Origin of the sequence: Microbispora sp. H13382, from assembly GCF_014161445.1 — a bacterium.
GTDB lineage: Bacteria > Actinomycetota > Actinomycetes > Streptosporangiales > Streptosporangiaceae > Microbispora.
The window spans coordinates 1-230686 of sequence record NZ_JABBXA010000004.1; the positions used below are offsets into that span (position 1 = coordinate 1).

Here is a 230686-nt window from a genome sequence, read left to right on the forward strand (position 1 = left end):
AGTACCTCAAGCGCAAGCCGGCCGCCCTGTCCGGTGGTCAGCGCCAGCGTGTCGCGATGGGCCGCGCCATCGTCCGCGAGCCCCAGGCCTTCCTCATGGACGAGCCGCTGTCCAACCTGGACGCCAAGCTCCGCGTCTCGATGCGCGCCTCGCTGAACCAGCTCCACGAGCGCCTCGGCGTCACCACCGTGTACGTCACCCACGACCAGGTCGAGGCCATGACCCTCGGCGACCGCGTCTGCGTCCTGCGCGACGGCGTCCTCCAGCAGGTGGACACCCCGCAGAACCTGTTCGACGACCCGGTCAACCTGTTCGTCGCCGGCTTCATGGGCTCCCCGGCCATGAACTTCACCTACGCCGAGCTGATCCGCGACAACGGCGGCGCGGCCGTGGCGTTCGCCGGCTACCGCCTCCCCGTCCCGGACTCGACCTTCGCGGAGAAGCCGGGCCTCGACCGCTACATCGGCCGCAAGATCATCCTCGGCATCCGGCCCTCCGACTTCGAGGACGCCGGTTCGGCCAGCGGCAACAGCGCCGGGTGGGTGCGCATCCCGGTCCGCGCCAACGTCACCGAGGAGCTGGGCTCGGAGATCAACGTCCTGTTCACGATCGACGCCCCGCCGGTCGAGCACAAGGACACCGTGGCCGCCGCCCACGACGGGGACGACGAGGAGACGACGCTGCCGCTGGCCGGCGACAAGTCGCTGTGGACCGCGCGTGTCAACGCCCGCAGCCACGTCCGTCCCGGCCAGGAGATCGAGCTGGTCGTCGACACGCACAACCTGCACTTCTTCGACGTCGACTCGGGCCTGTCCATCGGCCACGAGGCCAACATCGGCCGCTGATCCCGGTCACCCCCGGCGTACGTAGGGCGGCGGGGGATTTCCGGCGGAGCGCGGGCGCGGTACGCGCCCGCGCTGTCGTTCGTCACCGGACGGCGCCCCGGCGGAGGCCCCCACCGGCCTTCCGCGCATGACCTCGTCGCGCCGGTAGCGCGCGGGGAAGCCGTCGCCCCGGAGGCGGCGCGTGTGGAACGCGTGGAAGCGGCCGCGCCGCAGGCACGCATGGGAGAGGAACGCGGCGGCCGTCGCGGCGGTGACCGCGGCCGCGGCCCCCGCGGGCACCCAGCCGAGCGCGACCGCGAGCCCGGCCGTCCCGGTGCCGGCCGAGACGCCGCACAGGGCGGGCGCGGCCTTCCGGGCCTGCCCGGACCGCCGCGGCCGGCGGGCGGCGTACGCCCCGGCCCCCACCACGGCCGCCAGCGCCGGCAGCAGCAGCCCGGCCGCGATCACGGCGGTGCCCCGCCCGGCCGTCAGCGCGGCGGCCGCGCAGGTCAGGACGAACCCGGCGAACAGCGAGCCGGACGGCCCGAGCCGGACTCTGCCCCGCGCCCTGCCGTACGGGAGGGCGCCGAGGAACGCCCCGGCCGGGGCGGCCGCGAGCACCGCGAGGAACGGGTCGCCCAGCACGAGCGCCGTCCCGGCGAGGAACGCGCCGGTGACGGCGGCGACCGCGGCCAGTGCGCCGCCGAGCCGGTCGAGCAGCCCGTACGCGTTGGTCATCGCGACGATCCACATGACGCTGACCGGCCCGTCGAGCCAGTCGCCCGTCAGCGTCACCTGCACGCCGCACAGCACGACCCCGCCCGCCGCCACCGACTCCACGATGAGCCGGGTGGCGAGTGGCAGGCTGCCGACGTCCGCGATGAGGCCGAGCAGCGCCACCGCCGCGGCGGCCAGCAGGACCGCGCTCACCCGCCGGTCCGGCAGGCCGAGGACCGCCGTCGCGGCGCCCGCCGTGGCCGCCGCCAGCGTCACCCCGCCCAGGTAGGGGACCGTACGGCGGACCGGGCGCAGCCCCACGGTGGCGAGCAGGCAGGCGGCGGCTCCCGCGAGCACGGGCGCCAGTGCTGGAATGGACGTCGGTGCCGGAATGGACGCCAGTGCTGGAATGGATGTCAGTGCCGGAATGGATGCCAGTGCTGGAATGGACGTCGGTGCGGGAACGGGCGTCAAAGGCTCCCCACCTCCGACCGCGTCGCGCCGCGCAGCGCGCGGTAGAGGGCCTCGGTGTCGGCCACCAGCCGGTCCACGCAGAAAGCGCGCGCGGTCCACGCGCGGGCCGACTCGCCCATCCGCCGCGCCAGGCCGGGATCCACGAGCAGCCGTACGACGTGGTCGGCCATCTCGTCCGCGTCGGGTTCGGTCAGGAACCCGGTGCGGCGGTCCATGACGACCTCGGGGACGCTGCCGACCCGGGTGGCCACCACCGGCAGGCCCGCCATGCCGGCCTCCACGAGCGCGAGCGGCGTGCCCTCACTGTCGGAGGTGAGCAGCACCACGTCGGACGCGGCGTACACGGTCTCGACGTCCCGGCGCCACCCGAGCAGCCGGAAGGAGTCCCACATCGGCATGACGGCCCGCTCCACCTCCTCCTTCAGTTCGCCGCTGCCGCAGACGAGGAACCGGGCGCCGGGCAGCCGGGCGAGGACCGCCCTGGCCACCTCCGCGAGCCGGTCGGGCCGCTTGGCCTTCTTCAGCCGCCCCACGTACGCCACGACCGGCGCGTCGAGCGGGACGCCCAGCGCGGCGCGGGCCTGCGCGCGCTCGGGAAGCGGGCCGAGTCCGGCGCCGGGCGGGATCACGACGTACTGCTCGGGCCGGCCGACACCGGCGGCGAGGAGGTCGTCGCGCACCCGGGCGCCGACCGTGACGAGACGGTCGGTCATTTTTGCCAGCCGGCGCTCGATACGGAGGTAGACGGCCCGCCGGGGACGGGACAACTGCCCGTCGAGGAGGTGGCCGTGGTAGCTGTGCACCCGTGCCGCGCCGACACCCGACAGCCGCACCGCGAGGCGGCCGAGCGTGCCCGCCTTGGTGGTCCTGGTGTGCACGATGTGCGGCCTGAACTCGCGCATCGCGTTGGCCAGCCGGAACAGAGCCCGGTAGTCGTCGGCCGGCTTGATCGCGCGGCCGAGGCCCGGCACCCGGTGGACCGGGATCGTCACGTCGCGAAGCTGCAGGTGGTCGCCTTCGCCGCCGTCGACGTATCCGGTGTACAGACGGTGGTCGAACTCCACCGCGCTGAGCCGCTCGCACAGCCCGGTGACCTGGGTGGCGGGACCGCTCACGTTCATCCGGGCGATTATCTCCATGACACGAATCCGGTCGTCCGGTTTCATGCTGGCTCCTCCCTGATCATGTGGAGAAGCTAGCCCCTGGTCCCACCCCCGACGGGGTGCCCGGACGCCGCCGGAAGAGACTTTTCCCTATCCGTACCCAAGCCTTAAAGCGGTCCCGTCCGCCAATTCCGGGATGACGGCGGGGTCGCTCCTACAGTCGTAGCGTGGCGGAGAAGCTGGTGGTCGTGGGCCAGGACGGCGCCGGGCTGCCCCTGGCGATGCGTGCCGTGGAGGCCGGGTTCCGCGTCGTCGGCCTCGACGAGGACGAGTGGCGGGTCAAGCGGCTGAACGCGGGGGAGCCCTGCGTCGAGGGAGTCGGCGCGGGCGCGCTGGCCGCCGCGCACGCCTCCGGCCGGTACGCGGCCGGCACCGACGCGGCCGACGCGTCCGGCTTCGACGTCTGTGTGCTCACCTCGCCCGTGCGGATGCGGAACGGCGCCCCCGACCTCGGCCCGCTCGGCGCGGCCGCCGGCCGGGTGGCCCCGTTCCTGCGGCCGGGGGCGACGGTGGTGCTGGAGGGCGTCGCCTACCCCGGCACCACGGAGGAGTTCGTACGGCCCCTGCTCGAACACGGATCGGGGCTGTGCGCGGGGGACGACTTCCACCTCGGCCACAGCCCGCACCGGGCCGCGCCGGGCAACCCGCGCTGGCGGCTCGGCAACACGCCCAAGGTCGTCTCGGGCATCGACGCCGCCTCGCTGCGGGCGGTGACGGACTTCTACGGCCGGCTGGTGCGGGAGACCGTCCCGGTCTCCTCGCCCCGGGTGTCCGAGCTGTGCGCCCTGCTGGAGAGCGCCCGCGCGCACGTCGACGCGGCCCTGGCGAACGAGCTGTCGATCTTCGCCGCTCACCTCGGCGTCGACGTGTGGGAGGCGGTCGAGGCCTCCGCCACCACGCCCTTCGCGCATGCCGCCGCGACGCCCGGCCCCGGAGGTGAGGACCCCTGCCTGCCGCTCGACATGGCGTACCTGCCGTGGGGGATCCGGCGCGGGGTGGGACGGACCTTCCGCCTGGTGGAGGCGGCCAACGACGTCAACGCGCACATGCCGGCCCAGGTCGTGGACCGGCTGTGTCTCGCGCTCAACCGCAGGTGCCGCTCGATCAGGGGCAGCCGGATCCTGCTGCTCGGGCTGTCGCCGGTCGAGGTCGCCAAGACGCTGTGCCGGCTGGGCGCCCGGGTGCGGGCCGCCGACCCCCGGGCCGCGGACTGGGGCGCCCACGACCTCGTCGTACCGGCCGGGGTCGAGGTCGTCGAGCCGGACGCCGCCGAGCTGGCGCGGGCGGACGCGGTCGTCGTGCTCGGCGGGCAGGACTGCTACGACTACGACCTGGTCCAGCGGGCGAGCCGGTTCGTCTTCGACACCCGGGGCCGCTGCCGCGGGCCGAACGTCGAGCGCCTGTGAGTCAGCGATAGCGCAACTTCGCCATGCGGCCGACCAGGTTGAGCGGCAGGAGCCTGGCCAGCGCCGCGACCGCCTTGTAGCGGGCCGACGGGACGCTCACCCAGGCCCCGCGGGCCAGGTCGCGCATGGCGCCGGCGGCGACGCGGTCGGCCGACAGCCACGCGAAGCGCGGCAGGCCGGACATGTCGAGCTCGGCCCGGTCGTGGAACTCGGTCCGCACGAATCCCGGGCACAGCGCCATCACCCGCACGCCGTGCCGGGCGACCGTGTTGGCCGCCGAGGCGCTGTAGTTCACCACCCATGCCTTGGAAGCGCTGTAGGTGCCGCCAGGCAGGAACGCCGCGACCGAGGCCACGTTGACGACCCCGCCCCGCCCCTTGGAGATCATGTACGGCAGGGCCGCCCGGGTCAGCCGCAGCACCGCCTCGCAGTGCAGCCGCAGCATCCGGACCTCGTCCTCCACGGGAGTGTCCAGGAAGCCGCCGTGGTGTCCGAACCCGGCGTTGTTGACCAGCAGGTCGATCCCGGAGCGCAGCCGCTCCTCGGCCGCCGTCATGCCCTCCTCGGTGGTGAGATCGGCGCGCAGCGGCTCGACCGGCACGCCGTACCGCTTGTGCAGGGCCTCGGCGGAGGCGGCGAGCCGCTCCTCGTCGCGGGCCAGCAGGACCAGGGAGAAGCCGTCGGCGGCCAGACGGCGCGCGAAGGCGGCGCCGATGCCGGCGGTCGCGCCGGTGATGAGTGCGGTGGGCATGACGGCAGCGTACCCACCGCACGGGTCGACTCGTCCGGCTCCGTAGCGGGGTCACAGCTCGGCGGTGCGGCTGATCAGCTCCTCGACCTGCGCGCTCAGGCGGGCGGCGCGGGGCCACCCGGCGTACAGGGTGAGGAACACGACCGTCTCGCGCAGCTCGGCCGGGGTCAGTTCGCCCGAGCGCAGGGCGGTGTCGAGATGCAGTGCGAGCATGTCGTCCATGTCCTGGCCGACGAGCAGGCCGAGCAGCAGCAACCGCCGTTCCCTGACCGTGAGGACCTGCCGGGACCACACCTCGGAGAACATGCGCTCCGCCGTCGAACCGAAGAAGCCGTCCGGCCCCTCGCCGGTGCCGTCCTCTTCGTAGACCTGCTTCATGTCCTCCAGCCCCTCCCACGGCGATTCCTGACGTCATGCATCAAGTTGTCGTGTTCGAGGCAGTCAGGCGTTACATCGTCGGCCCATCCGGCACGGCTGTTCGACGTGCCGCGTGCGCTTCCGGTGGTCGTCCGCTGGGTATCGCCAGAAAGCAGGAGTCCGTCGCCGCCGCCGGTCCGGTGCCGCGGGCGACCGGCAGTCGCGTTACCTCCATGTAACGAGAGGAATCAGAATTCGGAAAAGATTCGGTCTAGTTTTATGGCGCGTCGCCGACTTACCGTGAGATGTACAGGTGGAAAACGGGCACTACTACCTCGTAGACCCGCAAAAGCGGAGGTTGGGCCCTGGTGGAAAAACCGCGGGTAAGGGCCGGGGCGGTGGGCACGGTCGTGGGGGCGGCGATGGCCGCCTCCTTGCTGTCCGGCTGTGCCGGCCCCGAATACACGTACGTCCGCGACGACTCGGGCGGCACCTATTTCAAGGTCCCGGCGTCGTGGCGGCAGATCGACCAGAAGACGCTCGACGAGGCGGTCTACGGCGAGACGGAGTCGGCCGCCGCGCAGGTGCAGAAACAGCTGGTGTGGACGACGGCGTTCGACGCCCACTCGCAGCCGGCAGCGGGGCATCTGCTGCACGGGTCGCCCGGAGCCGACGACCAGCCGTTCGTCTTCGCCAAAGTGGAGAAGCTCACGGAGGACGCGCAGAACGCGGTGTCGCTCAACCAGCTCCGCAACTCCGCCGGGCTCTACGTGGCCGTGCCGCAGGAGACGCGCAAGAAGATGGAGGAGGCCACGGCCTACAAGGGCTTCGAGTTGCTGGCCGACGAGGTCTTGCCCGTATCGGACGGCGTGCGCGGGGTGCGCAGCGTGTTCAACTACCGGCTGCTGGGGGGCCCGGTGCAGACCTTCGACGAGACCGCCTACCTGTCCGCCGACGGGACGACGGTCTCCACTCTCCTGATCCGCTGCTCGCCCGCGTGCTACCGCCAGCGGGCCGCCGAGATCGACACCGTCGTCAAGTCCTTCAAGGTCAAGCACCTCATCAATCCGTGAAGGAGCCCCTCACATGAGCACGGCCCTCCCTCCGAAGCACCACGAGGGGCTTCGCGAACCGGGGTCGGGTCCGGTGGACCGCGACCCCCTCACCAGGAAACGCCTCCCGATGTGGGACCGGACCAAGTTCCTGATCCTGCTCGCCGTCGCGTTCGGCGTCCTGGTGTGGAACGAGATCGCGACGTTCCCCGGGATCATCTCGCTGTACGACGCGGTCGTCCGTACGGTGGCGAACGCCTCCTGGGTCCTGTGGCTGGCGGGCGTCGAGGTGCTCCGGCAGATCCACTTCCTGATCAGCGAGCGGTCGGCCGGCTACCACCGGTTCTGGACCCGGAAGGTCTTCGGCGGCTGGAACCGCTGGACCCACCGCAGGTTCAGCGACTGGAACCGCTACCGCATCTCCCGCGCGATCAAATGGTTCGTCTGGATCGCGGTCGTCGCGCTGGTGCTGGGCAAGGTGCAGCAGGTCTCGCCGCTCGAGGCGCTGTTCGCCGTACCGGCCACCGTGTGGGGCTTCCTTCCCATGGTCCTGCAGCTCATGCTGATCATGGTGGTCGCCGTGGGGCAGTTCGTGGCGATCTTCTGGTTCCTGTCGCGGGGCGGCGTCGACGTCTACTACCCCGACGACATCAAGACGCGTTTCTCGGACGTCTGGGGCCAGGACCACGTCGTCGAGCGGGTCAAGGAGAACATCGTCTTCCTGGAGAAGCCGGACGAGATCGAGGCCAGGGGCGGCTACGTGCCCAGCGGCATCCTGCTGTGGGGTCCGCCCGGCACCGGCAAGACGCTGATGGCCGAGGCGGTCGCGGGCTCCACCGGCAAGCCGTACGTGTTCGTGGACCCGGGCGCGTTCATCAACATGTTCTTCGGCGTCGGCGTCCTCAAGGTGAAGTCGCTGTTCCGCAAGCTGCGCAAACTGGCCCTGCGGTACGGCGGCGTCATCGTCTTCTTCGACGAGGCCGACTCGCTCGGCAACCGCGGCGCGCTCGCGCAGGGCGGTCCGGGCGGCTGGGGCCGCTCCGTGCCCGCGCCGTTCGTGAACTCGGGGTGCAACGGCTTCGCCTACCTCGACCCGCACACCCGCACCGTGCTCGGCCGTCACGCCGCGGGCCCGGCGCCCGAGGCCGAGCCCGCGCGGATGCCGCGCACCGGCGCCTTCGTCAACCGCCTGATGTACGGCGGGGGCATGGGCGGCGGTGGCGGGATGGGCACGCTGGAGGCGCTGCTCACCGAGATCAGCGGCCTGAAGAAACCGCGCGGCTTCGTCAACCGCTACGTGCGCAGGCTGCTCGGCATGCGGCCCAAGCCGCCGCCGAAGTACCGCATCCTCATCATGATGGCCACCAACCTGCCCGAGGCCCTGGACGAGGCGCTGCTGCGGCCCGGCCGCATCGACCGCATCTACAAGGTCGGCTACCCCTCGAAGGCGGGCCGGATCCGCACCTACAAGGGCTACTTCGACAAGGTCAGCCACGACCTCACCGGCGAGCAGATCGACAAGCTCGCGACGATCACGCCGTACGCCACCGGTGCGACGATCAAAGACCTGGTCAACGAGTCGCTGATCACCGCGATCCGGGACGGCCGGGAGACCATCACCTGGTCGGACGTCATGCGGGCCAAGCGGCTCAAGCAGCTCGGGCCGCCCGAGGACGTCGAGTACATCGAGCGCGAACGGCACGCGGTCGCGGTGCACGAGGCGTGCCACGCGGTCGCCGCCTACCGCACCCGCCACCACCTGGAGATCGACCTGGCGACGATCGAGAAGGGCGCCGACTATCTCGGCATGGTGGCCAGCATCAAGCCGGAGGACCAGTTCACCCGGTGGAAGTCGGAGTACGAGGCCGACATCATGGTGTCGCTCGCCTCGCTGGCGGGGGAGCGGATGTTCTTCGGCGAGGACAACTCCTCCGGCGTCTCCGGCGACCTGCAGAGCGCGACCGCGATCACCGGCCTGATGGAGGCCCACTGGGGCATGGGCATCGGGGTCGCCTCGCTGCCCGCGCTGCAGGAGCTCGGCCTGCGCGAGGGCAAGGCGGCCCAGCCGCAGCCCGGGGGCGGCGGCATCGGTTTCACCGGCACGCCTGCGGGCCGGCGCGACGAGATGGTGCCCGACATGCTCCCCGAGCGGATCGAGTTCAACCTCAGCAGGCTGCTGGAGAAGACGGCCGAGCTGCTGCGGGAAAACCGCCGCGAGGTGCTGTCGGTCGCGCACGCGCTGGAACAGCACAAGACGCTCAACGGCGACGACGTGGTCGCGGTCATCGAGGGCAGGATGGGCCCGCTGATCGACGGCATCGTCTACACCTCCGACGAGTTCTACGAGGAGATCGAGGCGTACCACACGGCCGCGGTGGCGGCCCACAAGGCGCACAGCGAGGTCCCGGTCGAGCTTCCGCTGCCGCGGACGCGGGTGATCGAGGCGTCGGTCGTGGCGTCCTCCGGCGGCGCCGCGCCGGTGCTGGTCGCCCCTCCGCCGAACGGCATGGCCGGCGGCAACGGGCACGCCCCGGCGGCCCAGTCGGCGGCGCCGGACTTCGTGCCGTGGCACGGCACGCCGCCGCCGCTCCCCTCGGGGGCGCTGTTCGACCCGCTGCCCGCCGCGTCGGCCCGCCGGTCGAACGGCGCGCTGTGGGCGGTCGTCGGAGTCGTCGTGGCGGTGGTGCTGTTCGTGCTGCTGGGGGCGCTGCTCCTCGCCCCGCCGCAGGGAGCCGCAGGGGCGGCCGCGGTCGGCGGCGTGCCCGCCGGCACGGCCGTGCTGCTGGCCGTCGCGCTGGTGGCGGTGATCGGCGGCATCGCGGTCGCGGTCCTGCTGGTCCGCTCCCATCAGGCGGGGCGGCGGCGGGCCGAGGAGGCCAGGGACCGGGCGGCGGACCGGGCCCAGCTGCTCGCGGCCGCCATGGACCCCGAGGTCGCGATGCGGCTGCTCGGCTACGACGGCCGCCGAGGGCCGGAGGCGTAGGTCACCGATCCGATCCCCGGCGGGCCACAGCCCGCCGGGGATCGGCGTGTTCCCGGCCTGGTGAAGCGCGTCGCAGCGGCCCGTCCGGCGGAAGCTCTGATGCGGTCACGACTTTGTCCTACCGCAAGCGAAAGTTCTTGAAACTTGTCTGCAACTTCTTCCATATGTTGACTAAAGAAGGTAATTTGGCGCCCACTTGAGGCCATGAAGACCGTTTCGGCGGTGCTGGCCTCTGCCTTCCGTCACGGAACCGCGGGCCCACCACCCCCCAGTGGGCCCGTGGTTCCGTGACGTACGAGATGGAGGACTGTCACCATGTCACGTAAGCGACTGCTCGCTCTGGCGGCGCTGTCCGCGATCGTCGCGCCGGCCTTCGCCGGCACCAGCGCGCTCGCGGCTCCCGCGGACGATTCCGCGTTCCGCGTGCTCGTCTTCTCCAAGACCGCCGCTTTCCGGCACGACTCGATCCCCGCCGGTGTCGCGGCGATCCAGAAGCTCGGCGAGGAGAACGGCTTCGCGGTGGACGCGACGGAGGACGCGAACGCGTTCACCGACGCGAACCTCGCCAAGTACCAGGCCGTCGTCTTCCTGTCCACCACCGGCGACCCGGTGAGCCAGCCCGAGCAGAAGGCGTCGTTCGAGCGCTACATCCGCAACGGCGGAGGATTCGCCGGCGTGCACGCCGCCTCCGACTCGGGCTACACCTGGAGCTGGTACGGCGGCCTCGTCGGCTCCTACTTCCGCAACCATCCGGCGCAGCAGAACGCCACGGTGAAGATGGTGGGCCAGGGCGCGGCGTCCAACCGCGGGCTGCCGAACCGCTGGAACCGCTGGGACGAGTGGTACAACTTCCGCGGCAACCCCCGGGACGCCGGAGTGCGCGTGCTCGCCGAACTCGACGAGACGTCCTACAACCCCGGCTCCGGCGCCATGGGCGACCACCCGATCGCCTGGTGCCACAGGTACGACGGCGGGCGCTCCTGGTACACGGGCATGGGCCACACCAAGGAGTCCTTCAGCGACCCGCTGTTCCTGAAGCACCTGCTGGGCGGCATCAAGATGGCCGCCGGAGCGGCGAGCTTCCCCTGCGACCCCCACGGCGACTGAGGGTGAGCGGGGAACGTCCGGGCACGTGACGCGACCCCCGCTGCCGGAGCCGATCCTCCGGTGACCGAGGCACGCCGTCCGATGCGTTCACCTGGGCGGCGTGCCCGCGCGTTCGGGACCACGGGCCGTCGAACGCCGCGCGGCGGTCCCCCGGCGTCAGAGCCGGAAGCCCAGATCCGGCGTGATCTCCGCCACGTCTATCTGGGCCTTCTGCAGGCGGCCCGAGTAGTCCCAGTTCATCGCCTGCCAGCGGGTGAACTGGTCGAGCACCCACATGCCGCTCTGCCTGCTGCCGTTGCCCGACTTGCCGTTCCCGCCGAACGGCAGATGGGCCTCCGCGCCGGAGGTGGAGTTGTTGACGCTGACCATCCCGGCCGACACGCCCTCGCGGAAGCGGAACACCGCCTTCGGGTCGGTGGTGTAGATGGACGACGACAGGCCGTATCCCGGCCGGTTGGCCAGGTCGATCGCCTCGTCGAGGGTGGAGAACGTCGTCACGCCCACGATCGGGCCGAACGTCTCCTCCAGGAACAGCCGGTCGTCCGGGCGGACGCCGTCCACGACCACCGGGTGGTAGTAGAGGCCGTCGCCGTCCATCCGCCCGACCGGGCCGGGCAGCACGGTGTGGTGCGGCTGGATCCAGCCCAGGTAGTCCTCGTACCGCTCGGCGAACCTGTGGTCGAGCAGCGGGCCGTACAGGACGTCGCCGTTCGGGTCGCCGATCTTCGCGTCGCGCACGGCGGCGGCGAACCGGCGCAGGAACTCGTCGTGCACGTCCTCGTGGACGATGACCGTGCCGAGGGAGGTGCACCGCTGCCCGGCGGTGCCGAACCCGGAGAACAACGCGCCCTCGGCCGCGAGGTCGAGGTCGGCGTCCGGCATCACGACCATCGGGTTCTTGCCGCCGAGCTCCAGGCAGGGCGACTGCAGGTGCCGGCCGCACAGCTCGCCGACGGCCCGGCCGACCGCGCTCGACCCGGTGAAGCCGACCTTGTGCACGGTGCCCTCGCCGAGCGCGCGGTCGAGACCCGCGTACGTCTGGTCGCCGCCGGCGAAGACGAGGTTGAGCACGCCGTCGGGGAGGCCGGCCGCCGCGAACAGCCGGTAGAGCGCGTGTGCGGACGCCGCGGCGTACTCCGCGGGCTTCCACACCACCGCGTTGCCGCACAGCAGCGCCGGAACCAGATACCACGAGGGCACGGCCACCGGGAAGTTGCCGGCCGTCACGACCGCCGCCACGCCGACGGGCACCCGGAAGGTGAACAGGCTCTTGTCGGGCATCTCCGACGGCACGGTCTGCCCGTAGAGGCGGCGGCCCTCGCCCAGGAAGAAGTCGCAGGTGTCGACGATCTCGCGGACCTCGCCCAGCGCCTCGGCGTACGGCTTGCCGATCTCCTCGGTCACCAGCCGGGCCAGCGCCTCGGTGTTGGCCTCGACCAGGCGGCCGATCGAGGCGATCACCCGTCCGCGCACGGGGGCGGGGACGCGTGCCCACTCCCGCTGGGCCGCCGCCGCGGCGCGGCACGCGCCGGCGAAGCCGTCCGCGTCCGCGAGCAGGACGGTCGCCACGGTCTCCGCGGGCCGCGCCGGGTTCACCGACTCGTACGGCGTGCCCGAAGAGAGCTCCTCACCCGCGACGACGGAAACGATCTGCCGAGCCACCGCTGACCTCCGGAAGTGTTGCTGGTGCCGAGCCTCGATTACACAGTATTTCCACGCGCGGTGCCCGGCGACAGGCCCTCCTGCAGGGCGACCGCGGCGGCCTGGGTGCGGCTGGTCACGCCGAGCTTGGCCAGGATGTTGGAGACGTGCACGCTGACCGTCTTCTGGGAGATGAACAGCCGCTCGCCGATCTCCCGGTTGGCCAGGCCGTCCGCGACGTGGGCCAGCACCTCGCGCTCGCGCGCGGTGAGCGCGGCCAGCCGTCCCGGTTCCCGGCCCGTGGTGGCGGCCGGCGCCGAGGTCCCGTCGTCCGCGGCGGGCAGGCCCGGCGCGGGGGTCGGCGGGCCGTCGGTCGTGGCGGCCGTCGTGCCGGTGGCGGTGCCGGTGGCGGTGGGGTCGGGGAACCCCGCCCGCGCCCCGACCGACCTGAGCGTCTCCAGGAAGGGCCTGGCTCCGAGCGTGGCGGCGACCCGCACAGCGTGCTCCCACTCGGCGCGGGCCGCCGCGCGGTCGCCCGCCCGCAGCAGGCTCTCGGCCAGCCGCCACCGCGACCGCGCCTCCTCGTACACGAAGCCGAAGCCGAAGGCGTCGGTGGCGCGCCGCCAGACCTCCGGGTCCGCCGTGCCGTGGGCGCGGTGCCACTCGGCCTCCGCCCGGGCCAGCCAGGCACCGCCCTCCGGCCCCAGCCGGGCGCGCGGGCCGTTCGGCCCGTTCTCCGCCGCCCACCGCGCCCGGCGCAGCAGGTCGTCGCAGGGCTCGCCGGTCCGGCCGAGGTCGGCCAGCGCCCACAGGCCGGTGGCCGCGATGCGGATCACCCCGGGATCGAACGGCTCGAGCGTGGCGATGACCGCGCCGGCGTGGTCGAGCGCGGCCTGGGGGTCGCCGCGCCACAGGGCCTGCTCGGCCGCCATGCCGCGCGCCATGTAGCCGACCAGTTCGTCGGACCAGAACCGGGTCAGCCACCGCAGCCTTTCGTCGGCGCCTGGGCGTCCCCGGCCCACCTCCACGAAGAGGGCGAACGAGGACAGCCGGGCCTCCGCCAGGGTGCCGACCCGGACGCCGAACCCTCCGGCCAGCCGTTCGGCCGTCTCCCAGTCGCCGTCCGCGTAGTGCACGAGGTAGTGCAGGAAACGCAGGTCGGTGCCGTACGTGCTCCAGGCGAGCCCGGTCTCGCCGGCCAGCCGTACGCCGTCCTCGGTGATGCGGGCGGCCACGGCGAGGGCGCCGTTCTCGTAGTGGATGCGGGCGAGGTTGAAGCGCGCCCGCAGGTCGATGGACAGGTCGCCCGAAGGCCGGCGGGTGGCGCGTGTGAGCAGGTCGACGGTGTGCTCGACGCCGCTCGCCGACTCCTCCTCGATCAGGGCGAGCGTGACGAGGGCACTGGCCTCCGCGTCGTGTGCGCCGGTCGCCTGTGCCACCTCCAGCGCCCTGGACGCCGTCGCGGCCCCCTCGCCGTAGCGGTACTCCCGGAACAGGGCGCGGGCGTAGGTGGCCAGGGCCCTGGCCAGCAGTGGGCTGTGCGGCGCGATGTCCACGGCCTCCCGGGCCACGGTGATCGCCTCGGCCTCGTCGCCGCCCGCGTCCGCCAGACAGTAGGACAGCCGCTCGCCGGTCTCGGCGATCAGAACCGGGTCGCTCGCCTCGCGCCGCAGCCGCCGCAACTGCTCCGCCGCCCGGTGGTAGTCGCCGCCCGCGGCCGCCGCGGCGGCGCTGGCCAGCGCGATCCTCGCCCGGCTCTCCCCGGCCAGCCGGTCGGCCTCCGGCACCTGGTCCCAGACCTCCAGCACCCGTTCGAAGTGCCGGTGCGCCTCCGCCGGCGCGCCGAGCCCGGCGGCCAGCCGGCCGGCCTCCACCGACGCCCGCAGCGCGCCCGGCAGGTCGTGCCCGGCGAGATGGTGATGGGCCAGTTCGGCGGGGGAGCCGCCGCGTTCGGCGAGCAGCGTGGCGAACGTGGTGTGCAGCCGGGTCCGCTCGCCCGGCAGCAGGTCGTCGTAGACGGCCTCCTGCAGGAGCGCGTGCCGGAACGCGTACCCGTCGCTGCCCGCCGTGAGCAGCCGCCGCGAGACGATCTCGCGCAACGCATCCTCCAGCGGCAGGTCGCCCAGCCCGGTCGCGTCGCGCAGCAGGTCGTGGCCGACGCGGCGACCGGCCACCGCGGCGACGCGCAGCACCTGGCGAGCGGTGTCCGACAGGGTCTCCACCCGGGCCAGCAGCAGGTCGGCGAGCGTCCCGGGCAGCCGGGCCCGTTCCGCGCCCGCCGCCAGCAGCTCCTCCGCGAAGAACGGGTTGCCCCCGGCACGCTCGATCACGGTCGTCAGGCCGTGTCCCGCCATCGGTCCCGCGGCGGCCTCGCCGTCCCGGTCGAGGACGGCGAGATACTCCGCCATCTCGTCGTCGCCCAGCGGCGGCAGCTCGACGGAGGTGACCAGCGGCAGCCGGCGCAGCTCGGCCAGGACAGGGCGCAGCGGGTGACGCCGGTGCAGGTCGTCCGTACGGTAGGTGCCGACGAGGCAGACCCGCTCGCGCTGCAGCATGCGGGTGAGGAAGACCAGCAGGTCACGGGTCGAGCGATCGGCCCAGTGCAGGTCCTCGAACACGAACAGGACCGGCTGCCGCCCGGCCACCTCCGACAGCATGTCGAGCACCGATCCGAACAGGCGCTGCTGGGCGAGCCCGCCGGTGGTGGTTTCCATCGGTCCCGCCTCGTCGCCGGGCAGCAGGCGACGCAGCGCGGGACGGGCCGCGACGGCCGGAGCGACCGGCCCGCCGGTATCGGCCGCGGCGCCGCGCAGGGCGTCCGCCAGCGGCAGGTACGGCAGGGCGTCGCCGAGCTCGGCGCACTGGCCGACGAGCGTCACGAACCCCCGCCGCTGCGCGAGGTCGCACAGCTCGGTGACGATCCGGGTCTTGCCGATCCCCGCGTCGCCGCCCACCAGGGCGACCCCCGCGAGCCCGGCCGCGGCGGCGCCGAGCACGCCCGCGAGCTGGTCGAGCTCGGCAGAACGCCCGATCAGCACCTTTCGCGGCGTACGTGCAACCACGCAGGTGAGTATGGCACGCAGCCCTGACAGAACCACGACGGCGGCATCGGCGCCCGCCGGTTACCCCAGATGCGACGACATGGGCTCCCGTTCCACCGGGGGCGAGAACCCGTTGTGCCGTCCGGGCACGACGGGCCCCGGACACAGCGGTCTGCGTGCCGTCGTCACGCGCGTCCGGGGAGTCGGGCCGGGGTCCGGCGGGATCGTGTCCTCACTGGCCGGTGGCGCCGTCGATCCGCTCGCGGAGCAGGTCGGCGTGCCCGTTGTGGCGTGAGTACTCGGCGATCATGGCGACCAGGATCCGGCGCAGCGAGACGGGCTGCCCGGTGGCGCGGTGCACGCCGGTCTGGTCCAGCGAGCGGGCGGCGGCCACGATCTCGCGGGAGCGCTCGCACTCGGCCCGCCACACGGCGAACGCCTCGTCGGCGTCCCCGTCCAGATCCCCGAAGTCCTGGTCGGGGTCGTCGTCCGAGTAGTAAAGGAGCGGGACGTCCTCACCGGCGAACTGGATGCGGAACCACCACCGCTCGACGCCCCCGAGGTGCCGGAGGATTCCGTGGAGGCTGAGCCCCGACGGCGACACCCCCTTCTCCGACAGACGCTCCTTGGGGATGCCCGAGCACTTGAGCGCGAACGTCACGCGGTGCCAGTCCAGGAAAGCCGTCAGCATCTCCCGCTCGTCGCCGACGAGGGGAAGGACCGGCCGGGAATCGTCGTCCCACTTCTTCGAGTAGTTCGCCTCGGGGAGCTCGCTCATGGCCGCGACCCTGCCATACGGCACCGACAACTCCTCCCGGCGTGCTTCCGGCCGGGGCGCCGGCTGTTGGCCGCCGATCCCGGCACTGCCGGAGCGCGTTTCGCCGGCCCGCGTTTTTGTCGGACCGCGTGGCTACTGTGCGGCGGGTGACGAAACGGTGGGGCCAGGTCGCGACCCGGGGCACGGGTGACGCCGAGCCGGGCCGCGACCGTGCCATCGCCATCGCCGGCACCGACGCCGGTGGCCGGGCGGCGGCCAGGCGCGCGCAGGCCGAGCAGCGGGAGGGCAGGGTCGCGGCGGGCCTGTCGGAGCTGGAGCGGTGGCTGGCCGACCAGGTCGCGCAGGGGATCGCGCAGGCCCGCCAGACGGGCCTCGCGGACTGGGACGACCTCGCCAGGCGGCTGGTCGACGCGCAGGCGCCCGGCGTGGCGGGGACCGTCGCCCGGCTCTCACGGGTGTTGCACGCGGAAGACTGGCCGGGCCTTCTCCTCGGGGAGTACGCGCTGCTCCATCTGCTCGCGGTCGCCCACCGCCGCGCCGCCGCGCTGCCCGAGCCGCTGCGGCAGACCGTGCGGGCGCGGGTCGGCTTCCCCGTCACCCGGGAGTCCGTCCTGGCCACCGCGGCCGTTCGGGACCACTGGGACGTCGTCGGCAGCCGGGACGAGGAGCAGGAGCGGCTGGTCGCCCGGCGCGTGTGGCTCGCGGGCCGTACGACGGGCCGTGCGGCGATGGTGCTGTCGTTCACGCCGGCCGGGCAGCCGCCGGACGCGTCACTCGCCCTGGGCACGACGATCGACGCCGATCTGGCGTTCTACCCGGGGGCGTCGCCGTTGCGGGCCCTCGTAGCCGAGCGGTACGGCCTCGCCGACGCGGGACCGCCGCCGGGGACGACGGTCTCCCGGGTGCCCGCGCTGATCGCGGAGGTGCTCACGGCCGACCCCTGGGCCGATTCGTGGCCGCTGGTGCTCGCCGGCGTCGTCCCCTGCCTGGACGGCCTCGCCGACGAGGAGGGGAACGCGCTGCCGCTGCATCCGTCCGCGGGCGTCCCGTGGCGGCTGCTGGCCGTCTCCGGCGGACGGCCGGTGACGGTCGCCGCCGAGTGGACGCCGCGCGGGCTGCTCCCGCTCACCACATGGGACGAAGAGGGTGGGGTGGTGCGGTTATGACACCGGTTCCGGTTGTCGTCGTGTCGCGTCTGGGCGTGCCCGTGCCGTGCCCGGTTGCCGCCGTGCCGCGCGCGCTCGCGCCTGCCGGTCGCCCTGCCGTGCCCGCGGCGCGTCGCGCGGCACCCTCCCGGCGATCTGGTCCTGCGGCTCGCCCCGGCCGCGCACGCCGCCTTCGCGCCGGAGCGGCCGGCCTCGGCGTACGGCGGCGGGCGAAGGCGGCCGCCACGCGGAGGAGGGCCGCCCGATGACCGTTCCGTGGGAGGAGCTGGTGTGCGCCGCGCTGGTGGGCGCCGATCGCCGCGGCGTCCCGCCCGAGAGTCTGCTGGAGCAGGCGGCCGAGCAGGTGGTGAGGACGCGCGCGGGGCGGCGGCCGGGCAGGGGCGGTCCGCCGGCCCCCGCGGCGGCGGAGACGCTGCCGCTCGTGCCCGGCGCCGCGGCGGACCGGCTGGCCCGGATGCTCGGCGGCGAGCAGGGCAGACTGCTCACCGAGTGGCTGGAGACGGCCGCCGCGCGGCGGGTGCGGGTCCCGGCCGAGCTGATCCCCGGGCTGCTCGACCTCGGGGCGCGGGACCGGTCGATCCGCGCGTACCTGGGGGCGGTCACCGGAGCCCGGGGCCGGTGGCTCGCCGGTCTCAACTCCGCCTGGGCGTACCTGCTGGCCGAGCCCGCGCACGTCCCCCCGGACGAGGTGTGGCAGCTCGGCACGAGCGGGGACAGGCGGGCCTTCCTGGCCGCGCTGCGCCGCCGCGACCCCGCCGCCGCCAGGGACCTGCTGGCACGGGGCTGGGGCGCGGAGACGCCCGAGGACCGGACCGTCTTCGTGACGATCCTCGCCGACGGACTCGGCATGGCCGACGAGCCGTTCCTGGAGGCGGTGCTGGACGATCGGCGCCGCGAGGTGCGGCAGGCCGCCGCCGACCTCCTCACCCGACTGCCGGAGTCGCGGCTGGCCCGCCGCATGACCGCGCGGGTGCGCCGATTCGTGACCAGGAGGGGCGCCGGGGTGCGGGCGGAGCCGCCGGCGGCCTGCGACGCCGCGATGGAGCGCGACGGCGTCAGGGCGCGGCCGCCCGCCGGCATGGAGACGCGGGGCTGGTGGCTGCAGCAGGTGGTGGCGCACACGCCGCTGTCGTTCTGGCCGGGTCATCTCGGCATGCCGCCGGACGAGATCGCCGGCACCCGGATCGGCGAATGGGAGCGGGAGGTCCGTATGGGCTGGACCCGGGCCGCCATCCTGCAGCGGGACACGACGTGGGCCCGCGCCTTGTTCGAGGCCGAGCCGCTGACCGACCTGCTGGCCGTGCTCCCGCCGGAGGAGCGGTCCCAGCGGGCGGCCGAGCTGGTGGCGGGCCATCCCGTGGACGGCCAGATGGTCATGATGCTGGGCGGCGTGCCGCGACCGTGGGGGCCCCGGCTGGCGAAGGCCGTGCTCAAGAAGATCGTCGAGACCACGCGGACGCAGCCGTGGAACGCCGGCGAGCTTGTCCGGCTGGCCGGCGAGCGGTTCGACCCCGCGATGCACACGCGGGTGGTGGAGGTCCCCGAACTGGCCGCGATCCTGCGGTTCCGCTTCGACATGCTGGAGGAGCTTGCATGACCAGCGTTCTGCGTCCGCACGCGGAGGACCAGTTCGCCGACGAACTGGCCGTCCTCGGGAAGACCGACGACAGGCCGCGCCCGCCGGGCTGGCGGCTGTCGCCCTGGGCGGTGACGACCTACGTGCTGGGGGACGGCGGTCAGATCACGCCCAAGTACATCGGACCGCGCAGGATCGTCGAGGTCGCGGTGGCGACGCTCGCCACCGACAGGGCGCTGCTGCTGCTCGGCGTGCCAGGCACGGCCAAGACCTGGTTGTCCGAGCACCTCGCGGCGGCGATCAGCGGCGACTCGACCCTGCTCGTGCAGGGCACGGCGGGCACGGCGGAGGAGGCCGTCCGCTACGGGTGGAACTACGCCCGGCTGCTGTCGGAGGGCCCCTCCCGTCAGGCGCTGACGCCAAGCCCGGTCATGCGTGCCATGGCGGAGGGACGGCTGGCGCGGGTCGAGGAGCTCACCCGCATGCCGTCCGACGTGCAGGACGCCCTGATCACCCTGTTGTCGGAAAAGACGCTGCCGATCCCGGAGCTGGGTGAGGAGGTGCAGGCGGCCAAGGGCTTCAACGTCATCGCCACCGCCAACGACCGCGACCGCGGGGTCAACGACCTGTCGAGCGCGCTGCGCAGGCGGTTCAACACCGTCGTGCTGCCGGTCCCGGCCACCACCGAGGAGGAGGTCGACATCGTGGCCCGGCGCGTGGCGCAGCTCGGCCGTGCCCTGGAGCTGCCGGAGACCGTGACCGGGCTGGAGGAGATCCGCCGGGTGGTGACGGTCTTCCGGGAGCTGCGGGCGGGGGTGACCGCCGACGGCCGGACCAAGGTCAAGTCGCCCAGTGGCACGCTCAGCACGGCGGAGGCGATCTCGGTCGTCACCAGCGGGATCGTGCTCGCCGCCCACTTCGGGGACGGCGTGCTGCGCCCGGCCGACGTCGCGGGCGGCATCGCCGGGGCGGTGATCCAGGACCCGGTTTCCGATCGCGTGGTGTGGCAGGAGTACCTGGAGACCGTCGTCCGCGGCCGCGACGACTGGCGCGACTTCTACCGGGCCTGCCGCGATGCCGGCTGAGATCGCCGCCGGCGCCTCGTCCGGCCCGCGCGCGCCGTACGACGGCGGCACCGTGCCCCTCGGTGCCGGTGCCGGTGCGGGTGCCGGTTCGGTTGCCCGTGGCGCTGCGGGCGCGGGTGGCGGTGCGGGCGCGGGTGGCGGTGCCGGTTCGGGTGCCAGTGAGACCGCCGGGGATGTCGCGCCCCCGGGCCCGCACCGGGTTCGCCGCAGCAGTGGGCCGAGCACAGGGGCCCACGGCGGCGACCGCGACGGTTCGAGGGGTGGGGGCGGCCGCGACGGCACCGTGAGCGGCGGTGATCGGGGTGCCCGGGGGAGTGGCGGGGGTCTCGGTCCAGCCTCTGACCCAGATGGCGGGACCCGCCGAGGGCGCGGGGGCGCGAGCGAGGACCGGGGCGTGCCGGAGGTGTGGGTGCTGGGGGTGCGGCACCACGGGCCGGGATCGGCCAGGGCGGTGCGGGACGAGCTGCACCGGATCCGGCCCGATCTGGTGCTCGTCGAGGGCCCGCCCGAGGCCGACGGCCTCGTGGGGCTCGCCGCCGACCCCGGCATGCGCCCGCCGGTCGCGCTCCTGGCGTACGTGCCGGGGGAGCCGTCGCGGGCCGCGTTCTGGCCGTTCGCGGAGTTCTCGCCAGAATGGCAGGCGATCGCCTACGCGGCCGGGGCGGGCGTCGAGGCGCGGTTCTGCGACCTGCCCGCCGCCCACGCCCTCGCGCTGGACGCCGACCCCGTACGCCGGGACCCCGTCGGCGAACTGGCCCGCGCGGCGGGGTACGACGACCCGGAGCGGTGGTGGGAGGACCTGGTCGAGCACCGCGGCGAGGCCGGGACGCTCGACGTGATCGCGGAGGCGATGCGGGCCGTGCGCGACGGGCATGTCGCGGAGGGCGTCGAGGCCCGGCGCGAGGCGTACATGCGCAGGACGCTGCGGAAGGCGGCGCGGGAGGGGTTCGCCCGCATCGCGGTGGTCTGCGGGGCCTGGCACCTGCCCGCGCTGACCCCGCCCGCGCTGACCCTGCCCGCGCTGACCCTGCCCGCGCTGGGCCCGCCCGTGCTCACTCCGCCCGGCCGCCGCGTCCGGGGGCCCGCCACGGCCGTGCCGGAGGGGGCGCCGGCCGGCCCCGGCCGCCCGCCCTCGGCGGCGGAGGACGAGCGGCTGCTGCGCGGCCTGCCCAAGGTCAGGGTCGAGATGACGTGGGTGCCGTGGACCCACGGACGGCTCGCCGCGGGCGCGGGCTACGGCGCGGGCGTCGCCGCGCCCGGGTGGTACGAGCACCTGTTCACGGCGCCCGACCGGCCGGTGGAGCGCTGGCTCGCCCGGGCCGCCGCGATCCTGCGTGAGGAGGGCCTGCCCGTCTCCTCCGCGCACGTCATCGAGGCCGTCCGGCTGGCCGGGGGGCTGGCGGCGCTGCGCGGCAGGCCGCTCGCCGGGCTGTCGGAGGTCACCGAGGCGGTCAGGGCGGTCCTGTGCGACGGCGACGAGCCGAAGGTCGAGCTGGTCCAGCGGCGGATGGTCGTGGGGGAGCGGCTCGGGCGGGTGCCGGAGGCCACGCCGATGGTGCCGTTGCGGCGGGACCTGCGTGACGAGCAGCGGCGGCTGCGCATGAAGCCGGAGACCCTCACCGGGGAGCACGACCTGGACCTGCGCAGGCCGCTCGACCTCGGCCGCAGCCGGCTGCTGCACCGGCTCGCCCTGCTCGACGTGCCCTGGGGAACGCCCCGGCGGGCCCGGAGCAAGGGGACGTTCAAGGAGTCCTGGTCGCTGGAGTGGCGACCGGAGCTCGACGTCGCGCTCATCGAGGCAGCCGTGTGGGGGATCACGGTCGAGTCGGCGGCGACGGCCCGCGTCCGTGACCTCGCGGACGGCGCCGGCCTGCCCGAACTGGCCGCGCTGGTCGAGCGCTGCCTGCCGGCTCACCTCCCCGGCGCGCTGCCGTACGTCCTGGCGCGCATCGAGGACCGGGCGGCGCTCGACGGCGAGGTGCGCCACCTCATGGCGGCGCTCCCCGCGCTCGTGCGGGCCCGCCGGTACGGCGACGTGCGCGGCACGGAGGGCCTCGCGGACGTCACCGAGTCGATGCTCGCCCGGATCTGCGCCGGGCTGTCCCCCGCCCTGACGGGACTGGACGAGGACGCGGCCCGCGCGATGGCGGCGCTCGTCGACGGGGTACACGCGGCCAGCGGGTTGATGGACGCGGCCGGGTTGACGGGGGCGGCCGCGCCGATGGGGAGTAGGCGGTGGCTCACGACGCTGGGCGCGGTCGCCCGCCGCGACGACCTGCCGGGGCTGCTCGACGGACGCATCGTGCGGATCCTGTCCGACGCCGAGGCCCTGGAGGACGACGTGGCCGCGCGCATGGCCCGGTCGATGTCGCCGGGGAACCCCCCGGCCCGGTCGGCGGCCTGGATCGAGGGCTTCCTGTCCGGGGGCGGCCTGCTGCTCGTCCACGATCCGCGCCTGCTCGCCACCGTGGACGCCTGGCTCACCGGCCTGTCCTCCCAGGAGTTCGCGGACGCGCTGCCGCTGCTGCGGCGCACGTTCGGGGCGTTCCCGGCGCCCGAGCGGCGGATGATCGGCCGGCGGATCCGCTCCGGCTCCGCGCTCCGCTCCTCGGAACCGGGCGGTGACGCGGGGGCGGACCTCGACGACGGGCTGGCGGCGGGAGCCGTAAGGACCGTGCGGGAGATCTTGGGGCGCGAGACGGGCGGGAGGCCCTGATGGACGGCGAGGACGAGCGGCTGCGCCGCTGGCGGCTGGTGCTCGGCGGCGCGGCGGAGGGGACGCTCGAAGGAGCGGACGCCCGCATGGACGCCGCTCTCGCGGCCCTCTACGACGAGCAGGAGCGGAGCGGCGCCGGCCTTGGCGCGTCCGCGCCGCGCGTGGCCCGATGGCTGGGGGACATCAGGGAGTACTTCCCCTCCAGCGTCGTGCGGGTCATGCAGAAGGACGCCATCGAGCGGCTCGACCTGACCCGGCTGCTGCTGGAGCCCGAGATGCTGGAGGCCGTCGAACCCGACGTGCACCTGGTGGGCACGCTGCTGTCACTGGGCCGGCTCATGCCGGAGCGCGCCCGCGAGTCGGCCAGAGCGGTCGTCCGCACGGTCGTGCGGCAGCTGGAGGAGCGGCTGACGCGGCGCACGCTGGCGACCGTCGGCGGCGCGCTCGACCGCTCGGCCAGGACCAGCCGGCCGAGGAGGGCGGCCGACGTCGACTGGGACCGGACGATTCGGGCCAACCTGCGCAACTACCTGCCCGAGCGGAAGACCATCGTGCCGTCCCGGCTGGTCGGATACGCCCGCGGGCAGCGGGCCGTGCGGCGGGAGGTCGTGCTGGCCGTCGACCAGAGCGGCTCGATGGCCGCCTCGGTGGTGTACGCGGGGGTCTTCGCCGCGGTGCTCGCCTCGATGCGTTCGCTGAAGACCTCGTTCGTGGCCTTCGACACGGCCGTCGCCGACCTCACCGACCGGCTGCGCGATCCCGTTGAGGTGCTGTTCGGTACCCAGCTCGGCGGCGGCACCGACATCAACCGGGCCGTGGCCTACTGCCAGCAGCTGATCACCCGGCCCGCCGACACCATATTCCTGCTGGTCAGCGATTTGTACGAGGGCGGGCCACGGGAGGAGACGCTGCGCCGGATCGGTGCGCTGACCGCCGCCGGAGTCCAGGTGATCGTGCTGCTCGCGCTGTCGGACGAGGGGGCGCCGCAGTACGACCACGACAACGCGGCGGCGCTGGCCGCGATGGGCGTGCCGGCCTTCGCCTGCACACCGGACGCCTTTCCCGGCCTCATGGCCGCCGCGATCGAGCGCCGGTCCTACGACCAAGGTCGCATTCCCGCGCCGGGACGGTGATTTGTAATGTCCGTATCATGACTTCGGTGATGACCGCCCCGGCCGTCTTCAGCCAGCGATACCGGGCCCTGAGCGTCGGAATCGTGGCCCTGGTGATGCTCGTGGCGTTCGAGTATCTCGCGGTGGCCACCGCGATGCCGCTGATCGGCCGCGAGCTGAACGGCTACCACCTGTACGGCCTCGCGTTCAGCGGCGGCATGGCCGCCACCGTGATCGCCACGGTGCTCGGCGGCCGCTGGGGCGACGCGCGGGGGCCGTTCCCCGCCCTGTGGACCGGGGTGGCGGGGTTCGTCGCCGGGCTGGCGGTCTCCGGGTTCGCGCCCGCCATGGAGGTCTTCCTCGTCGGCCGGTTCCTCCAGGGGCTCGGGGGCGGCCTGTTCAACGTGGCGCTGTACGTCCTCGTCGCCCAGGCGTATCCCTCCGCCATGCACCCTCGGGTGTTCTCGGCGCTGGCGGCGGCCTGGGTGCTGCCGTCCGTGGTCGGCCCGGCGGTCACCGGGTTCGTGGCGGAGACCTGGAGCTGGCGCTGGATCTTCCTGGGCGTCGCGGTGCTGTCGGTCCCCGCCGCGCTGATCATGTGGCGCGGCCTGCCCGCGGCGGGCGGGCAGCCGAGGGAGGCGATGGGCCGGGCCTTCCTGCCCCGCTTCGCCTGGGGCGTGTGCGCCGCGGTCGGCGCGGCCCTGCTGCAGTACGGCAGCGGCGCGGCCGGTGCGGGCGTCCCCCTGGTCGTGGCCGGGCTGGCGGTGCTCGCGCTGACGCTGCCGAGGCTGCTGCCCACGGGGACGCTGCGCGCCGCCCGGGGCCTGCCCACCGTGGTCGCGCTGCGCGGCCTGGCCGCCGGGTCGTTCTTCGCCGCCGAGGTGTTCGTGCCGCTGATGCTGGTGCAGGAGCGGGGGCTGAACGCGGCCGAGGCCGGTCTCGCGCTCACCGGCGGGGCCCTCGCCTGGTCCCTCGGGTCCTGGATCCAGGGCCGCAGGCCGCACGCGCGGGCGCTGACCATCCGTCTCGGCGCGATGCTGATCGCCGCCGGGATCTGCGTCACCGCGTCCGCCGTCATCCCCGCCGTGCCCGTCCCCGTCGTGTTCGCGGGCTGGGTGGTGGCCGGGCTGGGCATCGGCATGGTCTTCCCGACGCTGTCGGTGCTGGTCCTGGAGCTGTCGGCGCCCGGGGAGGAGGGCCGCAACAGCGCGTCGCTGAGCGTCGGCGAGTCGGTCTTCTCGGTCGTCGCCGTCTCGCTGACCGGCGCGCTTCTCGCCGCGTACGGTGGCCTGCCGTGGGTCTACCTGACGTGCCTGAGCCTGCTCGTCGTCATGGCCGGCACGGCCGCACTGGCCGGCGGCCGTTTCGAGCACCGCCGCGAAGCGGGCACCATGGAGGTCTAGGGAATCCCGGAAATTCCGCCAGGCGCCGTGTCCGGCCCGGCCGCGGGCGGGGACCCCGGGGAAAGAATTAAGGGGATCCGAGTGCCGCGTGTCCGGGAGCTGGAGGTCTTCAGGATGACCCTGCCGTACGGCAGGCGTCCGGAGACCGTCCTGGTAAAGATCACGGACTACGGCGGCATGGTCGGCTGGGGCGAGGCCGTCGATCCCGGCGAGGCCGGCCCGCTGGAGCGGGCCCTGCCCGCGCTCGTGGGCCTCGACTGGGAGCACCCCTCGGAGCTGGGGGACAACCCCGGCGGCGCGGCCGGCGACATGGCCTGCTGGGACCTGTGGGGCCGCATGAACGGCGTCCCGCTCGCCCACGCACTCGGCGGCAGCCGTACCTCGCTGATCGCGACCGTCCGGCTGACGGCGGACCGCTCGCTGGAGAGCATGGTCGCCCGGGTGAACCGGCACGTGTGCGCCGGCTACGGGCACGTGACGCTGGACGTCCACCCCGGCTGGGACGTGGAGCCGCTGCGCGCCGTGCGCGCCGCCTACCCCGGCCTCGCCATCGCGGTGGACGGGCGTGGCGCCTACACCGAGATCGCCCAGCTGGAGGCGCTGGACGCCTACGGGGTGGTGGCGATCGAGCGCCCGTTCAAGGACCTGCTGACCAGCGCCGACCTGCAGGACAGGGTGTCGGCCGCGGTCGCGGTCGAGGTGAGTTCGGTGGCCGAGTTCGACGAGGCGGTGAGCGTCAGGGCGGGCCGGGCGCTGCTGCTGCGCCCCGCGAAGATCGGCTCGCTCGGCGCCGTACGGCGCGCGCACGACCGCGCGGTGGAGGCCGGGTGGGACATCGTCTGCGCGGGCGGCCTCGGCGCGGGACTCGCCCGGGCCGCGACGGTCGCCGTCGCCAGCCTGCCCGGCTGCTCCCTGCCCAGCGACGTGGCCGAGCCGCCGCGCAGCGCCCAGGTGGTGCTCCCGCCGGTCGGCGCCTCCGGCGGGGTCGTCGCCGTGCCGCTCACCCAGCCCGGTCTCGGGCACAACGTGGACGAGGATCGCGTACGCCGCATGGCCCGCGAGACCTTCCGCGTCTGACGGCTCAGCGGGCCGTCGCCGTGTGCGGCGTCCCGCAGCCGTCGTCGATCGAGCTCGGCGTCCCGGGCGTGGCGAGCACGAGCGTGGGAGAGGGCGACGGGGAGTGCCGGTGCCGGTGCCGGCGCGGAGCGGCGGCGGGCGAGGAGCCGGCCGACGCGGCGGACGGGCCGGCCTGGGGGTGGACCGAGGCGCGGATCGCCCTGGCCGTGAGCAGCCGGATCCGGTCCCAGTCGGGATAAGCGGTGCTGATCAGGGGCGGCACGAACTGCAGGCTGTTGATCGCGGCGTGCTTGACCTTCCACGCCAGCGGCACCAGGTGCTCCAGCATGGGCCGGGGCACGTCGGTGCGGATGAGCCCGCGCGTGGCCGCCGCGATCTCGGTGAACCTCGTCAGCACCGTGGCCGGGTCGGCCTGGGAGAGCAGGGCCCCGAGGACGCACCGCTGCCGGTGCATGCGGTCGAAGTCGTCGCTGCCGGTGCGGGAGCGGGCGTACCACAGCGCCTCGGTGCCGGTCAGCCGCCGGGTGCCCGCCCTGACGACGCCCTCGTCGTACAGGCCGTACACGATGTCGCGGTCCACCGCCACCACGAGCCCGCCGAGGGCGTCGATCATCTTCGCGAAGCCCCAGATGTTGACCAGCGCGTACCAGTCGATCCGCAGGCCCAGGATGTGACCGACCGTCTCCTTGAGTACCTCGGCGCCCATGTGCCGCCGCCCGCCGAACAGTTCGGGATGGTCGTCGGCGTACTGCCACACCGAGAACAGCAGGTCCTCGCGCCAGCCGGGGCGGGACTCGGGCAGCTGGAATCCGAAGGGGAACCGGGCCGCCATGGGGCTGCCGGGGGGGAAGCGGACGTGCTCCAGGTTGCGGGGCAGTCCGAGCAGCACCGTGTTGCCGGTCCGCACGTCCACGCTGGCGACGTTGATGCTGTCGGTGCGCATCCCGATCCGGTTGTCGCCCCAGTCGCCACCCAGCAGGAGCACGTTGACCCGGTCGCGGCCCGCCCACGGGTCGTCCCGGCGTACGGCGCCGCCCACCTGGCCGGACCCGTCCGATGCGCTGAAGAGCGAGTCGAGGGTCTGCTCGGACACGCGGACGTACCGGGCGGCGACCGCGAACGGCACCGCGACGAGGACCGCGAGCACCCCCGCGACCAGGCCGGTGAGGATCTGCCCGGAGCGGGGCAGCCGCCCGGGACGCAGGACGACGTACGAGCGGACGACCAGGCAGAACCAGGCGACGGCACAGGCCGCGAACACCAGGGAGATCTGGCTCAGCCAGCCCAGCGCGTGCCCGGCGAGGCCCGCGTCGGCGCCCGCGGCCACGCCCGCGACGCTGACGGCCACGGTCAGGTAGCCGCCGAGCAGGAGCAGTCCGGTGCGCCACCGGCCCGCCCGAAGGTGCGCCGCGCCGGGCAGCACCGCCGACAGCGCCACCCAGCCGATGAGCGCGGCGGCTCTTCGCGCCGGCCCGCTGCGACGCGTCGGCGGCGCGGCGCCCTTCCGGGGTGCCAGATCAGGGGTGACCACGTGTTAATTGAAGCGACGCCGGCCGCGGAAAACCGGTGGCAGCCGCGAGCCGGGGAAGTTCGTACCCGGATTTGACCAGGGCTCGTCCCTATCGTGGGAACCGGCTCTCGATCCGCGGTCGAACGGCCGGTGGCGGGCCCCCGCGGCCGGCCGGATCCGGGTCGCGGGTCATGATGCGCCCGGAGAGAGGTTAAGGGCGTCGGGGACGGCCGCCCGAACCCGGACCGGCTACCAGGGAAAGGCGAACAGGCCGTAGTAGGCGGCGGTCAGCAGCAGCAGCGCGGTTCCGCCGAGCACGCCGGCGAGGACGCTCTTCTGCCAGGGCGTCGGCTCCCACCCGTCCCGCAGGCCGCCGATCACCGCCGCGAACACCGTGACCGTCTGCACGAGCATCACGATGGCGAGCAGGCGTACGACCAGCCACCCGGCCTGCACGGCGGGCCAGGCGCCGGCCTGGTTGACGGAGAACAGCACGATGAGCGTGATGAACGCCATGACGGCGGCCAGCTCGCCGAGCGCGGTCCAGGCCATCCGGCGCAGTCGCCGCCTGAGGGCGGGCCACAAGTGGACCCTGGCCTGCAGCCGCAGGTCGCGCCCGCGCAGCCGGACGACCATCTCGGTGACCGGCGCCGCGACGTATCCGACCGCGGCCAGGCAGAGCGTGAGCCACAGGATGGTGCTGTCCCCCCACCACGGCGCGGCCGGCACGTCGCTCGCCTCGAAACGCTGCACCGGGGTCGCCCCCGCGATCGGCAGCGGGGACCTGGCCGTGCGCGGCAGGTCCTTGATCCAGTTCGCCAGCGTCGGCAGGTAGTACGCCGCGTACGGCCCGCCGCGGATCCGCATGGCGTGGTCGGCCCCCGCGAGGAAGCGGATCGTGTAGTCGGTGTTGCCGCTCCGCGTCAGGGCGCCGGTGAGGGCCTCGGTGCTCTCCACGAAGGGAATGGACGGGTCGTCGGTGCCGTACAACGCGAGGACGGGCTGACCGATCCCGCGCAGGGCGGGCACCCCGTCGTAGCGCAGGAAGTCGAAGCCGACCCCGCCCATCGCCCGGGTGAGCAGGTCGCGCACGCCGGTCGGGGCGTGCAGGCGCAGCAGTTGCTCGTTCAGCGCCCAGGCGACCTGGCGCAGCGGCGAGACGTTCGGCGAGGAGACCAGGACCGCGAAAGCGGCCTGCGGATCGCGGGCGGCGGCGATGGGGACGACCCAGCCCCCCTCGCTGACCCCCCACAGGCCGGCCCGCGCCGGGTCGACGTCCGGCCGCTCCCGCAGCACCCGCAGCATGCGCAGGGCGTCGTCGGCGAGCAGCCCGAAATCGCGGCTGCGGAAGGAGTAGCCCACGGTCCGCTTGTCGTACGCCAGCGTCACGATGCCCGCCCGGGCCAGCCACTCGGCCTGCTGGGTGAACTCCCCGCCGTCACCCGATCCCGAGCCCTGCACGAACACCATCGCCGGGTGGCGTCCAGGGGACAGGGGCGCCCTGATCGTCGCCTTCAGCGTCTCGTCCCTCGCCGGGACGAGGATCGTCTCGGTACGGAACCTGTCGGTGCGGGCGACCGGGCGCACTTCGACGGTGGGCTGGGGAGGTATCTCGCTGAACCGGGGCGAAGCGGGCAGGGGTGGGGGGTCGAAGGCCGGCGGGGAGAGCAGGTGGCCGACGGAGGCGAGCACCACCATCAGCACACCGGCGATCACTCCGAGAGTGCCCCGGCCGACGTTCATGAGGCCGCTCCCCCATGCGTGCGCGCGATACCGAATCCAGGCTAAGTCATTACTTCCCATTTACCACGCCCACCAGAGGGGTGGTTGGGGCCGCGTTTGTCGGCGGGACCTGTTAGCTTCCTGCGACATGCGTGTCCTGCACAGCTCCGACTGGCATCTGGGCCGGTCGTTCCACCGCGAGAGCCTGCTCGGCGCCCAGGCGGCGTTCGTCGACCACCTGGTCGAGACCGTGCGTGCCGAGCGCGTGGACGTCGTGGTGGTCTCCGGCGACGTCTATGACCGGGCCCTGCCGCCCGTCGACGCGGTCGCGCTGTGCAACGAGGCGCTGGCCAGGCTCAAGACCCTCGGCGTGCACACCGTGCTGATCAGCGGCAACCACGACTCCGCCGTACGGCTGGGCTTCGGCGCCGACCTCATGGAGCGGGTGCATCTGCGCACCGACCCCGGCCGGGCCTGGGAGCCGGTCGTGATCGGCGACGTGGCGTTCTTCGGCATCCCCTATCTGGAGCCCGAGCTCGTCCGGGGGCCGTGGGAGCTGGCCGAGCGCAGCCACACCGCCGCGGTCTCGTACGCGATGGAGCGTGTCCGGGCGCACCCGGCGGCGCGCAAGGTGGTGCTCGCGCACGCCTTCGTGACCGGGGGAGAGGCGAGCGACAGCGAGCGGGACATCAGCGTCGGCGGAGTCTCCCACGTGCCGTTGAGCGCCTTCGCCGGGGTCGACTACGTGGCGCTCGGGCATCTGCACGGGCGCCAGGTGATGAGCGAGACCGTTCGCTACAGCGGATCGCCGATCGCCTATTCCTTCTCCGAGGCCGGCCACACCAAGGGCTCCTGGCTGGTCGACCTCGCCACGGGCGGGACGGAGTTCGTCCCCGCCCCCGTGCCCCGGCCGGTGAGCACGGTGCGGGGCCGCATCGAGGACCTGCTGACCGACGGTCGCTACGACTGGTACGAGGATCACTGGCTGCAGGTGACGCTGACCGACCCGGTGCGGCCGCGCGAGGCGATGGAGCGCCTGCGCCGGCGCTTCCCGCACGCGCTGGCGCTCGCCTTCGAGCCGGACGGCGTGGCGCGGGGACCGGCGGCCAGGGCGAGGATCGCCGGCCGGCCCGAGATAGAGGTGGCGCTCGACTTCGTCCGCGAGGTCCGCGGCGAGCCCGCCGACGACGGCGAACGGCGCCTGCTGGAGGAGGCGGTCGAGGCGTGCCGCATCAAGGAGAGCGTATGAGCGAGCGAATCGGTGGGCACAGCGCGATCCGGCTGGGTCACCTGCGCGCCTCCGGCACGACGCGACCCCGAGCCGCCAGGCGAGAGGGTGGCATGAGGAGCCTGTCCATGCGGGTGGTGGTGCGGGGGCGCGGGCCCGGCCCGTGGACGAGTTTGGAGGTCCGGTGAGGCTGCATCGGCTGCGCCTGGTCGCGTTCGGGTCGTTCCCGGGGACGGAGGAGGTCGACTTCGACGCGCTCGGCGAGGCGGGCCTGTTCCTGATCCACGGGCCGACCGGCGCCGGGAAGACGACCGTGCTCGACGCCGTCTGCTACGCCCTCTACGGCAGGGTGCCCGGCCAGCGGGAGAGCGCTCGGAGTCTGCGCTGCGACCACGCGCCGCCCGACCGGGGGCCGTCGGTGACGCTGGAGGTGACGATCCGGGGCAGGCGCCTGCGCATCACCCGTTCGCCCGCCTGGATGCGGCCGAAGCTGAGGGGCACGGGCCTGGTGGAGGAGAAGGCCAAGGCCTTGGTCGAGGAACTCGTCGACGGGCTGACCGGGCCCGGCGGGCAGTGGATCGCGCGCAGCACCCGCAGCGACGAGGCCGGCGACTTCGTGAACACGCTGACCGGCATGACCATGGCCCAGTTCTGTCAGGTCGCGATGTTGCCGCAGGGCGAGTTCGCGAAGTTCCTGCGGGCCGGCGGCGAGGAGCGGCGGGAACTGCTCGAACGGCTCTTCTCCGTGCGGGTGTTCGGCGACGTGGAGCGGTGGCTCGCCGACCATCGGACGCGCACCTGGCGGGATGCCCAGGAACTGGGCCAGCGGGTCGAGTCGGTGCTCGACCGTATGCGCGGCGCGGCCGGAGACGACCTGCCGCTGCCCGAGGACGCCTCCGAGCCCGCCGCCTGGTCGCGGGAGGTGCTCGACCTCGCCCGCGGCGCGCTCGCCGGCGCGGTCGCGGCCGGCACGGCGAGCCAGGAGGCGCTGCTGTCCGCCCGCGCCCGCCTGGAGGAGGGCCGGGCCCTGGCCGACCGGCAGCGCAGGCACGCCGCCGCCCTGGCCCGGCGGCAGGAGCTCGACGCGGCGGCGGACGAGCGGTCGGACCTGGAGGCGATGCTCGACGAGGCCGCGCGGGCCGACCGGGTGGCGCCGCTGATCCGGCAGGCCGGCCAGCGGGCGGAGGCCGCGGCCAAGGCGCGGCGGCTGGCCGCCGACGCCACGCTCCGCGCGCTTCCCGGCCTCACGGCGTCGCGCTCCCTCGCGGGACCGCGCGTGGATCCGGGTGAGGAGCCGGGTGAGGGACCGGACGGCGAGCGGCCGGATCCCGAGCGGCTGGCCGTGCTGGAGCGGGAACGGCGCGACGAGGTCGCCCGGGTGCGCCAGATCCTCCCGGAGGAGGAGCGCCTTCGGCAGGTTCGCCACGAGCGCGCGGACGCCGAACGCGGGCTCGCCGAGCTGGCCGAGGAGGAGACCGGGCTGACGCGGCGGCGGGCGGCTCTGCCGGCCGAGCGGCTCGACGTCGAGGAACGGCTCGCCCGGGCGCGTACGGGGGCGGCGAGCCTGCCGGGCCTCACGGCCGCCAGGGACGCCGCGCTGCGGGTGCGGGAGGTCACCGAGCAGGCCGATCTGCTGGACGCCGAACTGACGCGGCTCGCCGAGGAGGAGGCGCGGGCCGGGGCCGCGCAGGCGGAGTTGCCCGCGCTGCTGGTGGGCGCCGAGGAACGGCTCAGGGGTTTACGCGACATGGCCGCGCGCGTCCCCGCCCTGGAGGCGGCCGCCCACCTGGCGGAGGAGCGCCTGGCGGCCGCGCGGCTGCGTGACATGCTGACCGCCGAGCTGGAGGCGGCCGAGCACGACCGGCGCGCGGCCGTCGACCTGGCCCAGGAACGCAGGGACCGGCTCCAGGAGGTCCGCCAGGCCAGGATCGACGGCATGGCCGCCGAACTGGCGGCGGGGCTCGTCGCCGGGGAGCCCTGCGACGTCTGCGGCGCCACCGAACACCCCCGCCCCGCCGCGCCCGCGGCACGGGCCGCGACCGCGGACGACGAGCAGGCCGCGCAGGAGGCGTTCGAAGCCGCCCAGCGGGCTCGTGAGGAGGCGGAGGCGAGCGTCGCCGCGCTCTCGTCGCGGCTCGGCGACGCGGCGGCGCGCGCCGGGGACCTGTCTCAGGACGACGCGTCCGCCGCCCTCGCGGACGCCCGCGAGGAGCTGTCGCGGCTGCGCGCGGCGGAGACGGCGGTCGCGGCCGCCGAGGGGGAGGCCGGGCGGCTCGCGGCCGAGCTGGAGTCGGCGCGTGACCGGGCCGCGGAGCTGACCGGGCTGCTGACCGAGACCAGGACCAGGAGGGACGCCCTGCTCGCGGAGGGCGAGCGGCTCTCCGCCGGCCTGGAGGGCGACCTCGTGACGGCGGAGGCGGACCTGGCGCGCGCCCGGTCCCTCGCCGCGTCCGAGGAGGAGCTGGCCGCCCGCGCCACCCGGCTCGCGGCCGAGCTGGAGGAGCTGGGCACGCGGGCCGCGCGCACCGGCGCGGCGATCGCGGAGGCGCGGGCGCACCGGGACAGGCTGGTGGCCGACGAGCACAGGCTGGCCGAGGTGATCGACGCCGCCCGCGGCGAGGACGCCTCGCTCGCCGCCCGCCTCGATCGGCTCGAGGAGGAGGCGGACCTGCTCAGGGAGGCCGCCGAGGCGGCGGTCGCGGCGGCCGCCGCCGACCGCGAGAGCCGGGCGGCGCTGACGGAGGCGGCCAGGGCCGCCGCCGAGCAGGGGTTCGCGAGCGTTGAGCACGCGGCCGCCGCCGTCCGCACGCCGGAGGACCGGGAGGCGATGTCCGAGCGGCTGGGTCACCTGGACGCCGAGCGCGCCACGGTCGAGGGGCTCCTCGCCGACCCCGAGCTGGTGGCTGCGGCGGCCCAGCCGGGCGCGGACCTGCCGGAGCTGGAGGCCGGCCACGAGCGGGCCGAGCGGGACCACGCCGCCCGCACCTCGGCGCGCGACCGGGCGCGGGGCAGGCTCGACCAGCTCACGGGGCTCGCCGGCGAACTGGACGCCGCGCTGCGCGCCTACCGGCCCGCCGAGGAGCGCCACCGCCTGGCGCGCCGGCTCGCCGAGCTGACGACCGGAACGTCCGGCGACAACCGGTGGCACATGAGGCTGTCGGCGTACGTGCTGGGGGAGCGGCTCCGGCAGGTCGTCGACGCGGCGAACGAGCGCCTCGACCGAATGTCGAGCGGTCGCTATCTGCTGCGGCACGACCTGAACCGGTCCGCGGGCGACCGGGGCCGGTCGGGCGGCGGGCTGGGCCTGCGCGTGCTCGACGCCTGGACCGGCGTGGAACGCGACCCCGCCACGCTCTCCGGCGGCGAGAGCTTCATCACCTCGCTCGCCCTGGCGCTGGGCCTGGCCGACGTGGTCACGGCGGAGGCGGGCGGCGCGGAGATCGGCAGCCTCTTCGTGGACGAGGGCTTCGGCACGCTCGACGACGAGACGCTCGACGACGTGCTCGACATCCTCGACGGCCTGCGCGAGGGCGGCCGCGCCGTCGGTGTCGTCAGTCACGTTGCCGAACTGCGGGTGCGCATCCCCGCCCAGCTTCGCGTGATCAAGGGCCGTTCCGGTTCCACCCTGTCGCATCGCTGACCGCGTGACGCGCGAGCTCGGCGGACGGCCGGACCGGCCGCGCGGTCGCCGGCCTGCCGGCGGCGCGGTCGCCGGCCTGCCGGCGGCGCGGTCGCCGGCCTGCCGGCGGCGTCGCCGTGCCGTCCCGGTCACGGAGATCGTCTACGGCGAAGGGAACCAGTTCCCAGCGCGACGGCCATGTCCGGGCCCTGAGGGCGTCCATGCCGAAACGTCCGAAAGTACGACGCAGGCGGCTCCGACCCTGCTTTCGGCCGATGCCCGTCCCCGGATCCATTTCGCAGGATGAGGCCATGTCACCCACCCATTCCCGAACGACAGCGGCGTCCGTTCCCCAGGGGGGCCGCCGCCTCCCGGCGCGGGGCCTGGTCGCCGCCGGGGGGCTCACTCTGCTGGCCGCGCTGTGCTGCGTCCCGTCGCCCGCCTCGGCGTCCACGTACGGCTCCGTCTCCGCCGCACCGGTGCCGGCGGCCTCCTCTCCGGCGTCCGCGAAGCCGGGCCGCTTGCCGTACCTGCCTACGCCGACCGGCTCCCATCCGGTCGGCACCACGTCGCTGTATCTCAAGGACCTCTCCCGTCCGGACCCGTGGGTGCCGGAGGCGAAGGCGCGCGAGCTCATGGTGACGCTGTGGTATCCCGCGAAGTCACGGGGCGGGCGGCGGGCGCCGTACATGACGCCGGCCGAGTCGCAACTCGTCCTCGATGGCACCGGGGTGACCGGCGTGCCGTCCGACGTGCTGAGCAGGACGCGGACCAACGCGTTCCGCGACGCGAAGCCGGCGGGAGCCCGCCGCTCTCTGCCCCTCGTGGTGCTCTCTCCCGGATTCACGTGGCCGGCCAGTTCCCTGACGGCCCTGGCCGAGGACCTGGCGAGCAGGGGCTACGTGGTGGCCGGGATCGACCACACGTACGAGAGCTTCGCGACGACCTTCCCCGACGGCCGGGTCGCCACGTGCGCCGCCTGCCGGATCGAGTCCGGCGAGGACTTCGGCGAGAGGGCGGTGCGGAGCCGGGCGGCCGACGTCTCCTTCGTGCTCGGCCGGCTGACCGGCCCGCGCACGGCCTGGCAGGGCGGCGGCCTGATCGACCCGTCCCGGATCGCGATGGCGGGCAGCTCGCTCGGGGGCGCGAGCGCCGCCGAGACCATGCTGAGGGACGGCCGAGTGCGGGCCGGGATCGACATGGACGGCACGATGTTCGTCCCGATTCCCGTGACCGGGCTGGCGCGGCCGTTCCTCTTCCTGGGCCAGGAGGCGCACGGGCCGGGAGGCGAGGACGCGACGTGGGACCGCGACTGGGGGCGCCTGTCCGGGTGGAGGCGCTGGCTCGTGGTGACCGGGTCGGTGCACGCGTCGTTCACCGACTACGACCTGCTGGCCCGTCAGATCGGCGTCGACCTCGGGGGCGGCCTTCCCGGCCCCCGCACCGTGGAGGTCACCCGGGCGTACGTGAGGGCGTTCCTCGACCTGCACCTGGGAGGGCGGCCGGGGGCCCTGCTGGACGGGCCGTCGGAGCGTTTCCCCGAGGCCCGGTTCTGCGCGCCGGAGGCGAGGACCTGCGCCTAGGTCGTGTCTGACAAGGACGCCGGTCTCAGCCGGGGCGGTACGCGGGGCGGCGGCCCGCTTCACGCGGGTGCGGGCGCTGTTGCGTCAGTGGCGGGTGCGTGCGATCGCCCGCACCCGCCCCGCGGGCGGTTCACCAGAGCGCGAGCGACCGGGTCAGGATGCCGGCGAGGTCGTCCTCCGCCACGGGCCTGGGTGAGGTGGTGAGCAGCCGCTGCTGCCTCATCGCCCCCTCCACCAGCGCCGGCACGTCGCCCTCCGCGTACCCGACGCCGCCGATGCCGTTCGGCATGCCGACGTCGCGCATGAGCGCGGTCAGCACGCCGGGCAGGAACTCCGCCGGGTCGTCCGGCGTGGCCGCCGAGGGGTCGAGCAGCCCGGCCGCGCGCAGGTGTCGCGCGGGATCCGCCTCGAAGGTGAACCGGAACGCCTCCGGCGCGGTCAGCGCCACGGCCATGCCGTGCGGGACCATCGGCTCGCCACCGGGATAGCCGGCCGGGTGGAAATCCTTCACCCGCCCGGCGATCGGATAGGCGTTGGCGTGCGGGATGTGCACGCCCGCGTTGCCGAACCCCAGCCCCGCGAACGTCGCCGCCAGCGCCATCGCGCCCCGCGCCTGCGCGTCGTCGCCGTGTCGTACGGCCGTGCGGAACGAGCCGGCGAGCAGCCGGAGCGCCTGCTCCGACCACATGTCCGCCACCGGGTTCGACCCGCAGTACGGCACGCGCTCCTCCGGCCGCCTGCGCTCGTAGGAGGTGTACGGCCGGGCGGTGTAGCTCTCCAGGGCGTGACAGAGGATGTCCATCCCCGCCGCGGCGGTCACCTCGGGCGGCTGCGTCATCGTGAGGCCGGGGTCCACGACCGCCAGCACCGGGCGGAGCCGGGCGTGGCTGATCCCCGTCTTGACCTTGAGACCGAGCACGTCGAGCACGCAGATGGTGGTGCTCTCCGAACCGGTGCCCGTGGTCGTGGGCACCGCGACCAGCGGCTTGAGCGGACGCGAGGGGGCGCGTCCGGCGCCGATCGGCGCGTTGACGTAGTCCATCAGCTCGCCCGGGTTGGTGGTCAGCAGGTTGACGGCCTTGGCCGTGTCGATGCTCGATCCGCCGCCGACCGCCACGAAGGCGTCCCACGGGCCGCTCGCGCGGGCGTGCTCGATCGCCGCGAGCATGCTCTCGTCGGTGGGCTCGACGCGGACGCCGTCGTACACCTCCGCGTGCATGCCGAACCCGGCGATCTGTTCCGCGATCCGCGCCGGAGCGCCCGTCGCCGCCACGCCGGCGTCGGTCACCACCAGCGCGCGGCGCACGCCGTACTGCCCGAGGTCGAAGCCGATCTCGGCGGACGCGCCGGGGCCGAACTTGAGCGCGGGCGCGCCGTACGTGAAGACGGACTCGGGGTTGCTCGGGACGATCACGATCGCTGGCCTTCCATCCGGGGGCTCATGCGGGCACGCGCGATGCCGGTGCGGGGTTCCCGATGGGAACCTGGCATGTAGCATGCTGCGTGTCAACGCGCCGCCCGGACGCGGGCGGGCCCACGGCCCTCGGGAGGGTGGTCAGACGGTGCGAGCGGTCGCCGGCACTTCCAGTCTCACCGAGCAGGTCGTCGAGGCGGTAAGGGAGGCCATCCACTCGGGCGAGCTGCGGCCCGGAGAGCTGTACTCGGTCTACCGGCTGGCCGGGCAGCTCAACGTCTCCCGCACCCCCGTACGCGAGGCGATGCTCCGGCTGGCGGAGGCCGGCCTGGTCCGGTTCGAGCGGAGCCGGGGTTTCCGGGTGCTGCGCCGCGACCCCCGGGAGATCGCCGAGGTGTTCCACCTGCGGCTGCTGCTGGAGGTGCCCGCGACGAGGCGGGCGACCCGCCACGCCGGTCCCGGCCTCGCCCGTGCCCTGCACGAGGAACTGGAGGCGATGCGCGCCGCGGCGGCCGACCACGACGAGCCGCGTTTCATGCGGCACGACCGGGCCTTCCACGACGCGATCCTCGCCGCGGGAGCCAACCGGCGGCTGGCCGAGGTCGTCGCCGGGCTCAGGGACGCCACGGTGACGCTCGGCGCCTCCACCGTCGACCGTTCCCGCTCGCTGGCGGACGTCGCCGCGGAGCACGAGCCGATCCTCGCCGCCGTGCTCGCGGGCGACGCGGACGCCGCCGCCACGGCGATGCGCGCTCACGTGGCCCACACCGGCGAACTGCTCGTGGCCCAGGCCGCCGCGGAGAACGGCCGGCCCGCCGACCCGGCCGACATCGCCCTCGTCCACGAGGCGCTGAACGAATCTACAACGTAAAGGACCAAGCGGGCTGCGGCGACGAACGGGCCACGTCCATGATCGGGACATGGGCGAGAACCGATCGGTACGAGACGTCGTCGTTCCCCGGCGCGACGACCTGGAGAATGCCAGCCAGGTGATTCGGGAGCACCTCCGTCCCACTCCGGTGGACCCGGGCGCGGGCACGCCCGGCGACCCTGGGCTGAAGCTGGAGAGCCTGCAGCCCACGGGGTCGTTCAAGGTCCGGGGCGCGCTCAACGCCGTGGCCGCCGCGCCGGGTACCCGCGTGGTGACGGCGTCGGCCGGCAACCACGGGCTGGGCGTCGCCTTCGCGGCCAGGACGCTCGGCCGGCGGGCGACCGTGGTGGTCCCGGAGACCGCCTCGGCAGCGAAGGTGGACGGGCTGCGCCGTCTGAACGTGGACCTGGTGTGCACGGGCGAGAGTTTCGACGAGGCGGAGGAACACGCGCTCGCACTCGCCGAGACGCCGGGCTGCCACTACATATCGGCCTACAACGATCCGTACGTCATCGCGGGCCAGGGCACGATCGGCCACGAGCTGGACGAGCAGGTCGACGGCCCGCTGACCGTGGTGTGTCCGATCGGCGGCGGAGGGCTCGCCTCCGGGCTGGGATTGTGGGCGGCGGGCCGCGCGGACGTGCGCGTCGTCGGAGTGGAGGCCGCGGCCTCCACCGCCGTGTCCGCGGCGGTCGGGGCGGGCCGCCGCGTGCCCGTCGGCATCGGCCCGACCCTCGCCGACGGCCTTGCCGGGAACATCGAGCCGGAATCGGCCACTATCGGCCTCGTCGCACGGCATGTGGACCAACTGGTCGCGGTGACCGAGGACGAGATCCGAACCGCGCTGCGCTACCTGGCCGCGGAGCGTGGATACGTGGCCGAGGGCGCGGGAGCGGTGCCGGTCGCCGCCCTGCTCGCCGGAAAGGTCGCCGTGTACGGACGGGTCGTGGCGGTGGTCTCGGGCCGCAACATCACCCCCGCCGCGCTCGCGGCCGTCCTCGCCGCCGACGAGGCGGCACCGGCCGCGTCGTGACCCGCGGGCCCGGACAGGTCAGGGAGCGGGCTCGCCCGTGGTCGTCGTGGTGAGCGCGGCGACGGCCCGCACCGCGGCCGCGGGATCGTCGGCGAAGAACCGCACCCGCCGGACAGCCGTCGCCGGGCGTACAGCCTGCCAAGGACGGCGCGGAGGGGACACCTCGATCGGTTCGCGCAGGTCGACCACGAGGTTGGTCTGGGACGAGACCGCGAGGGCGAGCTCGCCGTCCGAGATGCGCAGGAGTCTGTTCTCGTCGTAGCGGCGGTCGACGCGCGCCGACGCGACGAGCCGCGCCGGGACGTCCAGGCCGAACAGCCGGCCGTACCGCAGGCGCAGCGCGTCCGGCGAGACGGTGTGCGGCCGGCGGGCGCAGCTCACCATGACGCCGAGGACGCCGAGGGCCGACGCCGCGTCGAGGGCCAGGATCACCAGGCGCGGCGCGTCCGGCAGCCCGAACCGGCGCAGCAGCAGGTCCATGGCCACGGTCTCCAGGACCAGCACGAACAGCAGCACCGCCATCGTCGGCGTCTGCTCCCGGCTGTAGCCGATCGCGTGCCTCACGGCGCCGCTCCGTCCGCGAGCAGCGTCATGGCCCGCCGCGCGACCTCGGCCTGCGCGGGGGACAGATCGGCGAGGAACGCCTGGGCGAACGGGTCGTCGGCGCGGGGCATCGCGGAGGCCAGGGAGGCGGCGAGGTCGCGGGGCAGGTGCGCCGCGAGGTCGGCGGCGAGGGCGCCGACCCGGGGATCGGCGGGGTCGGCGCCGTCCAGCTCCGCCAGCCTCCGGTGCAACGCCTCGGCCCGGGCGACCGCCTCCGGCGTGGTCATGGGCCGCATCAGCTCCAGCAGGCGATCCCGGTCCTCCGGTTCGGCCGCCGCGTCGAGGAGGGCGAGCAGTTCGGCCTCGGCCGCCGCGAACGGGGAGTCGCGCACGGGTTCGAGGCACCGCAGGAACTCGGCCATCGCCGGCGAGACGGCGTCGTCCGGCGACGGCGACTCCTCGCTCAGCAGCGCGGCGAGCCGCCCGCGCCTGGCCCTGATCGCCGCCTCCTGCCGGGCGAGGTCGGCGTCCAGCTCCAGCAGGATCTCCCGCAGCTCCCGGGCGGAGTCGCCGGTCAGCACGTCGCGCACCTCGTCCAGCGACAGGCCCAGCTCGGTCAGCCTGCGGGCCCGGGCGAGAAGGAGCGCGTCGCGCAGGCCGTACTCCCGGTAGCCGTTGAGCCGCCTCGACGGTTCGGGCAGCACGCCCTGGTGATGGTAGTGCCGCACGGTGCGGGTGGACACCCCGACGAGCGCGGCCAGTTCGCCGATTCGCATGCCCTCATTAGAGACGTTGACGTCGCGGCAAGGTCAACAGCTCACAGAGGCAGCCAGCGGGCTGTGAGGAGATAACCGCCGTAGACGAGCGCGGACGCGGAGACGAGCAGGAACAGCAGCACCCAGAGCGTGCCGGGCACCCGGGTCAGCCGGGCGAGCTGGTCGGCGTCGGAGTCGGGCGCGCGGCCGACGCGCCGCTTGCTCTGCAGTTCGAGGATCGGCCGTACGCCGCCGAGCAGCAGGAACCACGCGGCGACGTACGCGCAGGCCGACTGGACGTCGGGCGGCGCGAACCAGGACAGCGCGAAGACCGCGCCGCCCACGGCGAGCAGCGACACGGCGCCGAAGAAGTTCCTGATCATCAGCAGCATGCACGTCAGCAGGGCGAGCACGCCCCACAGCAGCATCGTGATCCGCCCGTCGGCGACCAGCCAGGCCGCCCCGAGCCCGATCAGCGAGGGCGCGACGTATCCCGCCGCGGCTGTGGCGATCATGCCGGGCCCCGTGGGCCTGCCTCTGGTGAGCGTCACGCCCGAGGTGTCCGAGTGGAGGCGGATGCCCCGCAGCTTGCGCCGGGTCAGCACCGCGACCAGCGCGTGGCCTCCCTCGTGCGCGATCGTGATCAGGCCGCGGGAGATGTGCCACGACGCCGGGTAGGCGACGACGGTGAGGGCGGCGAACCCGGACAGGACGACCAGCCAGAGCGGGGGCGCGACCTGGACGGCGGTCAGGTGGTTCCACAGGGCCTTCAGGGGGGTCACCCCCGGAATCGTACGGCGGACGCCCCCCGGCCGCGGACGTGCCCACCACCCACGCCTGGGGCGGCACCATGTTCGGCATGCGCGCGAACCCGAGGCCGGGTGGCGGGGGTCGGTGCCCGATGCGAGGGCGGTTACCTTCTACGTGTGGCTGAGCGGCGTATGCGTGGACTGCGCGGATTGAGTGGGCTGATGAGGGCGAAACCGGAGCAGGCTCCCGAGCAATCCATGGACCCCCGTGCGGGCGAGGAGGAGCCGTTCCGGCACAGCGTGATCGACAACGCCGTGTACGTGGACGGCGAGCGCGTGGACTCGCCGCTCTCGCTGGGCGACGCGATCGCCGCGCTGCGGTCGCGGCCGGGTGCGATGGCGTGGATCGGCCTGTACCGGCCGGAGGAGGCCGAGCTGATCAAGGCGGCGGAGGAGTTCGGCCTGCACGAGCTCGCAATCGAGGACGCCATCGTCGCCCACCAGCGGCCCAAGGCCGACCGGTACGGCGACACGCTGTTCGTGGTGCTGCGGGCCGCCCAGTATCTCGACCAGCCCGAGAAGGTCGCCTTCGGCGAGCTGCACATCTTCGTCGGCCCCGACTTCGTGCTGACCGTACGGCACAGCGAGGCGCCCGACCTGTCCAAGGTGCGCCGGCGCATGGAGTCGGACCCCGACCTCCTGCGCCAGGGGCCGCAGGCCGTGCTGTACGCGATCCTCGACGCGGTCGTGGACGGCTACGCGCCGGTGGTCGCCGGGCTGCAGAACGACGTCGACGAGATCGAGGTGCAGGTCTTCGGCGGGGACCCGGCCGCGCCCCGGCGCATCTACGCCCTGTCACGCGAGGTCATCGAGTTCCAGCGGGCGATCAGCCCGCTGGTCCCGATGCTCGACGGCTTCATCGCGGGCTCGCCCAAATACGGCGTGAACGAGGAGCTGCAGCGCTACCTGCGCGACGTCTCCGACCACGCCATCACGGTCACCGAGCGCGTCGCGGGCTTCCGGCAGATGCTGCAGGACATCCTCGTCGTCAACGCCACACTCGTCAGCCAGCAGCAGAACGAGGAGATGACCAAGCTCACGGCCGCGAGCATCGCCCAGGGCGACGAGGTCAAGAAGATCTCGGCGTGGGCGGCCATCCTGTTCGCCCCGACGCTGGTCGGCACGATCTACGGGATGAACTTCGACCACATGCCCGAGCTGCACTGGCTGCTCGGATACCCCATGGCGATCATGCTGATGGGCGTCGTCTGCCTCACGCTCTACCTGGTCTTCAAACGCCGCGACTGGCTCTGACGGCCCCGGGGTCACGAGTACCTGAACTGGAAGGAGATCTCGAGCTTCCGCTCCATCGTGGCGTCGTCGGCCGTCAGGATGGTCCGTACCGTCTGTCCGTTCAGACCGGCGACGACGATCGCGTCGTCGTCGCCGTCCCCGGTGGCCTGGCAGACGACGTGCTCGTCGCCGAACCAGGCGTAGACGTACTGACAGTTCGCGGTGAACCGCCGCAGCTCCCGGCCCGTGGCCGCGTCCCAGACGCAGTACGTCCGCGCCGGGCCGGCGCAGGCGGTGAGGAACGATCGCCTGGAGGGCGCGAACAGGACCCCGACCTCGTCCGCGCGGACGGTCTCGGCGACGGCGCCGGCCGCCATGTCGCGCACCGCCGTCCCCGCGGCGCTGAAGAAGCGTATTCCCCTGGTGCCGCCGGTGCCGGTGAGCGCGACCACGCCCTTGTCCCGCGCGTCCCACGTGAACGTCGAGTGGGCGATTGCCGGGTCCGCGACCGTCACGACCCGCGCCTTCGGCTCTCCCACCTCGGCCACGATGAAGCCCTTGCTGGTGACCTCGGTGGATCCGGTGAACATGATCAGCGTCAGCAGGATCCTCCTGCCGTCCCTCGACCACTGGATGTTGGTGCCCTGAAGGGGCTGCCGCACCGTCAGCGTCTTGCGGACGTCGCCGGTCTCCAGGTCGATGACGTCGACCGAGTCGTAGCCGTCGGTGAACTCCGTCGGCAGACCCGCCGCGTACCTGCCGTCGGGGGAGACCTCGACCTGGAAGTAGCCCGTCCACTTCCGGAACTTCGCGCCGGGGGAGCTCCTCGTGTAGAGACCCCGCAGGCGCCCCTTGGCGTCCGTCACCCGATACGCGGCGACCGCCACAGGGTCGCTCGGATGTTCGTGGAGCACCGCGGAGACGCCGGACAGTTCCCGGCCGACGAGGCCCGTCGTGGGGACGGCGCCGTCCCGCGCCGAGGGCGGACGCGGGCCGGAGCCGGGGCGGGGCTCGGACTTGCGCTGGAACGTCGTCCCTCCGCCGGTCGTCCCGCCGCTCTTGCCGGAGGTGCCCTGCGGACGGGGGGCGCTCGGACTCGTGACCGGTGTGGCATCCGTGGCCGGCGTGAGGTTCGCCTGTCCGACAGGTACGACGGTGAGCGCGGACGCCGGCGGCGAGCCCGGCAGGGACGTGTGCGCCCTGACCGCCCGCACGCCCGGGTCCTCCCCCTGGGGCAGGACGAACACGGCCGCGGCGACCGCCGCCACCGCGGCGCAGACCGCCGCGACGACCTTGGCGGCCGGGCGGCCCGCGCGCCCGCCCGCGTCCGTGGCCGCATCTGTGAACGCGTCCGTGGCCGCACCCGTGGCCGGATCTGTGGCCGGATCTGTGGCCGCATCTGTGGCGGCGTCTGTGGTGGCGGCGTTCACGCCCACCTGGCCGGGAGCGGGCGACGGCTCCGTGGTCGTCTCCGGAGACTCGGTCCGGTCCGGTTCTTCCGCGGGTGCCTCCCCGGCGGGCGCCGGAGGTGCGGGTTCGGGAACGGTCCCCGGCGTGCTCTCGGCGGGCTCGGGCGCGGTTCCCCGTGCGCTCTCGGCAGGCTCGGGCGCGGTCTCGGGAACGGCGTCCCGAGCACTCTCGTGAGTGCTCTGCGGAGCGGGTTCGGGAGCCGACTGCTCGATAAGCGCGTCGATGACCTGCTGGGCGGACGGCCTGCGAGCCGGATCCTTGTCGAGGCAGGACGCCACCACATCCCGAAGCCTGCCCTCGATGTCCCGGATGTCCGGCTGGGCGTTCAGGATCCGGTTGATGACGGCGGGCAGCGACTGGTTCCCGAACGGTGCCGACCCGCTGGCCGCGAACACGATCGTGCCGGCCCAGGCGAACATGTCGGCCGCCGGGCCGATGTCCTGGTTGAGGAACTGCTCCGGCGCCATGTAGGCGGGCGTTCCGATCGGCACGGAGGTCAGTGACGACGTGGTGTCGAGCGCGCGGGAGATGCCGAAGTCGATCACGCGCGGACCGTCGGGGCCGATGATCACGTTGGGCGGCTTGAGGTCCCGGTGGACGATTCCGGCACGGTGGATCGCCGCGAGCGCGGTGGCCGTCCCGACCGCGAGGCGGGAGAGCGCGTTTCCTCTGATAGGGCCCGATGTGGCGATGCTCTGCTGGAGTGAGGGGCCGTCGATGAACTCGCTCACGATATACGGCCGGTCATATTCCACGCCGGTGTCCAGAACCTGGGCCGTGCAGAAGGCGGCCACTCTTTTGGCCGCGGCGACCTCGCGGAGGAACCGCTGGGCGCCGGCGATGTCGCCGGTCAGGTCGGGCCGGATCCACTTGACCGCGACGGGCTGCCGGGAGGGGTCGACCGCGTGGTAAACCGTTCCCTGGCCACCCACGCCAATACGACCGGTAAGTGTGTAACGACCGATTTGTGGCGGGTCTCCCGGCCTTAAAGGTGATATCTCCGGCACATCGTCATTGTTATGGATCGATCCAAGCGGCAGTAGATGTCAATGGGGCAATTGTTATCGGAACGGTGCTCACATGCGGGCGGCCGGGAAATCCACTCGCCACGACGTACGGCCCGAAGGTGAACGCGAGGCCCCGTGGTGAGCCGGTCCGGTGCCGGCATGAACCGGCCCGGGGCGTGCGCACGCCCCGGGCCGGCTCACAGATCCCTTAGCGCTTCACGCGCACCCAGTCGCTCCGGCTGGAGGACGGGCCGGCCTCGCCGTTGCCGGCGAAGACGACCTTCCAGTAGCCGGACGCCGACGCCGTGGTCTTGCCCCAGAGCTTGCCGGAGCCGTTCGTCCACAGCGTCTTGACGTAGTGCCAGGAGCCGCCGGCCTTCTTGAACCAGACGGTCACCTTCTGGTGGCCGTAGCCCTCCCAGCCGTGGTCCCAGACCTGCAGCTTGCCGCGGAAGGTGAGGTACCTGTGGTACTTCACCGGCTCCGGAGAGGCGTTGAACAGGATCACCCGGGTGCCGGCCCTGGGCGGAGGCACCGGCCGGGGCACGCGGACCGTCACGTAGTCGGTCGCGCTCGCCGAGTACGACCCTCCGCCGGTCGCCTCGAACTCGGCCCGCCACCAGCCGGAGGTCCTGGCCGTGACGTCCGCCGCGAAGCGGCCGTGGGAGTCGGTCCGGTCGGAGGTGACGTACTGCCAGCGGTAGCCGCCGGCAGGCTTGAACAGGATCTTCACGCTCTGCCCGGGGTAGCCGCTCCAGCCGGCGAAGCCGGAGATCTCCAACCGGCCGCGCAGGCGCAGCGTGTCACCGGCGTCGACGGGCTCGGGGGAGGCGTCGAATCCGGTGATGCGGGTGCGGCTGGCCGCGGCCCTGACGTCGACGCGGTCGCTGTCGCTCGTCGCGGGCTCGGCGTCGTCGGCACCGGCGAACTCGGCCCGCCACCAGCCGGTCCTGTCCGCCCTCTCGTCGACGGAGAACCGGCCGTTCCGGTCGGTCGTCACCGAGCCGACCCGGCTGTAGGAGCCGCCGACCGGCTTGAAGGCGATGTCCACCTTCTGGCCGTCGTACGCCTGCCGGCCGTCGCCGTCCAGGTAGGTCAGCGCGCCGGTAAGCCGGATCCGGCCGCCCCGGTCGACGACGTCAGGCGAGGCGTCGAAGTCGAGGTCGGTGGTCCAGTGAACCTGGAACTCCTTGCTCGCGGTGCCGCCGTCGGCCCGCACCTGGAGCTTCCAGACGCCCGGCTCGTCGTCGAAGGTGAAGCCGTACCTCGCCGAGTAGACGCCGGAGCCCACGGGGGCGGGGTCCAGCGGGACGGCGCGGCCGTCGCGGTCGACGAGCCTCGCCGCGCCCTTCTGCGACGCCTTGTAGGTGAAGGTCGCCGTCGTGCCCGAACCGCCGGCGACGACCACGGGATTGGGGGAGACGGTCAGGTCGCTCGGACCCGCTGCCGTCGCCGCGCCGGCGGTGGCCGGGAGCGCGACGAGGGCCGCCCCTCCCAGGACCACTGCCGCGATCGCGGCTTGAATGCGTTTCAACATTCCGGTGAACCATCCTTCCCGGTGGTTGAACGCGGCCTGAGGGTGCCACGTCATTCATAACGAGTAGACGGGCGAATACCGGCAACGGTTGAGCGGTCTGACCTATCGTCATCGATTTGTGTCAAACGGGAAGATCCATAACCGCTGGCGCACCAAGTTGTCGCTGTGCGGGACGGAGCGTGCATCGTGCGACATAATCGGCCGTGTGGTGCGGGACGCTGTGGAGACGCATTTCGCCGAGGCCGTCGGGGCGCTGACCCCCGGACCCGCCCGGGATCCGGACCTGCCGGTACGCCCGGGCACGGGCCTGACGGGCACGCGGTGCCGTGAACTGTTCGCCGTTCAGCTCGGCAGCAGGCTCCTCGACGTCGCCGCCCGTCATATGCGTGAGCGGGACGAAGGCTTCTACACGATCGGGTCGTCGGGGCACGAGGGGAACGCCGCCGTCGCCGCCGCGCTCCGCGTGGACGACCCCGCGCTGCTGCACTACCGGTCCGGCGCCTTCTATCTGACCCGTTCCGCCCAGGCCGGCCGGCTGGCGGAGGAGGGGCTGCGCGACGTCCTGCTGGGGATCACGGCGTCGGCCGAGGAGCCGATCGCGGGCGGCCGGCACAAGGTGTTCGGCCACCCCGGCCTCGCCGTCATCCCGCAGACCTCCACGATCGCCAGTCACCTGCCGCGTGCCGTCGGCGTCGGCTTCGCCATCGAGCGGGCGCGCACGCTGGCCCTGCCTTCCCCCTGGCCCGGGGACGCCATCGCCGTGTGCAGCTTCGGCGACGCGTCGATGAACCACGCCTCCGCGCTGACCGGGCTGAACACCGCCGCGTACGGCCGCCACCGCGGGCTGCAGATCCCGGTGCTGTTCGTGTGCGAGGACAACGGCCTCGGCATCAGCGTGAAGACGCCGCCGGAGTGGATCGAGCGGGCAAGGCACCCCCTGCTGGAGTATTTCCACGCCGACGGCTGCGACCTGGCCGACGCCTACGACGCGGCGCTGCGCGCCGTCGAGCACGTGCGCGTCAACCGTGCCCCGGCGTTCCTGCACCTGCGGACCGTGCGCCTGATGGGCCATGCCGGTTCCGACGTGGAGATCGGTTACCGCACCCGCCGCGAGATCGCCGCCGACCTGGATCGCGACCCCCTCGTCCGTACGGCGCGGCTGCTGGTGGAGGCGGGCCTGGCCGAGCCCGACGAACTGCTGGCGCGCTACGAGGCCGAGCGCGACCACGTGCTGAAGCTCGCGCTGGAGTGCGCGCGCCGGCCCCGGCTCGCCACGGCTGAGGAGGTGACGGCCCCGCTCGCGCCGCGCCGCCCCGACGTGGTGGCCGCCGAGGCCGTCCGGTCCGCGCCCGCCGAGGCGCGCGAGCGCGCCTTCGCCACCCTGCCGGAGCAGGAGGGCGGGCTGACCGTCGCCCAGGCCGTCAACCGCACGCTGGCCGACGCGATGGCGCTGGACCCCGGGGTCCTCGTGTTCGGTGAGGACGTGGCCCGCAAGGGCGGGGTGTACGGCGTGACGCGCGGGCTGCTGCGCAGGTTCGGGGCGGAGCGGGTCTTCGACATGCTCCTGGACGAGCAGGCGATCCTCGGCCTGGCGCTCGGGAGCGGGGTGTCGGGGCTGCTGCCGGTGCCGGAGATCCAGTACCTCGCCTACGTGCACAACGCCCTTGATCAGATTCGCGGCGAGGCGTCGACCATGCAGTTCTTCTCGCAGGGCGCGTATCGCAATCCGCTGGTCCTACGAGTCGCCTCGTATGCCTACCAGAAGGGCTTTGGCGGACATTTCCATAACGACAACTCAATAGCCGCATTGCGCGATATTCCCGGCGTGATCGTGGCGTCTCCCGCCCGGGCCGACGACGCCGCCGCGATGCTGCGCACCTGCCTGGCCGCCGCCCGCGCGGACGGCAGCGTCTGCGTGTTCCTCGAACCCATCGCGCTCTACCACACCCGTGACCTCTTCGAGGAGGGCGACGGCGGCTGGCTCGCGCCGTACGCGCCGCCGGCGCGCTGGGCCGAGACCCACGTCCCGGTCGGCCGCGCGCGCTCCTACGGCGACGGGCGCGACCTGACCATCGTGACCTACGGCAACGGCCTGCGCATGAGCCTGCGGGCGGCGGTGAAGCTCACGGCGGAGGACATGAGCTGTCGGGTGCTCGACCTGCGGTGGCTGTCGCCGCTGCCGGTCGACGACCTCATGCGCGCGGCCGAACTGACCGGCCGGGTGTTGATCGCCGACGAGACCCGCCGCAGCGGCGGCGTCTCCGAGAGCGTGATCACCGCGCTCGTCGACAACGGCTTCCGCGGCCCGATCAGCCGTGTGACCTCACTGGACAGCTTCGTGCCACTCGGCCCGGCCGCCGACACCGTCCTGTTGTCGGAGTCCGACATCGAACGCGCCGCCCGGAAGATGCTGCTCGGCTGACCGGTAGAACGCCACGATCTTCATCGGTCTTCTCCACGGGGTTCATCCTGTGGTCATCCAGCCCCCGGTCGCCGTCATTTGAATAGCGCCACCTTCATGGGTGGCCGATTTCCCTGTTCAGCCCTAGCCGCCCATTCCTTCTCGTTTGGGTGGAATATGCATAAGACCAGCGGACTGGCGTTGTTATCCCGTCATGTCCAGATCGTCGTGCTGTCCATCGCGATGGTGGTGTGCCTCGCTCCCGTCACACCGGCGCGAGCGGCCGCCCGGGATGTCACCATCACCCTTAACGCCTCCGACCTCGGCGTGAACCCCGCCGTCCTGCGGGACATCGTCCCGGAGATGCAGGCGGAGATCACAGAGCACGGCGGACTGGGCGACACGCTCAAGCAGGCGATCGCGGACAGCCAAAGCCCGGTGAGCATCACCGTCGACACCTCGGTGTGGCCGAATTTCAGCGGCACGGTGAACGTGACCTCCAACGGCGCCGGCCTGGTCCTGACCATCCCGGCCGCGGAGATCACCACCTCCGGCTTCTGGCAGCAGGTCGCAGCCACGGCGATCGCCTGGATCGTGGGATACGGGCTCAGGATGCTCTGCATCGGCTCCTTGACAGCCAGCGGGGTGCTCGCCGCGACCGTTCCGCTGGTCTGCACCCCCCTTCAGACCACCGTCACCGGCATCATGGCGGCACTCGTGACGCACGCGTTCGCGGGAGACCTGGGCGCCCCCGAGGCGACCAGGGACATCATCATCGCCGGGATACTCGGGCTGGCCGGGGGCTTCCTCTGGGAGAAGTACCTCGCCCCGTGGGCGAAGGCCAACCTCGCCGATGCCATCAAGAGGGCCGGGATCTGGATCAGGTCCCAGGTGCCCTGGCTCGACTCCTGGTTCGGAGGCGTGGTCGCCGGCAGGGTGGAGCAGCTCGGCTGGCGGTTCCAGGAGCTGGAAGCCCTCATCGCCGAAGAGACGGCGGCATGGGCCGGGGTCACCTCGAACCTCCAGCGGGATCTGCGGATCATGGCCTTGGGCGACTCGATCACCTACGGCGCGGGCAGTTCGAACGGAGGCGGTTACCGGTCGACTCTCAGCAACATGCTGAGAGAGGACGGGGCGACCGTCACGTTCGTCGGCTCACAGCACTCGGGCCCGGCGCCCGACGCCCATGAGGGACGCTCCGGCTGGACGATCTCCCAGATCGCCGGTATCACGGACTCGGCGATGGCGACGTATCGGCCCAATGTCGTGCTGCTGCACATAGGCACCAACGACATGAACAACAACGACAACCCGGACGGCGCGCCGGCCAGGCTCGGCAGCCTCATCGACCAGATCTTCCGGGCCGACCCCAATGTGACCCTCCTGGTCTCGACCATCGTCCCGTCCAACTGGGGGGCGACCCAGGCGCGGATCCTGCGGTTCAACGAGGCGATCCGGTCGGAGACAGGGTCGCGGTGGGCCGCCGGCAAGCACGTCTACATGGTCAACATGAGCCCGGTGACGCTCACCGATCTGGCCGACCTCCTGCACCCCAACGACTCCGGCTACCTGAAGATGGCGGCATTGTTCTACCGCGGCCTGGTGGACGTGGGGCGGGCCGGATGGATCGCAGGACCCGGCGGCGGGACGCCGGCTGCCGGTCCCGTCAAGGGCTGGTTTCCGCAAGGCACGATCGCGTCCGGGACCTTCACCGACTTCAACAGGCGGGTCGTCTACGCCGACATCAACGGCGACCGCAAGGCCGACTACCTTGAGATCGACGACGACAGCTCGGTCCGGGCCTGGCTGAACGGCGGCGCGAAGCCCGGCGGCGGCGACTGGTACTGGTGGCCGCAGGGCACCATCGCCGGCGGCGTCGGCGATATCGGCATCCATGTCCACTTCACGGACATCAACGCCGACGGCCGGGCCGACTACCTGGTGGTCGGTTACGACGGCTCCGTGCGGGCCTGGTTGAACGGCGGTGCGAAGCCCGGCGGTGGCGACTGGTACTGGTGGCCGGAGGGCACCATCGCCGGCGGCGTCGGCGCGTCCGCCAGCCATGTCCGGTTCGCCGACCTAGACGGCGACGGCCGGGCCGACTACCTGAAGGTCAATGACGACAGCTCGGTCCAGGCCTGGCTCAACGGCGGTCCCAAGCCGAGCGGGGGCGACTGGTACTGGTGGCCGCAGGGCACCGTCGCCGGCGGTGTCGGCGCACCCGGAAGCCGTATCCGCTTCGCCCCGCTCTACGGCACCAGGTCCGCGGACTACGTCCGGATGGGCGGCCTCAGCGACCCCGGCACCGCGGGATACGACAGCTCCGTTCAGGTCTGGCAGAACGGCGGTCCCAAGCCGAGCGGGGGCGACTGGTACTGGATCCCCGGCGGACAGGTCGCCAGCGGCGTCGGCGTCGACGGCAGACAGATCCAGTTCGCCGACCTCGACGGCGACGGCCGGGCCGACTACCTCGACGTCGATCCCCGAACCGGAGCCACCCGAGCCTGGACCAACTTCGGCTGAGGACATCGCGGACAGCGGACACCGCTCTCCCGTCCCGCGGCCGGAAGCGCCGATCCGCCCGGGCTGTACGACCGGGGAGACTCAGAGCCGGGACAGTGCGGCGCGGGCCATGGCGCGCAGGAGGCCGGCCATGGCCTCGGGGGCGAGCTCTCCGGCGCTGCGCGGGGTGGAGTTGAGCAGGCCGAAGACCGCGTGCGTGGCGGCGCGCAGCCGCGCGGGCGGGCAGGCGGGGTGCAGTTCGGACAGCACGGTCACCCACTCCTCGGCGTACAGCCGCTGCAGCCGCCGGATGGCCCGCCGGGCCTGCTCCGGCACGTTGTCCAGCTCGCGCTCGTGCACGCGGATCAGCGCGGGGTGATTCAGCGCGAACTCGATGTGCCCGGACAGCAGCGCGTCGAGCGCGGCCTCGGCGGTGTCCGGGTCGGCGGTGGTGGCCAGCCGTGCCCCCTGCTCGCGCAGCCGCTCGCTGATGTCCAGCAGCATCTCGGTGAGCAGGGCCTCCTTGCCGCTGAAGTGCCGGTACAGCGCCGGCCCCGACACGCCCACGGCCGCGCCGATGTCCTCGATGGACACGCCGTGGAAGCCGCGCGCCGCGAAGAGGCCCGCGGCGGCGTCGAGGATCTCGGCCCGCCGGTTGCGGGTAGGGGTCTTCACGGTCCTTCCGGTCTTCACGGCACCATGGTAGACGGAGTCTGTTAACGATGACTAACATCTTGGCATGAGCACGAGTGACTGGCCGGCGCTGGAGAGCCGGTGCGACCCGGGCGGCGAGCCGTACAAGCGCAACGCGGAGGCGAACGAGCGCCTGGTGGCGGACCTGCGGGAACGGCTCGCGGCGGCGGCGCGCGGCGGCCCCGAGCGGGCCCGGGCCAGGCACGTTCAGCGCGGCAAACTGCTGCCCAGGGACCGCGTCGACACGCTCCTCGACCCCGGCGGGCGATTCCTGGAGCTGTCCCCGCTCGCGGCCACCGGCATGTACGACGACCAGGCCCCCGCCGCCGGGATCATCACCGGCGTGGGACGGGTCGCCGGGCGCGAGGTCGTGATCGTGGCCAACGACGCCACCGTCAAGGGCGGCACATATTACCCGATGACGGTCAAGAAGCACCTGCGCGCCCAAGAGGTCGCCCTCCACAACAACCTGCCGTGCGTGTATCTGGTCGACTCGGGCGGCGCCTTCCTGCCGAAGCAGGACGAGGTCTTCCCCGACCGTGAGCACTTCGGCCGCATCTTCTACAACCAGGCCACCATGTCGGCCCGGGGCATCCCGCAGATCGCGGCCGTGCTCGGCTCCTGCACCGCGGGCGGGGCGTACGTCCCGGCGATGAGCGACGAGGCGGTGATCGTGCGCGATCAGGGCACGATCTTCCTCGGCGGGCCGCCGCTGGTGAAGGCCGCGACCGGCGAGACCGTCACCGCGGAGGAACTGGGCGGCGGCGAGGTCCACGCCCGCGTCAGCGGCGTCACCGACCACCTCGCCGAGGACGACGCGCACGCCCTGAAGATCGTGCGGGACATCGTCGCGTCGCTCGGCCCGCAGAGCCCTCGCCCCTGGGACGTGGGCCCGGCCGAGCCGCCGCTCTACGATCCGCGCGACCTGTACGGCCTCGTTCCCCAGGACACGCGCCAGCCGTACGACGTGCGCGAGGTGATCGCCCGGGTGGCCGACGGCAGCCGGTTCCTGGAGTTCAAGGCCGAGTACGGCCCGACCCTGGTCACCGGGTTCGCCCGGATCCACGGGCACCCCGTGGGGATCGTGGCCAACAACGGCATCCTGTTCGCCGAGTCGGCGCTCAAGGGCGCCCACTTCGTCGAGTTGTGCGACCGGCGCTCGATCCCGCTGGTGTTCCTGCAGAACATCAGCGGCTTCATGGTCGGCAAGGCGTACGAGGCCGGGGGCATCGCCAAGCACGGCGCGAAGATGGTGACGGCGGTCGCCTGCGCCCGGGTGCCGAAGTTCACGGTGATCATCGGCGGCTCGTTCGGCGCGGGCAACTACGCGATGGCCGGCCGCGCCTACTCGCCCCGATTCCTGTGGATGTGGCCGAATGCCCGCATCTCGGTGATGGGCGGCGAGCAGGCCGCCACCGTGCTCACCATGGTCGGCGACGCCGACGCCGACGAAATCCGGGCACAGTACGAGCACCAGGGCAATCCCTACTACTCGACGGCACGCCTGTGGGATGACGGGGTGATCGACCCGGTGGACACCAGGACCGTCCTCGGCCTGGCGCTCGGCGCCGCCGCGAACGCACCCCTCGAACCCGTCGGCTACGGCGTCTTCCGGATGTGAGGTCGACCTCGTGATGTTCACCAGTGTCCTGATCGCCAACCGGGGTGAGATCGCCGTCCGGATCATCCGGACGCTGCGGGCGCTGGGCGTGCGCGCCGTCGCCGTGCACAGCGACGCCGACCGCGACGCCCGCCACGTGCGCGAGGCCGACCTCGCCGTACGGCTCCCGCGCGGCTACCTCGACATCGACGGCATCATCGAAGCCGCCCGCGCGAGCGGCGCCGAGGCCGTCCACCCCGGCTACGGCTTCCTCGCCGAGAACGCCGAGTTCGCCCGCCGCTGCGCCGTCGAGGGCCTGGTGTTCGTCGGCCCGCCGGCCGGGGCCATCGAGGCCATGGGCGACAAGATCCGGGCCAAGGAGACGGTCGCCCGCGCGGGCGTGCCGGTCGTGCCCGGCGGCGCGGAACCGCACGACGACCTGGCCGAGGCCGCCGCGCGCATCGGCTTCCCGGTGCTGATCAAGCCGTCCGCGGGCGGGGGCGGCAAGGGCATGCTGCGGGTCGAGTCCGCCGACGCACTGGCCGCGGCCGTCGAGTCGGCCCGCCGTACGGCGACGGCGGCCTTCGGGGACGGCACCCTGCTGATCGAGCGGTTCGTGGACCGGCCCCGGCACATCGAGATCCAGGTCATGGCCGACGGCCACGGGAACGTCGTCCACCTGGGCGAGCGCGAGTGCAGCCTCCAGCGGCGCCACCAGAAGATCGTCGAGGAGGCGCCCTCGCCGTTGCTCGACGAGGAGACGCGGGCCCGCATGGGCGCGGCGGCGGTGGAGGCAGCCCGGTCGGTCGGCTACGTCGGCGCCGGCACGGTCGAGTTCATCGTCCCCGGTTCCCGTCCCGGCGAGTTCTTCTTCATGGAGATGAACACCCGGCTGCAGGTCGAGCACCCGGTCACCGAGATGGTCACCGGCCTCGACCTGGTCGAGCTGCAGCTGCGGATCGCCGCGGGGGAGCCGCTGCCGTTCGGGCAGGCCGAGGTGCGCCTGCGCGGCCACGCCGTCGAGGCCCGCGTGTACGCCGAGGACCCCGCCCGCGACTTCCTGCCGACGGGCGGCCGGATCCTGGCCCTGCGGGAGCCCGCGGGCGAGGGCGTGCGGTTCGACTCGGGGCTTGCCGGCGGGATGACCGTGGGCAGCGACTACGATCCGATGCTGGCCAAGGCGGTGGCCTGGGCTCCTGACCGGACGGGAGCGCTCGCGGCGCTCGACCGGGCGCTGGCCTCGACCGTGATCCTCGGGGTCACCACGAACATCGGGTTCCTGCGCGGGCTGCTGGCCGACCCGGAGGTCGCGGCCGGGCGGCTCGACACCGGGCTGGTCGAGCGGCGGCTCGCCGACGTCGTCGGCGGCGAGGTGCCGGACGAGGTGCTGGCGGCGGCCGCGCTCGTCTTGCACTCCGGCTTCGACCGCTCCGCCTCGGGCGACCCGTGGGACGTGGCGGACGGCTGGCGTGTGGGGGAGCCCGCCTGGACCGTGCACCGGCTCGGCGTGCCCGTACGGGTGCGGGGCGCCGCCGGGGACGCGGAGGTCGAAGTTAACGAACGTTCACTTGGCCGGGCGCGGCTCGAGTGGACCGGCTCCGAGGAGGCGGCGGTCACCCTCGGCGGTGTCACCCGCAGGTACGCCGTGGCCCGGAACCGCGACACGGTATGGCTCGCCGCGGGTGGCCGCGCCTGGCCCTTCACGCGGCACGAGCCGGGTGATCCGAAGGACCGGCAGGGAGGGGCGCACGCCGGCGACGGGGTCGTACGCAGTCCGATGCCGGGAACGGTGCTGCTGGTGAAGGCGGCCGAGGGCGACCGGGTCAGCGCGGGACAGCCGCTGGTCGTCGTGGAGGCGATGAAGATGGAACACACCCTGACGGCGCCGGCCGACGGCGTGCTCGCCGAGCTGCGGGCCCGGCCGGGCCAGACGGTGGAACTGGACGCGGTCCTGGCGAGGGTGACGCCGTGCGAGTGACGATCTACGAGGTGGGCCCGCGCGACGGACTGCAGAACGAGTCCGCCGTCGTGCCGGTCGAGGTCAAGCGCGAGTTCATCGGGCGGCTGGCCGAGGCCGGGCTGACGACCATCGAGGCGACGAGCTTCGTCCACCCCAAGTGGGTGCCCCAGCTCGCGGACGCCGGTGAACTGCTGGAAAGCCTGCCCCGGGTGCCCGGCGTCCGCTATCCCGTGCTCGTCCCCAACGAGCGCGGCCTCGACCGGGCGCTGGAGCAGGGAGTCACCGACATCGCGATCTTCGGCAGCGCCACCGAGTCGTTCGCCCAGCGCAACCTGAACCGGACCGTCGAGTCGCAGTTCGAGATGTTCGCCCCCGTCGTCGAGCGGGCCCTCGCCCACGGCATGCGGGTCAGGGCGTACGTGTCGATGTGCTTCGCCGACCCCTGGGAGGGACCGGTCGCGCCCGGGCAGGTCGCCCGCGTCGGCCGCAGGCTGCTCGACCTCGGCTGCTACGAGCTGTCGCTGGGCGACACCATCGGCGTCGGCACGCCACGGCACGTCGAGGCGCTGCTCGACGCCTTCGCCGAGGCCGGGGTCGGGCCGGACCGGCTCGCCGTCCACTTCCACGACACCTACGGCCAGGCCCTGGCCAACACGCTCACCGCGATCAGGCGGGGGATCACGGTCGTGGACTCCTCCGCCGGCGGCATCGGCGGCTGCCCGTACGCCAAGAGCGCCACCGGCAACCTCGCGACCGAGGACCTCGTCTGGATGCTCGACGGCCTCGGCGCCGAGACCGGGGTGGACGTCAGGTCGCTGGCCGCCACCAGCCTCTGGCTCGCCGGAATCCTGGGCCGGCCAAGCCCTTCCCGCGTCGTCCAGGCTCTCGCCAAGGAGATTTGAGATGCTCAACGACGAGCACGTCGAACTGCGCAAGTCGGTCGAGGAGTTCGCCCGCGAGGTGGTGGCCCCCGTCATCGGGGACTACTACGAGCGGTGCGAGTTCCCGTACGACATCGTCCGCAAGATGGGCGCGATGGGCCTGTTCGGCCTGCCTGTCCCGGAGGAGTACGGCGGCATGGGCGGCGACTACTTCGCGCTGTGCCTGGCCCTGGAGGAACTGGCCAGGGTCGACTCCTCGGTGGCGATCACGCTGGAGGCGGCGGTCTCGCTGGGCGAAATGCCCATCCTCCGATTCGGCACCGACGCCCAGAAGCAGCGGTGGCTGCCGAAGATGGCGGCGGGGGAGGTCCTGGGGGCGTTCGGCCTGACCGAGCCCGGCGGCGGGTCCGACGTGCCGGGCGGGATGCGCACCACGGCCGTTCTCGACGGCGGCGAGTGGGTGATCAACGGTTCGAAGGCGTTCATCACCAATTCCGGCACCGACATCACCGGCGTGGTCGGGGTGGCGGCGATCACCGGCCGCCGCGAGGACGGCAGGCCGGAGATCTCCACGATCCTCGTGCCGTCGGGCACGCCCGGCTTCACGGTGTCGAAGAAGTACTCCAAGGTCGGTTGGTCGGCCTCCGACACCCGGGAGCTGTCGTTCACCGACTGCCGGGTGCCGGAGGAGAACCTGCTGGGCGAGCGTGGCCGGGGCTACGCGCAGTTCCTCCGGACGCTCGACGAGGGCCGGGTGGCCATCGCCGCGCTGTCGGTGGGCCTCGCTCAGGGCTGCGTGGACGAGTCGCTGCGCTACGTGGGCGAGCGCCGGGCCTTCGGCCAGGAGATCGGCCACTACCAGGCCATCCAGTTCAAGATCGCCGACATGGAGGCCAGGGCGCACACCGCCCGTCTGGCCTACTACCACGCCGCCGAGCGCATGCTGGCGGGCCTGCCGTTCAAGAAGGAGGCCGCGATCGCCAAGCTGGTGTCGTCCAACGCCGCCATGGACAACGCCCGCGACGCCACCCAAATCTTCGGCGGCTACGGCTTCATGAACGAGTTCCCCGTCGGCCGCTTCTACCGGGACGCGAAGATCCTGGAGATCGGCGAGGGCACCAGCGAGGTGCAGCGCATGCTCATCGCCCGCGAACTCGGCCTGCCCGCCTGAGCCCGTCCCGCCTTGGCCCACCCGAGCTCGGCAACTCACCCGTTGTGAGCTGACCGCGATTCCTCCCCGTCGTTCCTAGGGACCGGCGGGGATTTTTCTGCGCCGCGTAGCGCAACCGAACCACCACGACGTCCATGGCCGGCAGCCGTACGGGTGACGCAGGCCAGGACAGGGGTCGAGATTGGGCCAGCGCTTCCTGAAGTCGGGCAGCTTCTGGTGGTACCGGGACATCGCCTGGATCCTGCGCGAAAAGCTCCCGTACGAAGCCGCCAAGGTGCCCACGCGCACCATGCCCGACATCATCGTCAAGCTCCTCACCCACCTGAACCCGCAGAGGGCGATGCTGCGCCCCGAGCTGGGCCGCACAAGGCTCGTCGACAGTAGCAAGGCCCACCCCAGCTCGGCTGGCATCCCCGCCCCACCGAGCAGACCATCATCGACACCGCCACCGCGCTCGTCGCCAACAACGCACGCAGTAGGCAGCCCCCGCCGACGCCGCCATCGCGATCCGGGAACCGGCCCGCAAGACCGGTTGCGCCAGCACGTCATTTCGGCGGCGCGAGTGGGGAAGTTCCAGCCGACACTGACACGATCCTTATCGGATCGTCCGGTCGTGCCCGGGCGCCGGCGTGTCTGCGTCCCCACGTCAGAACGTCCGGAGCGGCAGATGACTGGCGTATCCAAGCTCTTGGAGCGGCACGGCTACTCCTGGCAGGTTCCGGTGCGGCGATCGGCTGCCCGTGACGAGGAAGCCATCGCGCGGTGGCGGTCGGAGGATCCGCATTTATAGCGCCGCCTCGGCTTACGGAAGCTTGGTGACGAATTGACTCAGCGGAACGTCGATGAAGCGGGGGTACTGGTTGTCGGGGAAGGAATAACCGTGGGTCCAGCAGCTCAAATCCACGGCGTTCGTGCTGACCGTAGAAGAGACAGCCGCAGGTCAGGATCCGGTCGGCCAGGTCGTCAGAGGCCGCCCTATCAGGAGCCGTTTGATTCGATCAGATCCTTCGCATTGTCGACCCAGTCCTCGAAAACGGGTCCAGCCTCGGCTAGCTTTGTCCTGTTCTGCTCGACCAAGGACTGTTCATAAGCAGCTCGTATGCTTTTGTAAACGCCAACCAAGTTGACTTCCGCTTGGCATGTAGCATCGGCGAACGCCGTCTTCCGCTCTTCTTCGCTGGCGGGTTCCGACGCTTCTCGAGAGGCCCATCTCGGGTCGTTGCGCAACAGCACCGGATCCGGGTACGGAAGATCATGGCGTGCCATGCACGCGGACCAGGCGGCGAAGGCCTCCCGGACCCTGCTGTCACGCAATGCCGACAGTCGAGAATCTACCGCCAGCGACCGCGGGTCGACCGGGAGGCGGGCTTCGCGGCCGTGGATCCGTGAGCTCGCATCTTCGACGCAGCCACCCGCCGGGATGGCTTTACCTGTGGCCGTCTGCCGGGCCCCGCCCTCGAAGGCATTGCGTTCCTCCTTCGTGGGCTCATGCCGCCTTCGACCAACCTCACGAAGGGCGTTTACGCTCGCCCCTCCGACTGCCGGCCGCGGGTATCCGGACTTGGCCACGAGACCCGGATCGAGGTATTCCACGTAGTCGTACTCGGTGTAGTCAGCGGGGTTCCAGGTGCGGATGGTGTCTGCCGTCCACTTGGTGAAACCGAGCCTGCGCATACATGCGGCGGCCGCGATGTCGCGGGCTTCGTCAACGAGCTTGATGTCGTTCATGGCTGTCATGTAACGGTCGAGCGGCATCGGTACCGGTCTGGCGTCTTTGACACGCGGAATGGCTCCAACCGACGGTTCGGCAGTCGGGGTGGCCATGGGCGGGCCGCTGGTCGGCGGCAGTTCGGATAAAGCCGGCGACTGGGACGTGACCGATTGAGGATCGTCCCCGGCCACTGTAGCCACTGAAACGCCGCACCCTGAGACCGATCCGACGAGCGCAAGCACCGAAAGCACGAGCACACGGGGGTTGTATGGCATTGCAAGTCACCTTCCCGAAGACCTAGGCGCCGTTCCGCTTCCACCAGCACCTCGCTCGGGGGAAGCCCATATCGTATTCGCAGTGGTCGGAATAATCGAGCCATGCGCTATCACCGTTCGATGATGATGTCAGATGGTCCCAATAGACGTTGCGATTACAGCCCGCCTTGTTGATCCACTGGTCGAAGTAGCGGCCGTAGGAGTTGGACCAGGCGCTCGCGATCCTCCAGTGCTGCCACGACTGCCCCGTCCAGTAATACTGGTAGACGCTGCAGTCGGCCGCGCCAGAGCCTGCCGGGTCGTACCGATCCAAGAATTTCCCGCTGTTGTAGTTCACCAGCCTTTAGTATCCATCTGATTATTTGTAGTCGCTCCACCACTGATTCAACGAGTTGGGATGTCCGGCCAGGTAATCACCCGGGCGTCGTCGCTATCAGCTTGGAACGGCTCTTCTTGGGGCCCGGACCCGTCCGGCCTGGTCGGAGAACGGGCCGGCGTGACGGGGCCGTCCCTGATATCGGCGTTTCCCTCGTACGCTGGCGAGTGCCAGACATCTGGCGGATGTAGGGCGGGGTGGATGAGCATGCGGAATATGGCTGGAGCCGGTGGGATCTCCAGAGTTCGAGCGCTGACCATTGGGCTTGTAATCGTCGGTGCTCTGGCCTCGAGTGCTTGTCAACCTCGCGCCGAAGCGATGTTCCACATCATCAACTACAGCCAGGAAACCGTGACGGTGGGGTGGAAATCGACCGGCGGGTCTTTCCTGACCCTGAATCCAGGGCAAGGACGTCCCTACGGCTTCGCGGACAGTGCTTGCACCGATCCGGAGCCGGACGCGATCCTGATCGCGACGAGCGAGACCGGAAAGACCTATACCTACGGGCCACGGATATGCAAGGGAACGTCCTGGCTGATAGGTAGCCAGTGAGCGTGGCGCTCGTTGCCGCGGGTCACGCCTCGACACGGCCGGCGACCGCTGACGACCGCTCAGCTTGGACAACGTGTCCGTGTCTGGGGAGCCGGCCGCCTGGGCCCGCCTCGCTGGAACGCCGACTCGCTCGCCCAGTCAACGTGCAGCGTGGAGCCGAGGCTGGACGGGCCGGCGATCGCCGCCCGCTACCGTCGCGCGGCATAGCACTCGGCGGGGCTCGTGCCGCCTCCGGCGGCCCTGCCGGAGGCGGCGAGGTCACATCACGCGATCACGCCACGGCGGTCGCCTCAAGCTCGACCATCAGGTCGGGGATCGCCAGCCGGGTCACCCCGAGCATCGTGGTGGACGGTGCCACCCCGGCGGCGCCCAACCGCGACGCCAGCACGCCGTAGTGCTCGAAGAGCCGATCGGCGTCGGTGGTGTAGACGTTGAGCCGGACGAGGTTCGCGAGGGACATGCCGGCCTCGCCGAGCACGGCCTCCAGGTTGTCGAGGCTCAGCGCCAGCTGCGCCGCCATGTCCCCGGTGTGCCGGGGTGTGCCGTCGCCGCCCATCGCGGTCTGCCCGGCGCAGTAGAGGGTCCGGGTGTGCCCGGAGACGATCTCACCCTGGTTGTATCCCAGCGTCGTCGACCACGCCCACGGGTTGACCGCCGTTCGCTCCATTGCCACATCAGCTCCAATCGATTCGTCGACGTCACGTACGTCGATCGGCTCGGTAGCCGCGTCGATGAGCCTTCCAACAATTCACGACATCCTGTGTCGTATATTTCGGTACGTTTTTCGTTGTGCGCGCCGACCGGTTGGTCTCGCTGGTACTGCTGCTGCGGCGGCACGGCCGGCTGTCCGCGGCCGCGCTGGCCCGCGAACTGGAGGTGTCCACCCGCACCGTGCTGCGCGACATCGAGGCGCTGTCCGCGGCCGGCGTCCCGGTCTACGCCGAACGCGGGCGGCACGGCGGTTTCGCGCTGTTGCCCGGTTTCCGCACCGAGCTCACCGGACTGAACCACGACGAGGCCCTTGCCCTGCTGGTCGCCGGATCACGGCGCGGCGCGCAGGCGTTCGGCCTCGGCTCGGCGCTCGCCTCGGCGATGCTCAAGGTGGTCGACGCGCTGCCCGAAAGCTATCGGGACACCGCGGCCGGTGCGGCCGAGCGATTGCTCGTCGACCCGGAGACCGATCTCCTCTCGCGCCGGCTGGTCGCCGAGGAGGTGCCTGACGCCGTCGCGACCGAGGTCCTGCGCGCGGTGTTCGCCGGACACAGGCTGCGCATCCACTACGCGGCCTCGGACCAGACGCCGAAATGGCGCACGGTGGACCCGATCGGCCTGGTCACCGTACGCGATCGGGGCTACCTGCTGGCCACGAGGTCCGGCGCGGACCGCACCTACCGGCTGTCCCGCATCTTGGCCGCCGAGGAACTCGCCGAACCCGCGCAGCGACCGGAGCGGGTCGATCTCGACCGGGCCTGGCAGGAACGCAGCACGCGGTTCCGGACCGGCGGCGACCAGGTCACCGTGCTGGTACGGCTGGACCCGGCACGTCGGGAGGATCTGGTGAGCACCGCGCTGGCCGTCCGCGCCGAAGAAGCCGACTCGGACGGCCGGCTGCGGCTGGAGGTGGACTTCCAGGATCCGAGACACGCCGAATGGGCGCTGTGGCAGCTCGCCACGGACGCGGAAGCCCTGGCGCCGCAGTGGTTGCGCGACTCTCTGCACGCCCGCGCCGCCGCGATCGCCACCCGCTACGGACCGTCATCCTGAGAGTCGCCGCGCCGGCCGTGCCCCTTCGAGGAGTCCGCGTTGCCGCACGACGAAAACGACCACGATGTCCGAGCCGGCCGGGGCCCTTCGGAGTCGCCGGGTCAGCGGGCGGGTGGTGCGAACTCGGGCTGGTCGAGCACGCGCAGCCAGCTCCCGTCGGGCTGGCGCCGTACGACCTGGGCCCGGGCGCCCGCGCCGTCCTTCGGCGGGGTCGAGGTCAGCGCGAGGCCGTCGCTGACCAGGGTCGGGAGGGGCTCCTCGGGCTCGAAGCGGGGACGGTTCGCGAGGACCTTCTCCCACAGGCCGCGGATCGCCTCCCGGCCGACCGTAACGCTGCCCGGCGGGTAGGCCAGCACCGCGTTCTCCTCGTACAGTGCCGCCACGCCCGCGGCGTCCCCGGCGTTGGACCGCTCGACGAACAGGCGGGTGATGTCCTCCGGCCGCATGGCCTTCTCGTACTCCGGCATGGTTCCTCCCGATCTCTCGTACGGTCTCCAGCCTGTCGAGTGGCCGATGAGAAGTCCAACAGATGGATCCGATCGAAACTAGAATCAGTGGTTATGGAGCTGCGTCAGCTGGAGTACTTCGTCGCGGTCGCCGAGGAGCGCAACTTCACCCGTGCCGCCGAGCGGGTGCACATCAGCCAGTCCGGCGTGAGCGCGCAGATCCGGCAGCTCGAACGCGAACTCGGCGCCGAGCTGTTCGACCGGTCGGCGCGGAGCGTTACGCTCACCGTCGCGGGGAAGGCCGCGCTCGGCCACGCCCGCGCCGCGCTCGCCGCCGCCGGGGCGCTGGGACAGGCGGTGAGCGAGGTGACCGGCCTCATCCGGGGCCGGCTCACCGTCGGGATGGTCGTCGGCTGCACCGTCACGCCGCTGTTCGACGCCCTCGCCGCGTTCCACCGGGCCCATCCGGGGGTCGAGATCGCCCTGCTGGAGGACAACTCCGACCGGCTCGTCGACGGGGTGCGGTCCGGCGCCCTCGACCTGGCCCTCGCCGGGCTCGCCGCCGTCCCGGACGACCTGGAGACGTTGACGCTCGTCAGCGAGCGGCTCGTCGCCGCCGTCCCGCCGGACCATCCCCTCGCGAGCCGGGGCGTCGTCACCCTGCGCGATCTCGGCTCGCACCCGATCGTCTGCATGCCCGCCGGCACCGGTCTGCGTGCGGTGTTCGACCGGGCCTGCGCGGCCCGGGACCTCCAGCCGGTGATCGCGCTGCAGGCCGGGGCGGCCGGCGCCGTCGCGGATCTCGCGGCCCGCGGGCTCGGCGTCGCCGTCCTCAGCGAGTCGATGGCGACGGCCCACCGCGACCGGCTCATCGCGCTCACCATCGCGGACGCCGAGTCACCGGCCCTGCTCGCCCTGGTGTGGCGCGGCGGGCACGGCCCCGCCGTACGCGAGTTCGTGCGGCAGGCCCGTCGAGCCTTCGCAGTCGTGCCGGCGCGAAAATCGCAGGAGACCCCCTGATTGGACGTATGTGCCCAGGTACTCCTAGAGTCCCTTTCATGACGTCTGGTGATCTCCAGCTCCGGAGGGCCGAGAAGAGCGACGCGGACGAGATCTTCGCGCTCGCCCGCGAGTTCGCGGTGACCTTCCGCCCCGAGCGCGCGCCGTTCGACGCCGCGCTGCCGCAACTCCTGGAGAACGAGGACGCCTTCCTCATCGTCGCCACCGTCGACGGGACCGTACGCGGCTATCTGCTGGGCTTCACCCACCTCACGCTGTTCGCCAACGGCAGGGTCGCGTGGGTGGAGGAGGCCATGATCGAGAGCGGCTACCGCCGTCACGGCATCGGGCGCAGGCTGCTCGAGGAGTTCGAGACGTGGGCACGCTCACGGCAGGCAGGGTACGTCGCGCTGGCGACCCGGCGGGCCGCCGAGTTCTACGGCGCTCTCGGCTACGAGGTCTCGGCCACCTACTACCGCAAGATGCTCAGACCGAAGATCTGACTTCCTCTCCCGCCTGACCCGCGCCTGCCCGGACCCCGCGCGTCGCGCGGTACGCCACGCGCGGGCGGGGGCGGTCAGACCGAGGACGTGAGCTGGGCGTCCAGGCGGTATCCGTCCACGGTCACGTAGACGGAGTCGCCGGGCCGCGCGTTCAGCCGCATCAGGACGGGCTGGAGCGAGTCGAACACCGGCTGCCGGTCGCGCCACACCAGGACGACGGCGTTGTCCCCCGGGCCGGTGACCGACAGCAGCGTCCCCGGGCGCATGCCGAGCTGTGCGGCGTACCCCTCGGGGACCGCCACCGGCTCGCCGCGCAGATGGCCGCTGGTGACGTCGATCCGCTGCCAGCGGCGCGGGTCGGAGGCCGGGCTCGAGGTGGGGCGGGGGTTCGGCACCAGATGCGGCCGGGGCACGCCTCCCGCCAGGTTCCCGTTCGAGTTACCGCCCAGATTGCCGTTCAGGTTGCCGTTCGTGAGCGCGTTGAGCGCGGCGAGCGCGGTGGCGGCGTCGGGCCCGTTGTTGGCCTGAGAGGGGACCGGGATCCCGCCGCGGCCGTGGTGGTGCCCGTTCGCGCCGGGCGTACGGCGGGGCAGCGGCGTGGGCTTGGCGGCCTGCTCGGACCCGTTCCGGGTGGGCAGGGGGCCCGGTTCGGACGGGGAGCTCGCCTTCGGCATCGAGTCCAGCCACGCCTTGGCCGAATGGGCACGGATGCCGAGCTGACCGAGCAGCTCCACGACGTCGGCGTCCGCGGGCTTGTGCGCCAGCAGCTGGCGGGTCTTCTCGCGCAGCCCCGCCAGGTCGCCGACCACGAGCCAGCCGTCCTGGAGGCGGCGGTCCGGCATCAGCGTGACCAGCACGCGCCACAGCGATGTGCCGAGGGCCGGGACCTCGACGGGGTGGGACGGGTCCGCCGCGATGAGCTGTTCCTGCGTGGCCGCGGCGCCCAGCCACTCGGTGAGCCCGAACAGGTGACCGGTGAGCGGCGCGGAGTCGGGGGAGCGCAGCCACAGCAGCACCCGCTCCTCGGCCGTGCGCTGGGCCTGGGAGAGCAGTTCCCGGTCCACGTTGAGGTTGTGCGCCAGCGTGCGGAGGCTCACGGGTTCGGCGGCGAACAGCCGCTCGGCCGCGACGGCCCTGGCGAGCGGGTCCCAGTCGCGGAACAGGCCCTCGACGACCGCGACCATCGGGTGCGCGCTGAGGTCGGGCGGCTGCCGATCCGGCGCCGGTTCGGCGGCGGGCTGGGTGGGCGAGGCCGCGGGCTGCGACGCCCCGGCCTGCCGGGCGAAGGGCCGGGTGACGGGCTTGACCGGCTCCGCGACAGGCGCCGGTGCGGCGGGCGGCGGGGCCGGCGCTTCCTGTCCCGGTCGTCCGGGCGCCTGCTCCTGCTGCGCGGGTGTCTGGGCGGCCTGTCCGGGCGCCGGCGCGGCCGGCCGGGCGAAGGGCTGTGCCGGCGCCCCGGGGGCGGTCTGGGGGAACGGCTGGGAGACCGGTCCGGGCGCGGCCTGCGGGAAGGGCTGGGAGGAGGTCCCGGCCCGCGGGATCGGCTGTGACGTCGTCCCGGGAGCGGCCTGCGGGATCGGCTGTGACGTCGTCCCAGGGGCGGTCTGGGGGAACGGCCGGGAGACCGGTCCGGGCGCGGCCTGCGGGAACGGCTGGGAGGTGATGCCCGGGGCGGGAGCCTGCGGGAACGGCTCGGCGGCGGGACCGGCCGGTGCCTGCGCCTGCGCGGGTTTCTCGTCTCCCGCGAGCGCCTGCGCGGCCGCGCCGGAGGCCAGCTCGCTCTCCAGACGCCCGAACACCTCACGGAACACCGTGGTCAGGAGGACCTCGGGCGAGGCGGGGGCGGCCGGAGCCTGGAGATCGCACGGCGTCAGGCGGCGCAGCCGGTACCACCCGCCGAGCTGGTTGACCACGGTGCGGACCGGGTCGGGCCAGCCGGGCATGGCCGGGTCCACGGTGTGCACCTGGAGCGCCGGGAGCAGGTCGGTGAGGGGCAGGTGATCCCAGCGGCCGACGGCCAGGCGGGCGAGCCGCTCGCAGAGCCAGTCAACACCGGTCGCCCGCATCGCGCGGCCGACCCCGACGGATGCCCACCAGCCGCCGGGCAGGCGCGGGTCGGCCAGCATCTCGGCCACCTGCTGAGGACGGCTCCAGCGCAGGGCCGGGACCAGGTCGCTCAGGCAGATCGTTGACTCGGCGTCCATCGGTATGACCGCACCCTCCCGAGAGTGACGCATGTTGCTAATGGTGCAGCTTACGCCGCAAACCAGCAATTGGTGTCAATAGGGTAAAGTTCCCGGCTCCGGCCGGCCGCCGACCTGGGCGACCGCCGCGGCCCCCGCCTCACACCCCTTGCGCAGGGCTTCGCCGGGTGCGCACCCGGCCATCGAGGCGACCAGGAACCCCGCGGCGAACGCGTCTCCCGCGCCCGTCGAGTCGACCACCTCCACCGCGGGCGCGGCCGCTTTGGCGACTATACGGCCATCGCGGGCCAGCACGGCACCGCCGGCCCCCAGCTTTACCACCGCCGCGCCGTAGCGGTCGCTGAGCGTGCGTGCCGCCGTCTCGGGATCCGTGGCGTCCGCGAGCAGCAGCGCCTCCTCCAGGTTGGGGATCACGACGCCCGCCGGGGCGGTCTCGCGGAGGAACCGCTCGGGGCCGAACGCGCGCAGGGGCCCGCAGGAGGCCGGATCGACGCTGATGGAGATGCCGCGCCCGGCGGCCTCGCGCATGGCCAGCCGCGCGAGTTCCAGGCCCGGCTCGGCGAACATCGTGTACGCCGACAGGTGCAGGTGCCCGACCCCGTCGAGGAGAGCGGGAGCCCAGTCGCCGACCCCGATGTGGCCGCTCGCCCCGCGGTTGGTGAGCATGGACCGCTCCCCGGTGGCGTCGACCATCGCGATCACGACTGCCGAGGGCCGTTCCGGGTCGATCCGCAGGTGGGGCCGGACCCCGGCCTTGGCCAGCTCGGCCGCGTGCCACTCGCCGGTGTCGTACCCCGCCCGCGCCAGCAGGCGGGTGTCGGCGCCGAGCCGGGCGGCCCAGGAGGCGGTGTTCGCCCCCGAGCCGCCCGGCCGCAACGCGATGTCGGCGGGCGTGTCGGTGCCGGTGGCCGCGGGGCCGTCGTGCAGCGCGACGACGTCGGTGACCACGTCGCCGATCACCAGCAGAGCGCTCACCCGGCCGCCCAGGCGGCGGCGATCTCCCCGGCCAGGCGCGTGTTGCCGCGTACGGCCGCGAGGTTGGCCTCCAGCGACGCGCCACCCGTGCCCTCGACCAGGTACTCCAGCAGGAACGGGGTGATGGCCTGCCCGGTGATTCCGCGTTCCTCGGCGGCGCGCAGGCCCTCCGCGAGCACCCGGTCGTGCAGGCCGGGGTCGAGCTGCAGGTCGGCGGGGACCGGGTTGGCCACGATCAGCGCGGTCTCCAGCCCGGCCAGCCTGTCCTGGGCCCGCATGACGCCGGCGGCCTCCTGCGGCGTCTCGATGCGCCAGTCGACCGGTTCGCCCGAGCTGTGCAGGTAGAAGCCGGGGAACTCGTCGGTCCGGTAGCCGACGACGGTGACCTGCTTGGTCTCCAGCCGCTGCAGGGTCGCGGGCACGTCGAGGATCGACTTCACCCCGGCGCACACGACCGTGATCCTGGTGCGGCTGAGCGTGTCGATGTCGGCCGACTCGTCCTGCACCGTGGTCCAGCCGCGGTGGACGCCGCCGAGCCCCCCGGTGGCGAACACCCGCACGCCCGCCCGGGCGGCCAGGAACGAGGTGCCCGAGACGGTGGTGGCGCCGCTCAGCCCGAGCGCGGCGGCCGGGGCGAGGTCACGGAAGCCGAGCTTGCGCAGGTCCGGCTCGGTCGCGATCCGCTCCAGCCCGTCCTTGTCCAGGCCCACCCGGGGGACACCGTCCAGCACCGCCACCGTCGCCGGCACGGCCCCCGCCTGCCGGACGATGTCCTCCAGTTCGAGGGCGACCTGAAGGTTGCGGGGCTGGGGCAGCCCGTGGGAGATGATGGTGGACTCCAGGGCGACGACCGGACGGCCGGTGGCCAGCGCCTCGGCGACCTCATCGGAAACGCGCATACCTCTCCTGCTTCCCGCTCACCATCGGGGCGCTCACTCCCGCCGTCTTCCCTCGTCGCGCTTGGTCGCTTCGCTCCCGCGCGCTCCTCAGTCCAGATCGGCGGCGCGCCCCTCCGGATCGCTCGTGTTTTCCCGCTCACCATCGGGGCGCTCACTCCCCTCCGGATCGCTCGGTTGTCTTCGCATCAGCGGAGGATTGTCCGCTTCGGCATATTCTGCCCGGGTCTTGTGGGGGAACTTGCGGTAAGTTGCGGGCATCCGCCCAGGCCCGCCCCGACGACACCTCCTCCGAATCCATTCGCGACCTTCCCGAGACCATCCCACGCCCGCCCGCACGGCCCGAATCCGGCCCGCGCGGCCGGGCGGCCCGTCCCGCGACACCGAGCCACGTACGACCCGGGAGAACGCTGCATGCCACGCTCGCACTACGACGTCGTCATCGCCGGGGCCGGGCACAACGGCCTCGTCGCCGCGGCCTACCTCGCCCGGGCGGGGCGAGAGGTGCTGGTCCTGGAACGCCTCGGGCACGTGGGCGGCCTCGCCGTCTCGGCCCGGGCGTTCCCCGGCGTGGACGCGCGGCTTTCGCGCTACTCCTACCTGGTCAGCCTGCTGCCGACCAAGGTCGTGAAGGACCTCGGGCTGCGCCTCGACCTGCGCCGCCGCCGCTTCGCCTCCTATACCCCGGCCGGCGACACGGGCCTGCTCGTGGACAACGAGGACGCCGCGCGCACCGCCGCGTCCTTCGAGGCCGTGACTGGGGGACGGTACGACCTCGCGGCCTGGGAGCGGTTCTACGGGATGACCGCCCACGTGGCCCGGCGCGTCGCGCCGACGCTGCTCGAACCGCTGCCCGGCCGTACGGCCCTGCGCGAGGCCGTGGGGGACGACGAGGCGTGGCGCGACCTGTTCGAACGGCCGATCGGCGAGGTCGTGGACGAGCGGTTCGCCGACGACACGGTCCGCGGGGTCGTGCTCACCGACGCGCTGATCGGCACCTTCGCCGACACGGCCACCGACCTGCTGGCCAACAGGTGCTTCCTTTACCACGTGATCGGCGACGGCACGGGCGACTGGAACGTGCCGGTCGGCGGCATGGGCGCGGTGACGGCCGAGCTCGCCGAGGTCGCGCGGCGGCACGGCGCCGAGATCCGCACCGGGGCCGAGGTCCTGGCTATCGACCCGGACACGGGTGAGGTCACGTTCGACGACGGCGCCCAGCACGTGGTGACCGCGGGGAAGGTGCTGGCCAACCTGCCGCCCGCCGTGCTCGCCCGGCTGCTCGGGGAGACGCCCGAGCGGCCCGAGGGCGCACAGCTCAAAATCAACATGGTGCTGTCGCGGCTGCCCCGGCTGCGGGACCCCGCGGTGGACCCCGCCGAGGCGTTCAGCGGCACCTTCCACATCAACGAGAGCCGCGACCAGCTCGCCGCGGCCTACGCGCAGGCGGCCGCGGGGAAGGTGCCGGAGCTGCCGCCCGCCGAGGTCTACTGCCACTCGCTCACCGACCCCTCGATCCTCGGCACGGAGTTGCGGGAGGCGGGGGCGCACACGATGACGCTGTTCGGCCTGCACATGCCGGCGCGGCTGTTCGCCGATCCGGAGGCCAAGCGGGAGGCGCTGGCCCGCACGCTCGCCTCGATCGACTCGGTGCTCGCCGAGCCCATCGAGGACTGCCTGCTGCGCGCGCCCTCGGGCGAACCCTGCCTGGAGGCCAAGACCCCCCTGGACCTGGAACGGGAGGCGGGCCTGCCCGGCGGCCACATCTTCCACCACGACCTGTCCTGGCCGTACGGCGAGGAGGGCGACCACGGGGCTCGGCCTGCTCAGTGGGGCGTCGAGACGGCGCACGAGCGGGTGCTGCTGTGCGGGGCGGGCGCCCGGCGCGGCGGCGGCGTCAGCGGCATCCCCGGTCACAACGCCGCCATGGCCGTTCTCGGCGGCGCCTGACGACTCCACACCCTGCCGCGCGCGGCGCGGGCGGCGCCCTGCCTCACCCCGCCTCACCCCCCGGATCCGCGGGCTTAACCGGATTCTCATGACCCTCGGATAGCTTGTGCCGGTGCGTGAGGAATCCGCGAAACTGCTGGTAGTGGACGACGAGCCGGCCCTGAGGGAGGCGTTGCGCAGCAGCCTGGAGTTCGAGGGGTACACGGTCGAGAGCGCCGCCGACGGGCTGAGCGCGCTGGACCTCCTCGACCGCGCCGCACAGAACCGGGGGGAGTACGACGCGATGCTCCTCGACGTCATGATGCCCCGGCTCGACGGGCTGACGACCTGCCGCCGGCTGCGCGCCTCCGGCAACCGGGTGCCGGTCCTCATGCTGACCGCGCGCGACGCCGTCGGCGACCGCGTCTCCGGCCTGGACGCCGGAGCGGACGACTACCTGGTCAAGCCGTTCGAACTCGACGAGCTGCTCGCCCGGGTGCGGGCGTTGCTGCGGCGCGGCGGGCAGTACGGGCAGAGCGAGGCCGGCGGCGACGTCCTCGCCTTCGGCGACCTGCGGATGGACACCGTGAGCTGGGAGGTCACCCGGGCCGGCCGCAGGCTCGACCTCACCCGCACCGAGCACCTGCTGCTGGAGCTGTTCCTCACCCATCCCCGGCAGGTGCTCACCCGTGAGCAGATCCTGCGGGAGGTGTGGGGCTTCGACTTCGAGCCGTCGTCGAACTCGCTCGACGTGTACGTGATGTATCTGCGGCGCAAGACCGAGGCGGGCGGGCTGCCCCGCCTCATCCACACCGTGCGCGGCGTGGGCTACGTGCTGCGGTCGTCGCCTTGAGACGCCGTACGCTCCGATCCCGGCTCACGCTGCTGATCGCGGCGGCGGTCGCCATGGCCGTCGCGGTGGCGGCGGCGGTGTGCTGGCTGCTCGTCCGCGGCGAGATGCGCGGCCGGATCGCCGACTCGATCACGCACCTGCGGCCGCCGGCGCAGCAGGTCGGGTTCGCGCTGTGGGACTGCGCCGGCCATGGGCGCAAGGAGGGGCCGCGACCCGACTGGGACCCCTCGGGGCGCAGCTGGCAGGTCGTCACGGCGGACGGCTCGGTGTGCGTCGCGTCCGGGTCGGCTCTGGTGACGCCGACCGCGCGGGAGCGGGCGATGGCCGTCTCCGGAGGCGCGCCCGTGCTGCGCGACGCGGTAACGACCGACGGCACCTCCGTGCTCGTCTACACCTTCAGGTACGAGCCGCGTCCGGGCGGCCCGCCGAAGGACGCCGCGCAGTTCGCGGAGCCGCCCCTGCCGGAGGGCCCGGTGACGGTCAGCGTGTTCCGCTCCACCGCCGAGATGGACAAGACGCTGGACATCCTCGCCCTCGTCTTCGGCTCGGTCTGCGTGCTCGGCGTGCTCGGCGCCGCCGTGGCCGGGCTCTGGCTGGCCCGTACGGCGCTGCGCCCGGTGGAGCGGCTGACCCGCGCGGTCGAGCACGTGGCCAGGACGGAGGATCTGAGCGTGACGATCCCGGTCGAGGGGGAGGACGAGATCGCCCGCCTGAGCAGGTCGTTCAACACGATGACCGCCGCCCTGTCCAGCTCGCAGGAGCGCCAGCGGCGGCTCGTGGCCGACGCCGGGCACGAGCTGCGCACCCCGCTGACCAGCCTGCGCACCAACATCGACCTGCTGCTGCGCAGCGAGAACACCGGCCGGGCCATCGAGCCCTCGGCCAAGCGGCGGCTGCTGGCGAACGTCAAGGAGCAGTTCGAGGAGATGTCGAGCCTCATCGGCGACCTGCTGGAGCTGTCGAGGAAGGCGGAGAACGGCGAGCTGTCGTCCGGCATCGACCTGCACGAGGTGGCGGCGTCGGCGGTCGAGCGGGCCAGGCGGCGCGGTCCCGGGCTGCGCTTCGACGTCGGCCTGGAGCCGTGGCAGGTCCATGGGGACGCCCGCGGCCTGCAGCGGGCCGCGGTGAACGTGCTCGACAACGCCGTGAAGTTCAGCCCGCCCGGGGGCCTGGTGACCGTGCGCCTCACGGGCGGCGTGCTGACCGTGCGCGACGAGGGTCCCGGCATCCCCGAGGACGAACTGCCGCACGTCTTCGAACGGTTCTGGCGCTCGCCGTCGGCGCGCAGCCTGCCCGGCTCCGGCCTCGGCCTGGCGATCGTGGCGCAGGCCGTACGGGACGCCGGGGGACGGGTCACCATCGAGAACGCCCCCGGCGGCGGGACGCTCGCCACGGTCGAGCTCCCCGGGACCCCGCCCCTGGCCTGACCTGCCTGGGCACGGCCGGCGCTCGGTCGCGTCACCCCGCCACCCCGTGGCCGTGCGGTGCCACCCCTCCGCGGTCGCCGTGAGCGCACCCGCCGGGTCGTCCACCGTGACGCCTTCGCGCGGCCCCGGCCCTCGAGCGCGGGGAATACGCTAGTCCGGATGATCCCGTGAAAATAGCGGCTGGACGGTGCGACGGAGGCTGTTCGGGTGGAGTTGGGGAAGCGATTCGGACGGCAGCCGCAGCGGGTGCGGCCCGGAACGGAACCCGCTGCGCCGAGCCCCGAGCCGATGCCGGAGCCCCCCGCGCCGGAGGCCGAGCCGCCTCCTCGTCGCAGAGGAGACTGGCTGCGGCTGTACGGCTGGCTCGCCGCCATCCTGGCGGCGGTTCTGGTCGGTGGCTGGATCCTTTTCGCCGCCGGACCGCCGACCGAGGCCGAGTTACGCGAGCAGGCCCGGCTGACGGGGAAGAAGAAGCTCTTGATCGGGGTGAAGGACGACACCCCCGGCATCGCCCTGCGCGACAAGACCGGCGCCTTCTCCGGCTTCGACATCGACATCGCGTACATGATCGCCGGCGAGCTCGGTTTCCGGCCCGAGCAGGTGGAGTTCCTGTCGATCGAGACCGAGGACCGGGCCCGCCGCCAGGCCACCGACGCCGACGGGAACTTCGTCACCGTCGACCTGGTGGTGGCGACGTTCAGCATCACCCCCGGTCGGCTGCAGGATCCGTCGGTCGGCTTCTCCAGCCCCTATCTGTTCACCGAGCAGTCGGTGGTGACACGGGCCGACCACCCCCGGGTGACCTCCCTCGGCCAGCTCACCGGCGAGAAGGTCTGCACCCTCGGCACCTCGACCTCGGAGGGTCCCCTGGCCGAGAGCGGCGCCAAGGTGACCGCGGAGAACAAGATCAGCGCCTGCTTCGAGGGGCTGGAGGGTCACCTGTACGACGCCGTCAGCACGGACGCCGCGATCATGGCGGGATTCGTCGCCCGGTCCGGCGGGAAGTTCAGACACCACGACATCGGCCTGGAGAAGACCGAGATGTGGGGGGTGAACGCGGGCACGAACACCTCCCTGCGCACTCTGGTCGAGCTCGCGTTGTACCGCTCCTACGCCGACCCCCAGAACAGGACGTGGGAAGAGGCCTACGACCGGCATATCCGCCCGCTGCTCGTGGCCAATCCCGGGGTGAACGTGGCCCAGAGCACCCAGCCGTGCCTGAAAGCGCCGCAGGTTCGCCGGTGGCCGTGGGAGCGAGCCCTTTCGGACGATGGCTGCTGAGGCGGGGAACACAGGCAGGGGCCGCGCGCCGCAGCGCAACCAGGAGTGGGTGCTGACGCTCCTGCCCGCCTTCCCGCTGGTGCTGCTGGTGATGCGGTTGTGGTACGCCAGCCGGCAGGACACGCAGACGCTGCTGCTGCTCGTGCAGTACGTCAGTCCGCTCGGTCTGCTCACCACGGTGCTGCTGACGCTTGTGTGGGTGTTGCCCGCCGTGGTGCTGGCCGGCCGGGTGCTCGGGCCCCTGTACCGGCTCAGCACCCGGCGCTCCGTCTGGGTGGCGCGGGCCGCCGACCGGGTGCCCGACTGGGTGGTCGCGGTGGCCGTGGGCGTCGGGCTGCTCGGCTGGCAGCTTCGTTTCCTGCCGACTCTGCTCATGCTCACGCTCGCGGTGGCCGGGCTGACTCTGCGAGAACGCCGCCCACTGGACCGGACGGGGATCCGGGCCGTCTGCCTGGTGCTGCCGGTGGTCTCCGGCGTGCTCGTCCTCCTGGCGCTGCGCCCGGCGATCACGCAGGCGCTGGAACAGGCCGACGTCTCCACCCTGATCCTGCTCACCGCGCCCCCCGTGCTCGCTCCGCTGGTCACCGGGCCGGTGCCCGCGCGCGCCGCGCCACTGGTGGTGCACGGCCTCACCTGGACGCTCGCTGTGCTCTTTCCGCTGGTGGCCGGAGCGGTGGTCCTGCGTTCGCCGATCCTGCCACTCACGGCCGTGGAGATCGCCGCCGAGCCGGACGGCGAGGCCGTGCAGGTCACGGTCGGGTATGTGATCGCCAGCGACGACCGTCTCGTCACCATCCTCGAACGCTCCGGCGCGGTCCGCTTCGTACGCAACGACCTGCTGGTGTCCCAGGTGCTCTGCCCGGAGCCGGGCGCGGTCCCGCACACCACCGTGCATCTCCACCAGTGGAACGTCGAGCAGAGCGCACTTTCCTGGCTGGCTCCCGCGCCCGTGGCGATCCCGCTCGACTCCCGCTGCGAGGGCCGTCCGGCGACACCGGACGACCTCACCCACGACGAGGCGGCTGTCTCCGCGGGTGCTCCGGAGGGGCGAGCCCAGGGCGGTCGTCGACCCTGATCCCCGGCGCGCTCCAGCTCCTGCTCCTGCGACAGGCGCGGCTCGTGCCACTGCCGGCCAGAGCCCGTCGGGGCGTTCTCATGCGGCCTTAACGAACGCCTCATGGGCGTCCCATGCCGCGCCGCGAGCGTGGGCGCATGAGCGAGCGAAGCGAGCGAATCGATAGGCACAGTGCGATTCGCTCATGCGACTCCGAGCCGTCAGGCGAGGAGGTGGCATGAGCGTGACGATGGTGTCCGGGCCGGTGGCGGGGGCGTCCCGCAGGACCCGCCTGGTCGAGGTCGTCGTCCCCGTGTACAACGAAGAGCGTGTCCTGGCCGCGAGCGTGGAGCGGCTGCACGCCTACCTGAGCGGTGACTTCCCGTACGGCTTCCGCGTGACGATCGCCGACAACGCGAGCACGGACGGCACGTGGGCGGTCGCCCGGCGGCTGGCCCGGGAGCTGCCGGGGGTGCGGGCCGTCCACCTCGACCAGAAGGGCCGCGGCCGGGCGCTGCGGCGGGTGTGGGAGGCCAGCGACGCCGACGTGGTCGGCTACATGGACGTGGACCTGTCGACCGACCTGGACGCGTTCCTTCCGCTGGTCGCGCCGCTGATGACCGGTCACAGCGACCTGGCGATCGGGACCCGCCTGTCCCCGTGGTCCAACGTGGTGCGCGGCCCGAAGCGCGAGGTCATCTCCAGGTCCTACAACCTGCTGCTGCGCTCGCTGATGGGGGCGCGCTTCTCCGACGCGCAGTGCGGGTTCAAGGCGGCCCGCACCGAGGTCGTGCAGGCCCTGCTGCCCGCCGTGCGGGACGAGGCGTGGTTCTTCGACACCGAGCTGCTGCTGCTGGCCGAGCAGCACGGGCTGCGCATCCACGAGGTGCCGGTCGACTGGGTGGACGACCCCGACAGCCGGGTGGACATCGTCAGGACGGCGGTCGACGACCTGAAGGGCATGTGGCGGGTCGCCCGGGGAAGTCTCGCGGCCCCGGCCGCGCCGCCGTCCCGGACGTCGGTGCGCACGCAGATCCCGGCGTTCGCCGTGATCGGGGCGATCAGTACGGTGGCGCACCTGGCGCTGTTCTGGATGCTGCGCTCGATGCTGCCGCCCGTGGCGGCCAACGCGATCGCGCTGTTGGTCACCGCCGTCGCCAACACCGCGGCCAACCGCCGCTTCACCTTCGGCGTACGGGGCAGGGCGGGCGCTCTGCGCCACCACCTCGGCGGGCTCGTCGCCTTCGTCGCGGGTCTCGCGCTGACCAGCGGGGGTTTGGCCGCGCTGCCCGGCGGCGCGTCGCGGGCGGCCGAGCTCGCCGTCGTCATCGTGGCGAACGGTCTCGCCACCCTGCTGCGCTTCCTGCTCCTGCGATCCTGGGTCTTCGCGCCCCGGAAGGACTCCCGGTGACCGTCCTCGCCCCCGCGACCCCGACCGGCCACCGGGCCCCGGCGGACCGCGTGACGCCGCTGCCGCGCTGGGGGAAGTGGGCCGTCCTCGCGCTCGCGGCGGTGCTCCACACCTGGGCGCTCGGCCGCAACGGGTACGCCAACGACTACTATGCCGCCGCGATCTACTCCGGCACGAAGAGCTGGAAGGCGTTCTTCTTCGGCGCGCTGGACGCCGGGTCGTACATCACGGTCGACAAGCCGCCCTTCGCGCTGTGGGTGATGGGCCTGCCGGCCCGGATCTTCGGGTTCGGCACGTGGAGCATGCTGCTGCCGCAGGCGGTGGCCGGCGTGGCCTCGGTCGCCCTGGTCCACTCCGCCGTAGGGCGGGCGCTGCTCGGGCTCGGTGCCCGCGCGGCCGGGGCGGCGGCCCTGCTTGCCGCGCTCGTCATGACGCTGACCCCCATCACCGTGGCCATCAACAGGGACAACAACCCGGACACGGTCCTCGTCCTGCTGCTGGTGGCGGCCGGATGGTTCTGCCTGGAGGCGATCCGCACCGGGCGGCTGCGCACGCTGCTGGTCACCGCCGCGCTGGTGGGCCTCGCCTTCAACACCAAGATGCTCCAGGCGTACCTCGTGCTGCCGGCGTTCGCGCTGACCTATCTCTACGCCGCGCCGGGGACGGTCGTACGCCGGATCGGGCGCCTGGCGGCCGCCGGGGTGGTCCTCGTGGTGTCCAGCGCGTGGTGGATGGTCGTGGTCGACCGGTGGGCCGCGTCCTCGCGGCCGTACATCGGCGGCAGCACGGACAACACCGTCTGGGACCTGGTGATCGGATACAACGGTCTGGGCAGGATCTTCGGCGGCGCGGGCAACGGCGGCGGCCCGGGAAGGCTTCCCGCGGACACCGCGGAAGGCCTGACGCGTGCCCTCGATGGCATGGGCGGTGGCCCTGGTGGTCCCGGTGGCCCTGGTGGCCCTGGTGGCGGCTTCGGTGGGGGTGGCGGCTTCGGCGGCGCGTCCGGCGCGGGCAGGCTGTTCAACGACGTCATGGCCGGGCAGATCTCCTGGCTCCTCCCGTTCGCCGCCGTGGCCCTGGTCTGCGGCCTCGTCCTGGTCGCAAGGCCGGGCCCCAAGCCGTCGGAGGGAACGGCCGGGGACGCGGTCCGCGCGTCGCTGCTGCTGTGGGGTGGCTGGCTGGTCGTGCACTTCGCCGTCTTCAGCTTCTCCAGCGGGACCTTCCACCCGTACTACTCCACCGCGATGGCCCCCGCGATCGCCGCGCTGACCGGCATCGGCGGCGTGCTGATGTGGCGGGCGGCACGCGCCTCGGCCGTCTGGCGGCTGGTCCTGGCCGCCGCGGTCGCCGTGACCGGGGTCTGGTCGTTCGTCGTGCTGCGCCGTACGCCCGATTTTGTGCCGTGGCTCACCTGGGCGGTGGCGGGCGCGACCGCCGTCGCGGTGCTCGCCCTGGCGGTCACGGCGCGCGCCTCCAGGACACCGGAGCGCGGTGGCCCGGCCGTGCGTGGGGTTCGGACGGCCGCGCGGGTGACGGCGGTGGCGCTGGCCGCGGCGGTCGTGGCCGGGCTGGCCGGTCCGGCGGCGTACGCGCTGACGCCGCTGGGCTCGGCGGTGAACGGCACCAACCCCACGGCGGGCCCGTCGCAGGGCATGGGAGGACCGTCCGGACGGGGCGGACCCGGTGGCATGGCGCCGACGGCGGGCACGCGACCGGCGGGAGACACGACGACTCCCGGGAGCGCGCCGGACGGGAGCGCGCCGGACGGGAAAGGGCCGGACGGCCGGGGCATGCGCGGGCCCGGCGGCCGGGTGGACGCCGCGATGGCGGCGTACCTGAAGCGCAGCAAGGGGAGCGCCACCTGGCTGGTGGCGGTGGACAGCGCGCAGAGCGCGTCGTCGCTGATCCTGTCCACGGGCGAGCCGGTCATCGCGATGGGCGGGTTCACCGGCTCCGACCCGGCGATGACGGTGGAGAAACTGCAGCGGTACGTGTCCGAGGGCGAGTTGCGGTACATCCTGCTCGGCGACGGCGGTTCCGGACCCTCGCGCGGGGCGAGCGCGGACGTCAACGAGTGGGTGAAGGCGCACGGCACGCGGGTGGAGGCCGCGGAGTACGGGGGCACGGATGGCAGCACGGTCGGGGGCACGGACGGGGGCACGGTCGGCGGCGGCTCGGTGCTCTACAAGCTGGGCTGACGGCGTTCGGCCGCCTCCTCAGCGGGTACGTGATGGGCCTTTGGACCGACGAAAGGATTCCCATGGACACGGAGGGCTTCATCGCCCTGCTGAACGAGGACCTGGAGAGCGAATACCGCTCGATCGTGCAGTACGTGCAGCACGCGGCCACCATCAAGGGCGCGGAGTACCTGTCGATCATCGAGGAGCTCAAGCAGCACCTCGGCCAGGAACTCAACCACGCGAGCACGCTGGCCGGGCAGATCGACTTCCTCGGCGGCGTGCCGAGCGTCCGCGTCCCCGAGGTGCCGGTGGCGACCGACGGCGCGGACGCGCTCCGGCTCGACCTGGAGTTGGAACAGGAGCAGCTTCGCCGCTACCGCGAGCGCGTGGAGCAGGCCCAGGAGCTCGGCCTGAGCGACGTGGCCGAGGCGCTGCGCCCGCTGCTGCAGCAGACGCAGGACCACGTCATGGACCTGCAGACCGCCCTCGGCAAGTGACCTGACGGGCGGGGCGAGCCGGGGCACGGCGCGTGCCCCGGCGGCGCGGCGTCGGCGCGGTGGGTCGGCTGGTGGCTCGTCTCGGGTCGCGTGTGGTGGATCAGCGCGGCCGGGCGTAGTCGTCGAGAGCCCGCACGATCAACGCCCTCGCGTCGTCGCGGAAGGCCGCGACCTCGCAGAACTCCTCGAACGCCTGGGCGTAGAAGGCGACGTCCGCGGCGTCGCGCAGCAGCAGGTCCCTGGTCCTGGTCGCGACCCCGACCATGCAGTCGTCGTAGATCCAGAACGAGTTCATCAGGGCGGACGGCAGCTGCGCCTCGAACGGCAGCAGCCCGAACTCCACGTTCGGCAGCGTGGTCACCGCGATCAGCCGGTCGAGCTGGCCGCGCATCACGTCCGGGGGCGCGAGCCGGTAACGCAGCACCGCCTCCGGCATGACGAACCGGAACCGCCGCGCCGGGTCGTACAGGATCTCCTGGCGGCGCATCCGGATCCGGATCGCGTCGTCCACGTCGTCGGTGGACTCGTGCACCCGCCTGACCTTGCCGAAGATGTGCCTGGCGTATTCGGTGGTCTGCAGCAGGCCGATCACCACACCCGGCTCGAACGCCCGGAACAGCCGGGCGCGCGTCTCCAGTTCGCGGATGTCCTCCTGGAGCGCGGCCAGGCCGTTCCTGTGCCGCTGCCGCCAGGAGTCGTGCCGCTCGAGCAGACCTGCCGCCTGCCGGATCAGGTCGTCGATCGCATGCGGGTCGGCGTCCACCGCCTTCCCCCACGCGGCCACGTCGTCCTCGGTGGCGGTCTGGCGCGCGTTCTCGATGCGCGAGACCTTCGACGGCTGCCAGCGCAGCCGCTCGGCGAGGTCCTTCCCGGACAGGCGGGCGTTCTCCCGCAACTGGCGTAGCTGGGCTCCCAGGTCCATGCGGGCCTGATGGAAACCGCTCACTTCCACCTCCGGCCGTGGTGCGGTCCAAGGTAGACCCGGCACGCCGGATCATGCCAGACGGCGGCCCTCAATCGTGATCGGACAGGACCCGCCGGGCGATCTCGACGAGCAGTTCCCTCGGCACCTCGACCGCGGTCTCCCCGTCGAGCACGTGGCGCAGGTCGGCGCGGGCCTCACGGTCCACGACCTCCAGGCCCTGCACGACGATCGTGCCGCGGTCGGTCTCGTAGAGGGAGGGACAGGCCCCCGCCTCGGACGTGGAGCCGAGAAAGCGCAATCGCATGTCCTTTTCTCCCGATTCGCGGCAATCGCGGGCAATCCTAGTCACGATGGGATGGGCACGCACACGGCGCGAAGACGCTCCCCGAGCGCCTTGGCCTGCGCGTCGAGGAGCGGGCTGGCCGCCACGCCTCTGCCCAGCAGCCCGTGGACGACGAAGTTCAGCGCGTGCAGGTTCGGCAGCGCGAACCGGTCGATCGGCAGGCCGCCGACCTCCGGCAGCAGTTCCCTGAGCCGGTCCACGGTCAGGAGCGCCGCGAGCCACGGATAGCGGGCGGGATCGCGCACCCAGACGCCGAGGTTGGCGTCGCCGCCCTTGTCGCCCGAGCGGGCGCCGGCGACCGTGCCGAGCGGCCTGACCACCCCGGCCGACAGATCCCCGGCGTACGGCGGCACGACGGCGTCGCCGGGCGGTCCTCCCGCCTGCTCGCCCAGCACCGGGCCGGGCGGCGCGTACGGCACCTCGACGCGGAGCCCGTCCACGGCCACCACGGGGAGCACGGCCCGCGCCTCGACCGACGAGGGCCAGTAGACGCCGTAGGGGGAGGCGTCGCCGGGCGGCGTCAGGCCGTAGAAGCCGGGGTAGCTCGCCAGGCCGGTCTCCACCACGGCGGAGGAGAACGCCCGCCCGGCCGTGCGCGGATCGGGGTCCATGACCGTGATCCGCAGCAACGCGGTCCCGGCCGCGCCGACGCTGTTCGTGCCCGTGCCGCCCTCTTGCGGGCCGCTCAGGGCGCCGTAGCCGCCCGTGCCCGGATCGCCCGTGCCCGGATCGCCCGTGCCCGGATCGCTCGCGCCCGCGCCGCCTGCGCCGCTCGCTTCCGGGCCGCTCGGGGAGCCGGAGCCGCCACCCGCGCCGAGCGGGGTCAGCTCCACGTGGACCTGTTCGAACGACTCGCGCGGGACGCGGGCCCAGATCGCCTCCTGCGCGATCCGGGCCTTGGCCGCGAGGTCGAGGCCGGTGAGCACGAGCGTCATCGTGTTGCGGTGGCCACCCAGGTAGGTGACGGCGACCTTCAGGGTGTCCGGCGGGGGTTCGCCGCGCACGCCCGTGATCCTGACCCGGTCGGGCCCCTGCTGTTCCAGCCGGATGGTGTCGAACCGGGCGGTCACGTCCGGCCCGAGATAGCGCGGTGCGGCGATCTCGTACAGGAGCTGCGCGGTCACGGTCCCGATCGAGACCAGTCCGCCGGTGCCCGGGTGCTTCGTGATCACGCTCGACCCGTCGGCGTACAGCTCCGCGATGGGGAAGCCGCAGTGGGCGAGGTCGGGCACCTCCTCGAAGAAGGCGTAGTTGCCGCCGGTCGCCTGGCAGCCGCACTCGATCACGTGCCCGGCGACGACGGAACCGGCCAGGGGGTCGAGGTCACCGGGGCCCCAGCAGAACCACCACATGCCGGGCCCGGTGACCAGGGCGGCGTCGGTGACCCGCCCGGTGACGACGACGTCCGCGCCGTGCTCCAGCGCCACCGCGATCGGCCGGCCGCCGAGGTAGGCGTTGGCGGTCAGCGGAGTCGCCCGCAGGGTCTCGCCGGTGTCCGCGTGGACCGGCGGCGCGGCGAGCGGCATGAGGTCGTCGCCGGTGACGTGGGCGACGGCCGCGCGCAGCCCGAGCCGGCCGGCCAGGGCCGACACCGCCTCCGCGCAGCCGGCGGGGTCGAGGCCGCCCGCGTTGGCGACGACCCTGATGCCCCGGTCGAGACAGGTGCCGAGGACCTGCTCCATCTGCGTGAGGAAGGTGCGGGCGTAGCCGGGACGGCCCTTCAGCCGGTTGCCGGCGAGGATCGACATGGTGAGCTCGGCCAGCCAGTCGCCGGTGAGCACGTCGATCGGCCCGCCCTCGACCATCTCCCGGGCGGCCGACAGCCGGTCGCCGTAGAAACCGCCGCAGTTCGCGACCCGCATCGGTCCCGGCCGCCCGGCCTCCGCCGTCATCGCCCGGCGTCTCCGGCCGTGGACTCCGACGGGACCCAGGCGGCGGGCCGTTTCTCCGCGAAGGCCCGGATGCCCTCCTGCCCCTCCTCGGAGGTGAAGCGCTCGGCCGACAGCGCGGCCATCGCGCGGAACCCCTCCTCGACCGGCAGCAGCGGCACCTCCCGCACGAGCCGCTTGGTGATCGCCAGCGCCTCGGGGCCGCCGCGCAGCAGCATGCCGGTGTAGTGCGCCACGGTCGCGTCGAGGTCGTCGGCCGGGACGGCCCGGGTCAGCAGGCCGATCTCCACTGCGCGCGCGGCGCCGAAGACCTCTCCGGTGAGGAAGTATTCGGCCGCGGCCCGGGGCTCCAGACGGCGCAGGCAGGTGACCGCGATCATGGCCGGGACCACTCCGAGCCGCACCTCGGTGAAGGCGAACGACGCGGTCGCCGGGGCGACGGCGAAGTCACAGGCCGCCACCAGGCCGAGGCCGCCCGCCCGGGCCGTGCCGTTCAGGCGGCACACGACCGGCTTCGGGCTCTCCCAGATCCGCGACATGATGTCGGGGAACGACGCGGTGACCGGCGCCCCTCCGCCGCGCTGCTCCTTCAGGTCGGCGCCCGCGCAGAACACCGGTCCCGTGCCGGTGAGCACGATCACTCGTACGGCGGGGTCGTCAAGCGCCCAGGACAGCGCGTCGTCGAGTTGCCGCAGCAGCCGGGACGACAGGGCGTTGCGGTTGTGCGGCGAGTCGAGCGTGATCGTGGCCACGCCGCCCGCCTGCTCCCGGCGTACCAGGACATCCTGGGGTTCGCTCACGGCTGCGTCGCCTCCCTGCCCGGATTCGCACCGGTGTCCGTGCCCTGCGCGCCGGTCTCGGTGCCGATTTCGGTGCCGATCTCCGTGCTCCCGGGAGGGGCCGCTTCCAGGGTCGCCGCAGGCGCCGTTTGCGGGGTCGGTGGTAGGCCGGTCTCCGGGGTCGGTGGTAGGCCGGTCTCCGGGGTCGGCGGGAGGCCCGTCTCCGGGCCTGCGGAGGAGCCGCTGTCCGGGCCTGCGGGGGAGCCGGTCTCCGGGCCGCCTGCCGCGTCCGGGCCCTGGTCATCCGCCGCACCGGTCGCCGTACCGGTCCTTGTGCCGATCTCAGGGCGGATGTCCGGGCCCATCTCTGGGCCGGTCTGCGCGCCCGGCCCTTCCGGGTGCGGGCCGCCGCCGGGATTCCCCGGGGGCGACGGCTCGATCACGGCGAGCGGCACGCCCGCCTCGATCTGCGCGCCCGGCGTCACGTGCAGGGCCGTCACCGTGCCCGAGGCGGGGGACACGACCAGATGCTCCATCTTCATCGCCTCCAGCACGACCACCGGCTGCCCGGCCTCGACCACGTCGCCGGGCTTGACCTCGACACGCAGGACCGTACCCGGCATCGGGGCGGGCAGTGCCCCCGGCGTGACGTGCGCGGCCGGTTCGGGCAGCCGCTCGACCGGGGTGAGCCGCACGGGACCGAGCGCGGAGTCGACGTACACGAGCCGCCGGTCGTCGGGGCCCGGATATGCGGCCACCGCGAAGGTGTGCCGCAGGCCCGCCGTCTCCAGCACCACCTGTCCGGGGTCCGCCGCCACGAGCGTGACGGCCTCGAAACCCTCGGCCCGCAGCCCGTCCCTGGTCAGCCGGTAGGCGATCTCCAGGCGTCCGCCGTCCTCGGTGCCGAACGCCGTGCGCTGCGGCTGGGAGGGGACGTTGCGCCAGCCGCTCGGCAGCCCGCCCAGCACCCCGTCACGCCGGGCGGCCGCGCGGCCCGCCGCCGCCCCGGCGAGCGCCGCCGCGAGCGCGGACAGCCGTACGGCCTCGGGACCGGCGAGCGACGCCGGAACGGGGTGCCGCTCGAGAAACCCGGTGTCGAGCGCCCCGGACAGGAAGTCCGGGTGCCGCAGCACTCCCACGAGCAGGTCGCGGTTGGTCGCCGGCCCGTGGATCCGCGCCCCGGCGAGCGCGCTCGCCAGCCGCCGGGCCGCCTCCGCCCGGTCCCGGCCGTACGAGACGACCTTGGCCAGCATCGGGTCGTAGTGGACGCCCACCTCGGTGCCGGAGACCACCCCGGAGTCGAGCCGCAGCCGCGCCCCGAGACCGAACTCTCCGTCCACGCCGGGAATCTCGAAGCGGTGCAGCACGCCGCTGCGCGGGCGGCCCTCGGAGTCCTCCGCGTACAGGCGGGCCTCGATGGCGTGCCCGACCGGGCTCGGCGGCAGCGCGGCGAGGTGGGCGCCCTCGGCCACCTCGATCTGCAGCCGGACCAGGTCGACCCCGTAGACGCACTCGGTGACCGGGTGCTCCACCTGGAGGCGGGTGTTCATCTCCAGGAAGAAGAACCCCTCGTCCGACAGCAGGAACTCGACCGTGCCCGCGCCCTGGTAGCCGATCGCGCGGGCGGCCCGGATCGCCGCCTCGCTCAGTTCGCGCCGCAGTTCGGGACCGACGGCGGGGGAGGGCGCCTCCTCGATCACCTTCTGGTGGCGGCGCTGGATCGAGCACTCGCGCTCGCCGAGCGCCCAGACCGTGCCGTGGGCGTCGGCGAGGATCTGCACCTCGATGTGGCGGGCGCCTTCCACCAGGGGCTCGGCGAACAGCGTCCCGTCGCCGAACGCCGACAGCGCCTCCCGCCGGGCCGACTCGACGGCCCCGGCCAGATCGGCCGGGTCGCGCACCACCCGCATGCCGCGCCCGCCGCCGCCCGCCGACGCCTTGACCAGCACGGGGGCCGCGATCTGCGTTTCGGTCATCTGCGTTTCGATCATGTGGGGCGGAGCGTCCGGGGACAGCGGGATGGTCGGCAGGACCGGCACCCCGGCCTCCGCCATCAGCGCCTTGGCCTCGATCTTCTTGCCCATCGCGGCGACGGCCTCGGGGGAGGGGCCGATCCAGGTCAGCCCGGCGTCCAGCACGGCCCGGGCGAAGCCGGCGTTCTCCGACAGGAAGCCGTACCCGGGGTGGACCGCGTCGGCTCCCGACCTGCGGGCCGCCTCGACGACGCGCTCCGGGTCGAGGTACGCCGACGGGCCGCCCAGCCGTACGGCCCGGTCGGCCTCGGCGACGTGCGGGGCGGATGCGTCGGCGTCGGTGAAGACGGCGACGGTCTCGATGCCCAGTTCCCGGCAGGTGCGGAAGACCCGCCGGGCGATCTCCCCGCGGTTCGCGACCAGCAGCCGCCCGATCATGACCCTTCACCCCCGCCGATCCGCATGAGCCCGCTGCCGGTAAGAACGGTGTCGATGCGCATGCCGGTCACATCCGGAAGACGCCGTAGCCGGCCCGGCCGGCGTCGGGTGCCCCCGCGACCGCCGACAGGCACAGCCCGAGCACCGTACGGGTGTCCCGGGGGTCGATGACCCCGTCGTCGTACAGCCGCCCGGACAGGAAGAACGCCGCCGACTCCGACTCGATCTGCGCCTCGACCGCCGCGCGCATCGCCGCGTCGGCCTCCTCGTCGTAGATCTGCCCCCGCGCCTGCGCGGCGGCCCGTCCCACGATCGACATCACGCCCGCGAGCTGGGCCGGTCCCATGACGGCCGACTTCGCGCTCGGCCAGCTGAACAGGAAGCGGGGGTCGTAGGCCCGCCCGCACATGCCGTAGTTGCCCGCGCCGTAGGAGGCGCCCATGATGATCGTGATGTGCGGCACGGTCGAGTTGGCCACCGCGTTGATCATCAGCGCGCCGTGCTTGATGATGCCGCTCTGCTCGTACTCCCTGCCGACCATGTACCCCGTGGTGTTCTGCAGGAAGACGAGCGGTGTACGCGACTGGTTCGCGAGCTGGATGAACTGGGCGGCCTTCTGGGACTCCTCCCCGAAGAGCACACCCCGGGCGTTGGCGAGGACCCCGACCGGGTGGCCGTGGACGCTCGCCCATCCGGTGACCAGGCTCGGCCCGTAGAGGGGCTTGAACTCGTCGAAGTCGCTGCCGTCCACCACCCGGGCCAGGACCTCGCGGGGGTCGAAGGGGACCTTCAGGTCCTTAGGCACGATCCCCAGCAGCTCGTCCTCGTCGTACAGCGGGGCCGGGTAGCCGGCCGCGGGAGCGTTCCCCGCCTTGCGCCAGTTGAGCCGCCGCACGATGCGACGGCCGATCCGCAGCGCGTCGTACTCGTCGGCGGCGAGGTGATCGGCCAGGCCGGAGGCCCGCGCGTGCATCTCCGCGCCGCCCAGCGACTCGTCGTCGGACTCCTCGCCGGTAGCCATCTTCACCAGGGGCGGGCCGCCGAGGAACACCTTGGCCCGCTCCCGCACCATCACGACGTGGTCGCTCAGGCCCGGCACGTACGCGCCGCCCGCGGTGGCGTTGCCGAAGACCAGCGCGATCGTCGGGACGCCGGCGGCCGACAGCCGGGTCAGGTCGCGGAACACCTGGCCGCCGGGGATGAAGATGTCCTTCTGCGAGGGCAGGTCCGCGCCGCCCGACTCCACCAGGTTCACGTACGGCATGCGGTTGCGCAGCGCGATCTCGGCGGCGCGCAGGGTCTTGCGCAGCGTCCAGGGGTTGGACGCGCCGCCGCGCACGGTCGGGTCGCTGGCCGTGACGACGCACTCGACGCCCTCGATCACCCCGATGCCGGTCACGACGCTCGCGCCGACGGGATATTCGGTGCCCCAGGCCGCCAACGGGGACAACTCCAGGAACGGCGAGTCGGGGTCGACGAGCAGTTCGATCCGCTCGCGGGGCAGCAGCTTGCCGCGCTCCCGGTGCCGCTCGACGTACTTCGGCCCGCCTCCGGCGACGGCCTTGGCGTGCTCGGCCTCGAGCTCGGCGAGCTTCGCCAGCATGGCCTCGCGCCGCGCGCCGTACTCGCCGCTGGAGGGGTCCAGCCGGCTCACGAGCACCGTCATGGCATCACCGAACCGAATTCTGTCACGCGATGATCCTCCTGGTGACCCGTCGCCGCGTCAACGAGCCGGGCCCGGCCTCCCGTCCCGGCCGATCGTCAACCCCCGATTGTCAACCACTGATTCTCAACCACTGGTTCTCAGCCACCGATTTTCAACCACCGATTTTCAACCACAGTGCGACCATGAGCTGCTCCAGGCGGCGGTGCCGTAGCCGCCGCCCCAGATGACGCACTTGGCCTTGGCGGGCAGCCGGATCGGCCCGGCATAGACCGTGTAGCTGCCGGAGTCGGTCTTCGACGACCCGCCCTGGACCTTCAGCACCGCGGTCATCTTGATCTTGCTCGAAATGACGTACTTCGACAGGGTGATCACGCAGTTGTAGCCGTTGGCGGCGTTGTAGAGCAGATACGTCGTCGCCTGCCCATAGGAATGCGAGTCGACGACGCGGTACCCGCTGCCGCACACGCCCGTGGCCGTGTAGGGGTTGGCCTTGGGCGCCGCGGTCTTCGTCGGGGTGGCGGTCGCGCTGGGTTTGGGGGCCGTGGTGGCCCTCGTCGGCGTCGGGGTCGCCTTGGTCGGCGCGGGGGTGGCCTTCGCGGGCGGAGGAGTGACCTCGGCGGCACCGGTGGGCTTGGTGGCGGCGGTGGGCTTGGCCTGGGCCGGACCCTTGGAAGGCGACGGCTGCGCCTGACGGGTGCGCGTGGGGGAGACGGCCGGCTTCGCGCTCGGCTGGAGCCGTCGTGCCGAGGGGCTCGGTGAGGGCTTGCCGGATTTGCGCCCGGTGGGGGTGACCAGCTCGGACGGCTGCGGGATGGGCATATCCACGTCCTGGGTCGACGTCACCGTGGGCGACGCGGCGGGGCCGAGGGCGTCCTCGGAGGAGATCTGCTTGGCGGACACCCACGTCGGCACGAGGAAGGCCGCCGCCGCGAGGGCCGACACCCCGACCCCGGCCACCGCCCATGTCAGCACCGGCCGCCGCGGCCTCGTCCCGCCGGTGCCGGACCGGCGCGGTACGGGCGGAACCGCCGCCCCCGCACCCCCCGGCCCCGATGGGGGTAGGTGCGATCCCGGTGCGTGGGGTCCCGGTGCGTGGGGTCCCGGTATGTGGGGGCCTGGTGCTTGAGGTCCCGGTGTGTGAGGTCCGGGTGTCGCGGCCTGCGGTGGGGGCGGCTGCGGCGCGGCGGCGGGCCGTACGGGCGCGGTGGGCTGTCCGGTGAGCCGCGCGACGACGTCCTCGGCCGAGGGACGCAGGGCGGGGTTCTTCGACAGGCAGGCGGCCACGATGTCCCGCAGGGGCATCGTGAGATCGCCCAGGTCGGGCTGCGCGTGCAGGATCCGCGTGATCACCGAGGGGATCGTGTCCGCGCCGAAGGCGGGCCTGCCGGTGGCGGCGAACACCATCGTGACGCCCCAGGCGAACATGTCGGCCGCGGCGCCCGCCGTGCCGCCCGAGAGCACCTCGGGGGCCAGGTAGGCGGGCGTTCCGATGGACGCGCCGGTCGCGGTGGCCTGCGGCGAGTCGGGCGCCCTGGCCACGCCGAAGTCGATGACGACCGGGCCCTCGGGGCCCATCAGGACGTTGGCCGGCTTGAAGTCGCGGTGGGTGATCCCCGCCCGGTGGATGGCGGCCAGGGCCGTCGCCGTGCTGATGGCGAGCCGTTCGAGCGCGGCCCCCCGGCGCGGTCCCTCCCGGTCCACGAGCTGCCGCAGCGACGGCCCGGACACGAACTCGCTGACGATGAACGGCTGGTTGCCGGCGAGGTCGGCGTACAGGACGGGGGCCGTGCAGAACGGCGCCACCCGCTGCGCGAGCGCGACCTCGCGCAGGAACCGCTCCCGAGCCTCCGGATCGGCCGTCAGCCGGGTGTGCAGCAACTTGACCGCGACCTGCTCGCCCGCCGGGCCCCGGCCGAGGAAGACGACCCCCTGGCCGCCCTCGCCGATCCGGTCGACAAGAGTGAACGGGCCCAGGCGTGCCGGATCACCAGCCTCTAACGCCACTATTGCCCCCGATTACCACTAAAACCTCACAATGGAGGCAAACGCTACCAGCGGTCAGATGGCTTTACCGGGGTTGAGGATGTTCAGTGGATCGAACACCTGCTTGATGCCCTGGTGAAGTTCGGCGGCCACCGGACCGGTCTCCAATTCGAGCCAGCGCTTCTTCAGCAGGCCGACGCCGTGCTCGCCGGTCAGCGTCCCGCCGAGATCGAGCGCGGCGCGGAAGACCTCGTCGGCCGCGGCCCAGACCTCCGCCGGGGGCTCGGTCAGGCCGCGGTCGAACACGAACACCGGGTGGACGTTGCCGTCCCCCGCGTGCGCGACCGTCGCGATCATCACGTTGTGCCGGGCCGCGACCTCCTCGATCGTGGTGATCATGTCGGGGAGCGCCGAGCGGGGCACGCACACGTCCTCCACCAGGCACTGGCCCAGCCGCTCCTTGGCCTGGTAGGCCAGGCGCCTGACGCCGATGAGCTCGGCCGCCTCCTCCGGGGTGGACGAGACCGCCACGAACGAGGCGGCCGCGCACAGGTCCGCCATCCGGGCCGCCGTCTCGTCCGGCGGGCCCTCGGCCTGGGCGATGAGCATCGCCCTGGTGGACGGCTCGAGCCCGATGTTCTTCCAGTCGTCGATGGCCTTCAGGGTCGTGCGGTCCATCAGTTCGAGCAGCGACGGCTGGCAGCCCGCGGCGACGATCGCCGCCACGGCCGCGGCGGCGTCGCGCAGCGAGGTGAACTCGGCGGCGACCGTGGCCGTCTCGCCCGGCGCCCGCCGCAGCCGCAGCGTCGCGGCGGTGATCACGCCGAGTGTCCCCTCCGACCCCACGAACAGGCCGGTCAGGTCATAGCCGGTCACGCCCTTCATCGTGCGGCGGCCGGTGGTGAGCACGCGGCCGTCGGCCAGCACGACCTCGAGTCCGAGCGTGGAGTCGCGGGTCACGCCGTACTTCACGCACCGCAGGCCGCCCGCGTTCGTCGCCAGGTTGCCGCCGATGGTCGAGATCTCGTACGACGAGGGGTCGGGGGCGTACATCAGGCCGTGCTCGCGGGCCGCCCGGTCGAGGTCGGCGGTGATGACGCCGGGCTCCACGACCGCGATCTCGTCCTGCGGCGACAGCTCGCGGATCGCGGTCATCCGTGCGAGTGACAGGACGACGCAGCCGTCGACGGCGGTCGCCCCGCCGGCGAGCCCGGTGCCCGCGCCGCGCGGGACCACCGGCACGCGGTGCTCGCTCGCCCAGCGCATCGTGGCCACGACGTCGTCGCGCGACTCCGCCAGGACCACCCCGAGAGGCGTGCCCGGCGGCACGAACGTGCGGTCCCCGGCGTACGACCCGGTGACGTCGGGATCGGTGAGGACACGCCCGTCCGGCAGGGCCGCGGCGAGCGCGGAGGTCAGCTCGTTCACCGAACCCTCCGGAGGAAGCCCGGCCCTTCAGGGCCTGGAGGAATCCGGGCCCCACAAGGGCTGTCCCGGCGAAGCCGGGACAGCCCAGAGCACGAAGCGCTCATGTCTTTCTCCTTTCGCTCACCGGTCAGGCAAGTGGATGGCAAAATGCGAACATGCGTACGGCGTACAGGGTGCGGGCCTATCCCACCGCCGAACAAGCCGCGGCGCTGAACCGCACCTTCGGCTGCGTACGCCTGGTCTGGAACACCGTCCTGGCGTGGCGGCAGGCCCGCTACCGCGCCGAGGGCGTGAAGACCTCCTACGCGCAGACCGACCGGTACCTGACCGAGCTCAAACGCGACGGCGGCCACGACTTCCTGTACGAGGTCTCCAGCGTCCCCCTGCAGCAGGCGCTGCGGCACCAGCACAAGGCGTTCGCGAACTTCTTCGCCGGACGCGCCAAACACCCGCGGTTCAAGATTCCCAACCCGCGCCATCTGGAGCGCAAGGCCAAAAACCTGGCCCGCTACCAGCGCAGGATGGCCCGCAAGCAGCGCGGCAGCAACAACCGGGCGAAGGCCAGGGCGAAGGTCGCCCGCGCCCACACCAAAGTGCGGGACGCCCGCGCAGACTTCCTGCACCGCACCTCCGCCCGGCTGGTCCGCGACCACGACCTGATCGTGCTCGAAGACCTCAACGTGCGCGGCATGGTTCGCAACCGGTCCCTGGCGCGGGTGATCTCCGACTGCGGGTGGGGCGAGTTCCGCCGCCAACTCGAATACAAAACCCAGCGGTACGGGCGGCGCCTGGTCGTGATCGACCGCTGGTATCCCAGCTCGAAGACGTGCAGCGCGTGCGGGCACCTGCTCCCCGCACTGCCGCTTTCCACCCGGCACTGGATGTGCCCGGGATGCGGCACCCGGAACGACCGGGACGTCAACGCCGCCAAGAACATCCTGGCCGCTGGTCGAGCGGTGTCCGCCTGTGGAGCTGACGTAAGTCACTCCGGGTCCTCCCGGATGCGGTCGGCCGTGAAACAGGAAGCCCAGCCCGCGAGGGCGGGAGTCCCCCGCCTGTAGGCGGGGGGGAAGTCAAGTCTGGACTTTACGGCACGGTTCGGTATCGGGTCTCATCCGGAATTATTAACGGTTTTCGGTACAGATCACATTTTGACAACCATACCGGCTGCCTCTTTACCCTCCCTTTACCCCCTCGTTTAAGGTCCCGCATGCGCGCTCATCCCGGCGCGCCGTGCATGGGTGTCCGGGGAACCCGGACGGGAAGGGATCTCGTTGTCCAGAGGAATCCGGCGTCTCGCCGCGATCGTGCCCGCGCTCGGGCTGGCGGCAGGAGGTCTGGCTGCGGCCGGTGCGGCTGCGGCGCCCACGGCGGGCTATCAGCCCTCCGCCAAGGACCACTACATCAACTACGCGCCGCCGCGTGTGCAGGGCGACTTCACCACCACCGAGGAGAAGGTCCCCGCCAGGGGTGCCAAACGGACGGCCGCTCTCGCGCGGGCCGTCGACCACAAGTTCGCGAGCGGTAACCCGGTCGCGGCGCGTGTGCTGGCCAAGCACGAGAAGCAGGCGATCAGCACCGGGAAGAACCCCTTCGACTTCATCTACAAGAAGGCGAAGACGACCCGCACCGCCAAGCTGCTCACGCTGCTGGTCGAGTTCAACGACCAGGCCAACGACGACTTCTCGGGCTGGTCGCACCCGAGGTCGATCAACGACGTCGACGACTGCGTCACCGAGCCGCCCGGCACGAAGCTGAACGGGCCACTGCACAACACGATCCCCAACCCCGCGACCGCCGCAGGCGGGGGCAAGGACAACAACTCGATGTGGGTGGCGGACTTCAACACCGCCCATTACAACGACATGCTCTACAGCTCGAAGGGGATCACGACCCGGGTCCGTCCGGACCTGAAGGATCCCCGGGACGGCAAGAAGGGCATCGACATCTCCGGCTACACCATGAAGAACATGTACGAGGAGATGTCGAAGGGCGCCTACACCGTCACCGGTGAGGCCGTCGGCTGGCTCAAGGTGCCGCACTCCGAGGCGTGGTACGGCGCGGGCAAGTGCCACACGTACCCGCAGGACATGACCGGCCACCCGGACAACCCGCGCGGCGCCGCCCAGCTCGCGGTCGACGCGGTCGACGCGCTCGTGAAGTCGAACCCGAACTTCCCGTGGGCGGACTACGACGTCGAGGACGTCTCCGACGCCGACGGCGACGGCAACTTCGACGAGCCCGACGGCGTCATCGACCACCTCGTGCTGATCCACGCCGGTGAGGACAAGTCGGGCGGCGGTGGCAACGAGGGCACGATGGCCCTGTGGGCCCACTCCAGCGACGTGGCCGGCGGTTACACGATCCCGGGCACCGGCATCAAGATCTCCAACTACATCCTCCAGCCGGAGGACTCCGGCGTGGGCGTGTTCGCCCACGAGTACGGCCACGACCTCGGCCTGCCGGACCTGTACGACACCACCGGCGCCGGCGACTCCGACGTCGACTTCTGGGACCTGATGTCGAGCGGCTCGCACTCCGGGCCGATCTTCCAGTCGATGCCGACGCACATGGGCCTGTGGGACAAGTGGGTGCTCGGCTGGGCCAACCCGAAGGTCGTCGAGCAGGGCGGCAACACCCAGCTCGTCGCGGTCGGCCAGACCTCGCGCACGCCGAAGGGCACCGAGGACGGCGTCCGGATCAACCTGCCGGACAAGTTGAACGTCATGTCCACCCCGCACAGCGGGTCGAACCTGTGGTGGTCCAACAGCGACCAGGACTGGGCCGACAACAAGCTGGCCAGGACCGTCGACGTCCCGGCCGGGTCGGACGTGAAGTTCCGGTGGTGGAGCGACTGGGACATCGAGGCCGACTGGGACTTCGGCTTCGTCGAGGTCTCCGCCGACGGCGGCGCCACCTGGGCCGAGCAGAAGGTCTTCAACGAGGACGGCAGCCTCGCCAGCACCGGTGACGACTACACCGACCCCAACGGCCGCCTGAAGGACTACGGCGGCAAGAAGTACGGCGTCACCGGGGTCAGCGCCGGCTGGCAGCACCTGTACGTCGACCTGGCGCCGTTCGCCGGGAAGTCCGTCCAGATCCGCCTGCGCATCGCTACCGACGCGGCGTCCGTGCACCGCGGCTGGTTCAACGACGACTTCTCGCTGACCAACGGCGCCACCGCGGTCTGGTCCGACGACGTCGAGGGCGGCGCCAACGGCTGGACGGCCACCAAGGGCACGTTCACCGACACCACCGGCGCGGGCTGGATCATCCACTCCGGCCAGGAGCAGGCGGCGCAGTACTACCTGGCCGAGTGGCGCAACTTCGACGGGTTCGACAAGGGCCTGCAGTACGCCTACGACACGACCTGGCTGCGCGACGGCGCCTGGAAGGTCGAGAAGGTCAAGTACAACGCCCCCGGCCTGCTCATCTGGTACCGCGACACCGCCCGCGGCAACAACGACGTCGCGGGCACCGCGTTCGACATGCCGTCGGTGGGCCCGAAGGGCGAGCTCCTCATCGTGGACTCGCACTTCGACCCGCTGCGCCGTACGGGCACGGCGGCGGAGAAGGACCCGAGCGTCCTGAAGAACCTCCCGTCCCGCCCGCAGTCGTCCAACGCGGCGTTCAACTTCGTCGGCACCTACCCGTTCAAGGAGTGCGTCGAGGGCGAGCCGTTCAAGGAGTACTGCACCTCGTTCGGCAAGCAGCCCGCGGTGACCGCGTTCACGGACGCCAAGGGCTGGTACCCCGGCCTGGAGGTCCGTGACGACACTCTGTACTTCCGCCAGCGTGACTCCTCGGCCGTCGTCCCGTCCAAGGGCAACCAGCCGTACACGACGAGGATCGTCCACGCGGACGGCACTCCGGCGAAGGAGCTGTACGGCACCGACCTGGGTGACGGCATCGTTCTCGGCACCGGCAACCCCGGCGACGAGGGCAAGCAGCTCGGCGTGCAGATCTCGCTGATCAGCCCGCTGCCGTCGGACCTGGGCGCGCTCGTCAAGATCACGCCCGCCAAGAAGTAACACCGCCTCCCGGCGGTCCTCGTGCCCGGCCGCCGTCCGTCACCGGACGGCCGCCGGGCACACTCATGCGCGCCCGCGCCCGCAGGCCCCTAGCATGTGAGCGTGCGGAGCAAGGCGGATCACACGGCTGCCATCCACCGGGAGCGGCGGGCCGCCGTCGTCGTGAACACGAAATCCCGGCGAGGCCGCCGCCGCTACGCGGAGGTGGTGCGGCTGCTGCGGGACCGGGACTTCCGGCTCACCGGCGTCCACCCGGTCACCGATCCGTCCCGGCTGCGCGACGTCATCACCCGGGCGCTCGAACCGCAGCCCGACCTGCTCGTGGTCGGCGGCGGCGACGGCACGCTGAGCAGCTCGGTCAAGCACGTGGCCGGCCGCGACGTCGCCCTCGGCGTGCTGCCGCTGGGCACGACCAACAACTTCGCCCGCAGTCTCGGGCTGCCGCTCGACCTCGCCGGGGCGGTCGGCGTGTTCACCGAGGGCAAGGTGGCCGACATCGATCTCGGCGTCTGCGGCGACCGGCCCTTCGCCAACCTCGCGAGCTTCGGCGTCTCGGTCGAGGTCGCGGGCACGGTCAAGCCGTGGCTCAAGCGGATGCTCGGCCGGGCGGCCTATCCGCTGACCGCGCTCACGATCCTGCCCGGGCACCGGCCGTTCCGCGCCTACATCACCGTGGACGGCAAACGGCACGAGCTGCTGACCCACCAGCTCAACATCGCCAACGGCCGCTTCCACGGCGGGTGGCAGATCGCCAGGGACGTCAGCATCGACAACCGCAAGCTGGTGGCCTACCAGCTCGGCTCGGGCAAGCGGCTGCGCCTGCTCGGGGAGACGCTCGTACGGGCGACCACCGGCAGGTGGACCAGCCTCGCGGGCGGGCCGTTCGTCACCGGGCAGGAGATGCTGCTGGAGACCGACCCGCCCATGGCCGCCGACATCGACGGCGAGGTGCGGCTGCGCACCCCGCTCGTGCTCAGGACCATCCCGAACGGCGTCCGCGTGATGGTCCCGCAGAGCTTCGAGGACACCTGATCGCCGCCGGGGTCATGTCCCGTGATCTCTCCGGCCCACTGCGGTCGCTACGGCAGAAGATCACGAGACACTCCCCTCGGCCTCCTCGTTCTCCCCGGCCGCGAAGGCCCGGTACGCCGGCCGCAGCAGGTCGAGGAGCGGGATGTGTCTGGCCTTGACCTTCGGCGGGTCCAGCGCGCGCAGCAGCAGGTCGGGGTGCCCCTCGGGGCCGGGCGGCGGGCCGAGGCGAGCCGCTGAGGCGCCCGGCTCGTAGAAGTCGCCGAGACGCTCGGCGAACGGGACGTCGGCCACGTCGAGAAGCCCCGGCGGCCCGGCATCGCCCGCGGTCGCGGCCCCGGCCTCGCCGCCGCTCCGGCGCAGCGCGTCGAGCAGCGCTTCCCTGGCCATGCCCCGCCAGGCCAGCACCCGGAACGGGTCGTCGTCGAACGCCTCGGCCAGCAGGTACAGCACCGCCGACAGGTGCTTGCACGGGAAGCCCCAGTCGGGACAGGTGCAGTCCATGTCCAGTCCGCGCTCGCCGGGGAACAGCGGCAGCCCGCACCCGGCGAAGACGTCCTCGATCTCCGGCGGCATCTCCCCGGCGAGCAACTTGGCCCGGTGGAGGGCCTGCGCGGCCAGCGCCTCGATCAGCCCCGCCCACTCCCGCTCGCCGTACGCCGTGATGCGCACGCTCACGTCGTACGGCTTCGGGCGCGACCCCTGCACCCTGGCCTTCGCCAGCCCGGGACCGAGGTCGAGGTCGAGCACCTGGCCGCGCCGGGCGTACGCACGGCCCCGGCTCAGCCTGCCCGGGTCGCAGACGCGTTCCAGGATGTCGATGAACCGCCGCGACCACCACTGCTCGCCGATGGACCCGCGCTTCGAGCGCGCCTTGATGCCGCCCTCGACCCTGATGGGCCGCGCGGCCTCGAACCACCCGTCCCTGCCGACCGGCATCAGCTCACCGCCTCGGGCGACAGGCGGAACAGCTCGCGCAGCTCCGCCGTGGACAGCTCGGCGATCCAGTCCTCGCCCGTCCCGACGACGCTCTCGGCCAGGGCCTTCTTGCGCTCGATCATCTCGTCGATCCGCTCCTCCAGCGTGCCCGTGCAGATGAACTTCCTGACCTGCACGTTCCTGGTCTGCCCGATGCGGAACGCCCGGTCGGTCGCCTGGTCCTCCACCGCCGGGTTCCACCACCGGTCCACGTGGACCACGTGGTTCGCCGCGGTCAGGTTGAGCCCGGTGCCCGCGGCTTTGAGCGACAACAGGAAGATCATCGGCTCGTCCTCGGTCTGGAACCGCTCCACCAGCGCGTCGCGCGCCTTCTTCGGCAGCCCGCCGTGCAGCCACAGCACCGGGTGGTCGAGATGCGCCGCCAGGTAGGGCTGCAGCATCGAGCCGAACTCGGCGTACTGCGTGAAGATCAGTGCCTTGTCGCCCTCGCTGAGGAGCTCCTCGGCCAGCTCCTCCAGCCGGGCCAGCTTCCCCGAGCGGCCCGCCAGCCGGGAGCCGTCCTTGAGCAGGTGGGCCGGGTGGTTGCAGACCTGTTTGAGCTTGGCCATCGCGGCCAGGACGTTGCCGCGCCGCTCGATGCCCTCGCTGCCGGAGATCTTGCCGATCATGTCCTCGACCACCGCCTGGTAGAGGCTGGCCTGCTCCGGCGTGAGCGTGCACCAGACCTTCATCTCCAGCTTGTCCGGCAGGTCGGAGATGATCGTCTTGTCGGTCTTGAGCCGCCGCAGGACGAAGGGGCCGGTGGCCCGTTTGAGCGCGGCGGTCGCGGTCTCGTCGCCGTGCCGTTCGATCGGCTCCTGGTAGCGGTCGCGGAAGGCCCGGGCCGACCCGAGCAGGCCGGGGTTGCAGAACTCCATGATCGACCACAGCTCGGCCAGGTGGTTCTCCACCGGAGTGCCGGTCAGCGCAAGCCTCGTCCGCGCCGGGAGCGAACGCACCGCCTGGGCCTGCCTGGCCGCGGCGTTCTTGATGGCCTGGGCCTCGTCGCAGACGACCCTGGCCCAGGTGAACCCGGCGAGGGCGTCGCGGTCCCGCAGGGCCGTGCCGTACGTCGTGAGGACGAGGTCGGCCCCGGCGACCCGCCCGGCCAGCTCCTCGCCGCGCAGGCGGCCGGCGCCGTGGTGGAGGTAGACGTCCAGCGACGGCGCGAAGCGGGCGGCCTCCTTCTGCCAGTTGGTGAGCAGCGACATCGGGCACACCAGCAGCGTCGCCCCGACGCGCTCGCCCGACTCGCGCTCTTTTGTGAGGAGTGACAGCGTCTGGGCGGTTTTGCCCAAGCCCATGTCGTCCGCAAGGATGCCGCCGAGTCCGATTTGGGACATGAAGTCGAGCCAGGCCAGGCCGCGCTCCTGGTAGGGCCGCAACGTGCCGTGGAAGGCGGCCGGGGTCGCGACGGGTTCCAGACGGCGGTCGGCCTCGCCGGACAGCAGATCGCCGAGCAGTCCGTCGGCGTCCACCTCGACGAGCGGCAGCTCGTCGTCCCCGCCGTGGACGACCTGCTGGATGACCTCGCCGACCGTCATCTGCCCCGACCCGCGTCGCTCCACCGCCTTCAGCGCCGCCCCGAGCTGCCGGGCGTCCAGCTCGACCCACTGCCCCCGCAGCCGGACCAGCGGCACTTTCAGCCGGGCCAGCTCGGCCAGCTCCTCCTCGCTGATCGTCTCGTCGCCGACGGCGAGCTCGGCCGTGAAGTCGACGAGCTGTGCCAGCCCGAACCCCTGGCCGGCGGCCGCGCCGGGCCCGGAGCGGGACCGGGCGGTGAGCTTCAGGCCGAGCCGGGTGCGGCCGGCCCACGAGGGCAGCTGCACGCCGAACCCGGCCGACTGCAGCAGCGGCGCGGCGTGGCGGAGGAAGTGGAAGGCTCCCGCGGCGTCCAGGCCCACGTGCGCCGGCCGGGCCTCCCGCAGCGCGTCATCGATCTTCGAGTACAGGCGGGCCGCCCGGCCCAGGCCCGCGAGCAGCGTCTCGTCCGGGCGCCCGGGCAGGCCGGGCATGGTCTCGCCCGCCCAGACGAGGGGAGCGGGCAGGTACAGGCTCGGATCCTCGGCCGACTGGAGGGCGAACTCCACCTGCCAGGTTCCGGCGTCCGGTGCCTCCTGTCCGGGGTGCTCCTCGGCCAGGAGAGGCTCGACGAGACGGAAGCACACCTTGACCGGGCCGTCGAGCTGGTGAGCGGCCCTGAACCAGTCCTCCAGCGGCCGGGCCAGCGTCTCCGCCTCCTGGTCGCTCACTCCGGGAAGGGCCGCCGTGTCCCCGGTGAGCGCCACCGTCCAGCGGTCGGCCAGGGGACCGCGCCGCCCGGGACGGTGCCCGCCCAGCAGGCGCTCCGGCAGCGCCTGCCGTACGGCGGCGTCGGCCAGGCCCGCCACCGCCTCGATCAGCACGTGGGACGAGGGCCGCTCCTCGGCCACGGCCCGGCAGACCGGCGGCATGGCGGCGGCCAGCTCCCGGAAGCGCGCGGCGTGGGGGCCGGTCAGGACGGGCCGCCAGCGCGCGGCGTAGCCGCCGTCCTCGGTGACGAGCTGGGGCAGCACCCGGCCGTGCCGCACCAGGTTACGGGCGTGGGCGGCGACGAGCGCGAGATAACGTACGGACGGCCCGGGGAGAATGTCGGCGAGACGATCCTCCGGCTCCGGCGACTCCGTCGAAGGGCCTGCCGCCTCGTAAGCCTCCGGTCTGCCGAGCGTGGTCAGCAGGCGCATCGCCGCGCCCGTGTCGACCAGCAGCGCGGGCACCCGCCACGGCCTGATCCCGGCCCGGCGCGCGGTGATCCGCAGGCCTGTCTCCGGGGAAGGGAGGGGACTCGTCGCCGAACTCGGCAGCAGCAGCACGGCTTCGCCGGACACGGCCTTGCCCGCCGCCTCGGCCGCCGCGTCCCCCCAGCACGGCAGTGCGGCGGCGAGGGCGCTCGCCGGGGCGGCGAAGGGGTGGGGCCGAACCTTGGCCCGGGAGGCGCTCGGCCCGGCGCCGGCGGAGTTCTCCGCCCAGAGTACGAGCCGTCCGCCGTCCCAGGCCGCGTGAATCACGAGCACGCCGTCTCCTCCCGCCACCTCGGAACGCTAGCAGCGGTTCCGGAGACTTCGGACCGGGTGTCGTCAGCCGTCCGGCCAGGCCCGCGCAGCAGGTCCACGGCCTCTTTCCTCCGCATTCCGGCCGCCTCGGACTCGGCTGTGGATCACCTCGGCCCGTGTCCGACCGTACGAGGACCCGCGTCGCCTGGAGCCGCGGGTGACCGAGAGATGCCAGTGGCCGAGCGTCACTCGGCGGGCGGGAGCCGTACGGCGGTGTAGTGGCGCAGGTCGTCCTCGTCGAGCGGAGTTCCGGGGAGGGGCGACCCCGCGTCGGCGCGCAGGCCGTCCAGCACGATCTCCACCACGCGTCCCATGGCCTGCTCGCTGTGCATGCCCGGCGGCGTGTACACGTTCAGGGTCATCAACAGGGCGACGTCGCCGGGGCCGATGTCGGTGCGCAGCGCACCGTCCGCCTGTGCCCGTTCGATCATCCGCAGGACGGCGGCGATCACTCGCTGCCGCATCTCGTGCAGGTCCGGGCCGACGCGCATCCGCTGGTGCAGGTGCGGTTCGAGCTTCGCCGGCAGCACGCCCAGCCGCAGTGCCACCGAGCCGCGCAGGAAACGGCACAACGCGTGCCAGGCGTCCGGCTCATCGCGGCAGGCCGTCTCCGCCAGGTCCGCGAGCCGGCGCAGGCTCTCCTCGCCGACCGCCCGGAGGAGCGCGTCCCGATCGGGAAAGCGGCGGTAGAGCGTGCCGACGCCCACGCCGGCCCGGCGGGCGACCTCCTCCAGCGGCACGTCGACGCCCTGCTCCAGGAACAGCTCCCGGGCCGCGGCGACGATCAGGTCCCGGTTGCGGCGCGCGTCGGCGCGCAGCCCCTTCTCCACTGCCACCTCGCGAAGGATCTGGACGATTTTCCTCCGGTTAGGATACCGTCGTTTATGCGGAGGAAAATCTTCCGGTTAGGGGGTACGGCATGGCCACAGCGCTGATCTCGGGGGCCGGGATCGCGGGTCCGACGCTGGCCTACTGGCTGGCCAGGCACGGATTCCGGGTCACGGTCGTGGAACGTGGGGGAGAGCCCAGGTCCAGCGGCAACCCGGTGGACGTCAGAGGGCCGGCCGTCGCGGTCGCGGAACGAATGGGCGTCATGCCCCGGCTGCGCCGGGCCGCCACCGGCACGACGGGGGTCAGCTTCGTCGACGCGGCCGGCAGGCGGGTCGGCCGGATGGACATGCGCGCCGTGCAACGGCCGGACGAGGTCGAGGTGCCGCGCGGCGACCTCGCGTCGATCCTCTACGAGGCGAGCCGCGACCACGCCGAGTTCCTCTTCGACGACTCCATCACGGCGCTCGGCCAGGACGAGCACGGGGTGGAGGTCGCCTTCGAGCACGCCGCTCCCCGCCGCTTCGACCTGGTGGTCGGAGCCGACGGCCTGCACTCGGTGACGCGGCGCCTGACGTTCGGGCAAGAGGGTGATCTCGTGCGCCACATGGGCCTGTACGTCGCGACGACACCGCTCGCCGACGGGGCGGCCGGAGCGGGCCGGGACATCCTCATGCACAACACGCCCGGTAAGGCGATCGCCGTCAATCCGCGGCCCGCGGGCGCGTTCTTCCTCTACCGCAGCCCGGCCGCGCCGGAGTTCGACCACCGCGACACCGAGCAGCACAGGCGGATGCTGGTCGAAGCCTTCGCGGACGTGTCCTGGCGGGCGCCGGAACTGCTCGGACACGTAAGCACCGCCGGCGACCTCTACTTCGACTCCGTCAGCCAGGTGCGCCTGCCGCGGTGGTGGAAGGGCCGCGTCGCTCTCCTCGGCGACGCCGCGTCCTGCGTGTCGCTGTTCGGGGACGGTTCCACCCTGGCCATGGCGGGGGCGTTCACCCTCGCCGAGGCGCTGGCCGCCCACTCCGGCCATCCCGCGGCCGCCTTCCGGCGCTACGAGGCGGCGCACCGGCGCCTGGTGGACCCCAAGCAGCGCAACGTCGCTCAGGCGTCGGCACTTCTGGTCCCCGCGACGCGAGGCGGCATCCTCGCCAGGAACCTGGCCACCCGCCTGTGGCCCGTCGTGGCCGCCACCACGCGGCTCAAGCACGCTCTCGCGTGGTGAGCGAGGGCGTCGTGCCGGTGGCGGACTCGGCCGGCCGCGCGGGTCCGGCGCCGGCCGCAGGTCGTCCCCTCAGAGGCCGGACGTGTGCCAGGTGGCGCCGGCGGCGGTGACGGCGAAGGCCTCGTAGCCGTCCAGTCCCTCCACCCACTCCCTGGCCGCGCCGCCCATGGCGAGGGCTCCGGTGGCGTACGCGTCGGCGAGGGCGAGGTCCGGGCCGATGACCGTCACCGAGGCAAGCTCGGTCGCGGGCCGGCCGGTGTGGGGGTCGAGGACGTGCGCCCCGCGCTCGGCCGTGCCCGAGGTCGCCACCGCGAGATCGTGGCCCGACACCACGGCGGCGAGGTCCCCCGGGCGGAGCGGGTGGGCGACGCCGACCCGCCAGGTACGGCCGGGGGCCGCCGCGCCGGACAGCCGCACGTCTCCGCCGCCGTTCACGCAGTGGTCGGGCAGGCCCGCCTCACGCAGGATGACGGAGGCCCGGTCGACCGCCCAGCCTTTGACGATGGCCGAGGGGTCGAGGCGGCCTCCGGGACAGGCGGTGAAGTAGCCGTGGGACAGGCGGCTCACCGATTCGCACATGCGGAGGATGTCCGCCACCTCCGGCGGGCAGTCGGCCAGGGTGATCTCGCCCCGGCCCAGCCGGCTCACCGGGCTGCCGGGCTTGTAGGTCGAGAACACCGCGTCGACGTGGTGCAGCCAGGCCACCGCCTCCGCCAGGGCCGCCGCGACCCGCGGCCCGGCCTCGTCGTCGTGGCGCCCGTCGTCGTGGCGTACGTCGAAGGAGAACACGGTGCCCATCACGTGCTCGACGTGGCGTGTCACAGGCCCGCCTTGTCGAGCGCGCTCTGCAGGGAGCGGATGTAGCCGTCGCTGGTGTAGGTGGCGCCGGAGACCGTGTCGATCTGGGCGGACCGCGCCGACAGCGCCTCCTCGTTCAGGATCGGCAGGGCCTCGTTGTTGATCCTGATGTCGCGGTGGTTGTTCGCCGGGGCGTCGAGCACCTTGACGCCCGCCATCTTCCCGGCGGAGATCACGATCGCCACCTGCACCGGTCCCCAGCGGGTGTCGGCGGAGTCGCCGGTGACGGTCTTCTCACCGCTGGTGGCACCCGCGGTGGCGCCCGGCCCGGTCCAGGAACCCGTGAGATCGGCGGCACCGGAGGCACCGGAGGAACCGGCGGCACCCGAGGAGCCCCCGCCCAAGCGGTCCCCGTCCCCGTCGTCGAACTCGTCGTGGTCGTCGTCATCGTGGCCGTCGTCGTGGTCGCGGTCACGGCCGAGGGAGCCGTCGCCGGGGCCCTCCCCACGCCCGCCCGTCGCTCCGGCGTCGCCCTGGGTGACGGCGGCGGGGCGCTGGGCCAGCGCCGTCATCTCGTGGGGCTTGAACGACAGCAGCAGCACGAGACCGACGGCGGTCGCGAGCACGGCCAGTATGGCTCTGCGCATGGAACTTCCAATCCGGGATGGTCAGAACTCGAACGACTCGTGATGGATGCGGCGGTGCGGCACTCCGGCGGCCCGCAGCGCCGTGATGACGGCCCGCGTCATCTCGGCCGGCCCGCAGACGTACACCTCGTGGCCGGGCAGGTCCGCCACCAGCCCGGTGAGCGCCGCGGGCGTGAACGGGTCGCCGACGGCGGTCCGGGCGCCGACGCAGTAGTGCAGGGTCGCGCCGCGGGCCGCGGCGATCTCCTCGAGCTCTCGGCGGAAGACGAGGTCGTCGGTGCTGCGCGCGCGGTAGAGGAGGGTCAGGTCGCCGGGGGCGGCGGGCGCCGACTCGAACAGCGCGCGCAGCGGGGTGATGCCGACGCCGCCCGCGACGAGCAGCACCTTGCGCGCCCGGCGGGCCCGCACGGTGAGCGCGCCGTACGGCCCCTCGGCGACCACCCGGGTGCCGGGCCGCAGGCGGGTCAGAGAGCGGCTCTGGTCGCCCAGGTCCTTCACCGTGATCCGCAGCTCGCCCGTCCCGGGCGGGGCGGACAGCGAGTACGGGTTGGGGGACCACCACAGGTCCCTGGTGAGGAACCGCCAGCGGAAGAACTGGCCGGGTTCGGCCCGCAGCCGGTCCAGGCGCCGCCCGGTCACGTACACGGAGACGACCCCGGGGGTCTCCGGCACCACCCGGGAGACCCTCAGCCGGTGCCGTACGGCCAGCCGCAGGGGAGTGAGGAAGCGGTACCACACGATCAGCGCCGCGACACCGAGGTAGAGGACGTACCAGGAGGTGCGGGCGAGCGGGGCCACGGCGAACTCCGCGCCCGTGGCGAGCTGGTGCCCGAAGGCCAGCCACGCGGCCAGGTAGGTGTAGAAGTGCAGGTGGAACCATGTCTCGTAGCGCAGCTTCGGCCGGATCCTGCGGGCGGAGACGACGCCGACGCCCACCAGGAGCAGCAGCGCGACGGTGGCCTTCAGCACGTCGGGATAGGTGAGGTTCAGCGTGACCGTCTCGCTCACCACGTCGGTGCGGTCGGTCAGCGCGTAGCCCCAGATGGTCAGCAGCGTGTGCGCGACGGCCAGTCCGACGACGTAGCGGCCGCCCGTCGAGTGCCACCGGGCGAGCCGGTCGGAGCCGACGCCGCGCTCCAGCGCGGGCACCCGGGCCATCAGCGCCAGCAGCACGGCGATCGCGTACCCGGCGAGCAGCCCGGTGACGCGGCCGGCGTTCGTCAGCCAGTCGTCCGGCCCCGCCACGCCGGGCGTGTTCGCCCACCACATGCCGACGACCGCGACCGCGCCCGCGGCGATGAGCGCCAGGACGGCCTCGGGGCGGGCGCGTACGCGCCGCCGTGGCGCCTGCACGTGTCCGGTATTCACCGCTGCGTCCGGGAGAGTGGTCGTCACCGATTCCTCCTCTTCGTCATCACCCGGCACACCGTGCCAACCGAACCTCTTGTTTTCCTATGAACAGGGGCATCTGCGGATCATTCATAGGATTCTCTGAGGTAGCTCACAGAGCACGCCCGGTGAGCGGGGAGGACGCTTGACCCATCATGCGTAAGACTTCGAACGACCAGCCCGGTCTGGTCCGCCCCGATGGGAACCCCGTACGCGTCCTCGTGGTCGACGACGAACCGGACCTCGTCGAGGTCCTCGGCGCGGTGCTGAAATACGAGGGCTGGGAGGTGCGCACGGCGGGCGACGGGACGTCGGCGGTGAAGGAGGCACGGGAGTTCCAGCCCGACGCGGTGCTGCTGGACATCATGCTGCCCGACTTCGACGGGCTTGAGGTGCTGCGCCGCCTGCGTGCCGAGGCCCCGGACGTGTGCGTGCTGTTCCTGACCGCGCGCGACGCGGTGGAGGACCGCATCGCGGGCATCACCGCGGGCGGGGACGACTACGTGACCAAGCCGTTCAGCCTGGAGGAGGTGCTCGCCCGGCTGCGCGGGCTGCTGCGCCGCGCCGGCATGGCGCGCAGCGCCGAGGGCGACCGGCTGGTGGTGGGCGACCTGATGATGGACGAGGACGCCCGCGAGGTGACGCGCGACGGGGAGCTGGTCGAGCTCACGCCGACCGAGTTCGAGCTGCTGCGCTTCCTCATGCGCAACCCCCGGCGCGTGCTGAGCAAGGCGCAGATCCTCGACCGCGTCTGGTCCTACGACTTCGGCGGGCAGGCGCACGTGGTCGAGCTGTACATCAGCTACCTGCGCAAGAAGATCGACGCCGGCCGGCGGCCGCTGATCCACACGGTGCGGGGCGTGGGATACGTCCTGCGGCCGTGACGGCGCCCCGGTGACCGGGACGCCGCGGCCGGGGGCGCCGCGTCCGCGCCGCCTTCGCCTGGTGCCGCGCACGCTGCGGACCCGCCTTGTGGTGGGCACGCTGGTGCTGCTCGTGCTCGCCTGCGCCGCGGCGGGGGCCGCCTCGTCCCTCCTGCTCGAACGGTTCATGGTCGAACGACTCGACCAGCAGCTGTACATGACGGCCGGGCGGTTCGCGGAGAGCCTGGCCCACGAGGAACGCGAGGAGCACGAGCACGGAGACCCGCGCAACCCGCACGGCGAGCGCGGGGACTCGCGCGGGCAGGCGCCCGGCACGCTGGGCGTGCTCGTGCGGGACGGCGAGGCGGGCGAGCCCGCCGTGGTGGGCCGGGACGACCCGGTCCTGTCGGCGAAGGACCGCAGGACGCTGGCCGCCGTCCCGGCCGACGGGCTCGGGCACACGGTGGACCTGTCCTCGGGCGGTCTCGACGACTACCGGGTGATGGCCGTCGGCAACGACGACGGGGAACTGCTCGTCACCGGCCTGCCGCTGGACGACGTACGCGCCACCGTCCAGCGCCTGCAGATGGCCGAGATCGGGGTGTTCGCCGTCGTCGTGCTCGTGACCGGGATCGCCGGGGCCGTGTGGGTGAGGCTGTCGCTGCGCCCGCTGGAGCGGGTCGCGGCCACGGCCCGGCGCGTGGCCCGCCTGCCGCTGGCCGACGGCGAGGTCGCGCTGCCCGACGGGGTGCCCGACGAGGACCCACGCACCGAGATCGGCCAGGTGGGGGAGGCGTTCAACCGCATGCTCGGCCACGTGGGGCGGGCCCTCGCCCACCGCCACGCCAGCGAGCAGCGGATGCGCACCTTCGCCGGCGACGCCAGCCACGAGCTGCGCACCCCGCTCGCCACCGTCCGCGCCCATGTCCAGCTCGCCCGCCGCGACGAGGCGGCCGTCCCCGGCGGCGTACGGCACGCCCTCGAGCGCATCGACGCCGAGTCGGCCCGCATGGGCACGCTCGTGGACGACCTGCTGCTGCTGACCCGGCTCGACGCCGGCCGCCCGCTCGCGCGGGAGGAGGTCGACCTGACCCGCCTGGCCATCGACGCCACCGGCGACGCCCGCGCCTACGGGCCCGACCACCGCTGGCGGCTCGACCTGCCCGAGGAGCCCGTGATCGTGCCCGGGGACCCCGACCGGCTCCACCAGGTGGTGGCCAACCTGCTGGGCAACGCCCGCGCGCACACCCCGCCCGGTACGACCGTCACCGTCGCCCTGCGTTCCCGGATACCGGATCCGCCGGGACCGGACGGGGTCGAGCTGACCGTGACCGACGACGGCCCCGGCATCCCCGAGGACCTGCAGGGCGAGATCTTCGAACGGTTCGTCCGCGCCGACAAGGCCCGCGCCCGCGCCTCGGGCGGCAGCGGCCTGGGACTCGCGATCGTCAAGGCGGTGGTGGCGGCCCACGGCGGCACCGTCGACGTGGAGAGCCGTCCCGGCCGTACGGCGTTCCGCGTCATGCTGCCCGACGCGTGACATCGTGCTGTCCTCGGCCCTCTGTTCGAGGGGGTGCCGTGAAACAAATGTTGCATATGAGGAATACTTAGGCGTTGGGGGGGCAGGGGGGTCTTTCTGAGCGGAGGTCCCTCCGCGACAAGAGAGGTGTGCAATGACCGCGACCGCTACCGAGCGCCGCACTACTGACGGGCTTCCACACCCATGGCCGGATGACCGCTATGAGGTCAGATGCGACAGGGAGAGCCCGTTCACCGGTAGCCGTGACCGCTACCACTACGCCAAGAACGCCGTGGAGTCCGCGAAGGCGTTGGAGAGAGCGGGACTCGCCCGCCGCGTGGTGGTCGTCAGACTGGCGGACGAGACCATCATCTACGACCGTGTCGGCGACGTGAATCTGCCTCCCGAGTCGTGGTGATCCGGCGTGGCATGGTGTGACAGGTCCGGTTGCGTCATGTTCGTATAGCGGAAGACGACGATCCCCCGGGAGTTTGTCCCGGGGGATCGTCCATGTGTCTGTTGATCACGCGGCCCGGGGATTGCCCGGTCGCCGGTCTCTTACCGGGTCCAGCGAGGTCGCCGGGTCCCGCCGGTCAGGTGGGCGTGCGGGTCAGGCGGGCGTGCAGGTCATGTCCGGCGCCCTTCCACCGCCCAGGCGGGCGGCGAAGCCGAAGACGGTCGAGCCGCCGACGGGGAGATCGCCGTTGTAGCTCTCGTTGCCGAACGCATAGGTGCCGACTATGCCGATCACCGGGAGGGGGACGGCCCCCCACACCTGGGTGACGACGCTGCCGTCGGTGTAGCGCCACGACACACGCCAGCCCTTGATGGCGGACGAACCGGTGTTGGTCACGGTGACCTGTCCGAGCGTGGTGGTCCCGGGCCAGGTGCTGGTGATCGTGTAGCTCGCCGCGCAGCCGATCGAGTCCGCGGACGCCGGCACGGCCGCGATCCCGGTGGACACCAGGACCAGGGCCGCCGTGGTGATCGCCTTCCTGATCATCGATCTCCCTTCCTCGCACTGCCCGGTCGTCGCCGGGACGCCGGACCATCCGGCCCATGCCGGTCGGTCCGCGATGCGGATTGGTGCTCCGCCTTCCCCGGAGAGGGGTCCATCCGGGGAAGGCGGGCGACTTGGGCGAGCCCGGGAGCGCGGGCTACGCGGGGGTGCAGGTGAGGGTCGACGGGGCGGTGCCCGAGCCGTTGCCGGTGAAGCCGAAGCTCGTGGTGGCGCCGGGGTTCAGGCTGCCGTTCCAGGACAGGTTCTTCACCGTGACGTTCGAGCCGCTCTGGCTGACGGTGCCGCTCCACAGCTGGGAGACGGTCTGGCCGTTCGGGAACGACCACCCCACCGTCCAGCCCGAGATGGCCGTGGTACCGGAGCTGCTTACGGTGACGTCCGCCTGGAAGCCGCCCTGCCACGAGTTGGTGACCTTGTACGTGGCGGTGCAGGCCTTGCCGTACACCGTCGCGCTGGGCGACGGCGAGGGCGACAGCGGCGGTTCGCACGGGCTGCCGCCGTTCGCCGGCGGGCACGTCGGCGTCGGCGACGGGCTGGGCGACGGGGAGACCGAGGGGCTGGGCGACGGCGACGGGGACGGGGACGGGGACGGCGACGGGGAGATCGAGGGGCTGGGGGACGGGGACGCCTCGGCGCCCGGCGCGTTGCCCCAGATCTTGGTGGATCCCGAGTACAGCGTCATGTTCTGCACCGTCACCGGCGTGGACGGCGTGGTGGACACCCCGGTGTACGACCAGTCGTTGGACGGGTCCCAACTGCCCGCGCTGGCGATGCGGAACTGCACCTCACGCCGCGACTCCGACTGACCCTGCGGCGCGATGGTCTGCCCGGAGCAGTCGATCGTGACGTAGTAGACCTTGCCGGAGAACTGCGTCGGCCCGGTCGGCGGCTTGCACTGGTTGTAGTTCGCCGTCAGGGTGATCTGGCTCGGCGTGGTGTCGCCGTCGAGGGTGAAGTAGTAGCGGAACGATCCGTCGGTCAGCGCACGGGCGGGCCAGGCCGAGTGGTTGTAGACCATCGTCTTGATCTCGGTGAAGTTCTGGCCTGTGGCGTTGACCGCCGCCTGGAGGTAGATCTCCGGGCCGTCGGGGGTCTCCGCGACCGGGAAGTTCGCCAGTGGGGAACCGCCGTACTCCTTGTACAGCCGCGCCACCGCGCTGGTGAAGCCGGCGTTGTAGTCGGTGGCGACCTCGTTCATCGTGTAGTCGGCCCGGCTGTCGGTGTAGGCGTCGTCGGCCGACTTGGGGCCGCCGACCAGCGCGCCGTACAGGATGTGCCGGCTCTGCGCGGGCTCGCCGTTCAGGTTGTTGGTCCAGGTGCCGTGCGCGGTCCGGTGATGCGGGTTGCGCGGCGGGTTGTTCCCGAAACCGACGACGTACGACGACTTGCGCGGGTTGTCGCCGAGCGCGTAGTTGATCTGGCGGACGGCGAAGTCGTGGTAGCGGGCCTTGCGCGTGGCGTCGGTCAGCCAGTCGCTGTAGACGAGCGCGACGAAGGCGGTGTTGGCGGCGTAGCGCAGCGAGCCCCACGTGTCGAGCACGGCCTGGCCGCCGGGGGAGTAGTTGACCTTCTGGCCGTTGACGCCGACCGTCCACCAGTCGAGCCAGCGGTTGGCGTCGTCGGTGTACTGCTGCTTGCCGGTCAGCTTCGCCAGCAGCGCGTAGCAGCCGTACGACTTGTCGTCCCAGGCGATCGTCCACTTGTACGACTTGGTCGTCGACTGCGACTCGGTGCCCAGGTTGGCGTAGTACGACTCGGCCTTGGCGAGGTAGGAGGCGTCCTGGGTGGCGCGGTAGAGCCAGATGGCGCCCCACACCAGCTCGTCGTTGTACCCGCTCCAGGACTTGTAGAAGCTCGCCGCGTCGGTGATGCAGTCGCTGTACTTGCCCCGCACGGTGTCGGCGAAGGAGTACAGCTGCTTGGCGTGGGTGAGGAGCTTGTCGGCGTACGTGGGGTCGGTGGGCCGGAAGACCATGGAGGAGGCCGCCATCGCGGCCGCGGTCTCACCGGCGAGGTCGGACCCGCCGCACGAGGAGTCGATCTTGTACGAGGGCCTGCTCATCGGCAGCACCTCGGCCGGCCCCCACCAGGCGTGGTCGGGGTTGCCGCTGCCGACCTGCCCGTACAGCACGTTGGGGGAGGGGTGCGCCTTGACGAAGTAGTCGTTGACGAAGCGCAGGTTGTTCAGCAGGTAGGTGAGCTGGCCCGAGGACGCGTAGGCGTCGCGGTACTCGACCGCGCCCCACGCGAGCATCGTGGTGCTCGCCGCCATCGGCAGGCCGAACTTGACGTGGTCGCCGGCGTCGAACCAGCCGCCGGTCAGGTCGAGCCCGACGTCCTTGCCGTCGTTCAGCGCCGAGTCGCCGCGCCAGGTGACGCGGTTGGTGGACGGCAGCTTGCCGGACTGCTGGGCCTCGTAGAAGAAGAGCGACTTCTGCAACGCCTCGCCGTAGTTGTACGCGGGGGCCGCGGAAGCCGAAGTGGGGACCGCGGCCGGGACGACCGCGGTGGAGATGATCAGCGCCGCCAGTGCCGGGAACGTACGCCGCATGGAGATGTGCCTCACATAGGTGGGGGGGTCGGGGGCGCGGCGGCGGGTCAGGCGCCGCCGCGCCCCGGCTTACTCGGTCGTGTCCCGCAGGGACACTTCCTTGGGGTGCGGTGAAGGGTCAGGCGACACCGCACCCCGGCTCACGGGGACCCGCTCAGCCGTTGGGGAAGAGCAGGCCGTACTGTCCGAGCGCGGTCGCGACGTCCGTCTGCGCCCAGAAGCGGTGGTAGCGGAAGACCGGGGCCGATCCGCCGTTCAGGTACGACTGGACCTTCGGCCAGTCCGGGTCGTTCTTGTACCAGGACCGGATGGAGATGAAGGTCGAGCTGCTGTTGATCGGGTCGCCGTTCGGCATCTTGCCGCTCCAGCCGGACGGGACGTAGATCGGGTCGTCGAGGCGGTTGTAGTCGGCCTTGGTCTCGTTGACCGACACGCCCTTGGCGTCCTGGTTGTTCTTCCAGATGCCGTCCAGGAGAGCCTTGGCCGTGGCCTTGGCCTGGGCGTGGTTCGCCTTGGCCGCGTAGAACATCAGCGTCTTGGCGTAGGAGCCGGCCACGCCGATGTCGTCGGTGTAGTCCCGGATGGTCACGTGCAGGCCGGTGTTGGCCGGCGGCATCCCGGTGCCGCTGAAGCTGGCGTCCGGCTGACCGGTCCACACCAGCGTCGAGGGGATCTGGAAGGAGCCGTCGGAGTTCACCGTGGTGCCGCCCAGCGCCCAGGTGACCCACTTGTCGAGGATCGCCTTGGCGTCGGTGTTGCCCGTGGCGTAGTAGAGCTCGGCCACGCGCTCCATCGACCACGCCTGGAAGCCGAACCACTGGTTCGACGGCGGGTCGTGGTAGACCGGCTGCCAGTCGTAGGCCATGCCGAAGAACTTGGGCAGGCCGGACGGCGGGGCGGCGTAGTGGCCCTCCCAGCTGTTGGTCGCGCCGCCGGCGATGCCGCCCTCGGCCGACTGCAGCCACTTGTAGAACTGCAGCTGGCGGGTGAGGCTGGTCGACCAGTCGGTGACCGCGGTCGAGCCCTTGGGCTTCAGCGCGCTGACGTTCGACAGCGCCCAGGCCGCCATCGGGTTCTGGTAGCCCGAGTGGTTGTGGCTGGAGCCGATGCGCCACGCCCAGCCGGCCGACGTGTCGGTCGCGCCGCCCCAGGCGTAGTACCAGGACAGCAGGTAGTTCGACGCGTTCTTGCCGGTGCCCGCCGGGCAGGAGGTGCTGGTGCAGTTCGGCTGCTTGAAGTACTTGTCGTACATCGAGTAGCGCAGGTAGTCACCCATCTTCGCGGCGTTGGCCACGGAGGTGGAGATCTGCGACTGCTTGCCCTGCTCGGTCGCCCAGGTCAGCGCCCAGTAGGCGGCCTGGACGGCGCGGGCGTCGGCGTCCGGCGCGTTGGTGTACTTCCACTGCTTCGCGTAGGACGCGTCACCCGTGAACAGGTCGAGGAACCCGTTCGGGCCGCCGAACTTGAAGGTGTCGCACGACGGCTGCGGGATGGTCTCGAAGACCGACTCCTCGGGGCCGCGCTGGTAGGTGTTGATGTACGCCGGCTTGGTGGTGCCGTCGCCGCAACGCCCGAAGCCGTAGGTGTTGTCGACGTCCAGCAGCCAGTGCATGCCGTAGATGTCGGAGGTGCCGTACGCGCTCTTCAGCTCGTTCGCGATCGGGTCGGTGCCGACGCTGACGCCGCTGTCGAGCTTGGACGGGTACCCCGAGATGTCGTTCCACTCACCCGCGTACGTCGCCGGCTTGCTGGGGTCGTACTTGTCGTTGGTCGGCTGGTCGGCGCGCGCCGGGATGATGTACTTCTCCATCGACTGCCACGCGGTGTTGAACTTCGACCAGTCGCCGGTGACCTTGCCGTACATCGCCTCCAGCCACAGGTAGTAGCTGTAGGCCTCGGACGTCGTCTCGTGGCCCTGGTCCGGCGCCTCCACGAGCAGCGTCTCGACCGAGTGGTACGGCACGCCCTGCGGCGAGAAGTACCCGTTGGCCGGGTCGTGGATCTTGTTGTACATCGTCATGAAGTTGTTGATGTACTGGTTGGTTCCCGGCGAGGGGCTCGCCGACGGCGACGCGGACGGCGACGCCGAGGGAGAGGCGGAGGGCGAAGCGGACGGCGAGGCCGAGGGAGAGGCCGACGGCGACGGGGACGGCGACGGGCTCACGGGCGGGGAGGGGCTCACGACCGCCCCACAGGTCACCCCGTTGATGGAGAACGAGGCGGGCTTGTTGTTGCTGCCGGTCCACGTTCCCTGGAACCCGACGTTGGTCGTCGCACCGGTGCCGAGGCTGCCGTTCCAGGACATGTTCGTGGCCGTGACGGTGGTGCCGCTCTGGCTCCAGTTGGCCGACCAGCCGTTGGACAGCTTCTGTCCGTTGGGGAAGGTGAACCGGAGCGTCCAGTTGTTGACCGGGTCGCCAAGGTTCTTGATGTCCAGGCTGGCCGTGAAACCGCCCGAGCCGGAACCCCAGGAGTTGAGCGCGTACTGAACGTCGCAGGCCACGGCGGCGGACGCGGGGGTCTGCGCCAGCCCGACGAGGAGGCCGCCGCTCACGGTGGCGGCCGCCAGCAGGGCCAGCGGTCTCCGCGATCGTGGGAGCGCTCCCGTACTAAGAGCTCTCGTTCTCATTTTTGGAGGGTCTCCAAAGTGGGTTGGGGGTGGGAGCATCGGATGGAGAAATCCCAGGTAGCGGATTTCACGGCCGATGCGGGCAAGGGTGAATCTGAACCGGTAGGATGGGAGCGCTCCCACCACAGGATTGTGGATTGGGCCCCCCGTATGTCAATGACAGGTTGCCGACGCCTCACCCGGTGATCCCGCCGCACGGTGAGCCGGGGCCCCTTGCTGGTCTTTTGCCCCTCCCTGACGGATGTGGCGAGATTTCATAACTGAAACTTTCATCTGTAACGGCCCGGCCGTTCAGCCCGCCGTGACCGGTGGTTAGGGCTCTCGGCTGCGGGTAGGCGCTTCCCAACCCTGGAAGGGAGGCAGGCCATGACCATCCAGAAGGAGTCGCTGTCCACGGGCGAACTCGTCCGACGGCTGTCCGAGGACGTCTCCCGGTTGATCCGCGACGAACTGCGGCTGGCGCGGCTTGAAATGACGCGTAAGGGCAAACGCGCGGGTATGGGCGCGGGCCTGCTCGGAGCCGCGGGTCTCATCGCGTTCTACGGCGGGGGAGCCCTCGTGGCCACGGCGATCCTGGCGCTCGCACTGGTGCTGCCCGCCTGGGGCAGCGCCCTGATCGTAGGCGCCGCGCTGCTGGCACTCGCCGGGCTGCTCGCCCTGGTGGGCAAGGAGCAGGTGTCCCGCGCGGCGCCGCCCACTCCCGACGAGGCGATGCGCAGCCTCAAAGCGGACATCGACGTCATGAAGGAGAGTGCGCGCAGATGACCGAGACCGACCCCGGAGCGGCCCGGCCGAACGCCGGTGCCGTGGGTGTGCACAGACAGGACGTGTCCGAGCCGGTCACCGAGCCGGAGTCGCTGAACGCCGTGCGGCAGTCGCGGCCCGGTCCCGAACCCGTGGCCGCGGCCCGGGACACCGAGACCAAGGGCGAGGACGAGAAGAAGGGCCACGACGAGATCGCCGAGGTCCGCCAGGAGATCGAACGGACCCGCGACCACCTCGGCGACACGATCGAGGCCCTGGCAGCCAAGGCCGACGTGAAGGCGCGGGCGCAGGAGCGCGTGCACGCGACCACCGCCGCCGCGCGGGCCAGGGTCGCCGGAGTCACCGGCCGTGTGCGCGAGGCCACGCCGGAGCCGGTGCGCGGAGCCGCCGGCAAGGTGGGCGAACAGGCGAGGCGCCGTCCCGGCATGGTCGCCGCCGCCGGAGTCGCGGGGACCGCGCTGCTGCTGCTCCGCCGCGTCATCACCCGGAGCCAGGGCCGTACGACGAGGCCGGGCGTGTCCGGCATGTTCCAGAAGCAGGGCATGCCGGCGAAGGCCCGCGGGTTCGGCGGAGGCCGCATGGGCCGGGGGATGGGCGGGCTCGGGACCTCCGGGAAGACCGGCAAGCCGGTCGGCGGATACCGGATGCTCGGCGCCAAGAAGAGGGTCGGCGGCCTGGGCCCGCTCGGCGGCAAGGGCGCGTTCGGCGGGAAGAGCGCCTTCGGCGGGCTGCGCGTGCCCGGCGGGAAGAGCGCGTTCAGCGGGCTGCGCATGCCCGGTGGTAAGCGCGGCTTCGGCGGGATGAACGCGTTCGGCCGGAAGACCATGTTCGGCGGCAGGGGAATGCGCGGCATCTTCGGCCGGAGCCGCATGTTCGGCGGCCGCCGGATGTTCTCGCATCCACGTCACACGCTCATGCGGAGGTTCGCCCACCGATGACCGACCCCGAGGACGAGCAGGGGCCGCTCGAGAGGCTGTCGCGTCGCGACTGGATCGGAGTCGTCAAACGCACGGCCAAGGAGTTCAAGGAGGACAACGTTCCCGACTGGGCGGCCTCGCTGACGTATTACGCCGTCCTCTCGATCTTCCCCGGGCTGATCGTGCTGGTGTCGATACTCGGCCTGCTGGGCCAGAGCGCCACGGAGCCGCTGCTCGAGAACATCAAGTCGTTGACGCCGGGGCCGGTCCAGCAGATGTTGCAGACCGGCCTCGCCAACGTGCAGGAGCACCAGGGCACCGCCGGGGTGTTCGCGGTCACGGGTCTGCTGCTCGCACTGTGGGCGGCCTCCGGCTACATGGGCGCGTTCATCCGGGCGACCAACGCGATCTTCGACATCCGCGAGGGCCGTCCGTTCTGGAAGGTGACCCCGCTCCGGGTGGGGCTGACGCTCCTGCTGGTGATCCTGATGGCGGCCTCCGCGCTCGCCGTCACCTTCACCGGCCGGCTCGCCGAGATCGCGGGGAACCTGATCGGCCTCGGGCCGACGGCGGTCACCGTCTGGGGCATCGTGAAATGGCCGGTGCTCGTGCTGCTCGCGGCGGGCATGATCACGCTGCTCTACTACGCCGCGCCCAACGTCCGCCAGCCCGGCGTGCGGTGGCTCAGCCCCGGCAGCGTGTTCGCCGTCGTGGCCTGGGTCGTGGTGTCCGCCGGCTTCGGGCTGTACGTCGCGCGGTTCGGCTCCTACAACAAGACGTACGGCACGCTCGCGGCCGTCGTCGTCTTCCTCATCTGGCTGTGGCTGTCGAACATCGTCATCCTCAGCGGCGCCCAACTCGACGCGGAGCTCCAGCGCGGCCGCAAGATCGCGGATGGTGAGTCCCCGGCGGAGCCGTACGTCGACCCCCGCGATCCCCCGAAGAACCCCGAACCCGAGGAAGGCCTGGGCGAGGTGCCCGAGACGCGGCGCGAAGCGCGCCAGGAGACCGACGCGCGCTGAGGCCGAGCCCGGCGTCGGCCCCTGCGGCGGGAAGATCCAGAATAGTATTCTGGTGTGACGGTCCATGAAGCCCGCATCGGGCGCTATTACGAGGACTTCGTGGTCGGCGACGTCTACCAGCACCCGCTCGGCCGGACGATCAGCGAGGCCGACAACACCTGGTTCACGCTGCTGACGATGAACACCAACCAGAACCACTTCAACGCGCACTTCGCCGCCGGGTCTCCGGCCGGGAAGATCATCGTGAACTCGGGGCTCTCGGTGGCGATCGTGCTCGGGCTGTCGGTCATCGACATCAGCCAGACGGCCATGATGAACCTCGGCTGGGACGAGATCCTGCTGACCCATCCGGTCTTCGTGGGCGACACGCTCTACGCCGAGTCGATGGTCGTCGACAAGCGCGAGTCGAGGTCCCGGCCGTACGCCGGCATCGTCACCTGCCGGACCCGGGGGCTGAACCAGGACGGCGACGAGGTGATGTCCTGGCGGCGCTCGGTGATGGTCTACAAGCGCGACGCGCCGCACGACAAGGGATACTTCCCGCGCGCCAAGACCGGCCCGATGGAGGCGTGATGGACTTCGAGCTGAACGAGGACCAGCGGCTGTTCCGGCAGACGCTGCGGGAGTTCGTGGACAAGGAGATCGTTCCCGTCGCGCCGGAGTGGGAGCGCACGGGCCGCTACCCGGCGGAGATCGTCGAGCGGTTCGCGCAGCTGGGGCTGTTCGGCATCACGATCCCGGAGGAGTACGGCGGGCTCGACCTCGACCGGGTGTCGTTCGCCCTCGTCTTCGAGGAGATCGCCCGGGGCTGGATGGGCGTGGCGGGGGTGCTCGGCTCCCACTCGCTGTCCGCCTGGATGATCGCCAAGTACGGCACCGAGGAGCAGCGCCGCCACTACCTGCCCGACCTGGCCACCGGCGCCCGCCGCACCGGGATCGCGCTGACCGAGCCGGGCGCGGGCACCGACCTGCAGGGCATCGCCACCCGGGCGGTCCGCGACGGCGACCACTACGTCGTCACCGGGACCAAGACGTGGATCACCAACGCGCGGCACGCCGACCCGCTGCCCGTCCTGGTGAAGACCTCGATCGAGACGCCCGCCCACCGCGGGATGTCGGTGCTGCTCGTGGACGCCGGCAGCGAGGGCCTGACGGTCAGCCGCGACCTGCCCAAGCTGGGCTACAAGGGCACGGAGACGTGCGAGGTCGTCCTCGACGGCGTGCGGGTGCCGGCGTCCCGGCTGCTCGGCGGCGTGGAGGGGCGCGGCATGCAGCAGGTGCTGTCGGCGCTCGAACTCGGCCGCCTCAACATCGCCGCCCGGGCCGTCGGCGTCGCCCAGTGCGCCTACGACGCGGCCCTGGGCTACGCCCGCGAGCGGCACGCCTTCGGGCAGCCGATCGCGGCCTTCCAGGCGATCCAGCTCAAGCTGGCCGACATGGCGACCGAGATCCAGGCGGCCAGGCTCATGACGTACTGGGCGGCCACGAGGTCGGCGGCGGGGCCGGTGCGCAGCGAGGCGGCGATGGCGAAATACTTCGCCTCGGAGGTGGCGCTGCGGGCGACCATGGAGGCGATGCGGGTCCACGGCGGGTACGGCTACTCTCAGGAGTTCGTGGTCGAGCGCCTCTACCGGGACGCGCCGCTCATGGCGATCGGCGAGGGCACCAACGACGTGCAGCGGCTGATCATCGCCAAAGCCCTCGTCGAGGGCGACGCCATGCTGGGCTGGTGACCGTGGACGGCTGCGTGTTCTGCGAGATCGCGGCGGGGGAGCGGCCCGCCCACGTGGTGCTGGACGACGAGGTCGCGGCGGCCTTCCTCGACGCCCGGCCGGTGTTCAAGGGGCACGTGCTCGTCGTGCCGCGCGGCCACGCCGAGACCCTGCCGGACCTTCCGCCGGAATCGGTCGGGCCGTTCTTCAGCCGGGTCCAGGCCGTCGCGCGCGCGGTCGAGGCGGGCACCGGCGCGGCCGGCACGTTCGTCGCGATGAACAACCGGATCAGTCAGAGCGTGCCCCACCTGCACGTCCACGTGGTGCCGCGCAACCGCAAGGACGGCCTGCGCGGCTTCTTCTGGCCCCGCGTCAAATACGACGGCGATGCCGAGATGGAGGACTACGCCGTCCGCATCCGCGCCGCGCTGGACGCGCCCGCGGGTCCTCGATGAAGCCCGGACAGCCCTGGCGGGCGGAGGCATCGCCCGCCCGCTCCAGGCGGCGCGTCACATGCCCCGCCGACCCTGTCGCATCCGACAAATCTACGTCGTAAAGGACAGCAGCATGGATTTCCTGCGTACCCCCGACGAGCGCTTCGCCGAGCTGCCGGACTTCCCCCACGAACCCCGCTACGCCGAGGTGACCGGCGGCGCCCGGATGGCGTACGTCGAGGCGGGTCCCGCGGACGGCCCGCCGGTGCTGCTGCTGCACGGGGAGCCGAGCTGGTCGTTCCTCTACCGGCACGTCATGGCCGTGCTGGCCGAGGCGGGCTGCCGGGCCGTCGCCCCCGACCTGGTGGGCTTCGGCCGCTCGGACAAGCCGTCCCGTCCGGAGGACCACACCTACGCCCGGCACGTGGAGTGGGTGCGGTCGCTCGCCTTCGACGCGCTCGGCCTCCGGGGCGTGACGCTGGTGGGCCAGGACTGGGGCGGGCTGATCGGGCTGCGGCTCGTGGCCGAGCATCCGGACCGGTTCGCCCGGGTCGTCGCCGCCAACACCGGCCTGCCGACCGGCGACATCCCGATGCCGGAGGTGTGGCACCGCTTCCGGGAGGCCGTCGAGAAGGCGCCCGTGCTCGACATCGCCCGGTTCGTCCAGTCCGGCTGCGTCGCCGAGCTGCCCGAGCCCGTACGGCGGGCCTACGACGCGCCGTACCCCTCCGAGGAGTTCAAGGCGGGGCCGCGGGCGATGCCGGGCCTGGTGCCGATCACCCCCGGCGACCCGGCCGCCCCCGCCAACCGCGCCGCCTGGGAGACGCTGACCCGTCTCGACCTGCCCTTCCTCGTCGCGTTCTCCGACCGCGACCCCATCACCGGCGGCATGGCGCCGATCCTGAAGAGGGCCATGCGCGGCGCGGCCGGGCTCGACCACCCCGTCATCGCGAACGCCGGCCACTTCCTGCAGGAGGACGCGGGCCGCGAGCTGGGCGAGGCCGTCGCCGCGTTCGTCCACAAGACGCCCGCCCGGTAGCCCCCGGGACCGCCACCGCCGGGGGAGCCGTCTTCGCCGTGCGAAGCTCGTCACGCCTCCCGGTACGGCCTCCACAGGATCGCGAGCACCGCCACGACCACGAGGGCCGTGAGCTGCATGACCACGATTCCCCTGCGTCCACGCCGCCAGGCGACGACCAGACTGGCGGCCAGGATCGCGGCCATGACGCCGTAGGGGCCGTAGGCGACGGTGGAGCGGAAGGACATCTCCGCCTTCCACTGCGCGAAAGTGGGGTCTCCGCCCGAGCAGAGCACCGAGGCGCCGTCGCACAGCACGCCGCGGTCGCGCGCCCGGTCGATGGCGAACCCCGTGGCCATCAGCAGGGCGAGATCCATGATGAGAACCCCGACGGCGATGGTGACACGCTCGGCGGGGTCGTCCGCCTTCATGAGGACGAGCCTGAAGGGCCGCAGATCGGGCGCGCTCGCCCGAGCGTCCCGGCGCGCGATGACGACCGTTCACCGCCGCGCGAGCGGGCGGGCGGCGGACGGGGGGTAGGCTGCGGCGGCGTGGAACCGGTCGTCACCGCGCTCGTCGTCGCCGTCCTCGTCGCCGTGCCGGCCGTCGTGCTGTGGCGGGTGCTGCGCGGCCGGCGCGACCTCGGCAGCAGCCCCGCCGAGCGGGCGACCTTCGAGACGCTGCACACCGCGTCGCTGGCCGCGCCGCCGCTGCGTGCCGGGCTCACCCAGGCCGGGGCGCTCAAGGCGTCGCGGCACCTGCGCGAGCTGCTCGGCTCCCCGGCCATCGCCGTCACCAGCGTGGAGGAGCTGCTCGTCTACGACGGGGCGGGCGACCACCACGCGGCCGACGCGTTCGAGCACGCCGCGGAGACGCTGAAGGACGGCCGCACCCAGGTGCTCGCGCTCGACTGCGCGCGGCCCGAGTGCCCCGTCAGGCACGCCGTCGTCGTCCCGCTCACCACAGACGACCGCGTCGTCGGCTCGCTCGCGGCGTACGGCGATCACGCCTCGGCCGGGCTCGTGCGGGCGGCGCAGGAGGTCGCGCGGTGGGTGGACTCCCAGCTGGAGCTGGCCGAGCTCGACCGTTCCCGGACCATGCTGATGGAGGCGGAGGTCCGGGCGCTGCGGGCGCAGATCTCGCCCCACTTCATCTACAACTCGCTGACCACCATCGCGTCGTTCGTCCGCACCGACCCGGAACAGGCCAGGGAACTGCTGCTGGAGTTCGCCGACTTCACCCGCTACTCCTTCCGGCAGCACGGCGACTTCACCACCCTGGCCGAGGAATTGCGCTCGATCGACCGCTATCTCACGCTCGAGCGGGCCAGGTTCGGCGACCAGCTCCAGGTCACGCTGCGCATCGCGCCGGAGGTGCTGCCCGTGGCCGTGCCGTTCCTGTGCCTGCAGCCGCTCGTGGAGAACGCCGTACGGCACGGCCTGGAGGCCAAGCCGGGCGTGGGCCGGATCACGATCGTCGCCGAGGACGCCGGCGCGGAGTGCGTCATCACCGTCGAGGACGACGGCGTCGGCATGGACCCCGAACGGCTGCGGCGGGTGCTGGCGGGGGAGGACCGCTCGGGCGCGGGCGGCATCGGCGTGGCCAACGTCGACGAGCGGCTGCGCCAGGTCTACGGCGACGAGTACGGCCTCGTGGTGGAGACCGGGGAGGGGGCCGGCACCAAGGTCGCCGTACGGGTCCCCAAGTACCACCCCGGCGTCCGGACATGACCGAGGATCATCTCGGCTCCGCCGCCGTCCGGGCTGAGCTCGGCCCGCCGCGATCCCAGCCGTGATGCGGTCGTGATGGGGAGGCGTTGACTTCCGCACGTTACGGTCATCACTCTCTTATGGATCGGTCGGTGAAAGGGCCGGGAGACAAGGGGTGATCGTGAGCGGTCTGCGGGTCCTGGCGGTGGACGACGAGCAGCCCGCGCTGGAGGACGTCGCCTACCTGCTGCGCGCGGACCCCCGGATCGGCGACGTGCTCACCGCCCGCGACGGAGCCGCCGCGCTGCGGCTGCTCGACCGCGCCATCGCGGACGGCAGGCCGGTGGACGCGGTCTTCCTCGACATCCGCATGCGCGGGCTCGACGGGGTGGTGCTGGGGCGCCTGCTGACCCAGTTCACCCGGCCCCCGAAGATCGTCTTCGTGACGGCGTACGAGGCCCACGCCGTCGACGCGTTCGAGCTGAAGGCCGAGGACTACCTGCTCAAGCCCGTACGGCCGGAGCGGCTGGCCGAGGCGATCCGCCGGGTGTGCGGCAGCCGGGGCGAGCAGGGAGAGGGGCCGCAGGCGGACACGATTCCGGTCGAGCTGGGCGGTGTCACCCGGTTCGTGGCCAGCACCGAGGTGCGCTACGTCGAGGCGCAGGGCGACTACGCGCGGCTGCACACGGCGACCGGCAGTCACCTGGTCCGCATCCCGCTGGCCACGCTGGAGGAACGCTGGGCGTCGGCCGGGTTCCTGCGCGTCCACCGCAGCCACCTCGTCGCGGTCAAGCACATCGACGAGCTGCACATCGACTCGGGCAAGTGCGTGGTGCGGGTCGGCGACACCGAGATCCCGGTGAGCCGCCGCCACACCCGGGAGCTGCGCGACCTGCTCGTCCGCCGCGCCAGGAAGGGCCAGGCCCGGTGAGCGCCACGGAGCCCGGGCGGTGACCGGCAAGCCCCGCAGGGCGGCGGCAGGCGCGCGCGGACAGGGTGAGGGGACGGCGCCGAGCGGAAAGCCGCGCAGGGTGACGGTGACCAGCCCCCGCACGGCGGCGGCGCCCAGGCCGCGGCACCCGCTCACCCGGGAGATCGACGAGCAGACCCGCCTGGGCGAGGTCTACATGGGCTCGCTGGTGCGCACCCAGTTCCGCCTGGCGTTGTTCGTGTGCACCGTGCTGGCCTGCGTCGTGGGCGGCCTGCCGCTGCTGTTCCTGCTGGTCCCGGAGTTGCGCGAGGTCCAGCTGTTCGGGCTGCCGCTGCCGTGGGTCGTGCTCGCGGGGCTGGTCTACCCGGCGCTCGTCGCGGGCGCCTGGCTGTACGTGCGGCAGGCCGAGCGCAACGAGCGGGACTTCGCCGACCTCGTGGAGCGCCGGTGAGGACGGTACGCCGGTGAGCCAGATCGCCGCGGTCGTCCTGGTGATGCTGGCGACCGTGCTCATCGGCGCGTTCGGCATCCGGATGTCCCGCACCACGTCGGACTTCTACGTCGCCTCGCGCACGGTCTCGCCGCTGTGGAACGCCTCGGCGATCGGGGGCGAGTACCTGTCGGCGGCCTCCTTCCTCGGCGTCGCGGGGCTGATCCTCACCTTCGGCGCGGACATGCTGTGGCTTCCGGTCGGCTGGACCGGCGGCTATCTCGTGCTGCTCGTGCTGGTGTCGGCGCCGCTGCGGCGGTCGGGGGCCTACACCCTGCCCGACTTCGCCGAGGCGCGGCTGGAGTCGATGACGGTGCGGCGGCTGTCGAGCGTCCTCGTCGTGCTGATCGGCTGGCTGTATCTCATGCCGCAGTTCCAGAGCGCCGGGCTGGTCTTCGGTACCATCACCGGGGCGCCGCCGTGGGTGGGCAGCCTGCTGGTGGCGGTGGTGGTGGCGACCAACGTGCTGTCGGGCGGCATGCGGTCGATCACCTTCGTCCAGGCGTTCCAGTACTGGCTGAAGCTGACCGCGCTGGCGGTGCCGCTGGCGTTCATGCTCGTGGCCTGGTGGTCCGACGGAACGCCGGGGCTCGCCCCGGGGGACGAGTGGGCGCTGCCGCTGCACGGCCGCGAGCACCCGGTCTACGAGACGTACTCGCTGATCCTCGCGACGTTCCTCGGGACGATGGGGCTGCCGCACGTGCTCGTCCGCTTCTACACCAACCCCGACGGCCGGGCCGCCCGCCGCACCACGCTCCTCGTGCTGACGCTGCTCGGCGCCTTCTACCTGATGCCCGCCGTGTACGGCTACCTCGGCCACGTCTACGGCATGCCGGAGAGCGACACCGTGGTCATCGCGCTGCCCGGCCGGCTGGTCGGCGGGCCGGTGGGCGAGTTCCTGACCGCGCTGGTGACCGCGGGGGCGTTCGCGGCGTTCCTGTCGACGTCGTCGGGGCTGACGGTGTCGGTCGCCGGGGTGATCGCGCAGGACATCCTGCGCGGCGGGGTGCGCGCGTTCCGCGTCGCGACCGTGCTCGCGGTGCTCGTGCCGCTCGCGCTGGCCGGCGCGGCCCGCTCGCTGCCGGTGGCGACCGTGGTGGGGCTGGCGTTCGCCGTGGCCGCCTCGTCGTTCTGCCCGCTGCTCGTGCTCGGCATCTGGTGGCGCAGGCTGACGACGGCGGGTGCGATGGCGGGGTTGCTGGCCGGCGGAGGGCTGGCCTGCGCGGCGGTCGTGGTCACCATCACCGGCGGCCCGCACACCGGCTGGGCGGGGTCGCTGCTGGCCCAGCCGGCGGCCTGGACGGTACCCGTGTCGTTCACGGTCATGGTGGTGGTGTCGCTGCTGACGCCGTCGCGGGTGCCGCGCGGCGTCGCGCGCACCATGGTCCGCCTGCACACGCCGGAGACGCTGAACGTCGACCGCGGTGACTGGCACCCGCGGTACATGTAGTTCGTCCGGCGGCGGCCGCCGGACCACTCGGCGCGTGCAAACGACCATTCGTCGCACGGATGCGCCATGTGAACGAGCGGGCGGTACGGCTGGGCGACGCGGCGGGCGTCGGGACTCGTCGGGGGACGCGTCGCGCTCCTACGTTGAAGTGATTCAGATCACTTTGCCGGAGGAGATCTTGTGACCGTCCAGCACGATCCATCGGTTTATGAGCGTATACAGGCGGGTGAGCAGTTCCAGGAGCTGCGCCGTCGCTACCGTTCCTGGGCCTTCCCCATGACCGTCGCCTTCCTGGCGTGGTATCTGCTCTATGTGGTGCTCTCCGGGTTCGCCCGGGACTTCATGGGCGCCAAGTTGTTCGGCAACATCAACGTCGCCCTCGTCTTCGGCGTGCTGCAGTTCGTCTCGACGTTCCTGATCGCCTGGGCGTACTCGCGGCACGCGGCGGCCAAGCTCGACCCGATCGCCGACGAGCTGCGCGGCGAGGCCGAGAGCCGCGACGAGATCGGGGAGGGCGCCAAGTGAGTCACGAGACGCTGTCCACGATCCTCTTCGTGGTCTTCGTTGCCGGTACGCTCGCCATCACGTTCTGGGCCAGCCGCAACACCAAGAGCGCGTCCGACTTCTACGCCGGCGGCCGATCGTTCAGCGGCCTGCAGAACGGCCTGGCGATCGGCGGCGACTACATGTCGGCCGCGTCGTTCCTCGGCATCGCCGGCATCATCGCGCTGTCGGGCTACGACGGCTTCCTCTACTCGATCGGCTTCCTCGTCGCCTGGCTGGTGGCGCTGCTGCTGGTCGCCGAGCTCATGCGCAACTCCGGCAAGTACACGATGGCCGACGTGCTGGCGTTCCGGATGTCGCCGCGCCCGGTCCGTACGGCGGCCGGCGTGTCCACGATCGTCGTGAGCATCTTCTACCTGCTCGCGCAGATGGTCGGCGCGGGCGCGCTCGTCGGCCTGCTGCTCGGCGTCCACTCCGAGGCCGGCAAGATCTGGACGATCATCGCGGTCGGCCTGCTGATGATCATCTATGTCGTGTTCGGCGGCATGAAGGGCACCACCTGGGTGCAGATCGTCAAGGCCGTCATGCTGATGGTGGGCGCGGCGCTGATCACCCTGCTCGTGCTCGGCAAGTTCGGCTTCAACCTGTCCGGGCTGCTCGGCGACGCCGCGAGCGCGAGCGGCAAGGGCGAGGCGTTCCTCAAGCCCGGTCTCAAGTACGGCACCGACGCCCAGGGCGTCTGGGGCAAGATCGACCTCATCAGCCTCGGCCTGGCCCTGGTGCTCGGCACCGCCGGCCTGCCGCACGTCCTCATCCGCTTCTACACGGTGCCGACCGCCAGGGACGCCCGCAAGTCGGTCATGTGGGGCATCGGCATCATCGGCGTGTTCTACCTGCTGACGCTGGTGCTCGGCTTCGGCGCCGCGGCCGTGGTGGGCTCGAAGACGATCGCCGAGGCCGACAAGGCCGGCAACACGGCGGCCCCGCTGCTCGCCCAGAAGGTGGGCGAGGACCTCTTCGGCGATGTGGGCGGCACGGTCCTGCTCGCGGTCATCGCGGCGGTGGCGTTCGCCACGATCCTCGCGGTCGTCGCGGGCCTGACCCTCGCGTCCTCCTCCAGCTTCGCCCACGACCTGTACGCGCACGTGTTCAAGCGGGGCGGCGCCACCGAGCGCCAGGAGGTCGTGGTCGCCCGGATCGCCGCGTTCGTGATCGGCGCGGTCGCGATCGCGCTGAGCATCTTCGCCCAGTCGCTCAACGTGGCCTTCCTCGTCTCGCTGGCCTTCGCGGTCGCCGCGTCGGGCAACCTGCCGGCGATCCTCTACAGCCTGTTCTGGAAGAGGTTCAACACGGCGGGCGCGGTCTCGGCCATCTACGGCGGCCTGGTCTCCGCCGTGGTGCTGGTGATCTTCTCGCCGGTCGTCTCCGGCGCGCCGACGTCGATGTTCCCCGACGCCGACTTCCACCTGATCCCGCTGTCGAACCCGGGCATCTTCTCGATCCCGATCGGCTTCCTGTGCGGCTACCTCGGCACGATCCTGAGCAAGGAGTACAACGCTCCGAAGTACGCGGAGATCGAGGTCCGCTCGCTGACCGGCCTCGGAGCCGAGAAGGCCACGAGCCACTGACACCGGTTCCCGGCCGTACGTCGCCGGCCTCCCGGCGGTGCCACCCACCGCCGCCGGGGCCGGCACCCCCACACGCCCGGCCGCGCGCGCTGCGCCACCCACCGCAGCGAGGCGCGGCCGGGCGTATGCGTGCCCTGTCCCTCGCGTCATGGTGTTGGGGCACCCGCTCTGGTTATGGTTCGGTCCGTGGACAGCCCTCTCCAGACGGCCAAGGCGTGGTCGCGTTCGCGCTCGCGGAGAGGGATGCGGCCGCCCGACGGCGACGCCCGCACCCGCATCCTCGACGCCGCCGAGGAACTGTTCGCGGGCGGCGGCTACGAGGCCACGCCGACCGCGCGCATCGCCGAACTGGCCGGCGTGCCCAAGGGCCTGGTCTTCCACTACTTCCCCCGCAAGATCGACGTACTGATCTCGCTGGTGGACGAGCGCACCGTGGTGGTCGAGGAGGAGGTCGAGGCGGTCCCCGGCGACGCGGCGGGCGCGCTGTCGCGGCTCGCCCGCAGGCTGCCGCTGCGGGCGTCCCCCGCGATGCGGCGCATCCTGTTCCGGGAGGCCGACACCCACCTGTCCGTACGGGAGCGGCTCGGCCGTCTCAACGCCGAGATCATCCGCCGGGCCAGGTTCGCCCTGGAGCTCGCCCTGCCGGGCGGGCGTGGGGACGCCGCACGGCTGGAGGCCGCCGCCGCGACCTTCGCCGCGGTCCTGCTCTACCAGGAGAGCATCTGCCTGCTCACCGGCCACCACATCGACCCCGACGCGGTCGCGGAGCTGATCGCCCACGCCCTGCACTGACCGGAGCAGGGCCGTCCGCCGGGGGTCAGGCGGGCACCATCTCCTGCCGCTCCTCCCGGGGCCGCACGGGCACCGCGTCCTCTTGGCGGGCCACGTCGTGCGGGGAGTCGTCGAGCAGGGCCAGGAGCTCGTCCATCGCCTCGCGCAGGTGGTCGACCACGCTCCAGACGTCCGGCAGCCGGGTGGGGCAGGCGACGACGCCGATGTCCAGCCGGCCGTCGTAGGAGGCGCAGGTGATGCTGAGCCCCCCGGTGGCGTCGGTGACCACCGACAGCGGGTGGTAGGACAGCATCCGGGCGCCGCAGAGATACAAGGGCAGGCGGGGACCGGGCACGTTCGACACGATGAGGTTCACTCCCGCCCCCGCGACGCCCGCGAGGCGGAACACCACCGGCGTTGCCAGCGCCGCGAAGGCGTTCGGCACCATCGCGCACACGTCGTCCAGCCAGGTGCGGTGGGACACGGCGAAGCGCCGCTTGGCGGCGGCCAGCGCGGCGCGTACGGCCGTCAGCCGCTCCCTGGGGCAGGCGACATCGGTGGCCAGCGGCGTGACCATCGCCGAGATGCGGTTGCCGACCCGCCCGGCGTCACGGGACGACCCGTCCGCGTCCGGCGTACGCGGCCGCAACGCCACCGGTACGGCGGCCATCAGCGGCCGGTCGGGCAGCGCGTCGTGGGCGACCAGCCAACGCCGCAGCGCCGAGGCGCACAGCGTCATCACCACGTCGTTCGGGCCCATGCCGAAGGCCCTGGCCACTCTCCTGACCTCCGCCAGCGGCACGGAGCCGAAGGCGACCTCCCGCATGCCGGAGATCGGGCCGTTGAACGGCGTGCGCGGCGCGACCAGCGGCGGCGTCTCGGGCAGCGGGCGCGAGTCGCCCGCGATCGCACGGGCGACCTGGGCGACGAGCCGGGCGTCGGGCAGCGCCGCGACCACCGGGATCGTGTCCAGGTCCGCGGCGGCACGGGCGAGCGAGCACAGTGTCTCCACCGGCTGGACGATCGACCGGGCGACCGCCCCGGCGAGCATCGTGAGGAGGCTGGGCGGCCCCGGCGGCGCCGGGGCGGGAGGGACGTCCACCTTGCGCGGCCGCGGCGACGGGTCGAGCAGCGCGGTCAGGATCTCCGAGCCCGACACGCCGTCGATCGCGCAGTGGTGCACCTTCATGTACAGGGCGCAACGGCCGCCCGCCAGGCCGTGGATGAGGTGCGCCTCCCACAGCGGCCGTCCGCGGTCGAGCCGCCGCGCGTGGACGCCCGCCACGTACGCCGCCAGTTCCCGCTCCCCGCCGGGCGCCGGAAGGGTGGCCTCGTGCACGTGGGCGTCGAGGTCCACGTCCGGGTCGTCGAGCCAGTACGGCCGGTCGAGCCCGAAGGGCACGTCGGCGAGCAGCATCCGCAGCGGCGGGGCGAGATGCAGCCGCTCCCGCAGCAGGGCGAGCAGCGCCTCCCTGGTCAGGGCGCCGGAGGGCGAGGTGGACGGGTCGAGCACGGCGACACCCGCCACATGGGCCGCGGTCGTCGCCGACTCCACGCTCAGGAACTGCGCGTCGAGTGCCGTCAACTGGCGCATCTCGTCATCCTTCCGCTCACGCCGCCCGATCCGCCGCCGGTCCGTCGCCCCGGCGCCGGTCGTCGCCCGGCTCCGGTCCGCCCGGGCGTCGTCGGCCGGCAGTCCTCGCACCCGCGGCGAGTCCCCGGCGCCCGACGATCACCCGTTCACGCACCGCGACCATCATCGCGGCGCGGAGTTACCGGCGCATTTCTCCCACGTGCCGCCCGGGGATGTTCAGGCGCGCCCGTGACCTGCGCGAGGAAATCCGGGCGCCGCGAGCGGGCAGGCCGCGCCGCGCCCCGGCCGCCGGCCGGGGCGCGTGAGGGGTCAAGCCCTGCCCAGGTGGGCCAGCAGGCGATCGAGGGGCCAGGTGTTGACCACGTCGTCCGGGGTGAGCCAGGCCCGCTGCGCGATGCCCACGCCGAACCTCTGGTGGGCCAGGTGGGGAATGGCGTGGGAGTCGCTGTCGATCGAGAACTTCACCCCGTGGTGGCGCGCGAGCCGCACGAGGTCGGAGGGCAGGTCGGCGCGGTCGGGGTAGGAGTCGATCTCCATGATCGTGCCGGTCCTGGCGGCGGCGCGGAACACCGCATCCCAGTCCGCGTCCACCGGCGGCCGCTTGCCGATCTTCCGGGTCGTGGGGTGACCGATGACGTGGACGTGCGGGTTCTCACACGCCGCGATGAAGCGGCGGGTCATCTCCTCCCGCGACTGGGTGAAGTGCGAGTGCACCGACGCGACGCAGACGTCGAAGCCGGCCAGCACCTCGGCCGGCCAGTCGACCGAGCCGTCCGGGGCGATGTTCAGCTCGCTGCCGTGCAGCAGCCGCATGTCCCGGTAGCTCTTCTGCAGCTCGGCGATGCGGGCACGCTGGGCGAGGGCCTTGTCGAGGGTCATCCGCTGCATGACCAGGTCGGGCGCGTGGTCGGTCACCGCGTAGTAGGAGTAGCCGCGCATCGCGGCGGCGGCGACCATGTCCTCCAGCGAGGCGATCCCGTCGGTCAGGTCGGTGTGCGTGTGCAGGTCGCCCCGCAGGTCGTGCAGCTCGACCAGGCGCGGCAGCTCGCCCCGCAGCGCGGCCTCCACCTCGCCGCCGTCCTCGCGCAGCGCGGGAGGCACCCACTGCATGCCGAGCGCCTGGTAGATCTCCTCCTCGGTCTCCGAGGCGATGAGGCGGTCGCCGTCGAACAGGCCGTACTCCGAGAGCTTCCAGCCTTTCTTGACCGCCATCTCCCGGATGCGGACGTTGTGCTCCTTGCTGCCGGTGAAGTAGACCATCGCCGCGCCCCACGACTCGGCGGGGACCAGCCGCAGGTCGACCTGGAGGCCGCGGTCGCTCCTGACCGAGGTCTTCCGCTCGCCCTTCGCGATGACTTCGGTGACGTACGGCTGCCGCGCGAACAGCTCCATCAGGGCGGGGTCGCCGACGGCGAGGATGTCGATGTCGCCGATCGTCTCGCTCATCCGGCGCAGCGACCCGGCGAAGGCGATCCGGTCGGCGGGCAGCGAGGCGATGACCCGCTCGGCCAGATCGGTGGCGACGCCGAGGTGGACCCGGTCGCCCGAGCGCTCCATGTGCTCGATGCCTTTGAGCAGGTTCTCCTCGGTCTTGGCGCCGAAGCCGCGCAGGCCGTTCAGACGGCCGGCCCGGATCGCGTCGGCCAGCGCGGCGGGGGAGTCGATGCCGAGCTCCTGGAACAGGAACAGCGCCTTCTTCGGGCCGAGCGAGGGAATCCGGGTCAGCATGCGCACCCCCTCGGGCACCCGGCCGCGCAGGTCGTCGAGCTGGCGGAAGCTGCCGCGCTCCAGGAACTCCTCGATCTTCTTGGCGATGGCCTCGCCCACGCCGGGGATCGACCGCAGAGTCTCCCTGGTGAGATCCTCGGGGAATCCCGCGATGGACTTGGCCGCCCTCTGGTAGCTGCGCACGCGGAAGGCGTCCCCGCCGTTCAGCGCGAAGAGCTCGGCATACTCCTGCAGCGCCGCGGCCGCCTCGTCATTGGCCCGTCCCATGCGTCTCAGGGTAGAAGAAACGGCAGCGCTCGTTCGAACGAACGCATCCAGTACGGCCAGGTGTGGGTGCCGTTTCCGTAGAAATCCGTCGTCACCTTCACCCCGGCCTTCTCCGCGGCCCTGGCGAAGTTCAGGTTCTGCCGCATGATCGCGGCCTCGGTGTGATCGGTCGTTCCGCCGCTCTGACGTCCCGGGTCCAGCGGGCCGGGCTCGCCGTCGCCGGAGGACGCGTAGAGGCGCAGGCCCTTCAGCCGCCCGGCGAGGTCGGCGGGATTGTGCTCCGGCCAGGCGCTCGGGTCGCCCCACAGGTCCTCGGTGTCCACGCCGTTGTCCGCCATGAACGACCGGTATCCGGGGACGTCGTCGCGAATGTCGAGCACCCCGGAGAACGACGCCGCGGCCTCGAACACACCGGGATGCCGGGCGGCGTAGACGAACGCGCCGTATCCGCCCATGGAGAAACCGGCCACCGCGCGGCGCGTGCCGGCGCCGTACCGCGGCTCGACCAGGCGGGGCACCTCGGTCATGTGGAACGTCTCCCAGCCGGGGCCGTCGCGCCAGTCGGCGTACCAGCCCATCGAACCGCCCTCGGGGACGATGACGACGGCGTCGAGGCGGGCGGTCAGCCGGGCCGTCTCGCCCGTCCGCAGCCAGTCCCAGGCGCCGCCGGCGCAGCAGCCGTGCAGCAGGTAAAGCACGCGCCAGCCGGTGGAACCCGGTTTCCAGCCGGCGGGCTTCAGCACCCACACGGAGCGCAGCCCGCCCGTGGCCGGGGAGTCGATCACGAGTTTGTCCGTCCGCCCGTCCACGGCCTCCTGCGAGACGACCTTGGCCAAAGCCGCGGCCGCGGAACGGACGGGCGGCGGCGCCGCGGACTCGGCGGTGCCCTGGCACCCGGTCACCATGACGACGAGCACGAGCCACGTCAGGATCTTCTTCACGGGGAGCTGCATTTCATACCGATCACCCGCCGTCAACCCCGGAGAAGGGTGCCGCGTAGGCGAAGAGCCCACGAGGCGGCGGCACCGGTCCATCGAACACCCGGACCTGGAAGAACTTCCCCCACTTCGGCTCGGGGGCCGTCACACCGTACGTCTCCGAGTGCTGGAAGCCGAACCGCGAGTAGTACGCGGGGTCGCCGAGCAGCGCGACCAGCGGCTCCCCGAGCGCCTCGGCCGCGCCGAGCACGGCGTGCACGAGCGCCGAGCCCACGCCCCGCCGCTGATGGGCGGGGTGCACGGCCAGGGGGCCGAGCCCGAGCACGGGCACGGTCCCCACGTGGGCCCTCGTGCAGACGACGTGACCCGCGATCCCGCCGTCCGGCGCCGGCGCGACGAGCGACAGCTCCGGCAGCCAGCCGGGATCGGCGCGCAGTTCGTCGAGCAACGTCACCTCGACCGGCAGCCCGCCCGCCCGGCCGGGGCCGCGGGCCGCCTCGTAGGGGGCGAAGGCGGCGGCGACCACCGCGCGGACGGCCTCGACGTCGCCGGGGTTCTCTCGTCTGATCAGCATCCGGCCAGCCTGCCGCCCCGGCTCGCCTTCCGGCAACGTACGCCGCCGGGGACCGTCACGTCATCCCGCACAGATGGCGGTGATCACGTGGTGACATCCCGTAGGCGGCGCGGAAGGCGCGGCTGAATGTCGTCGCATCGGCGAAGCCCCAGCGGGCGGCGACGGCGTTGATGGAGCGGGAACGCTGCCGGGGATCGGCGAGATCGCGGTGACATTGTTCGAGGCGGCAGCGGCGGATCCAGGCCGCCACGGTCACGCCCTGGTGCTGGAAGAGCTTGTACAGGTGCCGGACGGATATCTGGTGTGCCGCGGCGATCGTCTCAGGGGTGAGGCCCGGGTCGCCGAGTCGCTGCCGGATGAAGTCGTGGATCGACGACAGCAGGGCCTGCCGCCGCGACTCGGGTGACAGCAGGGCCGTGGCCTCGATCCGGTCGGCGTAGGCGGCCGCGATCAGGTCGAGGGTGACGGCGGCCACCGCCGGCGAATCGCGAGTTGTGAGCCCTTCGGCGTTTTCCGCCAGGTGCCTGAGATGCCCGGCCAGGACGCCGGTGATGCCGGGCCGGACGGGAAGCGGCGCGGCGGCGAGCTGCCCGACCATGTCGGACCGCAGACCGAGCGCGACTCGGGGGAACTGGACGAGCAGCGACTTGGCCGGGTCGTCGTCGGTTCCTCGCCACCCTTCGTACGGGCGGGAGGAATCGACGAGGAGGAAATGTCCGGCCTGGACCGTGACGTTCCGACCCGCCTGACTCAAGCCGCAGGCGCCCTGGAGGAGAAGATGCAGCTGGAAAACCTCCGGATCCGACTGCCGGATGAGCTTCGAAGGCCGGTTCGCCCGCAGCGTGTTGTGGCTCATCACCGAGAACTGCAACCCGCCGAGGTCGAACACCCGCGCCGACGCGTTGAAGCGCGCGGGGTGGTCTGTGGCCAGCCAGCTGTGCACATGTGCCCGTGACATGACGTCGTACCAGGAGGGAAACCGATCCCGGACAGCCAGATCTTCGGTGCTCCATTCCAGAATCTGCATTACTCGTCCCTCGGCAGGTCGTCGCTGCGGGGGAATCGCCGCTCCGCCGCCAAGCGCTCTTTCTCCTTCAAATCCGCCGATACGCTAACTTAGCAAGCTAACTTACCTTACACAAGTTGCCCGTGGGTGGACAGCGCTGCCGCGATCTCTCCTGTGCACGAATCGCCGTGCGCCGTGCAGAGAACGCGAATGACTCTCATTCCGGAGCCCGGCATGCTCACGACATGGCCACTGGCTGATCAACTCGCCGGCGGTTGGAGGGCGATTCTTCCCGCGCCTCGCCAGAGCGTTTGGAGTGTGACGAGTCATGTGGTCTTCGCGTTTCCTGGTCCGGGCGACGACGGTGCTTCAGATGGCGTTGTCACCGGGACTGATCGTGACGGGGATGTCGCCGGCGGCGGCGCACGACGATCTCCCCCTCGTTTCGGTCGCGTTGCCCACGGGTGAGGCTCCGAAGCAACTGGCGGGAACAGCGGACGGCCTGCCGCACCTGGTCGGCGGCGACGCCACGCGGGCGGGCCGGTTATCGGCCCGGGAGACGGCCGGTCGCGTCAAAGAAGGGCTGCCCGTCGAGCAGCGGCACAAGACGGCACGCGAGCCGGCCGGGGGCGGGCTCGACAAACCTCCGCCGCTGCCGCCCGAGCTGAAGGCTCCCGCTCCGAAGGCGACCGGTTCCCCGGGCGTCGTGGCCCCACCGGCGGTGAAGGAGGGGAGGGCCGTCTCCTCCGGCCGTCTCGCCGCCCTGGCCGCCGCCCGCCGCACCCGGACTCGCGCTCTCGTCCCGGGCGAGACGACCGAGAACTCCGTGACGTACGCCAACAGCGACGGGACCTTCACGACCGAGGTGAGTGCCGGCGTCGCCCGCGTCGAACGTGACGGGACCTGGGTGCCGGTCGACACGACCCTGGTCGAGCGGGACGGAGTGCTCCGGGCGAAAGCCGCCAAGGCGGATGTGTCCTTCTCCCCGGGCGGGTCGGCGAAGCCGCTGGTCAGGTTCGGCAAGAGTGAGAAGGAGACGCTCGATCTGACGTGGCCGAGGGCGCTGCCCAAGCCGGTGGTGAGGGGGAACACCGCCACTTACGTCGACGCGGCGGGTGACGGCGCGGACCTGGTCGTCACGATGCTGGTGGACGGGTTCTCCCAGGACGTGGTGCTCCGCGAGCGTCCGGAGTCGCCGGTGGAGATCACGATGGGGATCGAGTCCGACGGGCTGGCCGTCGCGCGGACCGCCGCGGGCGGCCTGGAGGTGCGGTCGGACGCGGGCAAGGTCGTTGCCGTGGCCCCGGAACCGGTCATGTACGCCGCGGGCGAGCAGGGCGCCGCGCCGAACGCCTCCGCGGCACCCTCGCCGTCCCCCTCGCCGTCCCCCGGGAAAGGCGGCGACCGGGAGGGTCCGGAGGGGAGGATCGGGAAGATAGAGACGCGCGTCGTGAAGGAGAACGGCCGGCGGACGCTGGTGCTGCGGCCCGACGCCGAATATCTGAAAGATCCCGCCACACGTTATCCCGTCCGGGTGGACCCGACCCTGACCCTCACTCCGAGCGCGGACACCTATGTCGAGGGTCAGGTGTGGCGTGACGGGTCGTATTCGGTTGGGACGGGCTATTCCTCGTCGTCCACGCTGCGGGCGGGCACGTCGAGCCATTCCAGCTCCGACGACGTGATCGACCGGGCGTTCCTGCGCTTCGACACCTCGGGGATGCCGCAGGCGGCTTCGTTGTCGGCGGCGACGCTGACGCTGTGGAACACTTCGTCCAGCGCGTGCAGCAGTGTTTCCGTGACCGCCGCGCGGGTGACGCAATCCTGGTCCTCGGGCATCAACTGGTACTCCCAGCCGGACGCGGAGTGGTACGGCGAGATCCCCGGCACGAACGGGTCGGGGTGCAGCTCGTCCAGCCCGAAGTCGATGAGCTGGGATCTGACGTACATGGCCCAGCAGTGGCTGGCGACTCCGAGCTCCAACCGCGGGGTGCGGCTGAGCGGACCGGAGGAGGGCTACACCTCGGTGCGCTCCTTCGCCTCGGCCGAGGCCAGTAGCAACAAGCCGGTCCTGGCGCTGACCTACACCCTGCCCAACACCGCGCCGGCGGTGGCGACACCGTCGGCGGCGCCGACGGTCGCCGCCGAGACGGGTGGGGTGGTGACCTCGCTGACGCCGGTGCTGTCGGCGGTGCTGACCGACGCCGACGCCGGACAGTCGCTGTCGGCGGACTTCCAGGTGCAGGTGGGCGGCACCCAGGTGTGGAGCGGCACGGCCAGCGGCATCTCCTCCGGCGGTAAGGCCACCGTGGCGGTGCCCTCGGGCAAGCTGGCCGACGGCCAGACCATCACCTATCGGGCCCGGGCGTACGACGGCGTCGAATACTCTGCCTGGTCCTCGTGGCAGACCGCCGTGGTCACGTCGATGCCGCTGACCGCGGTGACCTTCCAGCAGTTCACCCCGGTCGACAACAACCAGGTCGGTTCCCTGACGCCGTCCCTGTCGGCCTATGCCCAGGTGCCGGGGGAGGCGGCCACCTCCTACTGGTACCAGGTCTGTGCCGGGCCGAAGGATCACTGGACCTGGTGCGAGTCCTCGACCTGGGTGAAGGGGGCCTGGACCGTCCCCTCGGGCAAGCTCCAGTGGGGCAAGACCTACTGGTGGTACGCCCAGGCCGCCACCAGCGCGGCCACGGCCACCTCGTCATGGCGGAGCTTCACCGCCGTTCCCGAGCAGGCGTCGATCAACGCCCTGCTCGCGGCGGGTACGGACGGCCGGGAGTTCAACCACGTCACCGGCAACTACACGCACACCGAGACGGATCTGGCGGTCGCCGCGGTGGGGCCGCCGCTGTCGGTGAACCGTACCTACAACAGCCTGGACCCCCGCAAGGACGGAGCCTTCGGCGCCGGCTGGACCACCCGCTGGGACACGCGGCTTGAGAACGAGCCGCTGACCTCCACGGTGCTCATCACCTATCCCGACGGGCGGCAGTGGCGGTTCGCGGCCAAGGGCGACGGCACCTACGCCTCTCCGGCGGGCACGTACGCCACCCTGGCCACCCAATCCGGTGGTGGCTGGCGCCTCATGGACAAGGAATCCACGTCCTACTGGTTCGACTCCGCGGGCCGGCTGGTCAAGGTCACCGACAGCCGCGGCCGTACGCAGACCCTGCAGTACGGCACGGACGGCAAGCTGGCCAAGGTCACCGGGGCGGGCGGCCGCTCCCTGACCTTCACCTGGGGCGGCGGCCATGTGACCGGCGTGGCCAGTGACCCGGTGGGCGGTTCGCCGATCACCTGGACCTACGCCTACGACGGCGATTATCTGGTCAGGGTCTGCCCGCCGGCCTCCGGCGGCGAGTGCGTCCGCTACGAGTACGGCGACGACTCGCAGTACCGCAGCGCGGTCCTGGACAGCAGGCCGGTCGGCTACTGGCGGCTCAACGAGACCGGCACCGGCATCGGCAGCGTGATCGCCAACATGATGAAGTCGGTCTCCGGGGTCGACGACGGAAGGATCGCGGGAACGACCGCCGACGCCACCGGGGGCACCCTGGCCCCGCTGACGGGATCGCCGGACACCGCCATGACCTTCAGGGGGACGGCGGGCTCGTCGTACGTGTCCCTGCCCCCGGGAGTCGTGAACGGCCTGGGCGGCGACACGACGATCGAGGCGTGGTTCAAGACCACGGGCTCGGGCACCATCCTCGGCTACCAGAACTCGGCCAAGGGCAGTCCCAGCGTCTACACTCCCGCCATCTACGTCGGCACCGACGGCAGGCTGCGCGGCCAGTTCTGGACGGGAACGGCCGCTCCGATCACCTCCGCCGCGGCGGTCAACGACGGCGACTGGCACCACGTCGCGCTGTCGGGAGCCAGGTCCACGCAGACGCTGTATCTCGACGGCCAGGAGGTCGGCTCCCTGACCAGGCAGATCGCCCATCTGGGTCAGTGGGACGCCCGCATCGGCTACGGCTTCGGCTCCTCCGGCTGGCCGGGCACGGTGAGCTCCGGCGGGCCCTTCCCCTTCGCCGGTTCCATCGACGAGGTCGCCGTCTACGGCAAGCCGCTGCGTGCGGAGCAGGTCTCCACGCACTACCGCACCCGGACGGCGCGCCGTCAGCTCATCAAGATCACGCAGCCGTCGGGCCGGGTCAGCGCGGTGAACACCTACGCCGCCGACGGCGGCCGGCTGCTGACCCACACCGACCGCAACGGCGGCCTGTGGAAGCTGTCGTCCGCCGCGCACACCAAGGACTCCACGGGCGCGTCCCTGGCCACGATCACCGTCACCGACCCGCGCAACGGCACCCTGACCTACGTCAACGACGCCTCCCGTGACGACCGCCTCGTCTCGTGGACCGACCAGCTCGCCAAGACGACCAGGTACGAGTACGACACCGGTGGTTTCGTCGCGAAGATCACCGACCGCAACGGCAACGCCCGGCAGTTCGCCAACGACGCGCGCGGGAACCTGCTGGCGAAGACCACCTGCAGGACGAGCGGCTCATGCGGCACGGAGTACTACTCCTACTTCCTCGACATCGACAACCTTTTCGACGGCCGCAACGACCAGGTCGCCGAATACCGGGACGCGCGATCCGCCGACGAGAACGACGGCACCTACCTCACCACCTTCGAGTACGACCAGTACGGCGACAGGGTCAAACAGGCGGGACCGGTCACCCCGGGCTTCCCCTCGGGGCGTTCGAGGAGCTGGACCTACACCGACGGCACCGAGCCGGCGGAAGGCGGCGGCACCACGCCGGCCGGCCTGCTCAAGAGCGCGAAGAAGCCCAACGGCGCCGAGATCAGCTACCGCTACAGGTCCAACGGCGACCTCGCCGAGACCACCGACGCGGCGGGCCTGGTCACCCGGTTCGGCTACGACGCCCTCGGCCGCAGGACCAGCCAGACGGTGGTGTCGGCGGCGGAACCGGATGGTGTGACGACCCGCTACGCCTACGACGGCATGGGCCGCGTCGTCAAGGCGACCGGTCCCGGCGTCGCCAACGAGATCACCTCGGCCACCCACACCGCCGAGGTCCGCACCGCCTACGACCCCGACGGCAACGTCCTCACCTCCACGCTGGACGACCTGACCGGGTCCGACCCCGACCGCGTCACCACCTACACCTACGACGCCTTCGGCCGGGTCACGACCATGACCGGCCCCGAGGGCGGCGTCACGAGGTACTCCTTCGACGCCACAGGCGCGCTGGTCTCCGCGACCAGCCCGGCCGGCACCCCGCTGGAGTTCGGTTACACCCCGCGCGGCGAGAAGGCCACGGTCACCCTCAAGAACTGGACAGGCAGTCCGGCTGCCCCGCAGCCCGCGGCCGACGTGGTCCTGGCCTCCTACGCCTACGACTCGGCGGGACGGCCGGCCGCGAAGACCGACGCGATGGGCCGCACCACGCGCTACACGTACTGGGACGACGACCTGCTGTCCCAGGAGATCGCCGACGACGCCCGCCTCAACGGCTTGGCCACACCCCGCGACGTGGTGCTTGCCTCCTACGAGTACGACTGGGCCGGCAACCCGCTGAAGACGGTCACGGGTGGCGGGAAGACCCGGACCGACTACACCTACGACGCGGCCGGCCTGCTCACCTCTCAGACCCTGGACCCCGATGGCCTGGCGCGCAGGACCGGCTTCGGCTACGACGCCGACGGCAACGTCATCTCCACGACGAGGACCGCCGCGGGCACCTCGCGTACCGAGAGCGTGACGGCCGAGTTCGACGCCGCCGACCGCAGGATCAAGCAGATCGTCGAGAACGGCGACACCGACCTGATCACCACCTGGAAGTACGACGAACGCGGACTGGTCACCGAGGTCACCTCGCCGCGCGGCAACGCCTCGGGCGCCGACCGGCTCGACCACACCGCCCTGAACCGCTATGACGCCGTCGGGCAGCTCGTCGAGACGAAGCAACCGCCGGTCGCCGTCGAGCGCGCGGGCGGCTCCCCGGTCACCCAGCGCCCGGTCGTCCGGTACGGCTATGACACTGCCGGTGAGCGGACCGACGTCATCGATCCGGAGAACCGGGCCAGCTCCGTCGGCTACGACCGGACGGGACAGATCAAGACGGCCACAGCGCCGCCCTACACCCCGCCGGGGGGCACCGCCGTCACCCCGGTCACCCGCTACGGTTACGACGCCGCCGGCAGGCTCACGTCGGTCACCGACCCGCGGGGCAACGTCACCACCAACACCTACGACGCCCTCGACCGGCTCGTCCGGGTGGCCCAGCCGCCGGCGACCGGCGGCGCCACTCCCGGGCACGCCGACTACACCTACACGTTGAACGGTGAACTGCTGTCGGTCACCGACCCCACCGGCGCTCGCCAGGAGGCCACGTACGACGACCTGGGCCGCCCGATCACCTCGACCGTCATCGAGCGCAAGCCCACCACAGCCGCGCTCACCTCGTACGCGACCTACGACGACGCGGGCAACCCGCTCACCGAGAAGCGGCCCGGGGGCGACACCACAACCGCCACCGTCAACCCCGCCGGGGAGACCACCGAGCTGACCGATCCCGAGGGCGACACGACGACGTTCGCCTTCGACCTGGCCGGACGCCAGACCAAGGTCACCGATCCGCTCGGCAACGCCAGCAGCATCATCTACGACCTGTCCGGACACCCAACCGCGGTCCGGGATCTGGACTCCGGCGGCGCTACCGTCCGCACCCGCTCGTTCGACTACGACCGGGACGGCAACCCCGTCGGCCGCACCGACGCCGAGGGCCACACCACCACCTACGACTTCGACGCGCTCGGCCGGATCACGCGGATGGTCGAGCCGGTCAGCGCGGACGGCTCGATCACCACCTCGTTCGGCTACGACGCGACGGGTGCGCGCACCCGGTACACCGACGGCCGGGGCAACACCTCGATCACCACCTACAACAGCCTCGGGCTGGTGGAATCGGTGATCGAGCCGTCCACCGCCCAGCATCCGAACCTCGCCGACCGCACCTGGACCACGAGGTACGACGCGGCGGGCAATCCGGTGACGCAGGTCCAGCCCGGCGGGGTCACCGTCACCAACACCTTCGACAACCTCGGGCGGCTTACCCAGCAGGCCGGCAGCGGCGGCGGCACCGCCCCCACCGCCCCGAAGACCTTCGGCTACGACCTCGCCGGACGCGCCGTGTCGGCAGGCGACCTCACCTTCACGCTCAACGACCGGGGCCAGTTGCTGAAGACCGCCAAGGGCGGAGTCGACCAGGCGAGCTTCGCCTACGACGCCAACGACCGCCTGGTCCAGCGCGGCGACGCGGCCGGCACCACGACCTTCACCTGGGACGGCAAGGACCGGCTGAAGACGGCGGTCGACCCGCTCACGGGTGTCACCGTCGGCTACGACTACGACAAGGCCGGCCGTCTCACCTCCTCGACCTACGGCAGCGGCGGTCCGCGGCGAACCTATGGCTACGACGCCCTCGGTCGCCTGACCAGCGACGCGCTCAGGTCCGGGGGCGGCGCGGACCTGGCGTCCATCACCTACGGCTACGACAAGGAGGACCGCCTGACCTCCAAGGTCACCTCCGGCACGGCGGGGGCGGGCGGCAACAGCTACACCTATGACTTCGCCGGCCGCCTGACCTCCTGGACCGACCCGTCCTCGGCGACGACGGCGTACGAGTGGGACGCGTCAGGAAACCGCACGCGGGCGGGGAACGACACCTTCACCTACGACGAGCGCAACCGCCTCACCTCCGGTGCAGGCGTGGACTACACCTACACCCCCCGGGGCACGCTCGCAGCGGCGACCAAGGACGGTGCGGTCAACGCCTACTCCTTCGACGCCTTCGACCGCATGGTCGGCGACGGGAACGCCGACTACACCTACGACGCCCTCGACCGAATGACCCGCCGCACCAAGGGCGGCACCACCGCCGCGTACGTCTACGCCGACACGAGCAACGACCTGGTCGCGGTCATGGACGCCGCCGGAGCGGCTCAGGAGACCTACAGCCGGGGTGCCTTCGGCGACGTCCTGTCCGCCAAGATCGGCGCCAACGCGGGGCAGTTCCAGATGGCCGACAGACACGGGGACGTCGTCGCGGCCTTCACCGCCGGTGCCACAAGCCTCGCCGGCTCCACCGCCTACAACCCGTTCGGCCAGGCCGTCACCAGTACGGGCACCCGGTCCCAGCTCGGCTTCCAGGGCGAGTGGACCGACGGCGACACCGGTCAGGTCAACATGCACGCCCGCTGGTACCAGCCCGGCACCGGCACCTTCACCAGCCGCGACACCATGACCCTCGATCCCGATCCGGCGGCACGGGCCAACCGCTACAGCTATGGGATGGCCTCACCGCTGGTCATGATCGATCCGTCTGGGCACGCGCCCAAGGTCGACGTCGACGCGGACGGCGTCTGCCACGGCACCGTGGGCCAGTGCGACGCCTACTTCAACCCGCCCACCCCTGTCGTGAACCTCGGCCCCGGTGGCTTCGGAATCGACGAGAGCGGTACATGCCATGGCGACTTGAACGCCTGCACCAAGTACTTCGAGCACAACTACTGGGAGAATCTCGCCGCATCGGCGCCTCCGCCGGACCCGCGTTTCTACTTCTCGGATGAGCGCGCCAAGGAGCTGGGCGTGATGAACAACGGCCGCCCCATCGAAGAGGGGGTGCCGTACTGGAAGATGAGCGAAGAAGCCCGCAATCTCTATCTGCAGAACTACAACCCCATGATGACCAAGCAAGAGAATCAGGATCTTGCCGTCTGGGCGATGATGCAAACCAAGGACATCAAGGGGTTGGACCACATCATCGGCATGCTGCCGAGCGGTGGAAACGGTGTGACGGGAAAGCAGCTGTACTCCGCGTACCAGCAGGGGCAGAATTTTTCCAAAGCACTCGACGACTGTCATGAGCACCTCAGTTCGAAGAAGTGCAAGCAACTGATCGCGCAGGAGTGGCTGAATCTTCGGGAATGGCTGTGCGAAGACACGACCGTGAAACCTTGTAAACCAAGCAGTGTCGCCAGGGCGTCGAGTGTCTGGGGTTTGCCGTTGAAGCTCGCCATGTTCCTCGCCAACACGAACCCGAACTTGAGTTACGACAAGTTCATGCTGGCGGTGGAGAGGTGGGCGGTAAGCGAAGGCGGGCACTGTAACACGAACCCGACGACAGGACAAAAGGTCTGCAGTGGGCTGCAGAGTGGCGTGCACTTCGGGCGCGGCGGGACGACCGTGGGGAACATCCTGCTGATCGACAACGCGACGCCTACCAAGATCCTACTGGATCATGAGGCGGAGCATATGAGGCAGTGGCAGTTCTACTACAAGCAAACGCATTTCTGGCCGACGTTCCTCGTCTACTACATCCGCAACACCGATCCCCTCGACCCCTGCGTCAATATTTATGAGCGGGAGGCGGACCAGAAGGGTAATACTTACAAGTGCTGAGGAAGCTCTCCATAGCTGTCGCTAGGGCCTCTCACCGCCCGCGTTCGTACGGCCGGCGCACCTTGTCAGCCTGTTTGCTGCTGCTGACGGTGGCGGCGTGCCGCCCGCCCCTCGCGGACGACTTGCCGCGGCCCGTCGGAGTCGGTCGTACGGACGACGGACGGCTCAGGTTCGTGGTGCCGCTGTGCCCGGGGGAGTCCCTGTCTTCCTTCCTGGTTCAGGACCAACAGTCGCCACGCCTGCTGTGGAAGGTCTCGCAACCGACTGGGACAGAGGAACGGGCCGGGGTCATCGTGCTGGGGGACGCGCGTGGGTTTGAGAAGCAGGACATACCTCTGCAAGAGCCATTGCCGCCCATCCTCGATGTCACAGCACGTCTTACTGACGATTTTCCGATCGCCAACGCATTCCAGCTCACGGACATACCGGAAGACTTCGCCGGTACAGACCAAGTTCTGGGCCTGTCCGGGAGGAAGAGCTCGGAGGAGGATTTCCGGAGCAAGACCGAGGATGATTACTGCTAGACGCCGAAAGGCGGTCCCGGACGCGGGCCGCCTTACGGCGTTAGGTGATCACTTCATCGCATCTCAGGTCGACCCGGGCCTCACGCCTGGCGGGGCGCTGACCGGCATGGTGCGCAGGCGGGGGCCGAAGGGGAGGGTCGCGCCGGTGTGGAGGACGATGCCGGCAACGAGGTCGTCGTCCAGACGGTCGGCGAGATGACGCAGACCGCGGTGCTGAGGTTGCGCGACCAGGCAGGGATGCCGCACCAGGGTGCGGGCCGATTGGTTCACCATCGCTGCTGGTCTGGTCGCAAGTGACCTGGTGAACTGGTCGCGGCCGTGTTGCGATCCGCTCGCTGGTCTCCGGCGGTGCGGGGGAGGCGGGCGGTGGCACTACCCTGCCAGGGTGAGTGTGGATGTGTCCGTGGTTGTCCGCTATCGCAAGGCCGTGACGTACGGCGTGAACGCGCTGCTCGGTGCGCTGGAAACCGCGAAGGCGGAGTGCGATCTGTGGCTCGGGACCACCCCCGAGGAGACCGCGGCGCACATCGCGGGCAGTTCCGCGGAGCGGGTCCTGGTCCTCTGGTCGTTCTACTCGCCGGACGCCGAGGCGATGGCCGCCGAGCTGGCCGCCGTGCGCGCCCTCGCCGACGACCCCAGGGTCCTGCACATCGCCGGCGGAGTGCACGCCACCGCCGAGCCGCAGCAGGTCCTCGACGCCGGCTGGGATCTCGCCGCGATCGGCGAGGGCGAGCCGACGATCGTCGCGCTGGTCGAGGCGCTGCGCGCGGACCGGCCGCTCACCACCGTGCCCGGGCTGGCGGTGCGCGACGCCGACGGCGTCGCGCTGCGCACGCCGCCGGCCCCGCAACTGCCGCTGGACGCCTTCCCGTCCTTCCCCGACCGGCGCCGCCACTTCGGGCCGATCGAGATCACGCGGGGCTGCGCCTACACGTGCCGCTTCTGCCAGACGCCCTTCATGTTCGGCGGCAGGTTCCGGCATCGCGGCGTGGACAGCGTGCGCGAGCACGTCCGCCGGATGGCCGCCCACGGTCTGCGCGACGTCCGCTTCATCACTCCCACCTCCCTCTCGTACGGCACGCAGGGGCCGGAGCCGGCGCTGGACGCCGTGGAGGAACTGCTGGCGGGCGTGAAGGAGGAGCTGCCCGCGAACGGGCGGGTGTTCTTCGGCAGCTTCCCCTCCGAGATCCGCCCCGAGCACGTGACGCCCGAGGCGATGCGGCTGCTCAAGCGCTACGTGGCCAACGACAACATCATCATCGGGGCGCAGTCGGGCTCCGACCGCGTGCTGGCCGCGGCCGGGCGCGGCCACGGCAGCGAGCCGGTGCGCGACGCCGTGCGCATCGCCGTGGAGCACGGCTTCCGCCCGAACGTCGACTTCATCTTCGGGCTGCCCGGCGAGACGCCGGAGGACCAGGACGCGTCCCTGCGGCTCGCCGCCGACCTCGCCGATCTCGGGGCGCGCATCCACACCCACACGTTCATGCCGCTGCCCGGCACGCCGTGGCGGGACGCCGAGCCCGCGTTCATCCCGCTGGACACGATGCGTGAGCTGGACCGGCTCGCCCAGCGCGGCGACGCCTACGGGCACTGGCGCAAGCAGGCCGAGCACGCGGCGCGGCTGGCCGAGACGGCCAAGGCCTACCCGCGCCGTGCCCGGCGCCGCCGTACCACCGACGGCTGACGTCCCCGCCCGCGTCGTCTGTCTAGAACTGCTGCGGGCGGGCCTGGTACGGCTCTTGGAGGAGGGCGATCTCCTCGTCGGTGAGCTTCAGGCCGACCGCGGCGAGCGCGTCGTCCACGTGGTGCCCCTTGGTCGCGCCGACGATGGGGGCGGTCACTCCCGGGCGGCCGAGCAGCCACGCGAGGGAGAGGGTCGCGGGGGAGACACCGCGCTCGGCGGCGGTCCGCGCCACCCGATCGAGGATCGCCTCGTCGGCGGGCCCGCCGTACAGCTGCTCCTGCCTGGCGCCGTCGCCGACCTGCCGCGTCGTGTCGGCCGGCTTGCCCGCGCGGGCGAGCAGGCCGCGTGCGAGCGGGCTCCACGGGATCAGCCCCACACCCTGGTCGAGGCACAGCGGGATCATCTCCCGCTCCTCCTCGCGGTGCAGCAGGTTGTAATGATCTTGCATGCTGACGAAGCGGGTCCAGCCGTTCTTGTCCGCGACGTGCTGGGCCTTGGCGAACTGCCACGCCCACATGCTGGAGGCGCCGATGTAGCGGGCCTTGCCGGCCCGGACGACGTCGTGGAGGGCCTCCATCGTCTCCTCGATCGGCGTCTCGTCGTCCCACCGGTGGATCTGGTACAGGTCCACGTAGTCGGTGCCGAGGCGGGCGAGGGAAGCGTCGATGGCCGACATGACGTGCTTGCGGGACAGGCCGTAGTCGTTCCTGCCCTCGCCCATGGGGAAGTAGACCTTGGTGGCGAGCACGTAGTCGTCGCGCCGGGGGAAGATCTTGCGCAGCAGCCGTCCGGTGACCTCCTCGCTGACGCCCGCCGAGTAGACGTCGGCGGTGTCGAAGAAGGTCACCCCGCCCTCGGCCGCCTTGCGCACGATGGGCTCGGCCTGCTCCTCGTCCAGGACCCAGCCGCCCCACTTGGCCGGCTCGCCGTAGCTCATCATGCCCAGGCAGATCCTGCTGACCTGCAGACCGGTGGTGCCAAGTCGTCGATACTCCATGCCAGCACCCTATTTCCCCCATCATCTGGCCGGGCGGGGTCTTGACAACCTCTGGCACAGCCCACGTGATCGGTGGCGTTCGAAGGGCGTGCAAATGTGCCGACGGCTGCGGGGCATGTGCGGCACGGCCGTACGTGTGCTAGGTTGGTGGCAGTTGCAGTTGTGGTACCCATAAAACTTGTGTGCACCTGACGGTATGTAACCTCAGGTGCATTTTTGTTTTCCGGTCTTCTCCGGGTGTGGGCCTATCGCGGCGACGCGGAATCTGCCCGATGCGGATTTCGGCTTTACACCTATCAAAGGAGATCAACATGGCTTCTGGCACCGTGAAGTGGTTCAACGCGGAAAAGGGCTTCGGCTTCATCGAGCAGGACGGCGGCGGCGCCGACGTCTTCGCGCACTACTCCAACATCGTCTCCAACGGCGGCTACCGCGAGCTGCGCGAGGGCCAGAAGGTGGCCTTCGATGTCACCCAGGGCCAGAAGGGCCCGCAGGCCGAGAACATCGTCGCCGCCTGACGCTGACGCACCACGCAACTGGGGCCCGCACCGTAGGGTGTGGGCCCCAGTGCGTTGCTCTTGTGGTACCCAATGCGCCGTGACGGCCTCACAAGCATGTCTGTTCTTCCGCGGCACACCGGATGGACCACTAATGGCTCCGGTTCGGGCATAAGTCCGCTCCAGCCCTCTGATCGGCATCGCAGCCGCCGTTCTTTTCGGCAAATGTCGATCATTTCGACAAACGAGGCCTGCTCTCCGCCGCCTCGTCTTTCTTCGGCTCGTGCTCGCCATTCTTGTGCCGCTCGTTGCGCCGGGAATCACTGACACGTGCCGCATCGAGGAAGGTTCTGCATGAACCATGCAACTCGCAAGCACGACCACTACTCCTCCACCCGTACGGGCGGCTCTGGCAACCCCGGCAGGGGTGACCGATTCGGCTCGCCGGCGCTGAGCCGTTCAGGCACCCCCAGGCGTTCCGGTGGTCCCGGGCGGCGTCCCGCCGGGCTCCAGGGGGAGTTCGCACTGCCGGTCACCGTCACCCCGGCCCTGCCGGCAGTCGCGACATTCGCTGAACTGGACATGCCGCCCGCGCTGATGAAGGTGCTCACCAGCCTGGGCATGAACGAGCCGTTCCCGATCCAGGCGGCGACGCTGCCGAACTCCCTGGCGGGCCGGGATGTCCTCGGGCGGGGGCGCACCGGGTCAGGCAAGACGCTCGCCTTCGGCCTGGCCTTGCTCGTCCGCACCTCCGGACAGCGCGCCGAGTCGCGGCGGCCGCTGGCCCTGATCCTCGTTCCCACTCGGGAACTGGCCCAGCAGGTCACCGACGCGCTCACCCCGTACGCCCGGTCACTGAAGCTGCGGCTGGCCACCGTCGTCGGCGGAATGTCGATCGGGCGGCAGGCCAGCGCTCTGCGCGGTGGCGCCGAGGTCGTCGTCGCGACCCCCGGACGGCTCAGGGATCTCATCGAGCGCGGCGACTGCCGCCTGGACCAGGTCGGCATCACCGTGCTGGACGAGGCCGACCAGATGGCCGACATGGGCTTCATGCCTCAGATCACCTACCTGCTCGACCAGGTGCGCCCCTCGGGCCAGCGGATGCTGTTCTCCGCCACTCTGGACCGCAACGTCGACCTGCTGGTCCGCCGCTACCTGACCGACCCGGTGGTCCATTCGGTTGACCCCTCGGCGGGCGCGGTCACCACGATGGAGCACCACGTGCTGCACATCCAAGGCGCCGACAAGCAGGCCACCACTTTGGAGATCGCTGCTCGCGACGGCAGGGTGATCATGTTCCTGGACACCAAGCACGCCGTGGATCGGCTCACCGAAAACCTCCTGAACAGCGGCGTACGCGCCGCCGCGCTACACGGGGGCAAATCCCAGCCCCAGCGCACCCGCACCCTCGCCCAGTTCAAGACCGGCCACGTCACGGTGCTGGTGGCGACCAACGTCGCGGCCCGCGGCATCCACGTCGACAACCTCGACCTCGTCGTCAACGTCGACCCGCCAAGCGACCCCAAGGACTACCTGCACCGCGGCGGCCGCACCGCCCGCGCCGGCGAGTCCGGCAGCGTCGTCACCCTCGTCCTGCCCAACCAGCGCCGTGCCGTGACCCGCCTGATGGCCGACGCCGGTATCGTCCCGCAGACCAGCCAAGTCTGTTCGGGCCAGGCCGAACTACGACGTATCACTGGCGCCCAGGCCCCCTCGGGGATCCCCGTGACCATCACCGCACCGGTGGCGAATCGGCGGACGGGACGGAACGGCCGACGCTTCGGGTAGCAGGCGGGCCGGCCCTGACCGGGCTCGGCCGCGATTCGGGGCCGCCTCTAGAATCTTGTTCCATGACGATGTACGTCCCCCTCGGCCAGGGCCGGTACCAGGCGACGGAGCACACGCAGGGGCCGTGGGATCCGGGGCATCAGCACATGGGGCCGGTCACCGCGCTGCTGGTGCACGAGCTCGCCCGCGTCCCCAGCCGTTTCCCCGGGCTTCCGGAGGCCCGGCTGGCGGTGGACGTGTTCGCACCCGTCCCGGTCGCCGAGGTGGAGGTGCGCACCGAGATGATCAGGGACGGCAGGCGCGTGCAGTGTCTCGGCGCCTCCGTCGCCTCCGGCGGGCGCGAGCTGGTCAGGGCGACCGCGTGGCGCATCAGGGAAGCCGGCAGCCCGGCGAGCGAGGCCGCGCCGCCGCCCGCGCCGGTCCCGCCGCCCGCCCCCGGCGACGCGGACTCCTGGATCGCGCGGGGTTTCGGGTACGGCAGGGCCACGGACTGGCGGTTCGTCAAGGGGTCCCCGGACGAGCCCGGGCCCGCCGTGGCGTGGGGCAGGACGCGGGTGCCGCTGGTCGAGGGCGAGGAGACCACGCCGCTGGAACGGCTCGCGATGTTCGCCGACAGCGGCAACGGCATCAGCGGCGTCCTGGACTTCGACGCCTACCTCTTCGCCAACGTGGACCTCACCATCTCGCTGTTCCGCGCCCCCGAAGGAGAGTGGATCTGCCTGGACGCGGCCACGACGATCGGCCCACGGGGACGCGGGCTCACCCGCACCACGCTGTTCGACCAGTCCGGCGAGGTCGGCACGGCCACGCAGACCCTCTTCGTCGCGCCACGCTGACCCGGGCGGGCGTCAGGCGGCCGTGCAGGTGACGGGGGCCGGCGACCCGTTGGCGCCGCCGGCCCAGCTCGCGGTGAAACCGGCCGTCGTCGACGCGTTCGGCGCGAGCGTGCCGTTCCAGGACTCGTTGGTGACGGTGACCGTGGCCCCGGACTGGGTGTAGCGCCCGCCCCACATCTGGGTGATGCGCTGGCCGTTGGGGAAGGTGAGGGTGACGGTCCACGACGACGTCGCCGCGGTGCCCGTGTTGCGCACCGTCAACTCGCCCTGGAAACCGCCCTGCCACTGGTTGATCACCCGGTACGCCGCGGAGCACGCGCGCGGACCTGCTGACGGGGACGCGCTGGGTGAAGGCGAGGGGCTCGGCGACGCGGAGGGCGACGGTGAGGGGCTCGCCGACGGTGACGGGCCGCCCGCCGGCGGGACGCGGATGATCCGGTCGTCGTCGGCGGCCGGGGTCCCCCTGCCGTCGCGGTTGCTCGTCGCCACCCAAAGCCATCCGTCGGGCCCGACGGCGGCGGCACGCAGGCGGCCGTACGTCCCCTGGAACTCGGCCACCGGCGTGCCGGCCTTGCTCGCGCTCACCGGCACCGCCCACAGCCGGGTCCCGCGCAGTGCCGCGGCGAAGAGCGTGCCGTTGGCGTAGGCGAGGCCGCTGGGCGACGCCTCCGCGGTGCTCCACGTCACGAGGGGGTTGGTGTAGCGCGAGTCGCCGCACACGCCTTCGCAGACCGGCCAGCCGTAGTTGCGGCCCGGCTGGATGTGGTTGATCTCGTCCCAGGTGTTCTGGCCGAACTCCGTGGCGTACAGCCGGCCGCCCTCGTCCCAGGCGAGCCCCTGCACGTTGCGATGACCGTAGCTGTAGACCCGTGAGCCGGAGAACGGGTTGTCCCCCGGGACCGCGCCGTCGGGCGTCATGCGCAGGATCTTGCCGCCCGGGCTGTTCAGGTCCTGCGCGTTGGCGGAGTTCCCGGCGTCGCCCGTGGCCACGTACAGCATGCCGTCGGGGCCGAACGCGATGCGCCCGCCGTTGTGGAACTGGGCGCGGGGGATCCCGGTGAGGATCGGCTGCTGCGTCTGCGGCGCGCTCAGCCGGAACCGGACCACCCGGTTGTCGGAGGCGGAGCTGAAGTACGCGTAGACCCACTGGTCCGCGGCGTACGCCGGGGAGACCGCGATGCCGAGCAGGCCGCCCTCGCCGCCCGGCGAGACGTTCGGGACGGTGGCCACCCGCACGGGCGCGGACCCGGGACGCACCTGCGCGATGGTCGCGGTGTCGCGTTCGGAGACGAGGGCGCTGCCGTCGGGGAGGAAGGCCATTCCCCAGGGCGCCCGCAGGCCCGTTGTGGCGGCCTGCGCCCGGGTGAAGTCGAATCCGCCGGTCGCCGCGCCCGCGGCGGTGGGGCGGGCCGCGACGAGCGCGGTGGAGGCGAGCACCGCGCTGAGGGTGGTCGCGATTGCCACGGCGAGACGTTTGGACATCGAAGGCTCCAGGTCGAGATGTGGGATTGCGGCTCATGCCCCGTCGGACGCGTCCGCCACGCCCGGACCTGGCCCCGTACGCGCGATCGGGGCCGGGCGGGCGCCGGCATGGCGGACAGGCGTCATCTGACCGTGCAGGTGGCCACCGGCGCCTCGACGGCGGCCCCGGCCCAGCCGATCGCGAACTGCCGCGTCACCGACGCGCCCGGCGGCAGCACACCGTTCGAGGGTTGGCTGGTGACGGTCACCGTGGCTCCCGGCTGGGCGTAGTTGCCGTCCCCCATGTGCACGTAGCTCAGACCGTTGGGGACCTTGAAGGTGACGATCCACGAGGTGATGGTCAGGGTTCCCGTGTTCCGCACCGTCAGCTCGCCCCAGGAGGCCGCCGCCCAACTGAGGTGGAGCCGGATCGTCGCTTCACATGATCGTGTACCCGACGGGCCGGGCGACGGCGACGCGCTGGGGGACGGTGAGGCGCATGACGACGGGCTCGATGACGGGCTGGGCGACGGCGAGGGCGAGGGTGAAGCGCTGAGCGAAGGGGAGGGGCAGGGTGCGGGGCTGGGCGACGGCGAGGGACACGCCGACGGGCTGGGGGACGGTGAGGGCGACGGTGACGGGCTGGGACTGGGGGACGGCGACGGTGAAGGGCTGAGCGAGGGGGAGGCACTGGGGGACGCCGACGGGCTGGGGGACGGTGAGGGCGACGGTGACGGGCTGGACGAAGGGGAGGGGCACGGCGAGGAGCCGCCCGGCGACGAGGGCGACGGGACGGGCGACGGCGAGAGCGGGGGACCGGCCGACGGCGACGGGCTCGACGGCGGCCCCGTGCCGACGGGCGGGATCCGGACGATCAGGTCGTCGCCGGGACCCACCGTCCCCCTGCCGTCGCGGTTGCTCGTCGTCACCCAGAGCCATCCGTCGAGCCCGACCGCCACGGTGCGCAGCCGGCCCGGCGAGCCCCGCAGTTCGGCCGCCGGATCACCCGTCCTGACGCCTCCGCCGACCGGCACCGTCCACAGCCGCTTGCCTGCGAGGGCGGCGGCGAAGAGCGTGCCGTTGGCGTAGGCGAGGCCGCTGGGCGAGGCCTCGGCCGAGTTCCAGGTCACCAGGGGGTTCACGAGGTTCGGGTTGCCGCACACGCCCTCGCAGGCAGGCCAGCCGTAGTTGCGTCCCGGCTGGATGTGGTTGATCTCGTCGGTGGTGTTCTGGCCGAGCTCGGTGGCGTACAGCCGGTCGGCCTCGTCCCAGGCGAGCCCCTGGACGTTGCTGTGGCCGTAGCTGTAGACGGGCGAGCCGGAGTACGGGTTGGTCGCGGGGACCGCGCCGTCCCGGGTGACGCGCAGGATCTTGCCGCCGAGGCTCGATCCCTGGGCGTTCGCCGGGTAGCCGGCGTCGCCCGTGGCGACGTACAGCAGGCCGTCGGGGCCGAACGCGATGCGCCCGCCGTTGCGCGACGGGCCCCGGGGGATGCCGGCGAGGATCACCTGCTGGGTCTGCGGGGCGCCGAGCCTGAACCGGACCACCCGGTTGTCCGATGCGCTGGTGTAGTACGCGTAGACCATCTGGTCCTGCGCGAACGTGGGGGAGAGCGCGATGCCGAGCAGGCCGCCCTCGCCACCCGGCTTCACGTTCGGGACCATGGCCACCTGTTCCGGCGAGGATCCGGGACGCACCCGCACGATGATCGCGGTGTCGCGTTCCGAGACGAGTGCGCTGCCGTCGGGGAGGAAGGCCATGCCCCAGGGCACCCGCAGGTTCGTCGCGACGACCTGCGCCCGCGTGAAGTCGAAACCGCCCGTCCCCGCGTCCGCCGGGGCCGGCCGGGTCACGACGAGCGCCGCCGCGGCGACCACGGCGCAGACGGCGACGGAGAATGCCGCGGACAGTCGCTTGGGCATCACATGCTCCCGGGGCGGGACGGGGGCTTCCGGCTCAAGGTCATCGAAAGCGCCCGCCGTGCCCGGGGCAACCGGCAGACGGGCGTCTGTTCTCCGACCTGCGCGTACGCCCGCCGGCCGGGTCCCGCGCGGGAAACTTTCACGGGCCCGCGGCCGGCCGGCGCGATCCCGGGTGTCCCGGTGATCGGCGGTCTTGCGGCTCGCGAACGCGGCGAGTAGGTTCCGGGTACGCCGTCGAGCAGGAAGGAGGTCAGAACAATGTCCGATGTTCTGCGCCCCGTCCGCGCTCCGGCGTTCGCGCGGATCTGATCCGGGGCGTTCGCCTTCCCGGAGGATCAATCCATGACCGAGATGGTCATCCGTCCGCTGGTCGCGGGCGAGGAGAGCCTGTTCGACTCCATGCCCGATCCGCTGCCCCAGCTGCGCCAGGTCGGCTACGCCGACGGCATCGCCGGCGGCGGCTACCGGCCCGAGCGCACCTGGGTCGCCCTGCGTGCCGGGCGCGTCGTCGGCCGGGCGGCCTGGCTGCTGCCGCCGGGCGCCGCCGGCGCTCCCTGGCTGGAGCGTTTCGACCTGGACGCCGAGCCGGAGGTGGGCGCCGCGCTGCTGCGCGCCGCGCACGAGGCGCTCGGCGGGCCCGGGTCGTACTACGCCGCCCTGCCGCCGCACTGGCGCGGCCGGCCGGACGTCCTCGCCGTGGTGGAGGCGCCGATGGCCGCGGCCCGCCTCGCCGGCCTGGCCGAGCGTGGTGAGCGGCTCAGATACTCCTGGACGGGCACGCCGCCCGCGGCGCCCTCCGGGCGGTACACCTTCCGCCCGGCCGCCGGCGCGGCCGAGATCGACGCCCTGGTGGCGCGGATCGCGGAGCCGGACCTGCTGACGGGCGCCGAGATCGCGCGGGCGGTCGCCGGCGTGGATCCGGCCACCGATCCGCTGGCCTGGTGGACGGGACCGATCGGCCGCTGGCGTGTGGCGCTGGACGCGGGAGAGCCGGTCGGCCTGGCCGGAACGGCCGGGGACGCGTGCTATCCCCTCATCGCCTATCTCGGCGTGCTCGACGGGGCCGCCCGGGGCGACCTCCTGGCCGATGCGGTCAGGGTGCTGGCCGCCGGCGGCGCCGCGGAGGTGATCGCCGACGTGGACGCGCATCGGGCGGAGGCGTCGGCGGACCTGGAGCGGCGCGGGTTCCGGCAGGTGCGGGCCCGGGTGCTGTTCGAACCCGCCGCCGTCCCCCGGTGAGAGCCGCCCCAGATCACGTGGAGCCGCCCCAGATCACGTGGAGCAGGCGCGTCACGTGGAGCAGACGCGGAGACGCCGCCAACTCCTCGGCAAGCCGCCCACAAGTCGCGCTGCGTACAACCAGTGACATGAACGACTACGACATCCGGCGGCCGGCGCCCGCCGACACGGCGGCGATTCACGAGCTGGTCACCGAGCACGACATCGAAGTGACCGGCAAGCCCGACTGGACGCTCGACGACGTCGCCGACACCCTCGGCGAGCTGGACCTGGAGCACGACAGCTGGGTGGTCCACTCGGGCGGGCGGCTCCTCGGCTGGGGCTACGCCAGGCGCAAGGGCGACAGCGACAACGTGGACATCGACGTGCAGGCGCGGGAGCCCGGCGCGGCCGCGCTGCTGTGGGACCTGGCGCTCGGCCGCGCCGGCGGCCTCGCCCGCGAGGCCGGGCACGACCACGCGGTGATGGACGTCAGCGTCTACGAGCAGGACACCGTCATGCGCGAGGCCGCCAAGGAGCGTGGCTTCGCGCCCGCGACCAGCTTCCACCGCATGCGGACCGACCACGCCGGTGTACGGCCCGTCTTCCTGCCCGGGGTCACGGTCGAAGCGGGCTCGCCCGGCGGCGAGGAGGTGCTGCGCGCGGCGCACGCCGTCCAGCAGGAGGGTTTCGCCGAGCACTTCGGATTCGTGCCGAAGACGTTCGAGGAGTGGGCCGAGGAGATGGAGGCGTCCAGCGCGAACGACTGGACGCAGCTGCTGCTGGCCCGCGTCCACGGTGAGCCCGCGGCCATGCTGCTCGGCACGAACCACTTCGTGCCCGACGAGAACTGCGGCTACGTCCGCACGCTCGCGGTGCGGCCCGCCTTCCGCGGGCGCGGCCTCGGCCGGCTGCTGCTCACGCGGGCCTTCGAGGCCGACGAGCGGCGCGGGCGGGTGGGCACGATCCTGCACGTCGACGGCAACAACACGACTCCGGCGCTCGGCCTGTACCAGTCGGTCGGCATGCGCCCCGTGCTCGTCATCGACGTCTGGCGGGCCCTCGTGCGTCCCGGATCTTGAGACTGCGTTGCTCACAACGCGGATGCCTCTACTGTGAGATAGGGAGAAAACAGACAGCAAGGAGAGTTGATGCTGCACGAGAGGCTCGAGGCGGTCTACGACAACGTCCTGCGCCGCAATGCGGGCGAGACGGAGTTCCACCAGGCCGTACGCGAGGTGCTGGAGAGCATCGGCCCCGTCCTCGGCAAGCACCCCGAGTACGCGGAGCAGAAGATCATCGAGCGGATCTTCGAGCCGGAACGTCAGATCATCTTCCGGGTGCCCTGGGAGGACGATCAGGGCGAGGTGCACATCAACCGTGGTTTCCGGGTCGAGTTCAACAGCGCGCTCGGGCCGTACAAGGGCGGGCTGCGCTTCCACCCCTCGGTCTACCTCGGCATAATCAAGTTCCTGGCCGTGGAGCAGATCTTCAAGAACAGCCTGACCGGCCTGCCGATAGGCGCGGGCAAGGGCGGCGCGGACTTCGATCCGAAGGGCCGCTCCGACCGGGAGATCATGCGCTTCTGCCAGAGCTTCATGACCGAGCTGTACCGGCACATCGGCGAGTACACCGACGTGCCCGCGGGGGACATCGGCGTCGGTGGCCGGGAGATCGGCTACCTGTTCGGCCAGTACAAGCGCATCACCAACCGGTACGAGTCCGGAGTGATCACCGGCAAGGGGCTGACCTACGGCGGCGCCCAGGTCCGCACCGAGGCCACCGGCTACGGCTGCGCGTTCTTCGTGGAGGAGATGCTCAAGGCGCGGGGCACGTCGTTCGACGGCAAGCGGACGGTCGTCTCGGGCTCGGGCAACGTCGCCATCTACGCCATCGAGAAGGTGAACGAGCTGGGCGGCGTCGTCGTGGCCTGCTCCGACTCCTCCGGCTACGTGGTGGACGAGAAGGGCCTCGACCTCGACCTCCTCAAGCAGATCAAGGAGGTCGAGCGACGCCGCCTCAGCGCGTACGCCGAGCGCCGCGGCAGCGGGGCGGCGTACGTGGCCGGGCGCAGCGTGTGGGAGGTGCCCTGCGAGGTGGCGCTGCCGTCGGCGACGCAGAACGAGATCACCGGCAAGGACGCCGAGGCGCTGGTGCGGAGCGGGTGCGTCGCGGTCGGCGAGGGCGCCAACATGCCCACCATGCCCGAGGGCATCCGGGTGTTCCGGGAGGCCGGGGTGGCCTTCGGTCCCGGCAAGGCCGCCAACGCGGGCGGCGTGGCCACCAGCGCCCTGGAGATGCAGCAGAACGCCAGCCGCGACTCGTGGACGTTCGACTTCTCCGAGCGGCGGCTCCAGGAGATCATGAGCGACATCCACGCCCGCTGCCTGGAGACCGCCGACGCGTACGGCATGCCGGGCGACTACGTGGCCGGCGCCAACATCGACGGCTTCCGGCGGGTGGCGGACGCCATGCTCGCCCTCGGCCTCATCTGAGCGCTCACGTAGGACTCATCGGCCGTCCCGGCGGGTGCGCAGGAGAGGTACCGCGCACCCGCCGGCGGCCAGCGAGACCGCGGCCAGCGACAGCGACGTCACCGCGGCGGCGTGCGCGGACGGGGCCAGGCTGAGGAACAGCGTGCCGAAGACGGCCACGCCGACCACCTGGCCGAGCTGCAGCATCATCGCCAGCAGGCCGCTGGCGTCGGCCGCGTCGGCGGGCGCGACCCGGGCCAGCGCCACCGCCATCAGCGGGCTGAACGTGCCCGCCATGCCGGCCCCGATGGCCACGAAAGCGATCTCCAGCAGCGGCTCGCCGTGGCCGCCGCCGGCCAGCGCCGCCGCCAGGGCCAGCTCGCCCGCGGCGGTGACGACGGCGGACGTGACGATCATCGGCCGGTGCAGGCGGGCCGGCAGCCGCTTCCAGTTCAGGCTGGTCAGCCCGAAGGCGGCGGCCGCGGGGATGAACAGGCAGCCCGCCCGCAGGGCGCTGTCGCCGAGGCCGCCCTGCAGGTGGAGGGCCATGGCGAACAGCCAGCCGCCGTATGCCGCCATCACGAGGAAGACACCCGACGCGGCGGCGGCCACCCCGGGGGCGCGCAGCAGGCGGCCGGGGACGAGCGGATGCGCCGCCCGCCGCTCCACGAGCAGGAACGCGCAGAACGCGAGCACCGCCAGTCCCATGGAGATCCACCCCCACAGCGGCCAGTTCTCCTCGTGGCCGAGCACGAGCGGCACGACCAGCAGGCAGACGGCGAGCGACAACGTGACCAGGCCGGGCACGTCGAGCCGCTGCTCGCGCCGCACGTGGACGGCGGGCAGCGTACGGGCGCCGGCGGCCAGCAGCGCGAGCCCGATCGGCACGTTGACCAGGAAGACCGGCCGCCAGGCCGTGCCGAACAGGTCGGCGGTCACCAGCAGTCCGCCGAGCACCTGGCCGACGACCGCGCCGGCCGAGATGACCGTGGCGTAGACGCCGAGCGCGCGTCCCCGGGCGGCGCCGTCGAAGGTGACCTGGATCAGGCTGAGCACCTGGGGCACCATCAGGGCGGCTCCCGCGCCCTGCACCAGCCGGAAGGCGATCAGCACGCCGATCGAGGGGGCGAGCCCGCACATCAGCGACGCGGCCGTGAACACCACGAGCCCGGCGAGGAACAGCCGCCGGTAACCGAGCAGCCCCCCGAGGCGTGCCCCGGTGATCAGCAGGATCGCGTACGCCACGGTGTAGCCGGAGACGACGAGTTGCAGCCCGGAGCCGGTGGCCCCGAGGCCGGCGCGCATTGTGGGCGCGGCGACGTTGACGATGGTGGCGTCGAGGACGGCCATGAACTGCCCCGCCAGGATGACGGTGAGCAGCAGGGCCGGCGAGGTGCGCCGCGCGGCCGGCGCGCGGGTGGCGACAGTGGTCATGGCGGCAACGATGCGGCCGCCGCGATACCGGTGCCGAGAGCCTGCGGATCCTGGTAGCGACACCACCTGGCAACGCGTCCGCACACTCGCCAGGATGGAGAGGTGACGACGGGGACCCGCAGCAGGCACACCAGGCGTGAGGAGCTCGCGGCCTTCCTGCGCAGCAGGCGCGAGCGGATCCGGCCCGAGGACGTCGGGCTGCCGCCCGGGTTGCGCCGCCGTACGCCGGGGCTGCGGCGGGAGGAGGTCGCCCAGCTCGCCGGCGTGGGCGTGACCTGGTACACCTGGCTGGAGCAGGGCCGCCCCATCAACGCGTCGGTGCAGGTGCTGGACGCGATCGCCCGCACGCTGCGGCTGGACGCGGCCGAGCGGGAGCACCTCTACCGGCTGGCCGACCTGCCGGAGGTCGCCGTCCCCGGCGACGCCGGGGACGGCCTCGACGCCGAGGTGCACACGATCCTGCGCCGGCTCGACCCGCTGCCCGCCTGCGTCTACAACGGCCGGTACGACCTGCTCGCCTGGAACGCCGCGTACGGCACGATCTTCGCGTCCGTGGTCGGCCGGCCCCGGCTCGAGCGCAACGTCCTGTGGCGGGTGTTCACGATGCCGGGCTGCTGCTGCCCGCTGGTGAACAAGGAGGAGGAGCTTCTCCAGATGGTCGCCACCCTGCGAGCGGCCTTCGGCAGGCACGTGGGGGAGCCGGCGTGGACGAACTTCGTCACCCGGCTGTCGGCGGCCAGCTCCGACTTCGCGCGGATGTGGGCGACGCACGACGTGGCCAGGCCGGGGGCGCGGATGAAGCTGTTCCAGCACTCCTCGGTGGGGCTGATCAGGCTGACGTCCACCAGCATGGCGCTGGCGGCGCCGCCGGAGACCCGCATCGTGGTCTACACGCCGACGGACGACGAGAGCCGCGGCCGCATCGAATGGCTGCTGGCCCATCCGGAGGCCGGTCACTGCCCGCTGCACGAGGAGACGGTCCGGGGGTGAAGCCGCATGGGCCGGACCGGCGAGGAGGACCGGCACGTGCCCGCCGATCCGGAGGGCGACGAGTTCCGCCTGCTGCGCCGCCGCCTGTGAGCCTCGCGGGGGCCGATGCGATAGCGTCCGGAGGGTGGCGAGGATCTTCACGGTCGACGAGGCCGAATCGCTGATGCCGGTGGTGCTCCAGCACGCCCGGGAGTTCGTCGCCGTACGCGCCGACCTGGCCGAGCTCACCCACGACCTGCGGCACGCGGGCGCCTCACCCCTCGGCGGCCTGCCGGAGGCCAAGGGCCTGGAGGCGCGGATGGACGAGATCCTGAGCTGGTTCGACGCCGAGGAGATCGAGATCAAGGGCGTCGCCCCGCTGCTCGTCGACTTCCCCGCCGTGCTGGGCGGCGTGTCCGTACGGCTGTGCTGGCTGGAGGGGGAGGCCGACCTGGGCTGGTATCACCGCAGTGACCTCGGCTTCCCCGGCCGCCGCCCGCTGCCCTGATCTCGCGGCTGCCGCCGCACTGCCCCTGCGGCGAGGGAGCGGGGCCCGAAGGCGCCCGCTCCCCGCTCGCGCGGCGACCGCGCCGTGCCGCACGGTCGTGCCGGTCAGCCGCTGGTGCAGGCCGAGCCGTTGAGGCTGAAGGCGGAGGGGTTGGGGTTGTTGCCGGAGTGGGTGCCCTGGAAGCCGAACGAGGCGGTCGCGCCGGGAGCCAGTGAGCCGTTGTAGGACACGTTGCGCGCGGTCACCGACGAGCCGCTCTGGCTCACCGTGGCGTTCCAGGCGTTGGTGACCTGCTGGCCGCCGGAGAAGGACCAGGCCAGCGTCCAGCCGTTGATCGTGCCGCTGCCGGTGTTGGTGACGGTCACCTCGGCGGTGAATCCGTTGTTCCACTCGTTCTTCGTGTAGGACACGCGGCACGCGCCGGTGCCTCCCGGCGAGGAGGGCGAGACCGTGGGCGAGGGGCGGGGGGAAGGCGAGACCGCGGGAGAGGGCGAGGGCGAGGGATCGGTCGTGCCGCCGATGGTGATGTTGGAGCTGCCGCTGCTCTGATAGCCCTCGGTGGCGAGGATCTGGTAATCGTGGTTGCCCAGGGGCATGCCGTAGCGGGCCCACGCGTCGAAGTGGTTGCCGATGGTGATGGTGCCGCCGGTCCTCTTCTGCTGCCGGACGCTCCAGTACTGGTTGAAGGTCTGGTTGCCGTCGATCGAGGGCGCGTTGTAGCGGGTGGTCTGGTAGACGTCATAGGTGCCGCCGTCGGAGGTGACGGTGCCCTTGTACGTGCCCGTCGGCCGCCAGGTGCCCCAGTTGTCGACGATGTAGTACTCCACGAGCGGGCTCCGCGTCCAGCCGTACAACGCGAGGTAGGCGTTGCCGGAGGGGTTGAAGCTGCCGGAGTAGGTCACGGTCCTGCGCGTGCCCGGCTTCCAGCCCTTGCCGGCGACGAAGTTGTTGGTGTTGCGCCAGGACGTGCTGTAGTTGCCGCCGGAGCCCAGCTCCATGGAGACCGTGCCCTGGCTGTCGGTCCAGAACGAGAAGAAGTATCCGTTGTTGGTGCCGGTCTGGTTCGTGGTGACGGCGGCGTGGGCGACGCCGGGCAGCAGCGCCACGGCCGCGGCCAGCGCCACGGCGCAGACACGGCCGATCAACAGCCGCACACCGCCGCGCCCGCGGCTTCTCATCCGGACGGGAATGTGATTCATGTACGTACTTCCTCCTCAACGGGCCGAGGGCGGCCGGCCTACGTGCTGCCGGGGTGACGGCCACCGCGCCGGCGTCGCGCACCGCGGCGGAGGTCGGCCGGTCGTCACGCGGTCGCCGACCTGAGGACCATGTCGCGGTTCGTGACCCGGATCGACAGTGGTCGAGGCCCTTCGTGTGGGCGAAATTATCGGACAGACGGCGAAAGTGTCAGACCATCCGGCCGGGCTGTCAACGACTCGCGTAAAGCCGGTTCCCTGCCCAGAGGGTCGTCTTGGTGGATCGCTCCTGGTCACGTGTGCTCGGCGGTGGGGCGGGCGTCGGCGGAGGCGATGAAAGTTACGTGGCCCTGAGGTTTCCCCGTTGGTGCGGACCTCGGGGACGCTCCGAGCGGGAGGGCTCGATACTTTCGCCACCGTACCGATAGTTTTCTGGTCGGCGTGCCGGCCGCTTCGTCCCTGCTGATCAAGGACACACGGCTGGACCCTCCCACACTGGGAGGCCCCATGCTGGGGGCATGAACGAGGAACTGCGGCGCGTGGCGGTGCTGATCACCCGTCTGATGACTGCTCTGGAGGAGCTATGACACCGCGATTGGTCCACTATGGCCCCGTCACCTGCCTCAATGTCACCGGCATGGGCGAGCCCGGCGATGCCGAGCATGCCTCGGCCATCGGCGCCCTTCACGCTGTGGCCTCCGTCATGGGCGGCCCCGCAGGGCCGCTGGAGGGTCGTTGGTGGGTGGAGGGCATGTTCAGGCCGCCGCTGGAGGTGCCGCGCGATCAGTGGCGATGGCATCTGCTGGTGCCGCTGCCCGACGTTCCCGAGGCGGGGTGGTCGAGGCGGCACGTGAGCGGGCGCGTGTGCACCGATCCTCGGCCCAAGACGATGCTCAGGCAGCCGGTGGCGCGCCCCGCCGGGTGATCGGGTGGCAGGCCCCGTCTACCGGGAGCGCCCGGGTAACGCGGCGAGGCGCCGCTGGGCCACGCGCAGCAGGGCTCGATTCGCCGGACACGACCTTCAGTCGGACAGGTCGTCGAAGCCCTCGATCTCGCCGAAGGCGGCGCCGTACCGGACGCACACCATGCGGGCCACCGACTCGTGTGCGCCGAGGGGTTCGGCGCACCCGGCGCCGATCGACTCGGCGGCCGTCGTGATCCGGTCACGGTCGGCCTCGGGCCCGATGACGTACGGCACCATGGCCAGCCGGTTGGCGCCGATGTTGCGCAGGCGCTCGGCGGCGTCGCGCACACTCGGCTGGCCGTCCAGCGCGGCGGGGACGACCGGGAGCGTCAGGCGGGCGGCCAGCAGGACGGCCGTGGCGTCGGCCCCGCGGGCGGCCTCGTCGCCCCCGGCGGTCGCGACGATGATCCCGTCGACGGGGGAGGAGACGTTGAACAGGCGCATCCGGTCGGCGCGGGCCAGGCCCGCCTCGGCCAGGCGCACGTGCAGGGCCTCGGCCAGCAGCGGGTGCGGGCCGAGCGGATCGGTGATCTTCACCGCGGCCTCGCTCTGCGTCACGGCGTCCCGTACGGCGCGCAGCACGCGGGGATGGGGCCCGGTGACGAGCGGGACGACGACCGCGGCCGGTCCGTCGGCGGGCCGCTGCGCGGAGATGGAGGCGAACTCCTTGGTGAGATCGGCGCCGCCGTCCGCCAGCGAGACGATGCGAAGGTCGATCTGGGGGTTGTCGATCCTGACGATGGAGGCGACCTCCATGGCCACGTCCCCGTTCGGGCCCGCCGGTTCTCCGGCCCTGCCCGGCACCGCGAGGACCAGGGCGGGCGCGTCGGGCGGCAGGTCGGCGGGGAGTGGCCGGCGGTGGCGGCCTGTCCCGGGCCGAGGAGAGCGCTCCCTGATGGGGAGCTTCGGGGGGTCCTCGTGACCTTCGTTCACATCGGCGGATTCTAGGGCGAATCTGGCCGAAGAGCAGAACCAACGCGCGGCTTGTTGCGTCTTGGTGATCTAGGCGGTTTACATCTTCGTTACTTGACGCTCTCCACGGGGGCGGGTTTGATATGGACTCATCCAGCCGTAAACGTTTACCGATCGCACACGTTACTGATTGGTAAACGATTACAGGACACTCTCTTCCAAGTGAGGTGGCCGGTGACCGAGGGTCCCACGATCACCACGATCGCGCAACGCGCCGGTGTGTCGATCGCCTCGGTGTCTCGGGTGCTCAACGGGCTTCCGACGCGTGAGGACACCGTGCGGCGCGTCATGCGCGCGGCCGACGAGCTCGGCTACGTGCCCAACTCGGTCGCCCGCTCGCTCCGCAACCGCCGCACCGACCAGGTCGCCTTCGCGATGGCCGACATCGGCAACCCGGTCTACGTGGCGATGGTGCGCGAGATCCAGCCGATGCTCAAGGAGGCCGGCTACCGGCTCCTCATCCACTCCACCGACGGTGACGCCGAGGACGAGCTCGGCGTGCTGCGCGGGCTGCGCGAGCGCTACGTGGACGGCCTCATCATCAGCCCGCTGCGCGGCGTGACCGAGGAGCACGTGAGGGCCATCGTCGCCGCGCGCGCCCCCGTCGTCGTCATCGGCGCGTTACCGGTAGGCATGCCGGAGGGCGCGCCGGTCGACAACGTGCGGACCGACTCGAGGACCGGCGTCCGGCTCGCGCTCGACCACCTGTACGCGATCGGCAGGCGGCGCATCGGCTTCCTCAACGGCCCGCTCGACACCGTTCCCGGCGCCGCCCGCGCCGCCGCCTACCGGGAGGCCCTGGAGGCACTGGGCCTGCCGTACGACGAGGACCTGGTGGAGGTGGGCGACTTCTACCGCGACAGCGGCGCCCGCGCCGCGCGGGCGCTGCTGTCGCGCGTGCCCGGCCTGGACGCGCTGATGTGCGCCAACGACCTCATCGCGCTCGGCGCCCTCGACGTGCTGCGCGAGCACGGCCGGGACGTCCCCGGAGACGTGGCGGTGGTCGGCATGGACGACACCGATCTCGCCTCGGTGACGTGGCCGACGCTGACCAGCGTCTCGCTCGGCTCGGCCGAGCGCGGCAGGGCGGCGGCCACGCTGCTGCTCGACCGGCTGCAGAACGGCCCCCGCGAGCCGCGGGTGACGGTCGTGCGGCCGAGCCTCACCGTCCGCGGCTCGACCGCTGTTCCCGGTCTTCCCGGCACCGCTGGGGACGGTCGGTGACCGCGCTCGCCGAGCGGCCGTACGGCGGGTCGCGGGGCGGGCCTCAGGGCGGGTCCCAGGGTGGGTCACAGGGCGGCCGGCGCTCCCGGGGCGCGCTGGCGCTGATGCTGCCCGCGCTCGTGCCGGTGCTGGTGTTCAGCGTGGGCCCGCTGCTCTACGGCATCCTGCTGGCCTTCACCGACGCGCGGTCCGGCCGCAACACCGAGACCTCGTTCGTGGGCCTGGAGAACTTCGCGGAGCTGCTGTCGGACGGCGACTTCTGGGAGTCGTTCCGCATCGGCCTGGTCTGGGGCCTGTCGGTGACCGTGCTGCAGTTCCTCGCCTCGCTGGGGCTCGCGCTGCTGCTGAACCAGGACCTTCGCCTGCGCGGCGTCGCCCGGGTGCTGGCGGTCGTGCCGTGGGCCATGCCGCCGGTGGTGATCGGCCTGATGTGGCGGCTGGTGTACCACCCGGACGCGGGCCTGCTCAACGGCCTGTTCGGCACGCGCGTCGACTGGCTGCACGACTTCTCCCTGGCGCTGCCCGCCGTGATCGTGGTCGGGGTGTGGACCGGCATGCCGCAGACCACGGTCGTGCTGCTCGCCGGCCTGCAGAACGTGCCCAAAGAGCTGTACGAGGCGGTCAGCGTGGACGGCGCGGGCGCCTGGCGGCGCTTCTGGAACGTCACGCTGCCGCAGTTGCGGCCGGTGATCGTGGCCATCACCTCCCTCGACTTCGTGTGGAACATCAACCAGTTCAGCCTGGTCTACGTGCTCACCCAGGGCGGGCCCGGCGGGCGGACGAGGCTGCCCATGCTCTTCGCGTACGAGGAGGCGTTCCGGTACGGCTTCTTCGGCTACGCCGCGACGCTCGGCGTGGCGATCACGATCGTCGTGCTGGCCGTGCTGGGCCTCTACTTATGGCGGCAGGCGCGGGAGGCGGACTGACATGACCCGTGCGCTGAAACATCTCGCGTTGCTGGGATACGTCGTGTTCCTGGCGTTCCCGCTGCTGTGGCTGCTGTCCACCGCCCTGAAGACGCCGCAGGAGATGGCCGCCCTCGATCCCACGTGGATCCCGCGCCGGCCGACCCTGGCGAACTTCGCCGACGCCTTCGGGGAGCAGGACCTGCTCGGCGCCGCCCTGCGCAGCCTCGTCGTCGCGGTCGCCACCGCCCTGATCACGGTGACGCTCGCGCTGCCCGCGGCGTACGCGCTGGCCCGCCACCGAAGCGCGGCCGGCCGGATCGCGATCGGGTGGGTGCTGGTCAGTCAGGTCTTCCCGGTGGTCCTGGTCATCATTCCGCTGTTCATGGTGCTGCGGCGGCTGGAGCTGGTGAACACGCTCGCCGGGCTCACGGTCGTGCACGTCACGTTCGTCATGCCGTTCGCGCTGTGGATGCTGCGCGGGTACGTGCGGGCGGTGCCGCGCGAGCTGGAGGAGGCGGCGGCCGTGGACGGCGCGGGGCGGCTGCGCGCGCTGGCCGCCGTCGTCGCCCCGCTGCTCGCGCCCGGCGTGGTCGCGACGCTGCTGTTCGGCTTCATCTCGTCCTGGAACGAGTTCCTGTTCGCCCTCGTGATCCTCAAGGATCCCGAGGTGGAGACCCTTCCGCTGACGCTGGTGCGCTTCGTCGGCCCGGAGGGGGTCGCCCGGCTCGGCCCGCTGGCGGCGGCGTCGCTGCTCGCGACCGTGCCGAGCCTCGTCTTCTTCGCGATCATCCAGCGGCGCCTGCGGTCCGGCCTGATGGCCGGCGCCGTCAAGGGCTGACCCGCATGGCGACCATTGATTGGAGGTCTCAATGAGCGAGCGTAGCGAGCGAATGGGGAAACACCGCGATCGACGAGTGTCGCTGCGAGCCGAAGGCGAGGAGGCGGCATGAGGAGATTGGGTGCCGCGCTGGCCGTGGCGGCGGTCGCGCTCGCCGCCGGATGCGGAAGCGGCGGCGACGGCGGCGACGCCGCGTCCGGGGGGAACGGGCAGCCGGTGCGGCTGCGCTTCCTCAGCCTGGCCTGGCAGAAGGAGTCGATCGAGGCCAACAAGCAGATCGTCGCCGAGTGGAACACGGCCAACCCGAAGATCCAGGTCGAGTACGTCCAGGGGAGCTGGGACAACGTCAACGACCAGCTCGTGACCTCGTTCGAGGCCGGCGACCCGCCGGACGTCATCCACGACGACTCCCCGGCGCTGTCGAGCTTCGCCTCGCGGGGCTTCCTGTTGGACCTCACGGGCAAGGTCCCCGCCGGGCTGAAGAACGACATCCCGCAGGCGGCGTGGGACACCGTCACCTTCTCCGACGGCAAGAGCGGCCAGGGCGTGTACGGCGTGCCGTTCCTGCAGGAGTCGCAGGTGCTCATCGCCAACAAGAAGCTGCTCGACGGCGCCGGTGTGCGCCTGCCCACCCCGGACGCGCCGTGGACGTGGGACGAGTTCGCCGACGTGGCGAAGAAGCTCACCAAGAAGGGCGCGTACGGCGTGGCCTGGCCGATGAAGTCGCCGGTCAACAAGGTGCTGAACCTGGCGTTGAACTTCGGCGGCACCTTCTTCGACACGCAGAACGGCAAGACCACGGTGAAGGCCGGGGCGCAGGAGCGGGAGGTGCTGCAGCGCATCCACGACCAGCTCTACACCGACAAGTCGGCCGACCCGTCCGCGCTCGGCATGGGCACCGCCGACCCGCTGCCGGGCTTCTTCGCCGGGAAGTACGCCATCCTCCCCGCCGGGGTGTACCTGCGCCAGCAGGTCGCCGAGCAGGCGCCGAGCGGGTTCGAATGGGTCACGCTGCCGCCGCTGAAGGGCGTCACCTCGCAGCAGGGCGCGGTGTCCCAGACGCTGTCGGTCGCGGCCGACAGCGAGCACTCCGACGAGGCGCTGAAGTTCATCGCCTACTTCCTGAACGGCCCGAACCAGGCGAAACTGGCCAAGGGTGACTGGCTGCTGCCCACCAGCACGACCGCGGCGAAGGACCCCGCGCTCACGACGGAGGAGAACGGCTGGGACGTCGCCACCGCCTCGGCGAAGGACCTCGTCGTCGCGCCGTTCCTCAAGGTGAACGGGTACGACGAGTGGAAGAGCAAGGTGGCCACGCCGGCGATGCAGGAGTACTTCGCCGACAAGATCAGCCTGGACGAGCTCGCCACGCGGCTCGTCGAGGAGGGGAACAAGGTGCTGGAACGGTACAGCCGATGATCTCCGTCCGCGACCGCGCCCGGGGCTGCCTGCTCGGCCTCGCCGCCGGCGACGCCCTGGGCGCACCCGCGGAGAACCTCGGGCCGGAGGAGATCGCCGCCCGGTGGGGCGTGCTCACCGAGATCGAGGGCGGCGGCACCGACGACACCGAATACACGATCTTCGCCGCCACCGTGCTCCTGCACCACGGTCACGGGCTCACCTCCGAGGACGTGGCGCGGGCCTGGCGCGAGGAGATCGTGGCGCGGCTCGACGGGCCGATGCGCGGCGCCGGGTTCTCCGAACTCGGCACCGTCGAGGCCCTGCGGCGCGGCCTGGAGCCGCCGCTGACCGGCCGGTGGCACGCCCACGGCTGGTCCGACGGCCTGGCCATGCGGGCGGCGCCGTATGGGATCTTCGCGGTGGGCGACCCGGACGAGGCGGCGCGGCTGGCGGAGGCCGACGGGCGGGTGAGCCACACCGGCGAGGGGATACTCGGCGGCCGGGCGGTGGCCGCGGCGGTCGCGGTGGCGATGACCGGCGCCCCGCCCGGTGAGGTGGCCGGGGCGGCCCTGCGGGCGGTGCCGGAGGACTCCTGGACCGCCCGCAGCCTCCGCGCCGCGCTCGACGTCGCCGCCCGCACGCCCCGTCCCCTCTCGGGACGCGCCCTGCACGATTCCTTTGGGCGTGCTCTGCACGATTCCTTTGGGCGTGCTCTGCACGATTCCTTTGGGCGTGCTCTGCACGACGCCGTCGTGATGGCGCATTACCCGTGGACGGACCTGGCGCCCGAGGCGGTCGCCCTCGCGATCGCCGCCTACGTGGCGGGCGGCGGGGAGGTGGAGACGTCGGTCGTCACCGCGGCCAACCTCGGCAGGGACGCCGACACCACCGCCGCCGTCGCCGGGGCCCTCGCGGGGGCGGGCCGCGGCGAGGCGGCGGTGCCGGAGCGCTGGGCCGCGCGGATCGGCCCGGTGGCCGGGCGCTGCCTGCCCGTGGTCGCCGGACGGGACATTCGCGACGTGGCCGACGAGCTCGTGAAAGGAATGTAGGACCACATGGCATCGGGGGAGAGGCTCGACCGGGTGCGGGGGGCCTTCGCCGGCCTCGCCGCCGGGGACGCGGCCGGGTGGCCGGCCGCCCGGCACCGGTCGGCGCTGCTGGCCGGCTGGAGCAGGCGGCTGCGCCGGGAGCTCGACGCGTTCGCCGAGGAGCACCAGGTCACCACGCTGCCCGTGCCGTTCGCGCTGAACCAGCCGGTGGCGCCGCTGGCGCTCGGCCCGTCCGACGACGCCGAGTGGCTGGCCTGGACGGCGCTGACCATCCGGGAGGACAGGGCGGAGGCGTTCGGCCGCCTCGCGGGCCGCGGCGACGTCCGGGCGCGCGTCTCGGTGTGGGCGGCGCTCGACAACCTGGCGGCCGGCAAGCGCCCGCCCGCCAGCGGGCACGACAACCCCCACCACTTCGACGACGCGGCGGCCGTGCGGGCCGTCGCCTTCGGCGCGGCGGGCCTGGACCCGGGGGAGGACGCGCGCGTCACCAACGCGGAGGACGGCGTGCTCGGGGCGGTGGCGACGGCCAGGGCCGTCGCCGCGCTGACGGAGGGCGCCGCGATGGCCGAGGCGGTGGAGGAGGCGCTCGGCGCGCTGCCGGCCGGCACGGCCATCGGGCACGCGGCGCGCGAGGCGCTCGCGGCGGCGCGGGCGGCGGGCCCGCCCTTCGCCGCCGTCCCGGCCCTGGACGCCGCCGTGCTCGACCACGTCTACAGCTACGGCGTCGCCGCCGCGCAGACGGTGCCGATCGCGCTGGCACTCGCGGACGCCGCCGTCTCCGCCACCGGAGGGACGCCGGAGGCGTTCGGCGCGGGCGTCTCGGCGGCGGCCTGCCTCGCGCCGGTCGCCGACTCCGCGCCCGCGCTCACGGGCGCGCTGCTCGGCTGCGCCGTGGGGTACGACGCGCTGCCCGCCGCCTGGCGCGAGCGGGTACGCACGTTGGCCGGGTGCTGCCTGCCGGAGCTCGCCGGAGCCGACCTGCTGGACATCGCCGGGCGGCTCGCATGAGGTCCGCCCCGTCACGCGTACGGACAAGGGGGAGGACTGAATGACGCCGCAGGAGGACCTGCTGGCCGATCGCGCCGTGGGGTGCGTGGCGGGCGCCGCGGTGGCCGACGCGCTCGGCGGGGCCACCGAGGGATGGACGCCCGAGCAGATCCAGGAGCGTTACGGGGGCCGCGTCCGCGGTGTCGTCCCTCCCTTCAACGAGGACTGGCGCGACGCCCGCCCGATCGCGCCGTACCACAAGGGGGACGGCCACGTCACCGACGACACGTTGATGACGCACGCCCTCATCCGCGTGTACGAGCGGGTCGGCGGCCACCTCGACGCCTACGCCGCGGCCGAGCACCTGGTGCCCGAAATGATCGGCGAGAGGCGGTGGATCCCCGAGCTGGAGGCCGAGGCGCTGCCGCTCCAGCGGGTGTTCCTCGCCGAGAAGTGGCTCGTGTTGCGGCTGCACTACGGCCACGCCGACCCCCGCGAGGCCGGCGTCGGCAACATCGTCAACTGCGGCGCCGCGATGTACATGGCCCCGGTCGGCGTCGTCAACGCCGGCGACCCCGACGGCGCGTACGCCGAGGCGGTCGACCTGGCCGGAGCGCACCAGTCGAGCTACGGCCGGGAGGCGGCGGGGGTGCTGGCGGCGGCCGTCGCCGAGGCGATGCGGCCCGGCGCGACCCCCGACTCGGTCGTGGCCGCCTGTCTGCGGCTGGCCCACGACGGCACCCGGGCTGCCATCGACGCGGTCTGCTCGGTCGCCCGGGGGCTCGGGCACTGGGAAGGCTCGTTCGAGGCGTTGCGGGCGGCGGTCCGGCCCTACGACACGGTGGCCGACACCTACCGCGACCAGGGACTGGGGGCGCGCCGGCCGAGCCGGCTGCACAGCATCGAGGAACTGCCGCTCGCGCTCGCCTTCCTGGTCATCGCCGGGGGCGACTACCGCGAGACCGTGCTCGGCGGCGTCAACTACGGCCGCGACGCCGACTCGATCGCCTCGATGGGCGGGGCCCTCGCCGGGGCGCTCGGCGGACGGGCCGCCGTCCCGGCCGACTGGCTGGAGCGGGTGGCCGCGGCCAGCCGTACGGACCTGGTCGGGCCGGGGCTGGCGCTGGCGGCCGTGGCGCGGCGGGTACACGCGGCCGACCGGGAGCGCCGCCGCGCGCACGAGGCCGCCTTCGACGCCCTGCTCGCGCCGCGCCGGGACGAGGACTCCCGGTGATCCGGCTGACCTGGGTGCAGCCGGAGGACCTGGTCGGCCACGAGCTGCGGCAGGCCGCCGAGGACGGGCGGGGGGCGATCCCCGAGGTGGCGGCCGCCGGTGATCGCTGGCGCGCCGCCGGGGGACACGACGCGCCGCCCCGGGCGGGCGCCTCGGCCGGGCCCGCCCCCGAAGGGCTGCGCGTGCTCGCCGGGGAGCTGCTCGACGAGCTGGCCACGATCGGTTCGCCGCTGCCCGAGCCCTCCTCTCTGGAGGAGATCGTCGCGTCCTGCCCGGACTGGCCCGGCGGGCGCGCCGCCGTCCGGCCCGAGCCCGGGCGGGTCCTGGGCGCCTGGTGGGGGAGGGCCGCCGGATGCCTGCTGGGCAAGCCGGTGGAGAAGATCCCCCGGGAGGGGATCAGGGCTGTCGCCGAGGCGACCGGCAACTGGCCGATCCGCGGCTGGTTCACGGCGAAGGGGCTGCCGCCGGAGATCGCCGAGCGCTGGCCGTGGAACCGCCGCAGCGCGGCCACCAGCCTCGCCGAGAACATCGACGGCGTGCCCGAGGACGACGACCTCAACTACGCGCTGCTCGCGCTCACCGTGCTCGAACGGCACGGGCCGGGCTTCACGACCGAGGACGTGGCGCGGACCTGGCTCGACGCGCTGCCCGCAGGGCGGGTCTTCACCGCCGAGCGGGCGGCCTACCGCAACCTGCTCCTGGGGCTGGAACCACCCGCGACCGCCACGCATCGAAACCCGTTCCGCGAGTGGATCGGCGCGCTGATCAGGGCCGACGTGTACGGCTGGGCCAGTCCGGGCGACCCGGCGACGGCCGCGTCCCGGGCGTGGCGGGACGCCCGGCTCAGCCACACGGCCAACGGAATCTACGGCGCGATGTTCGCCGCCGCCATGTGCGCGCAGGCGCTCGTGGCCGGGAGCGTGGACGAGGTGATCGAGGCCGGGCTGTCGGTGGTGCCGCCCGGCTCGCGCCTGGCCGTCGCCGTACGGCAGGCCGTGGCCGACGCCGCCGCGGAGCCGGACTTCGAGCGGGTCGCGGACCGGCTGTACGCGCGGCACGGACAACTCCACTGGGTGCACACGGTCAACAACGCGGCTCTGCTGGCGGCGGCCCTCGTGCACGGCGCCGGGGACTTCGCCGCGACCGTCGGCTCGGCCGTGGCCGGAGGCTGGGACACCGACTCGGCCGCCGCCACGGCCGGATCGATCGCCGGGGCGCTCGCGGGCGGCGTCCCCGCACAGTGGACGACCCGGGACCGGCTGGCCAGCAGCCTGCCCGGCTTCGACGGCGTGTCCATCGAGTCGCTCGCCGCCCGCACGCTCGCGCTCAACGAAGGGGGCCGGCAGTGATCTCGGTGTTCGGCAGCGCCAACATGGACCTGGTGGCGTACGTCGCCCAGGCCCCCAAACCGGGGGAGACCATCACGGGCCGGGCGTTCCGCACGATTCCGGGTGGCAAGGGGGCCAACCAGGCGATCGCCGCGGCTCGCGCGGGGGCCGAGGTGGCCTTCCTCGGGGCGGTGGGGGACGACGCGTTCGGGCCGGGTTTGCGCGGCGCGCTCACCGAGGCGGGCGTCGACACGAGCGGGCTGCGCATCGTGCCCGGCCCCTCGGGCGTCGCCCACATCGTCGTGCAGGACGGCGGCGACAACTCGATCATCGTCGTGCCCGGGGCCAACGGCACCGTCACCGGCCCCTCGCCGCGGGACGCGGAGACGATCGGCCGGTCCGGCGCCCTGCTGCTGCAACTGGAACTGCCGATGGACGCCGTGGTCGCCGCGGCCCGGGTTCCCGGCACGCGGGTGATCCTGACCCCGGCCCCCGCCGTGCCGCTGCCGGCCGAACTGCTGGAGGCCGTCGGCCTCATCGTGCCCAACGAGCACGAGGCTGCCGCCATCACCGGGCGCGACGATCCCCGGGACGCGCTGGAGGCGCTGCTCGACCTCGTCCCCGAGGCCGTCGTCACCCTCGGCGCCCGGGGCGCCCTGTACGGCTCGCGCGACGGCACCCGGCTGCGCGAGCCCGCCGTACCGGTGCGGGCGGTGGACACCACGGCGGCGGGGGACACCTTCGCGGGAGCGCTGGCCGTGGCCAGGAGCGAGGGGGCCGACCCGGCGCGGGCACTGCGCTTCGCCTCGGCCGCGGCGGCGCTGTCGGTGCGGCGGGAGGGCGCCAGCACCTCGATGCCGCACCGTCACGAGATCGACCGTCTCCTGGAGGGCATGTGAACGGGCCACTCGACGGCGTACGGGTGATCGACGCCGCGACGCTGTTCGCCGGGCCGACCGCGGCCATGCTGCTCGGCGACTACGGCGCGGACGTCATCAAGATCGAGCATCCCCGCAGGCCGGACCCGTCGCGGGGGCACGGGCCCGAGGGGCTGTGGTGGAAGATGCTCGGCCGCAACAAGCGCACGATGACGCTGGACCTGTCCGCCGCGGCGGGCCAGGACCTGATGGTCCGGCTGATCGAGGACGCGGACGTGCTCATCGAGAACTTCCGCCCCGGCACGCTGGAGCGCTGGAACCTGTCCTGGGACCGGCTCAGCGAGGTCAATCCCGGCCTGGTGCTCGCCCGGGTCACCGGGTTCGGCCAGTCCGGCCCGTACGCCAGGCGGCCCGGCTTCGGCACCCTCGCCGAGGCGATGAGCGGGTTCGCCGCGATGACGGGGGAGCCCGGCGGGCCGCCCACGCTGCCGCCGTTCGGGCTCGCGGACGGCATCTGCGCGCTGGCCACCGCGTTCGCCGTGATGACGGCCCTGCGGTCGGGCCGCGGCCAGGTCGTCGACCTGTCCATCGTCGAGCCGATCCTGACGGTGCTCGGCGCCCAGCCGACGGTCTACGACCGGCTCGGCGTCGTGCCCCCGCGCACGGGCAACCGCTCGGTCAACAACGCGCCGCGCAACACCTACCGGTGCCGCGACGGCTCCTGGGTCGCGGTCTCCACCTCCGCCCAGAGCATCGCCGAACGGGTGATGCGCCTGGTCGGGCGGCCCGAGCTGGCCGAGGAGCCGTGGTTCACCACGGGCGCGGGCAGGGTGGCGCACGCGGACGAGCTCGACGCGGCCGTGGCGGCGTGGGTCGGCGAGCGGACTCGGGAGGAGGTGCTCCGGGCGTTCGAGGAGGCGGAGGCCGCCGTGGCGCCGATCTACGACGTGCGCGACGTGCTGGCCGACCCGCAACTGCGGGCGCTCGACGCCGTGACCACGGTGGAGGACCCCGAGCTGGGCCCGCTGCGGATGCAGAACGTGATGTTCCGGCTGTCGGACACCCCCGGACGCATCCGGTGGACCGGCCGTCCGCACGGCGCCGACACCGACGCGATCCTGCACGGCCTCGGCCTGACCGCCGCGGACGTCGAGGCCCTGCGCGCCAAGGGTGTGGTGTGACATGTCACACCACGGTGCGGCATGAGCGCCGATCATGCGGAAAGGGGCACGGAGGATTCGCGAGGAGTTGACGCCGTGCCTTCCACTGGGTTTTCTTCCAGGCCTTCAGCCGGCAGCCCCCTGACGTGGTTGTACGTGCCCGCCGACCGTCCGGACCGGGTCGCCAAGGCGCTCGGCGGCGAGGCCGACATGGTGGTCGTGGACCTGGAGGACGCGGTCGCCCCGGAGAACAAGGGCACCGCCCGGGCCGCGACCGTCGCCCTCCTGTCCACGCCGCAGCCGCGCGTGGAGATCCGCGTCAACGACGTCCGCACGCCGTACGGCCAGGCCGACCTGCACGCGCTCGGCACGCTGCTGCACGGCAGCGGCGGCCTGCGCGTCCCCAAGGTGGAGTCGGCCGACGAGGTCCGCTGGATCGCCGACGCGGTGCCGGGCGTGCCGCTGCGCCCCATCGTCGAGTCGGCCCTCGGGCTGGAGCGGGCGTTCGAGATCGCCACGGCCTCCCCGGCGGTGGCCGGGATCGGCCTGGGCGAGGCCGACCTGCGCGCCGACCTCGGCGTGACCGGCGAGGCGGGCCTGGCCTGGGCGCGGTCCCGCATCGTGGTCGCGGCCCGGGCCGCGGGGCTGCCGGCCCCGGCGCAGTCGGTGTATCCGAACGTCCGCGACCTCGACGGCCTGGCCGCGTCCTGTGCCGAGGGCCGGGTCATGGGATTTCGCGGCCGGGCGGCCATCCACCCCATCCAGTTGCCGGTGATCGCGGCGGCCTACCGCCCGACCCGGGAGGAGATCGTCGCCGCCCTGGAGGTCGTCTCCGCCGCCGACCAGGGCGCGGTCGCCCTCGCCGACGGCCGCTTCGTCGACGAGGCCGTCGTCCGCCAGGCCCGCAGCATCCTCACCGACGCGGGCGACCACTGAGGTGCTTCACGTCGTTCGCCGCGCGACGAACACGAACTCGCGACCCGGGCGGTCGGGGGCGTCGCGCACGTCCAGCACGCGATAGCCGTTCGCGGTCAGGCTCTCCTCCACCTCGTCCCGGTCGCGGAACCGGAGAGTCGAGTCCGACGTGACGACCGCGTTGTCCGCCAGGAAGGTGTAGGTGTAGCGGAAGGACACTAGCGGCGGGCTCACACGGGTGACCTCGCGACGCCGCTCCACGACCCCGGCCTCCGGCAGGTCGAGGACGACCGGACCGGTGTCGGAGGCCCACTCCTCCCATGCCCGGCGCTCAGGGCGCCTGGTCTCGAACACGAGATGACCCCGCGGGCGGAGCGCGGCGTGGACGCCCCGGAGCGTCCGCGACCATTCGTCGTCGGTGAGGAACACCTGCGCGACGTTCCCCGTCATGACGGCGAGGTCGGCGCCGAACGGCGGCAGGCCGGTGGCGTCGCCGTGGACCCAGGTGATCCTTCCGGCCGGGTCCTTCGACCTGGCGATCCGCAGCGACGCCTCGGCGGGGTCGACGCCCATGACGGTGCGTCCGCCGCCGGCGAGCAGGACCGCCAGGCATCCCGTCCCGCAGCCGACGTCGAGCACGCGCTCGGCGCCCAGCTCGTCGGCGAGGCCGAGATATGCGCTCAGGTCGTCACGGTCACCGTCGAAGGCGTCGTAGACGGCGGCCAGCCGAGGGTGGGCGAAGATCGCGTCAGGCACTCGGCGACCATACCTCGCACGTCGCCCCTACGCTCCCGGGTGCTGGGCGGCCCGGGTCTGCCGCCACTGCTCCATGACCTGCCGGAAGGCCTCGCTCACGAGGAGCAGGAGCTCGGCGGAGGCCTCGAAGCGGGCGCCCGCGGGGGTCGCGGCCCCGAGGATCTCGGCTCCGCGCCGCGACGCGGCCACGAGGGCGTCGTTCATCCGCAGGGATGCGTGCATGGACCGGAGCCAGATCTCATCGTCGATGACGTAACGTTCGCGCCGCGCGCCGGGGACCCGTTCCCGCCTGAGCATTCCCTGCTGTTCGAGGAAGGCGACGGCGTGCGAGATCGACGCGGGGCTGACGCGGAGCCGCTGCACCAGGTCGGCCGCGGTGAGAGCGCCGGCGTCGCTGACGTACAGGCAGGCCAGCACCCTGGCCTCCATCCGGGGCAGCCCCTGCTCGACGAGGAGAGCGATGAAGGACTCCGTGAAGTCCCGCACGGACTGGGGGTCACGTCCATGGCCGCTGTCGGGGACCGGCGGCGCCGGCGGCTGAGCCTGTCTGCGCCGGCGCGCGCGATGCCGGGTGGCCTCGTGCGCGCGGTCCGCCCCGTAGTCGCCGGGTCCGCCGTTGCGGGTGACCTCCCGCATGATGGTCGACGCGGGCCGCCCCAGACGCCGGCCGATCTCCGCGTATCCGAGTCCCTCGGCCAGCCCCGCGGCGATGTGCCGGCGGTCCTCGTCGGTGAGTCTGCCTCCGGGCATCGGCGGTGATCTCCTGTCTGTCGCATGTGCGGAGCCGTGCGCCCCACGCCCGCTGCACAGTATGCATTCACGCGGATCCCATTGCAAAGGAGCGCCTGGTCGTCCATTGCGTTTGCTCGCATCTTCATTGCAATGCACGTCACTAAAACACGTGTGTACAGGAGAGACTGACCTCCCATTAATGTTGACCATTTTATGAACGCAATGTAGTGTCACGGACGTTCAGAGATTCCCGAACGCGTGGCAGTGTGGGCAAGGAGATTGATGATGGGAAACGGCTTTTCCGCGACAGGGCTGCGCAGAGTGCGTGAGGTGCTGACCCGGCACGTCGAGTCGGGGAGGATCCCCGGGCTCGTCGCGCTGGTGGGCCGGGGTGACGAGACGTACGTCGAGGCGATCGGGACGATGCGCCATGACGGTGGCGCGCCGATGCGCCGGGACACGATCTTCCGGATGGCGTCCACGTCCAAGCCGGTCACGATCGCGGCGGCGATGGTCCTGCTCGACGAGTGCGGGCTGCGGCTGGACGACACCGTGGACCCGTGGCTGCCCGAGCTCGCCGGCCGCCGGGTGCTGCGGCGGATCGACGGCCCGGTGGACGACACCGTGCCGGCGCGGCGGCCGATCACCGTCCGGGACGTGCTGTCCTCCACGTTCGGGCTCGGCATGGACATGACGTCGCTGGGCACCCCGATCATGAACGCGGTCTTCGAGCGGGGGCTCACGCCCAATCTGCCGGAGCCGATGCCCGAGCCGGACGAGTGGATGCGCCGCCTGGGCGAGCTTCCGCTGATGCACCAGCCGGGGGAGCGCTGGCAGTACCAGATCAGCAGCGATCTGGTCGGCGTGCTCGTCTCCCGGGTCACGGGACAGTCGTTCGAGGAGTTCCTGCGCGAACGCGTCTTCGAGCCGCTGGGCATGAAGGACACCGGCTTTCACGTGCCCGCCGACCAGATCGACCGGCTGCCGGCCCTTTACGCCCCCGATCCGCAGACCGGCGAGTTCCTCGTGTGGGACGAGGCCGAGGGAGGACGGTGGAGCCTGCCGCCGGCGTTCCAGGGCGGTGGCGGCGGGCTGGTCTCCACCGTCGACGACTACCACGCCTACTTCCGGATGCTGCTGAACGGCGGGACGCACGGGAGTGAGCGGATCCTGTCCCGGCCCGCCGTCGAGCTGATGACCACGAACCGCCTCACGCCCGAGCAGAACGCCGCCAGAAACGCGATGGCCGTCGACAACGTCCACATCTCGCACGGCCAGGGGCAGCACGGCGGCTGGGGTTTCGGGATGGCGGTGCGCACCTACCGCGGCGACTACGCCTCCGTCGGCCAGTTCGGCTGGGACGGCGGAAGCGGCACCGCGGCCTACGCCGACCCGGCCGAGCGACTCACCGGGATCCTGCTCACCCAGGTCGGGGCGTCCACCCCGGATTCGATGCGGCTCATCCACGACTTCTGGACCACGCTCTACCAGGCGATCGACGGCTGACCCCGGGTCCCGCGCCCGGTAGGCCGCGGTCCGCACCTGGAAGGGCCACGCCGAGCTCGGCGTGGCCCTTCCGCATGTGCGCCTGCAGTTTGTCGATATCGCCGGTGGCGAAGCCGGTCACATCGCGTCCCCCGCGCGGCTGACCCTCCGGTCCGGCCGTGCACGGCCATGCGCGGGCGGCGGAGGTGCCATGCCCGATTGCTATCACCCTACATATTTGGTAGGAAATACATGTGTATCCGGCATCATGGTTGGTGCGGCGGCGGCACGTCGACCTGTGCCGTCCGAACGGCTCGGCCTGTCGCTCCTGAACCTCGACCTCTCCCGGTCGGCGTGGTCACCTGCGCCGGCCGTCCTCCTTCCGTTGCCGTCCGCCGTGCCCGCCTCCGAGCGGCGCGGCCCGGCGCTCTCGCCTCCGGAGCGACCACTGTGACGTCCTCCCCCTCCAGACCCGCCGCCGCCCGTCCGCCGGACGCCGTGCCCGCGGTCCCGTCGCCCGCCGCAGGGCCGCGCCCCGGCTCGCCGCCGGCCCGGCGGGGTCGCGGGGCCCGCCGGGCCGGCGTACGGGTGCTGTCGCTGCTCGCGCTGCTCGCCCTGTGGCAGCTGGCGGCGGTCGCGGCGGGCAACCCGTCGTTCGTTCCCGCGCCCCGGGCCGTCTGGGACCAGCTCGTCCTGCTGTCCACCACTCACGACGGCGTCCGCGGCTACGGCGGTCACCTGCTCGTCGAGCACCTGGCGATCAGCCTGCGCCGCATCCTCATCGGCTCGGCGCTCGGCGTCGCGGCGGGGCTCGTCCTCGGCGTCGTCCTGGGCACGGTGCCGTGGATCCGCCTCGTGGCCGAGCCGGTCGTGACCTTCGTACGGGCCCTGCCACCGCTGGCGTACTTCAGCCTGCTCATCATCTGGTTCGGCATCGACGAGACGCCCAAGCTGTGGCTGCTCGCCATCGCCGCGCTCCCGCCGGTCGCCGTGGCCACCGCCGCGGCGGTCCACGGCGCGCCCACCGGCCTGGTGGAGGCGGCCCGCGCGCTGGGCGCCTCACGATGGGACGCCGTCAAGGACGTGGTGCTGCCCGCCGCACTGCCGGAGATCTTCACCGGTGTCCGGCTGGCCGTCGGGGTCGCGTACTCCTCGGTCGTCGCGGCCGAGACGGTCAACGGCGTGCCCGGCATCGGCGGCATGGTCCGCGACGCACAGCGCTACCTGCAGACCGACGTCGTGGTCCTCGGGCTGCTCGCCATCGGCCTGTCCGGGCTGCTGATCGACGGCCTGCTGCGCTTCGCGGAGACCCGGCTGATCCCCTGGCGCGGCCGCGTCTGACACCCTCCCGCCGGTCGAACCTCGTCAACCCCCCTTCCAGCGCAAAAGGAACTCCGCCATGTCACGACCACGCCTCACGCGTCTGCTCCCCGTCGTCCTGGCCGCCGCGACGGCGGCCGTACTGGCCGCGTGCGGCGACGGCACCGCCTCCGGCGGAGGCGGAAGCGGGGGCGGCGACGGTACGGCGGACCGCACCATCCGCATCGCCTACCAGGCCTTCCCCAGCGGCGACCTCATCGTGAAGAACAAGGGCTGGCTGGAACAGGCGCTGCCCGGTTACACGATCAAGTGGACCAAGTTCGATTCGGGCGCGAGCGTCAACACGGCCTTCGTGGCCAAGAGCGTGGACATCGCGGCCATCGGGTCGAGCCCGGTCGCGCGCGGGCTGTCCGCGCCGCTCAACATCCCCTACCAGGTGGCGTTCGTGCTCGACGTCGCCGGCGACAACGAGGCACTGGTCGCCCGGGACGGCGCCGGCGTCTCGTCCGTGGCGGACCTGCGCGGCAAGAAGGTGGCCACGCCGTTCGCCTCGACGTCCCACTACAGCCTGCTCGCCGCCCTCGACAAGGCGGGGGTGCCGGAGTCGGCGGTGACCCTGGTCGACCTGGAGCCGCAGGACATCCTGGCCTCGTGGACGCGCGGCGACATCGACGCCGCCTACGTCTGGCTGCCGACGCTGGAGGAGATCAAGAAGACCGGCAGGACGCTCATCAGCAGCCGCGAGCTGGCCACCGCGGGCAAGCCGACCCTGGATCTGGGCGTGGTGTCGACCGCGTTCGTCCAGGCGCACCCCGACGCGGTCGACGCCTGGCGCAAGGCCGAGGCCAGGGCGCTCGACCTGATCTCCAGCGACCCCGACGCCGCCGCCCAGGCGGTCGGCGCCGAGCTCAACCTCAGCAAGGACGAGGCCGGGGCGCAGCTCAGCCAGGGAGTCTTCCTCAAGCCGGCCGATCTGGCCTCGCCCGAGTGGCTCGGCACGCCGGACAAGGTCGGCGGCCTGGCGCGGAACCTGGTGAGCGCGGCGCAGTTCCTCAAGGACCAGCAGAAGATCGACGCGGTGCCCGACCTCGCCACGGTGGAGCGGGCGATCTACACCAAGGGACTTCCCGATGTCCTCGCACCCTGACGCGCCCGCCGTGCCGGCCGGCACGGACGTCGCCGCCGTCCGCCTGGAAGAGGTCGAACACGTCTACGGCGGCGCGGGAGGGCCGGTCGCCGCTCTCGGGCCGATCTCCCTGACCGTCCCTCGTGGGACCTTCCTCGTGCTCGTCGGGGCCTCCGGATGTGGCAAGAGCACGTTGCTGCGTCTCGTCGCGGGCTTCGAGAAGCCCACCTCCGGCACCGTACGGACGGGCGGCACCGAGCCCGTACCCGGCAGGGGCGCCGGGATCGTCTTCCAGCAGCCCCGGCTGTTCCCGTGGAAGACCGTGGGCGGCAACGTCGAGCTGGCCCTGCGTTACGCCGGCGTGCCCCGCGCGGAACGCGCCCGCCGGGTGCCGGACCTGCTGGAACGGGTGGGCCTGCACGACGTGGCGGACCGCCGGATCTGGCAGATCTCCGGAGGGCAGCAGCAGCGCGTGGCGATCGCGAGGGCGCTGGCGGGCGACGACCCGCTGCTGCTGCTCGACGAGCCGTTCGCCGCGCTGGACGCGCTCACCCGCGAGCGCCTCCAGGAGGACCTGCGCCGGGTGAGCGCGCAGACCGGCCGCACGTCGGTGTTCGTCACCCACAGCGTCGAGGAGGCCGTGTTCCTCGGCAGCCGCGTCGTCGTGCTCACCAGGCGGCCTGGCCGGATCGCGCTCGACCTCGACGTCGGCCTTCCGCGCACCGGGGTGGAACCGCACGAACTGCGCGCCCTTCCCGAATACGCCGCGCTCCGCGCCGAGATCGGCCGGGCCGTACGCGCCGCCGCCGCGTGACGCACCACACCAACCGATGAGGAGAGTGAGATGACCACACCGACCGCCGTCCGGCTGGACCTGCGGCCCCTCGGCCCCCACTTCGGCGCCGAGGTCGAGGGACTGGACCTGGCGACCGCCACCGACGAGGACCTGGCCGCGGTGCGTGCCGCCCTGGTCGACCGGAAGGTGCTGTTCTTCCGTGGGCAGAGCCTCGACGACGACGGGCAGGTGGCGCTCGGGCGCCGTCTCGGCGAGCTGACCGCCTCCCATCCCGTCGTCGGGGGCGTCGACGATGCGCATCCCGAGATCTACGCACTCGACAGCGCCGACAACGGCTTCGCCGACGTCTGGCACACCGACGTCACGTTCATGCCGCGCCCGCCGCTCGGCTCCATCCTGCGCGCCGTGATCCTCCCGCCCACCGGCGGCGACACGAGCTGGGCCGACGCCCAGCTGACCTACGACTCCCTGTCCGGACCCGTGCGGGAGCTGGCCGACCAGCTCACCGCGGTCCACGACGGCAACCGGGAGTTCGGTTACTACCTGGCCCAGCGCCGGGGCGGCAGGGGCAACGTATGGGACGGCGAGGTCGTCACCCGGCTGGAGCCGGTGGAGCACCCCGTGGTCCGCGTCCACCCCGAGACCGGCCGCAAGGGGATCTTCGTCAACCCCGGGTTCACCTCCCACATCGTCGGCGTGTCCGAGGCCGAGAGCCGGGCCATCCTGGACCTGCTCTACGCCCACCTCACCAAGCCCGAGCACATCGTGCGCCACCGCTGGAGGGTCGGCGACGTCGCCATGTGGGACAACCGGAGCACGGCCCACTACGCCAACCGCGACTACGGTGACGCGCACCGCGTCATGCACCGCATCACCCTGCGCGGCGACCGTCCCTACGGCCCCGGCCGCTCCGGCCGTACGGACGGGTGAGGGGGCGCCCCGGCGCGCCGACGGCTGCGGCCGGCGCCTGAACGCCGCCGTCATCCGCCGGCGTTCAGCGTGTGAGGTGCCGGTCGAGGAAGTCGCGGAGAGTCTCGGCGAGTTCGAGGCGGTGGTCCGACAGGGCGTGGTCGGTGACGAACACCCGGTGCTCCAGAAGCGGCACCGGGTGCGCGGCGTACGTCGCCACCACGGGCTCGTGGTGCTCGGCGGCGGGGGTGACGGTGTCGCGCCCGGCCGTGCCGACGAGCAGGACCGGGCGGTCCGCGAGTCGTGGGGCGAGCCCGGCGAGGCTCCACGCCTCGCCCGCCGAGGTCATCTCCTCGACCAGCGCCTCGCCGCTGGTCCCCTTCAGCGGGAGCAGGTCCTCGCCGAAGCCCTCGACGTACGCCGCCCGCAGCGTGTCGTCCTTCCGGCAGGCGACTCCGACCCGGCCGAAGTCGAAGGCCGAGACCGACGCGGCGGCGGTGATCGACGGGTCGGCCGCCGCGGTCGTCAGGGCGGCGAAGCCGCCGAAGCTGTGCCCCGCCAGCGCCAGCCGGTCCCGGTCGAGGCGGTGCGCCGCCGCGAACTCCCGATCGCGTACGGCCGCCGCGACGCGGGCCGCGTCCTCCAGCGCGTTCGCCCACGACCAGGTGCCGCCGACGCCCCAGGAGCCGCGATAGTGGAAGACGAGGGAGGCGTACCCCGCCCGGCGCAGGTCCTGGGCCAGGTCGAAGTTGCGCTCGTGTCCGGGGAAGCCGTGCAGCAGCACCACGATCGGGTGCGGTCCGGGCCCGGCGGGCAGGTGGAGGACCCCCAGCAGGGTCTCGCCACCGCTGTCGAACGTCACGGCGGCGTTGGCGGCAGGTGTGTCGAGGCTCATCCGCTCCCACTGTCGATCGGATCGGACCGGGTGACGTGACCGAGGATAGAATCCGGCCGGGAACCGTCGTCGCTCGGGTCGCCGAGACGATCGCACCGCGCACCGCGCACCGCACAACGGGCCCCACGCCCCGGGCCCCGGGCCCTGCGGCCCAGGCACCGTGGCTCGCGCGCACCGGGGCACCACGGGGCCGCGCCCGGGCCCGCCCGCGCCTGCGCACGAGCAGGCCCGGCGGAGCGCCTCCCGCGTGGTGCCGCCCACTGTGGTGCCGCCCACTGTGGTGCCGCCCACTGTGGTGCCGCCCACTGTGGTGCCGCCCACTGTGGTGCCGCCCACCGCGCCACGCGCTGCGTCTACCGGGCGGGGCCCGGCCGGGTAGCCGCGGCGGCACCGGTCACCCGGGCGTAGCCGGCGGGCCGGCTGGTGAAGGCGCCCCTGCCCCGGGTCCGCCCGCGCAGCCCGGTCGCGTACCCGAAGAGCTCGGCCAGCGGCACGGTCGCGGTGACCACCATGGTGCCTGCCCGGGTGCCCGCCCGCGCGGCCGAACCGGTGACCCGGCCGCGCCTGGCCGCCAGGTCGCCCAGCACCCCGCCGACGGCGTCCTCCGGCACGGTGACGGTTACCTCGGCCAGCGGCTCCAGCAGAGCCATCTCACCGGCACGCAGCGCCTCCCGCAGCGCGAGCCGCCCGGCCGTCCGGAACGCCATCTCCGAGGAGTCCTTCGGGTGGGTGGCGCCGTCGGTGAGCGTGACCCGCAGGCCGGTCACCGGATGGCCGCCGAGCGGTCCCTCGGCGAGGGCGTCACGGCATCCGGCCTCCACCGCCCCGACGTATTCGCGGGGCACCCGGCCGCCGGTGACCGTGGACCGGAAGACGAAGCCGTCGGCGTCGTCCATCGGCTCCACGTCGAGCACGACGTGGGCGAACTGCCCCGCGCCGCCGTCCTGCTTGACGTGCCGGTAGAGCAGCCCGGACACCCCGCGCACGACCGTCTCCCGGTAGGCGACGCGGGGCCGCCCGACGGCGACGTCGAGCCCGTGGGCGCGGCGGAGCCTGTCCACCGCGACCTCCAGGTGTAACTCGCCCATCCCCGACAGCACCGTCTGGCCGGTCTCGGGGTCGGCGCGGACCGACAGCGAGGGGTCCTCGTCGGTCAGCCGGGCCAGCGCGGCCGCCAGCCGGTCGGCGTCGCCGCTTCCGCGCGGCTCGACGGACACGGAGATCACCGGCGAGGCCGCGACCGGCGGTTCGAGGACCAGCGGAGCCCCGGGAGCGCAGAGGGTGGCTCCGGCGCGGGCCGCCTTGACCCCGGCCACCGCGACGATGTCCCCGGCCGTGGCCCGGTCCGTCTCGGTGTGCCGGTCGGCCTGCACCCGGAGGATGCGGCCGATCCGCTCGGTGCGCCGGGCGCCGGCGTCCAGCACGACGTCCCCCCTCCTGATCGTCCCCGCGTACACGCGCAGGTAGCTCAGCCGCCCGGTGGCGGCGGCGTGCACCTTGAAGACCAGCGCGGCGAACGGCGCCGCCGGGTCGGCCGGCCGCTCCTGCCCGGCTCCGTCCCACGCGCCGCGTACGGGCGGCACGTCGGGCGGTGCGGGCAGATAGGCCACGACGGCGTCCAGCAGCGGCTCGACGCCCCGGTCGCGGTAGGCCGACCCGCACAGCACCACCACGGCCTCACCGCGCAGGGTCAGGTCGCGCAGGGCGGCGGTGAGAGTCGCCGCCGAGATCTCCGGCCGGGCGCAGAACTCCTCCAGCGCCGCCGGGTGGAGCTCGGCCACCGTCTCCTCGAGCAGGCGTCGGCGCCGGCGGGCCTCGTCCGCGAGGGACTCCGGCACGGGTCCCTCCGCGGCCGTGTCACGGCCGGCGTCCCAGGTCAGCGCCCGCATCCGCAGCAGGTCCACCACGCCGATGAACCCGTCCTCGCGTCCGATGGGCAGCTGGACGACCAGCGGCGTGACCCGCAGCCGCGCGCGGATCGACTCGACCGCCGTGTCGAGGTCGGCGCCGGCGCGGTCCATCTTGTTGACGAACGCGACGCGCGGCACGCCGTAGCGGTCGGCCTGCCGCCACACCGACTCGCTCTGCGGCTCCACGCCCGCGACGGCGTCGAACACGGCGACCGCGCCGTCGAGCACCCGCAGCGACCGCTCCACTTCGTCGGAGAAGTCCACGTGGCCCGGGGTGTCGATCAGGTTGATCTGGTGGCCGTCCCACAGGCAGCTCACGGCCGCGGCGAAGATGGTGATCCCGCGGTCGCGCTCCAGGGGGTCGAAATCGGTGACGGTGGTCCCCTCGTGCACCTCGCCGCGCCGGTGGACGGCGCCGGTGAGGTAGAGGATCCGTTCGGTGACGGTGGTCTTGCCCGCGTCGACGTGGGCGAGGATGCCCAGGTTGCGGATGCCGGTCGGCGGGACGAGGTGATCGTGTTTCAGGTCGGCGCGCATGGCCATGCCCTTCGGGAAGGTTCCTACAGTGGCGGGCGCGATTGGCCTGACGAGACGAACCGGCCGGGTTCAGGCCGGACACGACCCCTGAAAGGGACGCCATGGTGGGACCGCAGGGCGACCGGCGGAGCGGACGGGGCCGTGATCGGGGCCGCTGGTTCGATCCGCTTTTACCAGGGGTACGGAGCTCGTCAGGAACGTCCGGTGCGGGCCGCGCGGCGGGCACCGGGGAGCGACGTGGACACCAGGATCACCTCGTGCCGCGACCGGAGGACGACGACCGCGATGCGCTGGCGCACGGTCAACTCCCCTCTCTCGGTCAGGGCGCGCGTCGCGGTGGCGGCGCGCGTGATCATTGGCGAGTGTACGGAAACAGTCCCGGGCCGCAAACGCGTTTTCCGCCCGTTCTCTCACGTAACGATCTCCAGGATCACGAGAGAAGATCTGAAGGACACCTTTCACGGGATCCGATGGGAGAGCGCATGCAGGTCCACGACCTGTCCGGGGGCGACGACGTCCTCACCCGCGTCGTGGGGGTCGCCCACCGCGCCTCGGAGCGGTACGGTCTGTCCCCGGACGCCGCCGTGACGTTGCTCAACGTGTCGGAGAACGCCACCTTCAAGGTCGACGACGGTGGCACGACGGCGATCCTGCGGGTCCACCGGCTCGGCTACCACCCGCCGGAGGCCATCGCCAGCGAGCTCGCCTGGCTGGAGGCGCTGCGCGACGAGGCGGGCGTCGTCACCCCCCGCGTGCTGCCGGCGCGCGACGGGTCGCGGGTCGTCACGGTGGAGGACCCCGGCTTCGAGCCCCGCCACTGCGTGATGTTCGAGTTCCTGCCCGGCGCCGAGCCGGCCGAGGACCGGCTGGTGGAGGAGTTCGAGCGGCTGGGCGCGCTGACCGCCCGCATGCACCGCCACGCCCGCGCCTGGGCGAGTCCTCCCTCCTTCACCCGGTTCCACTGGGACCTGGACGCCGCCTTCGGCCCGGCGCCCCGGTGGGGCAGGTGGCAGGACGGCCTGGGCGTGGACAAGGAGGCGCGCGCCGTGCTCGCCCGGCTGGAGGCCGAGCTGCGCCGCAGGCTGGAGCGGTTCGGCAAGGGCCCGGACCGGTACGGGCTCATCCACGCCGACCTGCGCCTGGCCAACCTGCTCGTGGACGGCGAGGCGGGGATCGGCGTCATCGACTTCGACGACTGCGGCCTCGGCTGGTACCTCTACGACCTCGGCGCCGCCCTGAGCTTCATCGAGCACCGTCCCGAGGTGCCGCACATGGCGGAGGCGTGGGTGCGCGGCTACCGGTCCGTGCTCGACCTGCCGAAGGAGGACGAGGCCGAGATCTGGACGTTCATCATGTTCCGCCGCCTTCTCCTCGTCGCGTGGATCGGCTCCCATTCGGCCGCCGACATCGCCGGGGAACTCGGGGCCGGTTACACCCTGGGCAGCTGCGAGCTGGCCGAGCGCTATCTCAGCGGATCATGACGGCGCGGGCGGACTCCTGGGCGGTGCGGGTGGCGAGCGCGCCCGTCAACTTCGGCGTCTACCGCGCCGGCGGCGCGCCGCTGCGGCCGGGCGAGATGCTCGCGACGATGCGCGAAGCCGGGTACGACGGCACCGACTCCGGGCCGATCGGCTACCTGGGGACGGCGCGGAGCCTGCCCGCCCTTCTCGCGGAGCACGGTCTCGGGCTCGCGGGCGGGTGGGTGGACCTCCGCTACGGCGACCCGGACGGCTTCCGCGAGGACCTGGCCGCCCTCGACGCCGCCCTCGACGTGTTCGCCGCCGTCCGCGACGCGATGTGTGGCGCCGGGTCCGACGGCTCGGGAGGCGAACGGGACGGGCGGGCGGCGGGGGAGGCGTGGACGGCCGACCCGCGGTTCGCGCCGCGGCCCACGCTCGCGTGCCCGGACCGGCCCGAACGGTTCGCCCGTCCCGGCATGCCCCCCGACACCCGGCTGTCCCTGCCCGACGGCGAGTGGCCCGCGTACGCCGCGCGCGTCGGGCAGGCGGCGGCCCGCTGCCGCGACCGCGGCCTGGAACCCGTCTTCCACCACCACCTGGGCACCGACGTGGAAACCCCGGAGGAGATCGAGCGGCTGCTCGAGCTGACCGACGTCTCGCTGTGCCTGGACACCGGGCACCTGTGGCTGGCCGGGGGCAACCCCGTGGCGGCCATCCGCGAGTGGTCCCCGCGCATCCGGCAGGTGCACGTCAAGGACGCCTCCCGGGACATCCTCGCCCGGGTCCGCGCGAGGGGCGGCGACCTGTGGGACCTGGTCGCGGCGGGCGGCTTCCCGTCGCTCGGGCGGGGCGACCTGGACCTGCCCGCCGTGCTGGCCGAGCTGTGGCGGTCGGGTTACGAGGGCTGGATCGTCGTCGAGCAGGACGTCCCGGCCTTCCGCGCCGCCGACACCGAGGCCCTCGATCGGGCCGTCGCCGACCAGCGGGCCAACCGCGCCGCCTTCGGCGAGGCCCTGCGCGCCGCCGGCCTCGCCTGACCGGGCCCTGCCCGCCCTGCCCGCCCCGGTCTCCCCGGTCTCCCCGCGACTGAGCGAGCCGGGGCGGGCGTCCGGCCGAAGCGCGGGAGGCGGCGCGAGGCGATCATAGGGACATGACGACCAGCGAGATCTACGCCGGATTCGCCGCTCGGGAGGCGCGCGGCGTGTCACGGGCGTACGAGCGCCTGGCGCTCGCGGTCTCCCGCGACCGCGAGATGCTCGCGCTGCTCGGCGCGCTCCCGCCGGCGAAGCGGCAGCCGAACCTGCTGTTCGGCGTCGTACGGTTCCTCGGCGGCCCGGTCGAGGACCCCGCCGCGTTCCGTGACCACGTCCTGGGGAACTGGCCGGCGGTCGAAGCGGAGATGCGCACCCGGTCCGTACAGACGAACGAGCCCGGGCGGTGCGCGGTGCTGCTGCCGGTGCTCGCCGCGCTGCCGCAGCCGCTCGCCCTGCTGGAGGTCGGGGCCTCGGCCGGGCTGTGTCTCTATCCCGACCGGTACGCCTACCGCTACGGCGAGCACCTGGTCGGGTCCGGCGAACCGGTCCTGGACTGTGCCGCGACCGGGGTGGCGCCGCCGGCCCGCCTACCCCGGGTCGTATGGCGGGCCGGGCTCGACCTGAACCCGCTCGACGTGACCGATCCCGCGGACGTCGCGTGGCTCGACGCCCTCATCTGGCCGGAACACGTGCACCGCCGGGCCCGGCTGCGGGCCGCGGCGTCCGTCGCCGCGGCCGAGCCGCCGCTGCTCGTGCGCGGCGACCTGGTGGACGACCTGGCGGCGCTGGCCGCGCGGGCGCCGCGGGGCGCGACGCCGGTGGTGTTCCACACCTCGGTCCTGTACCAGGTGCCGGCGCCGAGGCGGCAGGCGTTCGCCGAGCTGGCCCGCGGGCTGCCGGGGCACTGGATCGCGAACGAGGCCCCGGACGTGCTCGCGTACGCCGGGCTGCCGCGGCCGCCGGGCACGGCGCTGTTGAACGTCCTCGCGCTGGACGGGACTCCGCTCGCCTACACCCGGTCGCACGGGCAGGCGATCGCCTGGTTCGCGTGACCGGTACGGTCACGTCGATCGGGAGCCGGAATGGTCCGGCCGGAGCGCGGGCCGCCGTAGGACCGCTGCGGTCCTACGGCTTCGATCACTGCGTGCGGCGCAGTTTGCGCAGGAACGCCCGGAGGCCGGACCTCGGGCGCCAGTCGCCGCCGTCCTCGGCGGCGGGCGACGGCTCGGCGCCGGCCTCCGGCCCCGGCCAGGGCGCGGCGGCGAAGGTCGGGTTGAGCTGGTAGCGCACGTGCAGGGAGAGCGGCGTGCGGATGAAGGGGGAGGGGCGCCAGGCGAGCTCGTCGCGCGGAGCCGCGAGTTCGAGCGTGGAGAACCGGTCGAGCAGCCGGCGTACGGCGATCGTGACCATCTGGGTGGCCAACCGCTGGCTCGGGCACCTGTGCGGGCCCGCGCCCCACGCGAGGTGGGCGCGGGTGCTGCGGACGGTGTCCCGGAGCGCGGCGGTGAACCGCGGGTCGGTGTGGGCGCCCGCGATGGACAGCATCACCGGGTCGCCGGCCGCGATGGTGAAGCGGCCCAGTCTCAGGTCCGTCCTGGCGTAGCGGAAGGTCACGTTGGCCAGCGCCGGGTTGAGCAGGGCGACGCGGTTGACGGTCTCCTCGATCGCGCCGACAGACACGGTCTCCCGCATCCGGGGGTTGGTGACCACCTCGACGATGACGTTGCAGATCAGGCTGCCGGTGAAGTCGAGGAAGCCGGACAGCATGAACAGCTCGCGGGCCAGTTCCTCGTCGGTGAGGTCCGGATTCGCCTCGGACATGTACGACGGCAGGTCGTCGCCCCGCTGGTGCCGCTTGGCCGTTGCCAGTTCGTGGAGGGCGGCGAAGAGCCGCCGGTACGCCCCGGCGGAGTCGGGGCCGTCCAGCAGGCGCCACTGGTCCATCACCATTTCCTCGCCTCGCTCGATGGTGACGCCGAGCAGGTGGTTGGCGACGAGCAACGGGAACGGCCGCCCGTACTGGGTGACGAGGTCCGCCCATCCGAAGGGCCCGCCCTCCGCCATCACGTCGATGAGGTCGTCGCAGAACCGCAGCATGGCGCGTTCCAGCCGCTGCGCCTGCCCGCTCCCGGGCTCCTGGAACGGCCGGAGCCCCGCGTTCCAGGCGCCGCGCAGGCTCCGGTGCCTCTCCCCGTCGTGGAAACCCGAGTTGTCGGCCTGCAGGAGGGCGAGCAGCGGCCAGTCGGCGGGAACGCGCCCCTCCGCGTACGCCCGCCAGTTGTCCACGCGCTTGCTCCACAGGTCGCCCGGGTTCTGCATGACGTGCAGCACCTCGTCGTAGCCGATCGCGAGCCAGACGGGCACACCGAGGACGTCGACCGGGGCCACCGGGCCGTACATCGCGCGCAGGCGCTCGTGGACGGGCGCGGGATCGGTCTCGTAGTCCCTGGTGAGCAGAGGTTCCAGCGGTAACGAGATGAGACCTTCCACGGCCGACGCGGATCGTCTGTCGGAGATCATGGGCGTGCGCCTGCCTTTCGGGTCACCGAGCCGTTCCTCAGGCGATGCGAACCTCGGTATGGGCGGCGATCTTAGAGTGTCCGCCCACAAATGTCAGCGGCCGGATCTGTCGTTGATCGCTGGTATGAACGCACCACCGACCGACGTACAGGAACGAGTCATCCGACGGCATCAGTGATCTTCCGCGACGACCGTTCCTTCCCTTCGAGGAGGACGGGATGCTGTCGGTCATCGTGTCCAAGGCCCTCCTGCCGGCCGCCGACACGCAGATCACCGACCCGTCCATCACCCGGCAGATCGAGCCGTGAACCGGGCCGGGCCGGCGCCGGGACGTAGTGTGGCGGCATGACGCTGGAGCTCGACGGCAGGATCGTGAAGATCACGAATCCGGACCGCGTGGTCTTCCCGCGGACCGGGCACACGAAGCTCGACCTGATCTCCTACTACCGGGTGGTCGCCGATGGAGCGGTGCGCGGCGTGGCCGACCGGCCGGTGATACTCAAGCGCTTCGTGCACGGCGTCGGCAAGGAGGCGTTCTTCCAGAAGCGCGCGCCCGCCAAGCGCCCCGAGTGGGTGGAGGTCGTCGAGCTGAGCTACCCCTCCGGCCGGACGGCGGACGAGGTGGTGATCCGAGACCTCGCCTGCCTGCTGTGGACCGTGAACCTGGGCTGCGTCGACCTCAACCCCCATCCCGTACGGGCCGAGGACCTCGACCACCCGGACGAGCTGCGGATCGACCTCGACCCCGTGCCCGGCGTCGGCTGGGAGCAGATCGTCCGGGTCGCCCTGGTCGCCCGCGACGTGCTGGAGGAGCACGGTCTGACCGCCTGGCCCAAGACGTCTGGCTCGCGCGGGTTCCACGTCTACGCCCGCATCGAACCGCGGTGGACCTTCCGCGAGGTACGGCGGGCCGCCGAGGCGGTGGCCAGGGAGGTCGAGCGCCGGGAGCCGGACGTCGCCACCAGCCGGTGGTGGAAGGAGGAACGGCAGGGCGTCTTCGTGGACTACAACCAGAACGCCCGCGACCACACCGTGGCCTCCGCCTACTCCGTGCGGCCGACCGGCCTCGTCTCGGCCCCGCTGACCTGGGACGAGGTGCCCGGGTGCCGGCCGGAGGACTTCACCCTCGCGTCGCTGCCCGACCGGTACGCCGAAGTGGGCGACCCGTGGGCCGGGATGGACGAGCGGGCGGGCTCCCTGGACGCCCTGCTGGAGCTGGCGGAGGCCCAGGGCCCCCGGCCGGACAAGCCGGCGGCCCCGCCCAGGCAGGGGCGGCGTCAGCCGGTCATGCCGCTCGTCGAGATCGCCAGGGCGGCCACGCGCGAGGAGGCGATGGCCGGGCTCGAGCGGTGGAAGGCCCGCCACCCCGAGGTGGCCCGGCTCCTGCGGCCGGCCGACGTCCTGGTCGACTCCATGCGGGGGCGCAGCTCCGTGTGGACGAGGATCCGGGTCAACCTCCAGCACGTCCCCGAGCCCGACCGGCCCGGCCAGGAACCGCTGGAGGCCGACTACGACCCCTGGGCCTAGACATCAGCCCGGGCCGTAGACCTCCCACAGCTCGCCGAGGAAGAACCGGCAGAAGCGGGCCACGGCCGCCGCGCCGGCCGGGCCGGCCGTGCGGAACGTCGTGAGCATCCGCACGAGGTCGGACGGCAGGATGCGCAACGCCCCCGCGGCGACCACGGCCGCCCGCTCGTCCCCGTCCTCCTCGACGTGTCCCTCCAGCAGGCGGGCGTGCAGGGTGGAGGTGTCCAGCCACAGGCGGGTCGGCGCGCCCGGCTGGATCTCCTTGTGCCCGGCAAGCGTCCGGGGGCGGCCCTCGGCGTCGTAGAAGTGCAGGCGGTAGCGCATGCACCGCTGCCCGGCCGTCTCCCCCGGGACGAACAGGTTGAACGATCCCCGGGCGAGGGGGCGCCTGCCGCCGCACAGGTCGGCCTCGATCCAGCCCTCCGCCCTGGCCTCGTGCTCGGGCTCGGTGAGGAAACGCTCGATGTCGTCGATCGTGATGGTGAGGCGGAAGGCGAACGGGAAGCCTCCGGCCGCACTCCCACGGGCCGGGAGGCCGGGCGGGCCGGGCAGCAGAAGCCCCCGCATCTCCTCCACGAACCACAGCGAGGTGCGGCCCTCGAACACGCTCGGCTCGTCCTGCGGGCCCGCCGCGAATGCACGCGGGCCCTCCGCGGCGGCGGCCGTCGCTTCGGGGGCGTCCGCCGCCGGCCGGGCCGCCGCCCCCACCGGCACGGCCTCCGCCTCGATCGGGGACGGCTCCGCCACGGGCGCGGTGACGGACGCGCGGCTCTCCAGGATCCGGGTGCACATGCGGTCGGCGAGCGCGGCGATCGTCAGCGACGGGTTGGCGCCGACCGGCCCGGGAAGGGCCGCGCCGTCCGCGACGTACAGCCCGGGGAACCCGAAGACCTCCCCGTACGCGTCGCACACCCCCTCGCCCGGATGGAGGCCCATCGGCGCGCCGCCCAGCGGATGCACGGTCATGACCCGCCTGCGCCACCAGGGCGGGCTGTCGGCGTACTCCGCGCCGAGCACGTCGCCGATCCTGCGCATGATGGCACGCACCCGGTCGAAGTAGTCCTCGCTCGTCTCGGCCGTCCACTCCACGTCGAGGCGGCCGTCACGCAGGCGCAGCCTCCCGTCGGGGACGTCGCGGCCCATGCCGAGCAGCGGCAGCGAGGTGCCCGACAGCTCGCCCCGGCCGATCAGGTCGGCCATCTCCGCCGACAGGTTGGTGTCGTGGGTGACGATGTTGCGCAGCCGCCGCAGCAGGAACCGCGCGACGCGGCCGGGTCCCATGGCCGCGCCCTCGGCCAGGTAGTCGACGAACTCGGGATAGCCGCCGTCCTCGATGTAGGCGCCGCGCCCGTCCGCGCCGTCGTCGAGCCGGATCGCGCTGGTGATGACCGGGCCGCGGCTCGCCCGGATGGGCCGGGTCCTGCTCCGGTCGGTGGCCCGCAGCAGGAACGCCAGCATGTCCCCGTTGCCGCAGAAGCGCGTGCCGAGGGCCGAGCTCAGGCCGGGGAAGGCCGCCCGGTTCTTCAGCAGCAGGTACGACGTGCCGTACGTGCCGGCGGCCAGGACGAGCCGGTCGCAGCTGATCGTGTGCGGCCCGGTCCACCGGGGCGGCCCGTCGCCGTCCTCGCCCATGTCGTCCCCCCGCGGCATGTGCTCGACGTACTGCACGTCGTAGCCGCCGCCCACCCGCGGCCGGACGCGCCGCACCTCGTGCAGCGCGCGCAGGTCCGCGCCGTGGTGCCGGGCGGCCGACAGGTAGGTGTGGTCGAGGCTGTTCTTCGCGCCGTCGTTGCAGCCGATGTCGCACTCGCCGCACAACCGGCACGTACGGCGCGGCACGCCGTGCAGGTTGCCGTACGCCGCGGCGGCGACCGGCACGCCCTGACAGGGCTCCGCGTCCGGCGACGGCGCGAAGCTGACGGCCAGCGGCGGAAGCCGCCAGTCGAGGCCCAGCTCGGCCGCCGCGTCCCGCATGGCGAGGGTCTTCAGCGTGCCGTCGAAGCCGGGATGGCTGAGCGGGTACGGCGCCACGCCGATCATGCGCTCGACCGCGTCGTAGTGCGGATCGAGGTCGGCCCTGGTCACCGGCCACGACTCGTAGCCGCCGCCGGGCAGCGCCTGCTCGTGGACGAACCAGTCCTCGTCCTTGCGCAGCATGACGTTGGCGTAGATGAGCGAGCCGCCGCCGAGGCCGCTGGCCACCACCGAGTCGCAGTCGGAGAAGCTCCAGATGTCGTACATCCCGTACAGGCCCTCGACCGGGTCCCAGAAGGCGCGGCCGAGCTGTGCCGGGCCGCGCGGGAAATCCCCCGGTGCGTACGCCCTGCCCCGCTCCAGGACGACCACCGACAGCCCCGCCTCGGCGAGGCGGTAGGCGGCGACCGCGCCGCCGAAACCCGAACCGACCACGACCGCGTCGACATGTTCCATGAATGAGGTCTCTCAGTGCCGCTTCAGCGACCGCTGTGTCGCTTCAGGAAGTCGAGGATGTGCGGGAAGACGTCCCGGTGCGCGTTCGCCCCGATCAGGGGGTCGATGTGCCCGTAACCGGGCAGGATCCGCAGCTCGTGCCGTCCCGGCGCCGTCTTCGACAGCACGCGGTGGCAGACGATGTTCGAGTCGGTGAAGACGTCGTTGCGGTCGCCGGTCAGGAACAGGATCGGCGTGTCGACGTCGGCCGCGTTGACCAGGTAGTCGTCGGGCAACGCGGCGTACCGCGGGTCGCCGGTGTCGGACTTCACCGCCCGCCCGGCCGCCACCATCTTCCGCACGTGCCGGTAGTAGTGCAGGTCGCAGGCGCCGTTGAGGTCGGCGAGCCGCTCGTGCACATGCGTCGTCCGCGCCAGGTTGCGGTGGCGGTACATCGCGGGCCTGCCGCTGCCCCACATGAAGCTCTGCATGTGGCAGGCCGCCTCCCGGCACTCGGGATGGAGGAAGGAGACGGCGCGGGCCAGCAACCACCGCCGCGTCAGCGGGGGCGCGTACCTGAACCGGGGGTCCAGGTACGACAGGCCCGTGCCGTACTCCAGCAGCGCCGGACCGAAGGTGAGCTTGAGCCGGGCCCAGGGGTGGACCCGGGGCGTCAGCGCGACGCTGTTGGCGACCACGCTGGCGATCCCGCTCACGGTCCCGGAGAACAGGCTCATATGGAAGGTCACCGACCCCAGGCAGTGGGCCACCACGTGGATCCGCCGCGCCCCCACGTGGCGGCGGATCTCGCGCAGTGCTGCCGGGTGGTCGTACTGGGCGATGTCGTCCAGCGTGTCCCTGCGGGTCTCCATGGCGTACGGAAACCTGTTGCTCATCCGGAAGTCCAGCGCCCACACGTCGCCGAACCCGCTGTCGTGCAGGAACCTGACCAGGTTCGGGTGCTCCGGCATGACGAACATGTCGCTCGACGAGGTCAGGCCGTGCACGAGCAGCACGACGTCGTCCGGCGCCCCCTGCGCCGGCGCGTCGTCCCGGCGGAACCGGGTGAGCTGTAACCCCAGCTCGTCCTCGGTGGCGAACGGATGGACCGTGACCTCGGCGTTCCCCACGCCGTCGAGCGTGAACCGGGGTATGCGGTGTCCCATGCGATCGCCTTTCTGCCGGAGATACGATCGCAGGCCGCCACGTACCGGCGGCATCGTGGAAAACCCGTACTTGTCGGGAATCACCGCTTGAGGGCGGTCGCCACGCCGACCCGGGAGGTGACCTCCAGCTTGGCGAAGATCCGCGACAGGTGCGTCTCCACCGTACGGACGCTGAGGAAGAGCCGCTCGGCGACCTGCTGGTTGGTCAGCCCCTCGGCGACGAGCAGCGCCACCTCCAGCTCCCGGGGCGACAGCCCGAACCGGGGCGCGTCCCCGCCCGCGACGGTGGTCGCGCCGCCGCCCACCCGTACGCCGAGACGGCGAAGCTCCCGCTCCGTGCGCGCCTTGAGCGCGCGGGCGCCGCAGGAGTCGAAGATCTCCGCCGCCGCCCGCAGGTGCTCCCGGGCACGGGTGCGGCCGTCCGGCGTCCCGAGGCGCGCGAGCCCGGCGGTGAGCAGCGCCCGGCCCGCGTCGAGCCGCCGCTCGCCCGAGCCCAGCTGGCCGGCCGCCTCCTCGGCGGCCGCGGCCGCCGCGCCCGGATCCCGGCGGGACAGCGCGTGCGCGCGGGCGAGCGCGGCGAAACCGCAGTACGCAGGCAGGCGCGGGTCCTCCAGCCGGGCGGCGAGCGCCGCCCACCGCGCCGCGCGCGCGGACGCCTCCGCGTCCGTCCCCGTCCCCGTGCTCGTTTCCAGGGAGGCGTCCGCGTAGGCGAGCGTCTCGCACGCCTGGAGCAGCGTCCCCGGGTCCAGACGCGGCGACTCGAACCGGTTGCACGCGTCCAGCACCGCCTCGACTCCCTCGGCGTACCTGCCGGCGTTGACCAGGGCCTGCCCGCGCGCGTAGCGGGCCGTGGCCTCCCAGGTCTCGCCCGCCCCGACACCGCGGTGCACGGCCTCCTCGCCGGCCCGCAGCGCCGCGTCGTCGTCGCCGCTCCACGACTCGACCAGGCAGACCTGGGTGAGCGCGAAGACGAGCTGCTGGCCGGAGTCGAGCAGCCGCGCCCCCTCGACGGACTCCTCGGCGGTGGCCGCGGCCTCCGCCAGGCGTCCCATCGCCACCAGCGTCTTGGCCCGGCCCGCCAGGAGGTTGGTCAGGATGTAGCTCTGGCCGGTCGAGCGGGCGACGGCCGCCGCCCGGTCGAAGTGCCGCAGCGCCTCGCCGTACCGGCCGAGGTGGGACTCGGCCCAGCACAGCCAGGCGATGGCGTCCAGCCATTCGGACAGATGCTCGTCCGGCGCGTCCGCGAGCAGCTTGCCGGCGATCTCGGCGTAGCGCAGCGCGTCGTCCGTACGGCCGGCGGCCAGGGCCGGCATCGGGCGCAGCGCCGCGACCGCGACCGCGAGGCCGGGCTCCCAGTCGTCGGCGTTGTCGGGCATCAGGTCGAGCACGGCCTGCGCGGCCCGGAAGTCCACCCGCATCATGCTCTCGGCGACCAGGCGCATCCGCATCGGCACGGCGGCGGCCGCCCGCGGGTTGGGCATCCGGCTCAGCTCGTCGAGCAGCAGCGCCCGCGCCTCGTGCGGGCGGTCGAGCTGGCGCTCCATCAGCGCGCACACGCGGGCCGCCCGGCCCCGGCGGGGATAGTCGTCCTCGGGCAGCATGCGCAGCAGCTCGCGGGCGGTGTCGCGGCCCTCGGCCAGCCTGCCGCTGATGCCCTGCGCCCAGCTCAGCTCCATCATCAGGGCGAGCCGGCCCTCCCGGGCGGCGGCGTCGTCCGGCATGAGCCGCAGCGCCGCCTGCAGCCAGTGCGCCGAGGTGGCCGGCGCGTGCGCCGTGACCGCGCGGGCCGCCGCCACCAGCACCTCCACCGCCCGCTGGTCGCCGAACGACCCGGAGTGCTCGACGTGGTGGGCCTGCACCGTCGCGGGAGCCCCCAGCCCCGCCAGGTGGGCCACGATCCGCGCGTGCGCGCCCAGGCGCCAGCCCGCCGCCGCGGACTCGTAGACCGCGCGGCGCACGAGGGGGTGGCGGAAGCGGAACCGCCCGCCCGCGCTGCGGACGATGTCACGCTCGACCAGCTCGTCCAGCGCGGCGAGCGTGGCCTCCGGCGGCACCTCGGCGGCCACGGCGGCGATGGCGGGCTCGAACTCGTCGGCGGCCACGGCGGCCGCCTGGGCCACCAGCAGCGCCCCTGGGGACAGGTCGCCCAGCTCGACCTGGAGGGCCGCGAGCATGGTCGGCGGCAGCTCGGTCACGTCGGTGCCGCCCATCCGGGCCAGCGCCTCGAGGTAGAACGGGTTGCCCCCGCTGGCCTCGTACAGCGCCGTGCCCCGCCCGCGGCTGACGCCGGGGCCGAGGAACTGCCGGACCTCCGCCGCGCTGAGCGGGCCGACCGCGAGCTCGTGCCCGCGCGGGCCCGCCGCCGCGGCCAGCCTGGCGACGCGCGGGGCGGCCTGGGCCGGACGGTAGGCCACGGCCATCAGCACCGGCCCGGCGGGCGGATGACGCACGACGTGGTCGAGGAACTCCATCGTGCCGTCGTCGGCCCAGTGGACGTCGTCGAGGACCAGCAGCAAGCCGGAAGGCCCGGCCAGCGCGCCCACGAGGTGACGTACGGCCCGGTAGAGCCGGTAGCGGGCCAGGCCGCTGCGGTCGTCGGCCAGGGCCGGTTCGTCCCCCGGCGGGCCGCCGCCGGAGGCCAGCCCGGGGAAGACGCCGGACAGCAGGGCGGCCTGCCCGGTCCCCACGGCCCGGGTGACCTCGTCGCGGCGGGCGTCGAGGTGGTCGTCGAGCGCGTCCACCAGGGCGCTGTAGGGCAGTATCTGCTCGTATTCCGCGGCGCGTCCCCACAGCGAGGTGAAGCCGTCCCGGCCCGCCATCGCCATCAGCTCGCCGAGCAGCCGCGTCTTGCCCGCACCCGGCTCGCCGACCAGCGCGAGGAACTGGAACCCGTCCCGCCGGCTCGCGGCCATCGCGCCTCTCAGCGCGGTCAGCGCGTCCTGTCGTCCGACGAGCGGCGCGGCAGTGCCCGAGACGACCGGCCCGGCCGCGCGTCCATCCATCCGCACCCCACACGCGAATACGCGGGCCGCCCCTCACCAGCCGCGCGGACAACTCCCAGTAAATGCACTTTACAGATCAACAGAGCGTACAGGGGCGGCAGCTCGGCATTAACCCCTTCTGGAAAGTATTCGAAAAGGAACCGGTCAGTTCGGGCGATTCCGGGATCGGGGGAGCACGGCACCGGGTACGGGACGCGTCGTTCACACATCGCCACCGCGGAGGTGCCAGGTGCTGGACCGGATCGCCGATCCCAGGGGACGGCGCACGCCGTACGGACCTCCCGACGCGGTGGAGCGGCTGGCGGCGGCCCTGCCGAGCCACATGCGCGACGCGCTCCCTTCGGTCATCCGTCTCGGCAGCCCCTGGCCGGTGCGCGTGGACGTGTTCCTGGAGGACGGCCTCGCCGAGCAGCAGGTCGAGCACTGGGTCCGCGCCGTATCGGCGGCGGGCTGGGGCGGTGACGCCATCGACCTGGCGGTACGCGGCGGCCGGGTGGCCGGCGTACGCGGCCGGGCCGGCGACCGCGTCAACCACGGCAGGCTCGACCCCCGGGAGTGGCACGCCTGGCAGCCGCGCGCGGAACGCCTGACCCGCCCGTTGGTTCGTGAAGACGGGAGGCTGGTCGAGGCCACGTGGGAGACCGCGATGGACCGCGTGGTCGCGAGGTCGAGGGAGCTGCTCGCCCGCCCCGGTGGCTGGGGCCGTCTCGCCTTCCACACGGGCACACGGCTGTTCCTGGAGGAGCACTACACCCTCGCCGTCATCGGCAAGGCGGGGATCGGCACCCCGCACATGGACGGCGACACCCGCTGGGGCGCGGCGGCCGCCGCGGCCGCGCTCGCGGCGAGCTTCGGCGCCGACGGACAGCCCGGCTCCTACACCGACGTGGACCACTGCGACGCGCTCGCGCTGTGGGGGCACGACTGCACCGCCTCCCATCCCGTGCTGTGGGAGCGGATGCTCGACCGGCGGCTCGGGCCCGGGCCGCCCGCCATGATCGTGGTCGGGCCCGAGGGAACGGCGGCCGCCGGGGAGGCCGACGTCCACCTCGCCGTACGTCCCGGCACCAACGTGGCGCTGCTCAACGGGCTGCTGCACGAACTGATCGCGGGCGGCTGGCACGACGCGGCGTACGTCGCCGCGCACACCGTCGGCTTCGAGCGCCTGTGGCGGGTCGTCGAGGCGTACCCCGCCAAACGGGCGGCGGAGATCTGCGGGGTGCCGGTCGCGCTCATCGAGCAGGCCGCCGAGATCCTGGGCGCGGCCGAGCGGCTGGTGTCGACGGTGGGCCAGGACTTCCTGGGCTCCAACCAGGCCACCGCCGCTGCCTGCCAGGTCAACAACGTCCACCTGCTGCGCGGCATGCTCGGCCGTCCGGGGGCCGGGCTGTTCCAGCTCGGCGGGCCCGGGTGCGATGCGCTGGAGGCGGGCTCGGCCGCGGACCTGCCCGGACTGCGCAACTGGGCCGACACGGGGCACGTGCGCGAGCTGGCGGACCTGTGGAACGTCGACCCCGCCGTCATCCCGCACTGGGGGCCCGCCACGCACGCCGGCCAGATCCTCAGGTACGCCGAGGAGGGGTCGGTCGGGCTGCTGTGGATCACCGCGTCCGATCCGGCGGCCACGACGCCCGGTCTCGACCGGATCCTCGGCCGGGAGGACCTGTTCGTCGTCGTCCAGGATCCGTACCTGACCGAGACCGCGCGGCTGGCCGACGTGGTGCTCCCGGCGGCGGCCTGGGGCGAGAGGACCGGCACCGTCACGGGCGCCGACCGCACGGTGCACCTGTGCGAGAAGGCGGTCGAACCTCCGGGGGAGGCCAGGACGGACCTCGGCATCCTGCTCGACTACGCGCGGCGGATGGACCTGCGCGACCGGGACGGCCGGCCGCTCGTGCACTGGACGGACGCCGAGTCGGCGTTCGAGGCGTGGAAGGCGTGCACCAGGGGCCGTCCGTGCGACCACACCGGGATCACCTACGAGCGGCTGCGGGCCGGCGGCATCCAGTGGCCCTGCGCGCCCTCCAGCTCCCACGGCGTCGAGCGCCTGTACGCCGGAGGGCGCTTCGCCACCAGCCCCGGGCACTGCCAGACGTTCGGGGCCGATCTCGCCACGGGGGCCGAGTACGGCGAGGAGCGGTACCGCACCGGGGACCCCGGGGGACGGGCCTTCCTCCACGCCGCCGAGTTCGAGCCGTCCCCGGAGGTCGCCGACGACCAGCACCCCCTGGTCCTCACCACACGCCGGGCGCCGCGCCGCTTTCCCGTCCGGCTGGCGCGGCTCGGGGACGCCGTGCCCGAGCCGTGTCTGGAGGTCCATCCCGGCGACGCCGCGGTGCTCGGCGTCGAGGACGGCGACCTCGTCCGGGTCGAGTCGCGCCTGGGCGTGCTGGAGGCCGTCGCGCGCCTGTCGGGCGGACGCCCCGGAGCCGTGGTCCTGGTGCTCGACGGGCAGGGCGAGGCCGTGACACGGGCGGCGGAGGAGCTCACGCTCACCGCCTGGGACGCGGTGTCCCGCCGGCCGCTGCGCACGGCCGTGGCGGTCCGGCTGTTGAAGGCCGGGCGGCGCGGGGACGCCTCTTTGGACGAGGGCCTCTGCTCCGCCGCCGCGCACCTCGGCCGCGGTGCGGCCGTGCGGCCCGAGGTGACGGCCGCAGCGGGAGGAGGGGAGGCGCCGGAGCGGTACGAGGAGGTCTGACGTCCGCATTCGCCGGAGACGAGGTGGGTCGGCCTACCGGAAGGAAGCGACGAGAGATGGTCCCTGCGCGCACACGCACCGCTGGGGGGGACGCGGCCCGCGGGTGGGGCGCTCCGTGAGCGAGCATCTGGCGCGCTACCTGGAGACGCTCTCCCGCACGCAGCACGAGCTGTCGTCGGGGTTCCGCGCCCTGCGGCGCGGCCATCCCCGCGAGCCCGACCTGTGCGGCGTGTGCGAGCGGCTGGCCGCGCAGTGCCGCGATCACGCCGAGCGGCTGAAGCCCTTCCTGCGGCGGTACCGTTCCGGCGGACCGCGCGACCCGCGTGCGTTGGGGGCCGAGACGAGGACGGCGGGGCTGAGGCCGCCGGGCTTCGAGGCGCCGCGCCTGGAGACCGCGAGTTTCGACGCCGGGGCTCTCGACGGCGGAGGGTTCGACGCGGGGGGGTTCGATGCCGCGGGTCTGGAGACGGCCGACCTCCAGCGGGTCGTCCGCGCGGCCGCGGAACGGGAGCGGGCGGGCGTCGAGGGCGCGGACCCCGGAACGGCGCGGCGCCCGCGTGTGACACCGGGGCGGGGCGGTGGGGACGGCGGCGGCCTCGTGCTGCTGCGGGACCTGCACGGGCTGTATCTCCTCGCGACGGAGTGCGACCTGTCCTGGAGCGTGCTCGCACAGGCCGCCCGCGGGCTCAGGGACGACGACCTGCTCGACCTGACCCGCCACTGCGCCCCCGAGACGGCCGTCCACCTGCTCTGGCTGCGTACCCGGATGAGCCAGGCCGCGCCACAGGTGCTCGCCGTCCCGCGTTCGGAAAACGACGACAAAGTCCGTCATTAAGAAGAAATCTAGATCTGAGCCGTAAGATTTCCGACGTAAATTGATTGTGCACGCACGGGGCAATTGGTAGAAGATTATCTCGGTGCTGGAACCGGCAGAGCCGGCCGCGCCCATCGTGACACCGGTGCTCAATGGCGGGGGCCGTACCGGTGGCGGCGGAAAGGTTTTGTCCCGGGAATCGGGCTGCCGCGATTTCGCCGGCGGCGCCGGCCGCATGTCAGCGGCCGGCGCCGCCACAGGTGGAGGCTTCCACGGGAGCGGAGAGGCGGCCGGTCCACGGCTCCATTTCCATCACCCCGCCGGTCTACGGCTCCTCTTTCATCACCCGGCCGGGCCGGATCACTTCACGGCCTCAATGGCCCGGAACGCCGAAGGCCGGATCCGCTGATCGCGGATCCGGCCTTCGAGCGGTGGTGGACGATACTGGGATTGAACCAGTGACCTCTTCCGTGTCAGGGAAGCGCTCTCCCGCTGAGCTAATCGTCCGTGCCCGGATATGGTCCGGGCTCCGAGCGGAAGACGGGATTCGAACCCGCGACCCTCACCTTGGCAAGGTGATGCTCTACCACTGAGCCACTTCCGCAGCCATCGCTCGGGTTTCCCCGGCGACGCGTGAACAACTCTAGCGGATTCCCGGGGGTGCCGGTGCCAACCGCCGCCGATTCCGTACGCGGACTCGCGGCTGTGACCGAAGTGGGGCGAGACGTTGACCCGCCGCGGAGGCGGCGCGCAGGATGAGGCCGCGACCGTACACAGGAGGGGGTTCCGTCATGGCGAAGGTGCTCATCGTCACCGGTGACGCGGCCGAGGACCTGGAGGTGATGTATCCGTACCAGCGGCTTCTGGAGGAGGGCTACGAGGCGCACATCGCGGCGCCGTCCGCCAAGAAGCTGCAGTTCGTGGTGCACGACTTCGTCGAGGGCTTCGACACCTACACCGAGAAGCCGGGCCACACCTGGGCGGCCGACGTGGCCTTCGCCGACGTGGACCCCGACGAGTACGCCGCGCTGGTGATCCCGGGCGGGCGCGCCCCCGAGTACATCCGCGGCGACCGGGACGTCCAGGAGATCGTCCGCCACTTCGCCGGCGCAGGGAAGCCGATCGCCGCGCTCTGTCACGGGCCGCTGGTGCTCGCGGCGGCGGGAGTGCTCAAGGGCCGGGAGAGCAGCGCGTACCCCGCCTGCGCGACCGACGTCGAGAGCGGCGGCGGCACGTGGGTCGACAGCGAGGCCCACGTCGACCAGAACCTCGTGACCGGGCGGGCCTGGCCGGACCACCCGGCGTGGATGCGCGAGTTCATGAAAATCCTGCGCGCCGCGGCCCCGGCGACCTGATCAGCGCACCGACCGGCCGAGGGGCGGATCGGGGCTCCTGATCCGCCCGGGGCCGGCTCGTATCCCGCCGGCGCGGCTACCGGCGAGCGGTCGCCGGCGACCACCGGGGCGAGCCGTTTCAGTGATCCGCGGAGCGTGAGCCGAGGGACTAGAGTCGCCCGCCGTGACCCAATCCGCTTCCTATCTCACCGCGACGGCGGAGGCGTACGACGCCGTCGCCGACCTCTACGCCGAGCTCTTCCGGGACTCGCTCGACCGCCTGCCGCTGGACCGCGCGATGCTCGCCGCGTTCGCGGAGTCCGTACGGGCCGCCGGCGCCGGGCCCGTGGCCGAACTCGGCTGCGGCCCCGGCTATGTGACCGAGCACCTGCGGGGCCTGGGACTGGACGCCTTCGGCGTCGACCTGTCGCCCAGGATGATCGAGCTCGCCCGTGAGGCCTATCCCGATCTGCGCTTCGAGGTCGGGTCCATGCACGCGCTGGACCTCGCCGACGGCGAGCTGGGCGGCATCCTGTCCTGGTATTCGGTCATCCACACCCCGCCGCGGGAACTGCCGCCGTACTTCGCCGAGTTCCGCCGCGTCCTGGCCCCCGGCGGCGTCCTCCTGCTCGGCTTCTTCGAGTCCGAGGGCGATCCGGTGACGGAATTCGACCACAAGGCGGCGCCGGCGTACCGATGGCCGATCGACGACCTCGCCGAACTGGCCCGCGAGGCGGATTTCCTCGAGATCGGGCGGATGCTGCGTGAGCCTCTCGAAGGCGAGCGCTTCCGCCAGGGCCGTCTGCTGATGCGCCGACGCTAGGTCGTGTCCCTAGCCCCTCGCGGGCGGCCGGTCCGGGTGCGGCCCGACCGGCCGCCGCAGTCGAGCAGCGGCCCATATTCCCCGCTCATCTATGGAGGTGCCTACCGCACTCGAGATGCCGCGGCGAATGGCCGTGCTTCGGGGCGCGTTCCGTGCGGGCAGGTTGTGTGAAATGAATGAGCGGGTGCGAATACGAGAAAAGCGGACGCTGCTCGTCGGGCTGGTGGTGATGACGGTGGTGGGGGTCAACGGGTGCTCCGCGCACTCGGATGACGGGCACGCGGTCGCCGTCTGGAGAAACCTCCTTTCGGTGACCAATCCCGACTACCGCGTGGTCCAATCCGGTGGAGCCAGGGGCTTCGGCTCTCGTGACGGTTGGACCACCATCGAACCCCGGCGGCCGGCGCCCTCCTCGGGTTCGGAATACGGGGGTTGGAGTACGCGACTCGACGACGTCGAGGACGCCGCGGACGTCTCGAGGAACCTGAGCGGGTGGAGCCTGACGGCCGCGCTCGTGAAGCTCGGCGCGGACCCGCTTCAGGATGAGGACGCACGGCAGGAGGCGCGACGTGTGCTTCGGTCGCTCGGCCCGTCTGTCAGGTCCGAGGTGGTCGTCGGGTTGCGCGAGCCGCTTTCCGAGCCCGAGGTGGTGAAGCTCATCGGCAGGACACCGGACGTGCTGCTGTTCTCCACCGGGCCGAACGGAAAGCCCCTCTCCTGGGACGGCTCCAAGTACTGCGACTCCCGGGGCTTCGACGCCTGGTGCTCGTCGGGCGCCGAGCCGTCGCTCACGAAGGAGTTCGAGACCTGGATCTCCCTGCTCGGGCCGGGCGACGAGAAGTCGCTGACCGCCTTCGGACTGAACCTGGACGAGTTGAAGACCCTCCCCGGCCAGGGCGTGCACGGCTTCGTCCTCAGCGGGTGGCCCGCGGACCTGCTACCCATCTTCGACGACCCCCAGGTCATGTCCTTCAGCGTGGCCGACATCGCGGTGGACGGCTGAGGCGACCGTCGAGATGCCGCTGGGGCAGCTTCTGGACTGATCCTGCCCGAAAACGGGCAGGAAACTTGTTAGTCGGCATCAGCACTGCGTTAGGGTCCTGCTCTGTGTCCACGGCACGGAATCCCTTCGAGGATCTGATCGGCCACCTCACCCGGACCACGTCGCTGGGACCGGGGGAGGCGGCCCGCGTGGTGGCCGACGTTCTGGCGTACTTCGGCGAGCCCGCGGAAGAGTACGTGCGGCGCCGCCACGGCGAACTCAAGTCGAGGGGGCTGACCAACGACCAGATCTTCCCCAGAATCTCCGCCGAGCTCGCGGGAAGACGTGTCGCGGCACCGGAGCTGACCCTGCGCCAGCTCCGGCGGATCGTTTACGGATAGGAGCGGTTATGTGCGGAATCGTCGCTTACGTCGGGCCGAAGGATGCGGCGCCCATCCTGCTCGAAGGTCTCCAGCGGCTGGAGTACCGGGGCTACGACTCGGCCGGCCTCGCCGTCGTGAACGCCAAGAGCCTCAAGACGCGCAAGGTCAAGGGCCGGGTCGCCGACCTGGCGGCGGCGGTGCCCGCCAAGTTCAAGGGCACGATCGGCATCGGGCACACCCGATGGGCCACCCACGGCGCGCCGAGTGACGTGAACGCGCACCCGCACCTCGACCAGGAGCAGCGCATCGCCGTCGTGCACAACGGCATCATCGAGAACGCCGACGAGCTGCGCCGCCGTCTGGAGGGCGAGGGCGTGAAGTTCGAGAGCGAGACCGACAGCGAGGTGCTCTCGCAGCTCATCGGGCGGATGGTCAAGGAGACCGAGTCGCTGCGGGAGGCCGTGCTGCGGGCGCTGAAGAGCGTGGTCGGCACGTACGGCATCGCCGTGATCGACGAGCAGCGCCCCGGCGAGATCGTGGTGGCCCGCAACGGCAGCCCGATCGTGCTCGGCCTCGGCGAGAAGGAGATGTTCGCCGCCTCCGACGTCGCCGCGCTCATCCGCTACACGCGCCAGGTCGTCCACCTGGAGGACGGCGAGCTGGCGGTCATCAAGGCCGACGGGTTCAACACGTTCACCAGTGACGCCAGGGAGACGGCCAAGGAGCCGTTCACGGTCGACTGGGACGCCGGGCACTACGACAACGGCGGCTACGAGCACTACCTGCTCAAGGAGATCTCCGAGCAGCCCGACACGGTCGCCCGCACGCTGCGCGGCCGCATCGACGACCGGTTCCACATCGCCCACCTCGGCGGCCTCAACATGGACGCCCGCGAGATCCGTTCCTTCCGCCGCGTGAAGATCATCGGCTGTGGGTCCGCGTACTACTCGGGGCAGATGGGCGCGCAGCTCATCGAGGAGCTGGCCCGCATCCCCGCCGACGCCGAGCCCGCCTCCGAGTTCCGCTACCGCAGCCCCGTCGTGGAGCCCGACACGCTGTACGTCGCGATCAGCCAGTCGGGTGAGACGTACGACACGCTCGTGGCGGTGCAGGAGCTCAAGCGCAAGGGCGGCCGGGTGCTCGGCATCGTCAACACCGTCGGCAGCGCCATCGCCAGGGAGACCGACGGCGGCATCTACCTGCACGCCGGTCCCGAGGTCTCGGTGGCCTCGACCAAGGCGTTCACCTCCACGGCCGTGGCGTTCGCGCTGCTCGCCCTGCACCTCGGCCGCGTACGCGACCTGTCGCCGGCCGACGGCCGCAGGATCTGCGAGGGCCTGCGCCGGCTGCCCGAGCAGATCAAGGAGATCCTCACGCTGGAGGACCGGATCAGGGAGCTGGCGAAGAAGTACGCCGACTCGCCGGGCATGATGTTCGTCGGCCGGGTGCGCGGCTACCCGGTGGCCCGCGAGGGCGCCCAGAAACTCAAGGAGATCTCCTATGTCCACGCCGAGGCGTACCCGGCGAGCGAGCTCAAGCACGGCCCGCTCGCGCTGATCAGCCCCGAGCTGCCGACGGTCGCGATCGTCCCGGACGACGAGCTGCTGGACAAGAACCTCACCACGCTGGGCGAGATCCGGGCCCGGCACGGGCGCATCCTCATGGTCGGCCACCGCACCTCCGAGGCGGCCGACGACTGCATCGTGGTGCCCAAGAACGAGGTCGAGCTCGACCCCATCCTGCTCACGATCCCGCTGCAGCTGTTCGCCTACCACGCCGCCGTCGCCCTGGAGCGCGACGTCGACCGCCCGCGCAACCTCGCCAAGAGCGTGACGGTCGAGTAGGACCCGCTCATCCCGTACGGCCCGCGCCCGCCCGGCGCGGGCCGTACCGGCATGCGGTCACGGGGGCGGCATGCCGTGTTGGTCATAGGGAAGCGGCCGGGACGGGCGTGAATAGCAATTCCGTCTCCACGATGTTTCGGGTGCGAGCGCAGCCGAATTATGGCCACCGATGAGAACCGTGATCGGATCGCGACGAATAGCGCAGGGCCGACGTCGCAGCCGCATGCCTACAATCCCCAGGTAGCCCCGAAAGGCCTGCGGCTCCCGTCCCAATCCTTCCGCCAGGAGAGACGATGAATCTCCTCGAAGAGATCGACAACCTTGATTCGGAGACCGCTGTGGCGGCGGTTCGTAATCTGCGAATCGCGATGGAATATCACTGGGGTGTGACCGTCGACGAACGACAGGCGCGGGACGAGTTGGGGAAGGCCGAGGCGACCGGCCCATCGGGGGAACTTCTCGCGGCGATGCGGTCCGGCGCCGGTGACCAGGAGGAGACGGCGGACTGGAGTCGGAGCCTGCTCAAATACCTGGGGGCGGAGGAAGACCTCGCTCCGATGGTGCGGGAAGCGATCGAAGACGCGCAGGTCGCAGGGGTGAAGGATTTCGGACTCGGGTCCCTGATCGTCATCGGTGTCGTCCTGGTACTCCTGAAATACCGCCCCAAGAGGATTAAAACACCCACCTTGGAGATCGAGTGGGAGGACAATAAGGTGTCGGCCGTCGAGAACATCGCCACGCAAATGATCGCCGATGGCCCCCAGTGAGGGCGACGACATCCTTGCCGATCAGGCGGCGAGCAGCGTCAGGTCCCTGATCAGTCAGGCGTTGAACGAGGATCCGCCCGTCGCCCTGGATCCGGAGATCCTGGCGTTGTACGGGACGGCCTGCTGGGGGGCAGGACGTGTCGGTGAATCTGTCGCGGCCGACCGGCTGTGTGTGCGCGGAGGGCGGATCCCACAGCGAGTGCGTTTCAGGGCGGCGTTCTGGGCGTTGCACCGAGGTGACGGGGCGCTGGCGTTGCGGCATCTCGGGCAATTCGAGGAAGCGGATCCGGAGAACTCGGCGGTTCTGCTGGGGACCGCGTACGCCTTCTTCTACCTTGAGGAGTACCGCACAGCCGCTGGCGTGTTCCGGCGTCTGGAGCGGGAGCGGCCGCAACTGAGGAGTCCGGCGGCCATGGCGGTGGCGTGCGAGGCCTTGGCCGAGGGCAGAACGGACGTGGCCGTCACATTGCCGCCGCTGCCGGATCTGCCGGCCGGAGTCGGCGATGTCCTGCAAATCCGGTTGCTGCACGGTCCGCGCGCCGCGGCCGGGCACGCGTCGCGGCTGCGCGCCGTAAGGCCGGACTCCCTGCCGCTCACCCGCGTCCACTGTGAGTTTCTCGTGGAGGAGGAGGACCTCCCCGCGGCGGACGCGGAGGTGACCCGTGCCCTTCGGCGGTGGCCGGACGACGGGGTCCTGTGGCGGTGCAAGGGCGCCGTCCAGCAGGCGGCGGAGCCCGTGGCCGCGCTTACCTGCTTCACCAGAGCCGTCGAGCTGGCACCGGCCGACCCGGAGAGCAGGTTCGGCATGGCAGCGGTGCTGCGCACGCTGGGCCGGGACGCCGACGCCCAGCGGGCGTACCGGATCGGCGTATACCTCGACCCGGACGATCCGCGCCAGGACATGTCCGGCGGCTCTTCCGTCCCTGGGGACCTGCTGGAATGAGCGATCCGCTGGAACTGTCAGGGCTGCCGCGCCCGTCGGAGATCCTCGCACCCTACGAGTCCGCGGTCGCCGAGGCATTGCGGTACGTGCTGAGCACGAACTCGCTCGCCGAATCGGTGACCGATCTGGTGGAGGTCGCCGGCCGGGTCGGCGAGCACGACCGGCGGCAGGTGCTGCTGCTGCTGAAGGCCGTGGTGGCGAGAATGCCCGGGGCGCGCTCCACTTACGAGAACGCCCGGCGGACGCTTGCCGACGGGAAAGGGGAGCGGATCGCCCCCGACGCCCTGCCCTTGGCGCTGGAATTCCTGAAGCTCTTCGCATGGCTGTTCGCTGGCGACGGCGACACGGGGGAGGGCCTGCGGTGCTTCGACGTGGCGGCTCGGCTGGCACTTCGGGCGCCAAGTCGCCTGCATTCCACCATCGTGCTCTATCAGCGCGGAGTCTACGCGGCCGCTCACCTCCCGTTGACCGAGGCGGTTTCCCTGCTCGCGGAGAGCGTGCGCGGTTTCCGTGAACTTGGCCATACCGAGATGGCGGAGGCCGCCGAGCTGACGTGGGCCCGCCACGCGGCGGCTCTCATGCGGGACGGCGAGGCCGCGCACATGGGACTCGATCCCCGCACCCCGCGCGCGGTGCGGATCGTCATGGCCGCCCTGATCGACGGCGCCTCGTCCAGAGGGGATCTGCGAGAGGCTGCGCGTCACCGCGACATGGCCCGCGGGCTGCCCCGGGAGTCAGCCGACCCGGTGGAACGTCGAGAGATTGCGGAACTTCTCCTGGCCGAGGCGGCGCTGGAACGCCGCCTCGGCGACTTCGAGCAGGCAGACATCCTGCTCGAGCGGGCACGGGCACTCGACGCGGAGGCCGATGCCCGCGGATCCCGCTGGCAGGACTTCTACTTCATGCGTGACCTCGGCATGAACGAGCATGCCGTCGCACTACTGCAGGTCCTGCCAAAAGGACCGGGCGCCGAATATCAGAGGGGGGCGCTGGATTTCGAAGAAGGGGACACCGCGAGCGCGGCGCGGCATTTCGAGGCGGCTCTGGCGACGACCAGGGACCCTCAGCTGGCCACCGACTGCAAGGCGATGCTCGGAATGACCCTCCCCGACGCTCGCCAGGCTCACAGGTTCCTTTTCGAGGCGATTGCCGAATACCTGGCGGACGGGAGGACTCTCGATCACGCAATTTCTCTGTCCCACCTTGCCGCGCTGTTTTTCGTCGCGGGGGCGGCGGAGGCCGATCGCGGCCTTCCTCCCGGGATGGTGCCGGACCTGCGCCGTGCCTACCGGCACCTGGAGTACGCCCTGGCCGTCGCGGCCGACCATGGCGCCACGGGGTTCGCCACCACCCTCGACCAGAACATGGCCGTACTCGCGGACACACTCGGACGCCCGGACGCGGCACTGCGGCACCTGTTGAACGCGATCGACCGCATCGAGCGGACCTATCTGTTGCTGACCAGCGAGGAACGCGCGGACGTGTACCTGGCGAACCGGTCACACCTCTACGACCACGCCATCTCGGCCGCTGTGGATAGCGGCCTGCCGGACATCGCGCTGCACCTGCTGGAGCGATACAAGGCACATCGCTTCTACCGCGAGATACCGGTCACACCGACCGATGAGGAACTGGCGGCACGGCTTGCACTCGTACGCAGCCTGCGCCGGCGCGTACGTACCACGGCGGCTCTCACCCTTGAGCAGCAGGAGACCCTGAACGGGCTGGAGCGGCGCTTGCTGGCGGAGGCGGAGGAGTTGGACCTTATACCGATGTCTGTGCCCCGGCTGCGGGCGATCGTGTACGGAGAGCCCGTTCCCGCGGCGGAACCGGCTCCCAAGCCGCCACCGTTGTTCGAGCCCGGGCGCTGGACGGGGGGCGCGGTCGACTGTGAGAACTGCAAGATCTTCAACAAGATCGGCTCGCGGTTCTGCTCGGCCTGCGAGGCGCTGCTGACCCGTACGGAAACCGCCGACGTGGGGGAAGACGTCAAGCACTTCCTCCGGGCCTCAGCTATCGCCGAGGACGGATTCGAGCCGCTCGAGCAGGAACGATGGGATGCCGCGCTGCCGCTCTTCGTGCAGGCGTGGGAACTGAGCGGGAGACAGGAGTGGGCCTTCTACGTCGCGCTGTGCCTGCTCGGTTTGGGGGAGGTGTCCACTGCCGAGGAGGTGCTGGACGCTGTGACGGATGACCAGTTCGCGGCGATCCTTCCCTTGTGGCGGATCCCCGTTCCGCCGTCCGCTGTGGCCGCGGCCCGGCGCGACTACCGCGAGAGCCCGGCCTCGGCGCCCCTGATAGCGCGGTCACTGGTGCGAGCGGCGAGGAGCGAGCCGTGAACGCGCCGGTGCTCGTGGACTTCCACCTCAGTGGTCGCGAGATCCGGTTGTTCTGGCTGGACCCGCGGGAGGGTGGGACGCGGGTGGTGACCATGGACGGTCTGCAGGAGGACCTTCGGGCCGCGGCGGATGTGATCCGGCGGTTCTCCTATAACGTCAACTCGAACAAGCCCGAGCGCACCTCCGATATGGCGTGGACGGAACCTCTGGGTGAGCGACTGCTTGCGCCGCTGCTCCGCGCCGTTCCCGAAGGCTCGACACTTGTGATCGCACCGCACCAGCGGCTGCACGACGTGCCGGTGCACCTGCTGAAGGTCGCCGGCTGGCCCGTCGGCCTGCGCTATCCCGTTTCGTATGTGCCGAGTCTTTCCCTGTACGGCGCCCTGCGTAGACGCGGTCCACGGGTCAAAAGCGGTGCGCCCGTCGCTTTCGCCACGGCCTACGCCGAACAGGCCGGGAAGGTCGCCGATGCCTTCACCGCCGCTCCCGAGGCGTTCGCGGCACGTGCGGGCGGGCGTGTCTTCCTTGGCGCCGAAGCGTCACGCGAGTCGCTTCTCTCCTCGGCCCCCGAGGCGGACATTGTCTACCTGTCCTGTCACGGGGCATTCTCCTCGATCGACGCGGCCGATTCCGCGTTGCTCCTCTCGCATGAGGGCCGTCAGCCCTCACGTGGCCGGCCCGACGACCCGGCTCACCGGCTGACGGTACGGGACGTGCTCGGCCTGGACCTCAAGGCCCGGCTGCTGATCCTCGACGCCTGCATGTCCGGCCGGCAGCATTTCAGAATGGGAGATGAACCGCTCGGGTTCCCCGCCGCCCTCCTGCTCGCCGGGGCGCAGGCGATCGTCGCGGCCAACTGGTCGGTCGACTACCGGGCCGCTGAGGTCTTCATGTCCGCACTGCTGGACAACTGGATCGGCGGTGGTCCGATCGGTGCGGCGATGCTGGCGGCTTACCGTGAAACGCACCGGAAGTTCCCCCATCCCTTCCACTGGGCGGGTTTCAGCCTGCATGGGGACGACCGGTTGCACTACGAGGGCGGTTCGCCGCCGCTTCCGTCCCGAGGTGGCTCGGAATCTTCTGCGGCGCCTGCCCAATCCTCCGGCTCGCAGCACCGATCGCCGCAGCCCTAACGTCCGTTATGTGGTGACATGGTGTAGTTACTCATAGTCTGTGCGTGTAAGGGACTCTTCGGGCAGGAGGGTGCCGACATGCGACGCCGTACGGTCCTCGCGCTGGGGGTCCTGGCCCTCGCGGGCGCGTGCGGCGTCCAGGCGCCGCCGCGCCGGTGGGGGGAGTTGTCCCTGACCGTCCCCCGTCCGCCGGGCGGGTGCGGGGACGGCGTCGCCGCCGGGTTCAAGGCCCTCGTCGAGGGGCGGGGCTGGGCCCGGGCTGTCCAGATCAGGTGGGAGGCCGGCGGCGGGGCGGCCCTCGCCCGGCCGGCCGGGCCGCGGACCGGCCTGGTGGTCGCCGATTCCGCGTTGCTCGCCGCCTGCGCGCTGGCCCGCGACCCGCTCCTGGTCGCCAGGGCCGTCCCGCTCGCGCGGCTGGCGGGGGAGTGGGAGGTGCTCGTCGCCTCGCCCGAATCGGGCTACCGCACGTTCGAGCAGTTCGCCGCCGCGCTGCTGCGCCACCCGGGCGGCCCCAGGGTGGCCGGCGGCGCCGACCGGGGTCCGGAGCACCTGCTGCTCGGCATGACGGCGCAGGGCCTGGGGGCCGACCCGCGGCTGCTCGACTACGTCGCGTTCGGCAGCAGAGCGCAGGCCGTCGCCGCGGTCCTCGACGGGCGGGTCGCGCTCGGGTTCGGCAGCAGGCGCGAGGTCGCCCCCCACGTCCGCGCCGGACGGCTGCGGCCGCTCGCCGTCTCCTCCGCCGAGCGGCTGCCCGGGGTGGACGCGCCGACGCTGTCGGAGTCGGGCGTACGCGTCGTGTACGCCGACTGGACCGGGCTGGTCGCTCCGCGCGGCACGCCCGGGCAGGACGCCCTGCTCGACCTGTGCCGGGCCGTCACCGCCACCCCGGGGTGGCGGAGCCTGTGCGAACGCAACGACTGGACGCCGATGTGGCTCGACGGCGACGACTTCCGGCAATGGCTGACCGGCGAGGCGCGCCGTACGGCCCTGCTGCTCAATGATCTCGGACTCCGCTGAAAAGCACAACTTGTGGGGGCAGTTGCGGGAAGGGCCACAAGATGTAGGATCCATCGCGTCGCTGGTTTACCTTGGTGAGGCAAGAGGGAACCCGGTGCGAATCCGGGACTGCCCCGCAGCGGTGAGCGGGAACGACCGCCGTCACACGGCACGGTGTCTGCATGCACCATGTCGTGAAGCACTGGGCGCCGGCGCGCCCGGGAAGCGACGGCCAGTAGGACCGGCGGGCGCGAGCCCGGCCGGACGCCCGCGAGTCCGAAGACCTGCCGGTGACGCGCGCGCATGGGCGCGCGCCCCGCGCCGGGCCCCGAGGGAGGGCTCGCCGCCGTCCGCCACGGGCCACCTGCTGGCCTCTCGTGCGCGTGCGCCGCGGCATGCCCCTCCTCCGGTCCGGCCGGGCCAGGAGACGACGAGGAGAGGGCATCTGATGACGATCACCGACCCGGTCTCCGCGTCCGCGGACCCCGTGTCAGGGGAAGGCGGCGCGCGGGACGCGGCGGCCGTGTGGCAGGCCATCGAGGAGGCGGCGGCCGGGGTCATCGCCGACCCGGAGAACTCACGCCGGGCGGCCCGGCTGCTGAGCGGGCTGATCGCGGAGGAGGCGGCGGCCGAGGGGGTGCGCGCGTTCTCCGAGTCGGTCGCGGCCGCCCACGCGGCCGGGCTGCTGGGCGACGCCGTCGCCGCGTTCGTGGCCGACGAGGCCGCGGCGCTCGACGCGCTGATCGACCCGGCGGCCGACGACCGGTTCGAGTACTTCGGGCTGCGCACGGTCTACGACCGCTACCTGCTGCGCCACCCGGTCACCCGGCGCGTGCTCGAACGCCCGCAGCACTTCCTGCTGCGGGTCGCCTGCGGCCTGTCGGCCACGGTGGCCGAGGCGGCCGAGCTGTACGGCCTGATGTCCACGCTGGCCTACCTGCCCAGCTCGCCGACGCTGTTCAACTCGGGCGCGCGCCGGCCGCAGTTGTCGTCGTGCTTCCTGCTCGACTCGCCCCGCGACGAGCTGGAGAGCATCTACGAGCGGTACGGCCAGGTGGCCCGGCTGTCGAAATACTCCGGCGGCATCGGCGTCGCCTGGACGCGGGTGCGCTCGCGCGGCTCGCTGATCCGGGGCACCAACGGCCTGTCCAACGGCATCGTCCCCTGGCTGCGCACGCTCGACGCCTCGGTGGCGGCCGTCAACCAGGGCGGCAGGCGCAAGGGCGCCGCCTGCGTCTACCTGGAGACCTGGCACGCCGACATCGAGGAGTTCCTGGAGCTTCGCGACAACACGGGCGAGGAGTCGCGCCGCGCCCACAACCTCAACCTGGCCAACTGGGTGCCCGACGAGTTCATGCGCCGGGTCGAGGCGGACGGCACGTGGTCGCTGTTCGACCCCAAGGAGGCCCCCGAGCTGACCGACCTGTGGGGCGAGGCGTTCGACGCCCGCTACCGCGAGCTGGAGGCCGCCGGGCGATACGTCCGGCAGGTGCCGGCCCGGGCCCTGTACGCCCGGATGATGCGCACGCTCGCCCAGACCGGCAACGGCTGGATGACGTTCAAGGACGCCGCCAACCGCACCTCCAACCAGACCGCGCTGCCCGGCAACGTCATCCACCTGTCCAACCTGTGCACCGAGATCCTGGAGGTCACCAGCGACGGGGAGACGGCCGTGTGCAACCTCGGCTCGGTCAACCTCGCCGCGCACCTGACCCCCGAGGGCGACGCCGTCGACTTCGGCAGGCTGCGCGCCACGGTCCGCACCGCCGTACGGTTCCTGGACCGGACGATCGACCTCGGCTTCTACCCGACGCCGGAGGCGGAGGCGGCCAACCGGAAATGGCGGCCGGTGGGGCTCGGCGTCATGGGCCTCGCCGACGTGTTCTTCGCGCTGCGCCTGCCGTTCGACTCGCCCGGGGCGCTGGCGCTGTCCACCCGCGTCGCCGAGGAAATCGCGCTCGCGGCGTACGGCACCTCGGCCGACCTGGCCGTCGAGCGCGGGCGCCACCCGGCGTACGAGCAGACGCGGGCGGCGGGCGGCGTCCTGCACCCGGACCACTACCCGTGCTCCCCGGCGCACCCGGAGGAGTGGGCGGCGCTGCGGGCCAGGATCGCGGAGACCGGGCTGCGCAACTCCCTGCTGGTCGCGATCGCGCCGACGGCCACGATCGCCTCGATCGCCGGCTGCTACGAGTGCGTCGAGCCGCAGGTGTCCAACGTCTTCAAGCGGGAGACGCTGTCGGGAGAGTTCCTCCAGGTCAACCGGTATCTCGTCCGCGACCTCCAGTCGCGGGGCCTGTGGAACCGGCCGACGCGCGACGCGATCAAGCTCAACGACGGCTCGATCCAGGACATCCCCGCCATCCCCGACGAGCTGAAGACGCTCTACCGCACCGCCTGGGAGCTTCCCCAGAAGGCGCTGATCGACATGGCCGCCGCGCGGCAGCCGTACATCGACCAGTCGCAGTCCCTCAACCTCTTCATGGCCGCCCCCACCATCGGCAAGCTCTCCTCGATGTACGCCTACGCCTGGCGGTCGGGCCTGAAGACCACCTACTACCTGCGCTCCCGCCCGGCGACGCGGATCGCCCAGACGACCGTGCCGGCCGTCACCCCCGCCGTGCCCGATGAAGGGGCCGTCGCCTGCTCCCTGGAAAACCCCGAAATCTGCGAGGCGTGCCAATGAGAACGATGCTGCTCGACCCGGGCATGGATCTGACCCTGCGCCCGATGCGCTACCCCGGGTTCTACGAGAGGTACCGCGCGGCGATCAGGAACACCTGGACGGTCGAGGAGGTCGACCTCGCCTCCGACCTTGCCGACCTCGCGACCCTCGACGAGGGGGAGCGGCACCTGATCAACCGGCTCGTGGCGTTCTTCGCGACCGGGGACTCGATCGTGGCCAACAACCTGGTGCTGAACCTCTACCAGCACGTGAACGCCCCGGAGGCGCGGCTCTACCTGAGCCGCCAGCTGTTCGAGGAGGCGGTGCACGTCCAGTTCTACCTGACCCTGCTGGACACCTACCTGCCCGACCACGACGAGCGGGTCAAGGCGTTCGCCGCGGTCGAGCACATCCCGTCGATCCGCGACAAGGCCGAGTTCTGCTTCCGCTGGATCGACTCGATCAGCGAGCTGAGCCGGCTGGAGACCCGGGAGGACCGGCGGGCCTTCCTGCTCAACCTCATCTGCTTCGCCGCCTGCATCGAGGGGCTGTTCTTCTACGGCGCCTTCGCGTACGTCTACTGGTTCCGCTCGCGCGGCCTGCTCGGCGGCCTGGCGACCGGCACGAACTGGGTGTTCCGCGACGAGTCGATGCACATGGAGTTCGCCTTCGACGTGGTGGACACCGTACGCCGCGAGGAGCCGGACCTGTTCGACGACGAGCTGGCGGCCCGGGTGACGCGGATGCTGGAGGAGGCGGTCGCCGCCGAGCTCGCCTTCGCCCGCGACCTGTGCGGCGACGGGCACGGCGTGATGAGCGCCGGCAACATGCGGCGCTACCTGGAGTACGTCGCCGACCGCAGGCTCGCCCGGCTCGGCCTGCCCGTCCGGTACGGCACGGACAACCCCTTCCCGTTCATGGAGTTCCAGGACGTGCAGGAGCTGGCGAACTTCTTCGAGCGCCGGGTCTCGGCCTACCAGGTCGCCGTCGAGGGTGACGTCAGTTTCGACGAGGCCTTCTGATCTGTCTGTTTTCGGCGCTCCCGAAAAGGGCAAAGGGAACCCCATGACGACGACAGGGGGCGCCGTCACAGCGGCAGCGTGGAACTGGGCGACCTTGGCGATCGCCGTGACCGCCGCGATCGTCGCGGTGGAACTGGTCCGGCGGGTGCTGAAATCACGCCTCATAGGGGAGCGATGGGCGCTCGCCGGGCCGTTCGCGCGCCGGTGCACCTGGCCGGGGTTCGCCTCGGCCGTGGTGGGCACCGTCAAGGCCGCCTACGACCCGGACATGCCCGGGTCGGACTCGCGCGGCTTCCAGCAGATGCTCTCGCTGCTGTTGATCGCCTGCGTGACCTGGCTGCTGATCCAGGCGGCGTACGCGGTGACCGACGTCGTCCTCGACCGGCTCACGCGGGTCGAGGGCGAGCGCAACCGCCGCGCCCGGCGCATCCGCACCCAGATCGCGCTGGTGCGCCGGGTGTCGGCGGCGGTCGTCGTGGTGCTCGCGCTGGGGGCGATGCTGTTCACGTTCCCGCAGGTGCGAGCCCTGGGCGCGGGGCTGCTCGCCTCCGCGGGGATCGCCGGCGTGGTGGGCGGCATCGCGGCCCAGTCCACGCTCGGCAACATGCTGGCCGGGCTACAGCTGGCCTTCAGCGACGCGCTGCGGCTCGACGACGTGGTCGTGGTGGAGGACGAGTGGGGCCGCATCGAGGAGCTGACCCTCACCTACGTGGCGCTGCGCCTGTGGGACGAGCGGCGGCTCATCCTGCCGGTGTCCTACTTCACCGCCAACCCCTTCGAGAACTGGACGCGCCACGAGAGCCGCATCCTCGGCAGTGTGTACCTCCGCGTGGACTGGTCGATCCCGGTCGAGGAGGTCCGCACCGAGCTCTACCGGGCGCTGCGGGAGAACCCGCTGTGGGACCAGAAGGACTGGACGCTGCAGGTCACCGACATCACCCCGGAGGGACTGGTCGAGCTGCGCGCGCTGATGAGCGCGGCCGACTCGGCGAGCGCCTTCGACCTGCGCTGCGACATCCGGGAGCACCTGGTGAAGTTCATCCGCGAGAAGTACCCCGAGAGCCTGCCACGCCTGCGCCTCGAAACCCCGGCACGCTGAGCGTCCCCGTCCGGTGTCTCGGAACCGGGCCGTGCGACCGGCGGCGGTGTCAGGGGGTGCTGGACGGGCGCAGGAGCCTGCTCGCGCCCGCGATGAGCGCGGTCGCGAGGATCCACCCGGCCGCGACCAGCCCGTTCGCCAGCCACTGGGTCCATCCGGCCGGCTCCCAGGCGCCCCGCTGCTCGAACACGCTCACCGGCACGAGCAGGTCGAGCGTGTAGACGAACGCGTTGAAGTGGCGCGACTCGTCCAGCCCGATCTGATGCGGGGGCCACCGCGTGAAGATCGCCGTGCCCGTCGCGAGGAGCAGCGCGGCCCACAGGCCGGCGAGCCAGGGCCGGTAGCCGTACCCGACGAGCCCGTCGAGCAGGCGGCCCCACAGCCGCCCGGGCAGCCGCAGCGTCCGCCGCCGCGCCCGCTGCCGGGCCAGCAGCACCCGGCGCGCGTCCGGCTCGTGCCCGATGCGCCGGTAGTAGGCGGCCAGCTGCTCGTACGGCTGCGGCCGGTAGCCCGCGGGGTCGCGCCGAAGCCAGGAGAGCCGGTCCGCCAGCGTCGCGGGCCCGCGCAACGAGTCGTACGTCAGCTCGTTGAGCCGCACGTCGCCCGGATAGCTGTCCGGACGGTCGAACAGCACGCCGAAGCGGGAGTAGGCGAGGTTGACCTCGCCCTCGATCGACTCCGGCAGCAGGATGAGCTCGTCCGCCTGGATGTGGCTCAGGTGCAGCACCCGGCCGGGCGCCCGTAGCACCGCGCCGCTGAACGACAGGACCCCGCCGATGCGCGCGCCGCGCAGCCGTACGGTCCCGTGGGCGGTGAAACCCGCGCCGAGTTCGGCCGCGGCGGCCTGCAGGTGGTCGGCGTGGACGGCGGGCGTGCCGTCCACCGCCACGACGGCGCCCTGAAGGTAGAGCCCGCTGGAGAAGCGTGCGCCGATCAGCCGCAGCCCGCCGGTGGCCCGTATGTCGCGCAGGAAGGCGCTGCCGTCCACCACGAGCCCGCCGGCCCACAGCGCGACCGACTCCCAGGTCCGCGGCTCCTCCGATCCCTCCGGCCCGTTCCAGCCGCCCAGCTCCCACGGCGCCGCCCCCGGCGCCCGGTACGGCATGGCGCCGGGGGTGCCCAGCCGGGTGCCGGAGAGCCGGAGCTGCCCGGTCACGTGGGCGTTGTCCAGGCGCACCCCCGCGTGGACGACCGATCCGTCGAGGTCGAGGAGCCCGTCGACCGTGGCGCGGCTGGCGCGGAAGTGGAGGACGTCGCAGCGTCGCAGCCGTACGCCCCTGGTCTTGGCGTCGGCGAGCGAGACCGTTCCGGCGATGTGGCAGTCGAGCAGATGGACCTTCGTCTCGATCGTGGCGTCGGACAGGTTGAGATCGCCGGCGATCCGGGCCCCGGCGAGCCGGACACCCGGCACCGAGGACGATCCGCCGGCGGTCCGGTCGAGCACCAGGGCGGAGATCACCTCGGCGCGGACCACCCGGGAGCGGCCCCACGTGCCGCCGGACGAGGAGTCCGTCTCCCGGCCGTGGCGGAGGTCGACCCAGGCGCCGGTGGGGTAGGCGTCCCACAGGCGTCGCTCGGCGGGGGTGAGCCGGCGGAAGGGGGGCCGTGATCTTCCCATGGGCCGACGATACCGTCGATCTTCGCGAGGGCCGGCGCCGCGGCGGACCGGCCCGCCTGCCGCGGAGAGCGTGACACCGGGGGAGAGGGAGCGCCATGGGCAACCATCCGAACGGGCGCGTGCGGGCGCGCTCGCTGGGCGTCGTCGTCGGCCCGTCGCCGACCGGCCCGCTGAACGCGATCACCGACGTCGACGGGGTCCTGGTGGGTCACACCACGATCGACGACGGCGCCGACCTCCACACCGGGGTCACCGCCGTCGTCCCCCACCAGCTGATCGCCGGGCGCCGGGGGCTGCCCGCGGCCGTCTACGCCGGCAACGGGTACGGCAAGCTGGTCGGCTCGACCCAGGTCGACGAACTCGGCGTGCTGGAGTCACCCGTCGTCCTGACCGCCACGTTGTCGGTGTTCCGGGCCGCCGACGCGCTGCTCACCTATCTCATGGACCGCCGCCCGGACGGGCTCTCCTTCAACCCCCTGGTGGGAGAGACCAACGACGGCTTCCTGTCCGACATCCGGCGCCGCCCGATCACCGAACGGCACGTTCTCGACGCGCTGGAGGGAGCGTCCGGCGGGCTGCCCGGGGAGGGCTGCGTGGGGGCGGGGACCGGGACGACGGCCCTGGGGTTCAAGGCCGGCATCGGCACCTCCTCCCGGCGGCAGGTGGTGGACGGGGCTCAGGTCACGGTCGGCGTGCTCGTCCAGGCCAACTTCGGCGGCGTGCTGACCGTCCGCGGTGTCCCGATGCCGGTCGGCGAACTCATCCCGGGGGCCGTTCGGCACGAGCAGACCGGCGGCTCCTGCATGATCGTGGTGGCCACCGACGCGCCGCTCGACGCGCGCCGGCTCGGCCGCCTCGCCCGCCGGGCGGTCTTCGCGATGGGCCGTGTGGGCGCGTCGTACTCCAACGGCAGCGGCGACTACGCGATCGCCTTCACCACGGCGCCGCCGCGGCTCCCGCTCGTGCCCGACGAGGCGCTGAACCCCGTCTTCGCCGGGGTCATGGACGCGGTCGAGGAGGCACTGCTCGACTCCCTGTTCACCGCGACCACGACCACCGGTTTCCGCGGCCGGACGAGCCATGCGGTCCCCTACGACCGGCTCCCGGGCGTGGCCGGCCGGACCACGCCCGCCTGAGCGCCGCCGGCACGGCCACGCGGAGCGGTTAGGAGCCGCAGTCGCAGCAGCACCCGTCCCCGCAGCAGCAGCCGTCCCCACAGCAACCGTCGCCGGAGCAGCAGTCGGAGCATGCCGAGCAGCCGTCGCAGCATCCCGAGCAGTCGGGGCAGCAGTCGCACCGGTCGCAGAAGCAGCGGTCGTGCCACGGCGCGCTCCGGTAGGTGCTCCACGGAGGGCGGTAGAGCCCGCAGGTCAGGAAGATCGCCGCTCCGGCGGCGGCCGTCAGCGCGATCCCCGGGGGTACGCCCGGCGGCCGCCCGGGGGGTTCGGGCGGCCCGTCGGGCGGCCCGTCGGGCGGGGCGCCGGACGGCGCCGTGGGGGATTCCCCGGCCGGCGCGTGGCGCGTCGAGCAGGCGGCGCCGTGGGCGCGCGTCCCGAAGGCCCGGTCGACGGCACGCCGGGTCTCGCCGCACAGCAGCGCCTCGACCAGGTGCCGCTCCTCCAGATCGAGGTCGCGTACGGCGAGGCGCAGGCCGTGCAGCGCCTCCTCGCACACGCGTCGCGCCTGTGCGGGGGAGGTGCCGGTCGCGTCGAGGGGGTTGTACGCCCCGCGCGCCCGGTCCTCGGCGAGGTCCTCCACCGCGTCGATCACGTGCGCGATCCGGCCGAAGAAGCGCCCGGCCTCGCGCAGGCTCTCGGCGTTGCCGGGCCGGCCCGCGAGCACGGCCGTGTGCGCGAAGGCCGCGGCCACGGCGGTCTCGGTGGGCTCGGTGACGTCGAGCAGGGCGCGCCCGGGGGACGCCTCCAGCAGCGCCTGGCGGGCGGAGACCTCGGTCAGGACGGTCGTGTCGAAGCCGATCGCCTCCGCGCCGCGCCGGGCGGCGGAGGCCCAGGCGGCGGCCGTCGCGCGCATCGGGACACCGGCCACGCGCCGGGCCGCGATCCCGTCGCCGTCGGACGCGTGGTCGCGGATCTTGCCGGCGGCCAGGGCCAGCGAGACCACGGCGGCCAGGCGGGCGCCCCGGTCGTCCGACCGCACCACCTCCGCCGAGCGGAAGCCGCGCAGCGCGCAGGGCCCGGCGGTCCGCCGGTTCGGCCCGCCCCCCGTCCGTGACTGTGTTCGTGATTGGGCCCGCGATTGGGCCTCGGTCAGCACGGACAGGATGAGGCCGTCGTAGTTGGTCGCCATGCGGGCCAGCTGCCCGTGCCGGTCCCGCAACGTCAGGCAGAGCCCGCACAGGTGCGCGCGCCAGGCTTCGTGGACGGACGGGCAGGAGTGGCGGGCACACGGCCGGAGGATCCCGAACACCCAGAGACTCCTTGGGGGTCATGCGTACGGGATCATCCCGTTGCGCGGCGATTATGCCATCAGGGGCCGGGACCCTGCCGGAGGAGCCGGGCGGGCGGCCTGCACAATCGAGGAATGGAAGTTACCGACGGGTTCGAACTGACCATCGAGCAGTACGTCGCCACCCTCACCCTCAACCGGCCCGCCAAGCGCAACGCCGTGACCGCGGCCATGTGGCGGGCCCTGCCGGGCATCCTGGCGGATCTCGCCGCGGACCCGAAGGTACGTGTCCTCGTCCTTACCGGAGCCGGGGAAACTTTCTGTTCTGGTGCCGATATTTCGGAAATTCATGAGCTTGGGGATAACAACGATGACACCGGTCTCACCGTTGTCGCGGAGCGCGCGCTGGTGACCTTTCCCAAACCCGTGATCGCGATGATCGAGGGATACTGCGTCGGCGGCGGATGCCAGCTCGCGCTCGCGTGTGATCTGCGCGTCGCGGCGGCCGGGGCCCGCTTCGGTGTCACCCCGGCCAAGCTCGGGATCGTCTACCCGCTCAGCTCCACGCGGCGGCTCGCCGAGGTCGCCGGGCCCGCCACGGCGAAGCTCCTGCTCTTCTCGGCCGAGCTCATCACCGCAGATCACGCCTTACGTACCGGCCTCGTCGACGAGGTGTGCCCGCCGGAGGATCTGCGCGAGCGCGTGTACGGCCTGGCGGCCACGATGGCCGGCAGGTCCCGGCTCACGCTGACGGCCGCCAAGCAGATCATCGACGGCCGGGCCGGGGAGGCCGAGGTGCGCGCCTGGCAGCGGGAGGCACGGGAGAGCGGCGAATTGGCCGAAGGCGTCCGGGCATATCGGGAGGGGCGTTCCCCTGGATTCTCTTGGGATGCAAAATAGGCATAAACGGGACTCGCAGTGGTAATGACCCTGTGAGGTGTGAGATGTCGCAGAATCTATTCGCCAGGCTCGCTCGCTGGCTGGGACTAGACAGGAATCCGCTTCGGCGCCGGTGCGACCGGGTCGAAGCGGTGGTCCGGCTTGCCGCGGTGCTGGGAGTCGTGGTCGCGATCGTGCTCGGCGTGATGCTCGGCATCCGCGAGTACGGCAAGGGCCTGAGGACCGAGGCCCAGCAGGCGCACGACCGGCATCAGGTCGTCGCCACGCTGACGGGCGATGTGACGGCGCCCCGGCTGTCGGTGGCCGGAGCGGCGGTCGGGCACGCCCAGGCCGCCTGGGTGGCCCCCGACGGCACGGCGAAGGCCGGGGTCATCGAGGTCCCTCCCAGCAGGCGGGCGGGCGACACGGTGCGCATCTGGACCGACGACGACGGCGTGATCGCACCCCGGCCACAGGACCGGGAGACCACGGTGGTCGCCGCGCTGACCGTCGGCACGGGCGTGCCGCTGGCCGCCACCGCGATCCTCGCGCTGCTGGCCACCTGCACCCGCCTGGTCAACCAGCGCCGGGCCCGCAGGGTGTGGGAGGCCCAGTGGACCGTGGTCGAGCCCATGTGGCGGATCAACGGCCGCTGAGCGCGCTCACGACGCAGGGCCCACGACGCAGGGGCCCACGCAACGCTTCGTGACGCCCCGGCAGGCGCACGTGGTCCTCGTGGGCGACGTGGATGATGCCGGCCGGGTCTTCGGCCGCCTCGACGATGCCTGAGCGACCGCTGTGGGGCTCGTATTCCTCCCACCCCCGCACAGGGGTCTCAGCGGGCAGGCCGTAGGTCGCCTCGTAGGCGCGCGCGGCCGGAGGTCCCGCCGGGTGAAAGTTTCAGCGACAAGACGTGCGGCGAGCGCCGATCGTCACCGGAAACCGCTCTGACCACCACCACCTACGCCCGGACACGGTGCCGTCGCCGTACGGTGACGCATAACGCCTGGATCGCCAAGCGGGGCCTACGTGATATGAAGCCGAAAATCAAAATCGTTTCACTGCGTGCGTGACTTGTCCGCCTGTACGCCATCGAAGGGCCGTGTCACATGTCTGTGGCTGACCTGTCAGACGCCAAGCGAGAACTGCTGCGACGCAGGTTGCGGGCCCGCTCCGCACGCGATCCCATTCCCCGGCGCCCGGAGGGCGTCGAACCCCCGATGTCCCCGGCGCAGGAGCCGCTGTGGTTCATGGAGCAATTCACGCCGGGCACCACCACCTACACCCTGGTACTCGCCGTACGGTTACGTGAGCCGCTGGACGAGGACCGGCTGGCCCGCGCGCTCGCCGCGCTGCCGGCCCGGCACGAGGGCCTGCGCCAGCGGTTCCCGGCGACCGAGGAGGGCAGGCCCGCCGTCCACGTCGTGGACACGACGGAGGTGCCGCTGAACCGCACCACGGCGGTCACGGACGAGGAGGCGATCGCGCTCATCGGCGCCGAGACCGCCATCCCGCTGGACCTCACCCGGGGCCCGCTGCTCAAGTGCGTCGTCGTCAGCAAGGGCGAGGACGAGCACATCGTCGCCCTGCTGGTGCACCACATCGTGGCCGACGGCCAGTCGTTGCACCTGCTCATGCGCGACCTGCTCGCGCTCTGCCGCGGCGAGGAGCCGCCCGCGCCCGCCGTACGCTTCGGCGACGTCGCCGTGTGGCAGCGTGAGCGGTCTCTCGACCGGGAGCTGGACTACTGGTGCGGGGAGCTGGCCGGGCTGCCGCGCCTCGAACTCCTCACGGACCGGCCCCGTCCGGCGCTTCAGACACTCGACGGCGCGACCCACGTACGCTCCCTCGCGCCGGATCTGGTGGACGGTGTCGCCTCGCTGAGCCGGGACCACGGCGCGAGCACGTTCATGACCCTGCTGGCCGCGTACCAGGTCCTGCTCTCCCGGCTGACCGGCCAGGACGACTTCGCCGTCGGCGTGCCGGTGGCCGGGCGGAGCAGACCGGAGTTCGAGGACGTCGTGGGCATGTTCGTCAACGTGCTGGCGATACGGGCCCGGCTGGACGGCGAGCCCACGTTCGCCGAGCTGCTCGCCCGGACCAGGGGCACGGTCCTCGCCGCGCTCGATCACGAGGAACTGCCCTTCGCCCAGCTCGTCGACGCCCTCGGCGTGCCGCGGGACACCAGCAGGCCGCCCCTGATCGACACGATCTGCACGATGCACGAGTTCGCCCCCGGCGACGGGACCGAGGTCCTCGCGCTGGCCCCCACGTCGACCAGGCACGACGTGGAGCTGTACGCCGTGCCCACCGACGAGGGGGGCCTGCACTGCGCGTTCACCTACCGGCCCGAGCTGTTCCGCGAGAGCACGATCGCCCGGATGGCCGGGCAGTTCGAGGACCTGCTGCGCGCGATCGTGCGCGATCCGCACGTCCCGATCAGCCGGCTGCCGCTGACGGGCGACGACGCGCTGATCGCCGGTTGGAACGCGACCGGCGCGGACTACCCGGACACCGCCACCCTGCACGGCTTGATCGAGGAGCAGGTCGCCCGCACCCCCGAGGCCGTCGCGGTGACCTTCGGCGGGCAGTCGTGGACGTACCGGCAGCTCGACGAGCGGGCCAACCGGATCGCGCACCGCCTCGTGGGGCTCGGCGTGGAGCCGGGCAGTCTGGTCGCGGTCTGCGCCGAACGCTCGCTCGACCTGGTCGCCGCACTGCTCGGTGTGCTCAAGAGCGGCGCGGCGTACGTGCCGCTCGACCCCGGCTACCCCGCCGACCGGCTGGCGTTCATGCTGTCGGACTCGGGCGCGCCCGTCGTGCTGACCCAGCAGGACCTGGCCGAGCGGCTGGTCACCGGCGGCGCCGTCATCCTGCCGCTCGACCTGGACGCCGTATGGGACGGGCTGCCGGCGACCACACCCGGGGTGAGGGGCGGGCCCGGCACGGCCGCGTACATGATCTACACCTCCGGCTCCACCGGCCGGCCGAAGGGCGTGCCCAACAGCCACCGTGGCATCGTCAACCGGATCGACTGGATGCAGAAACGGTTCCGGCTCACCGATGCCGACGTGGTGGTGCAGAAGACACCGGCCGGGTTCGACGTCTCGGTGTGGGAGTTCTTCTGGCCGCTGCTCACCGGCGCGCGGCTTGTGCTGGCCGAGCCCGGTGGCCACCGCGACCCCGCGTACCTGCGTGACCTGATCAACGCCGAGCGGGTGACCGTCCTGCACTTCGTGCCGTCCATGCTCGGCGCGTTCCTCGCCGAAGAGGGCGTGGAGACCTGCACCTCGCCGCGCGTCATCGTGTGCAGCGGGGAGGAACTGCCCGTCGACCTGGCTGAGCGCTGCCTGCGCACGCTCCCGGCCGAACTGCACAACCTGTACGGCCCCACGGAGGCGGCCGTCGACGTCTCCGCCTGGCAGTGCACGCTGTCCGCGCTGGCGGGCCGGGCGAGGGTGCCGATCGGCTCGCCCATCCAGAACATCACGCTGCACGTGCTCGACCGCCACGGCGAGCCCGTGCCCGTGGGGGTGCCCGGCGAGCTGTACATCGGCGGCGTGGGCGTCGCACTCGGCTACCACGCCCGCCCGGAGCTGACCGCCGAGCGGTTCGCCGGAGGCCGCTACCGCACCGGCGACGCGGCCCGCTGGCTGCCGGACGGCACGGTCGAGTTCCTGGGCCGCCTCGACGGCCAGGTCAAGCTGCGCGGCCTGCGCATCGAGCTCGGCGAGATCGAGGCCGTGCTCCGCGAGAAGGCCGGTGTGCGGGACGCCGCGGTGATCGTGCGCGAGGACGTGCCCGGCGACCCCCGGCTGGTCGCCTACCTCACGGGCGACGCCGTGCCCGAGCCGGCACAGGTGCGCGCGGCGATCAGGGGCACGCTGCCGGAGTACATGCTGCCGTCGATGTTCGTCCTGCTCGATGCCCTTCCGCTCACGCCGAACGGCAAGCTCGACCGGGCCGCCCTGCCGGTCCCGCAGGTCCAGGCCGACGTGCCGTACGCCGAGCCGGAGACCGAGACCGAGCGGGCCGTCGCGGCCGTATGGGCCGACGTGCTGGCGGCCGAGCGGATCGGGGCCGACGACGACTTCTTCGATCTCGGCGGCCACTCGCTGCTCGCCGTCCAGGTCGTCGCGAAGCTCCGCAGGGCGCTCCCCGCCGGGTCGGCGCAGGTGGGGCTGGTGGACATCTTCACCTACCGGACCGTGCGCGAACTGGCGGCCTACGCCGGTTCCGGCGAGGAGGGCCCGCGCCCGCTGCTCCAGCGGCTCACGCCGGCACGTACGGCGAGCGTCACCTACGTGTGCGTGCCGTACGGGTCGGGCAGCGCCGTGGTCTACCAGCCGCTGGCCGACGCCCTGCCGGCCGACCAGGCACTGTACGCGCTCGCGATCCCCGGCCACGACGTGGGCCTGGACGAGGAACCGATGGAGTTCGCCGAGCTGGCCGCCCGCGCCACCGAGGAGATCCTCGCCATCGAGGGTCCCCTGGTGATCTACGGCCACTGCGGGGTCGGCGCCGCGCTCGCGGTCGAGCTGGCCGCCAGGGTCGAGGCGGCGGGCCACGCGGTGGACGCCGTCTACGTCGGGGCGATCTTCCCGTTCGCCCGGCCGCGCGGGCTCATGCGTGCACTGTCGAGAATCGGGGAGTTCGACCGCCTTCGAAGCAGCCAGACCGACATCAACCGTCTCAAGGCCCGTGGGGTGGACCTTGAGGAGCTTGATCCCGGCGTGGCCGACCGCATCATCCGTACGATGCGCCACGACTCCAAGGCCGCGGAGAAGTACTTCACCGGGCTGTTCGACGCGCCGGACCGGCCACGGTTACGCGCTCCGATCATCTCGGTGGTCGGCGAGCGCGACCCCGCCACCGACTTCTACACGGAGCGCTACCGCGAGTGGGGCTTCCTCACCGACGTCACGGCGCTCGTCGTACTGGACGAGGGCGGCCACTACTTCCTGCGCTACCGCGCGGAGGAACTGGCCACCGCCCTGCGCACCCACACCCACTTAGAGGTTTCCGACCGCTCGGGCAACCCCTCGTGGTGGGTGCACGCGGTCTCGCGCGGGTCCGCCACGCCCGGGGTACGGCCCAGCATGGGCCGCTTCCTCACGATCTCCGCCGGGCAGCAGCTCTCGATGATCGGCTCGGCGCTCACCGGGTGGGCCCTGCCGCTGACCGTCCTCATGGACTCCGGTTCGATCGGGCAGTTCACCACGCTGGCCGTGCTCAACCTGGCCGGGCTGCTGATCTCCCCGCTGGCCGGGGCGATCGTGGACCGGGCGGACCGGCGGCGCGTGATGCTGTTCGCCGACTGCGCCTCGGCCGGGATCCAGGCCGTGCTGGCCGGGCTGCTCCTCTTCGGCGACGTACGGATCTGGCAGATCTACCTGCTGATCGTCAGCCTGTCGATGGCGACGAGCTTCCAACGGCTGGCCTATCAGTCGGCGGTGCCGCAACTCGTCCCCAAGCACTATCTCGGTCACGCCATCGGTGTCACCCAGATGACCAACGGTGTCGCGCAGCTCGTCGTCCCCCTCGTCGCGGCCGGGTTGCTGGCCTGGATCGGGCTCGGCGGCATCGTGGCGATCGACATGGCGAGTTATGCGTTCGCCATCGTCACGGTGCTGCTGGTCCGCTTCCCCGACACGCTTCCCTGGCGGCCGCGCGAGCCGCTGGCCACGGAGATCGCCAAGGGCTTCACGTACACCTGGCACGACCTGGGCCTGCGCTCGACGCTGGTGTTCTTCGCCGTGCTCAACGTGTTCCTGTCCCCGCTGCTCCTGCTGGTCTCGCCGCTGGTGCTCTCCTTCGCCACGCTCAAGGAAGTCAGCGTGATCTCGCTGGTGTCGGGGCTCGGCGTCATGCTCGGCGGGCTGACCATGTCGCTGTGGGGCGGTCCGCGCCGCGGGCGGTTCCGCGGTGTGCTGGCCTTCGCCGTTGCCATCTCGGCAGGCGGCGTCGTCACCGGCCTCGCCCCGTCGCTTGTCGTGGTCGGCGTGGGGGCGTTCGTGCTGACCTACTTCCTCACGCTGATGAACGGCATCTACGTCACGATCGTGCAGATCAAGGTGCCCGCGCGGTTCCACGGGCGGGTCTTCGCGCTCAACACGCTGGTCGCCTGGTCGACGCTGCCCGTCGGCATCGGCCTGGTCGCCCCGCTCGGCACCGCGCTGTTCGACCCGATGCTGGCCCCGGGAGGGGCGCTCGCCTCGACCGTGGGCGCCCTGATCGGGGTGGGCCCCGGCCGTGGGATCGCCTTCCTCTATCTGGTGTGCGCGCTGGGCATGCTCCTCGTGGCGGCCGGCGCCCTGCGGGTGAGGCGGCTGGCCCGCCTCGACACCGAGATGCCGGACGCGCTGCCCGACGACCTCGTCGGGGTCGAGGCCATCCAGCGTCGCGCCGCCGCCTAAGTCGTGTCTGGCAAATCAAGCCCTGCTGCGACGGGCAGCATTTTGTCAGACACTCCCTAGAGGCGCCGGGTCAGCGCGTCGAGGTTGGCCTCGACCCAGCGGAGCCGGGCGAGCGTGCCGGTGGGCTCGTTTCGCCCGGCTCCGTTGAGGAAGGCCAGATAGCCGCGCACCCAGCCGCCGAAGACCCAGGGTTCAGCCGGGATGTCGCCGCCGGCTTTGCGGTAGCCGTACACGGCGGCGTCGAATCGGTCGAAGCCGACGCTCCCGTCGAGGCGGGCCGCCCAGTCGAGGGCCATGCCCGCGGCCTCCTGCTCGGCGACGTACGGACCGGCGGTGTCCCAGTCGATGATCGCCAGGCTGCCGTCGAACCGGAGCAGGGCGTTCTTCGGGTGCAGATCGCCGTGGGACATGGTCAGGGTGCCCACGCCGGCCGGTCGCGCGGTCGCGGCCTCGAGGCCGGCCAGTCCGGACGCCGGATCCGTGGCCGGGTGGCCGGAAGGGTCCGCCCGCGGTGGCTCCTGAGGAGCGATGGCACGACCGGCCGTGTGAACGGCGGCCACCAACTCGCCCATCGCGGCCGACAGCTCGGGGCTGAGATCGTCGAGGGCGGGCGCCTTCCCGTCAAGCCAGCGGTGCACCCGGACTGAGCCGTCCCCGATGGGGATCACGTACGCTCCCGTCGCGGGCGACGGGACCGGCTCGGGCACCGGGATGCCCGCCCGCCAGGCGGAGACCTCGATCTCCACGGCGGGCGCGGCCGACGGCGGCAGCCGCTTCACGGCGTACGCGCCGGTGATCGTGTCGAGCCGCCACACCTCGTTGTGGTAGTAGCCGGCCACCCGTAGTCCTCGCGTCACCGCCAGGCCGAGGCCGAACGCATCACAAACCGCGCTGATGTCGAGATCCATCCACACATTTTGCCGCGCTCAGGGGGGATGCGGGGAAAGCCGGGCCGACTGCCCACAGCTCACGACCGACGCAGGGCGGACGCGTCCGGAGGGCTCAGCGGTCGATGATCTCGTTCTTCCCGATGACGACGACGCCGCTGCGGGTCACCGCGAACCGCTGGCGGTCGTACTCCAGGTCGAAGCCGATCCGGGCGCCGTCGGGGATCACCACGTTCTTGTCGATGATGGCCTTGCGGACGATCGCGCCCCTGCCGACCTTGACCGAGCCCATCAGCACCGAGTCCTCGACGTGCGAGTGGGAGTGCAGCACCACGCCGGGGGACAGGATCGAGCGCAATGCCGTGCCGCCCGACACGATGACCCCGGGCGACACGAGCGACTCCAGCGCGTGCCCCACCCGGTCGCCCTCGTTGTGCACGAACTTCGCCGGCGGCAGCGGTTCGTTGCCCGTGTAGATCGGCCACCGGTCGTTGTAGAGGTTGAAGACCGGCTGCACCGAGATGAGGTCCATGTTGGCCTCGTAGTAGGCGTCGAGCGTCCCCACGTCGCGCCAGTAGCCCCGGTCGCGCTCGGTGGAGCCGGGCACCACGTTGTCCGCGAAGTCGTACACCTCGGCGCCGCCGCTCTTGACGAACATCGGGATGATGTTGCCGCCGAGGTCGTGCTTGCTGCTGGGGTCGAGGGCGTCCTCGCGCAGGGCCTCGATCAGCGCCTGGGTCCTGAAGACGTAGTTGCCCATCGAGGCGTAGATCTGGTCGGGCGCGTCGGGCAGCCCCACCGCGTCCTTCGGCTTCTCGCGGAACGCGACGATCCGGCGGCCCGAGGGGTCGGCCTCGATGACGCCGAACTGGTCGGCCAGTTCGAGGGGCTGGCGGATCGCCGCGACGGTCACGTCCGCGCCCGAGGCGACGTGCTGGTCGACCATCTGGCGGGGATCCATCCGGTAGATGTGGTCCGCGCCGAAGACGATCACGTGGTCGGGCATCTCGTCGTAGATCAGGTTGAGGTTCTGGAACAGCGCGTCGGCCGATCCGGCGAACCAGCGCGGCCCGAGCCGCTGCTGCGCGGGCACCGGGGTCACGTAGTTGCCGAGCATCGACGACAGCCGCCACGTCCGGGAGATGTGCCGGTCCAGGCTGTGGTTCTTGTACTGCGTCAGCACCACGATCTGCCAGTAGTGCGCGTTGGCCAGGTTCGACAACACGAAGTCGATGAGCCGGTAGATGCCCCCGAAGGGCACGGCGGGCTTGGCCCGGTCCGCGGTCAGCGGCATCAGCCGCTTGCCCTCACCACCAGCGAGCACGATCGCCAGGACCTTCATAGGCAGGACCTTAACCCGCGAAATGGCTAACAAACACCAGGGACACCGGCAAACAGTGCGGATCGGGGACTCTAAGCTCACTCGTATGCGTGTCGATCTGCTGAGCCGTGAGTATCCGCCC

Annotated in this window: 177 protein-coding genes, 2 tRNA genes, 1 pseudogene and 1 riboswitch (1 of these 181 cut by a window edge); of the genes and pseudogenes, 112 read left to right on the plus strand and 68 right to left on the minus strand. The window is 72.4% G+C overall.

What is annotated here, in order from left to right; translation table 11 throughout:
• Positions 1-845 (plus strand): ABC transporter ATP-binding protein (locus tag HHX41_RS09885; protein WP_182905703.1); only part of this gene is annotated, 845 nt, incomplete at its 5' end.
• A gap of 6 nt (positions 846-851) precedes the next feature.
• On the opposite strand, the gene HHX41_RS09890 is transcribed toward HHX41_RS09885, so the two are convergent.
• Both HHX41_RS09890 and HHX41_RS09900 read right to left on the minus strand, forming a co-directional pair.
• Positions 852-1898: a hypothetical protein gene (locus HHX41_RS09890; RefSeq protein WP_182905704.1), complete on the minus strand. Its 1047-nt coding sequence runs from the start codon at positions 1896-1898 to the stop codon at positions 852-854.
• Positions 1899-2011: 113 nt separating this feature from the next.
• Positions 2012-3181 (minus strand): glycosyltransferase, encoded by a 1170-nt coding sequence (locus tag HHX41_RS09900; protein WP_169980436.1) that lies wholly within the window; start codon positions 3179-3181, stop codon positions 2012-2014.
• Positions 3182-3345: 164 nt separating this feature from the next.
• Here HHX41_RS09900 and HHX41_RS09905 point away from each other — a divergent pair, with 164 nt between their 5' ends.
• A complete protein-coding gene (locus HHX41_RS09905) occupies positions 3346-4584 on the plus strand; it encodes a nucleotide sugar dehydrogenase (protein WP_182905705.1) in 1239 nt (412 codons plus the stop codon).
• Between the two features lies 1 nt (position 4585).
• Here the strand turns inward: HHX41_RS09905 and HHX41_RS09910 are convergent, their stop codons facing one another.
• Positions 4586-5335 carry an SDR family oxidoreductase gene (locus HHX41_RS09910; RefSeq protein ID WP_182905706.1) on the minus strand — a complete coding sequence of 250 codons (750 nt, stop codon included), beginning with the start codon at positions 5333-5335 and terminating at the stop codon, positions 4586-4588.
• 51 nt (positions 5336-5386) lie between these two features.
• Entirely contained in the window at positions 5387-5713 is a 327-nt protein-coding gene (locus tag HHX41_RS09915) for a carboxymuconolactone decarboxylase family protein (protein ID WP_182905707.1), read from the minus strand.
• Positions 5714-6060: 347 nt separating this feature from the next.
• Between HHX41_RS09915 and HHX41_RS09920 the strand changes: the two genes are divergently transcribed.
• From HHX41_RS09920 to HHX41_RS09930, 3 genes are all read left to right on the plus strand, one after another.
• Entirely contained in the window at positions 6061-6765 is a 705-nt protein-coding gene (locus tag HHX41_RS09920; protein WP_182905708.1) for a hypothetical protein, read from the plus strand.
• A 13-nt stretch (positions 6766-6778) separates the two neighbouring features.
• A complete protein-coding gene (locus tag HHX41_RS09925; protein WP_182905709.1) occupies positions 6779-9727 on the plus strand; it encodes an AAA family ATPase in 2949 nt (982 codons plus the stop codon).
• 315 nt (positions 9728-10042) lie between these two features.
• Positions 10043-10834 (plus strand): ThuA domain-containing protein, encoded by a 792-nt coding sequence (locus HHX41_RS09930; protein WP_182905710.1) that lies wholly within the window; start codon positions 10043-10045, stop codon positions 10832-10834.
• A 156-nt stretch (positions 10835-10990) separates the two neighbouring features.
• Here the strand turns inward: HHX41_RS09930 and HHX41_RS09935 are convergent, their stop codons facing one another.
• The 3 genes from HHX41_RS09935 to HHX41_RS09945 form a co-directional block, all read right to left on the minus strand.
• Complete coding sequence (locus HHX41_RS09935; RefSeq protein WP_182905711.1) at positions 10991-12496, minus strand: aldehyde dehydrogenase family protein; 1506 nt, start codon at positions 12494-12496, stop codon at positions 10991-10993.
• A 38-nt stretch (positions 12497-12534) separates the two neighbouring features.
• A complete protein-coding gene (locus HHX41_RS41675; protein ID WP_310741901.1) occupies positions 12535-15537 on the minus strand; it encodes an AAA family ATPase in 3003 nt (1000 codons plus the stop codon).
• Between the two features lie 211 nt (positions 15538-15748).
• The gene (locus HHX41_RS09945; protein WP_182905712.1) at positions 15749-16294 is read right to left on the minus strand and encodes a DinB family protein; all 546 of its coding nucleotides are present in this window, start codon (positions 16292-16294) and stop codon (positions 15749-15751) included.
• Positions 16295-16440: 146 nt separating this feature from the next.
• On the opposite strand from HHX41_RS09945, the gene HHX41_RS09950 reads away from it, so the two are divergent.
• From HHX41_RS09950 to HHX41_RS09980, 7 genes are all read left to right on the plus strand, one after another.
• Positions 16441-17460, plus strand: coding sequence for an SWIM zinc finger family protein (locus HHX41_RS09950; RefSeq protein ID WP_182905713.1), 1020 nt, complete (start codon positions 16441-16443; stop codon positions 17458-17460).
• Positions 17461-17704: 244 nt separating this feature from the next.
• On the plus strand, positions 17705-19057 hold the full coding sequence (locus HHX41_RS09955) for a DUF5691 domain-containing protein (RefSeq protein WP_182905714.1): 1353 nt from the start codon (positions 17705-17707) through the stop codon (positions 19055-19057).
• Positions 19054-20121 (plus strand): AAA family ATPase, encoded by a 1068-nt coding sequence (locus HHX41_RS09960; protein ID WP_182905715.1) that lies wholly within the window; start codon positions 19054-19056, stop codon positions 20119-20121. Before HHX41_RS09955 ends, HHX41_RS09960 begins: the two co-directional genes overlap by 4 nt.
• 394 nt (positions 20122-20515) lie before the next feature.
• Complete coding sequence (locus HHX41_RS09965) at positions 20516-22837, plus strand: DUF5682 family protein (protein WP_182905716.1); 2322 nt, start codon at positions 20516-20518, stop codon at positions 22835-22837.
• Complete coding sequence (locus tag HHX41_RS09970) at positions 22837-23970, plus strand: VWA domain-containing protein (RefSeq protein ID WP_182905717.1); 1134 nt, start codon at positions 22837-22839, stop codon at positions 23968-23970. Before HHX41_RS09965 ends, HHX41_RS09970 begins: the two co-directional genes overlap by 1 nt.
• Before the next feature lie 17 nt (positions 23971-23987).
• A complete protein-coding gene (locus tag HHX41_RS09975) occupies positions 23988-25352 on the plus strand; it encodes an MFS transporter (RefSeq protein WP_182905718.1) in 1365 nt (454 codons plus the stop codon).
• A gap of 81 nt (positions 25353-25433) precedes the next feature.
• Positions 25434-26429 carry an enolase C-terminal domain-like protein gene (locus tag HHX41_RS09980; protein WP_169980464.1) on the plus strand — a complete coding sequence of 332 codons (996 nt, stop codon included), beginning with the start codon at positions 25434-25436 and terminating at the stop codon, positions 26427-26429.
• Between the two features lie 4 nt (positions 26430-26433).
• On the opposite strand, the gene HHX41_RS09985 is transcribed toward HHX41_RS09980, so the two are convergent.
• A complete protein-coding gene (locus tag HHX41_RS09985; RefSeq protein ID WP_182905719.1) occupies positions 26434-27960 on the minus strand; it encodes an LCP family protein in 1527 nt (508 codons plus the stop codon).
• 228 nt (positions 27961-28188) lie between these two features.
• Positions 28189-29682, minus strand: coding sequence for a S9 family peptidase (locus HHX41_RS09990; RefSeq protein WP_182905720.1), 1494 nt, complete (start codon positions 29680-29682; stop codon positions 28189-28191).
• Positions 29683-29809: 127 nt separating this feature from the next.
• On the opposite strand from HHX41_RS09990, the gene HHX41_RS09995 reads away from it, so the two are divergent.
• From HHX41_RS09995 to HHX41_RS10010, 4 genes are all read left to right on the plus strand, one after another.
• On the plus strand, positions 29810-30910 hold the full coding sequence (locus tag HHX41_RS09995) for an exonuclease SbcCD subunit D (protein WP_182905721.1): 1101 nt from the start codon (positions 29810-29812) through the stop codon (positions 30908-30910).
• Entirely contained in the window at positions 30907-31077 is a 171-nt protein-coding gene (locus HHX41_RS10000; RefSeq protein WP_182905722.1) for a hypothetical protein, read from the plus strand. Before HHX41_RS09995 ends, HHX41_RS10000 begins: the two co-directional genes overlap by 4 nt.
• On the plus strand, positions 31074-34529 hold the full coding sequence (locus tag HHX41_RS10005) for an AAA family ATPase (protein WP_182905723.1): 3456 nt from the start codon (positions 31074-31076) through the stop codon (positions 34527-34529). Before HHX41_RS10000 ends, HHX41_RS10005 begins: the two co-directional genes overlap by 4 nt.
• Before the next feature lie 290 nt (positions 34530-34819).
• Positions 34820-36091 (plus strand): alpha/beta hydrolase, encoded by a 1272-nt coding sequence (locus HHX41_RS10010; protein ID WP_182905724.1) that lies wholly within the window; start codon positions 34820-34822, stop codon positions 36089-36091.
• Positions 36092-36221: 130 nt separating this feature from the next.
• Here HHX41_RS10010 and HHX41_RS10015 read toward each other — a convergent pair whose 3' ends face one another.
• Positions 36222-37505, minus strand: a complete 1284-nt coding sequence (locus HHX41_RS10015; protein WP_310741902.1) for a hydroxyacid-oxoacid transhydrogenase — start codon at positions 37503-37505, stop codon at positions 36222-36224.
• A gap of 148 nt (positions 37506-37653) precedes the next feature.
• Here HHX41_RS10015 and HHX41_RS10020 point away from each other — a divergent pair, with 148 nt between their 5' ends.
• Both HHX41_RS10020 and HHX41_RS10025 read left to right on the plus strand, forming a co-directional pair.
• The gene (locus tag HHX41_RS10020; RefSeq protein ID WP_310741903.1) at positions 37654-38376 is read left to right on the plus strand and encodes a GntR family transcriptional regulator; all 723 of its coding nucleotides are present in this window, start codon (positions 37654-37656) and stop codon (positions 38374-38376) included.
• A gap of 49 nt (positions 38377-38425) precedes the next feature.
• Positions 38426-39409 (plus strand): threonine/serine dehydratase, encoded by a 984-nt coding sequence (locus tag HHX41_RS10025; RefSeq protein ID WP_182905727.1) that lies wholly within the window; start codon positions 38426-38428, stop codon positions 39407-39409.
• A gap of 18 nt (positions 39410-39427) precedes the next feature.
• On the opposite strand, the gene HHX41_RS10030 is transcribed toward HHX41_RS10025, so the two are convergent.
• Genes HHX41_RS10030 through HHX41_RS10040 form a run of 3 tightly spaced genes read right to left on the minus strand, consistent with a single transcriptional unit; the run spans position 39428 to position 41489 of the window.
• On the minus strand, positions 39428-39973 hold the full coding sequence (locus tag HHX41_RS10030; RefSeq protein WP_182905728.1) for a hypothetical protein: 546 nt from the start codon (positions 39971-39973) through the stop codon (positions 39428-39430).
• The gene (locus tag HHX41_RS10035; RefSeq protein WP_182905729.1) at positions 39970-40728 is read right to left on the minus strand and encodes a MerR family transcriptional regulator; all 759 of its coding nucleotides are present in this window, start codon (positions 40726-40728) and stop codon (positions 39970-39972) included. The genes HHX41_RS10030 and HHX41_RS10035 overlap by 4 nt, the downstream gene beginning before the upstream one ends.
• Positions 40729-40769: 41 nt before the next feature.
• A complete protein-coding gene (locus tag HHX41_RS10040; RefSeq protein ID WP_396794305.1) occupies positions 40770-41489 on the minus strand; it encodes a M50 family metallopeptidase in 720 nt (239 codons plus the stop codon).
• Between the two features lie 189 nt (positions 41490-41678).
• On the opposite strand from HHX41_RS10040, the gene HHX41_RS10045 reads away from it, so the two are divergent.
• Positions 41679-42770: a magnesium and cobalt transport protein CorA gene (locus HHX41_RS10045; protein ID WP_259400857.1), complete on the plus strand. Its 1092-nt coding sequence runs from the start codon at positions 41679-41681 to the stop codon at positions 42768-42770.
• Between the two features lie 11 nt (positions 42771-42781).
• Here the strand turns inward: HHX41_RS10045 and HHX41_RS10050 are convergent, their stop codons facing one another.
• Together HHX41_RS10050 and HHX41_RS10055 are read right to left on the minus strand one after the other, a co-directional pair.
• Positions 42782-45226, minus strand: a complete 2445-nt coding sequence (locus HHX41_RS10050) for a protein kinase domain-containing protein (protein ID WP_310741904.1) — start codon at positions 45224-45226, stop codon at positions 42782-42784.
• Positions 45227-45434: 208 nt separating this feature from the next.
• On the minus strand, positions 45435-46763 hold the full coding sequence (locus tag HHX41_RS10055; RefSeq protein ID WP_182905731.1) for a hypothetical protein: 1329 nt from the start codon (positions 46761-46763) through the stop codon (positions 45435-45437).
• Between the two features lie 205 nt (positions 46764-46968).
• On the opposite strand from HHX41_RS10055, the gene HHX41_RS10060 reads away from it, so the two are divergent.
• The gene (locus HHX41_RS10060; RefSeq protein WP_182905732.1) at positions 46969-49185 is read left to right on the plus strand and encodes a thiamine pyrophosphate-dependent enzyme; all 2217 of its coding nucleotides are present in this window, start codon (positions 46969-46971) and stop codon (positions 49183-49185) included.
• Between the two features lie 156 nt (positions 49186-49341).
• On the plus strand, positions 49342-51687 hold the full coding sequence (locus HHX41_RS10065; RefSeq protein ID WP_182905733.1) for a GDSL-type esterase/lipase family protein: 2346 nt from the start codon (positions 49342-49344) through the stop codon (positions 51685-51687).
• 81 nt (positions 51688-51768) lie between these two features.
• On the opposite strand, the gene HHX41_RS10070 is transcribed toward HHX41_RS10065, so the two are convergent.
• Positions 51769-52359 carry a TetR/AcrR family transcriptional regulator gene (locus HHX41_RS10070; RefSeq protein ID WP_310741905.1) on the minus strand — a complete coding sequence of 197 codons (591 nt, stop codon included), beginning with the start codon at positions 52357-52359 and terminating at the stop codon, positions 51769-51771.
• Between the two features lie 46 nt (positions 52360-52405).
• Between HHX41_RS10070 and HHX41_RS10075 the strand changes: the two genes are divergently transcribed.
• The 5 genes from HHX41_RS10075 (at position 52406) to HHX41_RS10095 (ending at position 58761) form a co-directional block, all read left to right on the plus strand.
• The gene (locus HHX41_RS10075) at positions 52406-53980 is read left to right on the plus strand and encodes a carboxyl transferase domain-containing protein (RefSeq protein WP_169980495.1); all 1575 of its coding nucleotides are present in this window, start codon (positions 52406-52408) and stop codon (positions 53978-53980) included.
• A gap of 13 nt (positions 53981-53993) precedes the next feature.
• The gene (locus tag HHX41_RS10080) at positions 53994-55937 is read left to right on the plus strand and encodes a biotin carboxylase N-terminal domain-containing protein (RefSeq protein WP_182905988.1); all 1944 of its coding nucleotides are present in this window, start codon (positions 53994-53996) and stop codon (positions 55935-55937) included.
• Positions 55928-56821, plus strand: coding sequence for a hydroxymethylglutaryl-CoA lyase (locus HHX41_RS10085; protein WP_182905734.1), 894 nt, complete (start codon positions 55928-55930; stop codon positions 56819-56821). Before HHX41_RS10080 ends, HHX41_RS10085 begins: the two co-directional genes overlap by 10 nt.
• Before the next feature lies 1 nt (position 56822).
• Entirely contained in the window at positions 56823-57971 is a 1149-nt protein-coding gene (locus HHX41_RS10090; protein ID WP_182905735.1) for an acyl-CoA dehydrogenase family protein, read from the plus strand.
• Positions 57972-58152: 181 nt separating this feature from the next.
• Positions 58153-58761 (plus strand): winged helix-turn-helix domain-containing protein, encoded by a 609-nt coding sequence (locus HHX41_RS10095; RefSeq protein ID WP_182905736.1) that lies wholly within the window; start codon positions 58153-58155, stop codon positions 58759-58761.
• A gap of 188 nt (positions 58762-58949) precedes the next feature.
• Here HHX41_RS10095 and HHX41_RS10100 read toward each other — a convergent pair whose 3' ends face one another.
• Together HHX41_RS10100 and HHX41_RS10105 are read right to left on the minus strand one after the other, a co-directional pair.
• Entirely contained in the window at positions 58950-59957 is a 1008-nt protein-coding gene (locus HHX41_RS10100) for a hypothetical protein (RefSeq protein WP_182905737.1), read from the minus strand.
• A 22-nt stretch (positions 59958-59979) separates the two neighbouring features.
• The gene (locus HHX41_RS10105; protein WP_182905738.1) at positions 59980-60294 is read right to left on the minus strand and encodes a hypothetical protein; all 315 of its coding nucleotides are present in this window, start codon (positions 60292-60294) and stop codon (positions 59980-59982) included.
• 357 nt (positions 60295-60651) lie between these two features.
• Here HHX41_RS10105 and HHX41_RS10110 point away from each other — a divergent pair, with 357 nt between their 5' ends.
• On the plus strand, positions 60652-60885 hold the full coding sequence (locus HHX41_RS10110) for a hypothetical protein (protein WP_182905739.1): 234 nt from the start codon (positions 60652-60654) through the stop codon (positions 60883-60885).
• Positions 60886-61156: 271 nt separating this feature from the next.
• Here the strand turns inward: HHX41_RS10110 and HHX41_RS10115 are convergent, their stop codons facing one another.
• On the minus strand, positions 61157-61552 hold the full coding sequence (locus HHX41_RS10115) for a RidA family protein (protein WP_182905989.1): 396 nt from the start codon (positions 61550-61552) through the stop codon (positions 61157-61159).
• A 122-nt stretch (positions 61553-61674) separates the two neighbouring features.
• On the opposite strand from HHX41_RS10115, the gene HHX41_RS10120 reads away from it, so the two are divergent.
• Positions 61675-62649 (plus strand): YafY family protein, encoded by a 975-nt coding sequence (locus HHX41_RS10120; protein ID WP_182905740.1) that lies wholly within the window; start codon positions 61675-61677, stop codon positions 62647-62649.
• Between the two features lie 101 nt (positions 62650-62750).
• Here HHX41_RS10120 and HHX41_RS10125 read toward each other — a convergent pair whose 3' ends face one another.
• Complete coding sequence (locus HHX41_RS10125; RefSeq protein ID WP_182905741.1) at positions 62751-63116, minus strand: nuclear transport factor 2 family protein; 366 nt, start codon at positions 63114-63116, stop codon at positions 62751-62753.
• Between the two features lie 93 nt (positions 63117-63209).
• Between HHX41_RS10125 and HHX41_RS10130 the strand changes: the two genes are divergently transcribed.
• Positions 63210-64115, plus strand: a complete 906-nt coding sequence (locus tag HHX41_RS10130) for a LysR family transcriptional regulator (RefSeq protein ID WP_182905742.1) — start codon at positions 63210-63212, stop codon at positions 64113-64115.
• Between the two features lie 38 nt (positions 64116-64153).
• On the plus strand, positions 64154-64597 hold the full coding sequence (locus tag HHX41_RS10135; protein WP_169980507.1) for a GNAT family N-acetyltransferase: 444 nt from the start codon (positions 64154-64156) through the stop codon (positions 64595-64597).
• A gap of 74 nt (positions 64598-64671) precedes the next feature.
• Here the strand turns inward: HHX41_RS10135 and HHX41_RS10140 are convergent, their stop codons facing one another.
• From HHX41_RS10140 to HHX41_RS10150, 3 genes are all read right to left on the minus strand, one after another.
• Positions 64672-66801, minus strand: a complete 2130-nt coding sequence (locus HHX41_RS10140) for a hypothetical protein (protein WP_182905743.1) — start codon at positions 66799-66801, stop codon at positions 64672-64674.
• A 75-nt stretch (positions 66802-66876) separates the two neighbouring features.
• Positions 66877-67776 (minus strand): PfkB family carbohydrate kinase, encoded by a 900-nt coding sequence (locus HHX41_RS10145; protein WP_310741906.1) that lies wholly within the window; start codon positions 67774-67776, stop codon positions 66877-66879.
• Positions 67773-68675, minus strand: coding sequence for a pseudouridine-5'-phosphate glycosidase (locus tag HHX41_RS10150; protein WP_182905744.1), 903 nt, complete (start codon positions 68673-68675; stop codon positions 67773-67775). Before HHX41_RS10150 ends, HHX41_RS10145 begins: the two co-directional genes overlap by 4 nt.
• Before the next feature lie 411 nt (positions 68676-69086).
• Between HHX41_RS10150 and HHX41_RS10155 the strand changes: the two genes are divergently transcribed.
• The 8 genes from HHX41_RS10155 to HHX41_RS10190 all read left to right on the plus strand — a co-directional run bounded on the left by HHX41_RS10155 (position 69087) and on the right by HHX41_RS10190 (position 79304).
• Complete coding sequence (locus HHX41_RS10155; protein WP_182905745.1) at positions 69087-70622, plus strand: NAD(P)/FAD-dependent oxidoreductase; 1536 nt, start codon at positions 69087-69089, stop codon at positions 70620-70622.
• Positions 70623-70734: 112 nt separating this feature from the next.
• Positions 70735-71454 carry a response regulator transcription factor gene (locus HHX41_RS10160; protein ID WP_182905746.1) on the plus strand — a complete coding sequence of 240 codons (720 nt, stop codon included), beginning with the start codon at positions 70735-70737 and terminating at the stop codon, positions 71452-71454.
• Complete coding sequence (locus HHX41_RS10165; RefSeq protein WP_259400858.1) at positions 71451-72881, plus strand: cell wall metabolism sensor histidine kinase WalK; 1431 nt, start codon at positions 71451-71453, stop codon at positions 72879-72881. The genes HHX41_RS10160 and HHX41_RS10165 overlap by 4 nt, the downstream gene beginning before the upstream one ends.
• 288 nt (positions 72882-73169) lie before the next feature.
• Positions 73170-74162, plus strand: coding sequence for a transporter substrate-binding domain-containing protein (locus HHX41_RS10170; protein WP_169980528.1), 993 nt, complete (start codon positions 73170-73172; stop codon positions 74160-74162).
• Entirely contained in the window at positions 74152-75237 is a 1086-nt protein-coding gene (locus tag HHX41_RS10175) for a hypothetical protein (RefSeq protein ID WP_182905747.1), read from the plus strand. The genes HHX41_RS10170 and HHX41_RS10175 overlap by 11 nt, the downstream gene beginning before the upstream one ends.
• A 217-nt stretch (positions 75238-75454) precedes the next feature.
• Complete coding sequence (locus tag HHX41_RS10180) at positions 75455-76627, plus strand: bifunctional glycosyltransferase family 2/GtrA family protein (RefSeq protein ID WP_182905748.1); 1173 nt, start codon at positions 75455-75457, stop codon at positions 76625-76627.
• A complete protein-coding gene (locus HHX41_RS41680; RefSeq protein ID WP_182905749.1) occupies positions 76624-78825 on the plus strand; it encodes a transglutaminaseTgpA domain-containing protein in 2202 nt (733 codons plus the stop codon). Before HHX41_RS10180 ends, HHX41_RS41680 begins: the two co-directional genes overlap by 4 nt.
• 62 nt (positions 78826-78887) lie before the next feature.
• Positions 78888-79304: a bacterioferritin gene (locus tag HHX41_RS10190; protein ID WP_182905750.1), complete on the plus strand. Its 417-nt coding sequence runs from the start codon at positions 78888-78890 to the stop codon at positions 79302-79304.
• Between the two features lie 100 nt (positions 79305-79404).
• Here the strand turns inward: HHX41_RS10190 and HHX41_RS10195 are convergent, their stop codons facing one another.
• From HHX41_RS10195 to HHX41_RS10230, 8 genes and pseudogenes are all read right to left on the minus strand, one after another.
• The gene (locus tag HHX41_RS10195; protein ID WP_182905751.1) at positions 79405-80250 is read right to left on the minus strand and encodes a helix-turn-helix transcriptional regulator; all 846 of its coding nucleotides are present in this window, start codon (positions 80248-80250) and stop codon (positions 79405-79407) included.
• Positions 80251-80317: 67 nt separating this feature from the next.
• Positions 80318-80533, minus strand: coding sequence for a hypothetical protein (locus tag HHX41_RS10200; protein WP_182905752.1), 216 nt, complete (start codon positions 80531-80533; stop codon positions 80318-80320).
• Positions 80534-80574: 41 nt separating this feature from the next.
• Positions 80575-82464 carry an acyclic terpene utilization AtuA family protein gene (locus tag HHX41_RS10205; protein ID WP_182905753.1) on the minus strand — a complete coding sequence of 630 codons (1890 nt, stop codon included), beginning with the start codon at positions 82462-82464 and terminating at the stop codon, positions 80575-80577.
• Positions 82461-83261 carry an enoyl-CoA hydratase-related protein gene (locus tag HHX41_RS10210; RefSeq protein WP_182905754.1) on the minus strand — a complete coding sequence of 267 codons (801 nt, stop codon included), beginning with the start codon at positions 83259-83261 and terminating at the stop codon, positions 82461-82463. Before HHX41_RS10210 ends, HHX41_RS10205 begins: the two co-directional genes overlap by 4 nt.
• Before the next feature lie 413 nt (positions 83262-83674).
• Positions 83675-85651: pseudogene (locus HHX41_RS10215) on the minus strand (acetyl/propionyl/methylcrotonyl-CoA carboxylase subunit alpha); the annotation flags it as partial.
• Between the two features lie 67 nt (positions 85652-85718).
• Positions 85719-87317, minus strand: a complete 1599-nt coding sequence (locus tag HHX41_RS10220; RefSeq protein WP_182905756.1) for an acyl-CoA carboxylase subunit beta — start codon at positions 87315-87317, stop codon at positions 85719-85721.
• Positions 87318-87482: 165 nt separating this feature from the next.
• Complete coding sequence (locus tag HHX41_RS39635; RefSeq protein ID WP_310741907.1) at positions 87483-89321, minus strand: protein kinase domain-containing protein; 1839 nt, start codon at positions 89319-89321, stop codon at positions 87483-87485.
• 54 nt (positions 89322-89375) lie between these two features.
• Entirely contained in the window at positions 89376-90728 is a 1353-nt protein-coding gene (locus HHX41_RS10230; protein WP_310741908.1) for an FAD-linked oxidase C-terminal domain-containing protein, read from the minus strand.
• A 155-nt stretch (positions 90729-90883) separates the two neighbouring features.
• On the opposite strand from HHX41_RS10230, the gene HHX41_RS10235 reads away from it, so the two are divergent.
• The 3 genes from HHX41_RS10235 to HHX41_RS10245 all read left to right on the plus strand — a co-directional run bounded on the left by HHX41_RS10235 (position 90884) and on the right by HHX41_RS10245 (position 95791).
• Positions 90884-91789 (plus strand): RNA-guided endonuclease TnpB family protein, encoded by a 906-nt coding sequence (locus HHX41_RS10235; RefSeq protein ID WP_182905757.1) that lies wholly within the window; start codon positions 90884-90886, stop codon positions 91787-91789.
• A 213-nt stretch (positions 91790-92002) separates the two neighbouring features.
• Positions 92003-94759 carry an immune inhibitor A domain-containing protein gene (locus HHX41_RS10240; protein ID WP_182905758.1) on the plus strand — a complete coding sequence of 919 codons (2757 nt, stop codon included), beginning with the start codon at positions 92003-92005 and terminating at the stop codon, positions 94757-94759.
• A gap of 102 nt (positions 94760-94861) precedes the next feature.
• Positions 94862-95791: a diacylglycerol kinase family protein gene (locus HHX41_RS10245; RefSeq protein WP_169980548.1), complete on the plus strand. Its 930-nt coding sequence runs from the start codon at positions 94862-94864 to the stop codon at positions 95789-95791.
• Between the two features lie 60 nt (positions 95792-95851).
• On the opposite strand, the gene HHX41_RS10250 is transcribed toward HHX41_RS10245, so the two are convergent.
• From HHX41_RS10250 to HHX41_RS10260, 3 genes are all read right to left on the minus strand, one after another.
• Positions 95852-96727 (minus strand): SWIM zinc finger family protein, encoded by an 876-nt coding sequence (locus HHX41_RS10250; RefSeq protein WP_182905759.1) that lies wholly within the window; start codon positions 96725-96727, stop codon positions 95852-95854.
• On the minus strand, positions 96727-99819 hold the full coding sequence (locus tag HHX41_RS10255; RefSeq protein WP_182905760.1) for a DEAD/DEAH box helicase: 3093 nt from the start codon (positions 99817-99819) through the stop codon (positions 96727-96729). The genes HHX41_RS10250 and HHX41_RS10255 overlap by 1 nt, the downstream gene beginning before the upstream one ends.
• A 224-nt stretch (positions 99820-100043) precedes the next feature.
• Complete coding sequence (locus tag HHX41_RS10260; RefSeq protein WP_182905761.1) at positions 100044-100694, minus strand: TetR/AcrR family transcriptional regulator; 651 nt, start codon at positions 100692-100694, stop codon at positions 100044-100046.
• 83 nt (positions 100695-100777) lie between these two features.
• Here HHX41_RS10260 and HHX41_RS10265 point away from each other — a divergent pair, with 83 nt between their 5' ends.
• The gene (locus tag HHX41_RS10265; protein WP_182905762.1) at positions 100778-101914 is read left to right on the plus strand and encodes an FAD-dependent monooxygenase; all 1137 of its coding nucleotides are present in this window, start codon (positions 100778-100780) and stop codon (positions 101912-101914) included.
• 69 nt (positions 101915-101983) lie between these two features.
• On the opposite strand, the gene HHX41_RS10270 is transcribed toward HHX41_RS10265, so the two are convergent.
• The 3 genes from HHX41_RS10270 to HHX41_RS10280 are packed head-to-tail and all read right to left on the minus strand — an operon-like array spanning position 101984 to position 104754.
• Positions 101984-102736 carry an FAD:protein FMN transferase gene (locus tag HHX41_RS10270; RefSeq protein ID WP_310741909.1) on the minus strand — a complete coding sequence of 251 codons (753 nt, stop codon included), beginning with the start codon at positions 102734-102736 and terminating at the stop codon, positions 101984-101986.
• On the minus strand, positions 102733-103359 hold the full coding sequence (locus HHX41_RS10275; RefSeq protein WP_182905763.1) for an FMN-binding protein: 627 nt from the start codon (positions 103357-103359) through the stop codon (positions 102733-102735). Before HHX41_RS10275 ends, HHX41_RS10270 begins: the two co-directional genes overlap by 4 nt.
• Before the next feature lie 21 nt (positions 103360-103380).
• Entirely contained in the window at positions 103381-104754 is a 1374-nt protein-coding gene (locus HHX41_RS10280; protein ID WP_310741910.1) for a ferredoxin reductase family protein, read from the minus strand.
• 149 nt (positions 104755-104903) lie between these two features.
• Here HHX41_RS10280 and HHX41_RS10285 point away from each other — a divergent pair, with 149 nt between their 5' ends.
• The 3 genes from HHX41_RS10285 to HHX41_RS10295 all read left to right on the plus strand — a co-directional run bounded on the left by HHX41_RS10285 (position 104904) and on the right by HHX41_RS10295 (position 107548).
• The gene (locus tag HHX41_RS10285; protein ID WP_310741911.1) at positions 104904-105632 is read left to right on the plus strand and encodes a response regulator transcription factor; all 729 of its coding nucleotides are present in this window, start codon (positions 104904-104906) and stop codon (positions 105630-105632) included.
• Between the two features lie 10 nt (positions 105633-105642).
• Positions 105643-107151, plus strand: coding sequence for a cell wall metabolism sensor histidine kinase WalK (locus tag HHX41_RS10290; RefSeq protein ID WP_182905764.1), 1509 nt, complete (start codon positions 105643-105645; stop codon positions 107149-107151).
• 133 nt (positions 107152-107284) lie between these two features.
• A complete protein-coding gene (locus HHX41_RS10295) occupies positions 107285-107548 on the plus strand; it encodes a hypothetical protein (protein ID WP_169980557.1) in 264 nt (87 codons plus the stop codon).
• Positions 107549-107740: 192 nt separating this feature from the next.
• Here HHX41_RS10295 and HHX41_RS10300 read toward each other — a convergent pair whose 3' ends face one another.
• The 3 genes from HHX41_RS10300 to HHX41_RS10310 form a co-directional block, all read right to left on the minus strand.
• Positions 107741-108133 carry a cellulose binding domain-containing protein gene (locus HHX41_RS10300; RefSeq protein WP_169980559.1) on the minus strand — a complete coding sequence of 131 codons (393 nt, stop codon included), beginning with the start codon at positions 108131-108133 and terminating at the stop codon, positions 107741-107743.
• Between the two features lie 154 nt (positions 108134-108287).
• A complete protein-coding gene (locus HHX41_RS10305) occupies positions 108288-110702 on the minus strand; it encodes a glycoside hydrolase family 9 protein (RefSeq protein ID WP_182905765.1) in 2415 nt (804 codons plus the stop codon).
• A 154-nt stretch (positions 110703-110856) separates the two neighbouring features.
• Positions 110857-113331: a glycoside hydrolase family 48 protein gene (locus HHX41_RS10310; protein WP_182905766.1), complete on the minus strand. Its 2475-nt coding sequence runs from the start codon at positions 113329-113331 to the stop codon at positions 110857-110859.
• Between the two features lie 366 nt (positions 113332-113697).
• On the opposite strand from HHX41_RS10310, the gene HHX41_RS10315 reads away from it, so the two are divergent.
• The 7 genes from HHX41_RS10315 (at position 113698) to HHX41_RS10345 (ending at position 119220) form a co-directional block, all read left to right on the plus strand.
• Positions 113698-114096, plus strand: a complete 399-nt coding sequence (locus tag HHX41_RS10315) for a phage holin family protein (RefSeq protein WP_169980565.1) — start codon at positions 113698-113700, stop codon at positions 114094-114096.
• Positions 114093-115034 carry a DUF3618 domain-containing protein gene (locus HHX41_RS10320; protein ID WP_182905767.1) on the plus strand — a complete coding sequence of 314 codons (942 nt, stop codon included), beginning with the start codon at positions 114093-114095 and terminating at the stop codon, positions 115032-115034. The genes HHX41_RS10315 and HHX41_RS10320 overlap by 4 nt, the downstream gene beginning before the upstream one ends.
• A complete protein-coding gene (locus HHX41_RS10325) occupies positions 115031-116035 on the plus strand; it encodes a YihY/virulence factor BrkB family protein (protein WP_182905768.1) in 1005 nt (334 codons plus the stop codon). The genes HHX41_RS10320 and HHX41_RS10325 overlap by 4 nt, the downstream gene beginning before the upstream one ends.
• Positions 116036-116089: 54 nt before the next feature.
• Positions 116090-116608: a MaoC family dehydratase gene (locus HHX41_RS10330; protein WP_182905769.1), complete on the plus strand. Its 519-nt coding sequence runs from the start codon at positions 116090-116092 to the stop codon at positions 116606-116608.
• Complete coding sequence (locus HHX41_RS10335) at positions 116608-117768, plus strand: acyl-CoA dehydrogenase family protein (RefSeq protein WP_182905770.1); 1161 nt, start codon at positions 116608-116610, stop codon at positions 117766-117768. The genes HHX41_RS10330 and HHX41_RS10335 overlap by 1 nt, the downstream gene beginning before the upstream one ends.
• A complete protein-coding gene (locus tag HHX41_RS10340; RefSeq protein ID WP_310741913.1) occupies positions 117765-118202 on the plus strand; it encodes an HIT family protein in 438 nt (145 codons plus the stop codon). Before HHX41_RS10335 ends, HHX41_RS10340 begins: the two co-directional genes overlap by 4 nt.
• A gap of 112 nt (positions 118203-118314) precedes the next feature.
• Positions 118315-119220 (plus strand): haloalkane dehalogenase, encoded by a 906-nt coding sequence (locus tag HHX41_RS10345; RefSeq protein WP_182905771.1) that lies wholly within the window; start codon positions 118315-118317, stop codon positions 119218-119220.
• A gap of 50 nt (positions 119221-119270) precedes the next feature.
• On the opposite strand, the gene HHX41_RS10350 is transcribed toward HHX41_RS10345, so the two are convergent.
• The gene (locus HHX41_RS10350; protein WP_182905772.1) at positions 119271-119630 is read right to left on the minus strand and encodes a hypothetical protein; all 360 of its coding nucleotides are present in this window, start codon (positions 119628-119630) and stop codon (positions 119271-119273) included.
• Positions 119631-119750: 120 nt separating this feature from the next.
• On the opposite strand from HHX41_RS10350, the gene HHX41_RS10355 reads away from it, so the two are divergent.
• The 7 genes from HHX41_RS10355 (at position 119751) to HHX41_RS10385 (ending at position 126703) form a co-directional block, all read left to right on the plus strand.
• Positions 119751-120929: a sensor histidine kinase gene (locus tag HHX41_RS10355; protein WP_182905773.1), complete on the plus strand. Its 1179-nt coding sequence runs from the start codon at positions 119751-119753 to the stop codon at positions 120927-120929.
• 160 nt (positions 120930-121089) lie between these two features.
• Positions 121090-121839: a LytTR family DNA-binding domain-containing protein gene (locus HHX41_RS10360; protein ID WP_169980581.1), complete on the plus strand. Its 750-nt coding sequence runs from the start codon at positions 121090-121092 to the stop codon at positions 121837-121839.
• A gap of 19 nt (positions 121840-121858) precedes the next feature.
• The gene (locus HHX41_RS10365) at positions 121859-122290 is read left to right on the plus strand and encodes a hypothetical protein (protein ID WP_259400859.1); all 432 of its coding nucleotides are present in this window, start codon (positions 121859-121861) and stop codon (positions 122288-122290) included.
• A gap of 43 nt (positions 122291-122333) precedes the next feature.
• On the plus strand, positions 122334-123779 hold the full coding sequence (locus HHX41_RS10370; protein ID WP_182905997.1) for a cation acetate symporter: 1446 nt from the start codon (positions 122334-122336) through the stop codon (positions 123777-123779).
• Positions 123780-123959: 180 nt separating this feature from the next.
• The gene (locus tag HHX41_RS10375) at positions 123960-124304 is read left to right on the plus strand and encodes a DUF485 domain-containing protein (protein ID WP_169980583.1); all 345 of its coding nucleotides are present in this window, start codon (positions 123960-123962) and stop codon (positions 124302-124304) included.
• The gene (locus tag HHX41_RS10380; protein WP_169980585.1) at positions 124301-125911 is read left to right on the plus strand and encodes a cation acetate symporter; all 1611 of its coding nucleotides are present in this window, start codon (positions 124301-124303) and stop codon (positions 125909-125911) included. Before HHX41_RS10375 ends, HHX41_RS10380 begins: the two co-directional genes overlap by 4 nt.
• Before the next feature lie 186 nt (positions 125912-126097).
• A complete protein-coding gene (locus HHX41_RS10385) occupies positions 126098-126703 on the plus strand; it encodes a helix-turn-helix domain-containing protein (RefSeq protein WP_310741915.1) in 606 nt (201 codons plus the stop codon).
• A 25-nt stretch (positions 126704-126728) separates the two neighbouring features.
• On the opposite strand, the gene HHX41_RS10390 is transcribed toward HHX41_RS10385, so the two are convergent.
• The 5 genes from HHX41_RS10390 to HHX41_RS10410 all read right to left on the minus strand — a co-directional run bounded on the left by HHX41_RS10390 (position 126729) and on the right by HHX41_RS10410 (position 132741).
• Positions 126729-128276 (minus strand): wax ester/triacylglycerol synthase family O-acyltransferase, encoded by a 1548-nt coding sequence (locus HHX41_RS10390; RefSeq protein ID WP_182905774.1) that lies wholly within the window; start codon positions 128274-128276, stop codon positions 126729-126731.
• A gap of 309 nt (positions 128277-128585) precedes the next feature.
• Positions 128586-130271: a DNA polymerase/3'-5' exonuclease PolX gene (polX, locus tag HHX41_RS10395; RefSeq protein WP_182905775.1), complete on the minus strand. Its 1686-nt coding sequence runs from the start codon at positions 130269-130271 to the stop codon at positions 128586-128588.
• Positions 130272-130276: 5 nt separating this feature from the next.
• Positions 130277-131212 (minus strand): alpha/beta hydrolase family protein, encoded by a 936-nt coding sequence (locus tag HHX41_RS10400; protein ID WP_182905776.1) that lies wholly within the window; start codon positions 131210-131212, stop codon positions 130277-130279.
• 22 nt (positions 131213-131234) lie between these two features.
• Positions 131235-131783 carry a GNAT family N-acetyltransferase gene (locus HHX41_RS10405; RefSeq protein WP_182905777.1) on the minus strand — a complete coding sequence of 183 codons (549 nt, stop codon included), beginning with the start codon at positions 131781-131783 and terminating at the stop codon, positions 131235-131237.
• A gap of 55 nt (positions 131784-131838) precedes the next feature.
• Entirely contained in the window at positions 131839-132741 is a 903-nt protein-coding gene (locus tag HHX41_RS10410; RefSeq protein WP_182905778.1) for a helix-turn-helix domain-containing protein, read from the minus strand.
• A 421-nt stretch (positions 132742-133162) separates the two neighbouring features.
• Here HHX41_RS10410 and HHX41_RS10415 point away from each other — a divergent pair, with 421 nt between their 5' ends.
• Both HHX41_RS10415 and HHX41_RS10420 read left to right on the plus strand, forming a co-directional pair.
• Entirely contained in the window at positions 133163-142225 is a 9063-nt protein-coding gene (locus tag HHX41_RS10415) for a DNRLRE domain-containing protein (RefSeq protein WP_182905779.1), read from the plus strand.
• Positions 142226-142299: 74 nt separating this feature from the next.
• Positions 142300-142749, plus strand: coding sequence for a hypothetical protein (locus tag HHX41_RS10420; RefSeq protein ID WP_169980599.1), 450 nt, complete (start codon positions 142300-142302; stop codon positions 142747-142749).
• 63 nt (positions 142750-142812) lie between these two features.
• Here the strand turns inward: HHX41_RS10420 and HHX41_RS10425 are convergent, their stop codons facing one another.
• Positions 142813-143022, minus strand: a complete 210-nt coding sequence (locus HHX41_RS10425; RefSeq protein WP_182906011.1) for a hypothetical protein — start codon at positions 143020-143022, stop codon at positions 142813-142815.
• 112 nt (positions 143023-143134) lie between these two features.
• Between HHX41_RS10425 and HHX41_RS10430 the strand changes: the two genes are divergently transcribed.
• Complete coding sequence (locus HHX41_RS10430) at positions 143135-144433, plus strand: TIGR04013 family B12-binding domain/radical SAM domain-containing protein (protein WP_182905780.1); 1299 nt, start codon at positions 143135-143137, stop codon at positions 144431-144433.
• Positions 144434-144455: 22 nt separating this feature from the next.
• Here the strand turns inward: HHX41_RS10430 and HHX41_RS10435 are convergent, their stop codons facing one another.
• Entirely contained in the window at positions 144456-145430 is a 975-nt protein-coding gene (locus HHX41_RS10435; protein WP_182905781.1) for an aldo/keto reductase, read from the minus strand.
• A gap of 311 nt (positions 145431-145741) precedes the next feature.
• Between HHX41_RS10435 and HHX41_RS10440 the strand changes: the two genes are divergently transcribed.
• From HHX41_RS10440 to HHX41_RS10450, 3 genes are all read left to right on the plus strand, one after another.
• Positions 145742-145948 carry a cold-shock protein gene (locus HHX41_RS10440; RefSeq protein WP_169950158.1) on the plus strand — a complete coding sequence of 69 codons (207 nt, stop codon included), beginning with the start codon at positions 145742-145744 and terminating at the stop codon, positions 145946-145948.
• Between the two features lie 333 nt (positions 145949-146281).
• On the plus strand, positions 146282-147715 hold the full coding sequence (locus HHX41_RS10445; RefSeq protein WP_182905782.1) for a DEAD/DEAH box helicase: 1434 nt from the start codon (positions 146282-146284) through the stop codon (positions 147713-147715).
• A gap of 62 nt (positions 147716-147777) precedes the next feature.
• On the plus strand, positions 147778-148551 hold the full coding sequence (locus HHX41_RS10450) for a thioesterase family protein (protein WP_169980609.1): 774 nt from the start codon (positions 147778-147780) through the stop codon (positions 148549-148551).
• Between the two features lie 12 nt (positions 148552-148563).
• Here the strand turns inward: HHX41_RS10450 and HHX41_RS10455 are convergent, their stop codons facing one another.
• Together HHX41_RS10455 and HHX41_RS10460 are read right to left on the minus strand one after the other, a co-directional pair.
• Positions 148564-150033: a PQQ-dependent sugar dehydrogenase gene (locus HHX41_RS10455; RefSeq protein WP_182905783.1), complete on the minus strand. Its 1470-nt coding sequence runs from the start codon at positions 150031-150033 to the stop codon at positions 148564-148566.
• Between the two features lie 122 nt (positions 150034-150155).
• Positions 150156-151934 (minus strand): PQQ-dependent sugar dehydrogenase, encoded by a 1779-nt coding sequence (locus tag HHX41_RS10460; protein WP_182905784.1) that lies wholly within the window; start codon positions 151932-151934, stop codon positions 150156-150158.
• Between the two features lie 342 nt (positions 151935-152276).
• Here HHX41_RS10460 and HHX41_RS10465 point away from each other — a divergent pair, with 342 nt between their 5' ends.
• From HHX41_RS10465 to gdhA, 3 genes are all read left to right on the plus strand, one after another.
• Positions 152277-153173 (plus strand): acetyltransferase, encoded by an 897-nt coding sequence (locus HHX41_RS10465; RefSeq protein ID WP_182905785.1) that lies wholly within the window; start codon positions 152277-152279, stop codon positions 153171-153173.
• A gap of 128 nt (positions 153174-153301) precedes the next feature.
• Entirely contained in the window at positions 153302-154234 is a 933-nt protein-coding gene (locus HHX41_RS10470) for a GNAT family N-acetyltransferase (protein ID WP_182905786.1), read from the plus strand.
• Between the two features lie 69 nt (positions 154235-154303).
• Positions 154304-155647 (plus strand): NADP-specific glutamate dehydrogenase, encoded by a 1344-nt coding sequence (gene gdhA / locus HHX41_RS10475; RefSeq protein WP_169980619.1) that lies wholly within the window; start codon positions 154304-154306, stop codon positions 155645-155647.
• A gap of 15 nt (positions 155648-155662) precedes the next feature.
• Here gdhA and HHX41_RS10480 read toward each other — a convergent pair whose 3' ends face one another.
• A complete protein-coding gene (locus tag HHX41_RS10480) occupies positions 155663-157060 on the minus strand; it encodes an MFS transporter (RefSeq protein WP_182905787.1) in 1398 nt (465 codons plus the stop codon).
• Positions 157061-157162: 102 nt separating this feature from the next.
• Here HHX41_RS10480 and HHX41_RS10485 point away from each other — a divergent pair, with 102 nt between their 5' ends.
• Both HHX41_RS10485 and HHX41_RS10490 read left to right on the plus strand, forming a co-directional pair.
• Positions 157163-158050: a helix-turn-helix domain-containing protein gene (locus tag HHX41_RS10485; RefSeq protein WP_182905788.1), complete on the plus strand. Its 888-nt coding sequence runs from the start codon at positions 157163-157165 to the stop codon at positions 158048-158050.
• Between the two features lie 124 nt (positions 158051-158174).
• Positions 158175-158537 carry a DUF2203 domain-containing protein gene (locus tag HHX41_RS10490; protein WP_182905789.1) on the plus strand — a complete coding sequence of 121 codons (363 nt, stop codon included), beginning with the start codon at positions 158175-158177 and terminating at the stop codon, positions 158535-158537.
• Between the two features lie 104 nt (positions 158538-158641).
• On the opposite strand, the gene HHX41_RS40425 is transcribed toward HHX41_RS10490, so the two are convergent.
• Entirely contained in the window at positions 158642-159736 is a 1095-nt protein-coding gene (locus HHX41_RS40425) for a glycoside hydrolase family 11 protein (protein ID WP_182905790.1), read from the minus strand.
• Positions 159737-160316: 580 nt separating this feature from the next.
• On the opposite strand from HHX41_RS40425, the gene HHX41_RS10500 reads away from it, so the two are divergent.
• Positions 160317-160658, plus strand: a complete 342-nt coding sequence (locus tag HHX41_RS10500; RefSeq protein ID WP_182905791.1) for a hypothetical protein — start codon at positions 160317-160319, stop codon at positions 160656-160658.
• A 96-nt stretch (positions 160659-160754) separates the two neighbouring features.
• Here HHX41_RS10500 and HHX41_RS10505 read toward each other — a convergent pair whose 3' ends face one another.
• The gene (locus HHX41_RS10505) at positions 160755-161630 is read right to left on the minus strand and encodes a sirohydrochlorin chelatase (protein WP_169980631.1); all 876 of its coding nucleotides are present in this window, start codon (positions 161628-161630) and stop codon (positions 160755-160757) included.
• Positions 161631-161843: 213 nt separating this feature from the next.
• Here HHX41_RS10505 and HHX41_RS10510 point away from each other — a divergent pair, with 213 nt between their 5' ends.
• The 11 genes from HHX41_RS10510 to HHX41_RS10555 all read left to right on the plus strand — a co-directional run bounded on the left by HHX41_RS10510 (position 161844) and on the right by HHX41_RS10555 (position 173612).
• On the plus strand, positions 161844-162893 hold the full coding sequence (locus HHX41_RS10510; protein ID WP_182905792.1) for a LacI family DNA-binding transcriptional regulator: 1050 nt from the start codon (positions 161844-161846) through the stop codon (positions 162891-162893).
• Entirely contained in the window at positions 162890-163819 is a 930-nt protein-coding gene (locus tag HHX41_RS10515; RefSeq protein WP_310741916.1) for a sugar ABC transporter permease, read from the plus strand. The genes HHX41_RS10510 and HHX41_RS10515 overlap by 4 nt, the downstream gene beginning before the upstream one ends.
• A gap of 1 nt (position 163820) precedes the next feature.
• Entirely contained in the window at positions 163821-164639 is an 819-nt protein-coding gene (locus HHX41_RS10520; RefSeq protein WP_182905793.1) for a carbohydrate ABC transporter permease, read from the plus strand.
• 108 nt (positions 164640-164747) lie between these two features.
• Positions 164748-166058, plus strand: a complete 1311-nt coding sequence (locus HHX41_RS10525; protein ID WP_182905794.1) for a sugar ABC transporter substrate-binding protein — start codon at positions 164748-164750, stop codon at positions 166056-166058.
• Positions 166055-167089, plus strand: coding sequence for an ADP-ribosylglycohydrolase family protein (locus HHX41_RS10530; protein ID WP_182905795.1), 1035 nt, complete (start codon positions 166055-166057; stop codon positions 167087-167089). Before HHX41_RS10525 ends, HHX41_RS10530 begins: the two co-directional genes overlap by 4 nt.
• A gap of 6 nt (positions 167090-167095) precedes the next feature.
• On the plus strand, positions 167096-168097 hold the full coding sequence (locus tag HHX41_RS10535; protein ID WP_182905796.1) for an ADP-ribosylglycohydrolase family protein: 1002 nt from the start codon (positions 167096-167098) through the stop codon (positions 168095-168097).
• Between the two features lie 40 nt (positions 168098-168137).
• Positions 168138-169310 carry an ADP-ribosylglycohydrolase family protein gene (locus HHX41_RS39645; RefSeq protein ID WP_220503927.1) on the plus strand — a complete coding sequence of 391 codons (1173 nt, stop codon included), beginning with the start codon at positions 168138-168140 and terminating at the stop codon, positions 169308-169310.
• Positions 169307-170659, plus strand: coding sequence for an ADP-ribosylglycohydrolase family protein (locus tag HHX41_RS39650; RefSeq protein WP_310741917.1), 1353 nt, complete (start codon positions 169307-169309; stop codon positions 170657-170659). Before HHX41_RS39645 ends, HHX41_RS39650 begins: the two co-directional genes overlap by 4 nt.
• A 23-nt stretch (positions 170660-170682) precedes the next feature.
• Positions 170683-171537: a ribokinase gene (locus HHX41_RS10545; RefSeq protein WP_220503966.1), complete on the plus strand. Its 855-nt coding sequence runs from the start codon at positions 170683-170685 to the stop codon at positions 171535-171537.
• Positions 171534-172697, plus strand: coding sequence for a CaiB/BaiF CoA-transferase family protein (locus tag HHX41_RS10550; protein WP_182905798.1), 1164 nt, complete (start codon positions 171534-171536; stop codon positions 172695-172697). Before HHX41_RS10545 ends, HHX41_RS10550 begins: the two co-directional genes overlap by 4 nt.
• 135 nt (positions 172698-172832) lie before the next feature.
• The gene (locus tag HHX41_RS10555) at positions 172833-173612 is read left to right on the plus strand and encodes a CoA ester lyase (protein WP_310741918.1); all 780 of its coding nucleotides are present in this window, start codon (positions 172833-172835) and stop codon (positions 173610-173612) included.
• A 6-nt stretch (positions 173613-173618) separates the two neighbouring features.
• On the opposite strand, the gene HHX41_RS10560 is transcribed toward HHX41_RS10555, so the two are convergent.
• Both HHX41_RS10560 and HHX41_RS10565 read right to left on the minus strand, forming a co-directional pair.
• Positions 173619-174347 carry a class I SAM-dependent methyltransferase gene (locus tag HHX41_RS10560; protein WP_182905800.1) on the minus strand — a complete coding sequence of 243 codons (729 nt, stop codon included), beginning with the start codon at positions 174345-174347 and terminating at the stop codon, positions 173619-173621.
• A gap of 27 nt (positions 174348-174374) precedes the next feature.
• On the minus strand, positions 174375-175097 hold the full coding sequence (locus tag HHX41_RS10565) for a GbsR/MarR family transcriptional regulator (protein WP_182905801.1): 723 nt from the start codon (positions 175095-175097) through the stop codon (positions 174375-174377).
• Between the two features lie 267 nt (positions 175098-175364).
• On the opposite strand from HHX41_RS10565, the gene HHX41_RS10570 reads away from it, so the two are divergent.
• The 6 genes from HHX41_RS10570 (at position 175365) to HHX41_RS10590 (ending at position 180736) form a co-directional block, all read left to right on the plus strand.
• Positions 175365-176585 (plus strand): serine hydrolase, encoded by a 1221-nt coding sequence (locus HHX41_RS10570; protein WP_182905802.1) that lies wholly within the window; start codon positions 175365-175367, stop codon positions 176583-176585.
• Between the two features lie 233 nt (positions 176586-176818).
• A complete protein-coding gene (locus tag HHX41_RS42260; protein ID WP_396794397.1) occupies positions 176819-176896 on the plus strand; it encodes a putative leader peptide in 78 nt (25 codons plus the stop codon).
• Between the two features lie 118 nt (positions 176897-177014).
• Positions 177015-177905: an ABC transporter permease gene (locus tag HHX41_RS10575; RefSeq protein WP_310741919.1), complete on the plus strand. Its 891-nt coding sequence runs from the start codon at positions 177015-177017 to the stop codon at positions 177903-177905.
• 58 nt (positions 177906-177963) lie between these two features.
• Entirely contained in the window at positions 177964-179031 is a 1068-nt protein-coding gene (locus HHX41_RS10580; protein WP_182905804.1) for an ABC transporter substrate-binding protein, read from the plus strand.
• Complete coding sequence (locus HHX41_RS10585) at positions 179015-179824, plus strand: ABC transporter ATP-binding protein (RefSeq protein ID WP_182905805.1); 810 nt, start codon at positions 179015-179017, stop codon at positions 179822-179824. Before HHX41_RS10580 ends, HHX41_RS10585 begins: the two co-directional genes overlap by 17 nt.
• Before the next feature lie 30 nt (positions 179825-179854).
• Entirely contained in the window at positions 179855-180736 is an 882-nt protein-coding gene (locus HHX41_RS10590) for a TauD/TfdA family dioxygenase (protein WP_182905806.1), read from the plus strand.
• Between the two features lie 64 nt (positions 180737-180800).
• On the opposite strand, the gene HHX41_RS10595 is transcribed toward HHX41_RS10590, so the two are convergent.
• From HHX41_RS10595 to HHX41_RS39655, 3 genes are all read right to left on the minus strand, one after another.
• Positions 180801-181610 carry a S9 family peptidase gene (locus tag HHX41_RS10595; protein ID WP_182905807.1) on the minus strand — a complete coding sequence of 270 codons (810 nt, stop codon included), beginning with the start codon at positions 181608-181610 and terminating at the stop codon, positions 180801-180803.
• Positions 181611-181963: 353 nt separating this feature from the next.
• Positions 181964-184057, minus strand: a complete 2094-nt coding sequence (gene fusA / locus HHX41_RS10600; protein ID WP_182905808.1) for an elongation factor G — start codon at positions 184055-184057, stop codon at positions 181964-181966.
• A 191-nt stretch (positions 184058-184248) separates the two neighbouring features.
• Complete coding sequence (locus HHX41_RS39655) at positions 184249-184413, minus strand: hypothetical protein (RefSeq protein ID WP_220503928.1); 165 nt, start codon at positions 184411-184413, stop codon at positions 184249-184251.
• 126 nt (positions 184414-184539) lie between these two features.
• Between HHX41_RS39655 and HHX41_RS10605 the strand changes: the two genes are divergently transcribed.
• The 3 genes from HHX41_RS10605 to HHX41_RS10615 all read left to right on the plus strand — a co-directional run bounded on the left by HHX41_RS10605 (position 184540) and on the right by HHX41_RS10615 (position 187603).
• Positions 184540-185538, plus strand: a complete 999-nt coding sequence (locus HHX41_RS10605; RefSeq protein WP_182905809.1) for a phosphotransferase enzyme family protein — start codon at positions 184540-184542, stop codon at positions 185536-185538.
• Positions 185535-186554 carry a sugar phosphate isomerase/epimerase gene (locus tag HHX41_RS10610; protein WP_182905810.1) on the plus strand — a complete coding sequence of 340 codons (1020 nt, stop codon included), beginning with the start codon at positions 185535-185537 and terminating at the stop codon, positions 186552-186554. The genes HHX41_RS10605 and HHX41_RS10610 overlap by 4 nt, the downstream gene beginning before the upstream one ends.
• Positions 186555-186667: 113 nt before the next feature.
• Positions 186668-187603 carry a DUF2332 domain-containing protein gene (locus tag HHX41_RS10615; RefSeq protein WP_182905811.1) on the plus strand — a complete coding sequence of 312 codons (936 nt, stop codon included), beginning with the start codon at positions 186668-186670 and terminating at the stop codon, positions 187601-187603.
• 85 nt (positions 187604-187688) lie between these two features.
• On the opposite strand, the gene HHX41_RS10620 is transcribed toward HHX41_RS10615, so the two are convergent.
• Positions 187689-189071 carry a cytochrome P450 gene (locus HHX41_RS10620; protein ID WP_182905812.1) on the minus strand — a complete coding sequence of 461 codons (1383 nt, stop codon included), beginning with the start codon at positions 189069-189071 and terminating at the stop codon, positions 187689-187691.
• A gap of 345 nt (positions 189072-189416) precedes the next feature.
• Here HHX41_RS10620 and ligD point away from each other — a divergent pair, with 345 nt between their 5' ends.
• On the plus strand, positions 189417-190598 hold the full coding sequence (gene ligD / locus HHX41_RS10625; protein WP_169983301.1) for a non-homologous end-joining DNA ligase: 1182 nt from the start codon (positions 189417-189419) through the stop codon (positions 190596-190598).
• A gap of 3 nt (positions 190599-190601) precedes the next feature.
• On the opposite strand, the gene HHX41_RS10630 is transcribed toward ligD, so the two are convergent.
• The 3 genes from HHX41_RS10630 to HHX41_RS10640 all read right to left on the minus strand — a co-directional run bounded on the left by HHX41_RS10630 (position 190602) and on the right by HHX41_RS10640 (position 197175).
• A complete protein-coding gene (locus HHX41_RS10630; RefSeq protein ID WP_182905813.1) occupies positions 190602-193028 on the minus strand; it encodes a GMC oxidoreductase in 2427 nt (808 codons plus the stop codon).
• A gap of 23 nt (positions 193029-193051) precedes the next feature.
• Positions 193052-194173 (minus strand): alpha/beta fold hydrolase, encoded by a 1122-nt coding sequence (locus HHX41_RS10635; RefSeq protein ID WP_182905814.1) that lies wholly within the window; start codon positions 194171-194173, stop codon positions 193052-193054.
• 80 nt (positions 194174-194253) lie between these two features.
• Positions 194254-197175, minus strand: a complete 2922-nt coding sequence (locus HHX41_RS10640) for a LuxR family transcriptional regulator (RefSeq protein ID WP_182905815.1) — start codon at positions 197173-197175, stop codon at positions 194254-194256.
• A 229-nt stretch (positions 197176-197404) separates the two neighbouring features.
• On the opposite strand from HHX41_RS10640, the gene HHX41_RS10645 reads away from it, so the two are divergent.
• Positions 197405-199873, plus strand: a complete 2469-nt coding sequence (locus HHX41_RS10645; RefSeq protein ID WP_182905816.1) for a molybdopterin oxidoreductase family protein — start codon at positions 197405-197407, stop codon at positions 199871-199873.
• A gap of 115 nt (positions 199874-199988) precedes the next feature.
• Positions 199989-200708, plus strand: a complete 720-nt coding sequence (locus tag HHX41_RS10650) for a hypothetical protein (RefSeq protein ID WP_169983296.1) — start codon at positions 199989-199991, stop codon at positions 200706-200708.
• 411 nt (positions 200709-201119) lie between these two features.
• On the opposite strand, the gene HHX41_RS10655 is transcribed toward HHX41_RS10650, so the two are convergent.
• Positions 201120-201194 (minus strand) — tRNA-Val (locus HHX41_RS10655).
• 25 nt (positions 201195-201219) lie between these two features.
• Positions 201220-201291, minus strand: a tRNA-Gly gene (locus tag HHX41_RS10660).
• A 187-nt stretch (positions 201292-201478) separates the two neighbouring features.
• Here HHX41_RS10660 and HHX41_RS10665 point away from each other — a divergent pair.
• From HHX41_RS10665 to HHX41_RS10725, 13 genes are all read left to right on the plus strand, one after another.
• A complete protein-coding gene (locus tag HHX41_RS10665; protein WP_169983295.1) occupies positions 201479-202042 on the plus strand; it encodes a DJ-1/PfpI family protein in 564 nt (187 codons plus the stop codon).
• A 163-nt stretch (positions 202043-202205) separates the two neighbouring features.
• Complete coding sequence (locus HHX41_RS10670) at positions 202206-202844, plus strand: class I SAM-dependent methyltransferase (protein WP_182905817.1); 639 nt, start codon at positions 202206-202208, stop codon at positions 202842-202844.
• Positions 202845-203028: 184 nt separating this feature from the next.
• The gene (locus HHX41_RS10675) at positions 203029-203847 is read left to right on the plus strand and encodes a hypothetical protein (RefSeq protein WP_182905818.1); all 819 of its coding nucleotides are present in this window, start codon (positions 203029-203031) and stop codon (positions 203845-203847) included.
• A gap of 104 nt (positions 203848-203951) precedes the next feature.
• On the plus strand, positions 203952-204227 hold the full coding sequence (locus HHX41_RS10680; protein ID WP_169983291.1) for a hypothetical protein: 276 nt from the start codon (positions 203952-203954) through the stop codon (positions 204225-204227).
• 8 nt (positions 204228-204235) lie between these two features.
• On the plus strand, positions 204236-206053 hold the full coding sequence (glmS, locus tag HHX41_RS10685; protein ID WP_182905819.1) for a glutamine--fructose-6-phosphate transaminase (isomerizing): 1818 nt from the start codon (positions 204236-204238) through the stop codon (positions 206051-206053).
• Between the two features lie 293 nt (positions 206054-206346).
• Entirely contained in the window at positions 206347-206820 is a 474-nt protein-coding gene (locus HHX41_RS10690) for a hypothetical protein (protein WP_182905820.1), read from the plus strand.
• Positions 206807-207763, plus strand: coding sequence for a hypothetical protein (locus tag HHX41_RS10695; RefSeq protein WP_182905821.1), 957 nt, complete (start codon positions 206807-206809; stop codon positions 207761-207763). Before HHX41_RS10690 ends, HHX41_RS10695 begins: the two co-directional genes overlap by 14 nt.
• Positions 207760-210102: a tetratricopeptide repeat protein gene (locus tag HHX41_RS10700; protein ID WP_182905822.1), complete on the plus strand. Its 2343-nt coding sequence runs from the start codon at positions 207760-207762 to the stop codon at positions 210100-210102. The genes HHX41_RS10695 and HHX41_RS10700 overlap by 4 nt, the downstream gene beginning before the upstream one ends.
• Positions 210099-211235 (plus strand): CHAT domain-containing protein, encoded by a 1137-nt coding sequence (locus HHX41_RS10705; protein WP_182905823.1) that lies wholly within the window; start codon positions 210099-210101, stop codon positions 211233-211235. The genes HHX41_RS10700 and HHX41_RS10705 overlap by 4 nt, the downstream gene beginning before the upstream one ends.
• A gap of 78 nt (positions 211236-211313) precedes the next feature.
• Positions 211314-212252: a tripartite tricarboxylate transporter substrate binding protein gene (locus HHX41_RS10710; RefSeq protein ID WP_169983289.1), complete on the plus strand. Its 939-nt coding sequence runs from the start codon at positions 211314-211316 to the stop codon at positions 212250-212252.
• Positions 212253-212297: 45 nt separating this feature from the next.
• Positions 212298-212538, plus strand: a riboswitch (cobalamin riboswitch).
• A 141-nt stretch (positions 212539-212679) separates the two neighbouring features.
• On the plus strand, positions 212680-214917 hold the full coding sequence (locus HHX41_RS10715; protein WP_182905824.1) for a ribonucleoside-diphosphate reductase subunit alpha: 2238 nt from the start codon (positions 212680-212682) through the stop codon (positions 214915-214917).
• Positions 214914-215918, plus strand: a complete 1005-nt coding sequence (locus tag HHX41_RS10720) for a ribonucleotide-diphosphate reductase subunit beta (RefSeq protein WP_249350183.1) — start codon at positions 214914-214916, stop codon at positions 215916-215918. The genes HHX41_RS10715 and HHX41_RS10720 overlap by 4 nt, the downstream gene beginning before the upstream one ends.
• A gap of 43 nt (positions 215919-215961) precedes the next feature.
• Positions 215962-217017, plus strand: coding sequence for a mechanosensitive ion channel family protein (locus HHX41_RS10725; RefSeq protein WP_169983287.1), 1056 nt, complete (start codon positions 215962-215964; stop codon positions 217015-217017).
• Positions 217018-217066: 49 nt separating this feature from the next.
• Here HHX41_RS10725 and HHX41_RS10730 read toward each other — a convergent pair whose 3' ends face one another.
• Positions 217067-218635, minus strand: a complete 1569-nt coding sequence (locus HHX41_RS10730) for a hypothetical protein (RefSeq protein WP_182905825.1) — start codon at positions 218633-218635, stop codon at positions 217067-217069.
• Positions 218636-218730: 95 nt separating this feature from the next.
• On the opposite strand from HHX41_RS10730, the gene HHX41_RS10735 reads away from it, so the two are divergent.
• Positions 218731-219771: a P1 family peptidase gene (locus tag HHX41_RS10735; protein WP_182905826.1), complete on the plus strand. Its 1041-nt coding sequence runs from the start codon at positions 218731-218733 to the stop codon at positions 219769-219771.
• Between the two features lie 28 nt (positions 219772-219799).
• Here HHX41_RS10735 and HHX41_RS10740 read toward each other — a convergent pair whose 3' ends face one another.
• Positions 219800-221062: a DUF5685 family protein gene (locus HHX41_RS10740; protein WP_182905827.1), complete on the minus strand. Its 1263-nt coding sequence runs from the start codon at positions 221060-221062 to the stop codon at positions 219800-219802.
• A gap of 114 nt (positions 221063-221176) precedes the next feature.
• Between HHX41_RS10740 and HHX41_RS10745 the strand changes: the two genes are divergently transcribed.
• The 3 genes from HHX41_RS10745 (at position 221177) to HHX41_RS10755 (ending at position 228336) form a co-directional block, all read left to right on the plus strand.
• Positions 221177-221941 carry an enoyl-CoA hydratase/isomerase family protein gene (locus HHX41_RS10745; RefSeq protein ID WP_182905828.1) on the plus strand — a complete coding sequence of 255 codons (765 nt, stop codon included), beginning with the start codon at positions 221177-221179 and terminating at the stop codon, positions 221939-221941.
• A gap of 44 nt (positions 221942-221985) precedes the next feature.
• The gene (locus HHX41_RS10750) at positions 221986-222576 is read left to right on the plus strand and encodes a hypothetical protein (RefSeq protein WP_182905829.1); all 591 of its coding nucleotides are present in this window, start codon (positions 221986-221988) and stop codon (positions 222574-222576) included.
• Positions 222577-223029: 453 nt separating this feature from the next.
• The gene (locus tag HHX41_RS10755) at positions 223030-228336 is read left to right on the plus strand and encodes a non-ribosomal peptide synthetase/MFS transporter (RefSeq protein WP_182905830.1); all 5307 of its coding nucleotides are present in this window, start codon (positions 223030-223032) and stop codon (positions 228334-228336) included.
• 56 nt (positions 228337-228392) lie between these two features.
• On the opposite strand, the gene HHX41_RS10760 is transcribed toward HHX41_RS10755, so the two are convergent.
• Both HHX41_RS10760 and glgC read right to left on the minus strand, forming a co-directional pair.
• Complete coding sequence (locus tag HHX41_RS10760; RefSeq protein ID WP_182905831.1) at positions 228393-229244, minus strand: phosphotransferase; 852 nt, start codon at positions 229242-229244, stop codon at positions 228393-228395.
• A gap of 94 nt (positions 229245-229338) precedes the next feature.
• Entirely contained in the window at positions 229339-230646 is a 1308-nt protein-coding gene (gene glgC, locus HHX41_RS10765) for a glucose-1-phosphate adenylyltransferase (RefSeq protein ID WP_310741920.1), read from the minus strand.
• Positions 230647-230650: 4 nt separating this feature from the next.
• Between glgC and glgA the strand changes: the two genes are divergently transcribed.
• Positions 230651-230686 carry the 5' end (the start) of a glycogen synthase gene (gene glgA, locus HHX41_RS10770; protein ID WP_169983278.1) on the plus strand. Its footprint extends 1149 nt past the window's final position, so 36 of the gene's 1185 nt are visible here — the first part of the coding sequence; the start codon lies at positions 230651-230653; its stop codon lies beyond the right edge, outside the window.

Coding starts and splice junctions, on each gene's coding strand:
- HHX41_RS09900 (WP_169980436.1), bottom strand. CDS start 3,181: ATGAAACCGGACGACCGGATTCGTGTCATGGAGATAATCGCCCGGATG.
- HHX41_RS09910 (WP_182905706.1), bottom strand. CDS start 5,335: ATGCCCACCGCACTCATCACCGGCGCGACCGCCGGCATCGGCGCCGCC.
- HHX41_RS09915 (WP_182905707.1), bottom strand. CDS start 5,713: ATGAAGCAGGTCTACGAAGAGGACGGCACCGGCGAGGGGCCGGACGGC.
- HHX41_RS09925 (WP_182905709.1), top strand. CDS start 6,779: ATGAGCACGGCCCTCCCTCCGAAGCACCACGAGGGGCTTCGCGAACCG.
- HHX41_RS09930 (WP_182905710.1), top strand. CDS start 10,043: ATGTCACGTAAGCGACTGCTCGCTCTGGCGGCGCTGTCCGCGATCGTC.
- HHX41_RS09945 (WP_182905712.1), bottom strand. CDS start 16,294: ATGAGCGAGCTCCCCGAGGCGAACTACTCGAAGAAGTGGGACGACGAT.
- HHX41_RS09955 (WP_182905714.1), top strand. CDS start 17,705: ATGACCGTTCCGTGGGAGGAGCTGGTGTGCGCCGCGCTGGTGGGCGCC.
- HHX41_RS09960 (WP_182905715.1), top strand. CDS start 19,054: ATGACCAGCGTTCTGCGTCCGCACGCGGAGGACCAGTTCGCCGACGAA.
- HHX41_RS09970 (WP_182905717.1), top strand. CDS start 22,837: ATGGACGGCGAGGACGAGCGGCTGCGCCGCTGGCGGCTGGTGCTCGGC.
- HHX41_RS09975 (WP_182905718.1), top strand. CDS start 23,988: ATGACTTCGGTGATGACCGCCCCGGCCGTCTTCAGCCAGCGATACCGG.
- HHX41_RS09990 (WP_182905720.1), bottom strand. CDS start 29,682: ATGAACGTCGGCCGGGGCACTCTCGGAGTGATCGCCGGTGTGCTGATG.
- HHX41_RS09995 (WP_182905721.1), top strand. CDS start 29,810: ATGCGTGTCCTGCACAGCTCCGACTGGCATCTGGGCCGGTCGTTCCAC.
- HHX41_RS10000 (WP_182905722.1), top strand. CDS start 30,907: ATGAGCGAGCGAATCGGTGGGCACAGCGCGATCCGGCTGGGTCACCTG.
- HHX41_RS10010 (WP_182905724.1), top strand. CDS start 34,820: ATGTCACCCACCCATTCCCGAACGACAGCGGCGTCCGTTCCCCAGGGG.
- HHX41_RS10025 (WP_182905727.1), top strand. CDS start 38,426: ATGGGCGAGAACCGATCGGTACGAGACGTCGTCGTTCCCCGGCGCGAC.
- HHX41_RS10035 (WP_182905729.1), bottom strand. CDS start 40,728: ATGCGAATCGGCGAACTGGCCGCGCTCGTCGGGGTGTCCACCCGCACC.
- HHX41_RS10045 (WP_259400857.1), top strand. CDS start 41,679: ATGAGGGCGAAACCGGAGCAGGCTCCCGAGCAATCCATGGACCCCCGT.
- HHX41_RS10055 (WP_182905731.1), bottom strand. CDS start 46,763: ATGTTGAAACGCATTCAAGCCGCGATCGCGGCAGTGGTCCTGGGAGGG.
- HHX41_RS10065 (WP_182905733.1), top strand. CDS start 49,342: ATGCATAAGACCAGCGGACTGGCGTTGTTATCCCGTCATGTCCAGATC.
- HHX41_RS10075 (WP_169980495.1), top strand. CDS start 52,406: ATGAGCACGAGTGACTGGCCGGCGCTGGAGAGCCGGTGCGACCCGGGC.
- HHX41_RS10080 (WP_182905988.1), top strand. CDS start 53,994: ATGTTCACCAGTGTCCTGATCGCCAACCGGGGTGAGATCGCCGTCCGG.
- HHX41_RS10090 (WP_182905735.1), top strand. CDS start 56,823: ATGCTCAACGACGAGCACGTCGAACTGCGCAAGTCGGTCGAGGAGTTC.
- HHX41_RS10100 (WP_182905737.1), bottom strand. CDS start 59,957: ATGCCATACAACCCCCGTGTGCTCGTGCTTTCGGTGCTTGCGCTCGTC.
- HHX41_RS10110 (WP_182905739.1), top strand. CDS start 60,652: ATGTTCCACATCATCAACTACAGCCAGGAAACCGTGACGGTGGGGTGG.
- HHX41_RS10115 (WP_182905989.1), bottom strand. CDS start 61,552: ATGGAGCGAACGGCGGTCAACCCGTGGGCGTGGTCGACGACGCTGGGA.
- HHX41_RS10125 (WP_182905741.1), bottom strand. CDS start 63,116: ATGCCGGAGTACGAGAAGGCCATGCGGCCGGAGGACATCACCCGCCTG.
- HHX41_RS10130 (WP_182905742.1), top strand. CDS start 63,210: ATGGAGCTGCGTCAGCTGGAGTACTTCGTCGCGGTCGCCGAGGAGCGC.
- HHX41_RS10135 (WP_169980507.1), top strand. CDS start 64,154: ATGACGTCTGGTGATCTCCAGCTCCGGAGGGCCGAGAAGAGCGACGCG.
- HHX41_RS10140 (WP_182905743.1), bottom strand. CDS start 66,801: ATGGACGCCGAGTCAACGATCTGCCTGAGCGACCTGGTCCCGGCCCTG.
- HHX41_RS10150 (WP_182905744.1), bottom strand. CDS start 68,675: ATGCGCGTTTCCGATGAGGTCGCCGAGGCGCTGGCCACCGGCCGTCCG.
- HHX41_RS10155 (WP_182905745.1), top strand. CDS start 69,087: ATGCCACGCTCGCACTACGACGTCGTCATCGCCGGGGCCGGGCACAAC.
- HHX41_RS10170 (WP_169980528.1), top strand. CDS start 73,170: ATGCCGGAGCCCCCCGCGCCGGAGGCCGAGCCGCCTCCTCGTCGCAGA.
- HHX41_RS10175 (WP_182905747.1), top strand. CDS start 74,152: ATGGCTGCTGAGGCGGGGAACACAGGCAGGGGCCGCGCGCCGCAGCGC.
- HHX41_RS10180 (WP_182905748.1), top strand. CDS start 75,455: ATGAGCGTGACGATGGTGTCCGGGCCGGTGGCGGGGGCGTCCCGCAGG.
- HHX41_RS10190 (WP_182905750.1), top strand. CDS start 78,888: ATGGACACGGAGGGCTTCATCGCCCTGCTGAACGAGGACCTGGAGAGC.
- HHX41_RS10200 (WP_182905752.1), bottom strand. CDS start 80,533: ATGCGATTGCGCTTTCTCGGCTCCACGTCCGAGGCGGGGGCCTGTCCC.
- HHX41_RS10205 (WP_182905753.1), bottom strand. CDS start 82,464: ATGACGGCGGAGGCCGGGCGGCCGGGACCGATGCGGGTCGCGAACTGC.
- HHX41_RS10220 (WP_182905756.1), bottom strand. CDS start 87,317: ATGACGGTGCTCGTGAGCCGGCTGGACCCCTCCAGCGGCGAGTACGGC.
- HHX41_RS10235 (WP_182905757.1), top strand. CDS start 90,884: ATGCGTACGGCGTACAGGGTGCGGGCCTATCCCACCGCCGAACAAGCC.
- HHX41_RS10250 (WP_182905759.1), bottom strand. CDS start 96,727: ATGCCGGTCGGCAGGGACGGGTGGTTCGAGGCCGCGCGGCCCATCAGG.
- HHX41_RS10265 (WP_182905762.1), top strand. CDS start 100,778: ATGGCCACAGCGCTGATCTCGGGGGCCGGGATCGCGGGTCCGACGCTG.
- HHX41_RS10275 (WP_182905763.1), bottom strand. CDS start 103,359: ATGCGCAGAGCCATACTGGCCGTGCTCGCGACCGCCGTCGGTCTCGTG.
- HHX41_RS10285 (WP_310741911.1), top strand. CDS start 104,904: ATGCGTAAGACTTCGAACGACCAGCCCGGTCTGGTCCGCCCCGATGGG.
- HHX41_RS10295 (WP_169980557.1), top strand. CDS start 107,285: ATGACCGCGACCGCTACCGAGCGCCGCACTACTGACGGGCTTCCACAC.
- HHX41_RS10300 (WP_169980559.1), bottom strand. CDS start 108,133: ATGATCAGGAAGGCGATCACCACGGCGGCCCTGGTCCTGGTGTCCACC.
- HHX41_RS10305 (WP_182905765.1), bottom strand. CDS start 110,702: ATGCGGCGTACGTTCCCGGCACTGGCGGCGCTGATCATCTCCACCGCG.
- HHX41_RS10310 (WP_182905766.1), bottom strand. CDS start 113,331: ATGAGAACGAGAGCTCTTAGTACGGGAGCGCTCCCACGATCGCGGAGA.
- HHX41_RS10315 (WP_169980565.1), top strand. CDS start 113,698: ATGACCATCCAGAAGGAGTCGCTGTCCACGGGCGAACTCGTCCGACGG.
- HHX41_RS10320 (WP_182905767.1), top strand. CDS start 114,093: ATGACCGAGACCGACCCCGGAGCGGCCCGGCCGAACGCCGGTGCCGTG.
- HHX41_RS10325 (WP_182905768.1), top strand. CDS start 115,031: ATGACCGACCCCGAGGACGAGCAGGGGCCGCTCGAGAGGCTGTCGCGT.
- HHX41_RS10335 (WP_182905770.1), top strand. CDS start 116,608: ATGGACTTCGAGCTGAACGAGGACCAGCGGCTGTTCCGGCAGACGCTG.
- HHX41_RS10345 (WP_182905771.1), top strand. CDS start 118,315: ATGGATTTCCTGCGTACCCCCGACGAGCGCTTCGCCGAGCTGCCGGAC.
- HHX41_RS10350 (WP_182905772.1), bottom strand. CDS start 119,630: ATGAAGGCGGACGACCCCGCCGAGCGTGTCACCATCGCCGTCGGGGTT.
- HHX41_RS10370 (WP_182905997.1), top strand. CDS start 122,334: ATGCTGGCGACCGTGCTCATCGGCGCGTTCGGCATCCGGATGTCCCGC.
- HHX41_RS10390 (WP_182905774.1), bottom strand. CDS start 128,276: ATGCGCCAGTTGACGGCACTCGACGCGCAGTTCCTGAGCGTGGAGTCG.
- polX (WP_182905775.1), bottom strand. CDS start 130,271: ATGGGACGGGCCAATGACGAGGCGGCCGCGGCGCTGCAGGAGTATGCC.
- HHX41_RS10405 (WP_182905777.1), bottom strand. CDS start 131,783: ATGCTGATCAGACGAGAGAACCCCGGCGACGTCGAGGCCGTCCGCGCG.
- HHX41_RS10410 (WP_182905778.1), bottom strand. CDS start 132,741: ATGTCACGGGCACATGTGCACAGCTGGCTGGCCACAGACCACCCCGCG.
- HHX41_RS10415 (WP_182905779.1), top strand. CDS start 133,163: ATGGCGTTGTCACCGGGACTGATCGTGACGGGGATGTCGCCGGCGGCG.
- HHX41_RS10425 (WP_182906011.1), bottom strand. CDS start 143,022: ATGGTGAACCAATCGGCCCGCACCCTGGTGCGGCATCCCTGCCTGGTC.
- HHX41_RS10435 (WP_182905781.1), bottom strand. CDS start 145,430: ATGGAGTATCGACGACTTGGCACCACCGGTCTGCAGGTCAGCAGGATC.
- HHX41_RS10440 (WP_169950158.1), top strand. CDS start 145,742: ATGGCTTCTGGCACCGTGAAGTGGTTCAACGCGGAAAAGGGCTTCGGC.
- HHX41_RS10445 (WP_182905782.1), top strand. CDS start 146,282: ATGAACCATGCAACTCGCAAGCACGACCACTACTCCTCCACCCGTACG.
- HHX41_RS10450 (WP_169980609.1), top strand. CDS start 147,778: ATGACGATGTACGTCCCCCTCGGCCAGGGCCGGTACCAGGCGACGGAG.
- HHX41_RS10455 (WP_182905783.1), bottom strand. CDS start 150,033: ATGTCCAAACGTCTCGCCGTGGCAATCGCGACCACCCTCAGCGCGGTG.
- HHX41_RS10460 (WP_182905784.1), bottom strand. CDS start 151,934: ATGCCCAAGCGACTGTCCGCGGCATTCTCCGTCGCCGTCTGCGCCGTG.
- HHX41_RS10465 (WP_182905785.1), top strand. CDS start 152,277: ATGACCGAGATGGTCATCCGTCCGCTGGTCGCGGGCGAGGAGAGCCTG.
- HHX41_RS10470 (WP_182905786.1), top strand. CDS start 153,302: ATGAACGACTACGACATCCGGCGGCCGGCGCCCGCCGACACGGCGGCG.
- gdhA (WP_169980619.1), top strand. CDS start 154,304: ATGCTGCACGAGAGGCTCGAGGCGGTCTACGACAACGTCCTGCGCCGC.
- HHX41_RS10480 (WP_182905787.1), bottom strand. CDS start 157,060: ATGACCACTGTCGCCACCCGCGCGCCGGCCGCGCGGCGCACCTCGCCG.
- HHX41_RS40425 (WP_182905790.1), bottom strand. CDS start 159,736: ATGAATCACATTCCCGTCCGGATGAGAAGCCGCGGGCGCGGCGGTGTG.
- HHX41_RS10500 (WP_182905791.1), top strand. CDS start 160,317: ATGACACCGCGATTGGTCCACTATGGCCCCGTCACCTGCCTCAATGTC.
- HHX41_RS10520 (WP_182905793.1), top strand. CDS start 163,821: ATGACCCGTGCGCTGAAACATCTCGCGTTGCTGGGATACGTCGTGTTC.
- HHX41_RS10525 (WP_182905794.1), top strand. CDS start 164,748: ATGAGGAGATTGGGTGCCGCGCTGGCCGTGGCGGCGGTCGCGCTCGCC.
- HHX41_RS10530 (WP_182905795.1), top strand. CDS start 166,055: ATGATCTCCGTCCGCGACCGCGCCCGGGGCTGCCTGCTCGGCCTCGCC.
- HHX41_RS10535 (WP_182905796.1), top strand. CDS start 167,096: ATGGCATCGGGGGAGAGGCTCGACCGGGTGCGGGGGGCCTTCGCCGGC.
- HHX41_RS39645 (WP_220503927.1), top strand. CDS start 168,138: ATGACGCCGCAGGAGGACCTGCTGGCCGATCGCGCCGTGGGGTGCGTG.
- HHX41_RS10545 (WP_220503966.1), top strand. CDS start 170,683: ATGGACCTGGTGGCGTACGTCGCCCAGGCCCCCAAACCGGGGGAGACC.
- HHX41_RS10565 (WP_182905801.1), bottom strand. CDS start 175,097: ATGCCCGGAGGCAGACTCACCGACGAGGACCGCCGGCACATCGCCGCG.
- HHX41_RS10570 (WP_182905802.1), top strand. CDS start 175,365: ATGGGAAACGGCTTTTCCGCGACAGGGCTGCGCAGAGTGCGTGAGGTG.
- HHX41_RS10580 (WP_182905804.1), top strand. CDS start 177,964: ATGTCACGACCACGCCTCACGCGTCTGCTCCCCGTCGTCCTGGCCGCC.
- HHX41_RS10585 (WP_182905805.1), top strand. CDS start 179,015: ATGTCCTCGCACCCTGACGCGCCCGCCGTGCCGGCCGGCACGGACGTC.
- HHX41_RS10590 (WP_182905806.1), top strand. CDS start 179,855: ATGACCACACCGACCGCCGTCCGGCTGGACCTGCGGCCCCTCGGCCCC.
- HHX41_RS10595 (WP_182905807.1), bottom strand. CDS start 181,610: ATGAGCCTCGACACACCTGCCGCCAACGCCGCCGTGACGTTCGACAGC.
- fusA (WP_182905808.1), bottom strand. CDS start 184,057: ATGCGCGCCGACCTGAAACACGATCACCTCGTCCCGCCGACCGGCATC.
- HHX41_RS39655 (WP_220503928.1), bottom strand. CDS start 184,413: ATGATCACGCGCGCCGCCACCGCGACGCGCGCCCTGACCGAGAGAGGG.
- HHX41_RS10605 (WP_182905809.1), top strand. CDS start 184,540: ATGCAGGTCCACGACCTGTCCGGGGGCGACGACGTCCTCACCCGCGTC.
- HHX41_RS10610 (WP_182905810.1), top strand. CDS start 185,535: ATGACGGCGCGGGCGGACTCCTGGGCGGTGCGGGTGGCGAGCGCGCCC.
- HHX41_RS10615 (WP_182905811.1), top strand. CDS start 186,668: ATGACGACCAGCGAGATCTACGCCGGATTCGCCGCTCGGGAGGCGCGC.
- HHX41_RS10620 (WP_182905812.1), bottom strand. CDS start 189,071: ATGATCTCCGACAGACGATCCGCGTCGGCCGTGGAAGGTCTCATCTCG.
- ligD (WP_169983301.1), top strand. CDS start 189,417: ATGACGCTGGAGCTCGACGGCAGGATCGTGAAGATCACGAATCCGGAC.
- HHX41_RS10630 (WP_182905813.1), bottom strand. CDS start 193,028: ATGGAACATGTCGACGCGGTCGTGGTCGGTTCGGGTTTCGGCGGCGCG.
- HHX41_RS10635 (WP_182905814.1), bottom strand. CDS start 194,173: ATGGGACACCGCATACCCCGGTTCACGCTCGACGGCGTGGGGAACGCC.
- HHX41_RS10640 (WP_182905815.1), bottom strand. CDS start 197,175: ATGGATGGACGCGCGGCCGGGCCGGTCGTCTCGGGCACTGCCGCGCCG.
- HHX41_RS10665 (WP_169983295.1), top strand. CDS start 201,479: ATGGCGAAGGTGCTCATCGTCACCGGTGACGCGGCCGAGGACCTGGAG.
- glmS (WP_182905819.1), top strand. CDS start 204,236: ATGTGCGGAATCGTCGCTTACGTCGGGCCGAAGGATGCGGCGCCCATC.
- HHX41_RS10690 (WP_182905820.1), top strand. CDS start 206,347: ATGAATCTCCTCGAAGAGATCGACAACCTTGATTCGGAGACCGCTGTG.
- HHX41_RS10695 (WP_182905821.1), top strand. CDS start 206,807: ATGGCCCCCAGTGAGGGCGACGACATCCTTGCCGATCAGGCGGCGAGC.
- HHX41_RS10700 (WP_182905822.1), top strand. CDS start 207,760: ATGAGCGATCCGCTGGAACTGTCAGGGCTGCCGCGCCCGTCGGAGATC.
- HHX41_RS10710 (WP_169983289.1), top strand. CDS start 211,314: ATGCGACGCCGTACGGTCCTCGCGCTGGGGGTCCTGGCCCTCGCGGGC.
- HHX41_RS10715 (WP_182905824.1), top strand. CDS start 212,680: ATGACGATCACCGACCCGGTCTCCGCGTCCGCGGACCCCGTGTCAGGG.
- HHX41_RS10720 (WP_249350183.1), top strand. CDS start 214,914: ATGAGAACGATGCTGCTCGACCCGGGCATGGATCTGACCCTGCGCCCG.
- HHX41_RS10725 (WP_169983287.1), top strand. CDS start 215,962: ATGACGACGACAGGGGGCGCCGTCACAGCGGCAGCGTGGAACTGGGCG.
- HHX41_RS10730 (WP_182905825.1), bottom strand. CDS start 218,635: ATGGGAAGATCACGGCCCCCCTTCCGCCGGCTCACCCCCGCCGAGCGA.
- HHX41_RS10735 (WP_182905826.1), top strand. CDS start 218,731: ATGGGCAACCATCCGAACGGGCGCGTGCGGGCGCGCTCGCTGGGCGTC.
- HHX41_RS10745 (WP_182905828.1), top strand. CDS start 221,177: ATGGAAGTTACCGACGGGTTCGAACTGACCATCGAGCAGTACGTCGCC.
- HHX41_RS10750 (WP_182905829.1), top strand. CDS start 221,986: ATGTCGCAGAATCTATTCGCCAGGCTCGCTCGCTGGCTGGGACTAGAC.
- HHX41_RS10755 (WP_182905830.1), top strand. CDS start 223,030: ATGTCTGTGGCTGACCTGTCAGACGCCAAGCGAGAACTGCTGCGACGC.
- HHX41_RS10760 (WP_182905831.1), bottom strand. CDS start 229,244: ATGGATCTCGACATCAGCGCGGTTTGTGATGCGTTCGGCCTCGGCCTG.